We start from the raw sequence: 226,992 nt of genomic DNA, 5'->3' as shown, positions 1-226,992 counted from the left end.
CTGGACCCCTCTCCCGTCGTATGCCATTCGGTCGCTAGTGTTCCGTAAACAGAACGTTCTGCGAACGGAACACCATGCTCGACACCCTACCTGCCCAACGCTCCAGCACCAGCACGCCGGTCATCGCCGGGATCGTTTGTGCCCTGGTGGGATTCACCAGCTCCTTCGCAGTGGTCCTGACCGGCCTGCGTGCCGTGGGCGCGACCCCTGCCCAGGCCGGCTCCGGTCTGCTGGCCATCAGTCTGCTGCAGGGGGTCAGCGCGATCGTGCTGGCCCGGCGCTACCGCATCCCGATCACTCTGGCGTGGTCGACCCCGGGCGCCGCGCTGCTCGCGGGCGCCGGGGCGGTCAGCGGTGGCTGGGCGGCGGCAACCGGAGCGTTCGTGCTCACCGGCCTCCTCGTGATCGCCAGCGGTCTGTGGTCCGGGCTCGCCGACCTGATCTCCCGGATCCCCGGAACGATCGCACAGGCGATGCTGGCCGGCGTCCTCCTGCCGCTGTGCCTGGAGCCGGTGCACGCCGTCGCCATACATCCCTGGGACGTCCTGCCGGTCATCCTCGTCTGGCTGGTCCTGCTGCGGGTCAGCGCGCGATGGGCGGTGCCCGGTGCGTTCGTCGCGGCGGCCGTCGTCATCGCGATCGAACTCGCCCGCACCGGAACGACTTTCACCAGCAGCAGTCTCCTGCCCGTTGTCTCGCCCGTCGTGCCACAGCTGAGTCTGCAGGCCGCGCTCGGCATCGCGCTGCCGCTCTTCATCGTCACCATGGCGTCGCAGAACATCACCGGTGTCGCCGTGATGCGCAGTTTCGGCTACTCCGTGCCGTGGCGCCCGGTCATGCTCGTCACGGGCGCCGGCACCGTCATCGGAGCCCCGGCGGGTGGCCACGCCATCAACCTCGCGGCGATCAGCGCCGCGCTCGCCGCAGGCCCGGACGCCGGGCCGGACACCTCGCGGCGGTGGATCGCGGCAGTGAGCAGCGGAGCCGCCTACCTGGTGCTCGGACTGTCGTCGGCGGCGCTCGCCACGTTCGTGACCCTCGCGCCGTCCGGCGTGGTCGAGACCGTCGCGGGGCTCGCTCTCCTCGGCGCACTCGGCGGTGCCCTGAAAGGCGCCCTGGCCAGGACCGGCGCGGACGGTGCACGCCAGTCCGCCGAGACGACCGCTGCGGTCCTCACCCTCGTCGTCGCGGCCTCCGGGACGACCGTCGGCGGCATCGAGTCCGCCTTCTGGGCGCTGCTCATCGGCCTGGTCGCCCGCTGGTGGCTCCTGCGCGGCGTGTCCGCGGTCCGGGACGACACGCACTGAACCGACGCGCCCACTCGTAGTCTGGTGACCATGCTCGCCGCCTACGCCGCCCGAATCGACCGCACCGACCCCCTCGCAGCCCTCGAGGTCGGTGACCGACCCGACCCGGAGGTTCCGGACGGCTGGACCCGCGTCCAGCTGCGCGCCGCCGCGCTCAACCGGCACGACCTGTGGTCCCTGCGTGGCGTCGGGCTGCCCGAGGACCGCGTGCCGATGATCCTCGGGTGCGACGCCGCGGGAGTCACCGACGACGGGCAGGAGGTCATCCTGCACACCGTCATCCCGAGCCCGGGCTGGTCCGGCGACGAGACCCTCGATCCGCGTCGCACGCTGCTGTCGGAGCTGCACGACGGGACCTTCGCCGACCAGGTCGTGGTCCCGACGGTCAACCTGGTGCCCAAGCCGGAAGGAATGTCCTGGGAGGTCGCCGGATGCCTGTCGACGGCTTGGCTCACGGCATACCGGATGCTGTTCAGCAATGCCGACGTCTCCCCCGGTGACACCGTCCTGGTGCAGGGTGCCGGAGGCGGCGTCTCGACGGCGCTGATCCAGCTGGGTGCCGCGGCAGGGCTGCGGATGTGGGTGACCTCGCGCGACGAGTCCCGGGGTGCCCGGGCCGTCGAGCTCGGCGCGGAGCGGGCGTTCGCCAGCGGTGCCCGACTGCCGGAGCGGGTCGCGGCGGTGATGGAGTCGGTCGGCGCTGCGACGTGGAGCCACTCGGTCAACTCACTGAACCCCGGTGGCACGATCGTCATCTGCGGAGCCACCTCGGGCGACGCACCCGAGAAGGCGGAGCTGACCAAGATCTTCTTCAAGCAGCTGCGCGTCATCGGCTCGACCATGGGCTCGATCGCCGAGATGCGACGCCTCGTCAACTTCGTCGACCGTGAAGGCATTTCGCCGGTGATCGATCAGGCCATCCCCCTCGCGCAGGCGCGGGACGCGTTCACCCGCCTCGCCGAGGGCGAGAGTTTCGGCAAGATCGTGTTGACGATGGGCTGATCAGATCAGCCCGGAGTCGTGGTGGCGCTCGGCCTGCTCGCGGATCTCCGGCGTGACCGCGTCGTCGGGGACTCGCACCGTCATCTCCCACTTGTGGTGCACCGGGCAGCGCTGCAGACGCTTCGCGCCGAGCCGGATCGCCTTGAACGACGCCAGCGGCACCCACTTCGATTCGTAGTAGGCACCATGGGAACACTGCACGATCTTCCATTCGGCCATCGATCGATGCTAGCTGCTCCCCCGTTGCCCCGCGGCGTCGGCGAGCAGCTCCACGATCCGCACCCCTAGCTCGAGCCCGAGCGGGTGCTCGGTGCCGGCTGCGGCCGCTGCACCCAATTCGTCGGCTGCGGTTGCGAGCGCCTGCTGCGCGGTCGTGACGGCCGCCGGTGCCGCACTGACACCGGCTTCACCCCACACCCGCATACCCCAGGTGTATGCCGCCGGCGGTGCCCACAACGCCAGCGTGGCGGTGCTCACGGCGCCGGACTCGTGGGTGATCGTCAGGTGCACCGCGTCCCCGACGCCAGGCACCGCCACGACGGAGTCGACCGAGCCGAGTGCTGCGATCAGCGTCGCGAGCAGGTGCGGCCCGATGTCCCAGAGCGCTCCCTCCCGTTGCCGCCAGGGTGAGTCCTTGTAGGGGCTCTCCGGCCGCTGGTTGGCCACGACCCACTCGGTCCACGAACCGCGCCAGCTACCCGATGCCGCGAGTTCGCCGAGCCAGGAACGAGTCTCGGGCGTGTAGCGCGCGGTGAAGAAGACCACCGAGCGGGACCCGGTGCTGCGGGCGGCATCCCGCAGTTCCCGCGCGACGTCGAGGTCGAGCGCCACCGGTTTATCGAGCAGCAGGTGCTTGCCGGCACGCGCCGCCTCGATCGCCAGCGGGGCCTGCACGTCCGGCGGCACGGCATACGACACCGCATCGACGGCGTCCAGCAACGCGGCATGACTGGGGAACGCAGGCACGCCCAGGGACTTCGCCGCGGCCGCCGTCTTCGCCCCGTCACGCCCCCACACCCCGACCAGCTCATGGCTGGAGGCCCGTATGCCGGGGCCGTGCGTCTCGCGTGCCCAGTAACCTGTGCCGACCAGTCCGAATCGCATGCGCCCACCATCGCACGGCGGAGCCACCCGCGCGCCCGCCCACTCTCCACCGACAGGCTCACAAACACACCGAGAGGCCCAGCAAATCGCGGTATTTCACGGCGATCTTCTGAGCCTCTCGGCGTTGTCTGAGCCTCTCGGCGTTAGTCGCGGGACTTCTCGCGCATCTCGTAGGTGGCGATCAGGTCCCCGAGCTGCAGGTCGTTGAACGAGCCGAGGTTGATACCGCACTCGAAGCCCTCGCGGACCTCGGTGACGTCATCCTTGAAGCGCCGCAGACCGGCGACCTCGACGTTCTCGGACACGACCTTGCCGTCGCGGGTGATCCGCGCCTTCGAGCCGCGCTTGATCTCGCCGGACTTGACGATCGAACCGGCGATGTTGCCGAACTTGCTGGACCGGAAGATCTCGCGGATCTCCGCGGTGCCGAGCTCGACCTCCTCGAACTCCGGCTTGAGCATGCCCTTCAGCGCCTGCTCGATCTCCTCGATGGCCTGGTAGATCACCGAGTAGTAGCGGATCTCGACGCCCTCCTTGTCGGCATACTCGGCGTTCTGACCCTCGGCCCGCACGTTGAAGCCGATGATCACCGCGTCCGAGGCGACCGCAAGGTTGATGTTGTTCATCGTGATGGCACCGACGCCGCGGTCGATGATCCGCAGGTCGACGTCGTCGCCGACGTTGATCTGCAGCAGCGCGTCCTCGAGGGCCTCGACCGAACCGGACACGTCACCCTTGAGGATGAGGTTGAGGGTCTCGATCTTGCCGGCCTCGAGCTGCTGGTTGAGGTCCTCCAGGCTGATCCGCTTGCGGACCTTGGCCAGCGCGGCCTGCCGGTCGGCGGCCTCCCGCTTCTCGGCGATCTGACGGGCGGTCCGGTCGTCCGGCGCCACCACGAAGGTGTCACCCGCACGCGGCACCGACGCCAGACCCATGACCTGCACGGGACGCGACGGCAACGCCTCTTCGACGTTGTTGCCGTGCTCGTCGAGCATCGCGCGGACACGACCGTGGGCCGTGCCGGCGACGATGCCGTCACCGATACGCAGCGTGCCCTGCTGCACCAGCACCGTGGCCACCGCACCGCGACCGCGGTCCAGGTTGGCCTCGATCGCGACACCCTGGGCGTCACGGTCGGGGTTGGCGCGCAGATCCAGTGCGGCGTCGGCGGTGAGCAGCACCGCCTCCAACAGACCGTCGATGTTCTGGCCCTGCTTGGCCGAGACCTCGACGAACATCGTGTCGCCGCCGTACTCCTCGGCGATCAGGTTGTACTCGGTCAGCTGCTGACGCACCTTGTCCGGGTTGGCGCCCTCGACGTCGATCTTGTTGACCGCGACGACAATCGGCAGGTCGGCGGCCTGCGCGTGGTTGAGCGCCTCCACCGTCTGCGGCATCACGCCGTCATCGGCCGCGACGACCAGGATCGCGATGTCGGTGACCTTCGCACCACGAGCACGCATGGCGGTGAACGCCTCGTGACCCGGGGTGTCGATGAAGGTGATCGCGCGGTCGGATCCCTCGTGCTCGACGTGGACCTGGTAGGCACCGATGTGCTGGGTGATGCCACCGGCCTCGCCGGACTGCACGTCGGCGTGCCGGATCGCGTCCAGCAGGCGGGTCTTACCGTGATCGACGTGACCCATGACGGTCACGACCGGCGGCCGCGGCTGCAGGTCCTCCTCGTCCTCCTCCGCCTCGAGGTCGATGTTGAAGGAGTTGAACAGCTCCTTCTCCTCGTCCTCCGGGGAGACGATCTGGATGTCGTAGCCCAGCTCGGAACCGAGCAACTGGAAGGTGTCCTCGTCCAGCGACTGGGTGGCCGTGGCCATCTCGCCGAGGTGGAAGAGCACCGTCACCAGCGATGCCGGGTTGGCATCGATGCGGTCGGCGAAGTCGGTCAGCGACGCACCGCGCCGCATCCGCACGACGGTCGAACCGTCACCGCGCGGGACCTGCACGCCACCGATGGTGGGTGCTTGCATCTGCTCGAACTCTTGACGCTTCGCGCGCTTGGACTTGCGGCCGCGGACCTTTCCGCCGCCTCGTCCGAACGCACCCTGCGTGCCACCGCGACCACCCGGGCCACGGCCGCCGCCACCGGGGCGACCGCCGAACCCGCCGCGCGGACCGCCGCCACCAGCACCGCCGCCGGGGCCGCCACGACCACGTGCCGGGCGCTCACCGGGACGCACCGCGGCGCGATCCGGCATCATGCCCGGGTTGGGGCGTGGTGCGCCGGGACGCGGGGCAGCCGGGCGCGGGCCGCCGGGGCGCGGAGCACCCGGACGGGGGCCGCCGGCACCGGCGGCGTTGCCGCCCCGACCGGAGGCCGGACGCGGCATACCCTGGCTGGGCGCGAAGGGGTTGTTGCCCGGGCGCGCCGGTCCACCGGACCGCATGCCCTGGCTGGACGAGAACGGGTTGTTGCCCGGCCGGGGTGCGCCCGGACGCGGTGCACCGCCACGCTGCCCGCCGGAGCGTGCCGCACCACCCTGACCCGGACGCGGACCCGGCGCCGCAGGACGCGGGCCACTCCTGCGAGCGGCCGGCGCCGGTGCCGGTGCCGGTGCGGGTGTTGCCGGCTTGGCCGCGGGAGCCGGGGCCGGAGCGGGCGCCGGAGCAGCCTGCTTCGCAGCCGGTGCTTCCGGGGCGCTCGTCGGCTGGGGGGCCGCCTTCGGGCCGGGCTTGGGCGCGGTCCGGCCGACCGGCGCCTTCGGTCCCGGCGCTGGTGCCGGGGTCGTCGTCGTGGAACTGGACTTCTGGGCGGTGGGCGGCGTCGGTGCCGCCTTCTTCGCCGTTGCCCTGGAATCCGTCGACCCACCGCCGGCCTTCGCGCCGGCGGGAGGGTTCTCCTTGATCTTGCGCACTACCGGAGCCTCGATGGTCGAGCTCGCCGTCTTGACGAACTCGCCCTGCTCCTTCAGGTAGGCAAGCAGATCCTTGCTTGGCATTCCGAGCTCTTTCGCGAGCTCGTGAACCCGAACCTTAGCCACACTTCTCCTTGTCGGAATTTGCGGCGGTCCGGGTCCGCGCCGGCCAGGTGGCCGGGCAGCACGAAACCGCCAGTTATGGGTGCTTCATCGCTGAGTACTCATCGGGTGCTCATCAGCGTCAAAACCCGCCTTCGGTCGTTTGCTTCCGGCAGGAACGTCGCCGCTCCTGCCACAGTTCACTCGTCATACCGGTGTATGCCGCGTGTCATCGCTGCTCGATCCAGTCCCGCAACCGCGTGAGATCCACCTTGTGGGTGATCCGCAACGCGCGCGGAAAGGCTCGCCGCTGGTCTGCCAGGTCAAGGCAGTCCGGTCGGGGATGCAGCCAGGCCCCTCGGCCCGGCAGCCGACCGCGCTCATCGGGGACGAGCCCCGCAACATCGTCGTGCGCCGCGTCATTCCCCGCGAGTGCGACCACCCGCAGCAATGCTGATCGTTCGTCGCGAGCCCGGCAGCCCACACAGGTCCGCAACCCGGCGTGCCGGGTCGTGGAGACGGATGGATTGCGGCGGCCTCGCGTGCGACCGCTCATCACCAGCCTACCGCAGTCAGTCGGCCGTCTCGGAATCGCCGGGTGCGACGGTGTCCGGGCGGATGTCGATGCGCCACCCGGTCAGCTTCGCCGCGAGCCGGGCGTTCTGCCCCTCCTTGCCGATCGCCAGGCTCAACTGGAAGTCGGGCACGATGACGCGCGCGGACCGCGCGCGGTCGTCGACGATCTCCACCGATTCGACCCGGGAGGGCGACAACGCCGCGGCGATGAACTGCGCCGGGTCGTCGGAGAAGTCCACGATGTCGATCTTCTCGCCGCGCAACTCGGTCATGACCGCACGCACGCGCGAGCCCATCGGGCCGATGCAGGCGCCCTTGGCGTTGACACCCTGGTGCTTGGCGTGCACCGCGATCTTGCTGCGATGACCCGCCTCACGGGCCAGCGCGGAGATCTCCACGGTGCCGTCGGCGATCTCGGGGACCTCCAGGGCGAACAGCTTGCGGACCAGGTTGGGGTGCTTGCGCGACAGCATGATCTGCGGGCCCTTGGGGCCGCGCTTCACGCTCACGACATACGAACGCAGCCGCTCGCCGTGCACGTAACGCTCCCCCGGCACCTGTTCGGCCGACGGCAGCAGTCCCTCCACGGTGCCGAAGTCGACGTGCACGTTGTGCGGGTCGCTGGATTGTTGGATGACCCCGGCGACGACGTCTCCCTCGCGGCCCCGGAAGTCGCCCAGGATCGCCTCGTCCTCGACGTCGCGCATGCGCTGCACGATGACCTGCCGTGCGGTCGCCGCCGCGACCCGGCCGAAATCGGTGGGCGTGTCGTCGAACTCGGGACCCGGCTCGCCACGGTTGCCCTCCTCGTCGACGGGCGCCTCCTCGCGCGCCCACACCACCACGTGCCCCGTCTTGCGGTCGAGTTCGACACGCGCGGTGCGGTAGGTGCCGTCCTCCCGGTGGTATGCCGTCAGCAGCGCCTGCTCGATGGCGGGCACGATCACGTCCATCGGGATGTCCCGCTCGCGCTCCAGCGCCCGCAACGCGGCCATGTCGATGTCCATCAGTGGTCGTCTCCTTCTGAATCGCTGCTGCGGTTGAACTCGACCTGCACGGCGCCGCGCAGGCCCTCGTCATACAGATAGGACTGCTCGGTCGTGGCGCCCTTCGCGCCGGTGACGGTGATCGTGAAGCCCGTCTCGTCGGCGCGGGTGATGCGACCGGTGACCGGTGCCTGCTCGGGCGCGGTCACCTCGACCAGCCGCCCGACATTGCGCCGGAAGTGGCGGGGCAGGGTCAGCGGGCGGTCGGTGCCGGGTGAACTCACCTCCAGCACGTAGGGCTGCTCCCCCATGGCATCCGTCTCGTCGAGCCGGTCACTGATCACGCGGGTGATGTCCGCGACCTGGTCGAGATCGAGTGGGGGTATGACGTCCGTCGGCTCGCCGCCGTCCGGCAGCACGCGGTCGACGAGCACCCGCACCAGGCGACGCTTGCCCGCCGGCATCACGGTGAGGTCCTCCAGAACGAGATCCAGCGGGGCGAGCACCTCGGCGAGGTCCGCGGCGATGCGCTCGGTGCGGGCGGACTGGTTCGCGGTCATTCTTCGCCTGCTCCTGCTGTTCTCGAGTGGGAGGTCTCACCATACCCGGAGGTAGCTGGCCCCAGGAATTTCGCGGCCCCGCCGTGCGAGGATGGCGACCATGTCCCGCCCCGAGCAGCACGCGCGCCCGCCGCGGCGCGCCGTGCTGGCGGTCGCGCTCACGGGTTCGGTCCTCGGGCTGACCGGTTGCGGCATACGACTCGAGAAGGACGCGCCGAAGATCCCAGGCATCAAGACCCAGGCTCCGCCCGCCGATCAGGCGGTGCTGCGCAAGGTGCTGACCGACGTCTCCGCGGCGATCATGTGCGCGCACTACGACGATGCGAGCTGGGCGCCGCGCCTGGGGACGATGCACAAGAAGCAGCGCACCCGCCTGACGAAGGTGATGGCGACGCAAGGTATGACGCCGGCCCCACGACGCCGGACCGGCACGGGCAGCGGCATCGTCTCGGACACCGAACCGATGCCACTCGCGACGTTCGAGCAGCAGACCGCCACGGACATCGGCTCACTCGCAGGCCTGACGGCCCGCAACCTGCCGATGGCCGCCGCGATCGGCGTGACCCACGGTGCGGCGGCGCAACTGCTGGGCAGGCCCGCGAAGCCGGCCGGCGGGACGGTGCCGAGTCCGGCCGCAGTACCCACCGCGATCCTGCCGGCCCTGCAGGCGGCGATCTACGCCTTCGAGGTCATCGTCGCCAAGACCCCGCTCGACTCCCGGAAGAGGGCCCAGGCAACGCTGACCGCCTTGCGCCCGACGCGGGCCGCGTGGGAGGCCGCCCTGGGCGCCGACGCACCCGCCCAGCCGGACGGCTACACCCTGCCGGTGCAGCCGACGAGCGACGCCAGGCGCACGAAGCTCGCGCACCTGGTGCTCGGTGACCTGGTCGACGCCTGCGCCGGGCAGGTCGCGGCGACGCGCGGCGACCGGGGCTCGTTCATCGGACTGACCGACCTGTGGGTGACCGCCACCGCGCAGCTGTGGCGGTGGGATACGACCCCGAGACCGTTCCCGGGCCTGCAGTGACTGATCTGCACGACTTCGCAACGGCCGTCCCGACCGATTTCCGGGAGTGGGTGCAGGGGCGCCCGGCCGAGCCGGAACTCAGCGGCGACGACTGGCTCGCCCGGTTGCCGCACTGGACCGCCGAGTGTGCCGACGCGTGGGATCTGCGGGCCGACGGCCCGGTCTGGCACGGGGTCTGCGCGGTCGTCATACCGTGCCACCGCGCCGGCGAGCCGGTGGTGCTGAAGATCTCCTGGCCGCACGAGGAGGCGCGCCTGGAGCACCTCGCGCTGCAGCACTGGGCGGGTCGCGGCGCGGTCCGGTTGCTCGCGGCCGACCCGTCGCACTGGGCCATGCTGCTCGAGCCGTTGCAGCACGACCGCAACCTGAACGACGTGAACCTGCTGGAGGCGTGCGAGGTGATCGGCGGCCTCATGCGCCGCCTCGACCGTCCCGCCACACCGCAGTTCACCCGACTCAGCGACGAGATCGACCGGTGGATCCCCTTATGCCGCAACGGATCACCGCTCGTGCCACGGCGACTCACCGAGCAGGCAGCGAGCACCCTGGAGGGGTTGCGCGACGGCTGCGACGGGCGGCTGGTCCACCAGGACCTGCACTTCGAGAACGTGCTGGCCGGCGAGCGCGAGCCGTGGCTGGCGATCGATCCGAAGCCGCTCTCGGGTGAGTGGGCCTTCGCGGTCGCGCCGCTGCTGTGGAACCGCTGGACCGAGGCGACGCGCGCAGACAACCTGCGCGCGCACCTGCGACTGCGGCTCGGCGTTGTCGCCGAGGCGGCCGGTATCGACGAGGACCGAGCCCTCGCCTGGAGCCTCGTGCGGCTGGTGACCAACGCCCTGTGGGAGGCGCAGGAGCCGCACCCGGGTCAGACCGAGCTGTCCCAGTGGATCACCGTCGCCAAAGCTATGACCGAGTGATCACTTCGTGTACTTGGCGAGGATCTTGTCCCAGCTGTTCTTGGTCTGCAGCAGGTTGCCGTAGTCGGCGCTGCCGGCCTTGACTTCCTTGCCGTTGATGAGGACCGTCGGCGTCGAGGTGACGCCGTCCTTGCCCGCGTTGTCGGCCGTCGCCTTGACGTACTTGCCGTACGTGCGCTTGTCGACGCAGGTGTTGAACTTCGTCAGCTTGGCGCCGGTGATCCCGGCCTGCTTGCCGAACTTCTTGATGTTGGCGATGGTGTAGCCGACGCCCTCCTGGGGCTGCCCGGCGAAGTTCGCCTTGTGGTACTCGGCACCCTTGCCCTCGTCCGCGGCGCAGTAGAGCCCGTTCGCCGCGATCGTCGAGGACGGTGCGTTGTTGTTGTTCTGCTCCAGGAACGTCACCAGGTGCCAGACCAGCTTGATCTTGCCGGACTTGGCGTCGGCGAGGATCTTCGTGCCGTTGGCGTCCTCCAGCTCCTTACAGATCGGGCACTGGAAGTCCTCGTAGATGTCCACCGTCGGCGCGTTCGACTTCAGCTTCACCGACGGGTAGGCGCGCAGGCCCTTCGCGTCGCTGGTGCCGCCGGTGGGCACCGGCCCGGAGTAGGAACCCGACTTGTTCGCCTGGGTCACGAAGACCGCGACCACCACGATCACGACGATGACGGCCGCGATGATGCCACCGATCAGTCCCCTCGAGGGTCCGTCCTTCGGTTTGGTGGCCGCGAGTCTTTGCGATGCGTCAGGGCGTGGCATGAAGTCACCTTAACTGGATAGTTGCGTTTGCAATGACCGTGGGTGTCAGCCCCAGAGCGCGCGGTCGGCGCTGAGCCTGGTGCGTGGCCAGACGACCAGCCAGGCGGCACAGAGCAGCAGCCCCACGTCACGCAGGATGTCCCACTTGTATGCCGCCGTGGTCGGCAGCTTTCCGCTGTTGCCGAAGCAGCCGCACTGGATGACGATCCCGCGCGCCCACACCGAGCTGATGCCGATGATGAAGGCGATCATCAGCAGTCCGCCGAGGACCGCCGTCATCCGGGTCATCAGGCCGGCGATGAGCAGCAGCCCGAAGATGATCTCGACGAACGGCATCACCGCCCCCCAGATGTTCGCCAGGTCGTACGGCAGGATGCGGAACGCCCGGGTGTCCATCTGGGTCACCTCGAGCTGCCGCGCCTTGAGGATCCCGGCCACCAGGTAGGTCACGCCGAGGATGAGGCGGGCTGCCAGGCCGATCCACTCCATCGCCGGGTGCTGCTGCCAGGGGACGCGTGTCGCCACGCCGGGGGACGCCGAGTCGATCTGCTCTGCCACGCCCGACAGGGTAAACGACTAGTCTGTCGGCGCCGCGCCCGTTGTGGGGTGAATCCGTCCGGGAACCCCGGAGGGCTTGTTCCGGCATACGCGCGCTCCGACCACCCGAAAGGTCCGCACACACTCATGGCATCACCGACCGGCCGCGAGAAGCTCGCCGCCCTGCAGGCTCAGCAGGCCCGGGCCGCCCGCCAGAAGAAGCTGCTCGCCATCACCTCGGGCGCCGTCGTCATCGTGCTCGCCGCCGTCGCGATCTTCTTCATCGTCGGCCAGAAGAAGGCCGACTCGGACAACAAGAAGGCCGTCTCCGCCGCGAGCGACGCGGCATACATCGACGCCCTGCTGACCATCCCGACGACGACGTATGACGCGGTGGGCCACGGCTCCGCGAGCACCGCGCCGAAGGCGATCAACGGGGCCGCCCTCACCAAGGCCGGCAAACCCGAGGTGCTCTACATGGGTGCGGAGTTCTGCCCGTACTGCGGCATGGAGCGCTGGGCGCTCACCGCCGCGTTGTCCCGCTTCGGCACCTTCACCGGCCTGAAGTCCGCCGTGTCGACCGCGAACGACAACCCGGCCAACATCCCCACCCTGACCTACCTGCACGCGAAATACACCAGCAAGTACCTCACCTTCACCACCTACGAGATGGCCGACCGCGCCGGCAACAAACTGCAGACCCCGGACAAGGCGTCCACGGCGCTGTTCAGCAAGTACGACAGCGGCGGCTCGATTCCGTTCATCGACTACGGCAACAAGGCCGTCTCCGTGGGCGCGACCTTCCAGGGCGCGAGCTACATGCAGAACGTGTCGGGGGCCGACGTCGCGGCCAAGCTGAAGGACCCCACCTCCACCGAGGCGAAGGGGATCCTCGGCGCCGCCAATGTCATCACCGCGCACCTGTGCGACCTGACGAAGGGGAAGCCGGCCGCCGTGTGCGCCTCGAAGGGTGTCATCCAGGCGGCCTCGGGGGTCTGACGTATGCCCCTGCAACTACGGCATCCGCGCTGGCTGGCTCCCACCACGCTCGTGTTGAGCGTCCTGGGGCTGGCCGATGCGGCCTACCTGACCTTCGAGCACTACAGCGGGTCGACCTCGCTCGCCTGCTCCGACAGCGGTGCGATCGACTGCGCCAAGGTGACGACCAGCCAGTGGTCGTCGATCGCCGGGGTGCCGGTGGCGCTGCTGGGTCTGCTCTTCTTCGTCGGTATGACGGCCCTGTGCCTGCCTCCGGTATGGCGCCGGACGACGTCCACGCTGGACGCGATCCGCATCGGCGCGGCCGGCGTCGGACTCCTGATGGTCTTCTACCTGCTGTGGGCGGAATTCCTGAAGATCCACGCGATCTGCTTGTGGTGCACCGGTGTTCACGTCATCACGTTCGTACTGTTCTTCACGCTGCTGTTCGGGCAGATCCTGCGTGTGCCGGCCGATGACCTGTCAGTCGCCGACCCAGCCGCGGACGACGCGCAGCACGTCGAGTAGCTCCTGGGCGACCGCGTCGGGCTGCGCCTCGGTGGCGACGACCTGCGCCTCCGGGAGCACCGAGTGCGGGATCCAGATCGCGCGCATACCCACCTGCTGCGGACCGTGCACGTCCTCGAAGAGCCGGTCCCCGACATACACACAGTCGGCCGGCTCGGCACCGACCGCCGTGGCGGCCGCCAGGAACGCCTCCGCGTGCGGCTTGGTCCAGGCGATCTCACTGGAGTAGACGTCGCCGTCGATCAGGTCGAGCACACCGTCGCGGTCGAAGAGACCGCGGTGGTAGTCGCGGTCCCAGATCGTGTTGGACAGGACGCCGACACGGATCCCGCTGTCGCGCAAGCCTTTCCACAGTCGCTCGACCTGCGGGTCGGTGTGCGTGTGCGGCGCCCAGTAGTCGCGGTATGCCGCCAGGCCGGCCCGGTGCCGCTCACTTGCGACATCGACCCCGACCGCGGCCAGGATGTCCTCCAGCCGGGCGCTCGTGTGCTGCTCACGGGACGTTGCCCAGGCGGTCCCGGTCGCGTCGAGCAGGCGCGCCGCCAGCGCCGGCTCGCCGTACGCGGCGGCATACGACATCGCCTCGGCATCGAAGTCGATGTCGTGCCAGGGCGTCAGCGTGCCGCCCCAGTCGAAGATGACGGCTTCGACGCGGCTCACAGGGTTGCCGGCTCCTCGGTGATCTCGCGGGTGACCTCGGCGACGACCTCCGCGAGCGCGACGTCCCGCCGTTCCCCGGAGCGGCGGTCCTTCAGCTCGACCTTGCCGTCCGCGAGACCCTTGCCGACGACGAGGATCGTGGGGACGCCGATGAGTTCGGAGTCCTTGAACTTCACACCGGGTGACACCTTGCGGCGGTCGTCGAAGAGCACCTCGACCCCGGCGGCCTCGAGTTCGCGGACGATCTCCTCGGCCTTGACGAACACCGCTTCGTCCTTGCCGGTCGCGACGACGTGAACGTCGGCGGGCGCCACGTTGCGGGGCCAGATCAGGCCCAGGTCGTCCAGGTTGTCCTCGGCGATCGCACCGACCGCGCGGGTGACGCCGACCCCGTAGGAGCCCATGGTGACGGTGACCCGCTTGCCGTTCTCGTCGAGCACCTTCAGGCCGAGCGCCTCGGCGTACTTCGTGCCCAACTGGAAGATGTGGCCCATCTCGATGCCGCGCGCCAGCTTCAGCGTGCCGTGGCCGGTCGGCGACGCGTCGCCCTCACGGATCTCGGCGGCCTGGATCGTGCCGTCGGCGGTGAAGTCACGGCCGTGGACCAGGTCGATGACGTGGTGGCCGTGCTTGTCGGCACCCGTGACCCACGCGGAGCCGACCGCGACGGACGGGTCGAGCAGGTAGCGGATGCCGCTGGCCTTCTCCTCCCCCAGCACTCCGGGGCCGATGTAACCCTTGCTCAGCGTCGGGTTCGCCGCGAAGTCCTTCTCCTCGAACGCATCCACCTCGGCGGGTGCGACCTTGACCTCCAGCCGCTTGGCGTCGACCTCGCGGTCGCCGGGCAGTCCGATGGCGAGCGGTTCGCGCGTGCCGTCGGGGTGCACCAGCATCACAATGACGTTCTTGAGGGTGTCGGCAGCGGTCCACTCGCGGCCGTCGTCGCGCGGGTGGTCCTTGTTGAGCGCAGCCACCAAGGTGTCGATGGTCGGTGTGTCGGGCGTCGGCTCGACGTGCGCGGGACCGGCCGTCACCTCGACCTCGGGCGCCTGCGGGACCTCGACGGCCTCCACGTTGGCGGCATACCCGCTGTCGTCGCGCACGAAGGTGTCCTCGCCGTGCGGGCTGACCGCAAGGAACTCCTCGGAGGCCGAGCCGCCCATCGCGCCGGAGTCGGCCTTGACGATGACGTATTCGAAGCCGAGCCGGTTGAACATCCGGATGTAGGCCTCACGGTGCGCGTCATACGCCTTCTGCAGCCCGGCGGCGTCGATGTCGAAGGAGTAGGAGTCCTTCATGATGAACTCGCGGCCGCGCAGGATCCCGGCGCGCGGGCGAGCCTCGTCGCGGTACTTGTTCTGGATCTGGAAGAGCGCGAGCGGCAGGTCTTTGTATGACGAGTACATGTCCTTGACCGTCAGACAGAACATCTCCTCGTGTGTCGGGCCGAGGAGCATGTCGGCGTCCTTGCGGTCCTTGAGCCGGAAGAGCAGGTCGCCGTACTCGTCCCAGCGGCCTGTCGCGTCGTAGGGCTCGCGGGGCAGCAGAGCGGGGAACTTCACCTCCTGGCTGCCGATCCGCTGCATCTCCTCACGGACGATGTTCTCGACCTTGGCCAGCACCTGCATACCGAGCGGCAGCCAGGTGTAGATGCCCGGAGCGACGCGGCGGATGTAGCCGGCGCGGACCAGCAGTTTGTGGCCCGGCAGCTCCGCATCGGCCGGGTCCTCGCGCAGGGTCCGCAGGAACAGGGTCGACATACGCAGTGCCACGGGGGCTCCTTCAGATGCTTCGGATGAGTTTCTTGGCAGACACCGCAGGATATCCGGCGTCACCTGCCGCTGCCGAACGCATCGGCTGCCGACGCGGTCGCGATAACTGACAGGAAGCTGGGAGTTCGACAACGGGACAATGAACAGACCGCGACGCTCGCTGAACATCGTTCGAACACAGACATTTTCAACACATTCACTTTCTATGGTGGCCGAGTGCCATCACGGAGGAAGGGGCTGCTGGCTGCGGCCGGGGTTGCGCTGCTGGGGTTGACGGGATGCGGATCGGGCCACTTGGACCCCACCGACCGGGCCCGGCCGGTCGCGTCCCCGGAGGTGCAGGCGTCCCGCAGCCACTGCGGCAGCGGCTGGGACCGCGCCACCGCCGGCACGGTGCGGCTTCGGGTCCGCAACACCGACGTCAACGCCGAGGAGGTGTACGTCGCGGACGAGGCCGGGAAGCTGTACGGCGAGCTCGACCCGCTCGGCCCCGGCACGACCGCCGTGCTGACCGCATCGCTGTCGGCCGGCCACTATCACCTGGTCTGCTCGGTGAACGACGGTGACCCGGTGCGCGGGCCGGCGGTGACGGTGACCGGCAGGGCAACCGGCGCACCCGGCGTTCTTCCGGTGACGTCCGTCGACCTGACGCCTCGCGTCATCGCCTATCAGCGGCAGGTGCGCAAACGCCTGGGCGTGCTGCAGGGAGAGGCCCGCACTCTGACGGCGGCGCTGCGGCGCGGCGACCGGACGGCGGCGCGGGCAGCGTGGCGTACCGCGAACCGCACGTGGAACACCATGGGCGGCGCGTATGCGGCGTTCGGTGACCTCGGCGACGCGATCGCCGGCACCGCATTCCCCTTCCCGCACGGCGTGCACGATCCGCGCTGGACCGGGCTGCTCCGCATCGAGTACGGCCTGTGGCACGGGGAGGCGCCGACGTCGCTGCGCCCCCTCGGCAGCCGACTCGAACGGGACCTGAGCTCGCTCGGCACCGAGCTGGACACCACCCAGTTCGACCCCCTCGACATCGTCAATCGCACCCACGAGATCACCGAGGACACCCTTCAGCAGACGCTGACCGGGCACGACGACTACGGCGCCCACGTCGAACTCGCCGACGCCCTCGCACAACTGGACGGCACGACAGAACTGCTGAACCTGCTGCGACCGCTCGTCGCACCGCGCTACCCCGGCCTGTCGACGGTCACCTCGTGGATCGCCAAGTCGCGCAGCGACATACAAAGCCAGCACGGTTGGACCGTGACACCGCAAGGAGGTGCCGCGTCTGCCGGACACCGGCTCGTCGACGCCGACGTCGCGCAACTCGCCGAGCTGCTCACCCCCATCCCGACCATGCTCGAACCGAGGGTTGCCGTCACCTCGCGGACCCCACACTCGGCTCGCCCCTCAGCGACTTCGGGAGGCACGCACCATGGCTGACCTCAACCGCCGCACCATGCTGCGTGCCGGCGCGCTCACCGGCGGTGTGGGAGCCCTCGCTGTCACCAGCGCGACCGCCGCCGTGGCGACCACCTCGGCTGCGAGCCGATCGGCGCGGTCCACTCGTGGCGACGGCAACCCGTCACGCCCGTTGCGCCCCTTCCACGGCGCGCACCAGAGCGGCATCCTCGGCGACCCGGTCGCGGCAGCGACCATCGTCGCTTTCGACCTGACCCTCGCCGGCAAGCAGGCTCTGACGCGGCTCCTGCAGACCCTCACGACGACGCTGCGGTCGCTTGCCGCGGGCGGCCTGGCACCGTCGCCCGGGATCGCCGACACCGCTGGGACCGGGCTCCTCGGCCCGAGCGCACCCGCCCGTTCACTCGAATCGGTCGTGGCCCTGGGTCCGGCAGTCTTCACCGACGCCTTCGGTCTGGCGGCTGCCAGGCCGCGGCGACTGCGGGCGATGGACACCTTCCCGAACGACCAGCTCGACCCGGCATGGTGCGGCGGTGACGTCCTGATCACCCTCCAGGGTCATGACCGGGACATCGTGACGAACGCACTGCGGGAAGTATGCCGAGCCACCCGCGGGTCGATGCAAATCCGTTGGAAACAGGATGGTTTCACCTCTCCCCCACGCCCGACGGGTCACCCGCGCAACCTCCTGGGCTTCAAGGACGGCATCGCGGGTCCGGACCCGGCGAACGACAGTCAGCTGGAGTCGCTGGTGTGGGCCGGCGACGGCGAGCCGTCCTGGGCAGCCGGCGGCAGCTACTACGTCATACGCCGCATCCGGATGCTCGTCGAATTCTGGGACCGCGTGTCGACCTCCGAGCAGGAGCGGATGTTCGGTCGCCGCAAGGGCTCGGGGGCCCCGCTCACCGGTGGCGCCGAGCACACCGCACCCGACTACACCAATGACCCGAACGGCAGCGCCATACCGCTGGACAGCCACATCCGGCTCGCAAACCCACGCACGACGAAAACCGCTTCGTCACAGTTCCTTCGGCGTTCCTACTCGTATGACGCGGGCGTCGACTCCGTCGGCAACCTGGACATGGGCCTGATGTTCGGCGGGTTCAACGCGGACCTCGACCGGCAGTTCGTCACCGTGCAGAAGCGGCTCGCCGACGAGCCGCTCGTGGACTACATCACGCCGGTCGGGGGCGGCTACTTCTTCGCGCTCCCCGGCGTGCGCGATCCCAAGGATTTCTACGGGAGCGCCCTGCTCGCGTAGCACACCCTGCATCACCCCACCCTGGAAGGAAACGACAGTGCAGAAGAAGTCCGCACTCCTCGCCGCAGCGTCGGCCGGCGCCGTGCTGCTCGCGGCAGGCACGACCGTCGCCATGCAGACGACGGCGAACGCCGCGAGCCCTTCACACCCGAGACCGGGGGCTCACACCCGCACCACGACACCGATCAAGCACGTCGTCGTGCTCTTCGACGAGAATGTGTCCTTCGACCACTACTTCGGCACGTACCCGAACGCCACCAACACCGATGGCACGAAGTTCAGGGCGGCCCGCCACACACCGCGGGCGAACACCGAGCAGAACGTCGGACTGATCCGCTCGAACCCCAATCTCTACAAGCCGTTCCGGCTCTCGTCGGATCAGGCGGTGACCTGCGATCAGAACCACTCGTACCTGCCGGAGCAGAAGGCCGTGAACAACGGCAAGAACGACCAGGTGGTCCAGAACACCAGCGTCGACACCTGCACCGGCGAGTTCGGCGCACCGGGACTCGCAATGGGCTACTACGACGGCAACACGGTCACTGCCATGTGGAACTACGCGCAGCACTACGCGATGAGCGACAACATGTACGACTCCACCTACGGCCCGTCCACGCCCGGCGCCCTGAATCTCGTGGCCGGTCAGACGTATGGCGTCCGTGCGGTCAACTCGACGACCGGCGCTCCGACAACGGACAGCTATGTCGTGTCGGGTGCGAACGCGCAGGGGGTCGGCACGGTCACCAACGACCCCGACCCGGCATACGACGACTGCTCCGACACGAACCACACATCGACCAACAACCTCGGCGTGATGTCCGGCAAGAACATCGGTGACGAGCTGAACTCCGCTGGTATCAGCTGGGGTTGGTTCCAAGGTGGGTTCGCGCCGAGCACGGCGTACCACGGTGCGGGTACCTTCGCCCAGTGCAAGACCACGCACGCGAACCTCGCCGGCAGCAGCTCGGTCGACTACAGCCCGCACCACAACCCGTTCGCCTACTACAAGTCGACGTCGAACCCGCACCACCTGGCACCCACGTCACTCGCCGAGGTCGGCCACAACGGCCGGGCGAACCACCAGTACGACCTGAGCTGGTTCAACAAGAGCCTGACGAGCGGCGCCCTCCCGGCGGTGTCCTTCGTGAAAGCGGCGGAGTACCAGGACGGGCACGCGGGCTACTCGGACCCCACCGACGAGCAGGACTTCCTGGTCAAGGAGATCAACGCGATCGAGAAGTCCCCAGAGTGGAAGAGCACCGCGATCGTTGTCACGTATGACGATTCAGACGGCTGGTACGACCACCAGAGCTCTGCGGTGCTGACCGGGGCGAAGGACACCTCCCTCAACGAGCCGATGTGCACCACGGTCAGGGAACCGGTCACTCGCAGCGGCGCACAGGACGACCGGTGTGGACCCGGTCCCCGCCTGCCGTTCCTGGTGATCTCGCCCTACTCGAAGGTGAACGCGGTTGGTCACCAGCAACTGGAGCAGGCGTCGGTCATCAAGTTCGTCGAGCAGAACTGGAAGCTGCCCCAACTCGGTCACGGATCGTTCGACGCACGCGCGAAGTCGTTCGCGTCGCTCCTGTCGTTCCATCGGCCGGAGGCGTCGACCGTGCTGCTGCGCCAGGACGGTTCGGTGGCCAGCGTCACCCCGCCGGTCAGGCAGCACGGCCGCTGAGCCGAGCAACCGTTACCCGCCGGCCGGACTCGCGCGGCGCACGATCGCCGCCGTGTCGAGACCGGCGGGCAGCGTGCCGAACACGCCGGCGTGCCGGCCGAGCACCCGCGAGGCCAGGAACGCGTCGGCGACGGCGCCGGGTGAGTGCCGGACCAGCAAGCTCGCCTGGAGCAGCACCGCCATCCGTGCGGCGAGCCAGCGGGCGACATACTCGGCGTCGGACGGATCGAACAGGTTGGCAATGGCTTTCAGCACCTCGGTGACACCGTCGTGCAACTCCGGGAGACCTGCTGACTCGACCTCGTCACGCCACGCCTCGACGCCCTCGGGCTGCTTCTGCAGCACCCGCAGCACGTCCAGTGCGTTGACGTTGCCGCTGCCCTCCCACACGGAGTTGAGCGGCGACTCGCGGAACAGCAGGGGCAGGCCCGAGTCCTCGACATAGCCGTTGCCGCCGAGCACCTCCAGTGCCTCGGCGATGTGGAACGGCGTGCGCTTGCACACCCAGAACTTCGCCAGCGGGAGCCCGATCCGCCGCAGGGCACGCTGTGCCGGATCGTCCGGTGACTCGACCGCACGGGCCAGGCGCAGCCCCAGAGCGGTGGCCGCTTCCGACTCGATTGCAAGGTCTGCCAGCACGTTTCGCATCGCCGGTTTGTCGACCAGCAGCCCGCCGAACGCGCTGCGGTGCTGCGCGTGCCAGATCGCCTCGGCGAGGCTGCGCCGCATCAGCGCCGAGGAGCCCAGGACGCAGTCCAACCGGGTTGCCGCGACCATCTCGATGATCGTCCGGACGCCGGCTCCCTCGTCACCGAGCCGCTCGGCGTGGGCGTCCACGAACTCCAGTTCGCTGGACGCGTTGGAGCGATTGCCCAGCTTGTCCTTCAGCCGCACGATGCGCAGGCCGTTGCGGGTGCCGTCCGGCAGCACACGCGGCACGACGAAACAACTCAGCCCCCCGGGTGCCTGCGCGAGCACCAGGAAGATGTCGTTCATCGGCGCCGAGGTGAACCACTTGTGCCCGGAGAGCCGGTAACTGCCGTCCGGACCCGGCACGGCAACCGTCACGTTGGTACGCACGTCGGAGCCGCCCTGCTTCTCGGTCATCCCCATGCCGGCCAGCAACCCGTGCTTCCCCGGAAGCGGCCGGAGCCCGAAATCATAGGTCGTGGAGGCTAATCCGGGCGTCAGCTGCTCCGCCAGGGTCGCCTCCGCGCGCAGGGCGGGCACGGCGGCATACGTCATGGTCATCGGGCAGCCGTGGCCCGGCTCGACCGCGCTCCACGCGATGTATGCCGCGGCGCGGCGCACGTGCGGCATGGATTCCGACGAGGTCCACGGCGCACCGGTGAGGCCGAAGCCGACGCCGCGCTGGAGCATCCAGTGCCAGCTGGGGTGGAACTCGACCTCGTCGATCCGGGTGCCGAAGCGGTCGACCGGGTGGAACACCGGCTCGTGCCGGTTGGCGAGCATGCCGTGTTCGCGTGCCTCCGCCGAGCCGGCGCACTCCCCCAGCTCTCGCAGCGAGTCGATGACGGTCTCGGCGGCATCCCCCGCCTGGGCCCGTACGGCGGTGAGCAGCGCCGCGTCACCTTCGACCGTGTTGTGCCCCACCAACGGGGGTGGTTGATTGTCCGGGACACGTGCGAAGGGATCGGCCAGTTCCGTCATGCCCTCGATAATTGCACCGCACCCGGCAAGCCGCAGCGGCTACCGTCGACCCATGCCCGCACGCCTCGACTTCGACGACTACATCAGCGCCTTACGGACCGCGGCCGCCCGGCTGAGCGACGAGACCGCCGGCCCGCCGGACGACCGGCCGGTCCCGACCTGCCCCGACTGGACCACCCGCGACCTGCTCGCCCACACCGGCATGGTGCATCGCTGGGCCGCCGGCATCGTGCGCGGTGAACTCAACTCCGGCAACAGCGAGGAGGCGACCACCCGCTTCGAGGCCGCCGGACGGGCGGCCGACGATGCCGGTGCCTGGTTGCTGACCGGCGCCACGGATCTCGCGGACGAGCTCACCGCGGCGCCGGACGACCTGCAGCGCTTCTTCTTCCTGAACGACGCCCCGCCGCCCAAACTCGCGTGGGCCCGCCGGCAGTGCCACGAGACCACCATCCACGCGGTCGACGGACTGAGCGCGAGGCTCGGCAGGATGCCGACCGCCGCCGAGGCGGACCTGGACGCGCAGGTGGCAGTCGACGGGATCGACGAACTGCTGCGGGGTTTCGCGACCCGCAGGTCGGAGAAACTGATCCTCGAATCGCCACTGACCGTCGTCATCGAGACCGCGGACACCGGGTGTTCGTGGACGCTGGTGCTGTCCGACGGACCGGCAACCTGCGACGAAGGTGTCACGTCACAGCACCCCGACGCACGGCTCTCCGGAACGGCAGCCCAGGTCTACCTCGGGTTGTGGAACCGCGGCGACGAGCTGGCACAGGACGGCGTCGACGCGCTCGCGCTCTGGCGCGACAAGATGCACGTCGAGTGGGGCTGATCCCGTGGACGCAGATCAGGAACCCGCCTGGCCGAAGCTGCCGCTGCCCTGGGCGACCGACGACCTGGTTCGCGGCCCGCGCCGCTGGTGGGACGGCCCGCTCGACGTCGAAGGGTTGTCGGTCGCCGCTGTCGCCGCTGCGGCTTCTGCCGCGAATTCGCTTGCTGCTGCACGCGGTTCGTCCTGGCGATCGTTCGTCGCCAGCGGGTTGGTCGGGGCGTCGTTCGGGTCGATCGGGCGGCTGCGCATCAATGACGAACCGGTTGACGAGTGGGGTGCCGTCTCCGGTTTCTACCCGACCCGGGACGGCTGGATCCGCCTGCACGGCAACTACCCGCATCACGCACAGGTCATCAAGGACACCCTGCAGGCAGCGGACCGATCAGCAATTGCCGCGGCCACGACGCAGTGGGACGCCAGCACACTGGAGGCGACGCTGCGCTCGGCGGGTGGCATCGCAGGTGCCCTGCGCACCCCCGAGGTATGGCGCGCCCATCCGCACCACCGTGCCGCGATCGCCGACCGGCCACTCGTCGCAGTCGACCCACCGACCGGGACGGGTCGGCCACTGGGAACCTCGACATCATTGCCATTGCACGGTTTTCGCGTGCTCGACCTGACGCGCGTGATCGCCGGACCGACCGCCGCACGGTTCCTCGGCGCGCTCGGTGCGGACGTGCTGCGCATCGACAACCCGGCACGCCCGGAGCTGCTCGACCAGCACCTGGACACCGGTTTCGCCAAGCGGACGGCGCAGCTCGACCTCACCGACGGGCAGCAGCTGCGGATCGCGCAGCAGCTCGCCGCGACGGCGGACGTCATACTCACCGGTTATCGGCCCGGTGCGCTGGCGCGGTTCGGGCTCGACCGGCCGACCCTGCTCGCCGAACACCCGCACCTGGTGCTGGTCGAGTTGTCCGCCTGGGGTGACTCGGGTCCGTGGGGCGCCGAGCGCGGCTTCGACAGCATCGTCCAGTCGGTCAGCGGCATCGCGACGACCTACGCCGCCGCGGACGGCGCTCCCGGTGCGCTGCCGGTGCAGGCGCTCGACCACGCCACCGGTTATCTGATGGCAGCGGCGGCGATGCGGCTGCTGGCCCGCCGACCGCAGGAGGGCGGCGCGAGCGCCCGGCTCGCGCTGGCACGGACGGCTGACTGGCTGCTGCAGCACCCGGCACCGGCGCTGGAGGCTACACCGGGATTCGACGGTCCGGAGTGTCCGCTGTGGCTGGCCTCGGCCACGTCACCGTACGGGAACCTCGAGTACGTCCGTCCGCCGATCTTCGCCGACGGCGTGCCCCTCGACTTCCCGTCGGCGCCACGGCGGTACGGGCAGGATCCGCCGGGTTGGTGGATCTCCGACTGATCCCGGCTAGAGGATCACCGTTGCGAACTTCCCCACCTGGCGGAAACCCGCGGCGCGGTAGGTGCGCAGTGCGGGCTCGTTGTAGGAGTTGACGTAGAGCGTCACCGTCGGCGCGACCGTCTCGATGATCTGCTGGACCACCGACCGCATCGCCGGGGTCGCCAGGCCCTGACCGCGGCGGTCCGGCGCGACCCAGACGCCCTGCAGCTGCGCAACACCGGCCGCGAGGGACCCGATATCGGCCTTGAAGATCACCCGGTGGTCCTCGGTGACCACGAAGGTGTGCCCGGCGCTGATCAGCGACGTGACCATCCGCCGGTAGTCCCGGTCGGAGCCGACGAACGGTGGGTAGCCGATCTCCTCGGTGAACATCGACGCCGACGCGGGGAGCACCTGATCGACCTCGTCGAGTCGCGCTCTGCGGACCCGGTGATCGATCGCGCCGGACCCCGCCGCCGGCACGCTCGACACGGCCATCATGGGCTGGTCACGACGCACCGACCGCGCGTCACCCCAGTGACGTTCCAGCCGGGCCCACAGGCCCAGCACTTGGTCGGCGTCGCCGAAGATCGACGAGCAGCGGCGCCGCTTGCGCCTAAGCCGGGTTGCGAAGGAGTCCAGTGCGGCATCGTCCGCACCGATCGGGACGACGTTGGCGGACGTCCAACACATCGACCGCAACCGGTGACCGTCGTCCACGCCGAGCAGCGCACCGGCGAACGCCGGCCCGCCCTCCAGCAGGCGCGCGGCAACGAAGACGTTGGCCAGCGGATCGACCGCGCACAGGTCCAACGCCGCGGAGAAGTCGCCCGGACCGAGGGACCGTGCGCCGCTGAGCGTCCTAAGCACGGCTACAGCCTTGCACCCGTCGCGCGTCACCACACCGATTTCCACCGATCGATTCGTCCCCGGTCCGCCGATAGAGTGCGCGCTGATGACCCATCCAGACTCATCGGCCGCACCCGGAACACCCGTGCACGCCGATTACCGCAAATTCGACGGCACCCCGCACTGGCAGGCCGACGGGCTCCTGCTCGGCGTGGACGAGCACGGCGTCTGGGTCGGCTTCCCCACCGGCACACACTTCGAGCGCCCGGGGGCCGCCTTCGACATGGAGTGCGACTCCGTCTCCCTGTTCCCCGACGCGGGCTTCACCCCCGCCTTCAACGACGTCTCGGACCCGGAGCGGGTGCAGGTGTATGTCGACACCACCACACCCCCGTCCTGGTCACGCACCGAGCACGGGTGGCGGGTGACGATGATCGACCTCGACCTGGACGTCGTCCGGCGGCGCAACGGCTTCATCTACGTGGACGACGAGGACGAGTTCCTCGATCATCAGAAGGAGTTCGGCTACCCGCCGGACCTCGTGGAAGGAGCCGAGTCCACCACCCGCGCCGTCTTCACAGCGCTGCGGGACGCGCGGGCGCCGTTCGACGACTCCGGCTGGCGCTGGCTGGCCGCACTACGCGACCTCGCCTGACGGTATGACGAGCCCCGCAGGAACTCCGCGGTGGCCGAATTATCACCCCGCGCAACCCAATTCAGCACCAGCCATTTCAGCGGCGTTGATTTCAGCGGTGGCCGAGTAAGGGTGAGGAGCCCGCATCGAGGTCCCGCACACACCAGCGGTGGCCGAGTAGGGCGAGCCGTTAGGCGAGACCGTGATCGAGGTCCCGCACCGACCGGTGGTCAGGCGACCTTGTCGGCACGCCAGCCGGGCATGGCGCCTTCGGTCAGGTCCCACTGCACCCCGTCACTGGTGATGGTGGCGTAGTACCCGTGCCGGTGCACGATCTGGTGATGTCGGCGACACAGCATCGCAGAATTGTCCAACGCGGTGCTGCCGCCTGCCCACCAGGGCAGCACATGGTGCACTTCACAGAAACCCGGAGGTCGGTCACAGGTGGGGAACGTGCATCCTTTGTCCCGGTAGACCACGGCGGCCCGCATCCCCTTGGTCACCAACCGTTTCTCACGCCCCACGTCCAGGGGGCGACTCTTACCGCCAAGCACCACCGGGATCAGATCCGCATCACACGCCAACCTCCGGGCAGTCCCCGCGTCGAGGATCTCCCCGCCGATGGTGACCGCACCATCCAGGTCACCCAACAACCGGTGCAGGTCCATCGTCACCAGGACCGTGGCACCGGCCCCGATGCCCATCCCGTCCCCGGAGGCGACTTTCGCGCCCGCAGCGACCAGGTCCATGAGCGCGTCCACCCGCCGTTTCCCCGGAGTCCGCTCATCCCGCACCGTCCCATCTGAGCACTGCTGCTGTTCGTCGAGCCCGAACGCCGCACCGGCCGGGTCGCGACGGGCCGCGTCCTGACCGGCGTCGCCACCACGGTCGCCGGCGACGTGGTCGTGGTCCGTGCCCGGGGCCTCACCCGCACCGTCGTCGGCGTCACTGTCGCCGGCGTCGCCCTCGTCGTCGCTGGTGCCGGTGCTGGCGCTGGCGCTGCTGGTTGCGGCCTCAGTGGTGGTGGCGGGTTGGGGTGCGGATAACGCGGTGACCGCCTGCTTCAGGATGGCCGCGTTGGCGGGGCACAAGTCGGCGATCAACCGGATCATCCCGGTCGGCAGCGTCCGCCACGTCAACGACTCCACCTTCTCCAGGTGCGCATCCTCCCCGGAGAGTTTGTCCGCGGCATAGTTGGCGATGATCCGCCGCGTCAGTTCCGTGACACCCCGGGCACCCAACGCGGGGTCCAGTTGCAGGAACCACGCCTGGATGTCCTCCCGGGCCGCGGTCGGCAGCACTTCGGCGACTTTCGCGGTCTGCCGCAACGCCGTCCGCGCGGTGCCCAGCGTGCACGACCCGTCCCGCACCGCCGCGGCGATGACGTGGTTGCGCCGGTCCCGGCACGCCTGCGCCACCACACTGATGGTGGACGCCGCAGCCGGTTCAATACTGGTCCCGGCAGCGGTGGCGCACCCGGTCACCCACTGGGTCGCGTTCGCCGCATCCGAGGTCAACAACACGCCCCGGTCCAAAGCATTCGCGGTCGCCAACGTCGCGACCTGCCCCGCGCGGGCCTGCAGCCGCAACAACACCCCGACGAGGTCGGCCTCCTGGTCGTCCCCGAGTTGCTCCAACACACCCGGCAACTCATCCAACGCTTGGACGGTCGCGGTCACCTGGTCCAGGAGGCGGGGCCCCAGACCGGGCTCCGGCCGCCGCTTCGGGTCGTACCCGTCCGGGATAGTCGTATCCGGTTGTACCGGACCTGGCTGGTCGGGCACGTGCAGGGGAGAGTCGATGGCCATGACGGTCGGATCCCCCTGTCCCCTGGGTGCTTTCGTTGCCATGATTCTATCGGGTGACGTTCAGGAAGTACAGAGGTTGTGCGAACATTTCTTCGATACGTTTGCCCGGAAACGTATCGGTTCGCGGGGTCGGGTGCGCACGCGCGGGACCTCGATACGGCTCGCCCTTGCGGGCTCGTCTACTCGGCCAGCGCGGGGGACGCGACCTCGATACGCCGTTCCTCCGCTGCGCTCCCCCACGGCTACTCGGCCAGCGCATTGGGTCAGCTACTCGGCCGGCGTAATATCGCGGGCTCGCCTACTCGGTCGGCGCGGGGGACGCGACCTCGATACGCCGTTCCTCCGCTGCGCTCCCCCACGGCTACTCGGCCAGCGTGGGGGCAACTCGGCCAGCGCGGGCGTCGACGTGCACCCACTGGGCGTCGCGGTTGTGCCGATACCGCTCAGCTGTCCTGGTCGAGGGCCTCCACGGATGCCACGATCTGGGCCTTCTCCGCGGCACTCGCCGTCACGTCGAGGACGGCCGCCCAGCCGTCGACCTGCTCGGCGCGATAGCGGTGCCCGTGGCCGCCACCGGCGGAGTTGGCGGAGATCAGGTCGACCGTGGTGAGCCAGAAGGTGATCAGCGGGTACCACGTCAGATCCTTGTCCACGTCGTGACCGGCACGCTCGCGGGACCAGGCGGGTTGCCGATAGATCAGCGACGGATCCCACCACACGATGGGATCGGACGGGTGCTGCAGGAAGAGCACCCGCGGAGAGTCCCACTCCCCGAGCGGACGGCCGTAGGCATCGCTGTCCAGCTGGGACGGGCTGCCGGCGAACCGGATGTGCCGTCCGTTGTCCACGACCGGCGCCACCTGCGGGCTGCCCCGCTGACGGCTGCTCGACACCGCCCGCCAGAGCGGAGTGGAGTTCGGGGTGCCGCTCCAGAGGGCGCCGTCGACGGCGGGCAGCAGCTGCGCGGCGTCGGCGAACGGCGCCTCGGTGCTCAGCGCACCCAGTGACTCCCCGGACAGCAACACCTTCGGGCGCTGTGCCGCCGGGCGCGCCGCCACCAGCTGCTCGACCTTGCCCACCAGCTCGCGCCCCACCTCCGCGGGCAGGGATCGGTTGGTGAGGAACTGCACCACGCTCGGCAGGAACGAGTACTGGACGGCGATCGTCGCGACGTCGCCGTCGGTGAGCACCTCCAGGGCGCGCACGTTGTACTCGTCCACCCACCCGCTGCCGGTGGTGCCGACCACGTTGAGGTAGCGCCGGTCCAGTGCGCCGGTGCGCCGGATCTCCCGGACGATGGTCGACACCAACTCCGCAGGCTCGACGTCACCGGTCGCGGGTGCGGCATACAGCCGAATGGGATGCACCGCGTCGCGGCCGGTGATCGCGGTGAGCTGTGCGGCGGTCGGGGTGTGCGCGGTGTAGATCTGACCCTCGCGTCCGAGCCTCGACCAGGGCTGGGTCGCGCCCGGCCCACCGGACACCAGGGATGAGGTGGGCGCGTGCAGTCCCGGTGGCGGATCGTCGTTGATCTTCGCGGCCGAGGCGGACAACGCCTCCAGACCTTGTACCGCGATGACGCTGCGGGTCAGCCAGGTCACGGAGCCGGCGACGAGGCACACGGCGAGCAGACCGGCGACAGGTTTGGGCAGTGCGAAACCGAGCACGAACCGGGACGCACGGAACACGCCGCGCACCGTCCAGACCAGTGCCATCAGCACCGCGGTCAGGCCCACCGCCGCGACCAGCGAGAGGGCATCGGCTCCCAGTGACGGCGTAGGCAGCCCCACCAGCCGGGCGCTGTGCCGTCGGCCCTGATAACCCGCGAACCAGAGCACGACCGTGACGAGCACGGCGAGGACACCGAACGCGGCGTGCACTCGGGTGCGGTGGCGGTCGTCGATGATCTCGACACGGACACCCAGCCAGCCGAAGACGACCGAGACGATCGAGCCCAGCAGGGCGCCGGCGGCATACCCGGTGACCGTCGAGAGCATCGACGCAATCGCCTGCACCGCCCACGGGCGGGGCAACAGGCTGGGTGCGAAACTCACCAACAGGGCGAGCCAGCCGACCACCAGCCCGGTCGCCGAACGGCGCCGGAAGAACCGCACCAGCACATTCGGTTCAGTGTCGGGTTCGCTACCGCTAGCGTCATCGCTCGGCGGCGGCACGTCGACAGCGGTCACTGCGAAAGCCTAACTATCAGTGACCTTCCCGCCGTCGGTGGCTCACTCGACGAAGCCGCTCCGGTACGCCGCGATGGCTGCCTGCGTGCGATCACGCACGTCGAGCTTCGCGAGCAGCGCCGCGACGTGGGACTTCACGGTCTCGGTGCCGAGGTAGAGCTCGCCCGCGATCTCGGCGTTGCTGAGCCCTGCGGCGAGCAGCCGCAGCACGTCCTGTTCCCGCTCGGTGAGCGCGGGCAGCGCACGACCACTGCCGCGTCGCTGCCCGATCAGGTCACGGATCCGCTCGGGGAAGAGCACGGCGTCCAGGCGGGCGAGTGCGCGCACTGCGGCGACCAGTTGTCCGGCGCCGGCGCGCTTGAGCAGGAAGCCGTCCGCGCCGGCGACGAGAGCGTCATACACGTAGGAGTCGTGCTCGAACGTCGTCACCACGAGGATCTTCGGTGGCCGGTCCGCCCGCACCAGCCGGCGGGTCGCCTCGATGCCGTCCAGCTTGGGCATCCGGACGTCCATGACGACGACGTCCGGCTCCGCGCGACGGCAGATGTCGAGCGTGGCGACACCGTCCTGCGCGGCGCCCACCACCTCGAGATCCGGCTCCGCGCCCAGGATCGCGGCGAACCCGTCCCGGACCATCTCGTCGTCGTCGGCGACCAGGACCCGGATCACCTGATCGGCAGTCGGGCACACAGCACCCACTCCTTCCCGTCTTGCGTCGGTCCCGCCTCCACCGATCCTCCGGTGACCGCGGCTCGTTCGGTCAGACCGATGATCCCGTGGCCCGTGCGCGTGGACCGATCACGTTGTCGGTCAATCATGTTCGTCACTTTCAGCGTCACCTGTGCAGCGATGTCGACCCGCACCTGTGCCCCACCTTTCCCGTGTTTGGCGGCGTTGGTCAGCCCTTCCTGCGCAATGCGGTAGAGCTGGGCCGAGATGTGCTCGTCGAGCCGGGCCCATCGACCGGACACCTCCAGCCCGGAGGGCGCATCGGTCGGTGCGCACTCGACCAGGGCACGCAGGTCCTCGAGGGTCCGCCCGCGACCTCCACCGCGGAGATCTCCGAGCACCGCGTCGAGTTCGGCGAGCGCCGCATTCGCGACCGTGCTGATCTTCTCGAAGGCGCGCTGCGCGGAATCCGCGTCCTGGCTTCCGACGATCCTGCCTGCCTCGGCCTGCACACTGATGGCAGTCAGCGAATGGCCGATCGTGTCGTGCAACTCGCGAGCCAGTTCGTTGCTGCGCGCCAGCTCCTGCTCACGTTCGGCGGCCAGCGCGAGCCGGTCCGCGCTCGTCGGGCCCAGCACCCGCGGGGCCGCCCGTACCAGGATCGAGCCGAACACGGCTTGTATGGCGAAGGATCCGAGCACCAGGCACACCCCCAGCGGCACCCGCCACCACAGCTGGACACCGCGATCAAACCCGTCCACCACGAGCGAGACCCCGAGCGGGACACCGCCGAGCAGCACGACGGCAGCCACGGCGCCGACCACCAGCACCAGGCCCGCCCACGCCGCGCCGTGCCATCGGCTGTCCCAGGAGTGACGGTCGCGGACGGCCGGCAGGTCGACGCCGAGCAGCGGCCTCGCCATCGCCACCTCGGCGTCGCGCACCGGCGGGCTCAGCACGAGAATCGCCCCGACCGCTATCGCCACCACGACGAGCAGGAGGACGAGCACCCGGTCGCCACCGGAGGTGGCGCGCACGGTGATGGCGAACGCGTAACAGAGCCAACCGATGAACGCCGCTCCCGCGGCGCCGAGCAGCAGATAGACCGCCCCGAGTGTGCCTCGCCTCACCCCGTCCATGCTGCCATGCGGATCCCCGGGACCTACTCCCCCGAAGGAGGGGCGGGCGGCCTCCTGCGGGGGACGCGGACGGCTCGCCCGGGTGAAGACCCGCCCGGTGGTGGCGGGCGATCGTCGAGGTATGACGACGATCGAGGCACCCGCGCACACCACGACGAGCCGCGAACGAGGGCGCTCCAGGACCGATCGATGGCGGCGCGGCCTCGCGCTCGGCGCTGCGGTGATGACTCTCCCCTACAGCGTGCTCAAGGTCGCCTGGCTCGGTGGATCCCGTGTGGGGCTGTCGGATCCGGCCTTCGGCACGAGCTCGACGATGCATGCACTGAACGGCGCCACGCTCGGCCTCGATCTGGTGGCACTCACGCTCGCCGGGATCTTCTACACCCGGGCGCGGGCACCGAAATGGCTTGTGCTGCCGACCATGTGGGTCGGCTACGGCCTGCTCGGCCAGATCCTGCTGATCATCGGACCGTCGGTGATCATCTCGGTTCTCACCAGCCCGGCGACCGGCCACGACACGACGGCACCGATCGCCGGCTGGGTGTACGCCGCGGTCTACACCGGCTTCTGCGGGCTCGGGCTGTGCCTGCTGCCGGCGTTCGCGATCTACGCGTGGCAGCGTTGGGGTCGCGAGAATGGTTGGGGCGACAGGCTTTCCGGCATACGAGTGCCGGTTCCCGGGCTTCCGGTGATGACCACGACCGTGGTCGTGCTCGCCTGCATGGTGCGCGCGGTGTCCGCGGATTCAGCTGCGGGTGCTGCGGACTGGGGAGTCGATGCCTTCATCGGGATCGTCGCCGTCGCGGCGATCGGTGTCGCCGGCGCGGGCCGGCCGAGCGGGTTGCGCCGCGCACTGCCGTTGCTCGTGGTGTGGACGGCGTCGGGTGCGTGGACCGCGTGGGGTTGCTACCACCTGGTCCTGGAAACCGTTCCGAACGATCTGGTCATCGGCACCGTCCCGGGGGTCGACATCGCACTGTCCGCGGCGAAGGCTCTCGGTGGACTATTCCTGCTGGGCGCCGTGCCGGCGCTCGCTCGGGTCAGCCGACGGTGACGCTCGGGCTGCCGGCGGAGTCCTCGTCGATCGGCTCACCCATCTCCTCGGCGATCCGCATGGCCTCCTCGATGAGGGTCTCCACGATCTGCGACTCCGGCACGGTCTTGATCACCTCGCCCTTGACGAAGATCTGACCCTTGCCGTTGCCGGACGCGACACCGAGGTCAGCCTCGCGCGCCTCGCCCGGCCCATTGACGACGCACCCCATGACGGCCACGCGCAGCGGCACCGTCAGGCCCTCCAGGCCGGCGGTCACCTGCTCGGCGAGCGTGTAGACGTCGACCTGGGCCCGGCCGCACGACGGGCAGGAGACGATCTCCAGCTTGCGGGGGCGCAGGTTGAGCGACTGCAGGATCTGGTTGCCGACCTTGACCTCCTCGACCGGCGGTGCCGACAGCGACACGCGGATCGTGTCGCCTATCCCCTGGGACAGCAGCGCGCCGAAGGCCGTGGCCGACTTGATGGTGCCCTGGAAGGCGGGGCCGGCCTCGGTCACGCCCAGGTGCAGCGGCCAGTCGCCGCGCTCGGCGAGCAACTGGTAGGCGCGCACCATCACGACCGGGTCGTTGTGCTTGACCGAGATCTTGAAGTCGTGGAAGTCGTGCTCCTCGAAGAGGCTCGCCTCCCAGACCGCCGACTCCACCAGCGCCTCCGGTGTCGCCTTGCCGTACTTGGCCAGCAGCCGCCTGTCGAGCGAGCCGGCGTTGACGCCGATGCGCAGCGAGACGCCCGCGTCCTTGGCGGCCCGCGCGATCTGCTTGACCTGGTCGTCGAACTTGCGGATGTTGCCCGGGTTCACCCGCACGGCCGCACACCCCGCGTCGATCGCGGCGAAGACGTACTTGGGCTGGAAGTGGATGTCGGCGATGACCGGGATCTGTGACTTCTTGGCGATCGCCGGGAGGGCGTCCGCGTCGTCCTGGCTGGGGCACGCCACCCGCACGATGTCGCAGCCGGCCGCGGTGAGCTCGGCGATCTGCTGCAGGGTCGCGTTGATGTCGGTGGTCGGGGTGGTGCACATCGACTGCACCGAGACCGGCGCGTCACCCCCGACCTCCACCTTGCCGACCTTGATCTTGCGGGATTTGCGGCGGGGAGCGAGCACCGGCGCCGGGGCGCTCGGCATACCGAGGGAAACAGTCACCCCTTCAGTATTACTCGCGCGTCACGCCGCCAGGTAACCGGCCGCGGCCAGTCGGCAAGACTCCTTTCAACAAACTGTTGACGGACGCTGTGGCGTGTGTCACGCTTTCACGTACTGAAATCAAAATTCCGCACTGCGGATAGTAGATGGAGGATTCCACCTCATGACCAGCAAGCTGAAATCCGCGCCCCACGCCTGGCACCCCGTGCCGGGCAGCTGCTGAGGGTGAGCGCCGTGAAACTCCTACGACGCGAGGGTGAGTCGAAGTATCAGGGTCGGCCAGAGGACACGATGTACGGTCCCGGTCGCCTGATCACCTACGGCACCCAACACATCCTGACGATGTATGGCGGAGTGATCGCCCCACCCATCATTGTCGGCGGAGCCGCGCACATGAAGTCCTCGGACATCGCGCTGCTCGTGACCGCCGGCCTGTTCATCAGCGGCCTCGCGACCCTGCTGCAGACCCTCGGCATCGGCCCGGTCGGCAGCCGGCTGCCCATCGTGCAGGGCGTGTCGTTCGCCAGCGTCTCGACCATGGTGTCCATCGCCAGCAAGGACGGCGTCCGTCCGGTGCTCGGCGCCATCATCGTCGCCGGCATCTTCGGCGTGATCGCCTCGACGTACTTCGCCCGCATCGTGCGATTCTTCCCCGCCGTCGTGACCGGGTCGATCATCACCGTGATCGGCGCATCGCTGATGCCCACCGCGTTCACCTGGTGCATGGGTGGCGACTCCGGCGCCAAGGACTTCGGGTCACCGGCGAACATCGGCTTCGCCGGACTCACCCTGCTGATCATCGTGCTGATCAGCCGCCTCTTCCAGGGCGCGATCTCCCGGCTGTCGATCCTCATCGGCATGGTCATCGGCACCATCGTGGCCGCCGCCACCGGGCACGCTGACTTCTCCGGGGTGAAGGACGCCAAGGTCGTCGCGCTCCCGCAGATCCTGCACTTCGGTTCCCCGCAGTTCCAGGTCGGCGCCATCATCTCGATGGTGATCGTCGTCCTGGTGATCATGACCGAGACGACGGCCGACATCCTGGCCATCGGTGAGATCGTCGGGACCGAGGTCGACGACAAGCGGGTCGCCGCCGGCCTGCGGGCCGACATGGCCGCCACCACGGTGGCGCCGTTCTTCGGCAGCTTCCCGGCGAGCGCGTTCGCGCAGAACGTCGGCCTGGTCGCCCTCACCGGGATCAAGAGCCGCTTCGCGGTCGCCACCGGCGGTGGCGTGCTGGTCGTGCTCGGTCTGCTACCCGTCGTGGGTGCGATCGTCGCGGGTATCCCCTCACCGGTCCTGGGTGGTGCGGGCATCATCCTGTTCGGTTCGGTCACCGCCAGCGGCATACGCACCCTGGCGCGGGTCGACTACGAGAACGGCCTCAACCTGGTCATCATCTCGGTGGCGTTCGGCTTCGGCGTCATCCCGATCGCGATGCCGACGTTCTGGAACAAGTTCCCGGACTGGTTCGGCGTGATCATGGGATCCGGCATCAGCGCCGCCGCGATCAGCGCCGTGGTCCTCAACATCTTCTTCAACGAGTGGACGTGGGGCAACAAGCCGGGAGCGTCGGTCTTCTCCGAGCGCGAGAACCGCCTCGAGCAGTTCGGCGAGCGCCTCGAGGACGACATCCCCCACTCCGAACCTCGCCGCCGGCGGCAGCATGCACAGGACGACTTCACCGCCACGAACCCGGAGCAGCCCGCCCCGAGGGATCAGGGAGTCACCGACGATCCACCCCCGTGGAGCGTGACCGCCCACTGACCAGCGGTCGACACTCCGTTTCGAACACCGTCGTGCCGGTCCACCGCAGTGGGCCGGCACGACGCCTGTTCCGGGCGCCGATCACCCGGCGGTGCGCCAGACCGACACGTGGCTCTCGCTGTCCCCGGTGAACTCCGCGCCGCTCCAGTCCGCGACCCGTCGCTCGAGCGTCATACCCGCCAGCCGGGCCATCAGATCGCACTCGGCCGGCCAGACGTACCGGAAGTTGCTGGTGCCGTAACGGAACGTGCCGTCCGGCGCGCGCGTGTAGTGGTGCGAGGTGCCCTGCTGGGTCGCCAGGTCGTACGTGTCGAAGCCGGCGTGCTCCTCGCCGACGTGGAACGGCACGGCGACACCGCCCGGCGGCAGGCGCCGGACGCCCGGGATCCACAGCTCGATGACGAACCGTCCGCCCGGGGCGAGGTGGCGGGCGGCGTTGCGGAAGACCTCCACCTGTTCGTCCTGGGTGCGCACGTTGCCCAGCCCGTTCCACACCAGGTAGACCAGCGAGAACCGTCCGTCGACGACGGTCGTGGCCATGTCGCCGACAGTCACGGGTATGTCGTCGCGCTTCGCGCGCAGACGAGCCGCCATCGGGGCCGACAGCTCGATCCCGCTGACCTGGATCCCCTTGTCCGCCAACGGGATCGCCACCCGGCCGGTGCCGATCGCGAACTCCAGCGCGGGTCCGCCACCGGCGAGCCCGGCCAGCAGGTCGACCGCCGGGTCCAGCACCTTCGGCGTGAACATGAAGGACGACTCCTCGTCGTACCGTTCGGCGGTCGCCTCGTCCCAGAGATCGCTGCTGCTCGTCATGGCGACCACCGTGCCGCAGCGGCCCCGCCCGCAGCCACCGGTTTTCGGGCGAAACCGTGGCGCGGGTCAGCCCAGCTTCACCGGGTTGACGATGTCGGCATACGCCAGCAACGCGAACATCACCAGCAGCACGATGGAGACCCCGTAGGCCAGCGGCAGCGCCTTGGCGACGTCGACGTAGACGGGGCCCTTGATGCCGCGGGCGCGGGCGATCTGCCGCTTGACGGCCTCCCAGAGCGCGCCGGCGATATGGCCGCCGTCGAGCGGCAGCAGCGGCACCAGGTTGAACACGAACAACGCGAGGTTGAGGGACGCGATGATCATCAGCAGGAAGACGATCTTGTCCTGCGTCGATGCGTACTTCGAGTCGGCGACGTCACCGGCGGCGCGGCCCACACCGACCACCGACTGTGGACTGTTCTGATCGCGCGTGCCGCCGCTGAACGCGGCGTTCCAGACACCGACCATCTTCTGCGGGATCTTCAGGAACACCGCGGAGGTCTGCTTCAGGGCACCGCCGAACGTGCCGAACGCCTCGGGGACGGACTGGCGTTCGTCGCGGAAGGTGCCGCTGATCGAGGCGCCGATCACGCCGACGTCGGCATACTCGACCTCGCCCTTCCAGTTGACGACCTCGTTGCCGTTACTGTCCAGTTTGGCCATCCGCTGCAGCTGCGGGGTCACCTGCAGGTGCACGAGGCGGCCGTCGCGCCGGACGACCAGCGGGATCCGGTCGCCGGCGTGGGCACGCACCACGTCGGTGAACTGCGTGGTCGTGGTGATGGTGCGGCCGTCGATCGAGACGATCCGGTCACCCTTGCGCAGCCCCGCGCCCGCGGCCGCGGTGCGCCCGTCGGCGGCGCAGTCCTTCGGCGCCGCGGAGGCCGCTGTCGGCGAGCAGGTCTGCACGGCGAAGATGTCGGCGGTCTTCTGCACCGGCAGGCCGATGCCGCTGGCGATGATCAGCAGCAACACCAGCGCGATCACCAGGTTCATGAACGGCCCGCCGAACATGATGACGACCTTCTTCCAGGTCGGCAGCTTGTAGAAGACCCGGTCGGCGTCCTGCGGTCCGATGTGCTCGTAGGCGTCCTCGCGCATCTGGTCGGCCAGCTGGGTGAACCGGCCGGTCGACGACGCCCGGATGTAGCCCTCCTCCTCACCCGGTCGCGGCGGGAACATGCCGATCATCCGGATGTAGCCACCGAGCGGGATCGCCTTCAGCCCGTATTCGGTCTCCCCGCGCCGACGCGACCAGATGGTCGGGCCGAACCCGACCATGTACTGCGTGACCTTGACCCCGAAGAGCTTCGCGGGCGTGAGGTGCCCCAGCTCGTGCAGCGCGATGGACACGCCGATACCGAGCACCATGATGAGCACACCGACCAGGAACAACACGTCTACCAGCGTCTCATGCGGACTTAAGAACGAGCGAGAAGCTCCTGGGCGCGAGCGCGGGCCCAGGTCTCCGCCGCGAGCACGTCGTCGACGGTCAGCTCACCGGGGGACGCCACGTGGTCGTCCACCACGCGCTGCACGGTGCCGACGATGTCCGGGAAGTTGAGCAGCCCGCCGTGGAAGGCGGCCACGCACTCCTCGTTGGCCGCGTTGTAGACGGCGGGATAGGTGGCGCCGGCCATCCCCACCTGCCGGGCCAGCTGCACCGCCGGGAAGGCCGCGTCGTCCAGTGGCTCGAACCGCCAGTCCGACGCCTTCGTCCAGTCGATCGGTGTCTCCGCGTCCGGCACCCGGTCGGGCCAGCCGAGCCCGAGCGAGATCGGCACGAGCATGGTCGGCAGCCCGATCTGGGCGACCACCGCTCCGTCGACGAACTCCACCATCGAGTGGATGAACTGCTGCGGGTGGACCACGACGTCGATCCGCTCGAAGGGGACGTCGAAGAGCAGGTGCGCCTCGATCACCTCCAGACCCTTGTTGACCAGCGTCGCCGAGTTGGTGGTGATGACCTTGCCCATTGCGAAGTTCGGGTGCGCCAGCGCCTGCTCGGGGGTGACCTTCTTCAGCTCGTCGAACGGCACCCCGCGGAACGGTCCGCCGCTGGCGGTGATCACCAGCCGTCGCACCTCGCGGTCGGTCCCCGCACGCAGGCTCTGCGCGATCGCCGAGTGTTCGCTGTCGACCGGGACGATCTGGCCGGGTGCTGCGGCACGTTTGACGACCGGCCCGCCGACGATCAGGGACTCCTTGTTGGCCAGTGCCAGCGTGGAGCCCGCTGCCAGCGCCGCGAGCGTCGGGCGCAGCCCGATCGAGCCGGTGATGCCGTTGAGCACGACATCGGCCCCGCACCGGGCGACCTGTTCGGAAGCGTCGTCACCGACGAGCACTTCGGGGGTGTATGACGAAACGCCTGCGGCGCGTGCCTCGTCCTGCAGCAACGCCGTGAACTCCGCCGGGTCACCGCTCGCCAGGCCGATCAGCGGCACCCTCGACTGCACGGCCTGCTGGGCGATCAGCCTCGGCTGACCGCCTCCGGCGCTGAGCGCGGCGACACCGAACCGATCCGGGTTGCGGGTGATGATGTCGATCGCCTGCGTGCCGATCGACCCGGTGGATCCCAGGATGGCGACGGAACGGCGGGCTGCGGTGGAGGCGGTCACGCTCTCATTAAATGCCATTCGGGGCGTTCGGGGTCGTCGCCCTCGTCATCCACGAACGTGCCCAGGATCGAGTCGGCGATACTGTCGACCCGGATCGGCCGCAGTTCGACCGTCGCCACCTGCTGCTGCGGGGTCGCCGGCCGGTGCACGGACCAGCTGCCGTGCGTCCCGGCCAGGTGACCGAGCACCGGTGCGGCACCCGCGCCACCGGCCCGCCATACGGTCGCATCGAACTGTGCCAGGCCGTCACCCCACAGCTGCGCGCCGGAAGCGCCGGCCGTGAACGACGCCTCGGTCAGCGTGATCGTCTCACCGCTGCCGTCGGCAGCGCCCGGGACGGAGCAGAACGCCCGCAGCGAGCGGCGCAGGTCAGCTCGCGGGGCAAGCCGGAACAGGTGCGCACCCGCGTCGCTGACGTCCTCCAGCACGATCGTGTCGGCGCCCAGATGGTGATAGCGCATCAGCCCGGCGTCGACCGTCGCCTTGCTGACGACCAGGATCGACGAGGCACCGGCTCGCAGCCGCAGCATGGTGACGTAGGACTCCGGCAGCTCCAGACCCACGCCGCCGTCCACCGCGATCGCGCCGTGCGAGCACAGGGAGCGGTAGGCCACCTGCGCCGCCAGCTGACGGTGTGCCGGCTCCAGGGAGCTCAGGTATGGCGTGTCGACCGCCGGATGCTCGGCCCCGAGCAGCAGCAACTCCTCGTCGGTGAACTGCACCAGCGGGGCGATCTCCCTCATGCCGGCACCCGCGTGCCGCCGGTGAGGGGCGCCGACCCCACCGGCGCGGCCCGTGCGGGCGCGGGCAGCGGCAGCGGGTGCGTTCCGAGGCCGGGTGGCGGCACCACCGGGCCCGCCCAACGACCCGGCGATGTCACCGGACGACTGCTCGAACCGGGCGGGGGCGGCAACGGTCCGGTCCATCTGCCCGGCGGCAACGGCACCGGGCGCGTCCCCAGGCCTGGCGGGAGCACCACCGGGCCGGTCCACCGCCCGGACGGCTGCGCGAGCCGCAGCCGAACCTGGATCAGGTCCGCCTGAGCGGTACGCACCTGGCGACGGAATCGCGCCCGTGACAAGGAGATTCGCTCGTCGGCTGCCGCAGATGTGGCGGCGTTCGCGTCGGTCGTCCGGGCGCGTCGTTGTGCCTCGGCCAGCTCCTCGGCGAACGCGATCGCCAGCGCGCCGAGACGCTCGACGACGACCCGGGTGTCGGCGACGACCCGGCGATGCTCGGTCGTGCGCGCCCCGAACGCGGCTGCGGCGGTCCCGGACCACCGCATCCCGCGACCGGCGGCAGCCACCGCGAGGCTGGATTCGACGGCTGCGAGCTCGGCCGCCAACCGGCCGCACCGCTGCCCCGCGCGCCGCAGCAGATCGGGGTCGCCCTCTGGCGGCTTCACCGCGGATCGCCCATCGCCAGCCGGGCGAGCCATTCGGCGCGCCGGTAGGCGCCGGCCGCCACGCTCAGCCGGTCACCGATCCCGCTGGTCCGCTGCGCAAGCAGGTCCACGACCTGCGACAGGATGTCGTCGGCATCGGCCAGGGAACCGTCCCCGCCGAGACCGTCGATCAGGTCCTCGACGACGGCGCGCGCCAGCCTGGTGGCACCGCCGTCGTCCACCGCGCGCAGCGCAGCGGCCACCGGGTCCAGCGATCCCGGTGCGACGTCCAGCTCCTGCATCGCCTGCTCCTTCCTCGTCAGCACGAGGCTAGGAGCAGGAGCTCATCCGCCGCAGAAGTTGTCCACAGGGTCGGTCCCGCGGGTCAGAGGGCGAGGCCGACGTACTTGGTCTCCAGGTACTCCTCGATGCCCTCGAAGCCGCCTTCGCGACCGAAGCCGCTGGCCTTCACCCCACCGAACGGCGCCGCGGGGTTGGACACCACGCCCTGGTTGACGCCGACCATGCCGTACTCCAGGCCCTCGCTCACCCGCAGCACGCGGGCGTAGTCGCGGGTGAAGAAGTAGCCGACCAGGCCGTATTCGGTCTCGTTCGCCCGCCGGATGACCTCGTCCTCGTCGGTGAAGGTCTGGATGGCGGCGACCGGCCCGAAGATCTCCTCCCGAGCCATGTCGGCGTCGCCCGGCAGGTCGGTGATCACGGTCGGGTTGAAGAAGAAGCCCGCACCCTCACCCTTCGCGCCGCCGGTGACCACGCGCGCGCCGCGGTCGGTCGCGTCCGTGACCAAGGCGGTCACCTTGTCGACGGCCTTGGCGTTGATCAGCGGGCCGACGTTGACGCCGTCCGCCATACCGTCGCCGACGGTCAGTGCGGCCATCCGGGCGGCGAACTTCTCGCTGAACTCGGCCGCCACGTCCGCGTGCACGAAGAAGCGGTTGGCCGCCGTGCAGGCCTCGCCGATGTTGCGCATCTTCGCCAGCATCGCGCCCTCGACCGCGGCGTCCAGGTCGGCGTCGTCGAAGACGATGAACGGCGCGTTGCCGCCCAGCTCCATCGACACCCGCAGCACCTGCTGCGCCGACTGCTCGATCAGCTTGCGGCCCACCGGGGTCGACCCGGTGAACGTCAGCTTGCGCGAGCGCGGGTCCCGGATCAGCGGCTCCATCACGCCGCCGCTGTCGCTCGTGGTGACCACGTTGAGCACGCCCGCCGGCAGCCCCGCCTCCTGCATCACCTGGGCGAGGTAGAGCATCGTCAACGGGGTCTCGGCCGCCGGTTTGACGACCATCGTGCAACCGGCCGCGACCGCCGGGCCGATCTTGCGGGTGCCCATCGCCAGCGGGAAGTTCCACGGCGTGATCATCAGCGTCGGGCCGACCGGCTGCTTCAGCGTCATCAGCCGGGTCGCGCCGTTCGGGGCGACCGAGTAGCGACCCGAAATACGCACCGCCTCCTCGGCGAACCAGCGGAAGAACTCCGACCCGTACACCACCTCACCACGCGACTCGGCCAGCGGCTTGCCCATCTCCAGGGTCATCAGCTCGGCGAAGACGTCGGTGTCGCGAACGATGAGTTCGTAAGCGCGGCGCAGGATTTCGCTGCGCTCGCGTGGCGCGGTCCTCGCCCACTCCGCCTGGGCGTCGGCCGCCGCGGTCAGTGCGGCGCCACCGTCCGCGACCGACGCGTCGGCCACCCGGGCCAGCTCGCCGCCGGTCGCCGGATTGTCGACCTCGAGGGTCTTGCCACCCTCCGCATCGCGCCACTCGCCACCGATGAACAGTTGCTTCTTGACCCGGTCAACCGCCGATGTGTTCTGCGTCATGTGCACAGGTTCTCACCCCGCCGACCCGCCGTGGTGCCGAGGTCGTATGACGGAACATTTCACTCGGCCAGCCAGGCGGCGTAGGCGTCGAACGTGTAGGGGCGGCCGAGGAAGTCGGCGACCAGGTCGGCGGCGTCCTTGCTGCCGCCCGGCACGAGCACCGTGTCGCGGTAGCGCCCGGCGACCTCGGCGTCGAAGAGATCGTCCGCAGAGAAGGCGCTGAACATGTCCTTGGCGATGACCAGCGACCACATGTAGGTGTAGTAGCCGGAGCTGTAGCCGTCCAGGTGCCCGAACGCGCAGTGGAAGTGGGTGTCCGGCACGTACGGGAAGACCGAGTACCTCGCCTGCAGGTCGCGCACGACGGCGGTGAGGTCGTCATACCTGCGCAGGTGGATGTTCAACGACAAGGCGGCGTAGAACATCTGGGTCCGGGCCTGGAATCCCTTGCCGAAGTCGTCCGCCCGGCGCATCTTGGCCACCAGGCCGGCCGGGATCGTCTCCCCGTGCTCGTCGGTCGCGAAGGTCGCGAGCACGTCGGCGTCCCAGGCCCACTCCTCCAGCATCTGACTGGGCGCCTCGACGAAGTCCCATTCGGTGGCGACGCCGGCGAAGGTGATCCACTCCTGGTCGCCGCCGAGCACATGGTGGATCAGGTGCCCGAACTCGTGGAAGAGCGTGACGACCTCGTCGTGCTCCATCAGCCCTCGGCCGAAGTTGCACATCAGCACGCCCTCGGGCAGCTGCCGGCCGCGCACTCCGCCGCGCAGGTCGAACTGCGCGGCGTGCTTGTACTTCCCGTCCCGAGGGTGCAGGTCGAGGTAGATCCGCCCGATCCGGTCCCCGTCGCGGACCACGTCGTATGCCGCGACGTCCTCGTGCCAGGTCACCACGTCGACCGGTTCGAACCCGATCCCGAAGAGCCGCCCGGTGACGTCCAGCAGCCCCTGGCGGACCTTCTCGAAGGTGAAGTAGGTGCGCACCAGCTGCGCGTCGACGGCGTACTGCTCCTTGCGGACCAGCTCCGAGTAGTAGGTCAGATCGGCCGACGAGATGTCGGTCGCCTCGGGCACGTCCTGCTGGAAGCGCTGCAGCAGCACGGCCTTGTCGCGCTGGGCGCTGTCGGCCGCGGCGTCGGTGATCTTGTCGATGAATTCGCCGATGGCAGAGGCGTTTCCGATCATCTTCACCTCGGCGTCGTAGTCCGCCCAGGTGTCGTAACCGAGCAGCCCCGCGTGCTCCGCGCGCAGCTCGAGGATCCGTTGCAGCACGGCGTCGTTGGCCGGCCAGGCGACGTTGAGGCGTTCCAGCGTCATCGACATACGGGTCGAGGCGTCGCTGCAGAAGGTGATCAACGGGATGGAGTCGGGGTAGTCGGTGGTCACCGTCACCAGACCGTCGTCACCGGCCGGGTGCGCGTCCAGCCAGTCCTGCGGCATACCGGCGAGCGCCTCGGGCGGGACCGTGATGGACCGCACGCCCTCCCGGATGTTCTTGCTGTGCTCCTGGCTGGCCTTCAGCTCCAACTCGGCGAGCTCGGTGAGTCGGGCGCGGGTGGCGTCGTCCTGGTCGACACCGCTGCGCCGGAAGTCACGCAGCGTGCGCTCCAGGAACCGCCGCGCCGTGCCGTCCAGGCCGCTCTCGTCGACGGCGTCCAGGACGGCGAACACCTCGCGGTCCATGCCGAGTTCGGTGGAGAACGCGTCCAGCCGCTGCATGGCCTTCTCGGCCGCGTCGCGCACGTCGCCGGACGGGTCGGCCTCGGAGTAGACGCCGGCGATCCCGGCGGCGTCACCGAGCGCGACGTGTATGTCGTTCCACGCGTGCAGCACGTCCAGCGCTGCGGCCGGCGGTGCCTGCTTGAAGTCGGCCACCAGGGTCCGTGCGCGGTCCAGCCCGCCGTCGCAAGTGCGACTGACCCAGTCGAGGGCTTCGTCGGCGGTCGGCAGGGTCTGCGGCTCCAGATCGGTCATGGAGAAGAACCTAACCGCAGGCCACTGACCACCCGCGGCGGCCTCGCGGAGCTGTCCAGGATTAGCGACAAGCGTCGCGCTCGGCGCGGATCGATTCGGCGGCCGTCTCGCCGTTGTACGACCGGATCTCCCGACCGCTGAACCGCTGTCGCAGTTCTGCGGCACTCGGTACGGACGCTGCACGCCGCAACTCGTTGAGCACCAGTTCTGACAACGTGATGCCCTCTCGGGCAGCGCGGACCTTGAGCTGGACGTGCAGCTCGTCGGGCACGTTGCGAATTCGGAGCACGGTCATGCTTCCACGATGACATCGTTGACAGTCACATGTCGACGCGATGCGGTGTCCGCCGCGGACGAACCCTCAGCGCCGCCGCGGGCGTCGGTGGCATCTCGGGCAGCTGGCGACGAACGGATCATGAACGACTCGCATACCGGCAGCACGGTTCACCCTGCCTGCCATAGGCATTCATCGATCCTTGACTTCGACAGATTCGGGAAGGATGCGTCCCGACGACCGGTTCGTTGCATTTGTTCACAACGGTTATTTGAGGGTCAAGTAAAATAGCATCACGTGTAGATACGAGCTAATGGGTATGTCGTTCAAGCTGATTCGGTGTCAGCGCGATCCGATGGACATCCTGCGGATGAGGCCTGCACCCGGCGATGTCGGCTGATCTCAGGGTGCCGAAGCGAGTGCGAAGGTAACGACGGCGGCCACGAACAGGGCCCCCGCCCAGGGGAAGAGAGACACCATCCGGCGGAAGCGCAGGTCGCATCGCTGATAATGCACGGCGTCCTCGAGCCTGGTAAGGGCGGCATCAATGTCGGCGAGTTCTTGGTTGACGCGGGCCATGTTCTCCGGCTCCCCCTGATCCACCCGGCGGTTGTCCTGCCTGTGCCGCAGATCTCGGGCCGTCTTCTGGGCGGTCGCCCGCAGTGAACATAACTCGGTGATGGTTCGCTCACCCGCCAAGAGATGCACCCCGTGCCCTCGCACCCAGCGGACCACGTCGTCGTTGATTCGTGCCGGAGCGTCGGGGTCCAGAGCGCCGGCGTTGATCTCCCGGTCCGAGAGGTCTGTAGCCGTCATTCGCGGGACTGCGAGAACCCTGGCCGCCGCGGTGAGCAGGGTCAGGGCAAGTCCGATCGCCACGGCGGCGGCAACCGCCGCGACGATCCCGGCGGTCCTTGCTGGGTTGGGCAGTCTGGTGAGCTGCAAGCCGCCTACCAGCACCACTGCGGTCGCACCAGCGGACCCGACGAGCCACTTGACGGTCGCCCGCAGGTCGGCGAGCGCCGCCGCCTCGGAGCTCATCACCGGGACCTGGCCTTCGTCTGGTCGATGTACGCCATATGCCGTACATTAGTGGATGAAGGAGCCGGACGAGGACGGTGAGGCACCATGGCAAAGCTCGGTCATCGTGTGGGAAGCACGCAGATCTACACCATGCGCGAACTCAACCACGACACCCCGCAGGTGATCCGTGAGATCAACGAGAGTGGCAAACCCGCGGCAATCACCCGTCGCGGCCGGTTCGTGGCGCTGATCACTCCCCTGGCGAACAGTGGGGTGGAGTCGGCAGCACTGGCGGCGGCCGTCGAGGCGGCACCCGACCGTGCCCAGATCCTCGGCGAGGAGAACGTCGACTCTGTGCAGACGCCCGACCAGGTGGCGGCCGACCTCGACATCACGCTGCCTGTCCAGGACTGAGCCACACACGGCGGTCACCGCAGCTGGCCAAGATGGTTGGCGACAACGATGTTGTCCCAGACCTTCACGACCAGCAGCACAGTGCTTCGGCGAGTGAGCCTCCCCAGGCCCGGTGTCGTGTCCACCGAGCTAACGATCCGGTGGTCGATCATCTCGTTACTGGTGGCCAGTCGGTAGAGCAAGACGTAGTTGAACGACTGCCACGTGTCCGCGTCGGGATCGTCGACCTCGACGCCCCAGCCCTCGAAGTCCGCGAGATTCGCCCGGCGGACACCACGTCGCCACCAGATCCCGGGGGTGTCGCGCAGCCGACCCTCGATCGACGACCCACTCTCGGGCTCCCGTAGCTCCGCCCGAGCGATATACACCAGCTCGGCCCGCACGACCGGGTCTTCGATGCCCCGAAGATCTTGGCACGCCCCACCCGAGATCCTCACCTCCACGGTGACCACTATGCCGTACGGCCGGCGCGATGGCTGGTCGTTCTGCAGCACAAGGCTGCAAGACCGGTGCACGCGCGGACAACGCCGCCAGTCGTCGGCATGGGCCGGTTTACAGATGCGATCGGCGCTTCCTGCACCATTTCTCCCGGCAGCAGGGCGGCATCAAGGACCACGACCGGGGACAGCCCGACGGCAGGTGACCTTGCTCAGACACGAGCCATGGGTTGACCCGTCGGCGCCACACCGACGTCGAGAAGTCACTCCTTCTCGAGGGGCCTCCGCTGGCACCGCGGGCAGCTGAACGACGAGCGGTTCATGAACGACTCGCGCACCATCAGCGTCCCGCACCGTCGGCACGGATCCCCTTGTCGGCCATAGGCGTTCAGCGATCGCTCGAAGTAGCCGCTCTTCCCACGTACTTCGACATTGCGGTCCACCTTGTCGAGGCTATGTTCACGCCTTCCTCGCGGTGGCGATCACCGTGTTCATCCGAGGCTCGATCGACTCAGCCATCATCGTGATCTCCTGCTCGCGGACGCCGTTCATCCGCGCGGCGTCGCGCCACCCGGTGACCGCTCCGGCTACGCGCGCGATCCGCTCGCGTGCCTGGGCGGGCGAGAGGCTGCACTCCTCTGCCAGGGCGAGCAGTGCCTCGGCCTCGTCGGGCGGGGCGTCGGCTCCCATGATCGTGGTCGAGCGGGCCCGCTGCGGGTCGGGGTTCGGGTTGACGTCGAACACGGGGCTCAGCGTCCACGAACCGCGATCGGCGAGGAGGCCGTGGTTGCGCAGATGGTCGTCGGTGTTACCGAGCGCGACGCCCGCGACGACGCGGTCGAAGAGCTCGTGGTGGTCGGTCCGAGGCGAGAGCGACAGGTCCCGCATCGCCTCGGCGATCTCGGCGTAGTCGCGGTGCTCTCCGTCGGCGGCGCTCAGCGCCGTCATCGCGCTGATGTAGCCGATCCGGTGCCCCTCGCCCGTCCGGTCGAACCGGCGCAGGATCAGCACGCTGCGCTCGCCCACCCGGGCGAGCCGTCGCTGCGGCACCCGGATGCCCGCGGCCTCCAGCAGATCGAGCACCGTCGCCTCCCAGGCCATGACGTCCCACCGGTCGCTGGAATGCGGGAACTTCGCGATCGCCAGCGAGCCGTCCTCGAGGCGCACGGACGCCTTGGGCCGCGCGCCGCCCAGGCCGGTCGTGCCGGTGTCGAGCAGTTGCTTGACGGCCCGGCTCGGATCCTCGTCCGAGGCGAGCTCGTCCGAGGCGCGCAGCAGCTCCGGCAGCGAGACGAGCCGGGGGACAGTCGCGGGCTTCCCAAGGAACTCCTCGCTGCCTGGCAATCGGTAGCGCAGCGCTCCCTGCCGCGTGTCGTCGCTGACGCCCAGGAGGAGGTCGAGGTCGTCCAGCCGGCGCGGCACGCGGCCCTCGTCGCGGGCACGCGTGCGCTCCGCCTTCTCGACGAGGTTGCGGCCCCAGCGATCGGGAGCGCTGTCGGCGAAGGCGCGCACCAGCCCGGACTGGTGCTGCGCGCCCGAGACCAGCGGCAGGGCGGGGTCGATGCTCGTGCCGTCGCTCGACAGGTAGCCCGGGTCGTAGAGAAACGTGGTGGAGATCTGGCCGCGCTGCCTGGTGAAGTGCGCCTGGCCCACCACGCGCGCGCCATCCGCCTCGTCGACGAGGACTTCGACGGTGGTCATCGCGCGCGCTTCTTCGCAAGGCTCCCCGCGCGCAGGCGGCCGATGTCGCTTTTGAGCGGGTCGACGGCCTCGACCACCTGGTCGAGTACGCCGAGGGCGCGCAGCACCTGCGCGACGTTGCCGAAGCCCACACTCGGGTCGCCCGCCTCGATCTTGCGCAGGGTGTCCCGGGTGATCCCGGCGCGCTCGGACACCTGCTGCGCCGTCAGGCCCAGCACCATGCGCCAGCCCCGAACGTGCTCGCCGAACTCGGCAAGCTGTCGGTCGATCTTGTACCCGACCATGGCACATTCTCCTCTCCTGATACGACTACTACCATAGCCGGATAGACGTGATATGGCGAGCGTAGTCGTCGCAATTGAGGAAATGCACATCGAAACCGCGAACTCGTGCGGCTCTCGCAGGCCGTGCTCAGGCGTCGACGATCAGCGAGGAGCCGTCGGCAGAGAGCCGTTGTGCTGCGCTCCGGAGGAGACCGCCGTGATCCAGCGCTTCGTCGCGAACATCCTGCGCATCGGCAGGCTCCTGGTCGAGAAGCCCTGAAGGTCAGTCCGCCCCGGAGGCTTCAGTCGAAGATGCGGCCGAGGAGCGCCGCCTGACCTCCCGCCACCACGTGGGCCTGTGCGAGCGGGACCCAGTACAGCTCGAAGCGGATGCGCTCCCCGGCACCGTCGCCGTCCTCGAACGCCTCCCAACGCTCGGGGAGCTCCTCACCGTCGACGGCGAGGAGGAAGTAGTACCGCTGATGGATGGCATCCGCGTACGGCCGCATATCGTACTCGCCGGCCCCCAGGCGACGGACGATGCGCAGGCCCTCGAGGCCGGTCTCCTCTCGAGCCTCGCGCAGCACCGCGTCCTCCGGCGTCTCGCCGGGCCGGACCGTCCCCGCCGGGACCTGCAGCCCGGCCTGGTCCCAGGGCTGGTCGGCGTGGCGCAGCACGACGATCCTCTCGTCTCGCACGATGTAGGCGACGACCTTCTGCGGGCGGTCTACCGGATGCTCGGACGAGACTGTCATATCTCCATTCTCCCGGAGTCGAGCACCAGGCGAAACGGCGGCCGCGGTCGGCGACGCGAGGGGCGGAGAGCCAGGCCGCGGTCAGGTCGTCGAAGAGATGGCGGCCTCGCTGATCCAGCGCCGCTGTCGGCGGGGTCTCCACCGCACGCCGATAAGCCCAGCGGATACAGCTACGAGTTCTCTCACCCGCAGGGGCTATGTATCGAGCGCGAGAGGCGGGGCGGGCAACATCATCGCCGCGGCCGGCGCTGACAGCGCGGGCAGAAGTAGCTCGACCGGTTCATGAACGACTCACGCACCATCAGGGTCCCGCACCGTCGGCACGGTTCCCCTTGTCGGCCATAGGCGTTCAGCGATCGCTCGAAGTAGCCGCTGGCTCCGTTCACGTTGACGTAGAGGCTGTCGAAGCTGGTGCCACCGTGCCCGAGCGCCTCGGTCATGACCTCGCTCGCGTGCCCGAGGACGTCACGGACGGCCGCCGCGGTCAGCTTCTCGGTCGCCCGCTCCCCGTGCAGTCTGGCCCGCCACAGGGCCTCGTCGGCGTAGATGTTGCCGATGCCCGACACGAGCGACTGGTCGAGCAGGGCACGTTTGAGCTGGGTATGCCGCCGGCGGATCGCCCGGCTGACGGCTTGCTGGTCGAACGCGGGCTCCAACGGGTCGGGTGCGATGTGCGTGATGATCTCCGGCACCGCGGATCCGCCGCCGAACGCGTCGGGCACCAGCGACACCAGTTGCAGGCCCCCGAACGTGCGCTGGTCGACGAACCGCAACTGCCTCCCGTCGGACAGGTCGAAGATCGCGTGCGCGTGCTTCTCCAGCGGAGCTTCGGGCGCCTCGACGAGCAGTTGACCGCTCATCCCCAGATGTATGACGAGGGCTTCTCCCCCGTCCGGCTCGTCCAGCTCCAGCCACAGGTACTTCCCGCGCCGGCGGGCACCGGACACGACACGACCGCGCAACCGGTCGGACAGGTCGACCGGCCCTGGCAGGTGGCGTCGGGCCACGCGCAACCCGGACAGCTGCACCTGCGTGAACGCCCGCCCGACCACGTGGTCGGCCACGCCCCGGCGGACGACCTCGACCTCGGGCAGCTCAGGCACTGTCGGCGGTGCTCGTCGCCGCGCTCCCCTGCGCGTCGGCGCGTTCCTTGAGCGTCTTCCAGGCGGTCTCGGCGGCCTGCTGCTCGGCGGCCTTCTTGTTCCGGCCCACACCCTGGCCGAGCTCTTCGTCGGAGACCAGCACGACCGCGGTGAAGGTCTTGTCGTGGTCCGGACCCTCCTCGTCCACCCGGTAGGACGGCACGCTGAGACCGAGCGTCGAGCAGATCTCCTGCAGCGAGGTCTTCCAGTCCAGGCCGGCGCCGAGCGTGGCGGACCGCTCGATCAGGGTGTCCATCAGGCTGTGGATCAGGGCCGTGGCACCGGGGATGCCGCTGGACAGGTAGACCGTGCCGATCACGGCCTCCATGGTGTCGGCCAGGATCGAGTCCTTGTCACGGCCGCCGGTGGTCGCCTCGCCGCGACCGAGCATCAGGTAGGAACCCAGCTCCAGCTGGCGCGCGACCTTGGCCAGTGCACGCGAGTTGACGACCGCGGCGCGGAACTTCGCCAGCTGTCCCTCGGGCAGGTCGGGGTGCTCGTGGTAGAGGTGATCGGTCACCACGACGCCGAGCACTGCGTCGCCGAGGAACTCCTGGCGCTCGTTGTGCGGGATGCCGCCGTTCTCGTAGGCGTAGGACCGATGCGTGAGGGCACGCGAAAGCAGCGACTCGTCGACGGCCGCGCCGGATCGCGTCGTGAGGATCCGGGCGAGATCGGCGACGGGCCGCTGCGCCAGTTCGGGACGCTGCCGCTTGCTCGGGCTCACGTCGTCGAAGGGCCGGTCAGGCCTGGTGCTCGGTGCGCTCCGCGGCGCTGTAGTGACGGTCCTTGTAGACGCCGCAGGCCGGGCACGCAACGTGCGACTGCTTGGGCGCACCGCACTGCGGGCAGGTCGACAGCGCCACCGGCGTCGCCTTCCACTGCGCACGGCGGGACCGGGTGTTGGAGCGCGACATCTTCCGCTTCGGGACGGCCACGTCAGTTCCTCTCGTCGGTGTCGGTGGCATCGCCGCCGGCGAGATCCGCCAGCGCCGACCACCGTGGGTCGATCACTTCGTGGTGGTGCGTCGGGTCGTCCGCGAGCCGCGCCCCGCACTCGGGGCACAGGCCCGGGCAGTCGTCCCGGCACACCGGCTGGAAGGGCAGTGCAGGCACCACCGCATCCCGCAGCACGGGCTCGAGGTCGGCGAGGTCGCCGTCCAGCTCGCGCACGTCTTCTTCGTCGCCGTCCTCCACCTCGTGGTGGTGGGCGGCCCGATCGGCGTAGGCGAACAGCTCCTGAAACGGCACGTCGATCGGCAGATCGACGGGCTCCAGGCACCGCACGCAAGCACCGGTCGCCGTGGCTTCGACCGTGCCGGTCACCAGCACACCCTCCATCACCGACTCCAGCCGCAACCGCAGGGTCATCTGCTGACCCTCCGGAACGCTGATCACGTCGGTGCCGAAGTGCTCCGGCGCCGCCACCTGCACCTCACCCTCGAGCATCCGTCCAGGTCGCCGCGGGAGTTCCTTGGTGTCAAGGGCCAGCGGGCGTCGCGAATCGGTGTGCATCTTCCAGGGGTGTTTGCAGGAGACATGGCACGGTCTCGCCGGAGACGACAAGACCGAAGGTCAAGGTTACCGGTTCGGTGCCGGTCTCCCAAACCGAGTCAGGCGTCGAAGCCGCTGAGCCGGTCCAGCAGGGGTCCGAGCACCGGCTCGGGCACCATCTCGCCGACATCGGCGCCGTGCCCGGCGATGAGCCGGATCAGTGAGCTGGAGTAGTGCGACAGCGCCGGGTTGCCCGGCAGCAGCAGCGTCTCGACACCGGTCATCTCCCGGTTCATCAGCGCCATCGGCAGCTCGTACTCGTAGTCGGTGAGCCCGCGGATGCCCTTGACGATCACGCCGGCGTCCAGCTCCCGGCATACGTCGACGATCAGCCGGTTGCCGAACGCCGCCGCACGCACATTGGGCAGGTCCGCGGTCGACGCGGTGATCAGCTCGATCCGCTCGTCCGGGGTGAACGTGCCCTGCTTGGCAGGGTTGTGCAACACCGCGACCACGACGTCGTCATACAGGGCACTGGCCCGCGCGATCACGTCGAGGTGACCCTTGGTGATCGGGTCGTAGGAGCCGGGGCAGACGCACCGCCTGGGATTGCCGGTCATGGAAGGCAACAGTAGTCAGGGCGGGTCACGCGAGGTCTCCCTCGGGTGCGAACTCCGCGAACCAGCAGGTCGTCTCGCCGTACCGCCGCGGCCCGATCAGCTCCACCCCCGCCGGCCAGACGGGCTCGGCGGAGCGGCTGGAGCGTTCGACGACCAGCACGGCGTCGACCGCGAGCGACCCGTGCTCGACCAGCGCCGCCAGCACACCGGCGAGCGCGTCGTCGCCGATCGCGTATGGCGGGTCGGCGAACAGCAGGTCCGCCTGCGGCACGAGCGGTGTCGCGACCACCGTCTCGACAGTGGCCGCGCGCACCTGCACCCCGGCGAGGCCCAGGTGGGTGATGTTCTTGCCGATGGTGGCCGCGGCCCTGCGGTCGGACTCCACCAGCAGCGCCGACGCGGCACCGCGGGACACCGCTTCGAGACCGAGCGCACCGGACCCGGCATACAGGTCCACCACGTGGCTGCCCGCGATCGCGTCCAGATGCTCCAGCCGGCCGAAGAGTGCCTCGCGCACCCGGTCGGACGTCGGGCGGGTGCCCGGCCCCGGCGGGGTCAGCAGGCGGCGACCGCCCGCGGCGCCGGCGATGATGCGCGTCATCCGCGCTCCAGGAAGGCGGCCTGCTCTTCGCTGATCCGCTCGTCGACCAGTTGCGCCAGCCGCGGATGGGTGGTCAGCCCCGGGTCGTCCGCGACGATCTGCGTCGCGTCGTGCCGCGCGAAATCGATCAGCTCGACGTCGGACGGGTGGCTGAGCCGCAGCAGCCGCAACCCGGAGCGGGTGCCGCTCTGCGCGGCGCCGAGCACGTCGCCCTCACGACGCAGCGACAGGTCGAGGTCGGCGAGCCGGAAACCGTCGGTGGTCGCTGCCACGGCCTCCAGCCGCTCGACCGTGTCCGGGTTCTCGGTCTCGGTCACCAGCAGGCACAGTCCTGCAGCGGCCCCGCGGCCGACCCGGCCGCGCAACTGGTGCAGCTGCGAGATGCCGAACCGGTCGGCGTCCATCACGACCATCACCGTCGCGTTGGGCACGTCGACACCGACCTCGATGACGGTCGTGGAGACCAGCACGTCGATGTCGCCGGCGGTGAACACCTGCATCACGGCGTCCTTCTCCTCGGTCGCCATCCGGCCGTGCAGCATCTCGATCCGCAACCCCTGCAGCGCCGGCTCCCCGCGCAACCGCTCCAGCTGCTGGTGGACCCCGATCAGCTCACGCTCGGCCTCCGGCTCCTCGCCCTCGTCGTAGGTCTCCCCCGCCGGCGGCTCCTCGTCGGACGCGACCTCCGGCGAGCCGTCCGCCGGGTCGCCGATGCGCGGGCACACGACGTAGGCCTGGTGCCCGGCGGCCACCTCCTCGGCGACGCGCTCCCAGGTGCGCGTCATCCACGACTCGCGGTTGCCCGGCACGACATGGCTGGCGATGGGTTGCCGGCCACGCGGCAACTCGCTGAGCACCGAGGTGTCCATGTCGCCGAAGACCGTCATCGCGACGGTGCGCGGGATCGGCGTCGCGGTCATCACGAGCACGTGCGGCGGCCGAAGTGCCTTGGCCCGCAACGCGTCCCGCTGCTCGACACCGAAGCGGTGCTGCTCGTCGACCACCACGAGACCGAGGTCGGCGAACATCACGTGCTCCTGGATGAGGGCGTGCGTGCCGATGACGATCCCGACCGGGCCGGTGGTGATGTCCAGCAGGACCTTCTCGCGCTGGGACCTGGTCATCGACCCGGTGAGCAGCGCGACCCGGGTCGCGTTGTCCGCGCCGCCGAGCATGCCCGCCTGCCCCAGCTCGCCGAGCATCGCGCTGATCGAGCGTTCGTGCTGCTGGGCCAGCACCTCCGTCGGGGCGAGCAGCGCCGCCTGCGCGCCGGCGTCGATCGCGGCCAGCATCGCCCGCAGCGCCACGATCGTCTTACCGGAGCCGACCTCGCCCTGCAGCAACCGGTGCATCGGGTGGCCCTGTGCCATGTCGCCCGCGATCTGCTCGCCGACCCGCCGCTGCCCCTCGGTCAGCTCGAACGGCAGTTTCGCGTCGAACGCCTCCAGCAGCCCGCCGGACACCGCCGCCCGAGGTGTCGCCTCCAGCAGCCTGGCCTCGGCGCGCCGCTGCGCGAGCACGGTCTGTATGACGAGCGCCTCGTCATACCGCAGCCGTCGCTTGGCGCGCCCCCAGTCCCTGTCCTGCATCGGGAAGTGCACGTGGTCGTATGCCGTGTGCAGGTCGAGCAGTTTGCGCTCGCCGCGGATCTCCTCCGGCACCGGGTCGTCCAGCTCGACCAGCTCGAGCACCAACCGGATCGCCTGGGACAGCTGCATGTCGGTGACGCCCTTGACAGCCAGGTAGAGCGGGATCAGCCCGCCGCGGTAGACGGGGTCCTCCACGCCGCCGGAGAAGAGCGTGTAGTCCGGATGCGCGAGTTGCAGCTCCTTGCCGTAGGTCTGCAGCTTGCCGCGGAACACCCCGTGCGCGCCGCGCACCAGCCGGTCCTCGTGCCCCCATGCGCTGAAGAACACCAGCGACGCGCGCCGCCCGTCGGCGTCCTCCAGGACGGCGGTGAGCATCTTCTTGCCCTTGCGGTTGCGCATCGGGCGGGTGCGGGCGTCGACGATGGTCGCCACGAGGACCGCGTCCTGACCGATCTGGAAGTCCTCCAGCCGGCCGCTCTTGCTGGCGTCGAGGTAGCGCCGCGGCAGGAAGTCGAGCAGGTCGCCGACCGTGCGCAGGCCGCGCTGCTTCTCGAGGTTGGTGGCGATCTTGCCGATGACGTCCTTCAGGCGGCTCTCCCGGGTGATCGCCACTCACTCCACCCCGATGGTGAGCAGGGCGTCGTCCCCGTCCCCGGTGACCTGCGCGATGTCGAGGTGGGGGCGCTCGGCACGGACCATGGCCACCAGCCCCGCCAGGCGCTCGTCGGACAACGCGTCGCCGGCGACCAGCGTCAGCAGCTCGGCCGCCGAGTCGTCGTCGAGCAGGTCGGACACCTCGTGCATGAGAGCATCCTGGCCGGGATCACCGACAACCCGGACACTGTGCACGTCGTCCACCGCCTCCTCGGCAACACGGCAGATCCGTTCGAAGTCGTCACCGGGATCGATCACCACTGCCGCCGCCGCGACGTCGACCGCACTGTCGCCGACGACCCGCACCTCGCACTCGCCCGTCAGGGTCTGCGCCGCGGCACGGGCCTGCGGGCTGGTGCACAGCACCAGCGTCCGTCTACCGAGCAGCCGGCGCAGCGCCTGCGGCTCACGCCAGTCCTGCACCGGTGTGGCACCACCGGTGGCCCGGACCTGTTGCGCCATACCCGCACCGGAGACGAGCGCCAGCACGCAGACCTGCGGTCTTGCGGCGGCCTGGTCGGCGCCGGCCCGGGCGCCGGCATCCTGGTCGGCGAACCGGGTGATCCGGAAGCGGTGCGGGCGGCCCGCCTCCACACCGGCGTTCAGCGCGGCGGAGACGTCGTCGACGTGCACGTGCACGGAGTACTCGCCGTCGCCGCCGGCGACCACTATCGAGTCGCCGAGCGCGCCGAGGGCGGCCTTGAGGGTGGCCACGGTCTCCGGCGTCGCCCCGTCGAGCAGGTACATCACCTCGTATGACGGCCCTCCGGGCACGCTGTCCGCGCTGCACGCGTCGACCTGCCCGGTCCGGCTCAGCCGCAGCCATTCGGGGATCGATGCTTCGGTGGTCGCGAGCCCGCCCTCGCCGTGCACGACACGCTGCAGCGCCTCCAGCACCACCAGGTACCCCGCGCCGCCGGCGTCGACGACACCGGCGCGGCGCAGCACGTCGTTCTCGGTGCGGGTGCGCAGCAGGGCCTCGCGGGCACCGTCCACCGCGGAGCCGACCACCTGCTCCAGGTCGGCGCCGGCATCGCTGGCGCGGTGCGCCGCCTCGGCCGCCGCAGCGGCGACGGTCAGGATGGTCCCGGGCACCGGGGCGGCGACCCCGTCCTGGGCGAGTTCGGCGGCCCGGGTGAGGACCGCGGCGAGCCGCTCCGGTCCCAGTGGTTGCGGCCCGGCGGCGGAGACGACCTCCGCCACACCGCGGGCCAGCTGGCTGAGGATGACCCCCGAGTTGCCACGCGCCGCCACCAGCATCCCCCGCGCCATCGCCGCCGTCGCGGTGCGGATGTCCTCGGGTGCCTCGTCGTCGAGGGCATCGACCGCGTCACGCATCGTCATCAGCAGGTTGCTGCCGGTGTCGCCGTCCGGCACCGGGAAGACGTTCAGCGCGTTGAGCGCCTCGGCATACGCATCCAGATCCGCCCGTGCGCTGATCACCCACCGGCGCAGCGCTGCCAGGTCGAGTTCGGCGAGTGGCATGGGACGCTGGACACCTTCCGGTCGACGGCGCGGGCAGCCCGAGCCTAAAGCACCCCTCCGGGATCGCGGCCGTTTTGGTGACCGGAGGGGCCCTCGGCTACGATTGGGCGGTTCCCGCAGACGACGCGTCCTTGTGGCGTGCCTGCGGGCCGGAACGTTCCATCACTTATCCAAGGAGATTCACCGTGGCTGCCACCTGCGACGTCTGCGGCAAGGGACCAGGCTTCGGTCACAACATCTCGCACTCGCACCGCCGCACCAAGCGTCGTTGGAACCCCAACATCCAGCGCGTCCGTGCGCTGGTGGGCGAGGCCGGGGTGACCCCGAAGCGGCTCAACGTGTGCACCTCCTGCCTGAAGGCAGGCAAGGTCAAGCGCTAGTCCTCTCGCCATACCAAACCGGGCCGTCCCTTGCGGGGCGGCCCGTTTCGGTGTGCCGAGACCGGCCCGGCCAGCCACCCCACCGCCCCAACAACCCGCCCAGCCAACCACCGACAGGCTCACCAACCACCGACAGGCCCAGTAATCCACACGAATTTGTGTGCGTATTACTGGGCCTCTCGGTCGTTACTGGGCCTCTCGGTCGTCAGGCGCCGGCGTCGTCACCGTTGACGCCCGAAACGGCCGCTGACGGCGAGAACCCCGAGTGACGGCGCAATATCGGGGTCAACCGCCGTTCTGACCGTCAATGGCCGTGCTGACCGCCACCGGCGCTCGCGCCCGGCCGTTCCGGTATGCCAAGCGCGCCCCCACTCCTGTACGCTGGCGCGCCCCCACTCCATTCCGGTATGCCGAGACCGGGCCAACGCCCCCAACCACCGACAGGCTCACACACGACCGAGAGGCCCAGTAATCCACACGAATTTGGATGCGGATTACTGGGCCTGTCGGTCGTTACTGGGCCTCTCGGTCGTCAGGCGTCGGCGTCGGGGCCGTCGCTGGTGCTGGGGCGCTCGAACTCGGCGGCGGCCTTGTCGCGCTCCAGCTCCACCTCGTCCACCACGATCGGCCGCAGGTAGGCCCACAGCCCCATCAGGACGGCGAAGATGAGCATCCCGAGGCCGGACCAGAGGTTCAGGTTGATGTCGTCGGCCTTCGCCTTGTCGGTATCGGTGAAGTTGACGACACCCATGATGAGCAGCACCAGGCCGTAGATCCCCATCAACGCGGCGATGATGTTGCGCACGTCGAAGATCCCGGCCGTGTGGCTCCGCGGAGCGGTTGTCGTGTCAGCAGTCATGATTCACAGGCTCCTTTCGTATGCCGGGTCAGTGGAAGACCACGTTGAGGATGATAACGAGCAGCAGCGAGACCCCTGCCAGCTTCGCCGGCGACAACCACCAGTGCGCGACCGCCGCCTCGGCGTGGTCCTCCTTCGGCGTCAGCGACTTGACCAGGCCACGCAGTTCGGAGTCCGGTTTGGGCACCGTGAAACCGGTCACGACGACACTGACGATGATGTCCACCACGAAGGCCGCACCGGCGCACACGAAGCTCGCGCCCTGACCAGAGAGGCCGACCCAGCCCTGCGACAGGTTGCCGAGGGCGTCCTGGGAGGCGATGCCGACGATCACCGCGCCGACGGTGCCGGCGACCAGACCCGTCCAACCGGCGGTCGGCGTCATCTTCTTCCAGAACATGCCGAGGATGAACGTCGCGAACAGTGGTGCGTTGAAGAAGCCGAACAGGGTCTGCAGGTAACCCATCACGTTGTTGTACTGGCTGGCGAACGCCGAGGTGCCGATCGCGATGATCGTCGCGATCACGGTCGCGATCCGGCCGAACTCCAGGTAGTACTTGTCGTCCTTGTCCTTGACGACGTAGGTCTGCCAGATGTCGTACGAGACAACGGTGTTGAACGCCGAGATGTTGGCCGCCATACCGGCCATGAACGCGGCGAGCATGCCGGCGATCGCGACGCCGAGCAGGCCGTTGGGCAACAGGTCCCGCATCAGGAAGAGCAGGGCGTTGTTGTAGTCGTGCTCGCCGGAGCCGGAGAAGGCACCGAGCCCCGCCGCCGCCATACCGGGAATGATGATGATGAACGGGATGAACATCTTCGGGAAGGTGCCGATGATCGGCGCCCGCCGCGCGGAGTTCATGTCCTTGCTCACCATCGCCCGCTGGACCTCGACGAAGTTGGTGGTCCAGTATCCGAAGGAGAGCACGAAGCCCAGTCCGAAGACGATGCCGATGACCGACAGCGTCGCGCTGCCGAAGCCGGTGAGCCCCTGACCCGGCCAGGACTTCATCGGGTCGTGCGCGTAACTCATCGAGTGCAACTTGTCGGTCAGGCCGCTCCAGCCGCCGATCTTGTGCATCGCGATGAGGGTCAGCGGCAGCAACGCTGCGACGATCACGAAGAACTGCAGCACCTCGTTGTAGATCGCCGCGGACAGACCGCCGAGGGTGATGTAGGACAGCACGATGATCGCCGCGACGATCGTGGACAGCCAGATGCTCCAGCCGAACAGCGTGTTGACGATGGTCGCCAGCAGGTAGAGGTTGATGCCGGCGATCAGCACCTGGGCGACCGCGAAGCTGATCGCGTTGACCAGGTGCGCCGCCGCGCCGAAGCGGCGGTTCATGAACTCCGGCACGCTGCGCACACCGGAGCCGTAGTAGAAGGGCATCATCACCACGGCGAGGAAGAGCATCGCCGGGATGGCGCCGATCCAGTAGTAGTGGAAGGTCGCCATGCCGATCTGGGCGCCGCTGGCCGACATACCCATGATCTCGGTCGCACCGAGGTTGGCCGAGATGAACGCCAGACCGGTGATCCACGCCGGAAGCGACCGGCCGGACAGGAAGAAGTCGACACTGCTGGACACCTGCCGGCGGGCGACCAGACCGATACCGATGACGAAGACGAAGTAGAGCGCGATGAGGATGTAGTCGACGGGTCCGGCATCGAGTCGGAGCGTGGACGAATCCATGTGCATAGAGCACCTGCGACTTTCTCTCGGCGCGGACCGAGAATCTGATGGTAAGCAGCAATGCGGTCGCCTGAGCGTAACGCACGCCTAACAGATTCAAACGTTCGGTCTTGAGCGTTTCAGTCGGACTTTGCCGAACCGAAATGGTCCCAACCGCTCCGAGAGGGCACTTCACCCCCAACCGTCACGCCCGTCCCGTGTGCGGCCGCGCCGATCACCCGCCAGTCGGCCGGCACGGATCCGGGCGGGAACGTGGCCAACAGACTGTGCTCCTCGCCGCCGGCGAGGACGCAGTCGCGGGCATCGGCCCCCACCGCGACTGCGAGCGCCGCGATGTCCGCCGCGAGCAACGCGGGATCGAACTCCAGGCGCACCCCGCTGGCGCGTGCGATGCGCCCGCCGTCGCGCAGCAGACCGTCGGAGATGTCGAGCATGGCTGTCGCTCCGGCCCGTGCCGCAAGCGGCCCCTGCTCGTATGACGTCGACGGGCGGCGTTGTGCCAGAACGAGATCCGGCGCCTTTTCCGGTGTGCCGCGCTCCAGCAGCAGCAGTCCGGCGGCGGCCCGTCCCAGGGTGCCGTGCACCGCGACCAGGTCTCCCGGCCGGGCACCGGAGCGGAGCACCGGTCGCACGTCGTCCAGCTCACCGAGGGCGGTGATGCTCACCATCCGTACGCCGTCCGGCGCGGACGACAGGTCACCGCCCACCACGACCGTGCCGGCCTCGCGCGCGGCCGCCTCGACGCCGCCGGTGAAGTCGGCGACCCAGGCGAGCGGCGTCCGCGGGCTGGCCACCAGCGTGACCAGCAGCGCCGTGCAACGCCCGCCCATGGCGGCGATGTCCGCGACGTTCTGGACGACCAGCTTGTGCCCGACATCGGCACCCGTCGACCACTCGTCGAGCCAGTCACGTCCCAGCACCATGGTGTCGGTCGTCGCCAGCGACTGCCCGGTCCGCACCCGCAGCAGGGCGGTGTCGTCACCGGGGCCGATCACCACGTCGTCGCTGGTGGCGAAGCGCGGCAGCACGGTGTCGAGCAGCTCCTGCTCCTCGACGTCGGCGAGGGTCCGTGGGTCCGGTGTGTCCGTCATACGGCGTGGTTCCACCCTTCCTCGGCGCGCAGCAGGCACTGCACGGTAGCGTCTCCCCGAGCGCGGCGCCCCCGCCGCCGGCCCGCGGAGTGCGGGACCCGCATCGACGACTCGGGAGATTGATCCTCATGGTTCAGGCCTACATCCTCATCCAGGCGGACCTCGGCAAGGCCACCGAGGTCGCTGTCGCGGTGCGCGCGATCCCCGGCGTGCTGTCCTCGGAGGACGTGACCGGTCCCTACGACGTGATCGCCCGCGCCGAGGCGGAGACCCTGGACGAGCTGGGATCCCTGGTGATCGCCAAGATCCAGGAGGCCCCCGGCATCATGCGCACCCTGACCTGCACCGTGGTCCACCCTTGAGGCGACCGGTCACCTGCACGGCCTGCGCCCTCACCCTCCTCGCAGCCCTGACGGCATGCGGCGACGACACCGTCAAGGCCTCACCCGCCGATCACGCGGCAGATCCCCTCTGCACCAAGGTGTCTCGGCACTGGCCGAAGACCGTCGCGAACCAGGGCGCGCGCGAGGTGAGCACCGACTCCCCCACCGTGCACGCGTGGGGCGACCCGGCCATCATCGCGCGCTGCGGCGTGACGTCACCCGGTCCGACGACCGCCTCGTGCGTGACCGTCGACGGCATCGACTGGGTCGGCACGAAGCTGTCGGACGGGGCCAGCTACGTGACGTTCGGCCGGTCGCCGGCGATCGAGGTGCTGGTGCCCACCAAGTACAACGCGTTGCCCCCGCTGGGTGCGTTCACCGCGGCGGCCAAGCAGGTCCCGCAGGGCACGCACCGCTGCATCGGCAGCTGACCTGGCCTAGCGCAGGCCGGTGCGGCGCTCCAGCGCCAGCTCGATGAGCTCGGTGATCAGGGACGGGTAGTCGACGCCGGACTCGGCCCAGACCCGGGGGAACATCGACGACGGGGTGAAGCCCGGCATCGTGTTGATCTCGTTGAGCATCAGCCGCCCGCCCGGCTCGTAGAACCAGTCGACGCGGGCCAGCCCTTCGCAGCCGGCGGCGTCGAACGCCTTGACCGACAGCTCCCGGATCTCGTCGGCGACCTCGGCCGGCAGGTCCGCGGGGCAGGTGAGTTGCGCGTCGTTGTCGAGGTACTTCGCCTCGAAGTCGTAGAAGGTATGGCGATCGCCGGTCACCGTGATCTCGCCGATCTGGCTGGCACGCGCCGGATCCGAGCCATGGCCCTCCAGCACTCCGCACTCCACCTCGCGACCGGGGATGGCCGCCTCGACGAGCACCTTGGGGTCCGACTCGCGTGCGGTCTCGACGGCCGCCTCCAGCTGGTCGGCCGCGTCGACCTTCACCACCCCGACGCTCGAACCGGCACGCGCAGGCTTGACGAAGACGGGCAGGCCGAGGCCGGCGACACTGTCCAAACAGGCGGCCTTGTCGCGCCGCCACTCCTTGTCCGTGATCACGGCGTGCGGCCCGACCGGCAGGCCGGCGGCGGAGAACACGATCTTCATCAGTGCCTTGTCCATCATCACCGCGGACGCGGCGACACCGGACCCGACATACCGGGTGTCGGCGAGCTCCAGCAGACCCTGCAAGGTGCCGTCCTCACCGAACGGACCGTGCAGCAGCGGGAGTACGACGTCGACGGTGGTCAACCGACGCGGCGGCTCGTCCGGCGGGAAGATCATCACCTCACGGGCACCGGGGTCGGTGGAGATCAGCGCGGTCGTCTCCCCGTGCACGCTCGGTGTGTGGTCCGCGGTCAGCTGCAGGGGCTCGGGGTCGTCGGCCACCAGCACCCAGCGGCCGTCCGGGGCGATGCCGATCGGGACGATGTCGTAGCGGTCGCGGTCGATGGCCCGCAGCACACTGGCCGCCGTCGAACAGGAGACCGCGTGCTCACTGGACCGACCACCGAAAACGATTGCGACGACGGGCTTGCGGTGGGTGTCGGCGCCCGCGGCGGGAGTTGGCGTGCTCATCGCAGCGAGCCTAACGTGCGCAGCGTGGACGCCCACGTTTCACCACGTGTCGGCGTGCCACAGTGGTCATATGCACGACGATGTCACCTACTCCCCCGCCACCCGTCTGGTCGCGCTCGGCCGGCCCACACGCACGCCCGGCGCACCCGCCGCCCCGGGGATCGAGCTCAGCTCGACCTACGTCCTCGGCGACGGGCCGACCTACGGTCGTTTCGGCAACCGCACCTGGTCGACGTTCGAGGGCGTGCTGGGTGACCTGGAGGGCGGTCGGGCGCTGGCTTTCGCCAGCGGTATGGCGGCGATCAGCGCCTGCCTGCTGATGACCCCGCCGCGGGGCACCGTGGTCGTGCCCCAGCACGTCTACAACGGCACGACGTCCCTGATCGACGAGTTGGAGGCGGACGGGAGACTGTCCGCCCGGCGGGTCGATCCGACCGACACCGCGGCGACGATCGCGGCACTGGACGGTGCGGACACCGTGTGGCTGGAGTCCCCGACGAACCCGATGCTGGAGGTGTCCGACCTGCCGGCGTTGCTGCGGGCGGCTCGCGAGCGCGGCGTCCTGTCGATCGTGGACAACACCTTCAACACCCCGCTGCTCAGCCGCCCGCTCGAGCTCGGCGCCGACGTGGTCGTGCATTCGGTCACCAAGTATCTCGCAGGTCATTCGGACGTGGTGCTCGGCGCGGCCGTCACCGCGGACGACGCGATCCACGAGCGGCTGCACCACCACCGGACATTGCGTGGCGCGATCCCCGGGCCGCACGAGACCTGGCTCGCGTTGCGCGGGATGCGCACCCTGCACCTGCGTGTCGCGCGGGCCTGCGCCAACGCCGCCGAGCTCGCGGCCCGGCTTGCTACGCACGACGCGGTCGCGCAGGTCCGTTACCCCGGGTTCGGCGCGATCGTCTGCCTGGAGCCGACCGGTGGGCTCGCCGCGGCCGAGCGCATCGAGGAACGCGTGCGGCTGTGGCTGCCCGCCACGAGTCTCGGCGGCGTCGAGTCGTCCCTGGAGCGCCGCCGGCGGCACGCAGGTGAGCCGGAGAGCGTGCCGGAGGGACTGGTGCGGATGTCGGTCGGTGTCGAGGACGTCGAGGACCTCTGGCAGGACCTGGACGCGGCGTTGCAGCCCTAGTTGGTCTCCAGCTTGCGGGCGCGGGACATCAGGGCACCGACGACGTCCTTCGGCTCGCGGCCCTCGTGCACGACGGCCGCGACGTTCTCGACGATCGGCACGTCGACGTCGACGCTCTCGGCGAGCTGCAGGATGGACTCGCAGGACTTCACGCCCTCGGCGGTCTGCTTGGTGCTCTCGATGACCTCGTCGAGCGACATCCCCGAGCCGAGCCGGTAGCCGAAGGTGCGGTTGCGGGACAGCGGCGACGCGCAGGTCGCGACCAGGTCGCCGACCCCGGCGAGGCCGAGGAAGGTCTGCGGGTCGGCGCCCAAAGCCGTTCCCAACCGGGCGGTCTCAGCCAGACCCCGGGTCAGCAGGCTGGCCATCGTGTTGTCGCCCATGCCCATGCCGGACGCCATACCGACGGCGAGCGCGATGACGTTCTTGGTGGCACCGGCGATCTCGGTGCCGACGACATCGGTGCCCAGGTAGGGCCGGAAGTATGCCGTGGCGCTTGCCTCGGCGACCTTGGCGCGCACCCGCGGGCTGGACGCAGCGACAACGGCGGCGGCCGGTTGCCGCGCCGCGATCTCCGCCGCCAGGTTGGGGCCCGACACCACGACGATGCGGTCGGGATCGACCTCGCCGGCCTCGGCGATCACCTGGCTCATCCGTTCCCCGGTGCCGAGCTCGACACCCTTCATCAACGAGACCACCGGGGCGTCCTTCGGCAACAGGTCCCGCCAGTCGGCCAGGTTGGTGCGCAGGGTCTGCGACGGGACCGCGAGCACGACGATCTCGGCTCCGTCGAGCGCGTCGGCGAAGGACGTCGTCGCGGAAATCGTCTCCGGTAGCTCACGATCGGGGAGATAGCCGGAGTTGACGTGTTGCGTGTTGATCTCGTCGACGACCTCGCCGCGACGTGCCCAGAGGCGCACCGTGCAGCCTGCGTCGGCCATGATCGCTGCGTACGCGGTGCCCCAGTTGCCACCGCCGAGCATCGCCACCCGGGTCATTTCACGTCCTTGGTCGTCGATCCGCCTTCGGAGCTGCCGCTTCCTCGGGCGGGCTGCTGCTTACGGGGGTCGAAGGGCGTCTCCGGCGCACTCTCGCCCCGGATGCCTTCCAACAGTGTGGTGATCTCGTCCATCAGGCGCACCGTGGCTGTTCGCAGCTTCTGGCTGTCCACCGGACCGTCTCGCAGGTCGTCGAGATTGATCGCAGGTCCGGCCGCGACATGGATCAGCTTGCGCGGCAAGAGCTTCGGCACTTTGTCCTTGTAGGGCCACATCATCTCCCGAGTGCCCCAGATCGCGAGCGGCACGAGCGGCACCCCGCTCTCCAGCGCGAGCCGGGCCGCACCGGACTTGCCCACCATCGGCCAGAAGTCGGGTTCGCGGGTGATCGTGCCCTCCGGGTAGACGCAGACACAGGCACCACGCTCGAGGGCCTCGGTCGCAGCCGAAAGTGCCGACGTGGCCTGCGAGGTGCCGCGGTAGACCGGGATCTGTCCGGTGCCGTGCAGGATCTGCCGGACCACCGGTGGTTTGAACAGCGAGGACTTCGCCAGGTAGTGCGGCGCCCGGCCCGCGGCCACCAGGAAGTGCGCCAGCGGGAAGTGGTCCATGTTGGAGATGTGGTTGGACGCCGCGACGAAACCGCCGTCGCGGGGGATGTTCTCCATGCCGGTCCAGTCGCGGAATGTGATGCGCTGCAACACGGGGTACAGCGTCGTGATCACCTTGGAGTACATCGGCTCGATGTTCTCGCTCATCGGGGGGCGCGACACGAGTACTGGCTCCTAACGTGACGTCTGCACGGACGGGTCGATCCTTGGTATCTAATCCCACCGCGGCCCCGCGGCGGAAGTGAACGCCGCGACGAGTGTGTCGCGAGCGTCTGAGAACATCATCTCGTGGAGTCCGCAGTCACCTCGACCTGGCATGTGATCGTTCCGGTCAAGCACAGCGCGAACGGCAAGTCCAGGCTGCGCACGCCGACCGGCGTGCGCCGGGAGGACCTTGCCCTGGCGATCGCCCTGGACACGCTCGGTGCCGTCCTGCAGGTGGTTCCGGCGCACCAGCTGCTGGTGGTCACGTCTGACCCCGAGATCCGGTCGCAGATGCGCGATTTCGGAGCCGTCCTGATCGCCGATCCGGGCCGCGGGCTCAATTCCGCTGTCACCGCCGGCATCGATGCCGCGAGCGAGCGGGCTCCGCACAGCCCGGCTGCGGTGCTGCTCGGGGACCTCCCTGCGCTCACCCCGGCCGAGTTGGCCGACGGGCTCGCCGCGTGTGCCGCTGTCGAGGCCGCGGTGGTCCCCGATCACGAGGGCACCGGGACGGTGCTGATCAGCCATCACGACGGCTCCCGGCTGACGCCGCGGTTCGGCACCGGTTCCGCAGCACGCCATGCGCGTACGGCGACGGTGCTCGACCTGGACCTGCCGCGGCTGCGCACCGACGTCGACAACGACGAGTCACTGCGTCGCGCCGTCGAACTCGGCGTCGGCCGGCGGACCGAGCAGTTGCTCGCGGCCGGTCGCTGACCGCCTTCGCGCAGGGACACCGCTGCGGCCCTAGAGTGTGGGCATGCAGGCAACGGTTCACAGTTTCGACGAGGAGACCGGCTCCGGTGTGGTGTTGACCGACAACGGCCGGCTGCTCACCGTGGATGCTGCGACGTTCAACTCCTCCCACCTGCGCCATCTCCGGTTGGGCCAACGGGTCAGCATCGAGGTCGGCAGCGCCGGCGTCAGCCGGTTGTGGATCGAGGGCATCGGACCCGGCCAGCGGATTCGCTGAGCCCGCACGGGTCCCCACACACGAACGACGGCCCACCCCGTCCAGCACGGAGTGAGCCGTCGTCGTCGTGGCTGACCGTCAGCGACGCGCGCTGCGCTTCGCGGTGCTCTTCTTCGCGGTGGCCTTCTTGGCGGGCGCCTTCTTGGCTGTGGTCTTCTTCGCCGTCGCCGTGGTCTTCTTGGCCGCGGCCTTGGTGGCGGTCGCCTTCTTGGCCGTGGTCTTCTTCGCGGCGGCCTTCGCCGTGGTCTTCTTGGCCGCGGCCTTGGTGGCGGTCGCCTTCTTCGCGGTCGCCTTCTTGGCCGTGGTCTTCTTCGCCGCGGTCTTCTTGGTGGTGTCCGCTGCCGCGCTGGACGCACGGCCACCGGCGTTGCCGGTCTTCGGCAGCGCGCGCGGGTTGGCGACGACGGTCTTGAAGGCCGTGCCGGGCTTGAACTTCGGGACCGACGTCTTCTTGATGCGGACCGTGGTGCCGGTGCGCGGGTTGCGTCCTGTGCGGGCGGCACGCGAGATCTTCTCGAACGTGCCGAAGCCGGTGATGCCGACCTTGTTGCCCTTGGCGACCTCGCGGATGATCGCATCCACGACAGCCTCCAGAGCCTCACTCGCAGCCTTCTTGCTGCCGAGTCGGGTCTCCAGGCTCTCGATGAGCTCTGCCTTGTTCATGGGTCCTATCCCCTTCGGGTGGTGCCGGCGTTCGACCGGGCGTCCGATTGCGTTACCTCAAGCTGACGCTCGATTGAGACAGACGGTATGCCCACGGAGGCGAGTCGGCAACCTGCAACGCCGCGCTATTCGCCCACGGCACAACAGCTTTGGGCCCCTCTGCGGCCCCTCCTGGCCCGGTCGGACGGTGTCGCGGGGACCCGTCGGCGACCGCCTCCACAGCTCGGATGAGTTGTCAAATCATTTGTGTCATAACGCAATTCGCGCGGGCAACCCCGTTCGGGTCACCCGCGCGAAACGCTGACGAAATGTTGATTCAGGCCGGCACCGCAGCCGGTTTCCAGCTCGGTCGCTCGGACTCGAAATTCGTGATCTCATCCGCGTGTCGCAGCGTCAGGCTGATGTCGTCGAGCCCCTCGAGCAGGCGCCAGCGGATGTAGTCGTCGACCTGAAAAGCGAAGACGTGCTCGCCCGCGGTGACGGTCCGCTGCTCCAGGTCGACGGTGACCTGGGTACCCGGCTCGTTCTCCAGCAACTTCCACAGCAGCTCGATGTCCTCCTGCCGCAGCTGCGCGGCGAGCAGTCCTGCCTTACCGGCGTTTCCACGGAAGATGTCGGCGAACCTGGACGAAAGCACAACACGGAAGCCGTAATCCATCAGCGCCCACACCGCGTGCTCCCGCGAGGACCCGGTGCCGAAGTCGGGGCCGGCCACCAGTACCGAGCCGGACGCGTAGGCGGGGTTGTTCAGCACGAAGGTCTCGTCGCCACGCCACGCGGCGAACAGGCCGTCCTCGAAGCCGGTGCGGGTGACCCGCTTGAGGTAGACGGCCGGGATGATCTGGTCGGTGTCGACATTGCTGCGACGCAACGGGACACCGACTCCGGTGTGCTGGGTGAACTTCTCCATCGCTTCTCCTTGATCCTCAGGCCGAAGGCGTCAGGTCGGCCGGGCTGGACAACGTGCCGCGCACCGCGGTGGCTGCGGCCACGAGCGGGCTCACCAGGTGGGTACGACCGCCTTTGCCCTGTCGCCCTTCGAAATTGCGGTTCGACGTCGATGCGCTGCGCTCGCCCGCCGACAACTGGTCCGGGTTCATGCCCAGGCACATCGAGCACCCCGCGAGGCGCCATTCGGCACCGGCGTCCGAGAAGACCTTGTCGAGACCCTCGGCCTCGGCCTGCAGGCGCACCTTGGCCGATCCGGGGACGACGAGCATGCGCACACCGGGAGCGACCTTGCGCCCCTTGATGATTGCCGCCGCGGCGCGCAGGTCCTCGATGCGGCCGTTGGTGCACGACCCGAGGAAGACGGTGTCGACGGAGATCTCGCGCAGCGGCGTGCCCGGGGTCAGACCCATGTATTCGATCGCCCGCTGTGCCGCGGCCTTCTCGTTCTCACCCGAGAACGCCTCCGGGTCAGGCACGTTCGACGACAACGGCAGACCCTGACCGGGGTTCGTCCCCCAGGTCACGAAGGGGGTCAACGCGCTCGCGTCGATGTCGACCTCGGCGTCGAAGACGGCGTCGTCATCGGTGCCCAACTGCGACCAGGCGGCGACCGCGGCGTCCCAGTCGGCACCGGTCGGCGCATGGTCGCGACCCTCGAGGTAGTCGTAGGTCGTCTGGTCGGGAGCGACCATCCCGGCGCGGGCTCCGGCCTCGATCGACATGTTGCACATCGTCATTCGGGCTTCCATCGACATGTTGCGCACTGCCGACCCGCGGTATTCGAGCACGTAGCCCTGCCCACCGCCGGTGCCGATCTTGGCGATCACCGCCAGGATGATGTCCTTGGACGTGACCCCGTCGGGCAACTCGCCCTCGATGTTGATCGCCATGGTCTTGAACGGATTGAGCGGCAGCGTCTGGGTGGCCAGCACGTGCTCGACCTCGCTGGTGCCGATGCCGAACGACAGTGCCCCGAACGCACCGTGCGTCGACGTGTGGCTGTCGCCGCACACGATCGTCATACCCGGCTGGGTCAGACCCAGCTGTGGGCCGATGATGTGCACGATGCCCTGCTCCGCGTCGCCCATCGGGAAGAGCTTGACGCCGAACTCCTTGCAGTTCGTGCGCAGCGTGTCGACCTGGGTCTTGCTCACCGGGTCCGTGATCGGGCCGGGCGTCGTCGGCACGTTGTGGTCCTCGGTCGCGACGGTCAGGTCCGGACGACGGACCGGCCGGCCGGCGAGCCGCAGGCCGTCGAACGCCTGCGGACTGGTGACCTCGTGGATGAGGTGCAGATCGATGTAGAGCAGGTCCGGCTCACCGTCCGCGCGCCGGACGACGTGCTGTTCCCAAACCTTCTGTGCCAACGTCCGTCCCACGCCGGACCCTCCTTCATCGAGCTTGCCCCCGGGGGCGTCCTTGCCCCCGGGTTCGGGTGTCACTGACAGAGCTTGAACCGCAATTTCCGGCCCAGGACTTGCGTCTCGCGGGATGAGACGGCAGTATCAGTGCATGGACAACTCTAGCGGAGTCGGCGTTCTGGACAAGGCCGCCGTCGTTCTTTCCGCTCTCGAAGCAGGCCCGTCAACCCTCGCCCAGCTGGTCGCACACACCGGCCTGGCCCGACCGACAGCGCACCGGCTGGCCGTCGCACTCGAGCACCACCGGCTCGTCGCACGCGACATGCAGGGACGCTTCATCCTCGGACCACGCCTCGCCGAGCTGGCCTCGGCGGCCGGCGAGGACCGCCTCCTCGCAGCCGCCGGCCCCGTGCTCGGGGCGCTGCGCGACCACTGCGGCGAGAGCGCCCAGCTCTACCGCCGCCAGGGCGACCAGCGCATCTGCGTCGCGGCGGCCGACCGCCCGATGGGGCTGCGCGACTCGATCCCGGTCGGGGCGACGCTCACCATGCAGGCAGGATCCGCCGCGCAGGTCCTGCTCGCCTGGGAGGAGCCCGACCGCCTGCACCGTGGCCTGCACGGCGCGAAGTTCACCGCCACCATGCTGTCGGCCGTCCGCCGTCGGGGCTGGGCGCAGAGCGTCAGCGAGCGCGAGCAGGGTGTGGCGTCGGTCTCCGCGCCGGTCCGCGGGCCGTCGGGTCGCGTGATCGCGGCCGTGTCGATCTCCGGCCCGATCGAGCGCGTCTCCCGTCAACCCGGTCGCCTGCACGCCGGGACCGTGGTCGCCGGTGCCAACAAGCTCACCGAGGTGCTCGCCCGCGCCCACGCTGCCTCACAGCGTCGCGGCGAGTCGGCCTGACGCCACCCTTCAGCGGGCGAGCGGCTGCGCGGACGACGCCAGCCGCTCGCGTGCCGTCCGGCCGCGCCGCGTCAGCGGGATCGCGCCCGTCACCCCGGCCAGCCCCCAGTCGGTGAGGTTCCCGTAGGCCGACTCGTGGCCGCCCGCCGGAACGGCATACGTCTCGTGCCAGATCCCGATGCCGTCACGGCCGGCCAGCCGGTGCGCGCGCTGGTAGTAGGCCAACCACGCCGGACGGTGCTCCCGATCCGCGGCATTGGCGTAGCCGTAGAGGTCCTCGGTGCTGCGCCAGTACTGCACGGACACCGGACCACGCGGGCCCACGCAGTTGTACCCGCCGAGGAAGCCGAGCCACTCCTCGGTGCCCGCTTCGGCCCGGGCCTTGTTGCGGTGCAACTCGATCTGCATCCGGCGCATCGCGCTGCTGATCCGGACCCACTGGTCGACCCGCCACGGCCGGCCCACCGTCATACCGATCAGGAAGACGACGAGGTCGCCTTCGTGCGCGTGGGTGCTCATGTCGATCTTCATAGCGTCGTCCTCCCGTGGTTGGATAGTGACACTCCCCAATATTGGCGAGTTCCGCTATCCAGTGTCAAGATCGGTGCATGCGCATCTCCGAGTTGTCGACCAGGACGCAGGTGCCGGTCGCGACCCTGAAGTACTACCTCCGCGAGGGCCTGCTGCCCGCCGGCACCGCGACGAGCCGCACACAGGCGTCGTATGACGCCGGCCACGTGGACCGGGTGCGCCTGATCCGGGCCCTGCTCGAATCCGGCGGGCTCAGCATCGCCCGCGTCCGGCAGGTCCTGGCAGCGCTCGACGGTCCCGAGGTCGGCAGACACCACCTGCTCGGCGTGGCGCAGCAGGCCATCACTCCCCCGCTGCCGGAACATCCCGACCCCGAATGGACGCGGATCGCAACGCAGTTCGTCGAGCAGCGCGGCTGGTGCATCCCACCGGACGAGCCCCTGCTGGTGCTGCTAGGCGAGCAACTGCGGCTGGCCGTCGCCGCCGGGGTGGAATCCGCGGACGAAACGCTGCTGAGCCGCTACGCGGACGTTGCCGATCGATTGGCCGAGATCGACGTCGACTCGGTGCCGGCGGCTCCGGAGCGAGCGCTCCGACAGGTTGCCGTCGGCACCCTCCTCACCGACCCGATGATCCTCACCCTGCGCCGGCTCGCCCAGCAGGCGCTCAGCTCCGAGCGATCGACCCGGTGATCAACGACGCCACGTACTGCGCGGCATCCCCCTCGGCGAGCCCGTGGGACGTGACCAGGCCACGCTCGATGGTGGCCGCGTAGGCCGCCGCCGGAGGGTTCGGCGCCGGACGCGCCGCGGCGAACGTGAACGTGACCACCGGCTCCTCGTCGATCGACCCGACGAGCAGGATCCGGTCGTACCGCCCGCCCCCGCCACACCAGTCACCACCGGCCACGACGTCGTCGATCGGCACGGACCCGCCGACCGGGCGATGGCACTCCTGGGACCAGACGTCGGCGAACTGCTCTGCCGTCAGCCGGTATGCCGTGGCGTATGACGGGCCCGGCCGCGCCGGGTCGTAGAACGCCATACCGCCACCCCAGACCTGCGAGGCGCCGCCGAAGAACACCCGACCCGGCAGGGACGTGGCACGCCGGCCGGTCGGCGCCGTCGTGTCGCGGCAGCCGGCATACGTCCGTAGCGCGCCGTCCGGTCGGCCGCCGCGGACGTAGTTGTCGAAACGCTCGGGCGACAGGTTGGAGCCGTAGGCGGCATACCAGACGAACGAGGCCATCACCCGATCATGGCCGACGGGCGCGGGCGTTCGACCGACCGCGCGGGCGGTGTCGGGCGATCCGACCGGCGTCCGAGCACGCAGGCGACGGCACCGATCAGCAACCCACCGAGCACGCCGACATCGGGCCGCTCGCCGAGCAACGCCCAGCTGAGCACCGCCGCCACGGAGGGTATGACGGCGAACAGCATCGCGACCTGCCCGGCCCCGCCGCGACGCAACGCGGCCAGGTAGAGGCTCATCCCGATCAGCGAGCTGGACACGATCATCGCGCCGACCGACCAGAACGCCTGCTCCGGCCGGTACACGTGCATCGGCGTGGCCAGCGCGAAGACGACGGCCGCCGGGATGGAGACCAGCACGCCGATACCGGTGGCCATGATCGGGTCGACCCCGCGCACGAAGCGCTGCTGGTAGACGCCGCCGAGCGAGAGGCCGAGCAGCGCCACCACCACCGCGGCCGCGCCGATGCCGAGCGACGCCGACCCCAGCCGCCCGGCGAAGGCCACGAAGACCGCTGCCACCGCGAGCACCAACGCGGCGGCACGGCGTCGGTTCAGCCGCTCACCGAGCAGGAACCAGGCCAACGCAGCGGTGACGACCGGGTTCATCGAGATGATCAGCGCGGTCAGCACGGGAGACAGGCCGAGCCGGAACGCCTCGTAGCAGCCGATGAACTGCACTGCCTGCATGAGCAGTCCGGCGACGGCCACGTGCACGAGCAACCGTCCACGGGGCAGGCGGACACCCCGCCGGGCGGCCACCAGCAGCAGGACCGGCGCCGAGACGGTGAAGCGCAGCACCAGCACCGGTCCGGGTGACATGGCCTGCACGGCGAGCGCACCGATCGGATAGCCGAGCGCGTAGAAGAACACGACCGGGATCGACAGCCGCAGCGGAAGTTTCATGGGAGCAATGGTGGACGCGATGACGTCCCCGTGTCCAACAATGATTAGTAATCGCTATCGATCGCGAATGCTCATCGGATAGGCTCGGATCATGACGGCCACCCTCGACATCACCCCACTGCGCTCCCTGGTCGCGATCGCCGGCGCCGGTGGATTCCATCGGGCCGCGACGACGCTGCACCTGACCCAGTCCGCGGTCAGCCAGCACGTGCGCAGACTGGAGCAGGCGACCGGCACACAGCTGGTCGAACGGGTCGGCCGGCAGACCAGATTCACGCCTGCCGGCGAGCAACTGCTGCGCGATGCGCGTCGCATCCTGGCGGCACACGACGACGCGGTGCGGCTCTTCGAGACCAAGGAGTCGCGCACCCTGACCGTCGGCGCCTCGGAGCACGCGGCGGAGATGCTGCTGCCGGAGATCTCGACCGCGTTGCGGGCGTCGCTGCCGGACACGGCCTTCCGCTTCCGGCTGGACCGGACCGCGGAGGTCGAGCAGGCCCTCGCCGACGGCGTCGCCGACCTCATCGTCGTCACCGAACTCGGCGCCGCACCGCCGTCGCACCGCAGTGTGCTGCGGCTGCACTGGTTCGCCGGCCCGGAGTTCGTGCGGCCCGCGTCGGGGCCGCTGCCGGTGATCGCGTTCGACGAGCCGTGCATGCTGCGCCGGCCGACGTTCGACACCCTGCGCTCGGCCGGCATCGAGCACGACGTCGTCGCCGAGGTGACCAACCTGTCCGGCGGTTACTCGGCGGCGCGGGCGGGCATCGGGGTGCTGCTGCTGCCGCAACTGGACCGCACCCCTGAGGGCCTGGTCGAGCGCGAGGATCTGCCGGAGCCGCCGGCGGTGCGTATGTCGGTGCGTGCCGCCGCGGGGACGCCCTCGGCTGCGGTGCGTGCCGTCAACGGCGCAGTGCGCACCGCGATGCAGCGATGAGCCGTTGACGTCATACGACACAGCGAAGCGCCCGAGTCCGTGACGGACTCGGGCGCTTCGACCCAACGTGACCCCAGCGGGATTCGAACCCGCGTTACCGCCGTGAGAGGGCGACGTACTAGGCCGCTATACGATGGGGCCGCGGCTGGTAGAACCTTACCGGTTAGGTGCGATTCCACCGAATCGGCGATCTCTCGCCGATGGCTGGGGTACCAGGACTCGAACCTAGACTAACTGAACCAGAATCAGTCGTGCTGCCAATTACACCATACCCCAAGGGGGTATCACTTCGTCGTCGGCGGAAGCCGGTCCGACGAGGTGAACCGAGGTGAGACCTTACCCGGTCGGGGCCGCACAGCCCAAATCGAGAACGTCCAGGCCGCCCTCCCCCAGCTGCAGCTGGTCGAGCGAGGCGATCGTCGGCACCGGCTCCGGAGCAGCGAGCTCCCCGTCCCTGCGCAGCCAGATCGGTTGCAGCCCGGCACCGAGCGCGCCCTGGACGTCCGCGGCCCACTCGTCACCGATGTATGCCGCAGCGGCGGGCTCGACCCCCAGACCGGCGCAGGCGTGATGGAAAACACGTGGGTCCGGCTTGCCGAAACCGAGCGTGTCCCGCGTGGTGATCGCGCCGAGCCGGCCGGTGAGACCGGTCAGCTCGAACTTCTCCGTCGTCAGCTCGTCCGAGGAGTTGGTCAGCACGGCCACCTGCAGCCCGGCGTCCGCGCACCGCTCGGCGAACGGTATGACGTCGTCGTACTTGCGCTGCGCCGCGGCGAAGACCGGCCGGAAGGCCGCCTCGTAGCGGTCCAGTGCGTCGTCCGGGACCTGGACGCCGTAGACGGTGGCGACGTCCTGCAGTCGCTCGGCGCGCATCACGCGGTAGTCGTTGTCCCCGCGCATGTAGCGGTGGAACGCACCGCCCGGGTCGAGCCGGTAGCGCTCGGCCATCGCCCGGTGCTCGGCGGCCGTGAACTGCGGCCACAGGGCGCCCATCGCGGCCAGGCCCGCTGCCCGCATCGCGCTGGTGTTGTCGACCACCGTGTTGTCCACGTCCAGCAGGACGGCTCGCACCTCCAGCCGAACGGCGGTCGCCCCCTGCGGGATTCGCGACTCAGAGCGTCGCACGCAGTGCCTTCAGCCGCCGCAGCGTCGACTCCTTGCCGAGGATCTCCATCGATTCGAAGAGCGGCGGCGAGATGCGTTGCCCGGAGACGGCGGTGCGGATCGGCCCGAACGCGAGGCGTGGCTTGATGCCGAGCCCGTCGACGATCGCGGCACGCAGCACCTCTTCCAGCCGCTGCGTCGTCCACTCGCGGCCGCTGCCGTCCGGGTTGCCGATGGCACCGCTGATCGGCTGGAGCGCGGCTATGGCTGCGTCCAGCACCTGCGGGGCGCTGTCCTTCAACTGCGTGCGCGCGTCGTCGGCGATCTCCAGCTGGTCGTCCGCGACGTAGAACGGCGCCACCAACGGCGTGGCATCGGACAACAGGTTGATGCGGGTCTGGATGAGCGGCACGATCTCGTTCAGCCTGCCCAGTTGCGGCAGCGACGCCGGCTGCGGCAGCGCACCGTCGCGCTGCAGGAAGGGCAGCAGCCGCTGCGCGAGGTCCTGCTCGGTGAGCTCGCGGATGTAGTGGCCGTTCAGCCAGTTGAGCTTGTCGAGGTTGAACACCGCACCGGCCGGGTTGATCTTGTGCCAGTCGAAGTGCTTGCTGAACTCTTCGAAGCTGAACGTCTCCCGCTCCGACCCATCTTCCTCGATGATCGGCGGATGCCCTTGCAATGCAAGGAAGTTGACCAGCGCCTCCGGGAGATAACCCTGCTCCTGGAACCACGTGAGCTTGGCCCACGGGCTCTTGCGCTTGGAGATCTTGGCCTTCTTCTCGTCACGCAGCAACGGGATGTGCGCGAACTGCGGCGCCTCCCAGCCCAGCCACTGGTAGAGCAGGATGTGCTTGGGGGTTGAGGAGATCCACTCCTGCCCCCGCACCACATGGGTGATCTCCATCAGGTGGTCGTCGACCACGACCGCCAGGTGGTAGGTCGGGAAGCCGTCCGCCTTGAGGATCACCTGGTCGTCGGGCTTGGGGGCCTTGGTCGGCCCCATGATGAGGTCGTCGAACGCCAGCGGCACGTCGTCCGGGATGAGCATGCGCACGACCGGCGTCTCGGTGAAGCCGGGCAGCTGCGACCGCTCCTCCTTGGTCTTGCCCAGGCACATCCGGTCGTAGCCGGTGGGCTGCTTGGTCTTCTGCTGGACCTCGCGCATCTCCTTCAACCGCTCGCTGGAGCACCAGCAGTGGTAGGCGTGCCCGTCGGCGATGAGCTGCTCGACATACGGCTGGTAGGTGTCCAGTCGCTCGGACTGCTTGTACGGCGCGAACGGGCCGTCCTTGTCCGGCCCCTCGTCCCAGTCGAGGTTCAGCCAGTGCAGCGTGTCGTAGAGCTGCTGCTCGCTGTCCGCCTGGAAGCGGGTGCGGTCGGTGTCCTCGATGCGCAGGATGAAGCTGCCACCCTGCTGGCGCGCGAAGGCCAGGTCGAAGATCGAGACGTATGCCGTGCCGACGTGCGGGTCGCCGGTGGGCGACGGCGCGACGCGGAGGCGGGGCTTGCGGACGGTTTCAGACTCGCTCATGATGCCCCAGATGCTACTTGCCCCCTACAACATCGCACCGGCCAGTGACTCCTGCATCCAGGTCAGGAAGTCGTAGTACAGGCCGATGACCACCCGCGGATCCTGCGATCCGTCCACCGCCGCCTGCGCGAGCTCCTGCTGCAGCCGCTCGCTGTCCTCGTCGCTGCGCAGCTCCAGGCGCTCCCCCAGCGCGAGGCGGACGTCCGCCAGCCCGATCAGCAGCGCCTGCGCCTGCCCGACGTCCAGCTCCAGCCTGTCGCGGTGGGCCGGCTGGTCCAGCGCCTCGATCGCCGTCGACAGGTTGGCGGTCTTGCGCTGCCGCAGACCGTGCTCGGTGAGCGCGCGGAACTCGGCCGCCACCTCGGGGTCACCGCGGTGGCCGTCGGGCAGCAGCCGGGCCAGCGCCGGGTCGCGACCCGCGACCTCCTCCGGGTCGGGGGCCGACCCGAGACCGGCGAGCAGGTCCTCCACCGGGTCACCGCTGCTGCCGCCGCTGGGCTCGAGCAGCTGCCGGGTCTGGTCCAGCAGCTCGCGCACGATGGCGCGTTCGTTGTCGTCCAGCCGGGCGACGATGCGGGAACCCTTGCGTTTGAAGGCGGTCGCCATGGTTCAGGTGTCCTTCTCGAACGTTGCCCACAGGCCGTAACCCTGCATCGCCTCGGTGTCGGTCTCCATCCGCTCACGCGGCCCGGACGACACGACCGCCTTGCCCTCCCGGTGCACGGTCATCATCAGCTTCTCGGCCTTGGCCTTCGGGTAGCCGAAATAGCTCTGGAAGACCCACGAGACGTAGGACATCAGGTTGACCGGATCGTTCCAGACGATGGTCACCCAGGGCTTGTCGGTCTCCGCGACCGCGTCGGCGTCGAGGTCGACGTCGGGCGAGGCATGCTCCGGAGGCGCAACAGACACGGTCTCAACGATAGGCAAGAGCAGCGGTGGACCGCGAGGCTGCCCTACAGTGACGCACGTGACGACATCCGCCGGCGTGTCCACCGCGCTGCTGACCGACCACTACGAGCTGACCATGCTCAGCGCCGCACTCCGCGACGGCACCGCGGGACGACGCAGCGTGTTCGAGGCGTTCGGCCGCCGCCTACCCGACGGACGGCGCTACGGCGTGGTCGCCGGCACCGGCCGCCTGCTGGACGCGCTCGCCGACTTCCGCTTCGGTGACGCCGAGCTGTCGTTCCTGCGCGAGCACAAGGTGGTGGACGAGCCGACCCTGGAGTGGCTGTCGTCCTACCGCTTCACCGGCGACGTCTGGGGGTATGCCGAGGGCGAGGTCTACTTCCCCGGCTCCCCGATGCTGATCATCGAGTCGACCTTCGCCGAGGCGGTGGTCCTGGAGACGCTGGTGCTGTCGATCCTCAACCACGACACGGCGATCGCGTCGGCGGCCAGCCGGATGACGGCGGCCGCCGAGGACCGGCCGTGCATCGAGATGGGCTCCCGGCGTACCCATGAGGAGGCCGCGATCGCGGCCGCGCGGGCGGCATACATCGCCGGCTTCACCACGACGTCCAACCTCGAGGCGGGCCGCAGGTACGGCGTGCCGACCACCGGCACCGCGGCGCACGCGTTCACCCTGCTGCACGACGACGAGCGCGCCGCGTTCCAGTCGCAGGTGGACACGTTCGGCACCGACACGACGCTGCTGGTGGACACCTACGACGTGACCAACGCGGTCAACCTGGCCATCGAGATCGCCGGTCCGCAGCTCGGCGCGGTCCGGCTCGACTCCGGCGACCTGCTGCAGCAGGCGCGCGAGGTGCGCGAGCAACTCGACTCGCTCGGTGCGACCAGCACCAGGATCGTGGTCACCTCCGACCTGGACGAGTTCGCGATCGCCGCGCTGCAGGCCGGGCCGGTCGACGGTTACGGCGTCGGCACCCAGCTGGTCACGGGTTCGGGCGCTCCCACCGCCGGTCTGGTCTACAAGCTCGTCGCCCGGGAGGACTCCTCCGGCGAACTGCTGGGCGTGGCGAAGAAGAGCAAGGACAAGACGAGCATCGGTGGGCGCAAGTACGCGTTCCGACGACGCGATCCACGCGGCGTCGCAGAGGCAGAGGTGATCGGCATCGGTGCCGCAGCGGCCAACGACCCTTCGACGGGGCTCAGGACGAGTGCTGACGACCGGACCCTGCTGGTGCCCCTCGTGGAGCACGGTGAGCGGGTGTTCACCGGCACCCTCGACGACGCCCGCAAGCGGCACACGACCTCTCGGGGAGAGCTACCGCCCACGGCCCGGCAGATGTCCCGCGGCGAGCCGGTGATTCCGACGCTCTACCAGCGCGAGGAGAAGGAGAGGATGTCATGACCAGCATCGAGTTGTTGGACGGTGACGCGGCCGAGCCGTATGCCGACCGGATGTTCGATCTGTACGACGAAGTCGTCGGCAGGTTCCCCGAGAAGGTCGACTGGCGGGCAAAACTCTTCGACCGGGACCGGGCGCGCCCGGGGTTCCGTCTCGCGATCGCGCTCGACGGCGAGCGCGTCGCCGGTTTCGCGTGGGGTTACCGCGGCGACCGCGGGCAGCAGTGGCCGGACCTGGTCGCCCGCACGCTGCCGGAGCTTCCGGGCGAGTGGCTGCGCGACCACTTCGAGCTGGTCGAACTCGTCGTCGGTCCCGGTGATCGGCGCCAGGGCATCGGTGGCGGCCTGCACGACGCGGTCCTGCAGGGTCTGACCGGGCGTGCCCTGCTGGGCAGCACCCTCGCCGCCGACGACCCGGCGCTGCGGCTCTACACCAAGCGCGGCTGGAGCACGCTCGGCCACCTCGCAGGCAACCGCCAGGTGATGGGTGCCTACCTGCCGCTCCCCTGACCCGTGACGCGCATCGAGACCGTCGACGGCGCCACCGCCGCGTCGTACACGGACGGCGTGTTCGCCGTGTACGACACGGTGTTCGGCGACCGGCCGGACCAGCTCGTATGGCGCGAGCAGCTCTTCGACCGGCACCGCCGACGGTCCGGTTTCCGCCTCGCACTCGCACTCGACGCGGACCGGGTCCTCGGGTTCTCCTGGGGCTATCGGGGTGCACGCGGTCAGTACTGGCCGGATCTGGTGGCGCGCACGTTGCCGGACGTCGGCGCCGAGTGGGTCGGCGACCACTTCGAGTTCGTCGAGCTCGCCGTCGAGCCGGAGGCTCGTCGGCACGGGTTCGGCCGGCGGCTGCACGACGCCCTGCTCGACGGCCTGACCGGTCGCGCGCTGCTCGGGACCAGCGCGGACGACGCGGACCCGGCCGTCCGGCTCTACCAGTCCCGGGGCTGGCGCACGCTCGGGCTGCTGGACGGCGAGCGCAGGGTCATGGGGGTCCGGCTGCCCACCACGTCGTCGTAGGCTGCCCGCATGGGTCGCGCACTGGTCATCGTCGACGTTCAGAACGACTTCTGCGAGGGTGGTTCGCTCGCCGTCGCGGGCGGCATCGCGGTCGCCGAGCGGATCACCGCGTATGCCGTGGACCACGCCGGCGACTACGACCAGGTCGTGGCGACGGCCGACTGGCACGTCGACCCGGGCGATCATTGGTCGAAAACCCCTGATTGCGTGCACAGCTGGCCGGTGCACTGTGAGGTGGGGACACCCGGTGCCGACTTCCGCGCCGAGGTGCAGCCGGTCATCGCGCAGGCTGCTGCGATCTTCCGTAAGGGCCAGTACGAAGCGGCATACAGCGGTTTCGAGGGCGCGACCGAGGTGGGCACCGGGCTCGCCGAGTGGCTGCACGACCACGAGATCGACGAGGTCGACGTGGTCGGCATCGCGACCGACTACTGCGTGCGCGCCACCGCGCTGGACTCCGCCGGGGCGGGGTTCGGCACCCGGGTGCTGCTCGGCCTCACCGCGGGTGTCGCGCCCGAGTCGACGGCCCGGGCCGTGCAGGACTTCGCGGCGGCCGGCGTCACCGTCGTCCGCGACTGAGACGCGCCCGGGGCGGGAACAACCTCGCGCGGTCGGGAGTTGAGTGACGGTGCCTATCACCGCCCGAGAGGACTTCGTGCGCGAATCCACCACCCACCCCGCCCTGCGGGACGAGCAGGAATTCATCGACCGCGCCCACGCCAGGCGCGACACCCTGTTGGCCGCCGTCGAGCGCGAGCTCGCCGCAGCGCCCCGCGACGACGTGGAGGCCGCCCGCGTCACCGGCCTGCGGCGCCGGCGAGCCGACCTACGACACGCGGAGCAGGGTCTGGTCTTCGGCAGGCTGGACGCCGCCGACGGCAGCAGTCGCCACATCGGGCGCATCGGGCTCCCCGAGCGCGACGACGACTCCGAACCGCTGGTGCTGGACTGGCGGGCGGCCGCGGCGCGGCCGTTCTACACGGCGACGCCATTGGATCCACAGGGTCAGCAGCGCCGGCGACACATCCGCACGCGCGGGCGTGAGGTCGTCGGCGTCGACGACGAGCCGCTCGACCCCGAGGCGGCCGCCGGTGAGCTGGTCGGCGAGGGTGCGCTGTTGCAGGCCCTCTCCGCCCGGCGCACCGGGCGGATGGGTACCGCGGTCGCCACCCTGCAGCGCGAGCAGGACGAGATCGTGCGGTCGGACAGCTCCGGGCCGCTGATCGTGCAGGGCGGGCCCGGCACCGGTAAGACCGTCGTCGCGCTGCACCGGGTCGCCTACCTGCTCTTCAACCGCCCGGAGCTGGCCGGCCAGGGTGTGCTGGTGCTCGGCCCGTCCCCCCGGTTCCTCGACTACATCGCGCAGGTGCTCCCGGCGCTCGGCGAGACCTCGGTCGTGCCCGCCACCTGTGACACGCTGCTGCCGGGTGCCGCGGTCGAGCGCGAGGAGTCGCGGGAGCTCGCCGAGATCAAGGGCCGTGCGCTCTGGCAGCCGACGTTGACGGCGTACATCCGCTCCCTGCTGCCGGCACCGGGCGACCTCGAGTTCCTGGTCGACGGCGAGCGCTACCCGCTGCCGGCGCAGCGGGTGCGCGATGCGCTCGACGGTGCAACGTCCGGTCGTGACGTGCACGCGGCCCGCCGCTGGTTCATCGACAAGGTGCACGACCTGCTGACGGACGCGGTGGTCGAACGACACGAGGAGCTGCTGGCCGGGATGGAGACCGGCTTCGAGGAGATCCTCGCCCGGGTGGACGCCGGCCAGGCCAGGTCCGACGACCGCGGCGTGCACAGCGGAGCGACCGGTGTCGACGTCGACGGAGAGCTCACCGACGACGACGTCGAACGAATCCGTGCGCGGATCTGCAGCGATGCTGGCATCGCTGCACGCATCGACGACTTCTGGCCGGTGTATGACGCCCGCGCCGCGCTGCGGCGGCTCCTCCAGGACGACGCGCTGCTGCGCGAATTCGCGGGCGAGCTGACCGGGGACGAGCGAGCGCTCGTCACCGGCGCACCGGCACCGCTCGCACCCAGCGACATCCCGCTGCTGGACGCCGTCGCCACACTCCTCGGCGCGGTCGACCCACCGCAGGAGCAGGGTGAGTTCCTCGCCGATCGTGCTGCGGCACGCAGGGATTGGGCCTACGGGCACGTGGCCGTCGACGAGGCGCAGGAGCTGTCGGCCATGCAGTGGCACATGGTGCTGCGGCGGGTGCCCAGCCGGTCGATCACGGCCGTCGGGGACATCGACCAGACGGAGGCACCGCATCGTCATACCTCGTGGGAGGAGGCCGTCCAGCCGGTGTTCGGCGACCGGTGGCGCCGCGGCGACCTGACCATCTGCTACCGGACACCGCGGGAGGTCATGGCGCTCACCGAGCCGGTCCTGAAACGGGCCGGCAGCAGCAGCGTCCCACCGCGGGCGGTGCGTGACTCCGGTGTCGAGCCGTGGGTCGTGACGGCGACCGATGCCGAACTCCCAGGAACGGTAGGGCAACTCGCCGCCGAGCTGGCGGCGCGTTGGGAGGGCGGGACCGTCGGCGTGATCGCACCGACGGCCCGCCTGACGACGCTGCGGGCACGACTGCCCGGAACGGTGGTGTTGTCGGCCGGCGAGGCGAAGGGGCTCGAGTGGGATGCCGCCCTGGTCGTCGACCCGGACGGCATCGCCACCGAACCCCGCGGCTGGAACGGCCTCTACGTGGCGCTGACCCGCTGCACCCAGGAGCTCGGCCGGGTGCGCGCGGTCAGTTGACCGTGATCGGAGTGCCGCCCGAGACCAGCCGCCAGTCGATGGTGTGGAACGTCGACGGGTCGATGGTCTTGTTGGCGGTCACCCAGTCGATGATCATCTGGCGGATCTCCCTCTGCTGGTTGTAGACCACCGGAGCCGTCGTGACGTTCGGGAAGCCACCGCCGCCGGACTGCCGGTAGTTGTTGATGGCGATCACGAAGCTGTCGTCATCGCCCACGGCGGTGTCGCCGTAGGCGAGGTTCCGGATGCGGCTGCCGGACGGCACGCTCAGGTCGATGTCGTAGGTGAGCCGTGCGTCGAGCCCGCCCATGACGTCGTAGTTGTAGTCCGGGGTGCCGTTCGGTGCGGCCTCCGTCACGGCGTTGGTCACGTCGTCCATCTCGAACGGCCCGGCGCCGCTCACCTGCTGGAAGTAGATCGCCGAGTACTCCAGGTACTGCTTGACCTGGGCGCCGGTGAACTTGATGCCGAGCAGCGTGTTGTCGTAGATGTACAACCCCGCGACGTCTCGCACGGTCACGTCGCCGGCCGGTATGACGGCGGTCCGGCTGAACGGCGCCGCGATGGACAGCACCGGGGTGTTCTCGTCCGCGGACCCGACGAGGGCGGCCTTGACCGCCTCGGCCTGCACCTGGTTGATCAGGTCGACCGCGGCCGCGTCCTCGACGACGGCGCGGGCACCGCTCATCTCCTCCGTGCAGGTGCCGATGACGCCGTTGACGTAGCTGCGGACCTTCTCGTGCGCCGGCCGCAGCAGCGCCGCGATCTGCGGGTCCTCGGGCGCGGTGTTGGAGTTCAGCAGGGTGGCGGCGGACCCCACCACCTGCCACCGGCCGCGTTCCTTGCGCAGGTCGAGGTCCATGACCGTGACCCGTTCGCCGAAGCACAACGGCTCGGAGAGCACGACCTGCTTGCCGGTCTGCTCGTTGGTCACGAACCGCTGCGGGATCTCGACGTGCGCGTGCCCGACGAGGATCGCGTCGATGTCCGGGACCTGCTGCGCCAGCAGGGTGCTCGCGTTCTCCGGCCAGGGCAGGGCGTCCCCGTAGGAGGAGGACGTGTCGGCCCCCGAGTGGCAGGACACCACGATGACGTCGGCGCCGCGGCGCTTCACCTGCGGGATCACGATCTTGGCCTGCTCGACGATGCCGTTGAACTTGATCTTGTCGGCCACGTTCGCCTTGTCCCAGATGGCCACGCCGGGTGTCACCAGCCCGACGATGCCGACCGTGACCGGTTTGTGGCCGCGGACGTGCACCCGCTTCATCGTGTATGACGGGAAGGCCGGCTTGCCGGTGTTCCAGTCCAGCGCGTTCGCGCCGAGCAGCGGGTGGTGCAACTGGCTCTGGAAGGTCCGCAACAGGTCCATGCCGTAGTTGAACTCGTGGTTGCCGAGCGCTGCGGCGTCATACCCGATCTTGTTCATCGCCAACGCCATCGGGTGCTTCACGGTCTTGCTGATCGGTTCGATCCGCGCGTAGTAGAACGCCAGCGGCGTGCCCTGGATCGTGTCACCGGCGTCGAGCGTGATGCAGCTGTCGGCGCCGCGCTCCTCACGGACGGCCTGGATGAGCGTGGCGCACTTGGCGGCACCGACGTCGTTGTGCGCCGTGTCGTCGTACTCGGCGTCCTTGAAGTAGTCCCAGTTGTAGACGTGACCGTGCAGGTCGGTGGTGCCCAGGATGGTGAGCCGCAGGTCGTGACCGGGTTTCGGACGGCACCGCGGCTTCGCCTCGGCGGCGGGCGCACCGGCCACGCCGACGACGCCGGCTCCTCCGATCATGGTCATGGTGAGCAGCTGTCGTCGGCTGGCGACGTTTCGGACGACGGGGTGCATGGGGGCTCCTTCGGAGTCGGACGGGGACCTGCGGCGGGGTGTCCGCAGGTGAACTGACCGACGTTACCCGCACCCGGACGTCGGGTGGGCCGAACGCGTCACCCGAAAAGCTCAGCGGCCGCCGACCCAGCTCCAGGCGTACTTCCCGTCGTCGACGGCACTGCCGGCCTCACCCAGCTCCATCGGCCGGAAGGTGTCGACCATGACTGCGAGCTCGTCGAACTCGTGGACCCCGATGGACTTCTCGTAGGCGCCCGGCTGCGGGCCGTGCGCGTGCCCGCCCGGGTGCAGCGAGATCGAACCCTTGCCGATGCCGGAGCCCTTGCGCGCCTCGTAGTCGCCGTCGACGTAGAACATGATCTCGTCGCTGTCGACGTTGGAGTGGTAGTAGGGCACCGGGATCGACGCCTCGTGGTAGTCGACCTTGCGCGGCACGAAGTTGCACACCACGAAGTTCGTGCCCTCGAAGACCTGGTGCACCGGCGGCGGCTGGTGCACCTTCCCGGTGATCGGCATGAAGTCGGAGACGTTGAACGCGTAGGGGTAGAGGCAGCCGTCCCAGCCGACGACGTCGAGCGGGTGGTAGGGGTAGGTGTAGACGGTGCCGACGATCGCGCTGCCCGTGCGGTGCTTGACGTAAACCTCTGTCGGAGTGTCGGGTTCGGCGCCGACGTCCTCCGCCAGCAGCGGTCCGGCCGGGCCGCGCAGGTCACGCTCGCAGTACGGCGCATGCTCCAGCAACTGCCCGAAGCGCGACAGGTAGCGCTTGGGCGGTGCGATGTGCGAGTTGCCCTCGATCGCATAGGCCCGCAGTGGTTCGGTGAAGCCGTCGTCACCGGCGGCCACGGGCAGCCAGCGGTGGGTCGCCGCACGCGGCACGATCAGGTAGTCGCCCTCGGCGACGTCGAACGCGCCGAAGACCGTCTCGACGCGTGCCGCGCCGCGCTCGACATACACGCACTCGTCACCGATCCCGTTGCGGTACCACGGACTCGGGGCATCGGCCACGACATACGAGATGCGCACGTCCCCGTTGCCGAGTATCAGACGACGCCCGGTGACGGCGTCGACGCCGGTGTCCGCCTCGGTGAACAGGTCGTGCAGTTTCAGGTGGCGCGGCAGCAGGGGATGGTTGGGGCGGGTCTCCTGGGTCCACCGGAACACCCACGGCTGCGCATCGGAGATCGCCGACGGCAGGCCGCGGTGATAGAGCAGGGACGAATCGCTGGAGAAGCCCTCCTCCCCCATCAGTTCTTCGTAGAAGACGCTGCCGTCCGGCCGGCGCAACGCAGTGTGCCGTTGCCGGGGCAGCTCGCCCATTGCTCGATAGAACGCCATCGTTCGCCTCGCTGTTGACCGGGGAGCTTCTTACCCTTCGAGGCTAGCGAGCGTGTGGCGGAGCCGGGGCGCCGTACGGCGGCTTCGGGGCACGGGAGCGCACGACGTACGTTTTGGCGGCCTTGTCGTGGAGCGATTGCGCGTGCCGGTCGCCGAGGGGCACCAGTCCGTCGACCAGCCCGAAGACCAGGCCGAGCGATCCGAGGAACGGCACGAGCGAGGTGATGGTGTTGACGCCCTTGACCACGGCCCGGATCGCCACCGCGTTGAGGCCGGGTTTGGCGGTCGACTCGCTGCTGCGCACCCGGATGCCGCAGATCAGGTGGCCGACGGTCTGGCCGCGCCAGGCGATCATCGCGATCTCGTAGACCAGGTAGAGCACGGCCGCGATCAGCGGGAACTGCCACGGAACCTGGTAGAGCGCCTCCGGGATCGGCGGCTGCGACCGGCCGGCCTCCGCCGCGTCGAGCAGGTCGTCGTACCAGTTGATGAACGTCGTGGCCCACGGGTGCAGCCAGGTCCAGGACACGGCGACCGCGACGGCCGACAGCAGGATGTTGTCGATGACGTATGCGAACAGGCGGCGCCACCACGACGCGGTCGGCTCACCGTCCGGGGTGACCTTGACCGGGCGCGGTTGGTAGGGCTGCCGGGGGCCGTATGGCGTCTGGCCGTAGCCCTGGTTCCCGGGTTGTCCGTACGGGTCGTGCTCGCCGCGCTGGTAGGGCCGCATCTGCGGCTGCTCCGGATACCGGCTGCGCGCCGAGGCCTGCTCGGCGGCACGCAACCGCTCCTGCTCCTCCTCGTACTGCCGTTTGGCGTCGCCGATGCGCGAATTCTCCAGTCCGGGCTTCACCTTGGGCATCGTGCGGTCGCTCCACAGGATGCCGTCCCAGTAGCGAAGCTGGTCCGGGTCCTGGGGGTCGTCATACCAACCCGACGCACGTTCGCTCATGGCCCCAGATCCTCTCATTGGACGAGCGAACACAGGAGCACGCCCTCTCCCCCGTGACGGGGAAGAGGGCGTGCGGTGAGGCAGTGATCAGTGGCCGCTGGCCAGCTTGCCCTCGTCCTCCTCGATGATCTCCTCGGTCTCGTTGAGGATCTCGTTGACCCGCTCCGACGGCAGCTGGCAGTACCACGCCAGCGCGAAGATGACGGCCGTGAGGATGATGTTGGCCAGGATGCCGCCGTTGAAGCCGTAGACATCCGCCTGACCGGCTTCCTTGTCGGCGGCGCCGGAGTAGCTACCGAGGTAGCTCACCAGCAGGATGCCGGCGAACCACACCAGCACCCACCAACCGTGCTTGAAGTCCAGCTGCGGCGCCCGGCCCTTGTCCATGGCCTGGAAGATGCCCAGGAACACGTAGCCGATGGCGACGGCCACCATCATCTTCCAGACCTGGTCCCAACCGGCCCAGTACATGATCAGGTTGGTCGCCAGCAGGGCGATCGGACCGACCACCCACGCAGCCGTGGTGCGGTAAGGACGCTCCATGTCCGGCAACTGCTTGCGGAAGGTCAGCAACGCGATCGAGCCACTACCGAAGGACAGCACCGTCAGCGAGGTCACGACCTCCACCAGGGCCTGCCAGCTCGGGAACGGCAGGAAGAAGATGCAGCCGGCGATCCAGGCCACGATCAGGCTCGGCCACGGCACACCGTTGTTGTTGACCTTGGCCAGAACGGCCGGTGCGTTGCGGTTGCGGCCCATGGCGTAGGACATACGCGCGGTGACGCTGGTGTAGATCAGACCGGTGTCTCCGGGGCTGATGAACGCGTCCGCGTAGAGCAGACCGGCCAGCCAGCTCATGCCGAGCACGGTGGCCATCGAGGCCAGCGGACTGAAGTTACCGGCGTCGCTACCGGTCTTGATCGCGTCACCGACGTTGGCCCAGCCGTTCTCCGCCAGGTGGGTCGGGTCGAGCGCGCCGATGAAGGCGACCTGCAGCAGGATGTAGAGCACACCACAGATCAGGATCGAACCGATCAGGGTCAGCGGGACGTTCTTCTTCGGGTTGTCGGTCTCACCGGCCAACTCGATGCCCTGGCGCCAGCCGAGGAACGAGAACGCAACACCGGCGGCCGGGATGGCCTCCATGGCGCCCTTGATGCCGTTCGGGGCGAAACCGCCGCCGCCCTTGGCGTCGATGGTGAAGTTGCCGCTGTGGAACGAGGCGATCATGATCGCGGCGATCACCAGGACGATCATGATCAGCTTCCACCACACCAACACGTTGTTGATGCGGGCGAACCACTTCACACCGAAGAAGTTGATCAGCACGAAGACGCCGAGCATCAGGATCGCGATGACCAGACCGGCCGGCTTCAGGGTGCCGTTGTCGTTCTCCAACCAGTGCAGGTAGGAGGTTGCGTAGGTGAGCACCGCGGACACCTCGACCGCGGCGACCGCGGCACAGGCGAGCCAGGTGACCCAACCGAACGAGTAGCTGGCGAACGAGCCCCACGCGTAGTGGGGGTAGCGCGCCACACCACCGCTTCGCGGCATCATCACGCCGAGCTCGGCGTAGCTGAGTCCGATGAACAAGAACATGATCGTGCCGACGATCCACGTCAGGATTGCGGCAGGTCCCGCCAGGCTCGAGGCGTGCAGCGAACTGAACAACCACCCCGACCCGATGATCGAGCCAATGGCGGTGAAGAGGAGACCTACGGTCCCGAACTCCTTTTTGAGGTGCGGGTCGTCTCCGGCGACGTTATCTACCTTCTCGGTATCGACGCTCATAGTTGTGCATCATCCCTTTCGGCTGCCATGCACTTATTCTGTTTCGGTTGTCGTGCACCCCCCGGGCACCACTTGTGAACCGTGACACACTCAGCGAGCGCTAGAACGTTAGTCCCACAAACCACATGCGCGTCAAGCACCACACTCAGCGTTTCCAAGTTGCAACCTGAATGATGCCTGGATCCAGGGCGCTGCGGGTGGGATTCACCCAAGGTCCGTGATAACCGGTGCCGGGATCCGCTGGCCTAGGCTGGCGATCATGCTCAAGCTGTTGCTGCTGTTGCACCTGCTGACGGCGATCTTCGCCGTCGGCCCGCTCGCCCACGCGGTCACCACGGCCTCTCGTGGGCTGCGTCATGCGGATCCTGTTGCGCTGCAGGCGTCTTCGCGGACCGCGAAGGTGTATGCCGCCGCCTCGGTGCTGGTCGTGATCTTCGGCATGGGGCTGATGTCGCAGAAGCGTCGTGGTGAGGAGCTGGGCAGCATCGGCGACACCTGGATCTGGCTTTCCCTGGTGCTGTGGGCAATTGGCGTCGCCATCACCTTCCTGGTCGTCACCCCGAGCCTCGACAAGGCCGCCGAAGAAATCTCTCGCGGGTCCGGCGGGTCGAGTAGCCCATCCCGCGGGTCGAGTGGCCCGGAGGAGCGCAGCGGAGGAGGGCGTATCGAGACCGGCGCCACCCCCGTCTCGTCATACACCGCCCGCGTCGCGGCCTCCGGTGGTGTCGTCGCGCTGATCTTCGCGGTCATCGTGGCGCTGATGGTCTATCGCCCGGGTAGCTGATGACCCCGGGCGAGGTCGCGGACTTCCTGGCAACGCTGCCCGGGTGCACGCAGACAGGCACCCGCGCCATACCTGCCTGGTATGTCGCGGGCCGCGTCGTCGCGCGCCTGGTGGCCGCCGACGAGCTGATGATCCGCTGCGACTTCGCCGAGCGTGAGCGATTGGTGCGGGACGACCCGGAAACGTTCGGCATCCCACCCGAGTACGAGGCACATATGAAGGTGCAGGCGATGCTTGCCGGTGACGCCGACCGGATCAGGTCGGCGCTGCGTGGTGCGTGGGAGTTGCAGCGGAAGCGGTGAGAGTCATGGGCGCGGCCCGGCCCGGTCCGCCACTCGTTCCATCCTCCGCCGCCGTGCGGGCGCGCTCGATCGTCGATCGCAGCAGGGGTGCGACCCCGTAGGGCTGGGCGTAGCCGAGGTAGTCCTCGACCTGTCTGGCCACCGACCCCCACGGCGCCTGGTCGATCGCCCGGATGATCGGGACCCAGTCGCCCAGCGTGCCGCGCTCGATCGCCGCGACCAGCGCTTCGTACGGCCACTGCTCGACGGGTTGGCCGGCGGACCCCAGGACGTTCCGGAACGGCTCGCTCACTGCCAGCCCTCCACGATCCCCGCCGCAAGGTTGATGCCGTGTCAGTTGTGGATGGCAATCCTCGGAAGCCAGTCCTGTTCGCGCAGCGTCTCCCATGCACGACGCACGTGCTCGGGCGTGAAAAGCCGACTCTTGCGCGGGGTCCAGGAGCTCACGAGTTCGGTTGCGATTTCCGGTGATTCAGCGGCACGGTCATCGTGTTCCGCGACCCAGTGCACGCTTGCCAGCAGCTCGAGGCCGTAGGCACTCTCGTAGCCGGACACGACACGAAGCACTCTGTTCAGTCGCTCGCTCAAAATGTCACTCGACATGACTATCTGACGAGTCTCGTCTCCACCGTCGTCGAGGAGTTCGAGTGGCTCGGCCTCCCCCACCTTGGCGCTGCCGTCGCCGAATCCACTGATGTAATGTCCCTCCAACTCGGTCAGGACGTGACGCAGGTTGTCCGCGTACGGCCCATACCGGCCCTTGACGTAGTTGAGCCGGAGTGGCTGCCCTGCTTCCTGGAGGAAATACATCAACTTCTGCACTTCGATGACAGATGGCGCTTCGAGAGTTACTTCGCGATAGCGACTCATAATGCCGAGCAGCGCGGCGCGACCGGGTGTCATTTTCGGCTTCTGCCGGTTCTCAACCATCGCTGCGGCCCGAGGGGCCCCCTTCGGGGGGTAGAGCACAACCTCGATCGGGAGGCCACCAAGGGCCTGGACGATCAGCGGTCGTACCTCGCTCCACTGCAGGCCGCCGTTTCCGCAGCCAAGGGGCGGCAGCGCGATTGACTCGACACCAGCCTCCGAAACGACATGCACCAAAGCCCTCAGCCCGTCACGGATGTCCTCCAGCCTGGAGGGACTTCGCCAGTGCCGCTTGGTCGGGAAATTGATGATCAGGGAGGGTCCGCTCATCGCCTCTGTGTGCCAGACGAACATGCGACCAGGAACGACCTCGCCGGCCTTCGCGGCTCGTGCGTACGCCTTGTACATCTCTGGGTAGGCACGCTTGAACTGCAGCGCGATCCCTTTGCCCATCACGCCAACGGTGTTGACCGTGTTGACCAGAGCATCAACATCGGCCGTCAGCAGATTGCCCTCGGCTTCCCTGATCACTCGTGTCTCCATGTCCTAGAAATACATCTCGGGTCTGACACTCACCCGCATCGGCGCCGCTCCCAGCCTATCGAGCGTGCTCTGCGCTCGCGCGGCGACTTCAGGCGACTTCGCAACGACAGCCAGGATCGCGGTCCACGGTGCCGTGGCATGGACGAGGCACTCCGCCATCCGTCGTTCGCGTCGATCGGGATCCTCTTCGGTATTCGCCCACATGCGCGCTTTCATCAGTTGCCAATCAACGAGCGCACCCAGTCCGTCCTCGTCGGAGCTGAACTCCGCGTAGTCGAGGGCGGCGTTCCGATCGGTGCACGCGAAACGCAAGCGCAGTTCCGCGATCCTCTGCACCGAGGAAACGAGGTAGATCAGATCCTCGCAACCGCCCTGGTAGGTCGGCACGTTGCCACAGTGAATTGAGAACATCATCGGGCTCCGGGGCGCGAAGTAGAAGGGTACGTAGTCGGCAACCACCCCTTCGCGCACGATCGTCTCCAGGTGATCCACGTGGGTGAAGTGGTAGATCCGCGCCGGGTCAGGAAGCGGCATCCGGCTCCCCTGACACCTGCGCCTTCCGTTCCTCCGCGAACGTCGGCGCCATGGCCTCCATCTGGTCGATGACCAGCTTGATCGCGCCCGGCTGCTTGTCGGGCGGGTAACCGTTCTTGACCAGCAGCCGCTTGATCGACGACCGCAGCTTGGCCTTGACGTCGTCACGCACGGTCCAGTCGGTGCGCGTGTCACGGCGCATCACCGCGACCAGGTCACGAGCGATCTGCGCGAGCACGTCACCGCCCATCACGTCGACGGCCGACTCGTTGGTGGAGACGACGTCGTAGAACGCCAGCTCCTTGTCGTCCAGCGGCGGCTGGAAGTGCTTGCCACGGTTGCCTTCCGCGCTGACCTCCTTGGCCATCTCGACCAGCGCTGCGATCACTTCCGCCGACGTCAGCTGCTGGTTGGTGTACTTCGTCATCAACGCCGTCAGCCGCTCGGAGAACTGCTGCTGCCGGATCAGGTTTTGGCCGGTCGACCGCGCCGCTTCCTTCAGGATGCTCGCTCGCAGCGCCTCGATCGCCAGGTGCGGTGTGCTGGACTTCGTTGCCTGGGTGAGAAACTCGGGCGTGAGATCCGCGAGGCTCTGCCGCGGCAGCCCGGACGCCTCGAAGATGTCGAGGATCTCGTCGCTGTCGGTCGCGTCCACGATGATCTTGCCGAGCAGCAGTGCGATGTCCTCGGGCACGGGCTCGCCGTTCGCCTGGCGAAGCTCGGCGTCGTACTTCGCCATCCAGACGCGGACTTCCTCGTAGAACGCGACCTCGTAGCGCACCGCATCCGGCTGGTCACCGCCCGCGCAGAGTGCCCACGCCCGAGCCAGTTGCCCACTGGCCTTCCGGTATGCCGCTGCCAGTGGCAGTGAACCGTCGTCGCTCGCATTCCCCGCCGTCGCGGGGCTGCGCAGGTGGTCTACGACCTGCCGGGCCGCGACGATCCACCCGCGTTTCGGGTCGGCCGCGATGATCTGCTTCCAGTCGACACCGGCGACCATCTCGCGGATCTGGTCCACCAGGTCATGGAGCAGCTCGCCGGCCGCAGCGACGTCCTTGCCGACCGCGTCACGCTGGTCCCGGCCGCCGGCAACCGTGAACTCCTCCAGCGCCCGACTGAGGTCTTCCGCGATCGGGGCGTACGCGACGAGCAGTCCGTCCGGCTTCTGCTTGTAGGTGCGGTTGACCCGCGCGAGCGTCTGCATCAGCAGCGCGCCCTTGATCGGGCGGTCGACATACAGCGTGTGCAGCGGCGGCGAGTCGTAGCCGGTGAGCATCATGTCCTTGACGATCACCAGCTCCAGCTCGTCGTCGGCCTCCTTGAAGCGCTTCTTGATCGCAGCGTTCAGCGAGGGTTTGCGCACGTGCTCGGCGATGATCGGGTTCTGCTCGCTCGGGTCTCCGGAGTAGACGACCTTGAGCTTGCCCTTGTCGACGGCGTCGTTGTGCCAGTCGGGGCGCCGGTCGACGAGCTCGGCGTAGAGCTTGGCGGCGATCTCGCGGGTGGCGCAGACGATCATCGCCTTACCGGGCACGCCCATGAACGGCTCCATCGCCTTGCGGCGCTGCTCCCAGTGCGCGACCAGGTCGTCGGCGAGCTGGGTGAGCCGGGCTGGTGCGCCGTACACGGCATTGAGCACGGCGACGCCCTGCTCGACCTTGGCCCGCTCGGCCTCGTCCAGCCCGGTGGTCGCCTCGTCGGCGGCCTCGTCGACCAGGTTGTCGTCGTACCCTTCGGCGCGCACCACCTTGATCAGCCGCGGCTCGAAATAGACCGGCACGGTCGCGCCGTCGTCGACCGCCCGGTTGAGGTCGTAGATGTCAATGTGGTCGCCGAACACCTTGCGGGTGTTGCGATCCGCGCTGGTGATGGGTGTGCCGGTGAACGCGATCAGCGTCGCGTGCGGCAGTGCGTCCTTGAGGTGCCGGGCGTAACCGTCGAGGTCGTCGTAATGGCTGCGATGCGCCTCGTCGACGATCACGACGACGTTGCGCCGGTCGCACAGCATCGGGTGCGCGGCCCCGGAGTCGCGCTCGGCCTGGGTACGGCCGAACTTTTGCAGCGTGGTGAAGATGATCCCGCCGGAGGAGCGCTGGGACAGCTCGGTGCGCAGCTGTTCGCGCTTGGTGACCTGCAGCGGGTGCTCGGTGAGCAGCAGGCTCTTCGTGAAGGATTCGTAGAGCTGGCCGTCGAGTTCGTTGCGGTCGGTGATGACGACGATCGTCGGGTTGTGCATGGCCGGCTCGCGGGCGATGCGGGCGGCGAAGAGCTCCATCTCCATCGACTTGCCGGAGCCCTGGGTGTGCCAGACGACGCCGGCCTTGCCGTCGCTGCGCATCGCGTCGATGGTGGAGCCGACCGCCTTGGTGACGGCGAAGTACTGGTGCGGCTTGGCGATCCGCATCGCCAGCCCGGTCTTCTCGTCGTTGTCGTATGCCGTGAAGTCGCGCTGCAGCTGCAGGAATCGCTCCTGATTGCACAGCCCTTCGAGGTTGGTCTCCAGCTCGAAGACCGGCTCAACGTCCGGCCCGGGTTCGCCCATCTCCAGCGGGTGACCGTCGTCGTCGACGTTCCAGCTGGCGAAGTGGTTGTATGGCGTGAACGGCGTGCCGTAGCGCGCCGTGATCCCGTCGCTGGCGATCACGAAGTCCGCCTGGGCGAAGGCCAAAGGGAATTCGCGCACGTAGGTCTGCAGCTGCGCATGGGCGCCGGCGGCCGTCGCCTGCTTGGATCCGGCACGCTTCAACTCGATGATGCTCACCGGCAGCCCGTTGAGGTAGAGCACGATGTCGAAGCGCCGCTCGTGCTCGTGACTGCGAATGGTGAGCTGGTTGGCTGCTACCCAGTCGTTCTCGGAGGGTTCGTGGCTGATCAGCCGGATCGTCGGTGTCTGCTCGATGCCGTTGTGGTCGAGGTATGTCGCCCCGCGGTAGCCGTGCACCAGGACGTCGTGCATCCGGTGGTTCTCGGTCAGCGCGTCCGTCGACGTCGGGCTGAGGATGTCCGAGATCGCTTGCTGGAGAACGTTGTCCGGCACACTCGGGTTGAGTGCGTGAACCCGCTCCAGCAACCGGCCGTGCAGCACCAGGTCCGACCAGGACTGCCGCTCCCCCGACCCCGGTGCCAGCTGCGGACCAGGAATGACCTGCCAGCCCAGCTCACCGAGGGTTTCCAAGGCCAGCTGCTCCCAGTCGGCCTCCTTGAACGCCTTCATCTCTAGACAACCTCCCCGACTTGTTTCTCCGCGTCCTTCACCCGCAGCTTGCCCGACATCAGCAGCGGCAGCAGCCCGTCGCGCGTTGCGGCGAGTGTTTCGTTTTCCTCAACGATGGACGCCCGCAACTCTCCAAGCCTGCCGATACTCTCCGCCGTCTCCGTTGGAAGTGTTCGGACATCAGCGACTTCGGTCGCCATGAGCTCTGCTGGCTTGACCCGCTGATGGCTGCCAGACGTCCCGGCAACCTTGCCTCGTAATGCGACGGAGAATCGCGGATCGTCCAAAGCCGCGGCAAGCACCGAGGTGGTTCCATCCGTGGGGTGGAGGACCACAAACTCCGTCGATGCAAAGCAACGCATGTCCGGAACCGCCGTGACATCCCAGATCCGCGGAATGCGAGGGTTGAGCTTGGAAACGAGGACGCAAGGATCGACCAATTCGAACTTCGCACTCTTGATCTCCGAAGGGTCGGCAACACGCTCAGGCACCCCCACATCGCAGGCCGGTAGACTGAAGTGAAGCACTGGATCATTGCCGAACGCAGTCGGATTCACGGTGGACCGCTTGGCATCCGCGAGGTCAGCGAGTGGCACGCGAGGTTCGACAGCGGAGACCATGAGCGCGGCAAGCTCCCGCGACTGGTCCGCAACGCGGCGATTGGCCGCGATCTTGTTGTCGAGCGCCCCCAGCACCTCCGCGATCGCGATCCTCTCGGCAACGGGCGGGACGTTGAGGATGATCGAATCCAAAGCCCGACGGCTGAGCTTGGGCTGAGCGCTACCAGTCAAGTAACCGCCGATGTCAGCAAGGTTCAAGGCATAGCCGAGAAACTCCGTTTCCTCCGGCGTCGGGCACCTCAACACATGCGCATGATTGTTCACCCAGATCTGACCACGCGTTGTGAACGCTATTGGCGTCGACCTGCTGCGCAGATTTTCCCCGTCTTCAGCAACGAGGAGATATCTCCCATCGTGGGTCTGCCCCTCGACCCAATCGATGACCCCCGACGCCCCGTAGTAAGGGGTCGTCCCGACGACCCGGTCGGACGATTTGATCGGCACACGGAATCGGTCGAAGTTCTCCGCGAGCTCACTGACAGCGACTGGTCGCCAAGTGCTCATGCCAACCGCCCCAACTGCTCACGCACGACCGCATCAAGCCGGGCCGACTCATCCATCGCCGCGAGCAGCTCCTTGGACAGCCGCTCGACCTTCTGCTCGATGGGTTCGCCGTCGTCCTCGACCTCCGGAGCACCGACGAATCGCCCTGGAGTCAGGGCGTATCCCGCATCCTTGATCTCCGCGATGGTTGCGCTCTTGCAGAAGCCGGGGATGTCGGCATACTCGGCAGGAGCGTGCGTACCGCGCCAGGCATGGTAGGTGTCGGCGATCTTGGCGATGTCCTCGTCCGACAGCGCACGGTTGGCGCGGTCCACCATGTGCCCGAGCTCGCGGGCGTCGATGAAGAGCACCTGACCGGTGCGGTCGACCGCGCCCTGCTTGCCCGCAGACTTGTCCTTGGCGAAGAACCACACGCACACCGGGATGCCGGTGCTGCGGAAGAGCTGCGTCGGCAGGGCCACGAGACACGAAACCAGGTCCGCTTCCACCAGATTCGCCCGGATCTGCCCCTCCCCACCGGAGTTGCTGGACATCGACCCGTTGGCCATCACCACACCCGCGGACCCCTTCGGACCGAGCTTGCTGATGATGTGCTGCATCCACGCGTAGTTGGCGTTGCCCTTGGGCGGCACGCCATACACCCAGCGCTTGTCGTCCTCCGCGCGCGACCAATCCTTGATGTTGAACGGCGGATTCGCCATCACGAAGTCCATCTCCAGCCCCGGATGGATGTCCCGCGCGAAGGTGTCCTGCCACGCGGCACCCAGACCACTGGTGTCGATGCCGTGGATCGCGAGGTTCATCTTCGCCATTCGCCAGGTGCGCTCGTTCAGCTCCTGGCCGTAGACCGCCAGGTCCGAGCCGTCCTTGCCGTGCGCCTCCAGGAACTTCTCCGCCTGCACGAACATGCCGCCCGACCCGCAGCACGGGTCGTAGACGCGGCCGTGGTCCGGCTCCAGCACCTCCACCAGCACCCGCACCACCGAGGCGGGCGTGTAGAACTCGCCACCCCGCTTGCCCTCGGCCTGGGCGAACTTCTCCAGGAAGTATTCGTAGACCTCCCCCAGCAGGTCGCGGGCCTTCGTCGCACCCTGCCCGGTGAACCGCGCCGAGTTGAACAGGTCGATCAGCTCACCGAGCCGGCGCTGGTCGACGTTCTGCTTGCCGAAGATGCGCGGCAGCGTGCCCTTCAGCGACGGGTTGGCACCCATCAGCAGATCCATCGCCCCGTCGATGAGGTCGCCGATGGTCTGCGCCACCCGATCGCCCTGCGCCGGGCGGCCTTTCGCGTGATCGGCCAGGAACTGCCAGCGGGCCTCCTCGCCCACCCAGAAGACACCGGCACCGGTGTATTCCTCGACGTCGTCGATCACCGCGCCGATCTGCTCCTCCGACCAGCCGTCCGCCTCCAGGTCGGCGCGGATCTGCCCGCGCCGCTCGTCGAACGCGTCGGACACGTACTTCAGGAAGATCAGCCCGAGGATCACGTCCTTGTACTGCGACGCGTCCATCGACCCACGCAGCTTGTCCGCGGCCTTCCAGAGCGTGTCCTTCAGCTCCTTGGAGGTCGACGCCTTCCTAGCGCTGGACGCGGCAGACGGCTTCCCAGCGCTGGTTGAGTAGGCCGAGCCGCTAGGCGAGGCCGTATCGAAACCAAGCTCCGGCTGCTGTTCATTCACTTGACTGCTTCCTTAGCTATTGACTGTGTTGAATTGTCTTGCATGTCTTGGCTCTTCGCAGGGCGATCGTCGGCGATCCGGACCGACCCGGTGACCACGCCGTCCACGAGGGCGGCCTGCAACTCCTGCACTGCTGCCAGCTCGGCCCGCAACCGCGTCTCCGCATCGGCCAGGGCACCCCACCGCCGGTGCAACGCATCGCGGTCGTCCGACGGCACCAGCCGGATCGGCCAGCTCTCGAACCGGCGCGCCGCCACCGGTTGCGCCAGCAGGTCCGCGGCAAGCACCTCGGGCAGCAGCGTCGCATCGGGTGGCCCGCCGACCAGCCGCAGGATCCGCGCGGGACTCTGCACCACCGAGCCACCCTCCCGGTCGACCTTCGCACCGACCTGCTGACCGGTGGCGAAGACGACGTCGCCCGGCTCGGTCAGTTGGGCCCGCGGGTATGCCGCCGCCAGCTCCAGCAACCCGATCCGCCGTGCGCCCCACGGTGACCGGCCCGCGACCTCCTCCGGGCCGATCACCGCCGCACCGGTCGGACGCAGCACGACGTCGCGCTCGCGGATCCGGTGTCCGGAGACAACGCGCACCCACCCGGCGCGGATCGCCCGCCCGAGCGTGACGGTCGGGACGCTGGTCATCGCGCCGCCCCCGCTGCTGTATGTCGACCAGCCCACGCCGGCGTCACCGGCCTGCATGCGCAGTCGCTCGACGCACTCGGCGAGCGAAGCCGGGTCGGCATACGTGCTCGGAGTGGCGTCGGCGACCAGGCTCCCCGAGCCGGTCAGCAGCCGGGTGGTCGGGATCATCGTCGAGCGGTGGAAGGCGTGCAGCCGGGTCGCGAAGCGCACCGACGTGAGTGAGGTGACAGCGTCGGTCGTCAACTCGTCGAGCACCTCCTCGGTCAGCGTCACGTCGCTCAGGTCGGCCACGACCGTGCCACGGTCGCTCGGCGGCACCTCGCGCGGAGTGGGGCCGAAAACCCACACCGCCAAATGGGTTTGGCCCTGGTGCGGCGCGAGTCCGGTCGGCAGCCTGACCGCCATACGAAGTCGGCCGTCACGGATCACGGCGTCGCGCAACCCGACAAGTCCGGCCGGCAACCGGTCGGTGAGCACGCTGCTCGGTGCGAGCAGCACGCCCCAGTGCTGCGTCGACATCATCAGGGTGATGTCGTTCAGCGCGTCGAGCATCTGCCCGGTGCTCGCGGTCGGCTCCCCCGCACTGGGCAGCGCACCGACGACCAACCCGGGTCCGCCGAGGTCGGGGTCTCCGTCGACCACGGGTAGCGACTCGGCCACCACGTCGCGTGTCAGCAGCCGGCAGCGCGCCAATCGGGTTGCTGCGCAGTCGGTGTCGATGACGCCGTAGTCGGCGACATCGCCCTCGAGCGTGTCCGCCACTCTGGACAGAATCCGTCCGTCGCCGAGCGTCGGGTCGATGAACCGCAAGACCGGCAGCCCCACAGCACGGCCGATCGCCGCCGCCATCGTGGCAACCAGCCGGGTCGCGTCCTCCCTGAGCAGCACGCGGCGGTGGTCGCCGCCCGCGCGACGTGCCGCGTCACGCGCGACCACCCCGATCGCCGCCCGCGGGGAGTACGCCGACTCGGCGAGCTGATCGACATACTCGGCCAGTGCCGTCGATACCGGCAGCGCCGACTCCACCTCCCGGCGCAGGCACCTGTCGTCCGGATCGATGGTTGCCGCGAGATCCGCCAGATCCTCCTCGTCGAGATCGCGAATCAGCTCGTTGCTGCGGTCGGCCAGCGTGAGCAGAGCCACGACCAACCCCGGCGAGACCTCGTCCGCCAGCGCGCCGTGTGGTCGCGCCGCCGCGACGACATCCTCGGCGGCCTCCGGGTTGTTGCCCAGACCGGAGGTGCGCAGGAAGTCCGCGACAGCCTGCGCGTCGAACTCGGGATGGCCGTCCCGGGTTCCGACGGGTTGCGGGAAGGCGACGCCGGCGCGGTTGGTGCGCTTGCGCCACATGGACACCACGGGGCGTTCGACCCGCGCGGCGCGGGCGACATCTGCCAGCGACATACGCAGCAATGAACCGTTCGATGTGTCCACGTCGCCTCCTTCCTGAGTGCTGTCATCACAGTAGCGACTAACGAGATGTTCCGACTGCGTTGCTTTGATAATCCCCTTTATCACTATCTCAAATTGTCACTGTCGATGGCCGAAGGCACAGTGATCGGCATACCCCACACGGGGGCAATTGACCGACAGGAGCACGACATGAACACGAAGACGAAGCACATCATCGGATACTCCGGCACCGCCGTGGTCGCCCTGATCATCGGCGCCGCCGCGGGAAGTGGAGGTTCTTCCGGCACGGCGACGCCGGCCGTCACGAGCACGGTCCGCACCACGGCAACCGTCACCGCGCCGGCCCCAGATGCCCAGCCGGCGAGTGCCGTGACCACCACGGTCCATGCGCCGGCGGTCACCAAGACTGTGCACGCACCGGCGGTGACCAAGACGGTCACGACCACGCCGAAGCCGAAGGCGACCATCCCGGGCGACGGGACCTACCAGGTCGGCACGGACATCCAGCCGGGCACGTACGTCTCGGGCACCCCCGACAGCGGTAACTGCTACTGGGCGCGACTGAAGGGGACGTCCGGTTCGTTCAGCGACATCATCGCCAACAACAACTCGGCCGGCCAGTCCGTCGTCACCATCGCACCGACCGACAAGGTCTTCGAAACCTCCGGCTGCAACGACTGGTCCCGGCGGTGAGCCGTGCGCGTCCGACGTCGCCAGCGGACATGGCTCCGTTGCCGTAAGACGCCCCAACTGCCGCGGTGCGCCGTGTCGGGAAAGATTTGCTACCCCGACACGGCATCCGCCCAGAAGTTCCTCGATCGCGCGCTCACCTCCCAGGAACTCGCCGACGAGTGGCTCGGTGGCCGGGAGTGGAGTGTCCGCCAGGAAAAGCGCATGTACCGGTGCCCGGACTGCGGCCAGTGGCACCTGACGTCGAGGGCATGAGACGCGCCCGCGTGACACTGGCTCCGCACTTGTCCACATGCAGACGTGACTGTGCGCACCTGTGCACAGGATTCGTGTGGGCCCGTCGGCCGAGCCCTCCACAACAGGCAGAGTCTATTTCGCATCACTACGCAATTGGAGGAGCAGACCATGGCCGACTTCATCGAGACTTGTATTACGCTCGCGTTACCGGTGGTTGGCGTGTGGTGGATCGTCATACGTCGTCGGCGGGCGCACCGGCGGGATGCGATGCTCGCCGCCGAGTGGAGCCATGCGCTCGCTCTCAGCCAGAGCAGCAACGCCTCGCTGGTGCAGGTTGCTCGCGTCTATCAACGCGCTCGAACCGGCACCAAGGTCCACATCCGCTGGGCGAACGGTGTCCTGCAGGACGCATGGCTGGAGGACTACGCCGCTGCAAACGGAGCCTGGATCCTCGCGACGGGAGACGTCGGGTACGGCGAGCACAACAAGAACCCGCGGGTCTTTCGAGTCTGGTACGGCAACCTGCACATGACGTTGCCTGCCGGCGCACCCGCGGCATACACACGGCACCTGAAGCGTGTGGCCCGACAGGCCGCACGGCATCGGGTCGCGGCCTGATGAACGAAGGGCAGCCGACGGTACGGCTTGTTCGAAGTTATCCACATCCCCCTTGTTTTGCGAGGGATGTGGATAACATTGGTGAGCGAAAAGTGTTGCATATCAGCAAGTTTCGACTATAATCGAACACATGGACGACACGCAGAAAGATACGATCGACGACGGCGGCCCGGTCGTCGACGCATCCACGCTGCGCACCCTCCTGCACGATGTCGGCGGCGACCTTGCCACCGACGATCCGCTCGCGGAGATCCGCGCCCTCGAAGAACTCAAGAACGCCCTGTGCGCCCGCCAAGCACGACTGACCGTCCAGGCCCACCACCGCCAACGCGACAAGGACACCGCCCGCGGCATCGACCGGGCCACCACCGCACGCTTCGTCGGCTCCCAGATCGCCCTGGCCCAACGCCGCTCACCCCACCTCGGGTCCCGCCTGCTCGGGCTGGCCCACGCCCTCACCGAGGAAATGCCCCACACCTACGCCGCGCTCGCGGCCGGGGTCATCAACGAACGCGACGCCACCGCCCTGGTCGCCCAGACCGCGTACCTGACCCGCGAGGACCGCACCGCCGTGGACGCCGCCCTCGCCGACGACCTCGGGCACACAAGTCACCGCCGCCTGGTCGCCGAAGCGACGAAGCACGCCTACGCCGCCGACCCGCAAGCCTTCGTCCACCGCCGCGCCAAGGCCGAAGCCGACCGGCGGGTCACCCTGCGACCAGCACCGGACTGCATGGCCTGGCTCACCGCGCTCCTGCCGGTCAAAGACGGCGTCGCCTGCTACGCCGCCCTCAAAACCGCGGCCGCCGCACACAGTGACCAACCCCGCGGCCAGGTCATGGCCGACACCCTCGTGCAGCGCGTCACCGGACACGCACCCGCCGACGGCAGCGCCGACATCCACGTCGACCTGCTCATGCCCATCGACACCCTCACCGGCGACACCCCCGCCCACGTACCCGACTACGGGCCCATCCCCGCCGACCTCGCCCGCGAATGGGTCAACACCACCAACGACACCGCTGCGGAGGTGCGCACCCAGATCCGGCGGATCTTCACCTACCCCGACACCGGCGACCTGATCGGCATGGACTCCCACGCCCGCACCTACCCCGGCCTCCTGGCCCACCTGATCCGGCTACGCGACCACACCTGCCGCACACCCTGGTGCGACGCCCCCATCAAACACATCGACCACATCCAAGCCCACGCAACAGGCGGCGAAACCTGCGAACGCAACGGACAAGGCCTGTGCGCCCGCTGCAACCAAGTCAAAGAACACCCCGACATCAACATCACCGGCCACGCCGGCGAAACCACCACCACCACCGGCAGCCTCACCGCCACCAGCAGACCACCCGCACCACCCGGCATGCCACCACCGACTCGATCCCATCTCGATCGAGCGCTCATCGACATCAGCTGGCGAATCCACCGCATTCAATGGCGTGCTGCCTGACCACACACGGCACCACCTCGAGGTGGGGGTTACGGCGCGTCCCGCAGTTCGATGAGTTGCGCCCTGAACTCGCTGACCAAGAGGCGTGCATCGCCCATCATCGTGTGCCGATAGCCCGTCGGCATACCGAGCAGCGTCTGCAACCTGGCCGCCCGCTGGCTCGGTGCGCCAGTCCCGCCGACGGCCTCGGCGAGCATCGCAGCCGTCAGCGGACCATAAGGATTCAGCAGGTCGTTCGCCCGGCCGACCAGCCAGCAGATCGCCGATGCGTTGCTCGTCGGCTTCGACCGCGGCGAAAACCAACCCGGCGCGTCACTCGCGGCCATCGCCAACAGGCGTCGCTGGGCGGTGCGCACCTCGTCGGCTGCCACCGGGTGAGCATCCGCGCCGCGGTCGATGAGCGGCAGCACTGCGGCCACCGCCTCATGTATGGCGTCGGCCACGACGCTCCAGTCGAACTCGTCGGCCGGCAACGGCTCGTCGGTGAGCGCCAACAGCGCTTCCTCCGATCCCACGGTGAAGGGCAATTCGTGATCCGCTATGTCCAACCGAGGACCCCACATCCGCTGGATGCGGCCCACCAGATCGGTGATGTCGAGCCCTACCGGGTCGAAGCCGTCATCGAGTTCCGGTTGGTGGTAGCGCCCCGCGTAGTAGTCGCCGCTCAGCTCATTGATCGCATCCAGCGCGTGACGGATCACCTTTGGCGACATACCGTTTCGCCCCAGAGCGAACCTCACCCAAGCCTCTGCCACCTCCGGAACATCGCTGTCCAGTTCCGGTGCGACCACCTTCCTCGTCCACCATTCGAAGAATTCGTCGACACCACGCGGGCTCCACTCCAGCGGATCTCCCGTGCCGTAGTTGACCGCGAAGTCCACCAGCAGTTCGGCGATCGATCGCGCCGTCTCCGGCGAGACACGCTCCCGGCGCAACCCCATACCTGGCTCCGAGGCCAGGAAGCCATCCAGGAGGGACCCCCGCGCGCGATCATCGATCTCCGGCGTCTCCGGTGGCGCCGCCGGCGGCAGCATCCGCATGACCCACTCCGTCATGGCTCTCGACATCGGCCACGAATCGGTCTCCGGTTGCGGCAGCAACATCGCCGACAACTCGATCCCGGCCTCGACCACCCCACGTGCCGCCGCGCGGTCGACACCGAGCCAGACCACCTCGCCGGCAGGAGCAGCCTGCAACGATCGATGGCGCAAGCCGTCAAGCGTCTCCTCGACGGAGAACGCGTCGGTCACTGCTCGACCCAACCGCCGGTCGACGAACACCAGCATGGAGAAGGCCGGAAGCCCCGGCGACCGCACCTGGAAGACATAATCACCGGCATCCCCGAGTACGTCCTGCATCCGGCCCGCGTCGACCACCTCGGCGTCAGCCAGGCGCGCCACCCAGGGCGGTACCGGATCGCCGCGGCGAGCGGCCTCGTCGGCAGCCCGTGCCGCGTAGGTCCCGGGAGCAAGCTGCGCCAAGACACGGAGCAGTGCCGTGGTCTCAACACCGGCGTCCTCGATGATCATGTCCAGGAACGTGTCCAGATCGGCCGGTGGCCGTTCAGCTCCCGGGCCTTCGTACGTGCGGGCATCCATCACCGCCAACAGGCTGCTCACATCAGCGAGGAACGCCATCGGGTCACTCAACAGCTCGAAATAGTGCTGGCGCAGTGGGGACACGGCCGACTCGACGACACGCAGGCGCGGCGAACCCTTGGCGGTTGCGTTCTTCGGCATCGCACCATGGTGTCATTCACATTCCTGAGAAACACATCGGCCACGACCGGGGCGCTGGTCGTGGCCGATGAGATCAGGGGGCTCAGAGGTTGCCGCGTTTGTCCTGTTCGCGCTCGATCGCCTCGAAGAGTGCCTTGAAGTTGCCCTTGCCGAAGCCGAGCGAACCGTGCCGCTCGATCAACTCGAAGAACACCGTCGGCCGGTCACCCAGCGGCTTGGTGAAGATCTGCAGCAGGTAACCGTCCTCATCCCGGTCCACCAGGATCCCGCGCTTCTGCAGCTCCTCCACCGGCACCCGCACCTGGCCGATACGCGCCCGCAACTCCGGGTCCTCGTAGTAGCTGTCCGGCGTGTTGAGGAACTCGACGCCGTTGCGCCGCAACGCGTCCACCGTCTGGATGATGTCACCGGTCGCGACCGCCAGGTGCTGGGCGCCGGCGCCACGGTAGAACTCCAGGTATTCGTCGATCTGCGACTTCTTCTTCGCGACCGCAGGCTCGTTCAGCGGGAACTTCACCCGGTGGTTGCCGTTGGCCACCACCTTGCTCATCAGCGCCGAGTAGTCGGTGGCGATGTCGTCACCGATGAACTCCGCCATGTTCACAAAGCCCATGACGCGGTTGTAGAACGCAACCCACTCGTCCATCCTGCCCAACTCGACGTTGCCGACGATGTGGTCCAGCGCCTGGAAGAGCCGCTTCGGCTGGCCGTCACGCGGCTCGAAGGTGGAGGTCTGCTCGACATACCCCGGCAGGTAGGGGCCGTCGTACTTCGACCGGTCGACCAGGGTGTGGATCGTCTCGCCGTAGGTCGCGATGGCGGCGATGCGCACCGTGCCGTGCTCGTCGGTGACGTCTTCCGGCTCACGCGCCACGGTGGCGCCCGCCTTGCGCGCCTGCGCGATGCATTTGTCGACGTCCGGCACCTCCAACGCGATGTCCACGACACCGTCGCCGTGCTTGCGGTGATGCTCCACCAGCGGGCTGTCCGGGTCCACGGCACCGTTGATGACGAAGCGGATCGAGCCCGACTTCAGCACGAACGACTTGTGATCGCGATTACCCGTCTCCGGGCCGCTGTACGCGATCAGCTGCATGCCCCACACGGTCTGGTAGTAGAGGGCGGACTGCGTCGCGTTCCCCGACACGAACACGATCGCGTCCCACCCGGTGACCGGGAAGGGGTCCTTGTCGGCGTCGTAGTCGACCAGGCCGACCAACTGCTTCAACTGCTCCAGGTCCTGACCTGCAGCGAGTTCGTCCGGCGTGAGGTTCACAGTCGTTGTCATGCGTCCACTGTGCGGCGCATCACACGATCGCGCAATCGGCATGCGTGACGGTGATCATCATGCGCAATATGCACGGATACCCCTTGGAAATTGTGGTCAGATTGTCCAGTCAGTCGCGGCGGCGCCCGGCCGCACTCACCAGGAACCGCACACCCCGGTCGTACACCGGGTCCGGCAACAGCCGCCGGGCGTATGTCGCGGGCTTCGCACCCGCACCGATCGCGTAGCGCGAGCGCGGATGCTTCGCGCGGACGGCCCGACCGATTGCGTTCGCCACCACCTCGGGGCTCGACCCGCGGAACGGCCCACTGGCTTCGGAGGTGAGGGCCTTCGCGACGCGGCGGGCCGAGTCGGCATACGCACCGCTCCCGGAGCGCTCCAGCAACGCGTCGGCGGCGATCCCTCCCCACTCGGTCTCGATCGCTCCCGGCTCGATGATGACCACCTTGATGCCGAACGGTGCGAGCTCCAGCCGCAACGAGTCACTCAACCCCTCGACCGCGAACTTCGTGGCGTGATACCAGCCGCCGAGCGGCATGTAGAGCTTCCCGCCCATCGACGACACGTTGACGATGTAGCCGTCACCCTGCTCCCGCATGTGCGGGGTCACGAGTTGCGTCAGCCGGGCCAGCCCGAAGATGTTGACGTCGAACTGCCGGCGGGCCTCCTCCGGCGGCACGTCCTCGATCGCGCCGTACGACCCGTAGCCGGCGTTGTTGACCAGGACATCGATGCGGCCGGTGTCCGCGATGATCCGATCCACGCCTGCGGCAGCCGAGGCGTCGTCAGTGACATCCATCGCGATGGGCCGAATTCCCTGCGCTTCCAGCTCTTTCATCCGCTCGACCCGGCGAGCGGCGGCATACACCACAAACCCGAGGTCGGCGAGCTTGCGAGCGGTGGCCATGCCGATCCCGGAGGAAGCGCCCGTGACGAGCGCGGTACGGCGAGTGGTTGCGTCTGACATGGTGATCCTCGTCTGCGATGGGTGGCCCGGCAGTGATCCGGAACTATCGTTCACCTTTTGATTGTGAACTATAGTTCATCTTGTGGCAAGTCCTTCACCCCGTCAGCAGCGCAGCGATGCCGTGCGCAACCGGGCCCGCATCATGCATGCGGCCCGCGAGCAGATCATCGAGCACGGGCCGACCGTCAGCATGTCCGCGATCGCCGACGCCGCCGGTGTGGCGGTGGGCACGCTCTACCGCAACTTCCCGGCGAAGGTCGACCTGGTCAACGCCGTCGTCGAGGAGCACCTCGAGCAGCTCGTCGTCGACGTCGAGCAGACGGCGGCCAGGGTCGCCGACGGTGCCCCGCCCGGCGACGAGTTGCGCGCGCTGGCGCACCGGATCCTCGATGACGCGGCGCGCAACCACGCCGTCAAGGTTGCCGCCGCCGCGTTCGTGGACCCGGACTACTCGGCCGCGGAGCAGCGGGCGGGACGCAGCCTCACCCCGATCCTGCAGTCCTGCATCGACGCCGGGGTGCTGGCGCCGGAGGTCGAAGCGGCCGACTTCCAGCTGCTCATGGTGACCGCCCCGGTCGATCAACCCGAGCAGGTGCGCAACCGCTGGCTGGAGATCTTCCTGGCCGGACTCGCGCCGCACTGACCGACGACCGGACGCCCGCTTCGCTACGTTCGGAGGTATGCCGAAGATCGACCACCTCGATGCACGCCTCATCGCTCTGCTCACCGAGAAGCCACAGATCGGGGTGCTCGGCGCTTCGCGAGAGTTGGCGGTCGCGCGCGGCACGGTCCAGGCACGGCTGGACCGCCTCATCGAGCGCGGCGTCATCTCCTCGCTCGCGCCCACCGTCTCCCCCGCGGCACTCGGCTACCCGGTGATGGCCTTCTGCACACTGCAGATCCAGCAGCGCAAGGGCCGCCAGGCGGTCGTCGACCACCTCGAGGGCATCCCCGAAGTGCTGGAAGTGCACACCATCACCGGCAGCGGTGACCTGCTCGCGCGGATCGTCGGACGCAACAACGCCGACCTCCAGCGGGTCATCGACCAGATCGTCGGGACCGGGCTCGTCGTCCACGCCTCGACCACGATCGCCCTCGCCGAGCTGGTCGCTCACCGCACGCTGCCGCTGGTGCAGGAAGCCGGGAGTCGCTGAGCTACCGCTTACGACCCACGAACCAGTTGCGGATCATGGTGATCCGCTCGGTGACCTCCTCCGACGAAGCACGGTCCAGCGCCGGCCCCCCGCACTTGACCCGCAGCTCGTGGTGCACGTGCGCGTGCGGCTTGCCGGACTTCGTGGAGTATGCCGCCACCAGCGAGTTCAGTTCCTTGCGCTGTGCGGCCAGCGCGCGGTGTGCCGCAACCGGCTGGTCGTCCTTGGGCCGTCTGCGCCCGGTGCGCAGCTGCTTGTCCTGTCGCTGACGCAACAGACTGGTGACCTGCTCCGGCTCCAAGAGCCCTGGCAACCCGAGGTATTCCTCCTCCTCGTCGCTGCCGACGACGGCGCCCAGGCCGAACTGCTGGGCGTCGAAGAGCACGTGGTCGAACTCCGCCTCGGACTCCAGCGCCTCGAACTTGCCCTCCAGCTCACCGGAGGCCTTCTCCTCGCGGTTGGCCTCCTCGAGCAGCCCCTCCTCCTCGGACCAGATCGAATCCTCAGCAGTGTCAGGGCGATCGAGCGCATGATTGCGCTCCTTCTCCATGCTGGCTGCCAGCTCCAGGATGATCGGCACGGTGGGCAGGAAGACCGTCGCGGTCTCGCCGCGCCTCCGGGCGCGCACGAACCGGCCCACGGCCTGCGCGAAGTAGAGCGGGGTCGAGGTCGACGTCGCGAAAACACCGACGGCCAGCCGTGGCACGTCGACACCCTCGGACACCATGCGGACCGCGACCATCCACCGGTCCTCGGAGTCGGCGAACTCCTCGATCCGCGAGGATGCTCCCGAGTCGTCGGACAACACCACCGTCGGGCGAACTCCCGTGGTTTCGTGCAGGATCCGCGCGTAGGCACGCGCCGCAGTCTGATTGGATGCGATCACCAGACCGCCTGCATCCGGCACGTGACGTCGTACTTCGGTCAGCCGCTTGTCGGCCGCACGCAACACCGCCGGGATCCAGGCACCCGTCGGATCCAGCGCTGTCCGCCAGGCCGCAGCCGTCGCGTCCTTGGTCAGCGGCTCCCCGAGCCGCGCGGAGATCTCGTCACCGGCGGACGTGCGCCAGCGCATCGCTCCGCCATACGCCATGAAGAGCACGGGTCGCACCACCCCGTCGCGCAACGCATCGGCGTAGCCGTAGGTGAAGTCGCTGGCCGAGCGGCGGATCCCGTCCGGCCCCTCCTCGTAACGCACGAACGGGATCGGGGCGGTGTCGGAACGAAACGGCGTGCCGGTCAAGCAGATTCGTCGTGTGGCGGGCTCGAACGCCTCGCGGATCGCATCGCCCCAGGACTTGGTGTCGCCGCCGTGGTGCACCTCGTCGAGGATGATCAGGGTCTTCTTGCGCTCGGTGCGGATCCGGTGCAACGCGGGCCTGCTCGCCACCCCGGCATAGGTGACGGCGACGCCGTCGAAATCGGCAGCGTGCTGCTGCTGGGCGTTGGTGAACCGCGGATCGATGTGGATCCCCACCCGTGCCGCGGCATCCGCCCATTGCGTCTTCAGGTGCTCGGTCGGCGCGACGATGGTGATCTGCTCGACGATCCCCCGCTGCATCAGCTCCGTCGCGAGGCGCAACGCGTAGGTGGTCTTACCGGCGCCGGGTGTCGCCACCGCCAGGAAGTCCCGCGGCTGGTCGGCGAAGTACCGGTCCATGGCCGCGGCCTGCCACGCCCGCAGCTTGCCCGCGGTCCCCCACGCCGCCTTCCCGGGAAACGCCGGTGACAGGTGCGAAGCGGCGGAGGTGCTCATAGGCCGACAAGGCTAACCTCCACGTCGGACACTCCCCGGACCGGGGGCACACCTTCCCGCACCCCACCACCGAGAGGCTCACCAACGACCGACAGGCCCAGTCATTCGGCGCCGAAACACGCGAATTACTGAGCCTGTCAGTGGTTTTCTGGGCCTGTCGGTGATGGAGTGCCGACCGGTGAGCTACTTGTCGTCGCCGCCGTCCTGCGGCGCGCGCAATCCGTCGTAGATCTCCTTGCAGGTGGGGCAGACCGGGAACTTCTGCGGGTCACGCCCGGGCACCCACACCTTGCCGCAGAGTGCGGTGACCGGCTCGCCGGACAGCGCGCTCTCCATGATCTTCTCCTTGCGCACGTAGTGCGCGAAGCGCTCGTGATCTCCCGGCTCCTGCAGTTGCTCCTGGGCGTCGGTGCGCTCCAGGGTCGCCGTCGTGGTGCGCGGAGTGCTCGGCGCGCTCTCCGGGGAGGACAACCGGTCCGGTTCGTCAAGAGTGCTCATGTCGCCCCATTGTAGTTTCGTCAGTTGAGGTCGGGATCGGCCGGGAAGCTGGCGACGAACGCCATGGGGTTGCGCTGCCGCCGCAGGACCCGCGCCCACAGCTCGCCCGGATCGCCGCTGAACGCGTCCGTCGTCAGCGCGTCCACGACGAACCACATCCCCGCCTCGATCTCGCCTTCGAGCTGTCCGGCGGCCCAACCGGCATACCCCGCGTAGATCCGCAACGCCGTGACTACCGGCGCCACGATGGGCGGCGGGGCGTCCAGGTCGACGAGGCACATCTCCCCGAAAAGGCTTCGTATGCCGAGTGACTCGTCCTCGTCCCCTGTCGACGACGCGAGCGCGAGTGCCGTATCGAGCGAGACCGGCCCGCCCTGGAAAACACAGTCGGGCGTCGTGACGTGCTCCTGCCAGCCGGGCAGCACCGAGTCGACCTCGGCGTTGAGCGGCCGGTTCAGGATCAGCCCGTGCGCGCCCTCCTCGTCGTGGTGCAGCAGCAGGACGACACTACGGTCGAAGACGTCGCCTTCCGGGACCTCGGCGTCGATCCGAGGCACTGCGACGAGGAGTCGTCCGGTCAGGTCGGTCACCACGCCATTATGGGTGACCGACCCGACCTCGTGCCCGAAGGATCGTTCAGCGGGCGGAGTGACCCCTGCTGAAGCGGTCCCGACCGCCGCGGTAGCCACCCTCACGCCGGCCACGGTCGCCGTAGCGTCCTCGGCCGCCCTGCCGTCCACCGCGATCGCCGTACGACCGGCCGCCGCGGTTCGCTCGCGGCGGGCTGATCAGCCGCTGCAGGTCCTGCTCGGAGATGGGTGCACCGTCCGGACGGCTGCCGCCGGCGGCGCGGATGACGTCGTCGCCCGGACGAGCATTCTGCAGCGTGGTGTCCACGCCCGCCTCGTCCAGCAGACGCTGCATCGTGCGTCGCTGGTGCGGCAGCGCCAGCGTGACGACCGTGCCCTTCTCACCGGCCCGGGCGGTGCGTCCCGCCCGGTGCAGGTAGTCCTTGTGGTCGGCCGGCGGGTCGACCTGCAGCACCACACCGACGTCGTCGACGTGTATGCCGCGCGCCGCCACGTCCGTGGCGACCAGGACCGGGACGACGCCGTTCTTGAACGCCGCCAGCACCTTGTTGCGCTGCCCCTGGCTCAGGCCGCCGTGCAGCGACGCGGCGAGCACGCCCTGGTCGCGCAGCTCACCGGCGACACGGTCGGCGCCCAGCTTGGTGCGCACGAACACGACGGTCCGGCCCGACCGGTTGGCGACCTCCGCGGTCACGGTCTTCTTGTGGCGTGGCTCGATGAGCAGCGCGTGGTGGTCCATCGTGCTGATCGACGCAGTGCCGTCGTCGGTCGCATGCTCCACCGGATCGGTGAGGTAGCGCTCGACGACGGTGTCGATCCCCCGGTCCAGGGTCGCGGAGAACAGCAACCGCTGCCCGTCGGTCGGGACCTGGTCGAGGATCTGCTCGATCGCCTCCAGGAAGCCCATCTCGGCCATGTGGTCGGCCTCGTCGAGCACCGCGATCTCCACGCGGGACAGGTCGGCGGCACCGCGCTCCATCAGGTCGATCAGCCGGCCGGGGGTCGCGATGAGCACGTCGACCCCGCGCTCCAGCGCGGACAGTTGCGGCTCGTACGGCATACCTCCGGCGACCAGCTTGTGGCGCAGGCCGATGACGTGCACCAGCGGCTGCAATGCGTCGCTGACCTGCATCGCCAGCTCCCGCGTCGGCACCAGCACGACCGCGCGCGGCTGACCCGAACGGGCCTTTCCGCCCTTGGCCAGACGCGTCAGCAGCGGCAGCCCGAACGACAGCGTCTTGCCGGAGCCGGTGCGCCCGCGCCCGAGCACGTCACGGCCCTCCAGCGCGTCGGGGATCGTCGCCTCCTGGATCGGGAACGGCGCCGTGATGCCGTCGCGCGCCAGGCGCTCGACCAGGACCTCGGGCAGACCCAGTGCGGCGAAACCGTTGCCCTCCAACGAGATCGGCTCGACGGGACCCTGCTCGCGGGTCGCTGTCACGGCAGTCGCGGGCTCACGGTCGTCCCGGCGGGGGCGGTCGAAGTCACGGCGGGCCGGGCGCTCCCGGCGGTCGTCACGGTATGACGGGCGCCGGTCGTCCCGGTAGCTGCTGCGCCGGGCGGGACGGTCCCCGCCACGGTCGAACCGCTCGCCCCGCCGGTCGTCCCGGAAGCTGCTGCGGCGGTCGTCGCCGTCCCGCCGGTCGTCCCGCCGGTCGTCGCGCCGGAAGCCATCGCGCCGGTCGTCGCGCCGGTCGCCACGGCCGAAGTCGCGGCGGCCACGTCCGTTGTCGTCGGTGTCGCGCCGCGGGCCGCGGTCGCCGTAGCGGCGCTCACCCCGGCGGTCGTCATACCGGCGGTCACCACGACCGTCGTTGTCGTACCGGCGTTCGCCGCCACGCCGCTCGCCGAAGCTCCGCTCGTTGCGGCGGTCGTCGTCGCCGTACCGGCGGTCACCCCGGCGAGCGTCCTGACCCCGGTCCGGGCGGTCGTCATACCGACGATCGCCCCTCCGGTCGTCGTAGCGGCGTTCGCCGCCGCGCCCGCCGTCACGCCGGTCACTGCGCGGGTTCGCGGCGCGGTCGCGCCGTGGGCCGCGGCCCGTCTCGTCGCGCTGGGTGCGCGCACCGGATCGCTTGGCCTCGAGTTTCTGGGCGCGCGTCCAGCGCGCCTTCTTGCCGTCCTTGGGCATGCGTCATTCCTTCGTGTCATCTCTGGTGCTGCTGAGGCACCTCGCGGGGAAAGGCAGGCGGCATCGCCCGTGTCGAAACGGGTGTCGCGCTGCTCGGGGGTCCCTCGCGCCGGAAAGATCTCGGCGCTCACAAAAGGAAAATCAGCAATGAACGCAAGATCGCGTAATAACCCACCAAAGGTATCGGATCGCACCACCGGGGACCAAAACGAGACGGCGCCCGCGGCGGGTGACCTTCGTCGCACCAGCGTCTTGAGCGATCGCTCAAAGTGGGTATATAGTCGTATTTGAGCGATCGCTCAAACAGCAAAGGGAGGCGCGTGATGTACCGGGACCGCTGGATCGCCGAGTCGGCAGCCTTTCTCCTCTGGGGGCTGACCTCCACCGTCGGGCTGCTGGCCTTCTTGACCGTGTTCACGATCGGCATCTTCGTGCTGCCGGTCGCCGTCGTCTTCGTGTGGTGCGCGTTCGCGCTCACGTTCCGCAAGCCGGCGCGTGAGTTCACGATGGTCGGCGTGTTGCTCGGGCCGGCCGTCTGGTCGCTCTACATCGGCATCACCTGGGCGGCACGCGATTTCTCCCCTGACGGTCGGACATCACACCTGGTTCCACTGCGCTTCCTGCCCTACGCCGGGGTCACCGCCGCCTGTCTGGCCACTGCGGTCGCGCTCTTCGTCGTGGTCGGCGTCCGCATACACCGGCGGCCGGACATCGGCGGGAAGTACTTGTGAGTCCGCAGTTGTGCTCACCACTTAGGGTGGGACGCACCATGGCGGACACCAGGACCAAGCTGCTCGACGCAACGATCGACGTGTTGCGCACCGACGGCATCACCGGCGTCTCGGCGCGGGTCGTGGCCGGCCGTGCCGAGGTCAACCAGGCGCTGGTCTTCTACCACTTCGGCACGCTCGCGGGCCTCCTCGACGCGGCGGCGCGGCATGCCGTGGACGCCAGTGCCGACCACTACCGCGCGGCCTTCTCCGAGGTCGAGTCGCTGGCCGCGCTGCTGGGCGTCGGGCGGGAGTTGCACGAGGCGGAGCAGGCATCCGGGAACGTCGCCCTCATGGCGCAACTGATGGCGGGCGGCCAGCACGATCCGGCGCTCGTGGCCGCTGCGCGTTACGGCATGGACCGCTGGATCGGCGAGATCGAGACGGTCGTCGAGCGCGTGCTGCGGACCAGTGTGCTCGCCGGTTTCGCCGACGCACGCGGCCTGGCCCGCACGGTCTGCGCGAGCTTCATCGGCCTCGAGCTGTATGACGGGATCGACCCGGCCGGCGGGGCGACGGCCCTCGAGACGCTGTCGCAGCTCGCCGTGCTCGCCGACGCGATCGACTCACTCGGCCCGGTCGCCCGGCGGGCCGTCGCGGCCCGGCTGAAGGCCGCCGGTCGCCGACCCTAGGCCTTCTGGTCCGCCTCGTCGGCGCGCACCGCCTCGGCGACCGCGTGGGCGACCACCTTGGAGACGTCGGGCTGGAACACACTCGGCACGATGTATGCCGGGTTCAGCTCCTCCGGCTTCACCACGTCTGCCAGCGCGTATGCCGCGGCCAGCATCACGTCGAAGGTCACCCGCGTCGCGGCGGCGTCGAGCAGACCGCGGAAGACGCCCGGGAAGACCAGCACGTTGTTGATCTGGTTGGCGAAATCGCTACGCCCGGTGGCGACCACGGTGGCGTGCTGCGCTGCCGCCGTCGGGTCCACCTCCGGGTCCGGGTTGGCCAGCGCGAAGACGATCGCGTCGTCCGCCATACCGGCGATGTCGTCACCCGTCAGCAGGTTGGGCGCGGAGACCCCGATGAAGACGTCGGCCCCACGCACCGCGTCCTTGAGCGTGCCCGTCAGGCGCTCGGGGTTGGTCGCCGCCGCCAGCTTGGCCAGGTCGCTGTCGGGCGCCGCCTTGATGTCCGGGCGGTTCGGCTCGACGATGCCGTTGATGTCGGCCAGCACGATGTTCGTCGCGCCGGCAGCCATCAGCAGCAACGCGATCGCGGTGCCGGCCGCGCCGGCTCCGGACTGCACGATGCGCACCTCGGCCGGTTCCTTGCCGACGACCCGCAGCGCGTTGCGCAGCGCTGCGAGCACCACGATGGCGGTGCCGTGCTGGTCGTCGTGGAAGACCGGGATGTCGAGTTCGTCCCGCAACCGCCGCTCGATCTCGAAGCAGCGCGGCGCCGAGATGTCCTCCAGGTTGATGCCGGCGAACTCCGGGGCCACGGCCTTGACCGTGCGGATGATCTCCTCGGTGTCCTTGGTGTCCAGGCACAGCGGGAAGGCGTCGATGTCGGCGAACCGCTTGAACAGAGCCGCCTTGCCCTCCATCACCGGCAGCGCGGCCAGCGGGCCGATGTCGCCGAGGCCGAGCACGGCAGTGCCGTCGGTGACGACGGCGACGGTGTTGCGCTTGATCGTCAAACGCCTTGCGTCATCAGGGTTCTCGGCGATGTCGAGGCAGACCCGTGCGACGCCCGGCGTGTAGACCATCGACAGGTCGTCACGGTTGCGGATCGGCACCTTCGACTCGATCTTCAGCTTGCCGCCCAGGTGCGCGAGGAAGGTGCGATCGCTGACCTTGCGGATCTCGACACCGTCGACCGCGCGCATGGCGGTGACCAGCTCCGCGGCGTGGTCGGCGTCGCGGGCCGCCGCGGTGACGTCGATCGTCATCCGGTTGTTGTCGGAGTGGTTGATGTCAAGGGCCGTGACGAGGCCGCCGTTGCGCTCGACCGCGCCACTCAGCTCACTGACGGCGGTGGTCCGCCCCGGCAGGTCGACTCGGACGGTGATCGAATTGGACACGGAAGGCAGCGCAGTCATGGTGCACATTCAAGCCCTTGTATGCCGCGCGGCGCCACTGGGGTTGCCCAGTGGGACGCCGCCGTTACCGAATGCCGTTGGTGACGGCCGTGACTTGGTCTTTGGCGTCGCCGAAGAGCATGCCGGTGTTGTCGCGGTAGAACAGGGGGTTGGGGACGCCGGCGTACCCGGAGGCCATGGAGCGTTTCAGGACGATCACGTCGGCTGCTTCCCACACGCGTAGGACGGGCATGCCCGCGATCGGGGACCCCGGGTCCTCCGCGGCGGCCGGGTTGACCGTGTCGTTCGCACCGATCACCAACACCACATCCGTGCCGGAGAAATCATCATTGATCTCATCCATCTCCAACACGATGTCGTAGGGCACCTTCGCCTCCGCCAACAACACGTTCATGTGCCCCGGCAGGCGCCCGGCGACCGGGTGGATCGCGAACCGCACGTCCTTACCCTTGTCCCGCAACGCCCTGGTCAGGTCCGCCACCCCGTACTGGGCCTGCGCGACCGCCATCCCATACCCCGGCGCAATCACCACACTGCTGGCCGCCGACAGCAACTCGGCGACCTCGTCCACCGTGGTCTCCCGGTGCGACCCCAAATCCTGATCGGCCGCCGGGCCGGCCTCGATACCGAACCCGCCCGCGATCACCGACAGGAACGACCGGTTCATCGCCTGACACATGATGTAGGACAAGAACGCACCCGAAGACCCCACCAGGGCACCGGTCACGATCAACAAATCGTTCTCCAGCAAGAACCCGGACGCGGCCGCCGCCCACCCCGAATAACTGTTCAACATCGACACCACCACCGGCATGTCCCCGCCACCGATCGAGGCCACCAAATGCAACCCGAGTGCCAGGGCCAGGATCGTGACCACGGCCAGCAGCCACAGTTGCGGGTCGACACAGAACCACACCGTCAACGCCACGAACACCACCAGCGCGCCCAGGTTCAAGTAGTTCTTACCCGGCAACATCAACGGCGTGGACTTCATCCGCGCCGACAACTTCAAGAACGCGATGATCGACCCGGTGAAGGTCACCGCACCCACGAACACCCCGATGAACACCTCGGCATGATGGATCCCCAACGTGCTCAACCCGTCCAGGTGGACCGCCTCGACACCGCGGGGGTCGCGTTCGACCTGCAGGTACCCGTTCCAGCCGACCAGCACCGCCGCCAACCCCACGAACGAGTGCAGCATCGCGATCAACTCCGGCATCCCGGTCATCTCCACCACCCGGGCCCGCCACAACCCGATCGCGGCACCGATGACCATCGCCACCACCAACAACGCCACCCCACTGCCCTGGATGTGCCGGTCGGCCGCCAACGCGATGGTCGCCGCCAACGCCAACACCATCCCCGCAATACCGAAGGAGTTACCCACCTTCGACGTCTCATGGTGCGACAGGCCGTCCAGGGCCAGGATGAACAACAACGCGCCCACGATGTACGCCGCGGACGCCGCAGAAGCAACAGTGATCATGATCGTGTTCCCCCGCCTATGACCGTGCGAACATCGACAGCATGCGGCGGGTCACCGCGAAACCACCGAACACATTGATGGACGCGACCAGGATCGCCACGAACGCCACCACCGTGACCCCGCCGTTGTGCTGCCCGATCTGCAACAACGCACCCACCACGATGATCCCCGAGATCGCGTTCGTCACCGACATCAACGGGGTGTGCAACGCGTGATGCACATTCCGGATCACGTAATACCCGATCACGATCGCCAACAAGAACACCGTCAAATGCGTCGTCAACGCCGCCGGCGAGATCGCCAACAACACGAACAACACCACCGCCGCACCCAACACCAACCCCAACCGGCGACCCGGTGTCACCGGGACCTTCTCCGCCTTCACCACCGGTGCCGCCGCTGCGGCCGCGGGGGTGGGTGCGGCCGATACCTGCACCGGTGGTGGCGGCCACCGCACCTGCCCGTCCCGGGTCACCAGGATGGACCGCTGCACCACATCGTCCTCATCCAAAACCAGCTGCCCGTCCTTACCCGGCGTCAGCAGCTTGAGCAGATTGACCAGGTTCGTGCCGTACAACTGCGACGCCTGCGCCGGCAACCGGCCCGCCAAATCCGTGTACCCGATGATCACCACCCCACCATCGGTGGTCACCACCTCACCGGCCACCGAGCCCTCCACGTTCCCACCGGACCCGGCCGCCATATCCACGATCACACTGCCCGCACGCATCGACGCCACCATCTCCGCGGTGATCAACCGCGGCGCCGGGCGCCCCGGGATCAACGCCGTGGTGATGATGATGTCCACCTCCGCGCACTGGGCGGCATACAACGCCGCCTCCCGGGCCTTGTAGTCCTCGCCCATCTCCTTGGCGTACCCCGTCGCCGACACCTGCGCGTCCTCGTCCTGGATCGACAAGTACTCCCCACCCAGCGACGCGACCTGATCGGCCACCTCCGGGCGCGGGTCCGTGGCCCGCACCACCGCACCCAACGACCCCGCCGTGCCGATCGCCGCCAACCCCGCGACCCCCGCACCACACACCAACACCCTCGCCGGTGGCACCTTCCCCGCCGCCGTCACCTGCCCGGTGAAAAACCGCCCGAACGCATGCGCCGCCTCCACCACCGCCCGATACCCGGCAATGTTCGCCATCGACGACAACACGTCCAACGACTGCGCCCGGCTGATCCGCGGCGCCGCATCCAACGCCAACACGGTGAACGGCCGCCCCACCAGATCCTCCACCAACTCCGGGCTGGTCCGCGGCGCCAGGATCCCCACCACCGTCGCGCCCGGCCTCACCCGGTCCAACTGGTCCGTGGACAACGCATTCACACCCAGCACGACCTCGGCATCCAACGGATCCCCCAGTCCGGCACCCGCCCCGGCATACGCCTCATCGGCGAAACCAGCACGCGCACCCGCGCCCGGCTCCACCACCACCTCATACCCCAACTGCAACAACGCGCCCACAGTGCTCGGCGTCGCCGCAACCCGGGTCTCCCCCGGCACAGCTTCCTTGACAATCCCAATCCGCATGGGTGTCCTCTCGGTCGGGAGGCTCCTTTGCGGTCATCGTAGAGGCGCCGCCCGCATCGTGGGCGTCTCTCCCACGGACTGGGCGGTCCCCCTCAGCCGTCGCCCGGCGTCCGGCGCAACAGGGACCGGCCGAGCGGGACCAGTGCGACCGCGCACGCCGCGAAGCCGACCGCGCTGACCGGCAGCACGGCTGCGATGAACCCGACCGGCAGCAGTGCGGTCAGGGCGAAGCAGATGGCCTGCGGCTTACCGAACAACCCGGCGCCATGGGCGGCGACGGCGAGCGCGATGAAACCGAGGATGATCGCCGGACCGCTCACGTTGAGTGAGATGCGTGGCACCATGTTGGCCTGGTCATACATGTACGCGCCGTCCGCGAGCCGGTCGGACGAGGACAACTGGTAACCGGCGAATTCGATGGCGATGAAGAAGATCGGCCCACACAGGCCGAGCAGCGCGGCGATGCCGCCCAGTGCTGCCAGGCGCGGGGATCGGCGCGCGGCCATCGCCGCGAGTCCCAGGACGGCCAGCATGAGCGCGAACACGCCCATGGGGACGAGGTTGAGGAAGACCTCGGTGCGGGTCGCGTGGGTGGCCATCGCGGCGAGGAAGTCATGACCCCTGAAGTGGTAGATGCCGGTGCCGAGCATGCAGAGCAACGCGAGGAGCGGCGGCGCGACCACCATGCAGACGCCGGTGGGGACACGGCCGGGGAAGCCGGGAGGTGTCAGCGGGTCGGTCGCCGGCTGGCCGGAGGCCGTCGGAAGCGCTGGCTGCCGAGTCGAATGCGTCATGGCAGATCTACCTTCCCTAATTCACTTTATTATCACTCTAATCAAACAAGGTAGACTAAAACGATGTCTTCGGCAAGGACCTATTCGTCACCGCTGCGCGCCCGGCAGGCCGCCGACACCCGGCAGGCGGTGCTGGCCGCCGCACGCCGGCTGTTCGCCGACACGGGGTATGCCGCGACGACCGTCAAGCAGATCGCCGATGCCGCGGGTGTCTCGGCGCCGACGGTCTACAACGGGTTCACCTCCAAGGCGGGCATCGCGCAGGCCCTCATCGACTACACCAACCAGGAGTCCGGTGCGCAGGAGATGGCCCGCGACGTGGCGGCGGCGCGCACGCCGCAGGACATGCTGCGGGCGTCGGTACACCTCGTGTGCGTGCTGCACGAGCGCATCGGCGACTTCATCCGGGTGTTGCTCGAAGCCGCCAGTGTCGATGCCGCGCTGCTGCCCGCCGTGGCAGCCGGACGTGCGAGCCATGCCGGTCCCCAGCAGTTGCTCGCGCGCCGCCTGGACGAGGCCGGCGCGCTGCGACCGGAGGTGAGCCGGGACACCGCCGCCGGGCTGCTGACCGTCAGCACCTCCCCCGACACCATCGAGCGCTACGTCGCCGACCTCGGCTGGGACTACGACCGCATCGAGGAACAGCTCACGGACGCCATGGTGCTGGCCCTGTGCCGGCCGGACATGGCCCGGCAGCCCTGTCTGCCGCCGCTGCGTGGTCGCCCGGACGCATGACAGCGCCGCAGCAGGGAGTCCGTGCTGCGGCGCTGTCGTCGGATGATGGATCACGCGTGGAGGTGGCGGGAATCGAACCCGCGTCCGCTGGCGGCGAGGCAAGGCTTCTCCGGGCGCAGTGCGCTATGGCCTTTCTCGGCCCCAGGGCTCGCACGCACACGTTCCCTGACAGGCCCAGCCGAGTAGGAGTCCCGCGTCGCCCCTCGGCGTGACGACGCAGCGAGTTCCCTAGCTGACGCCAGACACTGAGTCGAGAACTAGCTCAGGCTGACGGACTTCGAGGCTCGCTCAGGCGGCGAGGGCGAAGTCGGTGCGCTTTGAGTTGGCACCTATTGGTTTTGCACGGAGCGTTAGCGAGATAACCGTGCATCCTCGGCCCGCTTCCCCTGCGACGGCGATCAGCGTCGAAACCGATCACCCCCGTGGGTGTTGCAACCGATCCATCATCACTGTTCAGTTGTGCGCTGAAGCATACGGTCAAACGTTCGGCGACGCGAACCGATTCCCGTAGCCTTCGCACCATGAGCTATCCCGAACAGCCGACCGGCAGCCCCGCCTCCCCCACCGCCGCGCAGGATCGCTCGCTGCGCATCATGGCGCTGGCGTTCCTCACCATGACGGTCGTCTTCGGCGTGCTCCTGGACGTCGCCGAGGGCACACCCTCCACGAACGCGCTGTACTTCGTCCTCGCGGTGCTGGTGGTCGTCGCAGGATTTGTGCTCGCGCTGAACCTCGGATATCGCTCCGCGCCCGCCGCCGCCCGGCGACCGGGCACCCCGGACGAGTTCACCGCCGCCTTCTTCCGGCGCCTGGCGATGACCGAGACTCCGGTCTTCATCAACCTGGCGATCGGCTTCATCGCAGGATCGGCGTTGCCCTACTTCGTGGCCTGGCCGTTCGCGGTCGCTTCGATGGCGTTCCACCTGATCCCGTCGGCGGGCATGCACCGCCGCTGGGAAGCGGCGCAGCAGCGCTGAGCCTTTCTACACGCCGAAGTCTGGGCGCAGCGGGTAGGAGCCCGTGCCGTTCGGCTCGACCTTCTCGCCGAGCACCTGGTGCAACTGGATGTGGTTGCGCTCGAAGCCGATCGACGACCCGGCGAGGTACAGGCCCCAGATGCGGGACACCTGCTGGCCCGCGTCCCGCACACACTCGTCCCAGTGTGCGGAGAGGTTCTTGCACCAGGCTCGGGTGGTCCGGGCGTAGTGCTCGCGCAGGTCCTCGCTGTGCCGGATCTCGAAACCCTGGTCCTGCATCCGGGAGATGATCGTGCCGACGCCGGTGATCTCGCCGTCCGGGAAGACGTACCGGTTGATGAAGCCGCCACGGGTGAGCGCCGGAGCCTTGTTGTCGGGCCGGGTGATGCTGTGGTTGAGCATCCGGCCGCCGACCTTGAGCTTGTCGTAGTTGAACTTGAAGTAGCTCGGGTAGTTCTTGACACCGATGTGCTCGGTGAGGCCGATCGAACTGACCGCGTCGAAGTCGGTCTCGGTGATGTCGCGGTAGTCACCGTGGCGCACCTCGGCGCGGTCGTCCAGCCCGTGCTTCTTGAGGTTGTGCTGCGCCCACGAGGCCTGCTCGGCGGACAGCGTGACGCCGAGCGCAGTGACGCCGTAGTTCTCGACAGCGTGCTTGACCATGCCGCCCCAGCCGCAGCCGATGTCCAGCAGCCGCATGCCCGGCTTGAGGTCGAGCTTCTTGCAGACCAGGTCGAACTTGTGCTCCTGCGCCTGCTCCAGCGTGGAGTCGGCCGTCGGGTAGCAGGCGCACGTGTAGGCCATCGACGGTCCGAGCACCAACTCGTAGAAGTCGTTGCTCACGTCGTAGTGGTGATGGATCGCCTCGGCGTCGCGGCGACGAGAATGCCGCAGGCCGCGCAGCCCCTCGACGGTGCGCCGCCACTGCGGCACCACCTCCTGCGCAGGCAGTTCAGGGACCCGGAAACTCTTCAGCCCCAGCGACTTCGCGATGTCCACGAGCTCGCCCGTCGGAGGCCGTTTCGGCCCGAAGCCGTCCAGGAAGAGGCCGAGGAAGTCGTAGGGGTCGCCGGGATCGATGCCCTCGACGTCCAGGTCGCCCATGATGTAGGCGCGCGCCAGCCCCAGCTCACCGGGCGCGGTCACCAGGTACCGCAGCGCGCGCTCGTTCGAGATGTCGATGGTGACGACAGCGTCCGGGTTGCCACCCGTCGAGCCGTCATACGCCTTGACCGCGAAAGGCACATCGGTGCCGAAGATCCGGTCGGAAATCTCGCCGATGCTCAAAGTCATCGCCGCTTCACCGCCTTCGTGTAGAGATCGGGCAACCGCCCGTCCGGGTCGTACTTCTGCTTCACCTTCGCCAGCGTCTCGCCACCGTAGAGGGACCAGAAGGTCTCCTCGTCGTAGTAGGCGTCGCTGTAGAGCGATTTGTGCCCGTCCAACTCGTGCACCACTCGCTCGATGTCCTTGTTGACGTCCCCGTCCTGGCGTCCCGGGATGATCTCCACGGTCGACCAGAATCCGACGTTGACGTAGTTCTCCCCGCGTTTCAGTGGGTAGAGCGGCCACGGTTGATCGCCGTGGTCGTGATCGCGAACAGCCAACGGGCACAACCAGATCGGCTCGATCGGCACGTTGTCGAGGAACCAGTCGAGGAACTCCTCGGTGCGGTCGACGGAGATCTCCACGTCCTGCACGACGCGCTCACGCGGCAGCTTGCCGCGCTTGGCGTCCAGCGCGGCGAAGTAGCCGTGCTTGTTCTCCCAGCGGATGACCTTGCCGTAGACATCGCTGCGCAGGTAGCGCCGCGGCACCAGCCGGCGGATCGCCGGCCGCTGCAGCCCGAACGCCCTGTTGCACCAGAACCAGTCGGTGTCCCAGCGCCAGATGTAGTCCAGCGTCGTCAGGTAGTCCTCGGTGCGCTGCCGGATGGAGCGGTAGTAGATCTCCTGCCCGGTGTAGTCGGAGGTGTACGGCGCGGTGCTCGACCAGCTGCCGAGCACGAGGTAGCTCTCGTCGCGGGAGAAGACGACACCGTCGACGAAGTCGACGTCCTCGCCGGCATGGGAACGCTCCTGGAGCACCTGGCGCAGCGTGTCGATCAGCTCACGCAGCGTCCCGAAGCGAACGTGCCGGAGGTGGACGTATGGCGCGACGCGTTCCAACTTGATCTTCAGCCGTACCGAATAGCCCAGTGAACCATAGGAATTGGGGAAGGTACGGAACAGCTCTGCGTGCTCGTTGTCGTCGCGCGCGGTGACGATCTCGCCGGCGCCGGTCAGCACGTCCATCTCGATGAGCGACTCGTGCGGGAGACCGTTGCGGAACGACGACGACTCGATCCCGAGACCGGTCACCGCGCCGCCGAGCGTGATGGTGCGCAACTGCGGCACGACATACGGCATCAGCCCGTAGCGCAACGTCGCGTCGACCAGGTCCTCGTAGGTCGTCATACCCTGCACATCGGCGGTTCCGGCGCGCGGATCGACCTCGATCACACCGTGGAGCCGGGAGACGTCGAGCCCGGGAACAGGGTTGGCCTCCCGCGGCCGGAAGAGGTTGGACGTGCGCTTCGCCAGCCGAACCGGTGCACCGGGCGGCATGGCCGCCAATTGGCGCTGTAGATCGTCGACCGCTGCCCGATGCCGGTCCCAGCCCACGATCTCACCGTGTGCCCGCGCCACTGTCACCTCCGGTATAGCCCTACAGGTCGCGCCCAGAAACCTACTCCTTCGAACATTGCGGCATGCGCCCAGCCCGAGAACGGAGGTCGTGCGACGGACGTCACGGGAAAAACAGGTTTGCATCGGCCGACGGACGGGTCTACCTTTGAATAGAACGAAACAGTTTCGTTCTATCGGGATCGGGCAGACTGGTCCCGAGAGTGAGCATCGGAAAGGAATGTCATGAACGCCTCAGCGTCCACCGAGGCCGTCAGCAAGCCACGTGTCGAAGGTGACCGCGAGGCAGAGATCCTGAACGGCGTGATCGACACGCTCATCGAGGTCGGCTACGACCGGATGACGTTCGACGCAGTGGCGGCGAAGGTGCGCGCCAGCAAGGCGACCCTCTACCGGAAGTGGCCGACCAAGGCCGACCTGGTGGTGAGTGCTCTGGAGCACCTGAAGGCGCAGGGCGCGCCCGGGGGGCACGAGTTCCCGGACACCGGCAGCCTGGCCGGCGACCTGACCATCCACTACTGCGACGACCCCGACTACAACGACCGCTCGATGCTCGTCTTCGGCTCGGTCGTGTCCGCCATCCACCGCGACCCGGAGCTCACCGCGATCTTCGCCGAGCGCTTCGTCAAGCCACGGATGGAGGAGCTGCGGAAAGTCGTGCTGCGCGCCCAGCAGCGGGGGGAGGTCGGCCCCGACGCGGACGTCGACCAACTCGCGGCGATCGTGCCGTCCGCCATCACCTACCGGGTGCTGACGACCGGCGCGTGCCCGGACGAACCGTTCATCACCAGGGTCATCGACCAGGTCATGCTGCCCGCCTGTCGGGCCAGCGTCTCCGGCAGCGGACAGAGGTAGTCCGCAAGACCCGCTTTGCTTCTGTTTGTCGAAATCGAGCGAGTCCGCTCGACATATCTGTGACAGCCACCACGACCGCCGCTCGGCGGCCGGTTGATCGCACACTCCCACTCACCGGGGTCCGCAACCGCGGGCCGCCGGACGAATACTCCTGTGCCTTTTGACCATCGGCACCGATCAAGGAAGGAACCCTCGATGACCTCAATCGTCGACGTGGTGTCCGAGGAGAAGTCCGCCCCGAAGCGGACCAATCTGACCGTGGCGCTCATCGTGATCGCCATGGCGCAGTTGATGATCGTGCTCGACGGCACGATCGTGAACATCGCGACACCACACATCCTCACCGCATTGAATTTCAGCCAGTCCAGCGTCCAGTGGGTCGTCACGGCATACGCGCTCTCCTTCGGCAGCCTGTTGCTGCTCGGCGGGCGTCTCGGTGACCTCCTCGGCCGCCGCCGCATGTTCGTGCTGGGCGTCACGATCTTCGCGCTGGCATCGCTGCTCGGCGGCATCGCGCCGACCGGCGGGCTGCTGCTCACCGCCCGGGCCCTGCAGGGTGCCGGCGCCGCGCTCGCCTCACCGGCGGCCCTCGCGCTGATCAACACCACCTTCCCCGCCGGGAAGGAGCGCAACCGCGCCATGGCGGTGTACGCCGCCATGTCCGGTGCCGGTGCGGCCGTCGGCCTGATCCTCGGCGGCCTGCTCACCGAAGCGGACTGGCGCTGGACGTTCTTCATCAACGTGCCGCTCGGCCTGGCGGTCGCAGCGCTGGCGCCCCGCGTCCTGATCGAGTCCGAGGGCGGTGACGGCACCCTGGATGTCTGGGGTGCGGTGACCGGCACGGTCGGCCTGTTCGGCATCGTCTACGGGCTGTCCCACGCGGGCCAGCAGGGCGCATCCTGGGGTGACACCGAGACCCTCCTCCCGCTGCTCGGCGGGCTGGTCGTCGTCGCGCTCTTCGTGGTCGTCGAGAGCCGGGTGAAGCACCCGTTGCTCCCGCTGCGCATCCTCGGCGACCGGACCCGTGCGGTGTCGCTCACCGCGATGCTCGTGGTCGGCGCCGCCATGTTCGCGATGTTCTTCTTCCTGGGTCTGTTCGTCCAGCAGGTGCTGGGCTACTCGCCGGTGAAGACCGGATTCGCGTTCCTGCCGTTCAGCGTCGGGATCGTCGCGGCGGCCGGTATCGCCTCCAACCTGGCGGGCCGGGTCGACCCCCGGTGGCTCGCCGGCTTCGGCGGCCTTCTCATGACGGCCAGCCTGTGGGGCTTCACCCAGCTGTCGCTCGACAGCGGCTACGCCTCGCACCTGATGCCGTGGGTGGTCGTCATGGGCTTCGGGATGGGCTTCGTCTTCATCCCGCTGACCCTGACCGCGACCGCGGGCGTCCACAAGGACGACTCGGGCGCAGCCGCCTCAGCGCTCAACACCGCACAGCAGATCGGAGGAGCTGTCGGGATCGCCGCGCTGACCACGGTGTTCACGCACTACGCCACCCAGAAGGGCACCGAGCTCGCCGCCGCCGGCCAGGCCGCGATGGCCAAGGCGACGGCATCGGGCAACCCGCCGAGCAAGGGCCAGATCGCCGAGGCGACGCACCACGCGGCGCTGCAGGCACAGACCTTCGGGTCGACCCAGGCGTTCTGGTTCGCGGCAGGGATGATCCTCGTCGCCACCCTCCTGGTGATCGGCCTGCTCGGCATCAAGCACACCGAGCTCGCCAACGAGGAAGCGGCGGTCGCCGTCGGCTGATCGCCGACAGGACAACAACGGCCGGTGTGGCCCATGGCCCAAACGATGGACAGCAGGGTGCGTTCGATCGCGACGATGGCTTTGAGTTTGCCGCGGCGGGCAGCGATGCGGTGATACCGGGCGCCCAGGCGCGTGTTTCTGGTGCGGGAAACCGACATGGCCGCGATGCCCAGGGCGCCTTTGAGGTGGGAGTCCCCGGGACGGGCCGTGGTCGATCCCGTGCGTCCGGCGGACTCGTTTTGCCCGGGCGCGACCCCGGCCCACGCGGCCAGGTGCCCGGCGGTGGGAAACACGCTCATGTCCGCGCCGGTCTCGGCGATGATCACGTCCGCGACGGTGGTACTGATTCCCGGGATCGCGCAGATCAAGTCCCGGAAGGAGCGAAAGGGTTCGATCTGTGCCTCGATCCGCTGGGTCAACGCGGCGATCGCTGCGTCGTCCTGGGCGATGCGTTCCAGGGACATCCGCACCAAGAACGCGTGATGCTCAGTGAACCGGCCGGTCAGGGCTCGTTGCAGGTCCGGGCGCTTGTTGCGCATGCTGCCGCGGGCCAACTCCGACAGGGCGATCGGGTCGCGTTGCCCGGCGACCATCGCGGTCAGCATGTCGTGACAGGACACCCCGCTCAGGTTGGAGGCCACCGAGGACAGTTTGATCCCGGCGTCCTCCAACTGCTTTTCCAGCCGGGCGATCTTGCGGGTCCGTTCGTGGGTGATCACCTCCCGGGAACGGGTCAGATCCGCAACGCCCGGATCGGTGCCGGCGGCACGAAGCTGGATCGCACCAGCCGGTGTGCGCACAAGTCCGACAGCCAGGTCGCGTCATTGACGTCGCTCTTGCGGCCGGGGATGTTCTTCACGTGCCGGGCATTGGCCAAGATCAGTTCGAACCCGGCGTCCTCGAGCAGGTAGTAGAACGGTTTCCAGTAGTCACTGGTCGATTCCATCAACACCCCGGTCACCTGCTGATCGATCAAGTACTGGCGTAACCCGAGGATGTCATCAGTCATCGAACCCCAGTCCGTGACCTCATACCCGGTCTTGCGGCGGCGAGTGCCTTGTACCCGGACACAGACTTTCGCGCCCTTTTTTGCGATATCGATCCCGGCACACCGGGCGTGTACTACTTCCATCACGGCCTCCTTCAGACCGCCGCCGGCCCGGCCCCAGGACCGGGGTCGGGTGCGTGTTGCGGGGAGGGCAGGAAAGAAATGAAGTCTGTAACGCGTGCTCGTAGCAACAATCCACGGTTCCCGTGGAGCCCTCCGCCACCATGCTCGGTGCCAGGCTCACCATGGCGCTAGAGAGGAACGGCGTCTAACCGCAACACACTCCACCAGTGTCCCGCCAACAGCCCACGAACAGCCAGCCACCACCACCAGAAATCTTCCCCACCCACGGTGGGCCAAGCGAAGCGGCCCGGCAAGCTCGGTGCGTTTCTTGTCCGCTCGGTGGCCGCCGGTGGCACCCCGTAGGGTCGGGTCATGGTCCGGTCGCTGCGTGTCGTCCCGCAACCGCTCGGCGTGGCGCACGTTCCGGGCGGCTCCGACAAGGAGGTGGCCGGTGGAGTGACCGCGCCGTTCGGCGGCGTCGTCACGTTCCACGTGACGCCGGGTGACCAGCTGCCCGAGGGCAGCGTCGTGGCCACCATCGAGGCGATGAAGCTGGAGGCCGCCGTCACCACGCCGTGCGCCGGCCAGGTGGCCCGGCTCGTCATACCCGACGGTGCACTGGTCGAGGGGGGCGACCTGCTGCTGGTGATCGAATGACGCACCCGGGCATGGGGTGGAACGCATTGACGCTTGCTCGGGTCATAATGGGCGTCACCGTGAGCTGAACGAGTGAGCTGAACGACAAGGGGAGTGCATTTCATGGGCATGGCACGCGCGGCATCCGTCGCGGCCTCCGTGGTTGTCGCGGCCGGCCTGCTCGCCGGGTGCGGGGGTTCCGGCAGCAGCGGCACGAAATTGCCCCCCGCCTGGAGCGCGGACGCACCGACCCAGGACGGCCTGGTCAAGGGCACGATGCCCTCGGACCGCAAGGTCGTCGACGGTCAGCAGTGGTCACTCACCCTCACCGACAAGACGAACGCCAACGTGCCGACGTCGCAGTGGCCCAGCGCCGACACCCTGCTCACCGAGGAGCAGTTGAAGGCCGCCGTGCCGGAGGCAACCGCCGTCACCCTCGCGGACTGCGTCAAGGGGGTCAGCGGCCCCAACCACACCTCCAAGAACGCCTCGTGCACCTGGTCGCTCTCCCTGAAAGGCGGCAGCGGCTACTCCAACTCGCTCATCGTGACGGTCGTCGCCATCGGCGCCGACCAGACCGGCTCCGGGGTGACCTCCGCCTGGACCTCGGTGCGCGACAAGAACTTCGAGGGCAAGAGCGGCACCGAGCGCTACTTCACCCAGGGCTCCTTCGGCGCCAAGGGCAGCTACTACCTGGACAACAACCAGTCGTCGGTGCTGATCTCCGACGGCAACATCGCGGCCTGGATCGACCTGACCTTCAAGGGTTTCAACGACCTGCCGGACACCCGCAACACGCTCATGAACGGCATCTTCCCGGTGCTCGCGAAAGACCTCGCCAGCCATCTCCCGCGGAAGTACGCCTGACGTGACGCGGCCGAACCGCAGACTGACGGCGCTGGGCGCGGCGATCGCCGTGAGCGTTGCCGTGACCGTCCCGGCCTACACGGCGTATGCCGCGGGCGGCTCCGGCGTCGCCGCCAAACCGGACAGGACCATGTCCAAGGCCCCGAAATCGACGAAGACGGCCACGCCGACCACACGCGTCACGCCGTACAGTCCGCCCGCGGCGCCCGACGCCGTGACGCCCGGCGCCCCCGCGCAGACGATCACACCCTCCACACACTTCTCGGTGCGCGTCGACCGCACCGGCAAGCGGCCGATGGACGCCACCTGGCCGTCGGCGGACGAGGTGTTCACGCGCACCGAGCTGCAACAGGTGCTCCCGAAACTCACCGCGGTCAAGGCGTCGCAGTGCCGCACCGGCAGTCTGCCCGACGGCGGCTCCACTCATCTGTCCACCGAATGCACGCTCAACCTGATGATCTCCGGTGAGCCGAACGACGACCGCAGCAAACTCATGGTCAACATCCGCGGCTTCGGTCTGCCGCAGCAGATCGGCAGCCAGTGGTCCAAGGACCTGGCCGAGGCGCGGGACCGCTCAGCGGAGCGCCCGGGGCTCTACACCTTCTACGCCAACAAGTCGCTCGGCGTGTCCGCGGCGTTCACCGATGGCACGACCACCAAGGTGCTGCTGCAGAAGGGCGACGTCGCCGGTGAGGTGTGGTTCAGCGGCATCGGCTTCACGACCCTCACCTCCGACTATCTGAAGTCCCGCAAGCTCTACCGTCAGAAGATCGTCCCGGCTCTGGTCCAGTTGCTCGGGGCCAAGCTCACCGATACCGAAAAGGCATCCGCATGAAACGCCTCGCCCTCGTGACCGCCAGTGTCCTTGCCGCCTGCACGCTCGCCGCGTGCGGCAGCGGCAGCGGAGGCACCGCCGCGACCACCGCGACGTCGACGGGGCCCCAGCCGCACCAGCCCTACAAGACCCAGAAGCCGGGCCAGTGGGACTCCCCCGGTGTCGTGGTGGCCAACGACAAGGGCCGCAAGGTCGTGCTCGACAAGAGTCTGCCGGTCTACGACCCGCCCGTGAAGGACGGCGGCGTCGCCCAGTCCGACTGGCCCGTCGCCGGCAGACTGCTGTCCATCAAGGAGCTGCTCGGGGTCTTCCCGGACGCCATCCAGATCGCGTTCAACCCGCAGGGCCCGACCAAGCTGGTCATCACACCGCAGCTGTCCGGCGAATCCGATCCGAAGAAGTACCCCAGCACGATCACCATCACGATCAACGACGTCGGCACCGAGAACACCATCCTGGCAGCCTTCGACAGCAAGCGGGCCAGCGACCGCACCGTCTACACCCAGGCCGGCGGTAAGCCCAGCGACGACTGGATCTACTACAAGGACGGCTCCTACAACACCCAGCGACTTCGCCTGGCGTTCGACGACGACAACGTCTACTACGTCGTCATCGGCAACGGGCGCACCGCCATGCAGCTGAGCATCACGTGGGACGGGTTCCTCTCGCTGGACGGTGACGGGTTCGACTCCGACAAGGTGATGGAGCAGCAGGTGATGCCGCTCATCTTCCAGCTGCTCGCCGCCCGGATGTGAGCTACTCGTCGTCGTCCAGCTCGTAGCGCGGCACCCGCAGGCTGGCGACGAAGCTGGCCACCCCGACCACGACCACCAGGACGCCGATCCACGGCGCCCCCGAGGTCGCGACCGTGATGCCGACGATCACCGCGAGCGCGTTCCACAACAGGGACGGGGTCCGCGCGACGCTGCGGTGTCGCCAGAACCCGAGGGCCAGCAGACCGCTGCACACCGCGAGCGCCAGGACCGTCGCCCCCTCGGTCACCGAACGCCCGGTGTCGTCGGTGCCGCCGGTCGTTCCGGCCACCACCAGGGCCGCCGCGAGCACCACGAGCACCAGGGTCTGGAGGGCGAGCAGGACACCTGGCAAGCGCCAGGTCGAGTCGGTCACGGTCACGGCATGAACGGTATGACGTTGCCCCTCCGAGGGCACACCGGGGCCCGATCAGACGTTGTCAATGTGATCGATAACTCATCTTCGTACTTGAAATTCTTGGTCAAAGTGCTTGTGGATTGTTGTTCGTATCTGTGAAAGTTGGGAACAACGTATGGCGCACAGGCGTTGCCGACTGGTGAGACCAGCTCGCAAGGCCGACGTGATTCCCCATCGCGAGCGCTCCCGGAGGGTGACCCCCGACGGAGCAATCACCACCATCCGAACGGACCGTTGACGCACGCGCCCTGGCGCGTGCAGCTGAGCAAGGAGCGAAACCACATGGATTGGCGCGATCGCGCTGCGTGCCTGGACGAGGACCCGGAGTTGTTCTTCCCCATCGGCAACACCGGACCCGCCTTGCAGCAGATCGAGGACGCCAAACAGGTGTGCCGTCGCTGCGAGGTCATCGACACCTGCCTGAAGTGGGCGCTGGAGTCCGGTCAGGACGCCGGTGTCTGGGGTGGCCTGTCCGAGGACGAGCGGCGTGCCCTGAAGCGCCGGAACGCCCGCGCCCGCCGGGCCGGCTAGGTCTCCTCCCGCAGCCGCGCCACGAAACGCACCTCCGTGCCGTGCGGCTCCAGCCGCGACCAGGTGATCTCGCCCCGCAGGTCCTGCACGAACGACTGCACGATCTGAATTCCGAGACCGGACCGGGACGGGTCGAAGTCCGCCGGTAGACCGGCCCCGTCGTCGGTCACGGTGACCGACAGCACCCCGTCGCCCTGCTCGGTGGTGCGGCGCTCCGCATCGAGCACCACCTCTCCCCCGTGTTCGGCGAAGCCGTGCTCGATGGCGTTCTGGACCAGCTCCGCGATGATCATCGCGACGGCCGTCGCGTCCTCCGCGTGCAGCGAGCCGAAGCTGCCGGTCAGCCGGGCGCTGACGCTCTCCTGGGACCGGTTGCTGATCTCCACGGCCGATCGGACCGCGCTGGTCGCGATCTCGTCGAACGGCAGTGCGTCGTCCCAGCCCCCGCTGAGCGTCTCGTGGACGGCGGCGATGGTGCCGACCCGGCGCACCGCCCCGGCGAGCGCGGCGCGGGCCCGCGGGTCGTCCAGACGCCGCGCCTGCAACCGCAGCACCGCAGCCACGGTCTGCAGGTTGTTCTTGACCCGGTGGTGGATCTCCCGGATCGTCGCGTCCTTGCTGAGCAGCTCACGCTCCCGGCGCCGCAACTCACTGACGTCGCGGACCAGCACGATCGCGCCGATCCGCCGGCCGCCCTCCGACAGCGGGATCGCCCGCGCACTCACGTGCGCACTGCGTGACTCGATCTCGGTACTCCAGGCGACCCGCCCGGTGAGCACCATCATCAGCTCCTCGTCGACCGGGCCCCGCTCGGGCAGCACCGCACCGAGTGCGGCGGCGAGTCGCACACCGACCAGCTGATCATCGTGTCCGAGGCGGTGCATGGCGGACACGGCGTTGGGGCTGGCGTAGGTGACGGTGCCGGCGGCGTCCAGGCGCAGCACACCGTCCCCGACCCGTGGCAGCCCGCGGCGGCTCGCCGGAGGGGCCGCCGAAGCGCTGGGGAACTCCCCCGCGGCGATCATCCTGGCCAGCGCGTCCGCGGTCGCCAGATAGGTGACCTCGAGCCGGCTCGGGGTGCGCATCGACGCCAGGTTGGTGTGCCGGGTCAGGACCGCGATGGCCTTGCCGTCCCGCACCACCGGGATGGCCTCCTCGCGCACCGGCAGGTCGTCGCGCCAGGTGGTCGCGTGGGACCGGACGATCTGCGGTCCGTCATACGCCTGCACGACCGTGCGCTGCCGGGTGTGGTCGATGCGGGCGCCGACCACGTCGTTGACGAAGACCCCGACGCCGGTCGTCGGCCGCACGTGTGCGGCGGCGACCCAGCTGCGGTCGCGGGTCGGCACCCACAGCACCAGGTCCGCGAAGGACAGGTCGGCGAGCAGCTGCCAGTCGCTCACCAGCAGGTGCAGCCAGTCCCACGCGGCCTGGTCCAGCCTCGTGTGCTCGCTCAGCACGTCGTTCATCGACGGCATGCTGAGAACCTATATCCGGCTACCGTGCCGAGCCCGACCGGACCACCGAACGCAGCGTCCGCAGCGCGACGGACAGCGGGGCGAGGCCGGCCTCGTCCAGTTCCGCGACACCGACGAGTGCCTGCTGAGCACGGTTGATCGACTCGGTGTTCTCCGCAGCCCACCGGTCCAGCCGCTGCTCCGCGGTCTCCTCCGACGGGGTGTCGGCGATGACCGCCGCGGTGAACGAGTCGAGCACGGCATACAGGTCGTCACGGACCGCACCGCGGGCCAGCGCGTCCCAGCGGTCGTCGCGCGGCAACCGCGAGACGGCCGACAGGATCCGGTCGATGCCGAGCCGCTCGGAGAGCATGAAGTAGACGGCTGCGACGTCGGCCACCGGTGTGTCGGTGCTGATCGCCTGCTCGGTGATGTCCAGCAGCGAGTAGGAGTCCAGCAGGGCGGCCGCCCAGCCGGTCAGCTGCGGCGGAACACCGCCCTCGCTCATCTCCTCACGCCGGGACCGCCAGCGCTCGCGTTCGGAGCCCTGCAGCAGCTCCGGCAGCTTCGGGGTGAGTTCCCGCATCACCGGTTCGAAGCGCTCGATCTCGCTCGTGACGTCCAACCGTGCCGGCCTGCTGTGCACCAGCCAGCGGGTCGCCCGGTCCAGCAGCCGGCGGAACTCCAGGTAGAGCGTGGTCTGCGCGTCGGTCGGGACCTTGTTGTCCAGGGCCTCCACCTGCTTGACGAACTCCGCGAGCCCGAACACCTCCCGCGCGACCACGAAGGCGCGGGCGATCTGCTCCGGCCCGGCCCCGGTCTCCTCGGCGACCCGGAAGGCGAACGTGATGCCGCCCCGGTTGACCATCGAGTTGACGACCTGGTTGATCACGATCTGCCGCCGCAGCGGGTGGTCGGTCAACTCGGCGGAGTACTGCTGCCGGACGGGCGCCGGGAAGTATGCCGCCAGACGGTCGCCGAACCACGGGTCCTCGGTGAGGTCGGAGTGCGCGAGGTCGGCCTTCATCGCCAGCTTCGAGTAGGCGACCAGGACCGAGAACTCCGGGGAGGTGAGCCCGTCACCGGCAGCGGACCGCTGGGCGATCTGGGTGTCGCTGGGCAGGAACTCCAGCTCGCGGTCGAGCTCGCCCCGCTGCTCCAGCCAGTGGATCAGCCGCTGGTGCACCGGGAGCATCGCGTGTGTCTGGGCCCGGGCGTTGCCGAGCAGGACGTTCTGCTCGTAGTTGTCCCGCAGCACCTGGTCGGCGATCTCGTCGGTCATCGAGTGCAGCAACGTGTTGCGCTGCTCCAGGTCGAAGCGGCCCTGGCGCATCAGGTCGGTGACCAGGATCTTGATGTTGACCTCGTGGTCGGAGGTGTCCACCCCGGCGGAGTTGTCGATGGCGTCGGTGTTGATGCGGACGCCGCCCTCGGCGGCCTCGATGCGGCCCAGTTGGCTGGCGCCCAGGTTGCCGCCCTCACCGACCACCTTGACCCGCAGCTCGTTGCCGTTGACACGGATCTGGTCATTGGCGCGGTCGCCGATGTCGGCGGCCGTCTCGGCGGACGCCTTGATGTAGGTGCCGATGCCGCCGTTCCAGAACAGGTCGACCGGCGCCAGCAGGATCGCTCGCATCAGCTCGTTCGGTGTCAGCTTGCTGACGTCGTCGGCCAGCCCCAGTGCGGCCCTGATCTGCGGGGTGATGGTGATCGACTTCGCCGTGCGCGGGTAGACACCGCCGCCCTCGGAGATCAGCGATGTGTCGTAGTCGCCCCAGGAGGACCGCGGCAGGTCGAAGAGCCGGCGCCGTTCGGCATACGAGGTAGCGGCCACCGGAGTGGGGTCGACGAAGATGTGCCGGTGGTCGAACGCGGCGACCAGCCGGATGTGCTCCGACAGCAGCATGCCGTTGCCGAAGACGTCCCCGCTCATGTCGCCGACGCCGACGACGGTGAACTCCTGCGTCTGGGTGTCGACACCGAGCTCGCGGAAGTGCCGCTTGACCGACTCCCACGCACCGCGCGCGGTGATGCCCATCGCCTTGTGGTCGTAGCCGGCCGAGCCGCCGGACGCGAACGCGTCGTCGAGCCAGTACCCGTAGGACTGGGCCACGCCGTTGGCGATGTCGCTGAAGGTCGCCGTGCCCTTGTCGGCGGCGACCACCAGGTAGGTGTCGTCCGGGTCGTGGCGCACGACGCTCTTCGGCGGGACGACGTCACCGGAGACGAGGTTGTCGGTGACGTCGAGCAGACCGGAGATGAACAGCTTGTATGACGCGATGCCCTCGGCCATCCAGGCCTCGCGGTCGCTCGGGTCCGGCAGCCGCTTGGCGACGAAACCGCCCTTGGAGCCGGTGGGCACGATGACGGCGTTCTTGACCATCTGCGCCTTGACCAGGCCGAGGATCTCGGTGCGGAAGTCCTCCGGCCGGTCGCTCCACCGCAGGCCGCCTCGGGCGACCATGCCGAACCGCAGGTGCACGCCCTCGACCCGCGGGCCGTAGACCCAGATCTCGAACTTCGGCTTCGGGCTCGGCAGCCCGGGCACCGACGCACAGTCGATCTTGAAACTCATCACCTGGCTGGGGCGGCCGTCCTCGTCACGCTGGAACGCGTTGGTGCGCAACGTCGCCCGGATGACACCCATCATCGTGCGGATGATGCGGTCGTGGTCCAGGCTGCTCACCTCGTCCAGGCGCGCCTCGATGCCGGCCACCAGCTCCGCCTCGGCCGACTCCCGGCCGTCCGCCGCCTGCGCCGGGTCGAAGCGGGCGTCGAAGAGGTCGACGAGGGCGCGCGCGAGGTCGACGTTGGCCCGCAGCGCCTGCTCGATGTAGTTCTGGCTGAAGGTGAACCCGATCTGGCGCAGGTACTTGCTGATCCCACGCAGCATCATCACCTCCCGCGAGGTCAGCCCCGCCTGCAGCACGAGCGCGCCGAGGCCGTCGCTCTCGGCGTCGCCCTCCCACGCGTCGCTGAACGCCTGCTGGAAGCGCTCACGCACCTCGGTCGTCGACGCGTCGTCGGTGCCCCAGACGTCCTCGCCGTCGGCGCGCAGGCCGAAGTCGTAGATGTGCACGACGACGCCGTCGGCGCGCTTCATCGAGTAGGGCCGCTCGTCGGTGACCTTGACACCGAGATTGGTGAACACCGGCAGGACGTCGGTGAGGACCACCGGGTCGCGGCGGAACAGTTTGAACCGGCGGTCCCGGGCGTCGGCGCCGGGGTCCCGGTAGAGCGTCAGCAACGTGTGGTCGTCGGACTCCAGCGCCTCGATGCGCCGCAGGTCGGCGACGCCCTGCCGGGGGCTGAAGTCCTCCTTGTACGCCTCCGGGAAGGCGCGGGCGTAGAGGCTCATCACGCGTGCGGAGGCGTTCTCGCCGTCCTCCTCCAGCGACACCTCGCCCAGGCGTTCGTCCCAGCTCAGGCTGCTCTCCAGCAGCTTGGCCTGCAGATCCTGCTCGTCCACCTCCGGGACCTCGGACCCCTGCGGCAGGCGCACCACGAAATGGATCAGCGCCAGGGTCGACTCGGCGATGCGGGTGGTGTAGTCGACCGCTTCGGCGTGGTAGGCGTCGCGCAGCAGGCGCTCGATGCGCAGCCGGACGCTGGTGTTGTAGCGGTCGCGCGGCAGGTAGACCAGCACCGACACGAACCGGCCGAACTCGTCGACGCGTGGGAACAGCTGCGACTGCCGGCGCTCCTGCAGTCGCAGGACCGTGGTCGAGATCTCGTAGAGGTCCTTGCTGGAGGTCTGGAAGAGCTCGTCGCGCGGGTAGTTCTCCAGCACCTCCAGCAGGTCCTTGCCCGAGTGGCTGTCCGGCGAGAAACCGGTGCGCGCAAGGACTTTCGCGACGCGTTCGCGGACGACAGGCACCCGGCGCACCGACTCGGTGTAGGCGCTGGAGGTGAACAGGCCGAGGAAGCGCTTCTCCCCGGTCACGTTCCCCTGGGCGTCGAAGGTGCGGACGCCGATGTAGTCCAGGAAGGACGGGCGGTGCACCGTCGCGCGCGAGTTCGCCTTGGTGATCGTCAGCAGCCGCGGCTGGCGGGCGGTCGCCCGGCCACGGGAGCTGAGCTTGCTGAACGACTGCGAGGACGGCTTGTCGTAGCGCAGGATGCCCAGACCGGACCCGGTCTTGACCCGCAGCACGTCCTCGCCGTCGACGGTGTCGAGGTTGTACTCGCGATAGCCCAGGAAGGTGAAGTGGTTGTCGGCCAGCCAGCGCAGGAAGCCCTGTGCCTGCTCGACGGCCTTCGACGGGACCGAGTCGGGTCGTTCCGTGTCGAGATCGGCGATGATCTGCTCGCACTCGTCGTGCATCTTCGACCAGTCGTCGACCGCGTTGCGCACATCTCCGAGGACGCGCTCCACGTCGGCGACCAGCGCGTCGTCGGCGGCGTCGTCGACGCCCAGGTCGATCTCGAAGTGCATCCACGACTCACTGGCCGGCGCCAACCCGTCCGCACCCGGCTCGGGCAGCGTGTCGCTGTCGTAGACCTGCACCAGCTTTCCGGCCGCGTCGCGCTGCACGAACAGCTGCGGGTGGATCACGGCGTGCACGGCGCGGTCGTGCCGGTTGAGCTCGGCGATCACCGAGTCGACGAGGAACGGCATGTCGTCGGTGACGATCTGCAGGATGGCGTAGGGGCAGGACCATCCATCGGACTCGACGGTCGGGTGGAAGATGCGCACCTTCGTGGTGCCGGGCGCCCGGTCGGTGGCCAGCTCCTTGTGCGACAGCAGTGTGCCGCGCAGCCGGTCCGGGCCGTAGCCGACGATGTCGTCGTCGGCCACATGTCGGTAGTAGCGCTCCAGCAGCCACGTGGGGACGTCCCCCTCGTGCTCCTTGGAGCATTCACGCAAGATTTCTGAACGGGTAACGGTGTCCACGGACATAGTTGTTCTTCGGCCCTCGTCGCGACTCTCGGAACGACGTCGTTGTCGCCCCACGGCTGAGGGTAGTCCCGAGGGTGGCCTGGGACACACCCGGGAGCGAAGGCTGTCGGGTATGTCGTGCACAGCCCACGGGCGCGGCTTGCGCGAATGGGTGCCCGCGGCGTTAGTCTGCCGGGGATGCAGACGAGCGACCTGACCCGAGGAGTCGCACTGCTGGTGCCCCGTCTGCTCAGCATCCAGGCGGATCCGGCCGAGTTCGAGACGGCCGACGCGGTCTCCGATGCGATCGAGCGTTCCGCGGAGGCATTGCTGCGCTGGCACGACGAGTTGGCCGACATACGCAGCCACAGCGTCCCGTCGTCCTCCGGTCCTGACCCGGTCCTGCTGGACCACGCCGCGAATCGCCCCGCGCACGCGAGCCCGCGGCTGGCGGAGCGGGTCCACGCAGGCGGCATACCGGCGGACCCGGCCAGTCTGGAGTACGCCGCCGGCGAGTTGCACAGCATCTGCGAGACGATCAGGCGGACGGCCGCTGGGTGTCCGCGCGAGCCGATCGCGGTTCGTGGCAACGAGATTGCCGACGCGCTGGATCGGCTGTCCGGAGCGTTGCGGGCGCTCGCCGACACCCTGCGCGGCGAGGCGCGACGGCTCGCCGACGACGTCGTCGGCGGGGCCGACCAGGTGCTCGCGCGCGTGGTGCGCGCCGAGCACGCGGCGCGCCTCACCGCCGCTACGACGCTGGTCGCCGGAGCTTCCCACTAGTCTCCTGCCCATGAAGATCCAGGAGAAGTGGACGTACGACGCTCCGGCGGACCGGGTGCTGCAGATGGTGCTCGACCCGAAGTTCCAGGAGGCCAAGTGCGCGGCGGCGGCTGCCCTGACCTACTCGGCGTCGGTGGAGGAGCAGCCATCGGGACACGTCGTGAAGACCGAGCGGGAGATGTCGACCGACGGCTTCCCCGACAACGTTGCGCGCCTGGTCGGAAAAACCTTGCAGATCATCGAGACCCAGCGGTGGGGCGAGCCGGCCGAGGACGGCTCGTGTACCGCCGACCTCGACGTGTCGATCAGCGGCCTGCCGATCCGTTACACCGGCACCATCGAGTTGACTGCGAACGGTGACACCACCGGGATGAACGTGCAGGGCGACCTGCGCGCCAACATCCCGCTCTTCGGCGGCAAGATCGAATCCGCCGCAGCCCCAGGCATTTCCAGCGGTGTGCGGATCGAGGCCGAGACCGGTCAGAAGTACCTCGCCGGCTGACCCACCACCTGCTCAGCCGGCGAGGGCACGCGCGAGCGACGCCACGATCTTCGGGCGTAGCTCCGAGGCCGCGACCACCTCGTCGACCGAACCGACCTGCACCGCACGGTGGATGTCGTGCACGGAGTCGAACTCCGCGGCGACCTCGGCGATCTTGGCGGACCGCAGGTTCGCCTGGAGCTCGGCGAGTTCGACCGCCAGCGCTGCGCGTTCGGCACCGTGCGCACCGTCGATGCGCTGCTGCAACTCCGCCAGCGCCGGGTCCGCGGCGGCACGCTTGGCGACCTCGGAGGAGAACACCACCGCGGCCGCCGGCGCACCACCCAGCACCGACGCGAACGAGCCGTCGACGGCGAGCACGGTCATCTGCGGGTTGAGCCGCTTGGAGAAGACCACGAAGGCGCCGCCGTGGTAGCGGGAGATGACGCAGAAGACGATCGGGCCCTCGAAGTTGACGATGGCCCGGCCGATCTCGGCGCCGTACTCCAGCTGCAGGTTGCGCATCGACTCCGGTGAGCCGTCGAAGCCGGACAGGTTGGCCAGCACCACGACCGGGCGGTTGCCGGACGCCGCGTTGATCGCCCGCGCGACCTTCTTCGACGAGCGCGGGAAGAGCGTGCCCGCGGTGTAGGTATCCGGGCCATCGGTGGGTGGGAACCCTTGGCGGGCAACGGGTTTGGACTCGATGCCGATCAGCGTCACCGGGAACCCACCGATGCGTGTGTCGACGGTGACCGCGGTCTCCGCATCCGCCATACCCGCCCAGCGCTCGAGCATCGAGTGATCCTGGTCGGCCACCGCACGCATCACGCTGCGTATGTCGAACGCGCGCTTGCGGTCCGGGTTGAGTTCGCGGGAGAAGATGTCGCCGACGGTGTCGAAGTCACCCTCGTGCGGACTCGTCGAGATGTCCCGGTCGACCGGGTCCGAGGTGTGCGAGCGGCGCGGCCCCGACTCCCCCGGCACGACATACGTGTGCTCGTAGTGGTGCATCAACAGACTCAGCGCGGCCGCGAGGTCGGGCACCCAGTACTGGGCCTGGCCGTTCGGGCCCATCACCCGGTCGTAACCGCCGATGCCGAAGTTGTCCTCGGCCGACACACTGCCCGCGAAGTCGAGCGTCTGCTTGCCGGTCAGCACCATCGCACTGTCCGGTGTCATGACCAGGATGCCCTTGGTGTGCATGAGCATCGTGGCCTCGGCGTTCCAGTAGGGCTGGCCACCGACGTTGATGCCCGCGACGACGATGTTGATCTCACCGCCCGCCTGGGTGAACTCCACGATGCGTTTGAGGCCGACGGCGACCCAGTCGAGGTTCTCGCTGCCGCTGCGCATGGAGACGCGCGCACCGGCGGAGACCGCGAACCACTCGACCGGCACCTGCATTCGCCGGGCGAGGTCGAGCGCTGCCACCACCCGGCTGCACTCCGGCTCGGCGAGCGCGCCCAGCGACTTGATCGGGTCGCCGGCGAGCACCACGCGGGTGACCCCTTCGGGGTAGAGCTCGGTCGGTGTGCTGACGACGCCGACGACGATGCCCGCGGTGTTCTGCCCCCGCGGCCGGTCGACCGGCACCAGGTTGTTGCCGTCGTCGAAGTCGTATTCGACGAACGACCCGCTCCCGGCGAGCGACGGCTCCAGTTCGTAGGGGTAGACCAGCCCGCGGCGACGGGCGCGCAGCACCTTGGCGGCGTAGTCGTCCAGCGGTGCCAGCGGCTCGGTGGGCGGCTCGATGACATCGGCGGACACACCCGCACCGGGTGTGGCGTGGAAGCGGATCGCGATCGGGACCGGGTTGCCGTCCGCGTCCTCGACCCGGCCCTGTGCGAGCACCTCTTCGATGCCGGCACCCTCGGTCAGCGGGGTGATCTTGGACTGCAACGCCGCCAGGTGCGCGATGTCGGCCTCGACCGGCGGCCAGACCGTCACCCACACGTGGTTGACGTCCAGCGGCGACCGGCCGCGCCCGTGGGAGGCACGCACCCGCCGGATCGCCTCGAGACAGTTCTCGACGGCACGCTCGGCGTGCGGCAGGGCGACGACCTTGCCCGCATCGTCGCGGACGACGGCGAGCTGCCGGACCTGTGCCAGGGCGACCAGCCGCCGGTCCGAGGGGTTGCTGCGGGCGACACAGTCGAGCAGCAGCACGTCCTCGGGTGCTTCCAGCCGGGTGACGTCGAACTCGCGCAGGCGCCAGAGGTTCAGCCGGCGGCCGACCATCGGGTGCATCCCGCGCACGACGTCGTCCTCGCGCCAGCTGCCGTCGTCGGCCGGGCGGAACGTGAAGTAGTCGACGGCCCGTGGTGCGGGCGGGCACACGGCGAACGACACCCGGCGCGGGGTCGGCGCGAACGGGTGCTGCGGCAACAGGTCGAGCAACGCGTCGCGGACGGCCTCCGGCTGCTCCGGCAGGTCCGGCCAGCGCAGATAGATCTCCACGACGTTGTCGTGGTCGGTCGTCAGCAGTTCGCTGATCTCCGCCGACAACGAGCCGTCGCGCAGCTGGCCGATGTCGCCGACGGTCGTCACGACCCGGGTCTGGCCGTGGGTGTCGGACTGGTACTCGGCGCGCGCCGCGGGTCGCCCGGCGCCCTGCGCGGTCCGCAGGTCGCGCAGCTGGTACTCCAGGTAGTGCCGACGGATCAGCACCTCGAGCATCGGCTCGTAGGCGCTCTCGATGGTGCTCGGCTGCGCGTAGAGCCGGTCACGCAGGAACCCCACCAACTGCTCCGGTATGGCGGTCAGCGCCCCGATCCGGGCGTCACGGTCCGGGGCATCGGGGTCGGTCAGGGCCTGGATCTCATCGGCCACCCCGCCGAGCACACTGGACCGCTCCTCGTCGACGATCGGCTGGTCGAACCAGCCGAACCGCACCGACCGGGCGACGTCGCCGACCACGGAGAACCGGCGCTGCGTCGCACGCACCACTCGTTCCAGCAGCGCACGTGCCTCCGAGGTGTCGGTCGGTGCCGGCACCGACAGCCAGCTCCGCAGCAGCTGGACCGCGACGTCGACGTCGCCGACCTCCTGCTGGGCCAGGAAGATCCGGAACAACGCCTCCTCCAGCTGCGGCGTGCGGTCCAGGGCTTCGATGCCGTAGTGCCGCAGCACGCGCAACAACCTGCACCGGAACGACTCGGGCAGGTCACCGCGCTCGAGATCCAACGTGCGCAGATAGGTCCGGAAGTGCTCGCGGGAGCTGTGCACCCGCAGCTCGGCGTGGTTCTCCTCGAGAGCCGGGCGGTTGCGGCTGAGTTCGGCGAAGTCGGCGAACATGTCCAGCAGCGCGAGCTCGTCGGCGCTCGGCGGGGCCGAGGTGTCCCGCTCGTCCAGGTAGGCGTGCAGCGTGGCGAGCCGGTCAGGGGCGCTGACGTCATACCCCATCAGCGCGGAGCGCAGCGTGCTCATCGCGGCGGCGTCGCGCTCGGCCCGGGTGCGCACGCGTCCGTCGGTCGGCAGCCCGAGGTCGCTCTCGGCGACCTCGACGGCGGCTTCTTCCTCTTCCCCGGTGGGCTCCAACCGGACCAGTGCGGCACCGGTCTCGACCTGGGTGCCGGCGTGGACGAGCAACTCCTTGATGCGGCCGCTGAACGGAGCCGGCAGCACCGTCTCCATCTTCATCGACTCCAGCACCAGCACGGGCTCGCCGGCCGCAACCTCGTCGCCGACGGCCACCGGAGTCGCGACGACCAGCGCCGGCGCGGGTGCGCGCATCACGCCGCCCTCGTCGCGGCTGATGCGATGGGTGACGCCGTTGACCTCGATCAGCTGGCTCGGGCCGTGCGACGCGCTCACCACGCGGAACGCCTCGCCGTCGACCACGAGCCGGCTGTGCACGTCGTCCAACCGGTGCAGCGACGCGCCCACCGTGCGGGTCGTGGCACCGCTCGTCACGGTCACCCGGTAACCGGCCGGGCTGACCCGGCGAACGGTCACGGCGAACGTCTCGCCGCGCAGTTTCAGCTCCGTGGTGCTGTCGGGGTCGTGGTGCACCTGCGGGCGGCCGCCGTATGCCGTGTCGAGGAACCCGGCGATCTCGGCGCGCTCGCTCTCGGCATACCCCTCGATGGCGGCGGCGACGAGTGCGACGCCGGCGTTCGGGTGGTCGGCCAGCCGGCCCGCGGAACGCATCCGGTCGATCCAGCCGGTGTCCGCCCACTCGGGCTCGCCGCGGGTGATCTCGGGCTGGGCGAGCAGCTCGAGCACGAAGCTCTTGTTGCTGACGCCGCCGTCGATGATGACCGTGGTCTCGTCCATCGCCCGGCGCAGTCGCGCGAGCGCCTCGTCCCGGTCGGCGCCGTGGGCGATGATCTTGGCGATCATCGAGTCGAAGTCGGCCGGGATGGTGTCGCCCTCGGACACGCCGGTGTCGACGCGTATGCCGGGCCCGGCGGGCAGCTCCAACCGGCTGATCCGGCCGGGGGCGGGTGCGAAGTCGCGGTCCGGGTCCTCGGCGTTCAACCGGGCCTCGACGGCGTGGCCGCGCTCGGCCGGACGCTCCCCCGCGAGCGGCTGCCCGGCGGCGACCTGCAACTGCAGCGCGACCAGGTCCAGCCCCGTGACGGTTTCGGTGATCGGGTGCTCGACCTGCAGACGGGTGTTGACCTCCAGGAAGGCGAAGGTGCGTTCGCCCGGGTGGTAGAGGAACTCGACCGTGCCGGCGCCGCGGTAGTCGACGGCGAGCGCCAGGCGTTCGGCGCTCGCCTTCAGCTCACCGGTCTGCTGCTCGTCCAGCAGTGGCGAGGCGGACTCCTCGATGATCTTCTGGTTGCGGCGTTGCACCGAGCAGTCACGCACCCCGACCGCCCAGGCGGTGCCCTGGCCGTCGGCGATGACCTGGACCTCGACGTGGCGCGCACCGGTGACGAGCTTCTCCAGGAAGACCACCCCGGACCCGAAGGCCCGCTCGGCCTCGTCGCGGGTGCGCTGGTAGGCGTCCTCGAGGTCGCCGGGGCCGGAGACCTTGCGTATGCCGCGCCCGCCGCCACCCGCCGTGGCCTTGAGCATCAGCGGGTAGCCGATGCGTTCGGCGGCGTCGAGGGCGTCCTGCAGGGTGTCGACCCCGCCGCGGCTCCACGGGGCGACCGGCACGCCGACCTCTTCGGCGATCAGCTTGGAGCCGATCTTGTCGCCCAGGCGGCGCATCGCCTCCGCCGACGGACCGATGAAGACGACCCCCAGCGACTCGCACAACTCGGCGAACGCCGGATCCTCCGCGACGAATCCCCAGCCGACCCAGCATGCGTCGGCGCGGGTCTCGGTGAGCGCGCGCTCCAGCGCCGCCAGGTCGAGGTAGGGACGGTCTGCGGCGGCACCCAGCAGGTGTGCCTCGTCGGCCTCACGGACGAAGGCGGCGTCGGCATCCACGTCGGTGTGGAGCGCGATGGTCCGCAGTTGTTGCGCGTCTCCTGCGAGGGCACGCCGGGCGTTGACGTCTCGCACCGCGTGGACGAGGCGCATCGCGGCCTCTCCACGGTTGACGATGGCGATGCGGTTCATGGTTCGGGGGACGGATTGCACAGTGCGACTTTGCCATCTTTGGCGGGTTACTCCACAGTCCCCCACCCAATTGATTGAAATTGGTGCGCGACCACGGCCGCTCGTCGACCTCAGTCGATCGTGTGCAGCACCAGCGCCAGCTCGGTGGCGTCGTACCAGGACAGCTCGAGGTCGGCGTCCACGTCACGCTCACCCGGTGGGTCCAGCAGATGGAAGCTGGCGATGTGCTGTTGCGGAAGCGCACCGGAAATCCGCACTGCGCAAGCGGATTCGGCATCCGGCAGATCCGTCAGGTCCTCGTCGTCCAGGTCGACCGCCGCCACCACCCGCAGTCCGCGGGCAGCGGCCTCGGTGGCCGCGTCCTGGGTGGCGAGGTATTCGAGTCCCTCGGTGTCCTCCGTGGGAGCCGACGCCCGCAACCGGTCGGTGACGGCGAACACCGTCCGGGTCCCGGCGGGGAGTTCGCGCGTCTGCTCCAGCGCGCGCAACTCGGCCGTGTCGACCGGTAGGTAGGTCCTGATCCGGCGAGTCATGCCCGTGTCTCCGTTTCGTCGAGTAGTTCGGCGAGCGCGTCGTGCAGGCACTGCCCGAACAGCTCCAGGTCCGGCATCGCGTCGCGGTCGGCGTTGAGACCGTAGTCAACGCGCCCGTTGTACGACGTGAGGCCGATCGACAGCGTCTGGCCCTTGGGCAACGGGATCACCGGGTAGGTCTCGGCCATCGGCGCGTCCCCGGCATACAGCACGCGTTGCGGCCCGGGCACGTTGGTGACCACCAGGTTGAACACCCGCCGCGACATGGCGTTGCCCAGTCTCGCGCCCAGCGAGTGCAGGGTCGGCGGCGCGAAGCCGGCCAGGCCGGCGATCGACGTCGCGTCGATCGCGCCGCCCCCGTCCAGCTGGGCGGCGGTCGCGTAGGAGATCTGGTGCAGCCGCATCATCGGGCGCGCCTCGCCAACCGGCAGGTCGACGAACATCGGTGACACCTCTTCGCCGAGTTGCGCCGCGACGCCCTCGGGCTCGACGCTGAGTGGGACCAGCGCCCGGACGTTCTCGGTGGCGGCGACCACCTCGCCGCGGGCCAGCAGCCACCCGCGCAGCGCGCCGGTGATGGTCGCGAGCACCACGTCGTGCACGGTGACCGTCTCGGGGCACTGTGCTCGGATCCGCCGGTAGTCGTCCAGCGCGCTGGAGACCATCATGAACCGGCGGTGCACGCTCACCGCGCGGTTCAGCGGGCTGTCCGGTGCTGGGTGGGTGGCCACCCGCGCGAGCACTCCCGCCGCCGATGCGGCACCGGACGCGCCGCGCCGGGCCAGCCGGTGCACCTCGCCGACCGTGCCCTGCACGCCGTTGCGCACCAGGTGGGCGGCCGTCAGCGGATTGCGCGCGACGTCCCCTGCGGCGCCGAGCAGGAGTTCCAGGCCACTGGGTGGGCGCCGCGCGCGCCAGGTCTGCGGGATCGGGTGCTCTCGTGTCGCGTCCGGGTCGACGATGATCTGGCCGATGTCGATCGCGTGGATGCCGTCGACCAGCGCGATGTGCGTCTTGGTGACGATCGCGACGCGTCCACCCTCCAGGCCCTCGACGAGGTACAGCTCCCACAGCGGCCGCTGCAGGTCGAGCGGACGAGCCTGGATCCGGCCGACGAACTCCTCCAACTGGGTCGGCGTGCCGGGTTTGGGCAGCGCCGAGCGTCGCACGTGGTAGCTGACGTCGAAGTGTTCGTCGTCGACCCACACCGGCGGGAGCAGCCGGCCCGGCAGTTGACGCACCCGCTGCCGGTAGCGCGGCACGAAGGCGATCCGGTTGCTCACCAGGCTGACGAGGTGCTCGTACTCGAAGCCGCCCTCGGGCGGGTCGAACAGCATCACCGATCCCACGTGCATCGGCGTCGAACGGTCCTGCAGGTAGAAGAAGGACGCGTCCAGTGCGCTCAGTCGGTCGGCCACGACGTCATGTTCCCACGCACTCACTTCCGGCCGGCGAACCAGCTGCGGCGACTGGTCGCCGTGACCCCGGTCAGCTCGGTGGCGAGCGCGACGATCGCCTTGCGCGCCGCCGAACCGGTCGCATGCTCGGCCAGCACCTTGCCCGCGAGGAGCGCGCCGTCGCAGGCCGCTCGGTCGTCCGGGATCATGCGCACCACGCGCACCGCGGCGAACCGTTGCAGTGCCTCGGCGACCCGGTGTTCCGGGTCACTTCCGACCGCCGACGCCCGCACCCGGTTGGCCACCACGAGCGGCGGCTCAGGGACCACCGCACGCAGGTCGTCCAGGCCGCGCACCAGCCGCTGCAGCCCGACGGGGTCCGCCGACCCGACCGCCAGCACCGTGGTCGCAACGTCCAGCGCGGCCAGTGTCGCGGCGTTACGGCGCGGTGCGGCCGTGTCATAGCTGAGCTCCTCGTCGTCCTCCAGCGGAGCCGCCACGTCGACCACCACGAGCCGGGCCAGCTGCCGGCACTGCTCGAGGACCGCGGTCAGCGCGTCGTCGCGGATCTCCGGCCACCGGTCGGCGCGCGGCAGCCCAGTCAGGACGCGGAGCCCGGGAGAAACCTCCGGTGCGGCCGCCGCGAGCGAACGAAGGTCCAGGTGGCCGGCGTCGGCCAGTCGGGTCGCCGCCGCGACCCCGGGTGCCTCGTCGAGCAGCGCCAGATGCTGGGCGACGCAGGCCGCGTGGGTGTCGGCGTCGACCAGGACGGTCGGCACACCGAGCCGTGCCGACTCGGCCGCGAGGTTGACCGCCAGCGTGGTGCGTCCGGGGGCACCGCCCGGGCCCCAGACGACCACGACCGGTGCGGGGGCGGGCGCGGCTGCCGGGTCCGGGCCGGGGTCGAGGAACGGGTTGCGCGGAACGTATGGCGAGCCGTCGCCGGTCAGCACCGCGAGCTCGTCGTCCAGGGAGGCGGCGGCTGCATCGGACGGCGGCTCGTCGCCGTCGGCGGCGGGCACGGCACCGGGCGCGCTCCCGGCCACTGCGAGCGCGGCTGCGCCGAACTCCGCGGGAGTGGCGTCGATCGCGAGCTGTGCCGTCACGCCCCACTGGCTGAGGACCTGCTGCTCCTCCGCCGCGCCCGGCCGATGGACACCGATGAGGCCGGTGCCGGAACGGCGCATTGCGGCGACGGCGCTGCGGTCCAGACCCGGGAAGTCCGGTGACATCACGGCGATGTCCGCGCGACCCGCGGCGCACACGGCCAGCAGATCGGCGACGTCGGCACAGCGGCGGGTCAGCCGCACACCGGCTGCCTGACCGAGAGCCGCGGCGACGGGCGCCTCGTGTGCCGCACCGATCGCCGTCACCACCGTGATGGCCATCAGTCGCCCTTCAGCGGCGACCCGGCGGCGGGCACCAGGTCGACCTTCGCACCCTGGTGGATGGCGCCCAGCACCTCGGGGATGTTCGCGTCCGGCACCAGCACGTGCACGGCACCACTGTCGGATGCCACGGTGAAGCCGCTGCCGCCGCTCGGGACACGAGCGACCACTGCGCGCTCCAGGACGCGGGTCGGCTCGTCATACGACACCTGACCGGCATCGCCGCTCTTCTTGCGGGAGACCCAGATGTCCACGACCGATCCCTTCACGAGGGTGGCGGACTGGGCCGAATCGACAGGGATCGCAACGGCCTTCACGTGGACCGACCGGCCGTCACCGACCGCTGAACGGGGAACGAGTTCGCCCTGCCGGACCTCGCGAAGCACCTCGCCCTTCGGCAGCGGATCGTCGGCGCTGAAGTAGGTTGCGCCGGCCTGGTCGATGCGCACCTTGACGGCATGCACGTCCGAGGCCTTGATCCCCTGTCCGGGGACCAGCGCGTGGGATGCCTGCAGCACCTCGATCGAATTGTCGTAGTGCCGCATCGCGGCCGCTCCACCGATCGTTGCCAGGAGCACGAGCAGGACCCCGGCAACCAGACGGCTGTCACGCCAGGAGGGGCGCTGGAGCCGACGGGCCGCCGGTTTCGGCAGCTCGTTCTCCGCCGGGCGTCGACTCTCCATGCTGCGCTCCCCTCCGCCCGCACGTCTGCGGCCCCTTGGTCCCGTGCTCACGCACTGTAGAGACTTCGTGCGTGCTCGTGGGGTGTTTGTCCACAGGCGATCTGCGGCGATGTGGGACGGATGCGACACAATGAGGCATTGCCAGCTGCGATCCACCAGGAGGGCGCCACCCGTGCCAGCACGATTCGTGTCCATCACCGACGTGGCCGAGACACTCAGCATCTCCTCCCGTCAGGCGTACGGCCTGGTGACGAGTGGTGAGCTGCCGGCCATCAAGGTCGGCAAGTCCTGGCGGATCGAGCTGACCGAGCTGGAGGCCTACATCCAGCGGCAGTATGCCGATGCGAAGGCCCGCGTCGCCGCGGGTGACTTCGGCGACGACGAGGCCTGAGGGCGCTACTGGCCGTCGGCGCGGAACGGGTTCACGACCCGGACGCCTCGCAGCGAACTCCCGTGGGAGAGGTCCTCGGTCCACAACTCGCTGCATCCGGCGAGCACCGCAGCCTCGAGAACCATGGCATCGAATATCGACAGCGCGTGCTCATCGGCGGTCCGCGCCGCACGCCGTACGAGGGACGCGTCCGCCGGGACGACGTCGAGTTCCAGCGCGTCCAGCACCTGCCGCGCCTGTGCCCGGCTTCGCCCGAGCTTCCGGGTGAGCACGGCGTGCAGTTCGAGCAACACCTGGGTGCTCACCACCGCCTCGGATGCCGACTCGAGGAAGACCTGCCTCGCCCGTGCTTGACGTGTCGGCTCGGCGTCGTCGAACTGGTAGGCGAGCAGGTTCGTGTCGAAAAAGACCGTCACCGGGGTGCATCCGTACCGAGACGATCAGCGTAGAGGTCCGCACGGCTCCAGGATTCGCCGTGGCTGCTACCGGCGACCTCCCGCGACAACGCGACAAACCGTTCCGCGGCCCGTACCTTGCGCTCGTGTTCCTCGCCGGACGAGGCATATTCGCGCAGCCGCTCCGCGAGGTACTGGTTGACCGACTCACCCCGTTCGAGGGCGCGGATGCGCGCGCGCTTCAGCGTCTCCGAGTCGACGGTGATCGTCAGGTTCGCCATACTTCAGCGTAGCACTGAAGTCGTGCTACACGGGTCTAAGCCCGGCGCACGATGCCGATAGCCGCGAACGGGACCACCCGGTGCCCGGTGAGCGCGGCGTCCCGGCGCATCGTGTCGGCGGGGTGCTCGGCCAGATCCAGGTGATCGGCGCCGACCCTGTCGATCGTGCCGGTGGCCAGCCCGCCCGCCACATCGTGCACGGCGACCGGGGCCCGATCACGCGCGATCGCCCGGAGGGCGACGCCGATCCCGAAGCGTCTGCCCATGCCGCGATCGTCGTCGCTGCGCGTCGCCAGCCCGACCATCGCGGTGACCCCGGACAGTGGCACCAGCGCCGCGTGACGGCCGTGCTCCTGCACCAGCAGCCAGTCGTTGCCGACGTCCTCCAGCACCCCACGCACCGGCCCGGCTGCCGTCACGACCGTCACCACACGGCCGAGTGATCGCACGGCACGGTCCAGGACCGTGACCTCGGCGCGCTCGCGCCGGGTGCGGTCGGCGACCTCCGCCTGCAACTCACGTCGTTGCTCGGCAAGGAGCTGCGCCTCCAGGTCCGCGAACAAGTCCTGCCACCGCACGGCGCAACCGTAGCCGCAACGACCAGCCGTGGACAATGCCGGATTTATGTGTTTAAGTGCATTTAATGTCAGTTGATGTCGTTTGATGCATTTTTCTACGCGGCGGCTGACTCGTCATCACAGGAGGGAGCCGAAGATGCGGAACGGGAGACCCACCGATCGGAGTCACCGCGCACGAGCAATGGCCGCGGGTGCGTTCGGAACGGTGGTGACGGTGATCGGTGCAGGTGCCGCCTGGCACGGCCTCGTCGCGCGGCTGCACCGCTTGGAGCAGCGCAGCACGCTGCACACCCTCGACGCGGTGCCGGTCCTGCTGTGGGCCGCCCTCGTGCTCGCCCTGCTGTGGGCGGCCCTACTGATCGCGATGGCGACGTGCTCGATGCGGTGCACCGACGGTGGCAGCAGAGCGGGCTCGCCGGGCGACGACCAATGGTCTGCACCCGGTGGGCTGGTGGGTCGACTGGCCGGCATCCTGCTCGCGATCACTGCGGTTTCGTCGCTGTCGGCGACGGCACCCGCGTTCGCGGCGACGTCCTCGACCACGGCGACCGTGGCCGGCACAGCCACCAGCCGGACCGTTGCGCTCGCCCGGGTCGATGCCGTCGGCAATGCGAAACACGCTGCAGAAACATCGGATTCGTGCATGCAGGATGTCCCCCTCCCCGGATGGGTGCCGCGCAGACCGGCGCGGACCGATCAACTCGCTCGCGAGTGCGCACCGCTAGTCACGGGCAAACCTGTAGCAGACGACTCAGGCGAGGTGGTGGTCCATCGCGGCGACACGCTCTGGTCGATCGCGGCCGCGCACCTCGGTCCGCACGCCGATGCGCAGGCGATCGCGGCCGAATGGCCGCGGTGGTATGCCGCCAACCGGCACGTCATCGGCGACGACCCGGACCTGCTGTGCATCGGCACCCGCCTGCGGTCCCCCGACCACGCGCTGGAAGGGAGCGGCCCCCGATGAGCATCTCCCCGGCCCAGCCGTTGCAGCTGCGCCCCGCGTCCGGTTGGCTGCCGCCCGCGCTCGACGAGAGCGCCGTCGATGTCCTCTACGACGACCTCGTGGCGGCCTCGCGTCATCGGCGGCGACGCGGCTACTCCCAGCCGATGCTTCGAGTGCTGGTCAACTCCGACCAGGTCGACCCGCAGTTCGGCCCCCAGGCCACCGCTGCGCATGTTCTTCCGGAGCCGCGCGCCTGGGTGCAGCGACTGGCCGGCGCGCTGCTCGAATGCATGACCGGGGTCCGGTCCACCTCCCAGATCAGCCGCTGGGTCAGTCCGCTGGTCTACGAGCGGATCAACGCGCGAGCGGTCATCGCCAAACGCCGCGGGGCGCGGCCGATGCACCGGTCCCTCGTGCGCAAGGTCCACGTGTGCGCGCCGGACGACGGCGTGGTCGAGGCAAGCGTCGTCATCCAACACGACGGCCGCGTCCGCGCGATGGCACTCCGGCTGGTCGGCGTCGACGGCCGGTGGATGATCACCGCCATGGAGCTGGGCTGAGCGCCATACCCACTCCACCGACAGGCCCACATACAACCGACAGGCTCACGAAACGCCGGGTCAGGGACCCGGAAGATGCCTGAATTTCTGAGCCTTTCGGGATTGTGTGGGCCTGTCGGTGCATTGGGCGACCCGGGGAAGGGTCAGCTCTTGGACTTGGCCTTCTCGCGGCCGGCCTTCTTCTTCGCCTTCTTCTTGGCGCGACGCTGGGCGCGCGGCAGGTCGGAATCGTCGTCACCGACCACCCGGCCGGCGTCGTCGACCTCGTGGGCGGTCGCCTGGCCGTCCTCGCCGGGCGCCAGGAAGGTCATCTTCTCCTTGGGCTGCGGCAGGGAGGCGGCGATCTCCTCCGGGTTGACCTCGACGTGGAAGAGGTGCTGGACCGACTCCTCCTTGATCGCCTCGTTCATCGCGCTGAAGAGCGCGAAGCCCTCGTGCTGGTATTCGACCAGCGGGTCCTTCTGGGCGTACTGCCGCAGGTGGATGCCCTCCTTGAGGTAGTCCATCTCGTAGAGGTGCTCGCGCCACTTGCGGTCCAGGACGGTGAGCACGACACGTCGCTCCACCTCGCGGGCGACCCGGTCACCGAGCTCCGTCTCGCGGGCGTCGTAGGCGTGCTGGGCGTCCGAGCGCAGCTCCTCGGCCAGCAGGTCGGCCTGCAGACCGGCCCGGCCGCCGACCTCCTCCTCGATCTCGTCCAGACCGATCGACACCGGGTAGAGACCGCGCAGCGCCTCCCACAGCGTCTCCAGGTCCCAGTCGTCGGAGAAGCCCTCGGCCGTGGCGCCCTCGACATACGCATCGACGGTGTCGTTGATGAAGTGCCGCACCTGCTCCTCCAGGTCGGCACCCTCCAGGACCTTGCGCCGCTCGCTGTAGATGACCTCGCGCTGCCGGTTGAGCACGTCGTCGTACTTCAGGACGTTCTTGCGGATCTCGAAGTTCTGGCTCTCCACCTGGCTCTGCGCGCTCTGGATGGAGCGACTGACCATCTTGGACTCGATCGGGACCTCGTCCTCGATCTTGGCCGTCTGCATGAACCGGTCGACCATCGCAGCGTTGAACAGCCGCATCAGGTCGTCCTGCAGCGACAGGTAGAAGCGGCTCTCGCCCGGGTCGCCCTGGCGACCGGCACGACCGCGCAGCTGGTTGTCGATGCGGCGCGACTCGTGCCGCTCGGTGCCCAGCACGTAGAGACCGCCGAGCTCGACGACCTCGTCGTGCTGCTTGGCGACGGCCTTCTCGGCCTTCTCCAGCGCCTCGTCCCAGGCGGCCTCGTAGTCCTCCGGGGTCTCCTCCGGCGACAGGCCCTTGCGCTTCAGCGCCGCCATGGCGATGAACTCCGGGTTGCCGCCGAGCATGATGTCGGTGCCGCGGCCGGCCATGTTGGTCGACACGGTGACGGCGCCCTTGCGACCGGCCTGCGCGACGATCGCGGCCTCGCTCTCGTTGTGCTTGGCGTTGAGCACCTCGTGCGGGATCCCCTTGCGGCGCAACTGTTCGGAGAGGTATTCGCTCTTCTCCACGCTGGTCGTGCCGACCAGCACCGGCTGGCCCTCCTTGTGCCGGCCGACGATGTCGTCGACGACGGCCTTGAACTTGGCCTTCTCGGTCCGGTAGATCAGGTCCGGCTGGTCCGCGCGGATCATCGGCATGTTGGTCGGGATCGTCACCACGCCGAGCTTGTAGATCTGGTAGAGCTCGGCGGCCTCGGTCTGGGCGGTGCCCGTCATACCCGAGAGCTTCTCGTACATGCGGAAGTAGTTCTGCAGGGTGACCGTGGCGAGCGTCTGGTTCTCGTTCTGGATCTCGACGCCTTCCTTGGCCTCGATCGCCTGGTGCATGCCCTCGTTGTACCGGCGGCCGGGCAGCATGCGGCCGGTGTGCTCGTCGACGATGAGGATCTCGCCGTTCATCACGACGTAGTCCTTGTCGTTCTTGAACAGCTCCTTGGCCTTGATGGCGTTGTTGAGGTAACCGATCAGCGGGGTGTTCTCCGCCTGGTAGAGGTTGTCGATGCCGAGCAGGTCCTCGACGATCTCGATGCCCGATTCGAGCAGGCCGACGGTCTTCTTCTTCTCGTCGACCTCGTAGTCGCCGTCGCCGGGCAGGGAGTTCTCCTTCTTCGGCGAGCGCTTCAGGTGCTGCACGATCTTGGCGAACTCGACATACCAACGGGTCGCCTCATCGGCCGGCCCGCTGATGATCAGCGGGGTGCGCGCCTCGTCGATCAGGATCGAGTCGACCTCGTCGACGATCGCGTAGTGGTGGCCGCGCTGCACCAGCTCCTCGTCGGACCACGCCATGTTGTCGCGCAGGTAGTCGAAGCCGAACTCGTTGTTGGTGCCGTAGGTGATGTCCTTGTTGTATTCGACCCGGCGCTCGTCCGGGGTCATCGAGGACAGGATGCAGCCGGTCTCCAGCCCGAGCGCGCGGTGCACGCGGCCCATCTGCTCGGCCTGCGTCTCGGCCAGGTAGTCGTTGGTCGTGATGACGTGGACGCCCTTGCCCTCCAGGGCGTTGAGGTATGACGGCAGCGTCGCGACGAGCGTCTTGCCCTCACCGGTGCGCATCTCGGCGACGTTGCCGAAGTGCAGCGCCGCCCCACCGGCCAGCTGCACGTCGAAGTGCCGCTTGCCGATCGTGCGCTTGCTCGCCTCCCGGACCGCAGCGAACGCCTCGGGCAGCAGGTCGTCGAGGGATTCGCCGTCGGCGAGCCGCTTCTTGAACTTGCCGGTCTCCTCCCGCAGCTCCGCGTCGGTCAGCCCGGCGAAGTCCTCCTCCAGCAGATTGACCTGTGCTGCGTAGGCCTGCAGCTTCTTGAGGGTGCGGCCCTCGCCGGCACGCAGGACCTTCTCGACAACCTTGGGCACAGACTCTCCCCGTAGATGGACGGCCCGGATCGGCCGCCTCGACTTGTAGACAGACTCACCCATGCTAATGGTCGGGAGGGTGTGCTGGGTTCCCGGCGCCTAGGACGGTGGTGTCGACCAGGCACGCCACAGCCGCGCGTAGCTCGCGCCGGCGGCCACCAGTTCGTCGTGGGTGCCGGACTCGACGACGCGGCCACCGTCCATGACGAGGACCTGGTCGGCCCGCGCCGACTGGGTCAACCGGTGCGCGACGACCAGCGCGGTGCGGCCCCGGGTGACGGCCTCGGCCGCGGCCTCCAGCACCCGCGCACCCTGCGAGCCGGCCTCGGCCGTCGCCTGTCGAGGACGACGACGCGCGGGTCGCGGAGCTGCACCCTGGCCAGGGCCAGTTGCTGTGCCTGGGCGGCGGTCAGCGGGTGCGCGCCGTCGCCGACGCGGGTGTCCAGCCCGGCGGGCAGCGCCCCGACCCATCCCGCAGCACCGACCTGCTCGAGCGCGTCGTGCAGCCGCTCGTCGTCGGCGGCGCCGTCGGCCAGCAGCAGGTTCTCCCGCACGGTCGCGGCGAAGACGTGCACCTCCTAGCTGACGATCACGACCTCCTCGCGCAACCGCTGCTCGGGCAGCGGGCCGTCGCCGATCGACACGCAGCCGCCGGTCGGACGCAGCACGCCGGCCGCCAGTGCGCCGAGGGTGGTCTTCCCGGCCCCGGTCCGGCCGACGACCGCCACCCGCCGGCCCGCGGGGATCGTCAGGTCGACGTCGACCACGGCCGGTGCGGCCGTGGCGTCGTACCGGAAGGTGACGCCCGCCAATCGCAGGTCACCGGCGGCCGGCGCCGCGCCGGCCGGGTCGGCGGCAGGACGTGGCAGCAGCGCCACCCCTGCCAGCCGGGCGAGCGCGGCCACGCCGGCCTGCAGGTCGTCGAAGAGTCCGAGCAGTGCACCGATCGGGTTGAACAGCCGGTGGAAGAGCAGTGCGGCGGCCGTGACGGCACCGACCGTGGTGAGGTCGGAACGCACCAGCGCGAACCCGGCGCCGAGGATGCACGCCAGGCCGATGTACTCGGCGCGGTTGTTGCGCCCGAAGAAGCGGGTGAGCATCCCGAAGACGTCCAGGCTGATCCGGCGCGCCCGGTCCGATGCGGTGTCGATCAGGGACAGGTGCGCCGCCGACCAGCCGAAGGCGCGGATCGTCCGCGACTCCTGCACGCCGTCCAGCACGGCCTGGGCGCGCTCACCCTGCGCGATCCGCTGCTCCGCGTAGAACGCACTCGAATGCCGCAGGTACCACCGCAGGGAGGCGTAGTAGAACGGCGCCGTCACCAGGCCGGCGAGGGCCAGCCGCCAGTCGATCGCGACCAGGCCGACGACGGTCAGCACGACGGCGACGGCCGATTGCGCCAGCACCGGCACCACGTCGACCAGCGCCTCCGACACCGACTGCACGTCGTCGCCCACCCGGGAGAGCAGATCGCCCGCGCCCGCCTCCTCGACCCGGGACGCGTCCAGCGCGAGCGCCTGCTCGAACACTTCTTCCCGGGTCGCGGCCAGCGCAGGCTCGGAGAAGCTCGCCAGTGCCGACATCGCCACCCAGGTCAGCAGTCCGCCGATCACGGCGGAGATCCCGGTGCCGACCGCGGCCACGACCGCTGCGTGCTCTCCGGTGCCGGCCCGGACGGCGTCGACCAGCCTCCCGATCAGCCACGGCGGCACCAGACCGGCAAGTCCTGCCCCGACGAAGGCGAGAACGGTCACCGCCAGCGGCAGGCGCCGGTCCCGGACCAACGACCAGGCGAAGCTGCCGGTGTCCCTGGCCGTCGCGGTCGGCAGCAACTGCGATCTCACCGGATCACCGCCTGCTGGTAGTCGTCTCGCGCCAGCAGGTCCGCGTGCGTGCCCGCGACCACGGTGTCGGTAGCGAAGAAGAAGACCCGGTCCGCGGTGGCCAGCAGGGCCGGCGAACTGGTGATGACGACCGTTGCCCGGCGCGAACTGTCACCGTGACGAAATTGTCTGATGCCGTTGGCGATCCGCTGCTCGGTGACCGCGTCGACCGCGGTCGTCGGGTCCTGCAGGATCAACAGCGGACGGTCGGCGGCGAGCGCCCGCGCCAGCGCGATGCGCTGGCGCTGACCGCCCGACAGGGCACCGCCACCGGAGTCGGTCGGATGGTCGAGACCTTCCTCGAACAGGTCCACCAGCTCGTCCGCTGCGGACGCAGCGAGCGCTGCATCGGTCGTGCCGTCCGGCGCGCCGATGTTGCTGCGAATGGACCCCGCGAAGACCGCCGCGTGGTGGGGAGCGACCAGCAATCGCCGGCGCACCTCCGGCAGGCGGACGTCCCCGAGCGGGGTTCCGTCCAGCGCGACGGTCCACGTCTCGTCGTCGCCGCCCAGCGAACTCAGCAGCCCGTCCGCGACGACCGGCTCGGGGATGACGAAGGCGGCGAAGGAGCCGGGCTCGACGCACACCTCGTCGCCGGTGGCCGGCCCGATCCGCAGTGCCGGTGCGTCCTGCGACGAACCGCCGAGGCCCATCGGACCGTCGGCCGTCAACGGCGGAGCCTGCAGGAACCGCGCGATCCGCCCGGCGGAGGCGTGCGCGGACGCCGCCGTCGCGCTGATCGCGCCGAGCGACCCGAGCGGCTCCGCCAGGAACTGCGCGATGCCGACCACGGCGATCAGGTCGCCGAGGGTGATGTCGCCGTGCGCCGCCAGCGCCCCGGAGAGCCCGGCGACGACCGCGAGGTAGACACCGGACAGTGCGGTGCTGGCACCGCGCAGTTCACCGAGCGAGCGGGCCGTGCGGATGCCGGAGTCCTGGGCGGCACGCGAAGCAGACCGGTAGGTCGCGAGAGCGACGGCCTCCCCGCCGATGCCCTTCAGGGGACGCAGGCCCCGGACGAAGTCGGTCGCCATACCGGAGGCGCGTGCGATCGTCTCCTGCTGGGCTCCCGAGTGTGCCGAGATCCGCGGTGACAGGGCCCGGATGGCGAGCAGCACGACCACCGAGCCGACCACCGTCACCACGCCGAGCAGGACGTCGATCCGCAGCAGCAGGACGCACGCGAGCACCACCGCTCCCAGCGCGGCGACTCCGGTGGCGATGACGCGGGCGCCGGCCCCGACCCGCTCGGTGTCGGAGGTCGCGAGCGACAGCACCTCCCCCGCCGACAGATCGGTGCGGACTCCCCGGTCGGACAACACACGGTGCGTGATCTCCAGACGCAACTGGTGCATCTCGTCCTGGCCGACCGCGAATCCGAGACGCGAGCCGAAGCGGTAGCACAACGACAGACAGAGGAACAGCGCGCCGAATCCCGCCAGCCACCAGACCAGTGCGTCGAACTCACCCGTGACGACCGCGTGGTCCACGACCAGCCCGATGAACACCGGGACGGAGGTCTCGCAGGCCTGCCAGACGGTCAGCAGCGCCGTGCTGGCGGCCAGCCGACCGCGGTGCCGGTGCAGGCTCCGGCGGAGCAGTCCGAGCGACGTCAATGACATGTTAGGTGAGCCTAACTTACGGTAACTGGATCGCGAGCGGCGGCCGCGACATGGTTTGCTGCCACGCATGGCGGTCTTCCCCGACGACGTCCCCGTGCTCACCGATGGTGTGGTGACCGTGCGTGCGCACCGCGAGTCCGACCTGCCCCGGATCGTGGAGTTCGCGAACGACCCGCGGTCGAGGGCGGGCGTGCCGCTCCCGTCGCCGTACGGCATGGAGCAGGCGCACGAGTTCTTCGGCAAGGTGCGCGACACGTGGGAGTCCGGGACGCACGAGGGCGCGTGGGCGATCGAGGTGGACGGGCGCTGGGCCGGCTCCATCAGTCTGCACCCGCGCGCGCCCCGCACCTCGGAGATCGGCTACAGCGCCCATCCCGACATGCGCGGCAAAGGGGTGGTCACCGCGGCCGGCCGGCTACTGGTCGCCCATGCCTTCGACACCCTCGGTCTGCGGACGTTGGTATGGCGGGCAGCCCGCGGCAACTGGGCCTCCCGCCGGGTGGCGTGGGCGCTCGGCTTCACGCTCGACGGCATGTGGCCCGCGACCCATCACGGCCCCGACGGCGGGGCGACCGGCACCTGGTTTGGCCACCTGCACGCCGGCGAACCCCGTGAACCGCAACTGCCGTGGCGGGAGCCGGCTACCCTGCGCAGCGGCCGGATCCGGTTGCGACCCTGGACCGCTGCCGATGCGCCGGACGAACCGCTCGACGAGGGGCTCACCCGCTTCATGCTCGGATCCGCCCCGGCGGCAGACGATTTCGATGAGTGGCTGATCGGGCGCCGCGAGCGGATGGCGGGTGGCGAGGCGATCGTCTGGTGCATCGCCGACGCGGCCACCGATCGCGCCCTGGGCGGCATTCAGCTCTTCCGGATGAACCTGTCAATGGTGCGCGGCAGCGCGATGGTCGCGTACTGGTTGCAGCCGTCCGCCCGCGGCCAGGGACATCTCGCGGACGCGCTGGACCTGGTGGTCGCCCATGCCTTCGCCCCGGCCGGTGACGGCGGCCTCGGCCTGCGACGTCTCGGCGCGAACGTCGACATCGAGAACCTCCCGTCCCAACGGGTGCTGCGCAGCGGCGGCTTCCGGGCCATCGGCACGATCACGGGTCTGCCCGCCTACGACGACGGATCCGTGAGCGACGAGACCGAGTTCGAGCTGCTGGCCACCGACGACCGGGAGGCACAGCGACGCGTCGCCATACCCCTGCCGCAGCTGCGCACCCAGCGGCTCGTCCTGCGAGCCTGGGGCGAACACGACGCGCCGGACACCGAGCCCCGGCCCGATGCACAGGCCGCCGCGTTCATGGGCATCGAGCCACGGCCGCCCGCCGCGTCCTACCGCAGCTGGCTCGCCCGCGAGCGCCGCGACGACCTCAAGGGCAACTCCGTGCGGTGGTGCATCGCCGACCGGGAGACCGACCGGCCGCTCGGCTCGATCAGCATCCGCGGTCTTGGCGGCCCCTTGCGCAGCGGTACCGTCGGCTACTGGCTGTATGACGAGTCACGCGGTCGCGGTGTTGCCGGCGAGGCACTGAAAGCCGTTGTCGAACACGCATTCTCACCCGTTGGACTGGACCTGCTGCGGCTCGACGCAGCGACCGTGGACGGCAACCACCCTTCGATGCTGACGCTGGCAGCAGCCGGTTTCCGGCAGTACGGACAGGACCACGGCTCGTTCACGGCCTACGACGGCAGCACGACCGACACGGCGTACTTCGAGCTCCTGGCCACCGAGCACCGCGGCGAGGAGACTCCGTGACGGTGCCGAAAGTGCTGGAGACACAGTCGCTTCGGCTGCGTCCGTGGCGGGACGACGACGCGCGCTTTGTGCAGGAACCGGACGAGGCGAGCCGCCTGATGGCGACGAGGATGCAACCGACGCCGGGCACCTATGACCAGTGGCTGCGTGACCGACGGGAGTGCATGGAGTCCGGGGCGGCCCTCTATTGGTGCATCGCCGACGCCGGGTCCGACGAGCCACTCGGTTACGTCAGATTGGCACGCCTGGACCAGGAATTCACCCGCGGCAGCGGCGAGCTCGGCTACTGGCTCTACCCGCACGCCCGCGGGCGCGGCGTGATGGCGGAGACGGTCGAGGCGGTGCGGCAGCACGCCTTCGCGCCCCGCGCCGCGGGCGGTCTGGGTCTGCACCGGCTGCAGGCCGGCACCAACGCCGCCAACCTCGCGTCAGCACGCGTGCTGCGTCGCGCCGGATTCCGCATGTGGGGCATCGAGCGATCCGTGCTCGCGCACCCCGGCGGGCCATCGTCGGACGCACTCAACTGGGAATTGCTCGCGACGGATGACGTTGACAGTCAACGAATCTCACCCCTCCATGTGCCCACGATCGAGCTGGACGGGATCCGGCTCCGGGCCTGGCGCGACGACGACGCCGACCTGCTCCCCGACGAACCGGACGAGTTGGCCCGGCAGTATCTGCCCGCCCCCTCCCAACTCACCAAGGCGTCCTACGCCGGCTGGCTGGAGCGGCAGCGGTACTTGGTGGACGAAGCGACCGCGGTGCCCTGGTGCATCGCCGACACGGAGACGGACGCCCCGCTCGGGAGCATCACGGTCTTCAACATCGGCGAGGGGACGGCGACCTCCGCCGAGGTCGGGTACTGGCTGCTGCCCGCCGGCAGAGGGCGTGGCCTGTTGTCCGCGGCGGTCGAAGCGGTTGTCTCCCATTCGTTCTCGGCGCAGCAGCGGGGCGGGCTCGGGCTGACGAGGCTGTACGCCGAGACCGACCTGGACAACGTCGCGTCGCAGTCCGCGCTGCGCGGCGCGGGGTTCCGCAAGTGGGGCGAGGACCGGCAGGCCTACACCGCCGCGGACGGGCGCATCACCGACGGCGCCTACTTCGAACTGCTGGCGAGCGACGACCGCGAGGCACAACGTGCGGTCGACCCACCGGTGCTCGACTTCCCGGCGATTCGCCTGCGGCCGTTGCGTCGTGCCGACGCCGAGTCGATCGCCGCGACGTTCGCCGATCCGCAGGTCCGGCACTGGTTGTCGACACCGAGCGACGACCTGGCCGGGCGGGCAGCGTCGTACGTCGCCCGCAAGCGGCACGTCGACCTTGCCTCGCACGGCAGCTGGTGGGTGATCTGTCCCGCGGGAAGCGACGACTTCCACGGCGTCATCGGGTTGCAGAACTTCACCGAGGGCAACGCCGAGGTCGGCTACTGGCTGGCCACCGAGGCGCGGGGGCGCGGCCTGACGCGTGCCGCCCTGGACACCGTGCGCAACTACGCCTTCATGTCACCGGCCACCGGGGGTCTCGGCCTGCGGCGCCTGCACCTCGGTGTGGCCGACGGCAACCACCCGTCCCAGCGGGCGGCGCTCGGTGCGGGATTCGTGCAGTACGGCACGGCGCACGCGGCGGAGGTGCTCGGCGACGGGTCCGTGGTGGACCTGCTGCTCTACGAGTGCCTCGCCCCGCAGGCCGGTTGAGTCGGCTCAGTGGGTGTCGTGCGCCGGGTCGTCGATCAGGCCACCGCGCACGGCATACATCGCGGCCTCGGTGCGGCTGCCCAGGTGCAGCTTGTCGAGTATGTTGCGCACGTGGTTCTTGACGGTGTTCTCGGCGATGAAGAGCTCCTCGGCGACCTTACGGTTCGACCAGCCCCGGGCGACCAGTCCGAGCACTTCCCGCTCCCGGTCGGTCAGCTCGGTCACCTGCCCGGACTCCCGCGCGGGCGCGCCACGGACCACCGCGGACAGCTCACCCATCAGGGTGGCTGCCAGCGCGGGCGACACCTGCGGCTGGCCCAGCGCGGTCGCCCGGATGGACACGGCGAGCTGGTCGGGTGCGATGTCCTTGAGCAGGTAACCCGTCGCGCCGGCCTTGATCGCCTCGACCAGGTCCGAGTCGTCCTCCGACGCACTCAGGATCAGCACCCGGGCGGTGGGCAGCCGCTGCGTGATCTCCCGGCAGACCGCGATGCCGCTGCCGTCCGGGAAGTAGATGTCCAGCACGACCACGTCGGGCTGCAGCTCGGTCGCCACCTGCATCGCCTGTTGCGCGGTTGATGTCTGGCCGACGACCACGATGTCGTCCTCGAGCTCGAGGATCATCCGCAGCCCGTGCCGGTAGATCTCGTAGTCATCGGCGAGCAGGACCCGGATCGGCTCGGCACGCGCAGGCAGCGGGGCCGGTGATTCACCGGCCCCGCTGCGCTGCTCGGAGATCTCAGTCACGGGTGGCCATCATGCGGTGCTTGCTGCGGGTGCCTCGTCCACCACGTCGAGTTGGATGACGCCGTAGGACCAGCCACGCCGACGATAGACCACGCTCGGTTTGCCGGTCTCGGCGTCCTGGTAGAGGTAGAAGTCGTGTCCGACCAACTCCATCTCGTTGAGGGCCTGGTCGACCCCCATCGGTGCACTGGCGTGGACCTTCTCCCGCAGCTGGATGGGGCAGTCCTCGTCACCGCCGACCTTGGCGATGTGTGCCGGCAGCGGAGTCTCCGCGACCGGTTGTTCCTCCGGTGGCACGGTGATGGCCGAGGTGGCGTCGTGCACCGACTTCGGCTGCTTCCTGCCGCGGTGGACCCGGCGCTTGTCGTTGACGCGGCGCAACCGCTCTCCGAGCCGGGTCATTGCTACGTCGAGTGCGCCGTAGACGTCGTCCGCGCTCGCCTCCGCGCGGATCACCGACCTCTTGGCGTGACAGGTGATCTCTATGCGTTCCGCTTCCTTGGCCTGCCGCGGGTTGGCCTCGTGCGTGACAACGACATCGCAGCGACTGACCCGTGGGTCCAGCTGAGGAACCTTGCTCAGCTTGTCCTCGATGTGCCGACGAAAGCGCTCGGGAACCGTGACATGACGTCCGGTAACGGTGATCTCCATGGTGCACTCCTGGTCTCGACTGCATGGCGTGAGGCGGGACGGCATCCCTCATGGGCCGCTCGACCACCTCCTCCAGGAGGGCGGGCGGAGCAGTCCGTGGCACGGGGTTGAACGCACCATGTGCTCCATGCACAGACGTTAAACCACCGACCCCGCACGCGTAAACGGGTGGGTCGGAGTATGGCGCTGCGTCGCCGCGACGGTCGCTGCCGCGACACACCGGGCTCCCGCCGCTACCAACGCCGTTCGAGCTTCGGCCAGCGACGAACCGGTGGTGACGATGTCGTCCAGCACGACACAGACCCGCCCTTCGACCAGCCGCCGGCCGGCCGCCGTAGGACGCATCGTGCCGAGCACGTTGACCGAGCGCTCGGCAGCTCCGAGCCCGGCCTGGTCCCTGCCGTGCCCGGTCACCCGCAGCAGTTTGTGCACGACGACCGCGCGGGTTCCACGCGCAGCATGCCGCGCCAACTCGACCGCGGGCTCGCGCCCCCGCTCCCGGATCGAGGCAGCACGGCTCGGCATCGGGCACAGCAGCACCTGCTCCCCGGCGACGAGCGCCTCCCGGCAGCCGTCGTGGTGCGCGACCAGACCGGCGAGCGCGCAGCGGAGCAGGCCACCGAGCCACGGCCCGACATTGCGCCGCCCGGAGTCCTTGAACGCCCGCAGCAACTCGGCCACCGTTCCGTCATACGGCACCTGTGACCAGGTCGTCGGGAAGCCCGGCGGGCACGGCTGCGGGATCGCGGCGAACGGGGCAGCGGCGCCGGCCCGGTGGACCGTGGCTCGGCACTGCGCACACAGGGCGTGGCCGGTGGCCCCGCAGCCGGCGCAGCAGCGCGGCAGCGCGAGGTCACAGGCAGCCTGCAGCGCGGGGACGGGGACACCGAGCACCAGCGAAGTATCGGCGCCGCGCCGGCAGCGCCGCACCCCACCACACCCGCGCTCGTGGACGGCTCGCCGTCCGCGATGGGGATGTGGACGAGTCAGGTGCCGGACGCGACGATCGCGGTGATGCCGTCGATCTTCTGCCAGGTCGCGCCGACCTTGGTCAGGACGGTGTCGTCGCCGGTCTCGACATACATGCTGTTGGCACCCGCGCCGGTGGCGATCAGGTGCTCTCCCCCGGGTGCGTCACCGAGGCTGGTGCTCAGCCCGCCGATCGGCACGGTGATCGGCTGCACCCGGTAGTCCCCCGCGCGGCTGAGGACCGCGAGCGTCACGTAGTCGAGCCAGCCCACGTCGAGCACGTCGGTGACCCTCGGTGCGACACGCAACGGGCTGGTGAGGGACTGCGCGTGACCCTTCTTGTCACGGACGATCCCGGCGACGTAGACCCTGGACGAGCCCGCGTCCGTCTGCGCGGCGACCGCGATGCGCTCGCCGTCGGGCGAGACGCGGATGGCGCGAATCGTCATATCGCGCAACCACGACGCGCTCACCGGCTGCGGCTGCGCGTCCGACACGGGCAGGTCGGCGTCGAGCACCCAGATCGTGCCGCTGGTCGACGCTCCGCTGCTGTCCTTGGCGACGGACTGCCCGGCGACCCACAGCTCGTTCATCGGGCTGCCGGTCGTGGTCCGCGCCGAGCTGAAACTTGGGGTGACCAGGCCGGTGCCGAACCCGCTGACCTTGGTCAGCCGCCCACCGACCCACCGACCCAGTGTGCTGTTGGCGCCGTCGACGGCCGCTACCTGGGTGCCCTCGCCGGACACCGCGAGCCGGTACCAGTTGCGGTCGAGCACCGGCAGGCTGGGCTGGGTCTTGGACCGGCTCTTGCTGCGCAGGTCCGTGCCGGCGTCGTCGGGGTCGGTCCACTGCAGGTGGCTGACGCTGGTGCGGGCGACCAGTTGCACGGGGTTGCCGCTGACCGCGGTGTAGTCCAGATCGGACGGTGAGGTGGGCTGGCCCGGCAGGTTGGCGGTCTGCAGCCGTGCGCCGTCCACCAGGACGACGACGCGGCGCACCTCGCTGACCTGCTCCAGGGTGGCGAGCATGCTCGCCCAGAGGCCGGTGCGTTGTGCCGTTGTCGCGGACAGGACCTGGTCGCTGAGGTTGACCGAGGCGACGCCGTTGTTGTCGACCGAGACCGACGAACCCTTCACCAGTTCGCTGCCCTTGGGCAGCGCCGGCAGCGTCATACCATCCATCCAGGACGGCCCGCCGCGCACGACCGCCGCCGCCAGCGAGCTGACCAGACCCGTTTGCGTGTACCACTGCGTGTCGGGCACGAGGGTGTGGCCGTTGGCCGCCGGGTAGTAGATCTCCTGCGGCTGATAGACGCGCTTGAACTGTTGCTCGTTCATCCACAGGCCGAAACCCTTGGGCAGCTTCGCGATGCGCCACTGCCCACCGACCTTGGTGAGGCTGAACTCGGCCGAGGTGATCTTCCCCTCCGGCTGCTCGGTGAGATGTGCCGACGCGTCCAGGACCGCCGCCGTACCCTCCGTCACGGTCAGCGTGTTGTTGGCCGACACCATCAGGTCGCGGGTCCCGGTGGTCACGACCACGGTGCTCGGTTGCCAGGAGCTGCTCGCAGCATCGGTCAGGTATTCGCGGGCCCTCTCGTAGTTCTGGTTGGTGCCCGCCGTGGCGTCGAGGAACCCGAAGACGATGTCCTTCGGGCTCGCGCCGGGTGCCGGGGCGGGGTATTCGATGTTGCCGGTGGGCGCCGCGTGGTTGTCGATGGCCTGACCCGCCCGGACACCGCTCGTGGTCGGCAGCCCGCTGCAGCCCGCCACCGCCAGCACGGTGATGGTCAGCAGGCTCCCGGCGAGCGCCCGGCACCGCCTCATCGGCCGCCTCCCGGCCCCTTGGTCGGTGTGGGCGGCGGCGTCGGGGCGGGCGAGGCACCGGCGGCGCGGGTGCCGATGGTCAGGCTGTTGCCCTTCGGCATCGCGAGGCCGACGCTGGAGTCGTCCGGCGCGAGCGTGACGGGTGATCGGACGATCGGCTGCCCGGCCCGGACCGGCAGGGTGAGCCGGAAACAGGCGCCGTTGCCCGGCTCACCCCAGGCCTGCAGCCAGCCGTCGTGCAGCCGGGCGTCCTCCAGCGAGATCGACAGGCCGAGGCCGGTGCCACCGGTGGTGCGGGCACGCGCCGGGTCGGCCCGCCAGAACCGGTTGAAGACCTGGTCGGCGTCGCCGGGCCGCAGACCGACGCCGTAGTCGCGCACGGCCACGGCGACCGCCGTGTTGTTGGCGGCGACGGTGATGTCGACCGGCTTGTGCTCGGCGTGCTCGATGGCATTGGTGACCAGGTTGCGCACGATGCGCTCGATCCGGCGGGCGTCCATCGGCGCCACGGCCTCCCGGCGGGAGTGCATCCGCAGCTTGACACCCTGGGTCTCCGCCAACGACTCGCACCCGTCGACGACCCGGGCGACGACGTCTCGCAGGTCGACCGGCTCGTGGGCCGTGGCGGTGGCGCCGGCGTCGAACCTGCTGATCTCGAGCAGGTCGGTCAGCAGTGTCTCGAACCGGTCCAGCTCCCGGCTGAGCAGCTCGGCCGAGCGGGCGACCGGCGCGGCGAAGTCGTCCCGGCTGGCGTGGATCATGTCCGACGCCATACGGATCGTCGTCAGCGGGGTCCGCAGCTCGTGCGACACGTCCGAGGTGAACCGCTGCTGGAGCTGGGACAGGTCCTCCAGCTGCCTGATCTGCCGCTGCAGGCTGTCGGCCATGGCGTTGAAGGACGTGGCCAGCCGCGCCAGGTCGTCCTCGCCGGTCACCTGCATCCGCTCGTTGAGCGCACCGGCGGTGAGCCGCTCGGAGACGTGCGCGGCGTCCCGGACCGGGCTGACCACCATGCGCGTGACCAGATAGGCGATGCCGGCCAGCAGCAGCGTCAGCGCCAGGCCACCGAGCAGGAACGTCGTGCGGACGATGCCGAGCATCTGCGATTCCGCGCTCATCGGCGAGATGAGGTAGAAGTCGTAGTTGCCTGCGTTCGGTATGACGATCCGGGCCCCGACGATGACGGCCGGCACCTGCTTGCCGTCGACGCGCACGGTCGCGATCTGCAGTTGCGCGTGCCTCGGGTCCTTCTCGACCGCCGACTGCAGGCCGGCCGGGATCTGCTGGGCGTCACCCGCCTCGGTGAAGAAGGTCCCCAGGGACGGGAAGGTGTTGCCCGGCGAGCGTTTGATGACGACCCGGTCGTTCTGCTCCCCCGCCTCCTGGGGGTGCGTGCCGGTCACCGGTGCGGCAACCTGCTGGCCGATGGCCCGCAACGACGCGATGTCGGTGCGGGGGGCGTTGTTGAACTGGCTCTGTGCGTAGTCGCGCTGGCTCAGCGCCTGCTGCTCGGCGATGTTGGTCGCGCGGGAGGTGAGGCCGCTGCCGATGCGCTGGTACATGTACGTGCCCAGCCCGAGCGCGACGAACGTGCCCAGGAAGACCGTGATGACGACGACCCGGAAGTGCAAGGAGCGACGCCACAACCGGGCGACCGCAGCAGCGCATCGAACGCCGAGACGTTCGATGCGGCGCCAGAGTTCGTGGACCAATCCGTGCTCCGTCAGGCCTTTCCGGCCTTGTAGCCGACCCCGCGCACGGTGAGCACGATCTCGGGGTTCTCCGGGTCCTTCTCGACCTTGGACCGCAGCCGCTGCACGTGGACGTTGACCAGCCGGGTGTCACCGGCGTGCCGGTAGCCCCACACCTGCTCCAGCAGGGTCTCGCGGGAGAACACCTGCCACGGCTTGCGCGCGAGCGCGACCAGCAGGTCGAACTCGAGCGGGGTCAGCAGGATCGTGCGGTCCGAGCGCTTCACGACGTGCCCGGGCACGTCGATCGTGAGGTCGCCGAGTTGCAACGTCTCGGCCTCCGACTCGTCGCCGCGCCGGAGCCTGGCGCGCACCCGCGCGACGAGTTCCTGCGGCTTGAACGGTTTGGTGACGTAGTCGTCGGCACCTGACTCCAGGCCCAGCACCACGTCCACCGTGTCGGTGCGTGCCGTGAGCATCACGATCGGGACCGTCGACTCGGCCCGGATCTGGCGGCACACCTCGACACCGTCGATCCCGGGCAGCATGACGTCCAGCAGCACGATGTCCGGCTTGCTGTCCTGGAAGGCACGCAGCGCGAGATCACCCGCGGAGCAGACGGTCACCTCCAGGCCCTCCCCCTGGAGGATGATGCTGAGCATCTCGGCGAGCGATGGGTCGTCGTCGACGACGAGGACGCGTCCAGTGGTCACGTGTGTCGATCCTTTCGCGAACGAGCCGCACCCCCCGTAGCGTTGCGGCGTTGGGACAAGGGTATGTCGTGGCGGGGTTCCGGCGCCGCACCACCGCGTGCGCAGTAGTGTCGGGGGGTGAGCATCAAAGTCGATCCCGACGGTCTGTCCGCGGCGCTGGCCGACTACGGCAGCGCCCACGTGCTGTCCACCGACGGCAGCCAGGTCCGGACGGTCTGCGCGGACGTCGACCTGGTCGACGGCGTCTTCCACGTGCCGTGGAGCAAGAGCACCGCCAGGAACATCGGCGGTCATCCGACCGTCACCCTGCTGTTCCCGCCGCCGCAGCACCACGGCTACTCACTGATCGTCGACGGCACCGCCGACGACACCGGTGAGGAGCTGCTGGTGACCCCGACCAACGCCGTCCTGCACCGGCCCGCGTCCCACGCCGACGGTCCGATCGCACCGGGTGGCGCGTGCGAGCACGACTGCCGGCACATCTAGCCGCTCGCGGTCGCCAGGCCGGCCTGGAACGCGAACACGACCAGGCCCGCCCGGTCGCGGGCGCCGACCTTGGTCATCGCCCGGCTGACGTGCGTCTTCGCGGTCATCGGGCTGATCACCATGTGTTCGGCGATCTCGTCGTTGGTCAGACCCTGGGCCACCAGTGCGACCACTTCCCGCTCGCGGTTGGTCAGCTCGGCCGCCGCGTCGGCGTCCAGGTGGGTCTCCGGGCGCGCCACGAACTCGCTGATCAGCCGGCGGGTGATGGCCGGTGACAGCAGGGCGTCGCCGGCCATCGCGACACGGAGCGCCTGCAGCAGGTCGGCGGGTTCGGTGTCCTTCATCACGAACCCGCACGCCCCGGCCCGCAGTGCGTTGAACACGTATTCGTCGATGCCGTAGTTGGTGAGCATCACCACGTGGATGTCCGCGCTGCGCGGGTCCGCCACGATGCGACGCGTCGCCTCGATGCCGTCCAGCTGCGGCATCTGCACGTCCATCAGCACGATGTCCGGCCGGTGCTCGGTCGCGAGCTGCACGGCCGCCAGGCCGTCGGCTCCTTCGGCGACGACCTCGATGTCGTCCTCGGCGTCGAGCAGTGCCCGGATGCCGCTGCGGATCAGCGCCTGGTCGTCGACCAGCACGACCCGGATCACGACGCGGAGCCCGCGGGCAGCTGGGCCAGCACGCTGAAACCGCTGTCCGGCCCGGGCTCGGCCCGCAGGGTGCCGCCGACACCGGTGACGCGTTCACGCATGCCGACCAGGCCGTAGCCGGGCACCGCCGACGGGCGGGCCGGACCCGTGCCGTCGTCGTCGACACGGACGGTCACCGTGTGCTCGTCATACACGACCTCCACGGTGACCGAGGCGTCGCCCGCGTGCCGGACGGCGTTGGTCAGCGCCTCCTGCGCGACCCGGTAGGCGACCCGGTCCACCTCGGTGGGCAGGCGGCGTACGGCGCCGCGCACCCGGTAGGTGGTGGCCAGGCCGGCCGCGCGTGTTCGTTGCACGAGGGCCGGCAGCCGGTCGAGTCCGGCGCGCCCGCCGGCGTCCGAATCCTCCCGGCGCAACACGTCGAGCGTGGCCCGCAACTCCCGGGCCGCGTCCCCGCTCGCCTCCTGGATGGCGAGCAGCGCCTCCGATGGCTCGCCGCCCTCCTTACGCGTCAGGTGTGCCGCCACTCCGGCCTGCACCTTGATGACCGAGATGCTGTGGGTCAGCGAGTCGTGCAGTTCGCGCGCGATGCGCAACCGTTCCTCCGCGGCCCGGCGACGCGCCTCCTCCTCCCTCGACCGCTCGGCGGCCTCGGCGCGCTGCTCGGCCTCGTGCAGCCGCGCCTTCCACTGCAGCCCCGCGATGACGCCGACGGCCCCGAAGAGCATCCAGCCGACCCCGGCGGCACTGACCGTCCGTGCTTTGACCATGCTCACGAGCTTAGGAGGATCGGCGGCCCGGCACGTCCCTCCGCGGGAGTAGTCCGCGACTACTCCTCGCGCGGTAGCCCGGCTCGCCGTCCGGCACCCCGACCCGACGCCGAAGTGACTCCCCTGGGGCGATGCGCCAGTGGGTACGCCCGGGCAGCCTTGTGTGACAACGAATTCCACCCACGATCCACCTCGAAGGAGAGACCATGGTCTTCAATCCGACCACGTTGCCCGACTCGTTGCGTCCCGGTGACGAGGGGTATGACGAGGCATCGCGTGTGCTCTTCGCGACAGGTCGCCCCGCCGTGGTGATGCGTCCGGAGACGAGGGGCGAGGTGGCGGATGCGGTGCTGCACGCGCGACGGGCGGGAATGCCGCTCGCGGTCCGTGGCGGTGGCCACGGCCTGCTCGGCCACGGGACGGCCGACGGCGGCCTGGTGCTGGACCTCGCACGGCTCGATCACGTCGTGGTGCTCGACAAGGGACGCCGCATCGTGCGCGTCGGTGGCGGCGCGACCTGGGGCCGGGTCGACCGCGTGTTGCGTCCGCTCGGCTGGGCCATCTCGTCCGGTGACACCGCCGGGGTCGGTGTCGGGGGTCTCACGCTCGGCGGCGGCTTCGGTTGGATGGTGCGCAGACACGGGTTGGCGATCGACAATCTGGTCGCAGCCCGGGTGGTCCTCGCGGACGGTTCGATGGTCACCGCTTCTGCGGCACGGCACCCCGAGTTGTTCTGGGCGCTGCGCGGTGGCGGCGGAAACTTCGGCGTGGTGGTCGACTTCGACTTCCGCGCGGCCGTCGTCCCCAGCGCGCACTTCGGCGAGATCGTCTACGGTGCAACAGATCCCGCGACGGTGCTGCGCGGCTGGCGTCATGCCATGCGGCGGGCGCCCGTCGAGCTCACCAGTGCGGTCGTCCTGCCACCCACCGGCATGCAGGACGCGCCGTCCGCGACGGTCATGCTGTGCGTGACGGGTTGCGGTGAGACGCAGGCGGATTCGGTGATCGACCCGCTGCTGGGCCTCGGTGAGGTCACGCGTGCCACCATCGAGGAGCGGTCGTACGGCGACATCCTCGAGCCGGGCGGCCCGCTGCCGGCCGGGCTGCGGTTGTTCGCACGCAACATGCTGGTGCGCCGGCTGGATGCGTCGGTGCTCGCCGCCGTGGACCAGTTCCGGCGCCGGTCGGCGATGTCCAGCGTGATCATCCGGTCACTCGGTGGCCGGTTCGGACGGATTCCCAGTGCCGCCACGGCTTTCCCACACCGGGACGCCGAGGCGATGGTGCTGGCCATGGCGATGGTTCCGGAGTCTGCTGCCGGTGCCGAGGCGGAGTTCGACGCGGCGTGGGCCGGGCTCGCGGCCCACCGCCACGGGGTCTACCTCAATTTTCAGGGACGCGCGAGAGCGGACGACCTGGCCGCGGCATACCCGCCGGCGACCTACGCGAGGCTGGTCGAGGTGAAACGGAGGTACGACCCGGACAACGTCTTCCGGCACAATCACAACATCGCGCCGGAAGACGTCCGGAGGGCTCAGTAGCGGTAGTGGTCCGGCTTGTAGGGGCCGGCCACGTCGACGCCGATGTATTCGGCCTGCTGCTTGGTGAGCTCGGTCAGCTGGGCGCCGAGCGCCGGCAGGTGCAGCCGGGCGACCTTCTCGTCCAGGTGCTTGGGCAGCACGTAGACCTGCTTGTCGTAGTCGCCCTGCTTGGTGAACAGCTCGATCTGCGCGATCGTCTGGTTGGCGAACGAGTTGGACATCACGAAGCTCGGGTGGCCGGTGGCGTTGCCGAGGTTCATCAGCCGGCCCTCGGACAGCACGATGATCGAGTTGCCGCCCGGGAAGGTCCACTCGTGGACCTGGGGCTTGATCTCGGTCTTGACGATGCCGGGGATCTTGGCCAGGCCGGCCATGTCGAGCTCGTTGTCGAAGTGACCGATGTTGGCGACGATCGCCTTGTTCTTCATCTGCTGCATCTGCTCGGCGGAGATGATGCCGAAGTTGCCGGTGGTGGTGATGAAGATGTCACCCTGGCCGATGACGTCGTCCAGGCGGGCGACCTGGAAGCCCTCCATCGCGGCCTGCAACGCACAGATCGGGTCGATCTCGGTGACGATCACCCGGGCACCCTGGCCGGCGAGGGCCGCGGCGCAGCCCTTGCCGACGTCGCCGTACCCGCAGATGACCGCGACCTTGCCGCCGATCAGCACGTCGGTGGCGCGGTTGAGGCCGTCGATCACCGAGTGGCGGCAGCCGTACTTGTTGTCGAACTTGCTCTTGGTGACCGAGTCGTTGACGTTGATCGCCGGGAAGAGCAGGTCACCGGTCTTGGCCAGCTCGTAGAGCCGGTGCACGCCGGTGGTGGTCTCCTCGGTGACACCCTTGACCTGGGCCGCGATCTCGGTCCACTTCTGCGGGTCCTGCGTGAGGGTGCGGCGTACGAGCGCCTTGAAGACCTGGAACTCCTCGGCGTCCTCGTCGGTGGTGGCCGGAACGGCCCCGGCGGCCTCCCACTCCTTGCCCTTGTGGACCAGCATGGTGGCGTCGCCGCCGTCGTCGAGGATCATGTTCGGGCCGTCGCCCCCCGGCCAGCTGAGGGCCAGGTCGGTGCAGTCCCAGTACTCTTCGAGAGTCTCGCCCTTCCAGGCGAAAACCGGTGACCCCTGCGGGTTCTCGGGGGTGCCGTGCGGGCCGACGACGACCGCTGCGGCCGCCTCGTCCTGGGTGGAGTAGATGTTGCACGAGGCCCAGCGGACCTCGGCGCCGAGCGCGGTCAGCGTCTCGATGAGCACGGCGGTCTGCACGGTCATGTGCAGGGAGCCGGTGATCTTGGCGCCCTTGAGCGGCTGGCTCGCGGCATACTCCTCGCGCAACGCCATCAGGCCGGGCATCTCGTGCTCGGCGAGGCGCAGCTGGTGCCGGCCTGCTTCGTGCAGGCTCAGATCTTTGACCTTGAAGTCGAAGGACATGGGTGTCCCTTTCCCTGATCGTTGCTGTCGGTTCCTCGCCGGCGCGCCCTTCTGGGCTGCTGTCGCACAAGGGTCATCACCCACGCCGGTGCGCCCGGAAGTCTACCGTTCCGGCACCTGGGCACCCACATCGTGCAGGTGGTGTGCCAGGTCGTGCAGGCAGTACTGCCCCAGGGTGAGGACGGTGAAGTGCGAGCCGTTGCTGCGCAGCCCGCGCCGCTGCCACGCGTCACCACGCACCTCGTCGTAGTCGTCGGCGAGCGCGCCGGCGCCCGCTTGTATGGCGTCCGCGACCGCGAGCGGATCCTCCAGTGCGTAGTTGCCGGCTTCCGCGGCGGCGTCCTGGTCCCAGTTCTCGAAGACGGCGTCGTCGGTCGTCAGCATCAGCGTCAGGCGGTCGTCGAAGACCCTGCAGACGTCGCGGACGTGGGCGCCGTACTCCAGGCGGGACCACTTGTCGGGCGTATCCCGCACATTGGCGTCCGGTGACGCGAGCAGCCGCGTCCAGGGGTCGGCGGCCGCGCGGATCAGCGCGCCGAGCTGGTCGCCGGTGACCTGCGAGGCGTCGAAACCACATTCGGGGCAGCGTCTTTCGATCACCCAGGTCCAGTCCTTGGTGTCCGGGGCTATTGCATCAGCCATGGGCGCTCCTTGGTTGTGGTGTTGCGGTGATGGCGGCCAGCGCGAGCTCGAGTCCGTGGTCGAACGCGGCCGCGGCGCCGCGGGTGGGCAGGTCGGCGAGTCGCCTGTTCTGTTCGTCTCCGACCGACCCGAGCACGTGGTGGACGAGCAGATCGGTTGCTGCGCCAGGATCCGCGGCGAGCTCCCCGACCAGTCGGCGCAGCTGCCCGAAGACCGGGCTGGAGTCCGGGTCGAGCGCATAGCCGAGCGCGACCACGTCCGAGCCGTCCGGGACCGGCAGCACCGCGGCGCGGATCGCCTTCGCGAGCCGGCGGATGTCCGTGACCGGGCTGCCGCTGCCCCTGATCGTGATCTCGGAGAGCACCCGGCCCGCGACCTGGACGAGCAGCGTCTGCTTGTTGTCGACGTGCCAGTAGAGCGCACCGGGCTGCACCTGGAGTTCGCGGGCGAGGCGGCGCATCGTCAGGTCGGCGAGGCCGTGCGTGCGCAGCAACTCGACGGCAGCATCGATCACCTCGTCGTGCGTCAACGCCATCCGTGGCACCTCCGGCTCGCAGGTGTGTCGCCCGTCACGGCATACTTGAACGGTGTTCAATACCGTGACGTCGCTCGACGACCGTGTCAGTGAGATTCTTGCAGGCGACCCGGCAACGCCCGAGGACGCGCTCGCCGTGCTGCTGACGCCGGACCAGGACGTGCTCGCCCTCACCGCGTCCGTCGCACGGTTGCGGCGCCGCTATTTCGGCGACACGGTGAAGGTGAACTACCTGGTCAACCTCAAGTCCGGCCTCTGCCCCGAGGACTGCCACTACTGCTCGCAGGCGCTCGGCTCGCAGGCGGACATCCTGAAGTACAAGTGGCTGCGGACCGACGAGGCGATCGACCAGGCCACGGCGGGCGTGCGCGGGGGCGCGTCACGGGTCTGTCTGGTCAGCAGCGGGCGTGGCCCGACGAACCGCGATGTCGACCGGGTGAGCGCGATGGTCAGCGCCCTGAAGGACAGTCACCCGCAGGTCGAGGTCTGTGCGTGTCTCGGCCTGCTGCAGGACGGCCAGGCGGAGAAGCTGCGGGCGGCCGGCGTCGATGCGTACAACCACAACATCAACACCGCTGAGTCGCATCACGATTCGATCGTGACGACACACACCTACGCCGACCGCGTCGACACCATCGGGAAGGCGACGGAGGCCGGCCTCTCCCCCTGCTCCGGACTCATCGCCGGGCTCGGTGAGACCGACGAGCAACTGGTGGAGGCACTCTTCGCGTTGCGTGAACTGGACTCCGCCTCGATCCCGGTCAACTTCCTGATGCCCTTCGACGGGACCCCGCTGGAGGGCACCTGGGAGCTCACGCCGCTGCGCTGCCTGCGCATCCTGGCCATGGCGCGAATGGTGTGTCCCGACAAGGAGATCCGCATCGCTGGCGGCCGGGAGCTGCACCTGCGGTCACTGCAGGGGCAGGCCCTGCACCTGGCGAACTCGATCTTCCTCGGCGACTACCTGACGTCCGAGGGCCAGGCCGCCACGGACGACCTGGCGCTCATCGAGGACAACGGCTTCGCGGTGCTCGGCGCGGAGGCGACGCCGGAGCGGGACGCGGGTCGTGATCCGTCCATCCGCCGTCGCGGTGCGGGCACCGGACTGCGACCCAATGCCTGAGCGTGCGCTGCTCGACCGCGATCAGGGACTGGTGTGGCATCCGTATGCACCGCTGGACGGGCCTGCACCGTATGTCGTTTCGGCCGCGTCCGGGGCACGGTTGACCCTGCAGTGTGCGGACGGAACGGTGACCGAGGTTGTCGACGCCATGGCGTCGTGGTGGTGCGCGGTGCACGGCTATCGGCACCCGGTGCTGGACGGGGCCGCACACGCACAGGTCGACAGTTTCAGCCACGTGATGTTCGGCGGACTGACGCACGAGCCGGCGGTCGGCCTCGCGGAACGGTTGGTCCGCCTGGCACCGGGCCCGATGGCGCACGTCTTCTTCGCCGACTCCGGGTCGGTCTCGGTGGAGGTCGCACTGAAGCTGGCGCTGCAGTACCAGGCCGCGGTGGGCCGACCCGACCGGCAGAGCTTCCTAACAGTGCGCGGCGGTTATCACGGCGACACCTTCGCGGCGATGAGCGTGTGCGACCCGGTGGACGGGATGCACTCGGCCTTTCCGGGCGTCCTCGCGACCCAGGTCTTCGCGCCGCGGCCACCCATCGCGGTTCTCGACGCCGACGGACGATGGGAGTCCGACGAATCCGCGATGGCGAGGTGGGAGTCGTCCTTCCGGGCTCTGGCGGCGGCGCACGCCGGTGAGCTCGCGGCGATCATCGTGGAGCCGATCCTGCAAGGGGCGGGCGGGATGCGGCCCTACCACCCGCGCTGCCTGCAGGTCATGCGTGAGGTGGCCGACGAGCACGGCATGTTGTTGATCGCCGACGAGATCGCCACCGGATTCGGCCGCACCGGAACGCTCTTCGCGTGTGAATGGGCAAATGTGTCGCCGGACGTCATCTGTGTGGGCAAGGCCCTCACCGGCGGCTACCTGTCGCTCGCGGCAGTGCTGACGACCGCGCAGGTCGGCGCCGCGATCACCGGGTCCCCTTTCCGTGCACTGCTGCACGGACCGACCTTCATGGCCAATCCGTTGGCCTGCGCCATCGCGAACGCCTCCCTCGACCTGCTCGAGCGCACCTGGAGTCGCGATGTCGCACGTGTGGGCGACGCGTTACGGCATGGTCTGGCTCCGGCGACCGACCTCACCTCCGTGGTGGACGTGCGCACCGTCGGCGCCGTCGGCGTCATACAACTCGGGCGACCTGTCGACGTGCCGGCGGTGACCGCTGCCGCGGTGCGGAACGGCGTGTGGGTCAGGCCGTTCCGCGATCTGGTCTATGCGATGCCGCCATACATCTGCAGCGACGAGGAGGTCGCAACGATCTGTCGTGGCATGGTGGCGGCGGTCGAGGAGGTGCACGGATGAGGTGGTCCGCATGGCTCGCGGAGCGGGACGCGCTGCGCGCGGAACGTGGTGTGCAACGCGCTGATCCGGTCGTTCGGGACGACACGATCGTCGACCTGGCTTCGAACGACTACCTGGGGTTGTCGCGCGACCCGCGGGTGATTGCCGGTGCTGTGGAGGCGGCCGAGCGATATGGGGCGGGCGCGGGCGCATCACGGCTGGTCACGGGCACACTTCCGGTGCATCACGAACTCGAAGCGAGTTTGTGTGGGTTGACCGGTTGGCCTGCAGCCCTTGTCTTTTCGACCGGGTATGCCGCGAACCTCGGCGTCGTGAGCGCTCTCACCGGACGGGGTGCGCACATCCTGTTGGACGCGCACGCGCATGCCTCGCTGCACGATGCGGCCAGAATGTCACGATCCCCGTACGAGACGTTCCCGCACAACGATCCTGGCGCGCTGGACGCGCGGTTGCGGGCACTGGACGGTGTGCGTGTCCTGGTCGCGGTCGAGTCGATCTACTCGGTCCTCGGGGATGCCGCGCCGGTCGACGAGCTGTATGCCGTCTGTCGCGCCCACGGCGCCCTGCTGGTGGTCGACGAGGCACACGGGATCGGTGTCGCCGGTGCCGGCCGCGGGCTCGTGCATTCTCTCGGTCTCGCGGGAGCGTCGGACCTCGTCCTCACCGCGACCCTGTCGAAATCCCTTGGCTCACAAGGTGGCGCCGTGCTGACCGACGGGACGGTGCGCGACCACCTGGTGAACTCGGCACGCTCGTTCATCTTCGACACCGGGCTCGCGCCGGCCGCGGCGGGCGCTGCGCTGGTGGCTGCCCGGTTGGTCAGCGCCGACCCCCTCCTGGCGCGTGCGGTCCACGAACGTGCCGCGGTCATCAGCGAACGTTGCGGCATCCGACCGGCCGCAGGAGTGGTGCAGTCGTTGCCGACGCCCGATCCGGCGACCGCGGTGGCCGCTCGGGAAGCGTTGCGTGCCAACGGGGTTCTGGTCGGGTGCTTCCGTCCGCCGAGCGTGCCGGACGGTGTGTCCCGGCTGCGCATCACGGCGCGTGCGGATCTGCCGCTGTCCGCCGTGGACGACGCCGCGACGAAGATCGCCACCGCCGGTCGCCGGTGCACACAGGTTGCGCAATGAGCGTCATCGTGGTGAGCGGGACCGACACCGACGTCGGGAAAACCATTGCTACTGCGGCGATTGCTGCTTCCGCCGGCGAGCGAGGATCCTCGGTCGTCGTGTACAAGCCGACGCAGACCGGTGTCGCCTGTGACGAACCGGGTGACGTGGCGGTGGTGGAACGGCTGACCGGTGTGCGCGGCGAGGACGGTGCGCGACTGGGGGCGGCGATGGCGCCGCGACCCGCGGCCGCGTTGGAAGCGGCAGCACTCCCGTCGCTCGAGGAACACGTCGGCCGCGTCCGGCAGCTCGAGACGTCATACGACCTCGTGCTCGTGGAAGGTGCCGGCGGGTTGCTGGTCGAACTCACGGACGCGGGCGAGACCATCGCCGACCTGGCGCACGAGTTGGCCGCTCCAGTGGTCGTGGTGGCGCGGTCGGCGCTCGGGACGCTGAATCACACGGCGCTCACGCTGGAGGCGTTGGAACATCGCGGGGTGCACCCGCTGGGTGTGCTGATCGGGTCCTGGCCGCTGACACCCTCGGTGGTCGAGATCAGCAATCGTGAGGCGTTGGATGCCGGCGCGGTGCCGCTGCTCGGCGCCATACCGGCTGGTGCCGGTGCACTGTCACGCGACGAGTTCGTCGCAGCCGCGGAGAGCTGGCTGCCTGGACTACCCCGCTAGTCGCGCCAGAGCCAGCGCAGGTCGTCCGGTTGTCGAGCACGACCGCTGCGCGCACGTCGTCCTCGGGGTCGAGGTACCACCAGCCGTCCTGGAAGCTGTCGGTGATCGTGAAATCTGTTGTGACGCCTTGCGGTACGTCATCGCGGCGCATAGAGGCGGGGCCGTGCTCGTACACGACATCGGTCTGATCGATGGGCAGTGGCGTGTACGGCACCCTGATGGTCATGCTGCTCAGGCTACGGTGCCGGCCGAGACAGCCAAGAGCTGTCGGCCCACCTGGTTAGGCTCCGGACATGGCGACCGCAGAGGAACTGCTACGAGAGTTGTGCGCGCGGATCAACGCGCACTCGTGGGACGCATTGGCCGAACTGCTGCACGCGGACTTCGTCTGCCGTTACGTGCACACGGGCGAGAGGCTCGACGCTGAAGGCTGGGTGCGTCTCAACGCCGAATACCCGGGGTTCGAACGGTTGGAGGTCCTCGATGTCGTGGCCGCCGGTAACCGTGCGGTGTGCCGCGCCCGCATCGTCGGCGGATCGCACGGCAGCACCGAGGAGTTCCAGGTCGCCAGCTTCATCACCGAGCGCGACGGTCTGATCGCCGAACTCACCGAGGTGTGGGCGGACGTCGGCGCCGAGCCTCCGGAGGGCACACGATGACATCACCACTGACGATTTCTCTCGTCACGGAGCCGTCGCGCGAGTTGTACTCCGCGATCGTGCGATTGACGACCGAGCTGTCGTCGTCGGCGCCGCCTCTGTCGTACGACGAACTCACCAGCCTGATCACGCACGATGCGACCGACCTGTTCGTGGCCGAGAGCGGGCAGGAGGTGATCGGGATGCTGACGCTGGCCACGTTCCCCCTCCCCACCGGCATTCGTGCCTGGATCGAAGACGTCGTGGTGTCGAAGGACGCCCGGGGTACCGGTGCGGGAAGCATGCTGGTTCGCAGGGCTGTCGATCAGGCGGCCGAGCACGGCGCTCGGACTGTCGATCTCACCTCACGACCAAGCCGCACTGCGGCGAACCGTCTCTACCAGCGGCTCGGCTTCGAGCGTCGCGAGACCAACGTCTACCGGATGAGTCCGCGAACTCACTGAGGTCGCGCGACTAGTTCTCGTCGGGCCGCAGATGTGGGATGGCCCAGTGTGTCCAGGTGATGTCGATCAGGGTGCGCTCGACGTGTGATCTGCTGGGCGGCGGCTGCCCGGGTGGGCTCGGTGGGTGACTGGTCGCTGCGAGCCCACCCGTGGAGACGGTGGTCTCGGTGGCATCTCCGGTCACCTGCAGGTCGGGGTGTTCTTTGGTGAGGTTGCACCGTGCACACAGGCCCTGGCCGTTGCGTTCGTTGGTCGGCCCTCCGTGAGCGTGGGGAGTGATGTGATCAGTGTGCCGGATCGGTGCGTTGCAGAACGGTGTGCGACAGGTCTGGTCGCGCAGCCTGATGAAGTCGGCCAGCAGCCCGGTGTAGGTGCGTGCCCGCGACTCCATGCCAACCAGATCACCGGTGTCGGGGAAGGTGAACAACCGCCGCAGTTGCACCGCCCGCTCGGGGTCGGCGACCCAGTCGCGGGCCAGGTCGGCCGGGATCGGTCCGTAGCCGGGCACGTAGGCAGGTATGTCGCCGGTCAGGGTGTCCAGTGGCATCACCAGGTTGACCTGCACGTCCACACCCTCGTCGCGACTGTGGCCGGTGACGCGTTCGACCAGGGTGTCGGCCATCACCTGCCCGCGCGGGTGCTCGGGTGTGGCATGCGTGTTGGCGAACGCGGACAGTGCCGCATAGCACGCGACGCCGTCCTTGACCGGCAGCAGCGCGGTCAGCCGGGTCATGCTGTCCGGGGCCGGCCGCAGGCTGACACGGCGTTCGGACTCGGCCCGTGCCCGGCGGGCGGTGACGGCCACCGGATCCAGCCGGTAGGCGTGCTCGCGGGCCGTGGCTGCAAGGCGGGTGTGGCTGACGGTGCCGAGTTGGTCGGCCACGGCCTCGTCCACCGCAGCCCGGTCGTCCCGGGTCAGGCACGCGGTCTCGCGACACAGCGCGGTAGCGTCCCATTCGGTGATGACCCCGGCGGCCAACGCGTCACCGGTGTGCGGCATCTCCCGGGTCACCGCGTGCGCCAGACCGAGCAGCCGGGAGCCCAGGTGCGGAGCACACCGGCGGGCCAGGGCGACCTGGGAGCCGACCAGTCGGGCGGTCTCCGCCCGATCGACGCCGCGGGCCACGTCCAGTGCTTGTTGTTGCTCGTGCGCGGCAACCGTCAACCGCGCCTGCAGCGCACTCAGAGAGTTCTTCAACTCTTCGCAGGCCCTGATCTGGTCCAGCAACTCTTCGTCACCCGCGGGACCGGAGAGTCGCTGGTGGAACGCACGCAGCGCAGCGGCGTCCAGGACGTCGTCGACACCTGACCCACTCCCCTGCAGTGCTTCGCTCATGTGTTCGATTATCTCATGAAACATGCTGTAATTCAACGGTTTTCGACCACCAATGTTGTCCACATCGCCAACTCGGAACGCAGCCTGTCGACAGGCCCGCAGGCACGGGATCTACGGTGACTCCATGAGTCTCTGGAGCGCGACCGACGACCGCGTCCTCACCCTCCCGTCGGGGCGACTGGTGCGCGGCCGCGGATTACAGGCGCACCCGGAGATGACGCCGGATCCGGACTTCGGCGTTTACCTGCTGCACGCGCCCGTCGAGGGCGCGACCTGGCAACACCGGTGGGTCGACTGGCCTGACTTCGGCGTACCCACCGACCCGGAGGATGCCGACCTGGCTCTCGCCGAAGCGTGGCGCCGTGCGGCCGACGAACGCGTCGAAGTGGCCTGCATGGGCGGCCTGGGCCGCACCGGCACAGCGTTGGCCTGCCTGACGATTCTCGACGGCCTGCCGGCTGCCGACGCGATCGCCTACGTGCGCGCCCACTACGAACACGGCGCGATCGAAACCCCCGGACAGGCCGCCTACGTCGCAGATTTCGCGGCGCGTCACCAACAACCGCATCCCGCGTAGCCGTGCCGACCCAACGTCTGGTCCGCCCAGGAGCGTATGTCGTATGTGCTCACCACGGCCGAGTCCTATTGTCCCACCAGGTGTCGGCCGGTCCCGCGCAAGGGAAGTGGACGCTACCCGGCGGTGGCATCGAGTTCGGCGAGGCACCGGCAGATGCCGCCGTGCGCGAGTGCGTGGAGGAAACCGGGTTGACTCCAGTCATCGGACAGATCCTCGGGATCCACTCCAACACCTACGATTCCGACGACGGCATCGAGCGTCACGGCATACGGATCCTGTATGCCGGCAGCTTCGCCGAGGGCGCTCCGGCAGCCGTCAGCCCGGAGGACGGGGAGATCGACGAAGTCGGCTGGTTCCCCTGCGACGCGCTGCCCCGCCCCCTCACCGACTGGGCGGTCATGGGCGTCCGGCTCGCGGGTGAGGCTCAGCTCTCCGACGGCTGAACGCGCTCTCCGCGTCGCGGCAGAACATGCAAGATCGCCACCACGATGGCACCGACGATCGCTCCCAGCACCGCCGAGAAGAACGTGTTCACAACCCAACCCAGCGTCGCGCCGAGGAAACCGGTGGCGTCGTGGACCGCGTGCTCCACGTGGTGCACCAGGCTGTATGGCGCATGCCAGCCGATCTCGTCGAAGCCGCTCAGCAGGATGTGGCCGCCGACCCAGAGCATCGCAACGATGCCCACCGTCGACAACACCGCCATCACCTTCGGCATTCCGGTGACGAGGCCGCGGCCGATCCGTTCGCGCGCGCCGGTCGCCCCGTCGGCGAGGGCGAGGCCGATGTCGTCCATCTTCACGATCAGCGCCACCACGCCGTACACGAGCGCGGTGATGAGGAACGCCACGACGATGAGGATGAACGCCCGCTCCAGGAACGGTTCGTGATCGACCTCGTTGAGCGCGATCACCATGATCTCCGCGGACAGGATCAGGTCGGTCCGGATCGCCCCGGCGACGACCTTGCCCTCGTCCTTGGGGCCGTCGTCGGCCTCCGCGTGATGGCCCGACAACGCCTCCCAGATCTTCTCGGCGCCCTCGTACGACAGGTAGGTGCCGCCCAGCATCAGGATCGGCGTCAGCGCCCACTCGGCGAACTGACTGAGGATCAAGGCGACCGGCAGGATGATCAGGAGCTTGTTGCGCAGCGATCCGATCGCGATCTTCTTGATGATCGGCAGTTCGCGCTGCGCCGACAGGCCCTCGACATACCGCGGGGTGACCGCGGTGTCGTCGACGACGACACCGACCGCCTTGGCGCTCGCCTTACCGGTCGCCGCACCCACGTCGTCGAGCGACGCCGCAGCGAGTTTCGCGAGCGCCGCGACATCGTCGAGCAGCGCAACCAGTCCGCCAGCCATGCGCGAAGTCTATGCAGGAAACGTTCAGCGACCGCACACCGGCGAGGGTCAGTCGAACTCGAGACCCAGCAGGGCGTTCTCGACGACCTCCGCGAGCGCCGGGTGGATCCAGTACTGCCCGCGGGCCACCTCGGGCGCCGTCTGCCCGAAGCTCATCGCCTGGATGATCGGCTGGATGAGCGTGCTCGCCATCGGCCCCATCACGTGCGCGCCGAGGATCAGCTTCGTACGGCGATCCGCGACGACCTTGAAGATGCTCGTGGTGTCCTCCATCGCCCAGCCGTATGCCGTGCCACCGAACTCCTGCACCTTGACCGTCACGTCGGCCCCCGACTCGCGGGCTGCCGCCTCCGTCATACCGACCGAGGCGATCTGTGGATGGGTGAACACCGCCGAGGGCACGAATCGGTGGTCGAACGCCTGCAGGTCGTCCGGGTGCACCAGGTTGTGCGCGACGACCCGCGCCTCGTGGTTGGCGACGTGCTTGAGCTGGTATGGCGAGCTGGCGTCGCCGAGCGACCACACACCCGGCACGTTCGTCCGGCCGAACTCGTCGACCGTCACGCGGCCGTCGGATTCGGTGGCTATTCCGGCTTTTCCGAGCCCGAGACGCTCGGTGTTCGGACGCCGTCCGGTCGCGACGAGGAGCAGCTCGGCACTGACCAACTCACCCGATGCGAGCTCCAGCGCGACCTCGCCGGCGGAACTCTTCGCGCCGACGACCTCGGCGCTCAGGTGCACGTCCCACTGACGATCCGCCAGTGCCGTGAACTCCGCACTGATCCGCTCGTCCTCCTTGCGCAGCATGCGCGCTCCGCGCGTGACCACCCGGACGTCCACCCCGAGCGCGCTGAAGACGTGCGCGAACTCGGAGGCGATGAAGCCGCCACCGAGGATGACGATCGAGGACGGCAGCTCGTCGATCCGCATGATTGTGTCACTGGTGTGGAAGGGAACGCCGGACTGCGAGATCGCCTCCGGGACAACGGAATGTGCGCCGGTCGCGATGACGATCCGGTCGGCGGTGACCTCGTCGACATGGTCACCGACCTGCACACGCAGTTCCCGGGGACCGACGAATTCGGCATGCCCGAGGTAGGCCGTGGTGTTCGGCCCGTTGACCCGGTAGTCCCGCCCGCCGGCCTCGATCGGATCGATCCGCCCGAAGATGCGATCGCGGATGTCACGCCACCGCACGCCGTCCAGGGTGGAGTCGACGCCATACGTCGCCGATCCGCGGATCGTGTCGGCCACCTCTGCGGCATACACGAACATCTTGGTCGGGATGCAGCCGACGTTGAGGCATGTCCCGCCGAAGAGGCCCTCCTCGATGACGGCCACCCGTTTGTCGTCGAAATCGGGTGTCACGAGTGAGTTACCGGAGCCAGTGCCGATGATGGCCAGGTCGAAATGCGTCACGACTCAAGGGTATGTCGACGCGGCCCGGACACACGCCTCCCCCACTCGGCTCCGCCGGCGCGAGTCCAACGCTGCGGCCGACCCACTCCTGATCGGTCCCATATTGCGAGAAGTATGTTCACAATCCGGACGACCAGGAGCAGGCTGGCTCCATGACGGAGGGGACGCACTGGAGGCGCAATCTCTTTGTCTGTGTGGGTGGTTCGTTCACCACGATCGTCGCGATGACGATGCTGATCCCCTACCTGCCGATCTTCGTCGAGCAACTGGGCGTGCACGACCAGGCATCGGTGCTCCGCTGGTCGGGCATCGCCTACAGCGCGACGTTCTTCACGGCAGCCCTGACGGCGCCGGTATGGGGCGCGCTCGGCGACCGCTTCGGCCGCAAGTCAATGCTCATCCGCGCCAGCCTCGGAATGGCGATCGTGATGTCGTGCATCGGCCTCGCGCAGAACGTCTTGCAGCTGGTGGCGCTGCGCCTGCTCACCGGGCTGCTCGGCGGCTACGCCTCCGGGTCGACCATCCTGGTGGCCGCACAGACACCGAAGCACCGCAGCGCGTGGGCGCTCGGCATCCTCTCCGGCGGGGTCATGGCCGGCAACATCGTCGGACCGCTGTTCGGTGGCTTCGCCCCGGAACTGGTCGGCGTCCGCACCACGTTCTTCGTCGCCGGCGGGTTGATCTTCCTGACTTTCATCGCCACCACTACCCTGCTGCACGAGGACCGGAAGCCACCGCGCAGCAAGGACGCACGTCCGGGCCGGACCTGGGCACAACTGCCCCAGCCAGCGATCGTCGCGATGCTGCTGGCCACCTCCAGCCTGCTGCTGTTCGCCACCATGTCCGTGGAGCCGACCATCACCGTCTTCGTCGAGGAGTTGATGCACGGATCGGGCCACGCGTCGTTCGGCGCCGGCGTGATCATGGCGCTGGGCGCCGCGGGCAGCATCGTCTCGGCACCCAGGCTCGGGCGGCTCGGAGACCGCATCGGCCACCTCACGGTGATCACCGGGTCGCTCTTCGTCGCCGGCCTGCTCCTGCTCGCCCAGGCCGCCGCACCGAACGTCGTCGTGCTGGCGATCTTGCGGCTGCTCATGGGCGCCGCGCTGGGTGGTCTGATGCCCGCCATCACCGCCGCGATCCGTCACCGGGTGCCCGATCGCGTCGTGGGCCGTGTCCTCGGCCTGTCGGTGTCGGCGCAGTACGTCGGGCAGGTCACCGGACCGTTGATGGGCGGCTATGTCGGGGCGCATCTCGGGCTGCGGCCGGTGTTCGTCATCACCGCGCTGGTGCTGCTCGCGGTGGCCGTCGCGGACACCGCGCTGATCGGTGCGAGGCCGACAGCGGCCGGCTCCTAGAGCTGTCCGGAGGTCCGGTCGCGCAGGTCCGCAACGTGCGGTGAGACCGCCGGGTCGACGCCGAGCCCCAACGCCAGGTAGGTCGCCGCGAAGTCCGTGAGGGACATCAACTCGGCCAGGCGTTCCACCGAATGTCCTTCAGCCGCAGTGGATTCGATCACATGGGCACCGGCCGCTCGCGCCGTGCCGAGCACCGCCTCGGTCAGGGACTGCGCGGCGTCGCTCTCGGGGGTCGGCGGCCGGACGGGCGCGTCGCGCAACATCATCAGGCCCAGCTTGGGTTGGGCCGGCGCGTCCAGGAAGGGGTCGGCGAAGATGTCCGCCTGGCGTGCCGTCGAGGCTCCGGCGCCGCCACCCGCGGTGAACGGGCCGTCGAAGCAGGCGACCACCTGGGACGCCGCGTCCGGCAACTCGCCCCAGGTCGCGGGGATGCGTGCGGTCTGGGCGAGCATCGCCGCCGCCCGCCGTGCCGCCACTCCGGCCAGGGCGCCGTCACCGAGCACCACCGGCACGGTCTCCGCGGCCTGCAGCGCGATCAGTTTCGCCGGGTTGACGAACGACTCCGACGACGGCCGGCAGGCTTCGGCCTGCTCGTCCAGCCGACGTGCGACGTCCGGAAGGACCGACGCGGGCACGTCGATGAGGCCGAGACTGTCGCCGGCCATCAGCACCGGCGTCAGCAGGGACCACAACGAGGTGCGCGACGAGGCACGCCCGTGCCCGACCCCGATGTGGACGCCGCGTGCCCGATGACTCACCTCCGCCAGGGGCGAGTCCTCGGCGCCGACGGTGAGCAGGGCCGCACCCCGCCGGGCGGCCTCCCGCGCGACGGCCACCGGCCCCTCGGCGCGACCGGACAGCGAGACGGCGATCACCAGATCGAGCGACCCCACCCAACCCGGGATCGGCAGGTTGCGCCGCACGGTCACCGGCACCGGGGAGGAGGGTTCGGCGAGCATCTCCAGGACATCGGCCACGACGGCGCTACCGCCGAGCGCCGCCACCACGACCGATCGCGGCCGGTCCCCGTAACTCACCCGGTCGATGCCACCCTCGGTGGACAGCGTCACCGCCTCGCGCACCTGCGCGCCGGCGGTCGCCAGAGCTCGTAACGTGTCCCGTGAGTCGCGTCGCGCCAACTCGTCCGGATCGTCCAGGCAGGCCTCGTCCAGGTAGGGCATCGTGGCGCTCGAATCAGACTGTGAACACGCGGGACTCGTCGACGAGGAGCACTGGTATGCCGTCCTCGATCGGATAGCCGCGTCGCTGCCCCGGACCGCCGCAGTCCACAGCGCACTGCAGCTCCGGCCGGCCGTCGGGCCGGGTGCCGTCGACGAGTTCGTGCAATCCGACGGGGCAGCGCAGGATCTCGCGCAACCAGGTGTCGATCTCCACAGTCATGCTCGGGTCTCCTCGCGAATCTGCTGCAGGGCGCTGTCCCGCACCCGTTCCATGGTTGCACGATCCACCGCTTCGACGTTGAGTCGCAGCAGTGGCTCGGTGTTGCTGCCGCGTACGTTCAGCCACCACATCGGCTCGTCCTCGTGGGTGAGCGTCAACCCGTCCAACCGGTCCTCGACAACCCCTTCGTCCACGGCCCAGGCCCGGACACGCTCGGTCGCCGCCGCGGCGTCACCGACCCGGGAGTTGATCTCCCCCGAGGCGACATACCTGCTGTATGACGAGGCCAGCTCCGACAGGGGGAGCTCCTGCTCACCGAGCGCGGCCAGCACGTGCATGGCGGCCAGCATCCCGGTATCGGCGAACCAGAAATCCTTGAAGTAGTAGTGCGCCGAGTGCTCGCCGCCGAAAACTGCCTGATGCGAGGCCATCTCGGCCTTGATGAACGAGTGGCCGACCCGCGTGCGCACCGGCTCGCCGCCGCACTCGGTGATGATCTCCGGCACCGCCCTGGACGAGATGAGGTTGTGCACGATGCGCGCACCGCGACCGGCCTTGGCTATCTCGCGGGACGCGACCAGGGCGGTGACCGCCGACGGGCTGACCGGCTCGCCCCGCTCGTCGACCACGAAACACCGGTCGGCGTCGCCGTCGAACGCCACCCCGGCATCGGCGTGATGTTCGACCACCGCGCGCTGCAGGTCACGCAGGTTCTCCGGCTCCAACGGATTGGCCTCGTGGTTGGGAAAGGTGCCGTCGAGCTCGAAGAACAACGGCACCACGTCGATCGGCAACTCCGGCAGTCCCGCCGCGGTGCCGAGCACCGCCGGGACGGTGTGACCGCCCATCCCGTTACCGGCGTCCACGACGACCTTCAACCGGCGGTTGCCCGACAGGTCGACCAGACCCCGCAGGAATGCGGCGTAGTCGCCCAGCAGGTCACGACGATCGATCGACCCCTGCCGGTCTGCCGTCGACCGGCTCGACGGGTCGTCCAGCCAGCCCTGGGCGAGCTCAGTGATCTCGGTGAGCCCGGTCTCCCGGCTCACCGGCCGGGCGCCCTGCCGGCACAGTTTGATGCCGTTGTACTGCGCCGGGTTGTGACTGGCCGTGAACATCGCGCCCGGCAGGTCGAGGGCGCCGCTGGCGTAGTAGAGCCCGTCGGTCGAGCACAGCCCGACCAGTACGACGTCGAGTCCCTGCGACGTGACCCCGCGTGCGAACGCGTCGGCCAACGACGGCGAACTCGGCCGCATGTCGTGCCCGATGACGACCGCCGACGCCCCCTCGGGCACGGCCACCACCGCGGCGAAGGCAGCGCCGATCGCGGCGGCGACCTCGTCGTTCAGCTGATCGGGCACGAGCCCGCGAACGTCATACGCCTTGCAGAAGTCGGCGAGCCTCGGTGCTGTCACAAGTGGCGAGCTTATTCCCTGCCCGGCAGTACAGTCAGGACCGGTCGCTCCCCCGCGCGCGGTGCCTGCGGGGCCGGCCGGGGTGGCTCCGCTGCCGCCCGCACCGCGTCCGCCAGTGCGAGCAGGTCGTCGGGGGTCGGCTCGGGCTCCGTGAGGTCGATGGCCAGTCGCACGACGTTCCAGCCGCGCGGCGCGGTCAGCCGCGTGGTGTGATCGGCGCACAGGTCGTAGGTGTGCGGCTCGGCGAACGTCGCGAGCGGCCCGAGCACCGCCGTCTGATCGGCGTGCACGTAGGTCAGAGTGGCGACCGCGACCGACTTGCAGGCAGTGCGAGAACACAGGCGCTTCACTCTGGGACCGGTCACGTTGCTCGACTCTAGAACACGCTGCCGCCAGTGGGCGTTCGGCGCGCCGGTCGTCCCGCTGGCTTAGGGTTGGGGGCATGAGCGAGCGCAGCGAGCGACCGCGGGCTCAGCCTCTTGACGGTGCCCGAGGAACGAGGAAACCGTCATGAGTGGAGATCGGCGGGGGCGTGGTTTTCGTGGGCCGCTCGCGTGGCCGCCGGTGCCGGCGATGCGCAGCCGCTCGGCGCAGTTCGACGAGCTCGTGCTCGACGGTGTCGAGAACCTCGAACGCCGGCTGAAGCGCAAGCTCGACGGCATCGAGTTCGCCGTGGAGGACGTTCCGTCGACCGATCCGCCACCCTGGGAGCACGACCTCGCGCTCGGGCGCGCCTACGCCGCCGGCCGCGGCAGCTCCGCACGCGTCGTGCTCTATCGCAGACCCATCGAGTCGCGTGCTGCCGAGGACAGCGAACTCGCCGAGCTGGTCTGGGAGGTCCTGGCCGAGCAGGTCGCGCACGTGATCGGCATACATCCGGACGACCTGGAGGACTGATGTCGCAGGCCACCGATCCACCGCAGTTCGTACCGGGCCTGCCCGGACTGGCCCGGCAACCGGTGCTGGTCACCGGCGGCACCGGGACGATCGGCTCGCAGGTCGTCCGCGAGCTACTCCGATCCGGTGTGTCCGCAACGGTTCTCACCCGATCCACGGGCAGGGCCGCGCCGGGGTCGCACGAGGTCGAGGGCGATCTCGGCACGGGTGCCGGTCTCGCCGAAGCGATCGACGGGGTGCAGGCGGTGATCCACTGCGCCAGCGACGCGAAGCACACGCAGGAGGTCGACATCGCGGGCACCCGCCGGCTCTGCACCGCGCTCGGCGAGCACAATCCGCAGGCCCGGCTGGTCCACGTGTCGATCGTCGGCTGCTGGGACAACCCGCTTCCCTACTACCGCGCGAAGGCGGCGGCGGAGACCGCGGTGACCGACTCGGGACGACCACACGTGATCGCGCGGGCCACCCAGGTGCACGAGCTGGTGCACCGCCTGGTCGGCAGCAACCTCGCCGGGTTCGGGATCGGCATGCGCGGCCTGCGGTTCGCGCCCGTCGACTCCGCCTGGCTGGCAACGCAGTTGGTCGATCTGGCACTCGACGAGAAGCTGCGGACGGGCGTCACGGAGTATGCCGGGCCGGAGACGATGTCAGCTCGCGAACTCGCCGTGCTCACCGCCCATGTGGAGGGCCGGCGCACGCCACATGTCGTGCGCCTGCCGGCCGTGGGCGGCACGATGCGTCGCTTCGCCGAAGGCTCGAACCTGCCCGCTGAGAACGCGATCCGCGGCGGCGCCACCTACGCGCAGTGGCTGGCGGACCAGCAGCGGGCGGCGAAGTAGTCGCTCACCCGCGGGCGGGGACCAGCCGGGAGGTCGCCTGGTGCAGCGTCACCGGCTGCACCGGCACGGTGGCGAGGAAGGCGCCGGAGGAGTCGTGTCCGGTCACAGTGACCGCGGCGTGCACGGAGACCTTGCCGATCGGGCGCACCCACACCGCCCGCGCGTCCCCGACCGGCACCGCGACGGGGTGATCTGCCGGAACCGCAACCGTTTTGGTGGTACTGTCCCCGGACGCCGCGACGGTGACGACCTGCGCCGTGCCCTTGCGGGTCGCCGCCAGCATGAGCTGTGCCGAACCCGCGGGGACACCGGCCGGAAGGGCAACTCCCGCCGGCTCCGTGAGGTCGGGAGCCGCCGTCGCCCAGCTCAGGTCGGTCGTGCCGGACGTCCCGGTGCGGCTCATCACCGCCGCGACGACCGGCACGTCGGCGGTCACCCGGACCGCGTAGCTGCCCGCGGCAAGCCCATGCAGGCCGACGACTGTGGAGGCACCGCCCGAAACCGTGGTGACCTGGTCGGCGACGACCGCGCCGGAGGTGCTGATGGCCCGGACCCGGACGATGGCCTGGTCGCTTCCGGGCACGGCCAGGCGGACGCTGGGTGCCGCGTCGGTGGCCTTCACCCCGGGGATCACCACATCCTGCGCAGGGGACACGGCGTCGGAGGAGGTGCTCTCCCCCACCGGGGTCTCCCCGGTCATCCAGACGTCGGTGAGCGATGCGGCGACCCCGGCACCGGAGGCAGTGACGTGCACGACGGCGGCCGCGAGGTCCGGGCCGAAGTCGCCCAGGGTCAGCACTTTGCGCTCGCCCGGCGCCAGCACCGTGCCGTCGACGCTCGCCGTCTTGTCCACCCCACCGGAACCGATCACCGCAGCGTCCACGGTCGTCGGTGTCGCCGCCGGGTTGACCAGGGTCAGCCGCGCGACACGACCCTTCTCCGTGCCGCCGCCGAAGAACCAGCCCGAACGTGCCGGCGTCGCACAGTTGCTCACGGTGAGTCCCCGCGACGCGGTCCGCGTGTCGACCTGGAGCTGACCGGCGACCAGCCCGGTGGCCAGGCCGCCGGTGGCGATGACCCGGCCGGCCACCGACGACGGCAGCTTCGCGTCGGTGGCGGCGCCGTGCTGCAGCGTGAGGTCGCCGGAGGCCGAGCCCGCCACCCGCACCGTCCCGCCGGCCGGCACCGTGGGCGCCCAGCTCTGCGGAACCGAGGCGGTCGCGACCGTGCCGTCGAGATCGGCACCGGTGCACGTCAACGACAGCTCGGTCACCCGGTCGGAGGTCGTGTCGACGGACGCGGTCCGAACGTCCGAGTGCCGGGTGGTGTCGGCAGTGCCGGTGGCCTCGGTGGCGCCCCACACCAACCCGGCGCCGGCGACGACCGCGACGCCGGCGCGCACGATCCCCCACCGTTTCACAGCGTCCTCCGCGACCGTCGGTTCCCGAAGGGTATGGCGAGGAAGAGCAGCAGCGCTGCGAGCGCTCCCTGGCCGAGCACGACGTGGGGGTGCTGCAGACCGGGATCGATCACCAGCCGGCCGCCCGCCGCAGGCATCGGGTAGGTCAACGAACCGTCGCGGACGACCGCGCTGACCCGGTGCCCGTCGACCGTGACCCGCCCGTGGTCGCGCCACCCGACACCTTCGGAGATCACCAACTGGCGGCCCTGCACGCCTGCAGGGAGGCGGGTGACGGTGCGTGCATGTGCGGTGGTCGACGGGACCTGGGCGATCGGGGCGCCGTCGTGCTCCAGCCAGACCCGGCTGCTCGCGACGACGGTGGCGCCGTCCTGGGTTGTGGCGGGGGCGACCCGCCATACGCCCGCACGTGCCGCGGCGGAGATCTGGGTGAGGCCGGCGACCTGGCGCAGCGTCGCCGTGATGGCGGAACGATCACCCGGACCGTCGATGACGACGAACCCGACCCCGAGCGACCGCAACGCCGCGGCTGCCTCGTCGGCCCGGTCCGCCTGCAGCAGGGTCTCGGTCACCCGTGCGGTCGGGGCACCGCCGCCGGGCACCGGTTGCGTGAGCCCGGTGGCCGGAAGACCGGTCTCCCGGCCGACCAGCGTGTAGGTGATGGTGCCGGAGTCCGCGATCGTCAGCCGCAGGTAGCGCACGGCGGTGGGACCGGTGAGTTGCTCGGTGACGACGCTCGACGCAGCGGCCGGTGCCGGGTGCACGGTCCCGGTGGGTGTCGCCTGCCACGCGGCCAGGGCCGTGATCGCGGCGAACACCAGGGTGGCCGCGGTCGTGACGCCGACGGCAAGGCGACGCTCGAGGACCGGTGCGCGACCCGGCCGCTCGGCGAGCACGCCGCGCAACCCGACCAACGCGGCGCCGATCAGCGCGGCCGCGAAGACATCGAGGCCGAGCCCGCTCCACGGTGTGCGCGGGCCGTCGGACCACTGCACCAGGTGCACGTGGCCGGCGCCGAGCGCCGCGGCCAGACCCAGCAGCCCGAGCAGCGCGAGCCCGGTCGACGCCTTCCCGAACCCGTTCCTCACCAGCCCGGCGATGCCGAGCGCCAGCACCGGGACGCCGGCGAGCACGGCGTAGGAGCCGGGGCCGCCCGGATGCAACAACACCAACTGCCAGGGCGGTGTGGCGTGGACCGTGTCGAGGCCGCCCGGGCCGGCCAGCAGGGGCCGCCAGTCGGTGAACAGCGCACGGGTCCACCAGCCGAGGAGCGCCCAGGGCAGCACGGCGACGGCGAGGCCCCGCAACCGCGCCCAGCCGGGCCCGATCAGCGCGATGACGACGCCGACGAGGGAGGTCACGACCAGCAGCGGCGGGGCGAACGCACCCACCACGGCTGCGGCGAGCACCGTCCCGCAGGTGACCGGGGTGCTCGCCCGGCGGCGTCCGACCTCGAACGCGCCGGCGAGCGCGAACGGGAAGACGATGTGCGCGACGACCGGACCCAGCCGGCCGGCCGCGACGGCAGTGGTCAGGGTCGGCAGGCTCGCCCAGGCGAGGGCGGCGGCGGCTCGCGGCCACCGCGCGTGGGTCGCGATCCGTCCGGCGCGGTAGGCCACCAGCCCGGACAGCGGCATGGCCAGCACCAGCAGCCAGGTCACGACGGCCGCTCCCGAGGCCGACCCGTTGACACCCGGAAGCTGTTGCGTCAGCCAGGCCAACGGCGCCAGCAGCACCAGGTATGGCGTGGCCGATCCGGGCTGCCCCAGCCCGGGTCCCGTCCAGGCGTCGCGCCACATCCGCCATACCCCGGTGGCGTCGGTGGTGAAGGGTTGCAGCGCTCCGCCGGTCAGGCCGTTGCCGGTGCCGCGCAGCGCGCCCCCGGTGATCAGATCGCGCCAGCACGCCCCGGCCGCGGCGAGGAGCGCCAGGACGACCCACAGGCCCGGATTGCGCAGCACACCGCCCCGACCGGGCCCGACCGGCATGGACTCGGCATCGTCCGCGACCGGTCCGGTCTCGACCGGTTCGGTGGCCGGGATGTCCCGACGGGTCGGCTCCGGTGTGATCGCGTCACCGACGGTGGCCACGGCGTGTTCGACAGCGCCGCGCCACGGCACGAAGATGCCACGCAGGTTGCGGCGTCGGGTCGACGCACGCCCGACGAACCGCCACCGTGCGCCGAGGATTCGGATGAGACCGAACGGTGCTGTGGCCTGGGCGAACTCGGCGAGGGACCGGCGCGGCCGCTTCAACAACAACAGGACGACGCCGAGGACGGTGCAACTGAGCAGGATCCACAGTGCCATGAAGGGCAGGGCGAGCAGCGAGCAGCGCGCGAGAGCGACCTGCCGGTGCCGGCGCAGGGTGCGTGGCGCCGGACGATCGACGTCACTGTCCTTGCCGACCAGGTCCTGGTGCGCCCGTGCCGCCGGGACGACGATCACCTGCCGGCCGATCAGGTGGGCACGCCACGAGACATCCAGCCCGTCGCCGTCGCCGTCGAAGGCGGGATCGAAGCCGCCGAGGCTGAGATAGACGTCACGCCGGATCAGCATCCCGGCACTGCTGACGGCCAGCACGTCACGCCGGTCGTCGTGCTGGCCCTGGTCGGGCTCGCCCTGCATCCGGTCGCCGACGTGGCGACCGGCGCGGGTCAGGTCGATGCCGACGTTGACCAATCGGGTCGGGTCGTCGCGGTCCAGGACCTTGCAACCGGCGATGCCGATGCGGTCGCTGGCCGACACGATGGTGACCAGCCCGTCGAGCGCGTCCGGCGCCGGTGCGGTGTCCTCGTGCAGCAGCCAGAGCCACTCGTCCCGGTCGCGAGGTCGAACCGGGCGTTTGCGCGCCCTGCGACGGGGCCGCAACGCCACCACGGCGTTCTCACCGGGGGGCGGCAGTGCCGTGACCGCGGTGTCGACGATCTCGGCGAACGGCGTCCCGGGCGGGACGGTGACCACCGAGACCGCCCAGTCCGCGGAGCCGATCGCGGGGTGGTCGGCGAGCAACGCCGGCAGATCACGGTCCGGTGTGGCATCGATGACGACGAGCCGCTCGGGGTGCCGGGTGGCGGCCACCAGCGATTCGAGCGTGTCCGTGAGACGTGGGTGGTCACCGTGCTGGACGACGAGAAGCGCGGTGACCGTGAAATCGGTGGCCTCTTCATCGGTCGCCAAGAACCCGGCACTGGTCAGCTCGGCTGCGTGCCGGGTGGGCCGGGCGTCTGTCGTGGTCAGACCGCCCGCTTCTTCAACTTGCGACGCTCACGCTCGGACAGACCGCCCCAGATGCCGAAGCGTTCGTCGTGAGCGAGGGCGTACTCGAGGCACTCGGCCTTGACTTCGCATCCGATGCAGACCTTCTTGGCCTCTCGGGTGGAACCACCCTTTTCCGGGAAGAACGCCTCCGGGTCGGTCTGCGCGCACAGTGCGCGCTCCTGCCACGAAAGCGCTGTCTCGTCTTCTTCCTGCTCGAGCCCCTCGTGCAAGAGGGTCAAAAGTGTGAACTCCTGCACGGCTCCTCCTCCTCATCCGCCGGACCTGATGGGCTTAATTACACGCGTGTCATTCCGATACGTCAAGCCCGGAACCTGCTAGCTACCGTTCGCAGACTTTCGCGTCCGACAAGGCTTTTCGTCCCGGCGGAAGCCGATTCGGGCCGGAAGACCCGACGTGCGACGATGGTGCGATGCGCATCACCGCACTCGCCGGGGGTGTCGGCGGCGCCCGATTCCTCCGCGGTCTCCTTCATCACCTGTCGGCTCGAAGTGACGGCCCGCACTCGCTGACCGTGATCGGGAACACCGGCGACGACATCACCCTCTTCGGCCTGCGCGTGTGCCCGGACCTCGACACGTTGCTCTACACCCTGGGCGGTGGCGTGCACGAAGGCCAGGGCTGGGGCCGGGCGGACGAGACGTTCGTCGTCCAGTCGGAGCTCGCGGCATACGGCGCCCAGCCGCAGTGGTTCGGCCTCGGCGACCGCGACTTCGGCACCCATATCGCGCGCAGCCAGTGGCTCGGTCAGGGTATGACGCTCAGCGCCGTCATCGCGCGCCTCGCGGAGCGCTGGGGCCTGCCCGGGCGCGGTGTCACGCTGCTGCCGATGACCGACGCGCCCGTCGAGACGCACGTGGTGATCGACGAGGGAGACTCCGAGCGCGCCATCCACTTCCAGCAGTGGTGGGTCCAGCATCAGGCGGCACTGCCCGCGAAGCGTTTCGTGGTCGCGGGGCTGAACCAGGCTGCTGCGGCGCCCGGGGTGCTCGACGCGATCCGCACCGCGGACCTCGTCCTGCTGCCGCCCAGCAATCCGGTCGTCTCGATCGGCATCATCCTCTCGGTGCCGGGGGTGCGGGATGCGATGCGCGGCACCACGGCACCGGTGGTCGGCGTGAGCCCACTCGTCGGGGGCGCCCCCGTGCGTGGGCACGCCGACGCATGCCTGTCGGCCATCGGCGTGCCGGTCACGCCCGACGGCGTCGCCGGCCTCTACGCCGACTTCCTCGACGGTTGGCTGGTCGACAAGGCCGACGAGGCGGCGATGGCAGACAGCGACCTCAGCGTGCGCGCGATCCCGCTGCTGATGACGGACATCGAGGCGGCCGCCGAGATGGCCTCCGAGGCGGTCGAACTCGGCCTGTCCCTGCGTCGATGATCTCGATCCGACCGCTCGCAGTCGCGACCGAGGTCACGCCGGAGACCGACCTGCCCGCCCTCCTTGCCGGACTGCTCCGGCCGTCGGCCGATCCACGCGACGGCGTCGTCCCGACGCTCCTGCCCGGTGACATCCTCGTGGTCACCAGCAAGGTGGTCTCCAAATGGCTCGGGCTGTATGCCGAGCCAGGGGTCGACCGCGCGGATCTCGTGCTGCAGCAGTCCCGTTCGGTGGTCGCCGAGCGAGCGACGGAGGGCGGCGTGACCCGTGTCGTGCATGCGACGGCGGGACCGGTCATGGCCGGCGCGGGCATCGACGCCTCCAACTCCGGCGACGACCGGCTCCTGCTGCTGCCCGACGACGCCGATGCCGTGGCCGCACGTCTGCGGCACGAGGTGGCGAAGCTGCTCGGCCGTCCGGTCGACTTCGCGGTCGTACTGTCCGACACGTCCGGCCGCGCGTGGCGTGCCGGGCTCACCGACTTCGCGCTCGGCGCCGCGGGTCTTCGCCCGATCGACGACCTGCGGGGCCTGCCCGACACCGCCGGCCGCGATCTCGCGGTCACGATCCGCAACATCGCCGACGAGGTCGCCGCGGCCGCCGATCTGGTCAAGGGCAAGGTCGATCGGGTGCCTGTCGCCGTGGTGTCCGGCCTCGCCGGTTTCGTGACCGCCGACGACGGGCCGGGGGCGGGCGTGCTGGTGCGCACCGGTCCGACGGACTGGTTCGGCCTGGGGCGCGCGGAGGCGGTCCGTGCTGCGCTCGGCGTGCCACCGGGAAGCGCCGTTTCGGCCCGGGTCGGCATCGAGTCGACCACGCCGGAACCGTTGCGCGAGCGCGCTGCTCGCGCGTTGCGCGTTGCGCTCGCCGCCGGCGATCAGGTCGAGGCGGAGCTGAACGGGCCGACCGAATCGTCACTCGCCGTCCGCCTGCGCAGTGCGGACCCCGTTGCGCTCGGTCGCGTATGGGCCCGCCTGGAGGCCGCCCTGGCCGGTGAGCGCGCCGAGTGGGTCGCCGCGCGGCACGACCACGACGTCACGGTGACCATCTCGCAGTGATCCTCATCGGCGCGCCGGTGCGGTGACCAGCCGGTCGATGCCGTCCAGGATCAGCCCGAGGCCGAAGTCGATGTCCTGCTCGCTCGGGAAGCTCTCGTCGTCGTCCTCGAACGTGCCGGCCGACAGCGCGGCCGACACGGCAGGGAATTCGCCGGGGTCGACGACCGACGCGAGCGCGTGGGCCCAGCCGGTGCCGTCGCCGTACTGACGGGCCTGGGTGACCATGCTCCGGACGAAACCGTCCACGACGAGGAGCGCGGACGCCGCCGATTGCGGGTCGAGCCCGGTGCTGCCGATCGCCTGCATGCCGCTGTCCATCCACGCGATCGTGTTCGGTCCGGTGGGCGGGCCTTCCAGGATGATGTCCAGGACCCAGGGGTGTGCCCGCAGGCGTGCGAACTCGGCACGTGCCCACTCATTGACCTGTCGCCGCCAGCCGCTGCGCCGGGACCGCTGCGGAGGAAGGCCGAGCGCCGTGTCTCCGGCGACCGCGACCAGGTCCTGACGGGAGTCGACGTGCCGATAGAGCGCCATCGTGGTCAACTGCAGGCGCTTCGCCACTGCCGCCATGGTCACCGCGTCGAGCCCACTCTCATCGGCGAGTTCCGTTGCGACTGTTACGATCTCACGAATGGTCACCGATGGCTTCGGGCCACGGCGGGGTTTGTCGTCCACCCCCCAGAGCGCGCGCATACCGCAACTCAAACCCGACTCGTCCACGTCGCCTCCGATGCTCCCGGCAATTAACTCTTTACATCGTACACAGTAATGACCTATATTCTGTATCTGACATAAACAGTTTGCTACGTACACATTTGGAGTGGCGATGACCATGACCGAACTCGCACCACCACGGGCCGGGCGCAGGGAGTGGGTGGCGTTCACCGTGCTGGCGCTGCCGCTGCTGCTGGTCTCGATGGACGTGTCCGTCCTCTACTTCGCGGCGCCGGAGATCAGCCGTGATCTGCACGCGTCCAGCACCCAGCAGCTGTGGATCTTCGACGTCTACGGCTTCGTGCTGGCCGGCATGCTCATCACGATGGGCGCGGTCGCGGACCGCATCGGGCCGCGGCGGCTGTTGTTGGTCGGTGCAGCGTGCTTCTCGGCGACCTCGCTGCTCGCGGCATACGCCGGAAGTGCCGCGCACCTGATCGTCGCCCGCGGCATCCTCGGGGTCGCCGGTGCCACCCTGATGCCGTCCACCCTGTCGATGCTGCGGTCGCTCTTCCCCGACGAGCGTCAGCGCGGCCAGGCGATCGGCGCGTGGACCGGCATCATGACCGGCGGCATCGCACTCGGCCCGGTACTGAGCGGCGTTCTGCTGCAACACTTCTGGTGGGGGTCAGTCTTCCTGATCAACCTCCCGGCCATGGCTCTCCTGCTCGTCCTCGGACCGATCCTGCTCCCCCGCGGCGAGCGACGCGAGCAGCCATTGGACCTGCCGAGCTCGGCACTCTCGCTCACCGGTGTGCTGTGCACCATTTACGGCATCAAGCAGTGGGCGGCAGACGGTTTCGAGCTGCGTTGGGCCGTCGCGATCGCGATCGGCGGCGCCGTCCTGGTCGCGTTCGCGCACCGGCAGTTCCGCGACGCCCACCCGATGGTGCCGCCGACGCTGCTGCGCAACCGGAGCTACTGCGCGGCCCTGCTGGGCAACACCGTCTGCTCGTTCGCGCTGGTCGGCAACGCCGTCCTGTTCACGGCCTACCTGCAGCTGGTGCTCGGTTACGACCCGCTCGCTGCCGCGCTCTGGAGCATCGCGCCGACGGTGTGCGTCGGCGCCGTGGCGCCGTTCGCCGCACCGCTGGGTGTGCGCCTGGGCAAGCCGCTCGCAGCGGCGCTCGGCCTCGGTGCGGGTGCGTGCGGTTTCGGCATCCTGGCGACGGTCGGCACGTCGTCGCTGTGGAGGGCTCTCATCGGCGCCGGAGTGCTCGCGGCCGGACTCGTCGTGACGATGACGCTGGCCAGTGAGCTCGTCCTGTCGAGCGTCGACGAAGGGCAGGCCGGTCGCGGAGCGTCGGTCTCCGAGGCCGCGAGCGAGCTCGGCGGCGCCCTCGGCATCGCGCTGCTGGGCAGCATCGCGGCGGCCGGATACCGGGCGCAGGCGGCCGACACCCTTCCGGCAGCCGTGGCCCACGGCCCGGCGGGCGGGTCACTGGCTCAGGCCGTGGGAGTCGCAGCCGGTCTGCCGGATTCGCTGGCACAGCAGGTGTTGTCGGCTGCGCGCTCGTCCTACGTCCACGGTGTGCACCTCGCGGTGCTGGCCGGCCTGGTCCTGCTGGCCGGAGCGTCACTGGCCCTCTGCCGCAGCCTGCGACGTCAGCCCGGCAGATGAGTCGGTATGGCGAGCCGCGGGCCCCGACGGGGCGCACCCAGCCGGCCGGCCATGACGAGGTACTGGACCCGGTATCGATGACCGCCGTAGGGCCGCAGCAGCTCCGCAAGTCCCTCGTCGCCGACCGGAGCCCCGAGCAGCGCGTGCCCGATGTCCTTCGCGACGTGAAAGTCACCGAAGCTGACCGCATCCGCGTCGCCCGCGGCACGCTGCATGGTCTCCGCGGCCGTCCAGACGCCGACTCCCGGCACGGACCGCAAGCGTTTCCAGGCAGTTTCGCGTGGCAGGGTGGCGCATTCCTCGAGGCGGGGCGCCACCTGCAACGCCCGCTGGGCCGTGTCGGCCCGCCGTGCGTCGACACCGGCGTGCAACCACTCCCAGGACGGGATGCGTCGCCAGCCCGCTGCGTCCGGCGGCACCATCAGCCGCAGCGGTGCGACCGGTCCGGGCGCTGGTGCGCCGAATCGACGCACCAGCCGGCGATAGCCGCCGAAGGCCTGCTTGCCGGTCACGCGCTGCTCGATGATCGCCGGGATCAGTGCATCGAGGACCAGACCGGATCGAGCGATCCTCCAGTGCTTCTCGGCTGCGGCGATCGGGTGCAGCACGTCGTGACGGACCCGGAACGACGCGGTGTCGTCGGCCGCCCCGAGCAGCTCGGGCAGCCGGTCCAGCGTCCATCGCGCTCCCGGCCCCCACGCCTGCGCGACGACCCGGTCGCCCTGCGCCGCCGGCTCCCGGTGCAGCCGAAGTGTCACCGTGCCGTCCGGGGTGCGGGCGGCCCGCCATACGACTCCGGACTCGGCGCGGAAGGTGGGGTCACCGGACCCGCGCCGGAAGGTGGCGAGGATGGCGGCGAGCGGCACCGGACGGCCCGGTGCGAAATCTGCCGTGAGCGGCGCCGTCACCGACGTCGGAAGGCCAGCAGCGCGAGCCCGAAGTTGCCGGTCTCCGCCGAGGCCACGGCGTTGGCCTGGCGCCCTTCTTCGAGTGCGAGGTCACCGACGAGCGAGAGGCCCTGCTCGTCGGCGCGGGCGATCAGCGAGCGCAGGTCGGCGACCGCGACGCCGCCGGCGTCGCGGGGTCCGAGGCGCAGCGAGACGATGATCAGGCCGCCGCGCCGCAAGGCGGCGGTGCCGCGCGCCAGGTCCTCGTCGACCGTCGTCGGGTCGCTGGAGTGCGGGTGCAACCGGACCACCAGATCGACCGATCCGGGGTCGATCGCCGAACCCACGACCTCGGGACGCATCACGTCGACCGCGAGCGGTGCGAAGCCCACTTTGGTGGCCCACCGGGTGAAGACCGACCGCGGACCCGCCGTGTCGACCACCACGGACCTGCGTCTGCCGTCGTCGACGATGCGCAGCAGTGCCGCGAGCGCGCCGAAGGCTGCCCACGCGCTCGTGTCGTCCAAGGTCCGGGCGAGGCCGAGCCGCCTGGCGGCCTTGCGCGCCAGACGGGCCTCGTCACCGTCCAGCAGGAGCCCCGTCGTGCGCACACCGCTGAAATCGGCGGCCTTGAGCGAAACCTTCTGCTCCGCCGGGCGGGGCAGTTTGGCGGCGGTGTCGCGGGCGGCCTGGCGGGCACGTCCGACCACACGCTGCACTGCGGGAGATCCGGAGATGCGGGCGGCCGACGAGTGAACCTTCACCCCTCGACTCTAACCGGCGGTGGTGACGATCGCGGGGAGATGCCGGATCGGACGGCACGTGCCGGAGCCGTCGCCGGGAATGCGCTGCCCCGCCGTACGCCTTGTACCTGCATGGACCGCACCCAACCGACCTGGCGGGTCGACCGCTCGTGCGAGACCGGCCTCGCCGCAGGCGAAGCGCTGCAACCGACCCGTTCCTCCCTGTGGTTGCTGGTGCGCGACGGCTCGGTCAGCCTCGGCCGGGACGAAGCGCTGCTCCTCGGCCGTGGCGACGCCGTCTATCTGCATCACGCGCTGCTGCACCGGGTCCGCGCCGTCTCCGACTCCCAGCTGCTCGTCGCGGAGTTGCAGGCACGAGGCAACAACGCCCCTGACCTGATCGTCGTCCGGGGGTTCGCCGCCAAGCAGAGCGGCGTCGTCGCGTTGCTGGCCGCGTGTCCCGTGCACGGCGAGCTGAAGATCGAGCGGCCGACGGTCATGCGCGCCTACGGCGAGCTGGTGGGATCGGCGATGCTGGCCGAGGGCGAGCGGGCCGCGGACGAGCACCTGCCGTCGACCTCGATCGACCCGCTCGTGCGGGCGGCGGCGGTTGCGATGGCCGCGGACCCGGTGCACAAGTGGACGCTGTGCGAGCTCGCCGCACGGTCGCACGTCGGCACGACCACCCTGGTCGACCGGTTCCGCCGGGCCACCGGTCTCGCGCCGATGCAGCTGTTGCGCCGCCTGCGGGTTCGACGCGCCATGGACGAACTCTCCGGGTCCGACGCCGCGATCGGGACGATCGCCTGGCGCTCCGGTTACGGCTCCGCCGAGGCGTTCGTCCGGGCGTTCCGTGCCGAGACGGGCACCACTCCCGGTCGGTGGCGTCAGTCGGCACGTGGCACCAGCCGGATGGCGCCGAACCCGGCCGCGGCGATCGCGGCCGCCACCGCACCGACGGCCATCGCGGTCCAGACATCCCGGTGATCGACGATCGCTCCGCCGACGACGGCGCCGATCGTGATCGCGACCTGGAAGGCGGTCACCTGCAGCGCGACCGCTGACTCGACCCGCCGTGGCTCGATCCGCGACACCCACAGTTGGGTGGTGACCGGCACCATGTTGAAGCCGACACCCCACGCCAGGACGGCACCGGCCACCACCACGGCGTTGGGGTGTGCGGTCATCACGATGAGCCCCGCAGCAAGGATCACCGGGGCGAGCACCACTCCGAGCTGCAGGCGGGACGACAACCAGCCCCCGGCGAGGTTCCCGATCAGGCCGCCGATCCCCCACAGCAGGAGCAGCACCGCGACAGCGGAGGGCGTCACCGAGTGCAACGCGACCCGGATGTACGGGTACGCCGCGAAGTTGCCGAACGCCACCAGGGTGACCATCGCGGCTCCGGCGAGCAGTCGCGGGTTCCCCAGCACCTGGCGCATCATCTCCGGCCCGGCCCCGGGATGCGCCGGAACGGAGGGGATCACGCGGGCCAGCGCCAGGCCCGAGGCGGTCGTCGCGACGATGAGACCACCGAAGACCGCGCGCCACCCGATCCGGTCGCCGAGTGTCGAGGCCAGCGGCACACCGACGATGGTCGCGACGCTCGTGCCCAGCGACATCGCGGTGGAGACGAGGGCCGGGCGGCCCGTGACGGCCAGCCCCACGCCGAAGGTGAACGTCCAGTAGCCGGCGACCGCCACCCCGAGCAGCATCCGGCCCACCAGCAGCACCCCCAGCGTGGGTGCGACCGCGACCAGTGCGTTCGAGATCAGCGCCAGGACCATCAGCCCGAGCAGCACCCGGCGGCGGTCCACCCGTGGCAGCACCGAGGCAATCGTCGGTGCCGTGACCGCACCGGCCAACGCCGTCGCAGCGACTGCCAGCCCCGCGCGCCCCTCGCTGACGTGCAGGTCGTGGGCGAGCAACGGCAGCACGCCGGCGGGGACGAACTCCGACCCCACCAGCACCGCCGTACCGCCCGCGAGGGCCAGCGCGGTGATCGCCGGTCGCGGGGTCGGTGCGGTGTCGGTCGCGAGCGGCGGGGTCGTGCGCGTCTGTTCGGAGCAGGTCACCCGTCCAGCATCCGTCATTGCCGGTCCCTCGCCTGGATCGAGCGACCCGGGTCATTGATCGGACGACCGAGGGCGTCGACCTAGGCTGGTCCGGTGAACTCCGATGACCTCCGCACGGCACTTCTGGCCGGCGACCTGACCCGCCCGCGACTCACCTGGTACGACGGCGGGACCGGCGAGCGAGTCGACCTCTCGGGCAAGACGCTTGCCAAATGGGTTGCCAAAGCAGCGAACTGGCTCGACCAGGAGATGGCGTTGTCCCCGGGCGACCGGTTGAGCCTGACGATCCCGGCGGACCATTGGCGGGCGATCTACTGGTCGCTCGCCGGGTGGACCCGAGGGCTCGTGGTCACCACCGAGTCCGACGCCGACGCCGCGGTGACGCTGGAGGGCGGCTCCGGATCGGCCGACCTGGTCGAGCCCGCGGCAGCGCTCGCGCCGAGCCCGCTGCAGGCGTTCTCGGACGCGATGCCGCCGCCCGTCGGGCCGGCCGAGTATGCCGCCCCCGAGCTGCCGGGTGACCTCCCCGCGGGCAGCCGGGTTCTGCTCGGGGTGACCGCCGCCCAGCGTGCGCCGGAATGGGCCGCTGCGCTGATGGGGCACGGCTGTTCGGTGGTCGTGATGCGCAACTTCGAGGGCGAGATCGGTCCCGAAAAGAGGGCATCCGAAGCGGTCGAGGTCGTCTTGTAACCTCCGTCACATGGACAAAGTCGTTTCTTCGGCAGCTGAGGCCGTGGCCGACATCCCGTCTGGCGCATCTCTTGCGGTGGGTGGGTTCGGCTTGTGTGGTATCCCCAGTGTGCTGATCCAGGCACTGCACGACACCGGCGTCACCGATCTGGAGGTGATCTCGAACAACTGCGGCGTCGATGACTGGGGGTTGGGGATCTTGTTGGCCGACAAACGGATCCGCCGCATCATCGCCTCCTACGTCGGGGAGAACAAGGAATTCGCCCGCCAGTACCTGCACGGCGAACTCGAAGTCGAACTGACCCCGCAGGGCACCCTCGCCGAGAAGCTACGCGCCGGCGGCGCCGGCATACCCGCCTTCTACACCGCCACCGGAGTCGGCACCCAGATCGCCGACGGCGGCATGCCCTGGCAGTACGCCGCGGACGGCACGGTGCTGATCGCCTCGCCGGCCAAGGAGACCCGCGACTTCACCCTCACCGGCACCAGCAAACCCTACGTGCTGGAGGAATCGATCGTGGCCGACTACGGGCTGGTCCGCGCCGCCACAGGCGACCGACACGGCAACCTGGTCTTCCACAAGTCCGCCCGCAACTTCAACCCCTTGTGCGCCATGTCCGGAAAGATCAGCATCGCCGAGGTCGAAGAACTGGTCGAACCCGGCCAGATCGACCCCGACGACGTCCACTTGCCCGGCATCTACGTACACCGCGTCCTACCCCTGACACCCCAGCAAGCAGCCGACAAACGCATCGAGAAGACCACCACCAGGCAGGCAAACTGATGGCACGCACCCGCAACGAGATGGCCGCCCGCGCCGCCCAGGAACTACACGACGGCGACTACGTCAACCTCGGCATCGGCCTACCCACCCTGGTACCCACCTACGTACCCGACGACGTCGAACTCGTCCTGCAGTCCGAGAACGGGCTGCTCGGGTTCGGCGCCTACCCCACCCCCGATCAGGTCGACGCCGACCTGATCAACGCCGGCAAGGAAACCGTCACCCTGCGCCCCGGCGCCTCGATCTTCCACTCCGCGATGAGTTTCGGGATGATCCGCGGCGGCAAGATCGACGCCGCGATCCTGGGCGCCATGCAAGTCTCCACCACCGGCGACATCGCCAACTGGACCATCCCCGGCAAAATGATCAAAGGCATGGGCGGCGCCATGGACCTGGTCCACGGCGCCAAGAAAGTCATCGTCCTGATGGAACACACCGCCAAAGACGGCTCCCCCAAAATCCTCACCCACTGCACCCTGCCCCTGACCGGGCAAAAAGTCGTCCAACGCATCATCACCGACCTCGCCGTCATCGACATCACCCCAGACGGCCTACACCTGGTCGAAACCGCACCCGACGTCACCGAAGACGAAGTCCGCAACAAGACCGGCGCACCACTGCACTGACAACCTCCCCGCAAAGGGGCCGTGGTCACTCCGTGACCACGGCCCCTTCGCGTCCCGGGAGGTCGTCGTCGAGTCGGATCCGGCTGGCCAGGAAGCCGAGCCCCCACGCGATGTGCATGGTCGCGAGGACCGGCGGCACCCGCAGCCGGACACCCGGAGCCTTCCCGGCGGAGATCGCCGTACCCCCGACGGCCACGGCGGCGACATACGCCGCCGGAACCAGCCACAGCGGGCGCCATACGAACCCACCGACCGCACCCGCGGCGATCGCTACGACGGCCGCCGGCGGAGCGAGGTAGCGCGCGTTGATCGATCCCTTGTGCCTTCGGGCGACGACACGTCGCCATTGGCCGTACTGCTTGTACTGCCGCGCGAGCGTGCGGAACGAGCCACGTGGCCGGTAGGTCACCTTCAGGTCGGGGGTGAACCACACCAGCCCGCCGGCCGAGCGGATCCGGAAGTTCATCTCCCAGTCCTGTGCCCTGGTGAAGCGCCCGTCGTAGCCGCCGACGCGGTCCAGCCACCGGCGCCGGAAGACGCCGAGGTAGACGGTCTCGGCCGGTCCGGCCTGACCACCGAGCTTGAATTTCGCGCCGCCCACGCCCAGTTTCGATTTCATCGCCACGGCAACTGCGCATTCGAAGTCGGTCGTGCCCTCCGCATCCATGATCCCCCCGACGTTGGCGGCACCGGTCGCGTCGAGCGCGCGCAGGGCGGTCGCCAGGTAGCCGTGGGATAGGATGCCGTGGCCGTCGACCCGGGCGATGACGTCGTATGACGAGGCGGCGATCGCCGCGTTCAGGGCGTCCGGGGTCCGGCCGGTCGGATTCGTGACAAGTTTCACACGCTCGTCGGCGTCGCGCAGCCGCCGCGCCACCTCGTCGGTGCCGTCCGTGGAGGGGCCGAGCGCCAGCACGACCTCGAGCGGGCAGGGCGCCTCCTGCCGCAGGATGGCGGCGACCGACTCGGCCAGGTGCCGTTCCTCGTTGAGGATCGGCATGATCACCGAAACGCCGTCGGTCGGTTGCGATTCGGGGGTTGGCACGCGTGGCAGATTACACGGCGTCCCCATGTTGTCGCGTTACGCTCGTGCGATGCCCGAGGACGACGAGCCGATCACGATCGACACCCGCAGAGGTGCCGGTGGCCCGAGGCGGCCTCGACGCCGGCCGGCGGAGGAGCCGCAGGAGATCCCGGTGCGCCCGGAGCGCGGCGCAGCCGGGCCGGCGCAGCAGCGCCCCGACTCCACACGGGTCATGCCCGCCGGGCGACGCGACTACCCGCAGGACCGGGGTGCCGCGCCTCGTGGCCCCGGTGGCCCCCGCCAGAGCGGTCCCGGTGGTCCCCGCCAGACGGGCCCGGGAGGGCCGAACCGGCCGCAGTCCGCACGCCCCGCCGCCGCACCACCGCGCCGCCGCAAGCGCCCCTGGTTGCGTGTCCTGACGGTCGTCGTCCTGGTGATCGCCCTGTGGGCCGGTCTCCTGGTCTGGGCCGGCCTGTCGGCATGGGGCAAGGTGACCAAGGTCGACGCGTTCCCCAGCGGTGACCGGCCGTCCGCGGGCAAGGGCACCAACGTGCTGCTCGTCGGGTCGGACTCGCGCGCCGGTCTCACCGCCGCGCAGGGCCGGGCGCTCGGCACCGGTGGCAGCAGCGTCGGCGGCGGCACCGGGCGCACCGACTCGATCATGGTGCTGCACATGCCCGACAGCGGGTCGCCGACGCTGGTCAGTTTCCAGCGCGACTCCTGGGTGAGCATCCCGGGGCACGGCAGCGGCAAGATCAACGCCGCCTTCGCGTACGGCGGCCCGAAACTGCTGCTGCAGACGGTCGAGCAGGCGTCCGGGCTGCGCATCGACAACTACATGGAGATCGGCTTCGGCGGCTTCGCCGGCGTGGTGGACTCCGTCGGCGGGGTGCGGATGTGCATCCCGCAGGACGTCGACGACAAGGACGCCCACATCAACCTGAAGAAGGGCTGCCAGGTCCTCAACGGCAAGAACGCCCTGGGTTATGTGCGCTCCCGGCACGCATTCGCGACCGGTGACCTGGCGCGCGCGCAGCACCAGCGGGAGTTCCTCGCGGCGCTGATGAAGAAGATCGCCACCCCGACGAACCTCCTGATGCCCTGGCGGGTCAAGAGCATCGGCGGCGCGGCCGCGAAGGGTCTGGCCGTCGACAAGGGGATGTCCCCGATCCGGGCGTTGAAGATCATGTGGGCGCTCAAGGGCGTCAGCAACGGCGGGGTCTCGGTGCAGGTGCCGGTCGCCAACGCCAACTACTACGTCGCCGGCCAGTCCGCGGTGCTGTGGGACAAGACGCGTGCCACCCAGCTGTTCAACGACCTGCGCAACGACAAGCCGGTGACCGCCCAGCCCAGCGAGTCCTGACGCTCAGGGCCAGGTTTCGATCTCGGCGTCGTGCCCGGGTGCGCGGCCGAACTTCCGGTCGTCGGTGAGCAGCGGCGTCTGGAGCGCTTCCGCGAGCGCGACGTAGAACCCGTCGTATGCCGCGAAGTTGCTCCGTAGCTCGAGCACCCGCGACTGCAACGGCACCATCGGGTGCCGCGCGATGGGCAGGTCGACGAAGTCCGTGATCATCGCGGCCGCTCGTGACGTGGTGATCGCCGTTCCTGCCTTCGTCGACAGGAGGAGCCCGCGGACCGCGGAGGTCACCTCGGCGTCGATCAGGGCCGGGGCATGCACGAGGCGTTCGTGACCGAACCGCTCGCGCAAGCCGCTGTCGTCCGGTCCAGCCAGCAGGAGCCGTACGACGATGGACGCGTCGACAACCGTCATCGCCGTCCGTCGGCGATGAACGACCGCACATCCTCAGCGGTGCCCTCGACGGGTTGACGCGTCGCGATCCGGGAGAGGACGTCCCCCATCGGCGGCCGAGAGGTGTCGTCGTGAATGAGTTCGCGCAGGTACTGCGACAACGAGATGCCGCGTGCCGCCGACCGGGCACGCAACTCCTGCACGTCTTCGGACGGCACATTCCGGGCGGCGGCCTCTACTTGAGCAGCTGACGCGCCATCACGACGCGCTGGATCTGGTTGGTGCCCTCGTAGATCTGGGTGATCTTGGCGTCGCGCATCATCCGCTCGACAGGGTGGTCCTTGACGTATCCGGCACCGCCCAGCAGCTGCACGGCGTCGGTGGTGACCTCCATCGCGACGTCGGAAGCGAAGCACTTGGCGGCGGCACCGAAGAACGACAGGTCGGCGTCCTGGCGCTCCGACTTCGCCGCGGCGGCATACACCATCTGGCGGGCGGCCTCGAGCTTCATCGCCATGTCGGCGAGCATGAACTGCAGACCCTGGAACTCCGCGATCGCCTTGCCGAACTGCTTGCGCTCCTTCACATAGCCCAGCGCGTAGTCCAGCGCGCCCTGGGCGATGCCGACGGCCTGCGCACCGATGGTGACGCGGGTGTGGTCCAGCGTGCGCAAGGCGATCTTGAGGCCCTCACCGGGGTCGCCGATCATCCGGTCGCCGGGAATGCGGCAGTTGTCGAAATGCAGTTCGCGGGTCGGCGAGCCCTTGATGCCCAGCTTGCGCTCCTTCTCGCCGAAGCCGAAGCCCTCGTCGGACTTCTCGACGACGAACGCGCTGATGTTGCGGCCGCGCGGCCCGTCGGGATCGGTGACCGCCAGCACCGTGTAGAACTCGGACTCGCCGGCGTTGGTGATCCAGGACTTCTGCCCGTTCAGGATGAAGTCGTCGCCGTCGGCCGTGGCCTTGCACCGCATCGACGCGGTGTCGGACCCGGCCTCGCGTTCGGACAGCCCGTAGGAGAACATCGCCTCGCCGCGCGCCAACGGGGGCAGGTACTTGCTCTTGATCTCGTCGTTCGCGGCCAGGATCACCGGCATCGAGCCGAGCTTGTTCACCGCCGGGATCAGCGACGAGGACGCGCAGACCCGCGCGACCTCCTCGATGACGATGCAGGTCGCCAACGCGTCGGCGCCGACACCGTCATACTCCTCGGCGATGTGCGGCGCGTGGAAGTCGGACGCGACCAGTGCCTCCAACGCGGCACGCGGGAACTCGCTCTTCTCGTCCACCTCCGCCGCGTGCGGCGCGATCTTGTCCTCCGCCACGGCGCGCACGGCCTCGCGCAGCATCTCGTGGTCCTCGGAGGTCTTGAACAAGTCGAATTCAGTGTCAGAGCTCACGATTGAAGATCCTACTCATCAGTACGGTCTGGCTCACCGGTCGATCCCTCGCATGATCTCACGGTCGGCGGGCGGACATCACGCGAGTCGGTGCATGGATCGTCAACCCAATACCCAGCGGCGGCGCGTCCACAGCTGCCAGCGCTCGAGCACCTCGCCGCCGAGTGCCAGATGCAGGCGCTCGCCGAGGTCGGTCGCGTTGAACAGGATCGGCCGGGCCTCGTCGTACCGTGCCGCCAGATCGAACGCCAACTGGGTCAGGGACAGGGCCGCATGGCTCCGCCGGGCCGTCCGGCGTACACCCATCCCCCAGGCAGAGAACGCCTCGGGCCCGATCGTCGCCAGACCACAGCCGACGAGTTCGCCCCCCGGATCGAAGATGCCCCAGGCGATGGCGTCGGCTCTGCTGAGGACAGCTTCGTTGAATAGCGCCCGGCCGAGACTGTCCGGGCCGGCGAACGCGTCGGTTACGCAGTCCCGTGCGGCCGGAATGTCCTCGATCGTGAGCAGGCGTGCATGCGGATCGTGTGCCGAACGCCGCGGGTACTGGCGCATGAAGGGCACATCCCGCACATGCGCCCAACCAGCTGCCGCCAAGACGTCGCCGGCGGACGTGGCACCGGGAGGCAGGAACACCATGGCTGGAACACCGTGCCGTTCGACCGCCTCGAGGACGCGCTCGGCCTGCACGGATGCGTGCTGCCCACCCAGCATCGCCAGGTTGTAGTCCGCATTGTCGACACCGGAGAACATCAACCAGGAATCGTCGTCCTGCCAGAAGTCGAGAGTGGCCAGCGGGCGAGTTGCTCCGCCGAGCGCATGCCGCAGACGGCGCAACTCAGCCTCACCGATCGCTGGTGAACCTCCCCAGGACCGGGCGTCGACCGGCTGCGACTCGATGCCCACTTGCCCACTCCCGGCTGGCCCCATCACGCTCGCGCGCTCCTAGCCGGATCGTAACCAGAGCAGTTCGTTCCCGCAGCGCTTTGCCCGATGTCGTCGCCGGGGGTCGTCAGCCGAGGGCCGGCATGATCTCGCGCTCGAACCGCTCGATGGTCGACCGGTCGTAGGCGGCGTCCGGGAAGTAGGTGATCGCGTAGGAGAGGCCGGACGTGCGCATCGCCTGCAACGCCTCCACCACCTGCTCGGCGGTGCCGACGGTCGGTTGCGTCCGCAACGACCGATCGACGTGCCGGGTCGCATCGGAGATGGACATGCCGCCCTGCACCATGCGTGCCGTGACCGCGGCCAGCTTCTCGTCGAGCTCGGCCCGGTTGTCGGCGATCACCACGTTCGTGTTGCCGGTCAGCGTGATCTCATCGAAGTCGCGCCCGACGTCCTGGCAGTGTGCCTTCAGGATCTCGGTCTTCGCTGCGAACTCCTCGGGGTTGCCGAAGTAGTTGGTGTAGTCGGCGTACTGTGCGGCGATCTTCAGGGTGACCTTCGGGCCGCCGCCGGCGACCCAGATCGGGATGCGGTTGGCCGCGCTGCTGGTCTGCAGCGGCTGCGGGAAGCACAGCGCGCCATCCACCTGGTAGTACTTGCCGTCCAGTGTCGCCGAACCGGTCGTCCACATCTGCCGGAAGATCTCGACGCCTTCTCGCAGCCGACCCAATCTCTCACCGGCAGAAGGGAATCCATAGCCGTAGGCGCGCCACTCGTGCTCGTACCAGCCGCCGCCGATGCCCATCTCGATGCGCCCGCCGCTGATGTGGTCGATCGTCGCGGCGACTTTGGCCAGGTAGGTCGGCTGACGGTAACTCATGCAGGTGCACATCTGACCCAGCCGCACACGCTCGGTGATGCCGGCGAAACCGGCCATCAGCGACCACGCCTCGTGGGTGGCTTCCTGCGACGCCCTCGGGGTGGTGTGGAAGTGGTCGTAGACCCACACCGACTCCCAGGCGGGTGTCGCATCGGCATACCGGACCAGGTCGCTCATCACCTCCCAGTGCTGCGCGGGATCGATGTCGACCAGGTCATAGCGCCATCCCTGCGGGATGAACAGCCCGAATTTCATGTGGTGTCAACCTTTCGGCAAGAGGTTCTTCCAACCAGCGGGTAGCGTATGCCGCATGTCCTCGCGCTCCAAGATTGCCGTTGTCGGCACGGGTTATGTCGGTCTGTCCATGGCCATTCTCTTCGGATCGGTCGCCGACGTCGTCGCATTCGACATCGACGCCGACCGCATCGCGTCGCTGCAACAGGGCCGCAGCCCGATCAGCGACGCGGAGATCGAGGACGCCCTCGCGACCGCGGGCCTGTCGCTGCGCTTCACCCTCGACAAGCGGGAGGCGTATGACGAGGCGGACTTCGTCGTCATCGCGACGCCGACCAACTACGACCCGGAGACCAACTACTTCGACACCTCGACGGTCGAGAGCGTCATCGCCGACGTCGCAGCGCTGAACCCCTCGGCCACGATGGTGATCAAGTCGACGATCCCGGTCGGTTTCACCGAGGACGTCAGCAAGCGCCTCGGCACCAGCAACGTGATCTTCTCCCCGGAGTTCCTGCGCGAGGGCAAGGCGCTCTGGGACAACCTGCACCCGTCCCGGATCGTCGTCGGCGAGCTCAGCGACCGCGCACGGCGTTTCGCCGACCTGCTGGTCGCAGCGGCCGAGGACAGCGACATACCGGTGTTGCTGACCGAGCCGACCGAGGCGGAGGCGATCAAGCTGTTCGCCAACACCTATCTCGCGATGCGCGTCGCCTACTTCAACGAACTGGACACGTTCGCGTCACTGCACGGGCTCAACAGCCGGCAGATCATCGAAGGTGTCGGCCTCGACCCTCGCATCGGGAAGCACTACAACAACCCGTCGTTCGGGTACGGCGGCTACTGCCTGCCCAAGGACACCAAGCAGCTGCTGGCCAACTACGAGGACGTCCCCCAGACGCTGATCGGCGCGATCGTGTCGGCGAACACCACCCGCAAGGACTTCGTGGCGGCCGACATCGTGGCGCGCGCGCCCAAGGTGGTCGGCATCCACCGGCTGATCATGAAGTCCGGATCGGACAATTTCCGCGCGAGCAGCGTGCAGGGCATCATGAAGCGCATCAAGGCCAAGGGCATCGAGGTCCTCGTCTACGAACCGGAGCTGGACGCCGAGGATTTCTTCGGCTCACGGGTCACCCACGACCTGGCAGAGCTGAAGCAGAAGTCGGACCTCATCGTCGCCAACCGACGCACCGAGGATCTCGCGGACGTCGCCGAAAAGGTCTACACCCGTGACCTTTTCGGGTCCGACAGCTAGGTACGGCGGCGGGCAGCCCCGCCCAACTCGCTACTGTCGTCAGTTATTCGTCCTCTCGCGCGACCTCTGCACGCAGCGCGGCACCCTTGGCGTGTGCCTGATCCCTCAGCTCGACCTGGAAGTCGCGCATCGCGGCGCGCAACCGGGCGCCCTCCTCGTCTGGCGCCGACGCCAGGATCCGTGCCGCGAGCAGGCCCGCGTTGCGTGCACCGCCGATCGACACCGTCGCCACCGGCACGCCGGCCGGCATCTGCACGATCGACAGCAGCGAGTCCATCCCGTCGAGATACTTCAGCGGCACCGGGACGCCGATGACCGGCAGGGTGGTCACCGACGCCAGCATGCCCGGCAGGTGGGCGGCTCCCCCGGCACCGGCGACGATGACCCGCAGGCCGCGCTCGGCCGCCTGCTCGCCGTACGCGATCATCTCGGTGGGCATCCGGTGTGCCGAGACCACGTCGGCCTCGTAGTCGACGCCGAACTCGTCCAGCGCCTCCGCGGCCGCCCGCATGACCGGCCAGTCCGAGTTGCTGCCCATCACGATGCCGACCACCGGTGCGCTCATGCTGTGACCGTTCCTTCCAGATAGTCGGCCGCGTGCCTCGCCCGCGCGCGCAGGTCGTCGAGGTCCTCGCCGTACACGTTGACGTGCCCGATCTTGCGGCCCGGGCGCACGCCCTTGCCGTAGAGGTGCACCTTCAGACCCGGGTCACGGGCGAGCAGGTGCTTGTAGGTCGGATAGAGCTCGTCGTAGTCGCCGCCGAGCACGTTGCCCATCACGGTCCAGGTCGCGCGGGGCGACACCGCACCGAGCGGCAGGTCGAGCACGGCACGCAGGTGCTGCTCGAACTGGGAGGTGACCGAGCCGTCCATCGTCCAGTGGCCGCTGTTGTGCGGCCGCATCGCCAGCTCGTTGACCACGTATGACGGGGCGGTGCCCGGTGCACCGGCGATCTCGAAGATCTCGACCGCGAACACCCCGGTGATGTCGAGTTCACCGGCCAGCGTGAGGGCCGCCTGCGAGGCCTGTGCGGCCAGTGCCGGGTCGAGCCCCGGCGCGGGCGCGAGCACCTCGGTGCAGATCCCGTCGGTCTGCACGGTCTGCACGATCGGCCACACCGCCGCCTGCCCGGACGGGCTGCGTGCGGTCAGCACCGCCAGTTCGCGCGTGAACGGCACTCGCTCCTCGGCCAGCAGCACCTCGCCGTGCGCGAACCAGTCCGCGGCGTCCGGGCCGGACCCGACGAGCCGCACGCCCTTGCCGTCATACCCACCGCGGGGTGTCTTGAGCACCACCGGCCAACCGTGCACGTCACCGAAGGCGGTCAGCTCGGCCTCGCCGCGCACCGCCGCCCACGCCGGGCACGGCACACCCAGCTCGGTCAGCCGCTCCCGCATGGCGAGCTTGTCCTGCGCGAAGACCAGGGCCTCGGGCTTGGGATGCACCGGGACACCCGTGTCGACCAGGGCCTGCAACACCTCGGGGGGCACGTGCTCGTGGTCGAACGTCACCACGTCGCACTCCTTGGCGAAGGCGAGCACGTCGTCGACGTCCAGATGGGAGCCGACGGGTGCCGACGGAACCACCAGGGCCGCTGCTGCGTCGGCTGATTCGGAGAGGATGCTGAGAGTGAGTGAGAGATTGACGGCCGGCGGCTGGCACATGCGGGCGAGCTGCCCGCCACCGATGATGCCGACCACCGGAAAGCCGCCGGGGGCGCGCCTGGGGGAAGTCACGCAGTCACCTTACAGAGGGCTCACGGGCTATCCGGACCCTCGGCCCGTAGGCTGAAAGGCGTGACAGGGGAAAAGATCGTCGACCTGGCGCGCTCGCTCTGGCGTGAGCTCGCCAAGTTCGGCGTGGTCGGGGTCGTCAACATCTTCATCGACATGGGCCTGTACAACCTGCTCATCGCCGGACCCATGGCGAGCAAGATCACCGCAGCCAAGATCGTCAGCGGCGCCGTGGCCACGTTGTTCGCCTGGGTGGGCAACCGCTTCTGGACGTTCCGGCACCGTCGCAACCGGCCGGTGCATCACGAGGTGTTGCTCTTCCTGGTGGTCAACGGCATCGCGCTCGGCATCTCGGCACTGTGGGTCGCGTTCGCGCACTACACGCTGAACCTCGAGGGCCGCTTCTGGCTCAACGTCAACGCCATCATCAGCATCGGGTGGGGCACGATCTTCCGGTTCTGGGCCTACAAGCGCTTCGTCTTCCGCAACGAACCGGTCACGGAGCAGCCGGTCACCGAGGCACTCGCCGAACCGTTCGAGCACGACCGGCATCGCAGCGAGCAGTCCGCCTGACCTGCCGGTGTATGACGCCTCAGCCTTTCGGCGGGTGCAACGCCGACGGGGCGGCCTCGCCCTCCGAGAGGAACAGCGCGAACACCGCGGGTTGCGCACTGCGCAACTCCAACCGCCCGCCGTTGGCGCCGGCGAGGTCACGTGCCAGCGCGAGGCCCAGCCCCGTGCCGCCGGTGCTGACGCGACGTTTGAAGATGTGCGGCGCGATCGCCGGGTCGACGCCGACACCCTGATCGCTGACCTCCACGACCACCGACGGGCCGTTGCGGCGGGCCTTCACCTCGACCGTCCCGGTGCCGTGCTGCAGGGTGTTCTCCAGCAGGGTGGCCAGGATCTGCGACAGCCCGCTGCGGCTGGCCACCACCTGCAACCCGCGCTCCCCACTGACCTTCACACTGCGCCGGGCCCCCGCGAACGCCGGTAGCCACTCGCGTTGCAGCTCGGCGATGACCGAGTCGAGCGAGATCGTCGGAAGCGGCCCGGACGGCGTCTCGCGGGCCCGCTGCAACAGCTTGTCCACCACGGTCGTGAGCCGCTCGACCTGCGCGATCCCGACCGTGGCCTCCTCGTGGATCTGCCCGATGTCGTCGCTGATGGAGATCTCGTCCAGCCGCATCAGCAGGGCGGTCAAGGGGGTCCGCAGCTGGTGGCTGGCGTCCGACGCGAAGTCACGCTCGGCCGCGAGGGTTGCCGTCAGCTCGGCGGCGCGCCCCTCGAAAACCTGCGAGATACGGTCGATCTCGTCGATGCCGCTGCGCAGCGGTTCGAAGATCACCGGGCCGTCCTCGACCCGCTCGGCGCGCCGCGTCAACTCCTCGACCGGGCCGGCCGTGTCCTCGGCCTCCTGCGCGGTGGTCCACCAGACCAGGGCCGCCCCGATCAGCGCCGCGACCACCAGCACCGCACGCTGCCACCAACCGGGCACGAGCACCAGCGCCGGGATGAGGACGAGCAACACCGCGGGAGCGGCTATCCGGGGGCCCGCCCGCAGGAGTCTGGCGCGCAAGAGCTATCAATCTCCGCCGGTGGGCTCGAACCGGAAGCCGACCCCTCGGACGGTGGTGATGAATCGGGGGCTGGTCGCGTCGTCGCCCAGCTTGCGCCGCAGGACCGACACGTGCATGTCGAGGGTCTTGGTCGAGCCGAGCCAGGCGGTCTCCCAGATCTCGTGCATCAACTGCTCACGGGAGACGACCTTGCCCTGCTCGCGCACCAGGACGCGCAGCAGCTCGAACTCCTTTGCGGTCAGCTGCAACTCGTTGTCACCGACGAACGCCCGCCGTGCCTCGGCGTCGAGACGCACCAGCGGTGCGACCTCGGCCTCGTCGGGCGGGGTGCGGCGCAGCAGCGCCCGCGCGCGGGCGAGGAGTTCGGCGAGCCGGAAGGGCTTGGTCACGTAGTCGTCGGCGCCGGCGTCGAGGCCGACGACCGTGTCGACCTCGTCCGCACGGGCGGTGAGGATCAGCACCGGGACGCTGCTGCCGGAGTTGCGCAGCCGGCGACATACCTCGAGCCCGTCGATCGACGGCAGGCCCAGGTCGAGGATGACCAGGTCGGGACCGCTCTGTGCTCCGTCGAGCGCGGCGAGCCCGTCCTCCCGGACGTCGACGGTGTAACCCTCCCGCCGCAGCGCGCGCGCCAGCGGCTCGGAGATTGCAGGGTCGTCCTCGGCCAGCAAGACTCGGGTCATGGTGGCGATAGTAGTTCCATTAGTTGCCGCGGCGCCGGGATAGGACCCATGACGTGATTTCTCCGATGCCCGCCAGGTGGATCGCCTCCCGAGCGACCGCCCGGACGTCGGTCCGGCCCGCAAGAGCTGAGGCGACATCGGTGTCGGCGAGCACGGTGCCCGGGGAGGCGGCACCGGTGAGCCGGGCCGCCCGATTGACGGTATTGCCGTAGACGTCGCCCAGTCGGGCCAGCACGCGGCCGGTCGCCAGCCCCACCCGCATCCGCGGGATCAGGTCGTCGGCGGCCGCCTGGTCGAGCAGGTCGAAGGCGATCGCGGTGGCACCCTCCACCGTGGTGTGGGAGAAGAGCACCTCGTCGCCGATCGTCTTCACGATCGCGCCACCGTGCGCCGCGACGATGTCGGACGCGAGCGACTCGAAACGCTGGACCAGCACAGCCAGTTCCCGCTCGTTGAGCTGGCGGGTCAGCTGGGTGAAGTTGACCAGGTCGGCGAAGCCGATCGTCCGGATGACGCCGATGTGCGACTCGGGCTCGGAGTCGGCGATCAGCCGGGAGATGGCGACCGCGAGGCTTCTACGCCATACATAGTCGATCAGCGGGCTCAGATCGTCCGCCACGTCGACCGCGCGCTCGGCGGCCAGTCGGGCGACGCGGCTGTCGACACCGAGCGTGTCACTGCCGATGACCATGTCGGTGATGACCTGCAGTGACCACATGGCCAGCCGGTCGGTCGAGCGACCGACGGCCCGGGCGAGGCCGAGCACAGTGGCCTCGTCGAGTGCCCCGTCCCTGATGGTGCGCGCGACCGACCGCGTCGCTTTGACGTCCGCCTCGGTGAACACCGTGTCCTCGTCGCGGGCGTTGACGAACCCGAGGGCGCGCCACAGCCGGCGGGTCTCGTCGGTGGTCACGCCTGCGCTGCGGGCGACGTCGGCGCGGCGCAACGTGCGGGGGCTGCCGAGCAATCGCTGCTCGAGGGCGTCGACGAACGCGGCGCGTTCGCGCGGGCTGGGCTCGGGCGGCACCGTGGACTCCCCCGGTCTGATGTGTATGACGTCCCCGACCGCGTGCGGCACCGGACCCGACGGAGTGTCCACCAGCAGTCGGCCCATCGGGTCGACGTCGAGCGCCTCGCCGGAGACCGCGTCGTCCTCGGACAGTTCGACGCGGACCTGTTGCCCGATCGTCACGCACGCGGACCGGTAGACGTCGTCCAGTTCGGGGCCGCCCCACTCCTGCTGGACGGCGGCGAGCTCCTGCAGCACACCGACCGCGAGGTCCTCGCAGCGCACGTCGTGACCGATCAGGTGCAGAGAGGTGGCGTTGTCGACCGGCAGCTCGTCGCGTTCCTGGTGCACGTTGATGCCGATGCCGGCCACGACCGTCGGTTCGGCACCGCCGCTGGCGTTGCACAGGATCCCGGCCAGCTTTCCCCAGGGCTGCCGCGCGTCGGCCCGGGCGAGTACGTCGTTCGGCCACTTCAGGCCGATCGACGCGCCGGTCAGGTTACGGACGGCACGACGCACCGCGACACCGACGAGCAGCGGGACCCAGCCCCACCGGGTTGCGTCCTGCGGCAGGGGCAGCGTCGCCGACAGCGCGATCGACCGTCCCGGGGGAACGACCCAGCTGCGGTCCACCCGGCCCCGTCCCTCGGTCTGGTTGTCGGTCAGGAGCGCACGCCAGGGTCGCGGGTCGCGCATGAGTTCGTCGTTGGTGGACGCGATCTGCGGAGTGACATCGACGTCCTGCCACGGGGTATCCGCGAGCCGGTCGTTGATCTCGGACCGATCGAGGAAGTGGCTCACGTCACCAAGGCTAGCCGCCCCGGGTTGCGACTTCTGCTGCGGCGTTCCGCCGCAACAGGATTGCGGCGGGGACGAACGTGGCCACCGCTGCGGTGGCGACCGCACCGAGCAGCAGCAGGCACAGCACCACCGGTTCGATCGTCGGGGTGGACGAGCCGGTCATCCCGGTGCTGAAACCGCACAGGACGACGTATGCCGCGCCGCCGCCGACCGCCGCGGCGAGGGCGAGCACGAACGCGAGTTCCCAGCGCAGCAGGCCGCGCACCTGCCGGATCGTTGCTCCGACGAGGCGCAGCAGCGACAGCTCCCGCGAGCGGGCCATCGTCGCGAGCGCCAGGGTGTTGATCGTGGCGATCGAGCTGAAGACGACGATGAGCACCACGAAGACGAAGTCGACGGCCGCGTTGCCCCAGCCCCGGTCGTCGACGGACCGCAGGTAGGCCGCGCCGGTCTCCACCCGGAGGCCGGGGGTGTCCCGCACGATCGTGGGATCGACCGCCCCGCGCACCAGCACCGCGGTCGCCAGCGGGTCGTCCTGGTGCCGGCGCAACGTGGTGAAGGGCAGCAGGGTGTCGCCGAACGCGAGCCCGCGGCGGTAGGTTGCGACCAGCCGGTATGTCGCTTTCGTCCCGTCCCCGAGCGTCACCCGGACGATGTCGCCGAGGTGCCTGCCGTCAGCCGCCCGGTCGCTCATCGCGATGGTCCCGGGGCGCAGTGCCGCCAGCGACCCGCTCGTGACGTCGGGGTCCATCACCTGGTCGACGCCGTGCCGGCCGATGCCCTCGGCGCTCCGCTTGTCCCGGCCCACCCAGATCGTCGAACGGGTGACCGGCACCGCGGCGGACACACCCGCGGTGCGACGCAGCCGGTCGACGACGCGGTCTGCGACCCCTGGACCGGAGGATGCGACGACCCGGTCGGCGTGCAGACCGGCACCGAGTTGGGATCGCGCCGCGGAGGTGAGAGTGGCCGGCACGAAGAGGATCGTGCTCGTCATACCGATGAGCAGCGCGAGGGGTGTCATGACCGCGGCGAGCCGCCGGCTGCGCAGCCGCGAGTTCTGGACGGCGAGGTAGCCACCCACCGGTGAAAGGTGCGCCGGGACGCCGAGCACGGCGACGGCAGCCCTCGCCAGGATCGGTCCGAGCAGCCCGGCGGCGAACAACCAGAGCAGGACGGCCAGATAGGTCACCGGGGTCGCTGCCGGCTCGGTGTGCAGGTGGGTCAGCACCGCACTGACCGCGCCCGCACCGGCGGCGCACAGCAGCCCGGCCGTCACACGGACCGTTCCGACCCGGCCCCGCTCCACCGCAGACTCGGCGAGTGCTTCGACCGGTCTGATCCGGCTGATCCGTCGCGCCGAGATCCGTGCCGCGACCACGGCGGCCAGGACGGTCACCAACACCGCACCCATGACAGGCAGCGGGCCTCGCGTGAGGGTGACCGTGCCCGGGACCGCCCCGGCCGAGACGAATTCCGCCCGGATGGCAGCAGCCAACGGCAGACCCAGCAGGGCCCCGGGCGTCGCGGCCGCCAGGCCCAGCACCAGTGCCTCACGACCGATCAACCGCCGCACCTGGCGCGGCGTGGCCCCCACCGCACGGAGCAGCGCCAGCTCGCGGTGCCGTTGTTGGACCGACAGCGAGAAGATCCCCACGAGGACCAGACCGGCGACCAGCACCGCGGTCCCGCCCATCGCACCGCCCATGCTGGTGAGTCGGGCCCGGGCTGCGGTCGCCTCCGGGAACTCGGCGGTCCCCCGATCGTCACCGGTCGCGACCTGTGCCGCGGTGCCCTGGAGCGCGCTGCGAACCCGATCCGGACGGACCCCGAAGACACCGTAGGCGGACACCGAGCCACCATGCGCTGCAAGGGTTTTCGCCTCGACGTCGCTGAAGAAGATGGCCGATTCGTCGGTGACCGGGTTGCGCGGCTGCGCGATACCGACGACGACATACTCCCCGGGTGCACCGGTGGACTGGATGCCGGTGGTCGACCCGACGTCGAGTCCGGTCGCGTGTGCAAGACCGGCGTCGACGACGACCTGCCGGGGCTTCGTCGGCGGTCTTCCCGCCACCAGGTGGTATGGCGTGAGCTGTGCCGCTGCCCAGTTGTGCCCGACGGTCCTGCCGCCCTCGCCGGGGATGAATCTCCCTGTCCCGATGAAGATTTCGGCGGGGAACGTTCTGTCCGGCACAACGATGGCGTCGCTGATCCGGTTGAGCCGGACGCCGACGGAGGGCGCCAGCCACGCCCGGTCGGCCAACGCCTTCGACTTCGTCTTGGTCTTCGTCTTCCCGTGCTTGTGTTTCACCTTCGTCCAGTGCACCTGCTGGTCGGCAGTGACGACGACAGGCGCCCCGGCATACCGCTGCGGGGCGACCGTGCCGTGGATCCCGGTCTCCAGCAGGGCACCGCACGAGCACACCATCGCCGCAGCGCTGAACAACGCCAGGAAGGCTCCGACGACGGCAGCCTTGCGCCGGCGCAGGGAGCTCAGCGCGAGCAGCAGCATCAGGCCCACGACCCGAGCCGGGTCATCCGGTCGGCGATGCGGTCCGCCGGCTGCGCGGCAACGATGTCCACGATCCGGCCGTCGGCGAGGAAGACGACCCGGTCCGCCCATGACGCGGCGACGGGGTCGTGCGTGACCATGACCGTGGTCTGCCGGTAGTCGTCGACGGCCGCGCGCAGCAACGCAAGGATCTCGCGCGCGCTTGCGGTGTCGAGCGCACCGGTGGGTTCATCGGCGAACACGACGTCGGGATGGGTGATCAGGGACCGGGCGATGGCGGCCCGCTGTTGCTGACCTCCGGACAGCTGGGACGGCAGGTGATCCGCGCGCCCGCCGAGCCCGACCCGGGCGAGGAGCTCCGTCACGTCGGCGCGTCGCATGCGCCGGTGGGCGAGCCGTAGTGGGAGCGTCACGTTCTGGCGGACGGTCAGCGACGGGACGAGGTTGAAGTCCTGGAACACGAAGCCGACGTGTCGGCGCCGGACGAGGGTGAGCTCCGTCTCGGACAGTGCGGCGAGATCGGGCGCCGCCGCACCCAGGTGCACCGATCCCGTTGTCGGCCGGTCGAGTCCGGCGGCGCAGTGCAGGAACGTGCTCTTGCCGGATCCGGAAGGTCCCATGACCGCGGTGAAGCTGCCGCCCGGGATCGTGACGGACACGTCATCGAGAGCGCTGACGGCGCCCACGCCGGTGCCGTACACCTTGCTGACCGCGTCCAACCGGATCGCGTCGGCGACCGATGCCACGTCCAACCCCCGATTCCGTTTCACGCATCCGACGCTAGGCACCGAATCGCGATGGCGCAGTAGTGCTAGCCCCACCTCCGAGGGGAGTCACACCCACTCTTCCGCTCCGCCGATGTGCATCTGCGTTGCTTCCTCGTTAACCTGTTCCCTGAACGGGAGTAGTCCCTCGACCGGATGTCGACATACTGGCGGCGCGCCGCCCGGTGTCCGGGGTCACCGAGCCGGTGACCGGACGAGACGTTCGGACCATGACAGCAACCCGCTGCCGGTTCGACGTGCTCGTCCTCTTTTTTTGCCGGCACGGCGGATCGGCCCGAAGCCAAGGATTTTCGTGTTCGACCTCGGAGTTATCGCGACGGTGTTCGCACTCGCCTTCGTGGCGGAGCTCCCGGACAAGAGCGCCGTCGCCGGCCTGGTGCTCGGCACCCGGTTCCCGTGGCCGTGGGTGTTCAGCGGCATCGCGGCGGCCTTCCTCACCCATGTCGCGATCGCCGTTTTCGCCGGCCAACTGTTGCACCTGCTGCCGGGTCGGGTCCTCGAGGCACTGGTCGCGGCGCTGTTCGTCCTGGGCGCCTGGCTGATCTGGCGGGAGGGCGCGCACCCCGAAGAGGTCGAGGCGGAAGGTGAGGCGGAGAGCGCGGATGCGGTGTCGGGCCGGTTCGACGGCGCGGGCTTCTTCAAGGTCGCATCGCTCGGGTATGGCGTGATCTTCATCGCCGAATGGGGTGACCTGACGCAGATCCTGACCGCGAATCTCGCTGCGAAATATCACGACCCGCTGTCGGTCGGCATCGGAGCGACCCTCGGTCTGTGGGCGGTCGCGCTGCTGGCCATCCTCGGCGGCAGGACCCTGTTGCGGGTGTTGCCGATGGCCTGGATCACCCGGGTCGCTGCCGCGGTGATGGTGGTGTTGGGCGTCCTGAGCGCGGTCTCGGCGATTCGCGGTTGAGCCGGGACATCACCCAGGATGGCGGTATGACGATCGAGCGGACGGTCACCGGCGGCACACTGACCGACGCGGTCGATCGGATCGGTGAAGTGTTCGCGGTCTTCGACTCGCGCACGCAGGACTCCGGCCACATCTCCTACGGCATCCGCGACGGCTCCGGACGCCGTTGGTTCGTCAAGACACCCGGGGTCGACGCACTCAGCCCGGGTGGTGCCTCCAGAGCGGAACGCTCGCAGGCGCTGGTGCTGTCGGCGGAGGTGTCGACCGCAACCCGGCACGCAGCGCTGGTCCCGGTCGAGCGCATCGTCGAGACCGACGAAGGAGCGCTCACCGTGTCGGCGTGGTTCGACGGTGAACTGGTCCGCGCCCCTGCCGGGCTGCGGGACGACCCCGCGCAGGCTTTCAACCGGTTCAGGTCGTTACCGACCGGTGCGATTGTGGCTGCTCTCGACTCCGTCGTCGACCTGCACGTAGATCTCGCCGCGGCGGGCTGGATCGCCGGTGATTTCTACGACGGGTGCCTGATGTACGACTTCACAGCTGGTGTGATCAAGGTCATGGATTTCGAGTGCTACCACCGTGGTCCGTACGTCAACTCGACGGGCATCCTTCCGGGGTCGACGCGGTTCATGGCCCCGGAGGAGTCCACGCGAGGTGCCGTCATCGATGAGCGGACGACCGTGTTCAACCTGGGTCGGATGATCCAGGTGCTGCTGCTCGACCGGAACCCGGATCACCCCACTCGCGAAATTGCTTGTGCGGCAACTCGTTCGAACCCCACAGACAGACCGGGGTCAGTGGCCGGCTTGCTGGGTGCCTGGCGGTCGATCAGCCCGGATCGGTGAACGAGACCGGTTTGCCGGCTGCGCGGGCGTACGCGATCTCCCTGCTGGTGGTCTCGCCGATGTACCCGCCGGGGTTGACCACCACCACCCGGTCGGCGAGGTCGATCTTTCGCAGATGGAGCGCGCCCAGCGCGGTCTTCTGCTCGTCGGTGAGCCGCCGCGCGCCGTCCTCCGGACGGGTGAAGATGCCCGGTGCCACGACGATGGCACCTGCGAGGGTGAGGTCGAGGTTCGCGGCAAGCATCTCTTCGGCGAACCGGAGGGAGCCGCAGATGCACACGATCTCAGGTCGGTCGGTCAAGGCTCCTCCTTCGGATCGAACGGCGTAACCACCAGTGCGCACGCTGACACTATCGGCAGGCGCCGCGCCCACCGAACCATCGACAGTCATGTCCGCGGTGGCCGAGTACGGGCGAGGAACGAGCCCGCATCGAGGTCCCGCACACACCCGCGGCGGCCGAATCACCACCCCACGCAACCCCTTTCAGCACCAGCCATTCAAGCGCCCGGCCATTCCCGCGGTGGCCGAGTAAGGGCGAGGAACGAGCCCGCATCGAGGTCCCGCACACGCCGCGGTGGCCGAGTAGGTCGAGCCGTTAGGCGAGACCGTGATCGAGGTCCCGCACACACCCGCGGCGGCCGAGTCATCGCCCCGCGCAACCCATTTCAGCACCGCCCATTTTCAGCGGCGTTGATTTCCGCGGTGGCCGAGTAGGTCGAGCCGTTAGGCGAGACCGTGATCGAGGTCCCGCGCACCTGGTGGTCAGGCGACCTTGTCGGCGGCCCAGCCGGGCATGGCGCCTTCGGTCAGGTCCCAGTGCACCCCGTCGCTGGTGATGGTGGCGGTGTAGCCGTGGCGGTGGACGATCTGGTGATGTCGCCGGCAGAGCATGGCAGAGTTGTCCAACGCGGTGTCGCCGCCGGCCCACCAGGGCAGGATGTGGTGGATCTCGCAGAATCCTGGTGGTCGGTCGCAGGTGGGGAAGGTGCATCCCATGTCTCGGTGGACGACGGCGGCCCGTATCCCTGTGGTGGCCAATCGTTCTCGTCGCCCCACGTCCAGGGGTTGACTCTTGGTGCCGAGCACCATCGGGATCAGGTCGGCATCACACGCCAACCGGCGGGCGGTCCCGGCGTCGAGGATCTCCCCGCCGATGGTGATCGCACCGTCCAAGTCTGTGAGGAGCCGGTGTAGGTCCATCGTGACCAGGACGGTGGCGCCGGCACCGATGCCCATCCCGTCCCCGCACACGGTCTTGGCGCCGGCGGCGACCAGGTCCATCAGCGCGTCCACCCGGCGTTTCCCCGGGGTTCGTTCATCCCGCACCCGCTCGGGCACGGCACCTGTGCTGGTGGCGCCATTGCTGGTGCCGCCCGTGCTGGTGGCGGTGGTGGCCGCGCCATCGACGTCACCGTCGCAGTCGTCGTGCTGGACATCGGGGTGCAGGCCGAACGCGGCACCGGCGTGACCGGTCGAGTCACCAGCGTCACCGGTGGTGTCCTGGAGGTCACCGGTGGTGGTGTCCGCGTCGTGGGTGGGCCCGGGCTCACGGTCGCCCGCGGCACCGGTGGCGCCGGTGGCGCCGGTGGGGTTGCTCTCCTGGCTGGTGGTGGTCTCGCCCGTGGTCTCGGTGGTGCTGGTGTCCTTGGTGTGGGCGGGGTGAGGTGCGGACAACGCGTTGATGGCCTGTTTCAGGATCGCCGCGTTGGCGGGGCACAGGTCCGCGATCAACCGGATCATCCCGGTCGGCAGGGTCCGCCACGTCAACGACTCCACCTTCTCCAGGTGCGCGTCCTCGGCCGACAGTTTGTCCGCGGCATAGTTGGCGATGATCCGCCGGGTCAGTTCCGTCACGCCCCGGGACCCCAGCGCCGGGTCCAGTTGCAGGAACCAGGATTGGATGTCTTCGCGGGCCGCGGCCGGCAACACCTCGGCGACTTTCGCGGTCTGCCGCAACGCGGTCCGGGCGGTGGCCAGCGTGCAGGACCCGTCGCGGACCGCGGCGGCGATCACGTGGTTGCGCCGGTCCCGGCACGCCTCGGCCACCACCGACACCGTAGACGCGGCCGAGGGTTCGATACTGGTGCCGGCGGCCTGCGCCCGGGCGCGCACCCACCCGGTGGTGGTGGCCGCGTCCGAGGCATCCACCACACCCCGTTCGCACGCGTTCGCCGTCGCCAGCGTGGCCACCTGCCCGGCCCGCTCCTGCACACCCAGCAACACACTGACCAGGTCGGTGAGTTGGCCTTGACCGAGCTGGTCGAACACGCGAGGTAACTGGTCCAGCGCGTCGGCCACGGCCCTCACCTGCTCGGCCAGCCGTGGCCCCAGGCCCGGCTCCGGCCGCCGGGCGGGATCGGGCCCGTCCCAGCAAGTCGTATCCGCTTCCACCGGTGCCGGTTGACCGGGGATGCGCAGGGGTGAATCGATGGCCATGGTGGTCGAGTCCCCCTGTCCCCTGGGTTGTTTCGTTGTCATGATTCTATCGGGTGACGTTCAGGAAGTACAGAGGTTATGCGAACATTTCTTCGATACGTTTGCCCCGAAACGTATCGGCTCGTGGGGTCGGTTGCGTACGCGCGGGACCTCGATACGCCGTTCCTCCGCTGCGCTCCCCCACGGCTACTCGGCCACCGCGGCGTGACGGGGTCACCTACTCAGCCAGCGCGGGGTGGCGCGGACCTGTAACGAAGATAGGTGAGTTGCGTTGTGTGGTGCCGGCGTCAGGCTGCGGGCTGGAGGGTGACGTTGTAGCCGAGGTCGTGGAGCATTTTCAGGGCTCGTGCCTTGGTGCGGTCGGGGCGTAGCCGGGTGTAGTAGTCCGGGCCGGGTTCTTGGTAGGGCTGGCCCGACTGGGCCATCGCCCAGATGATGCTCAGTAGTGTGCGTTCGATCGCGACGACGGCCTTGAGCTTTCCCCGTCGGGCGGCGATGCGGTGATACCGGGCAGCCAGGCGGGTGGTGTTGCTGCGAGAGACCGATAACGCGGCGATGCCAAGCGCGGCTTTGAGGTGAGAGTCACCGGGACGAGTCGTCGTCGATTTCTTGCGGCCGGCGGACTCGTTCTGGCCCGGCGCGACCCCGGCCCACGCCGCCAAGTGCGCCGCGGTCGGGAAGACACGCATATCGCCGCCGGTCTCGGCGATGACCACCTCCGCGACAGTGGTACTGATTCCCGGGATCGTGCACATCAGGTCCCGGAGCCCGCGAAAGGGCTCGATGTACTGCTCGATCCGTTCGGTCAACTGCGTGATCGCGGCATCGTCTTGAGCGATGCGGTCTAAAGACATCCTCACCAAGAACGCGTGGTGCTCGGTGAACCGCCCTGTCAGTGCCCGCTGCAGATCGGGGCGTTTGTTACGCATGCTGGCCCGGGCCAGGTCTGCCAGGGCGATCGGA

General features: G+C 69.3%; 215 protein-coding genes, 2 tRNA genes, 1 other RNA gene and 2 pseudogenes (1 of these 220 cut by a window edge). 80 read left to right on the top strand and 140 right to left on the bottom strand.

Annotation, left to right across the window (positions count from 1 at the left end):
• Positions 1–74: 74 nt before the first annotated feature.
• Positions 75–1,307: a benzoate/H(+) symporter BenE family transporter gene (locus FHU39_RS04420; RefSeq protein ID WP_183319241.1), complete on the top strand. Its 1,233-nt coding sequence runs from the start codon at positions 75–77 to the stop codon at positions 1,305–1,307.
• 30 nt (positions 1,308–1,337) lie between these two features.
• Positions 1,338–2,309, top strand: a complete 972-nt coding sequence (locus FHU39_RS04415; protein WP_183319240.1) for a zinc-binding dehydrogenase — start codon at positions 1,338–1,340, stop codon at positions 2,307–2,309.
• Here the strand turns inward: FHU39_RS04415 and FHU39_RS04410 are convergent, their stop codons facing one another.
• The 6 genes from FHU39_RS04410 to rimP form a co-directional block, all read right to left on the bottom strand.
• Entirely contained in the window at positions 2,310–2,528 is a 219-nt protein-coding gene (locus FHU39_RS04410) for a hypothetical protein (RefSeq protein WP_183319239.1), read from the bottom strand.
• Positions 2,529–2,537: 9 nt separating this feature from the next.
• Positions 2,538–3,413 (bottom strand): Gfo/Idh/MocA family protein, encoded by an 876-nt coding sequence (locus tag FHU39_RS04405; protein WP_183319238.1) that lies wholly within the window; start codon positions 3,411–3,413, stop codon positions 2,538–2,540.
• Between the two features lie 143 nt (positions 3,414–3,556).
• On the bottom strand, positions 3,557–6,409 hold the full coding sequence (infB, locus tag FHU39_RS04400) for a translation initiation factor IF-2 (protein ID WP_183319237.1): 2,853 nt from the start codon (positions 6,407–6,409) through the stop codon (positions 3,557–3,559).
• 205 nt (positions 6,410–6,614) lie between these two features.
• Positions 6,615–6,941 carry a YlxR family protein gene (locus FHU39_RS04395; protein ID WP_183319236.1) on the bottom strand — a complete coding sequence of 109 codons (327 nt, stop codon included), beginning with the start codon at positions 6,939–6,941 and terminating at the stop codon, positions 6,615–6,617.
• 16 nt (positions 6,942–6,957) lie between these two features.
• Positions 6,958–7,968 carry a transcription termination factor NusA gene (gene nusA / locus FHU39_RS04390; RefSeq protein WP_183319235.1) on the bottom strand — a complete coding sequence of 337 codons (1,011 nt, stop codon included), beginning with the start codon at positions 7,966–7,968 and terminating at the stop codon, positions 6,958–6,960.
• A complete protein-coding gene (gene rimP, locus FHU39_RS04385) occupies positions 7,968–8,507 on the bottom strand; it encodes a ribosome maturation factor RimP (protein WP_183319234.1) in 540 nt (179 codons plus the stop codon). Before rimP ends, nusA begins: the two co-directional genes overlap by 1 nt.
• A 100-nt stretch (positions 8,508–8,607) precedes the next feature.
• Between rimP and FHU39_RS04380 the strand changes: the two genes are divergently transcribed.
• Both FHU39_RS04380 and FHU39_RS04375 read left to right on the top strand, forming a co-directional pair.
• A complete protein-coding gene (locus FHU39_RS04380; RefSeq protein WP_183319233.1) occupies positions 8,608–9,534 on the top strand; it encodes a DUF4439 domain-containing protein in 927 nt (308 codons plus the stop codon).
• On the top strand, positions 9,531–10,451 hold the full coding sequence (locus FHU39_RS04375; RefSeq protein WP_183319232.1) for an aminoglycoside phosphotransferase family protein: 921 nt from the start codon (positions 9,531–9,533) through the stop codon (positions 10,449–10,451). The genes FHU39_RS04380 and FHU39_RS04375 overlap by 4 nt, the downstream gene beginning before the upstream one ends.
• Here FHU39_RS04375 and FHU39_RS04370 read toward each other — a convergent pair whose 3' ends face one another.
• Entirely contained in the window at positions 10,452–11,210 is a 759-nt protein-coding gene (locus FHU39_RS04370) for a DsbA family protein (RefSeq protein ID WP_183319231.1), read from the bottom strand.
• 45 nt (positions 11,211–11,255) lie between these two features.
• The gene (locus FHU39_RS04365; RefSeq protein WP_221185124.1) at positions 11,256–11,768 is read right to left on the bottom strand and encodes a MauE/DoxX family redox-associated membrane protein; all 513 of its coding nucleotides are present in this window, start codon (positions 11,766–11,768) and stop codon (positions 11,256–11,258) included.
• 126 nt (positions 11,769–11,894) lie between these two features.
• On the opposite strand from FHU39_RS04365, the gene FHU39_RS04360 reads away from it, so the two are divergent.
• Together FHU39_RS04360 and FHU39_RS04355 are read left to right on the top strand one after the other, a co-directional pair.
• Positions 11,895–12,746 (top strand): DUF929 family protein, encoded by an 852-nt coding sequence (locus FHU39_RS04360; RefSeq protein WP_183319230.1) that lies wholly within the window; start codon positions 11,895–11,897, stop codon positions 12,744–12,746.
• A 3-nt stretch (positions 12,747–12,749) separates the two neighbouring features.
• Positions 12,750–13,253 carry a vitamin K epoxide reductase family protein gene (locus FHU39_RS04355; RefSeq protein WP_183319229.1) on the top strand — a complete coding sequence of 168 codons (504 nt, stop codon included), beginning with the start codon at positions 12,750–12,752 and terminating at the stop codon, positions 13,251–13,253.
• On the opposite strand, the gene FHU39_RS04350 is transcribed toward FHU39_RS04355, so the two are convergent.
• Together FHU39_RS04350 and FHU39_RS04345 are read right to left on the bottom strand one after the other, a co-directional pair.
• Positions 13,209–13,913, bottom strand: a complete 705-nt coding sequence (locus FHU39_RS04350; protein ID WP_343065738.1) for an HAD family hydrolase — start codon at positions 13,911–13,913, stop codon at positions 13,209–13,211. The two genes, FHU39_RS04355 and FHU39_RS04350, sit on opposite strands and share 45 nt — an antisense overlap.
• Entirely contained in the window at positions 13,910–15,685 is a 1,776-nt protein-coding gene (locus FHU39_RS04345) for a proline--tRNA ligase (RefSeq protein ID WP_183319228.1), read from the bottom strand. Before FHU39_RS04345 ends, FHU39_RS04350 begins: the two co-directional genes overlap by 4 nt.
• 216 nt (positions 15,686–15,901) lie before the next feature.
• Here FHU39_RS04345 and FHU39_RS04340 point away from each other — a divergent pair, with 216 nt between their 5' ends.
• Genes FHU39_RS04340 through FHU39_RS04330 form a run of 3 tightly spaced genes read left to right on the top strand, consistent with a single transcriptional unit; the run spans position 15,902 to position 20,052 of the window.
• Positions 15,902–17,128, top strand: coding sequence for an imelysin family protein (locus FHU39_RS04340; RefSeq protein ID WP_183319227.1), 1,227 nt, complete (start codon positions 15,902–15,904; stop codon positions 17,126–17,128).
• Complete coding sequence (locus FHU39_RS04335) at positions 17,121–18,368, top strand: Dyp-type peroxidase (protein ID WP_183319226.1); 1,248 nt, start codon at positions 17,121–17,123, stop codon at positions 18,366–18,368. Before FHU39_RS04340 ends, FHU39_RS04335 begins: the two co-directional genes overlap by 8 nt.
• 37 nt (positions 18,369–18,405) lie before the next feature.
• Positions 18,406–20,052 (top strand): phospholipase C, encoded by a 1,647-nt coding sequence (locus FHU39_RS04330; RefSeq protein WP_343065737.1) that lies wholly within the window; start codon positions 18,406–18,408, stop codon positions 20,050–20,052.
• 12 nt (positions 20,053–20,064) lie between these two features.
• On the opposite strand, the gene FHU39_RS04325 is transcribed toward FHU39_RS04330, so the two are convergent.
• Positions 20,065–21,723, bottom strand: a complete 1,659-nt coding sequence (locus tag FHU39_RS04325) for an acyl-CoA dehydrogenase family protein (RefSeq protein WP_183319225.1) — start codon at positions 21,721–21,723, stop codon at positions 20,065–20,067.
• Positions 21,724–21,775: 52 nt separating this feature from the next.
• Between FHU39_RS04325 and FHU39_RS04320 the strand changes: the two genes are divergently transcribed.
• A complete protein-coding gene (locus FHU39_RS04320) occupies positions 21,776–22,558 on the top strand; it encodes a maleylpyruvate isomerase family mycothiol-dependent enzyme (RefSeq protein ID WP_183319224.1) in 783 nt (260 codons plus the stop codon).
• Positions 22,559–22,562: 4 nt separating this feature from the next.
• A complete protein-coding gene (locus FHU39_RS04315) occupies positions 22,563–23,924 on the top strand; it encodes a CoA transferase (RefSeq protein ID WP_343065736.1) in 1,362 nt (453 codons plus the stop codon).
• Between the two features lie 6 nt (positions 23,925–23,930).
• On the opposite strand, the gene FHU39_RS04310 is transcribed toward FHU39_RS04315, so the two are convergent.
• Positions 23,931–24,773 carry a GNAT family N-acetyltransferase gene (locus FHU39_RS04310; protein ID WP_183319223.1) on the bottom strand — a complete coding sequence of 281 codons (843 nt, stop codon included), beginning with the start codon at positions 24,771–24,773 and terminating at the stop codon, positions 23,931–23,933.
• A gap of 85 nt (positions 24,774–24,858) precedes the next feature.
• Between FHU39_RS04310 and FHU39_RS04305 the strand changes: the two genes are divergently transcribed.
• Positions 24,859–25,407, top strand: a complete 549-nt coding sequence (locus FHU39_RS04305; RefSeq protein ID WP_183319222.1) for a DUF402 domain-containing protein — start codon at positions 24,859–24,861, stop codon at positions 25,405–25,407.
• Positions 25,408–25,616: 209 nt separating this feature from the next.
• Here the strand turns inward: FHU39_RS04305 and FHU39_RS04300 are convergent, their stop codons facing one another.
• From FHU39_RS04300 to FHU39_RS04285, 4 genes are all read right to left on the bottom strand, one after another.
• A complete protein-coding gene (locus tag FHU39_RS04300) occupies positions 25,617–27,236 on the bottom strand; it encodes an HNH endonuclease signature motif containing protein (protein ID WP_183319221.1) in 1,620 nt (539 codons plus the stop codon).
• Between the two features lie 401 nt (positions 27,237–27,637).
• On the bottom strand, positions 27,638–29,383 hold the full coding sequence (locus FHU39_RS04295) for an alpha/beta-hydrolase family protein (protein WP_183319220.1): 1,746 nt from the start codon (positions 29,381–29,383) through the stop codon (positions 27,638–27,640).
• A gap of 42 nt (positions 29,384–29,425) precedes the next feature.
• On the bottom strand, positions 29,426–30,073 hold the full coding sequence (locus tag FHU39_RS04290) for a response regulator transcription factor (RefSeq protein ID WP_343065735.1): 648 nt from the start codon (positions 30,071–30,073) through the stop codon (positions 29,426–29,428).
• Entirely contained in the window at positions 30,049–31,182 is a 1,134-nt protein-coding gene (locus FHU39_RS04285; protein WP_183319219.1) for a histidine kinase, read from the bottom strand. The genes FHU39_RS04290 and FHU39_RS04285 overlap by 25 nt, the downstream gene beginning before the upstream one ends.
• A 130-nt stretch (positions 31,183–31,312) precedes the next feature.
• Between FHU39_RS04285 and FHU39_RS04280 the strand changes: the two genes are divergently transcribed.
• Positions 31,313–32,245 (top strand): hypothetical protein, encoded by a 933-nt coding sequence (locus FHU39_RS04280; protein ID WP_183319218.1) that lies wholly within the window; start codon positions 31,313–31,315, stop codon positions 32,243–32,245.
• Here the strand turns inward: FHU39_RS04280 and ispG are convergent.
• Positions 32,232–33,374, bottom strand: a complete 1,143-nt coding sequence (gene ispG, locus FHU39_RS04275; RefSeq protein WP_183320881.1) for a flavodoxin-dependent (E)-4-hydroxy-3-methylbut-2-enyl-diphosphate synthase — start codon at positions 33,372–33,374, stop codon at positions 32,232–32,234. The two genes, FHU39_RS04280 and ispG, sit on opposite strands and share 14 nt — an antisense overlap.
• A gap of 252 nt (positions 33,375–33,626) precedes the next feature.
• Here ispG and FHU39_RS04270 point away from each other — a divergent pair, with 252 nt between their 5' ends.
• Complete coding sequence (locus tag FHU39_RS04270) at positions 33,627–35,159, top strand: nucleobase:cation symporter-2 family protein (protein WP_343065734.1); 1,533 nt, start codon at positions 33,627–33,629, stop codon at positions 35,157–35,159.
• An 81-nt stretch (positions 35,160–35,240) separates the two neighbouring features.
• Here the strand turns inward: FHU39_RS04270 and FHU39_RS04265 are convergent, their stop codons facing one another.
• From FHU39_RS04265 to FHU39_RS04220, 10 genes are all read right to left on the bottom strand, one after another.
• Positions 35,241–35,975: a class I SAM-dependent DNA methyltransferase gene (locus tag FHU39_RS04265; RefSeq protein WP_183319217.1), complete on the bottom strand. Its 735-nt coding sequence runs from the start codon at positions 35,973–35,975 to the stop codon at positions 35,241–35,243.
• A gap of 66 nt (positions 35,976–36,041) precedes the next feature.
• Positions 36,042–37,373 carry a M50 family metallopeptidase gene (locus tag FHU39_RS04260; RefSeq protein ID WP_343065733.1) on the bottom strand — a complete coding sequence of 444 codons (1,332 nt, stop codon included), beginning with the start codon at positions 37,371–37,373 and terminating at the stop codon, positions 36,042–36,044.
• A gap of 23 nt (positions 37,374–37,396) precedes the next feature.
• Positions 37,397–38,593: a 1-deoxy-D-xylulose-5-phosphate reductoisomerase gene (dxr, locus tag FHU39_RS04255; protein WP_425484757.1), complete on the bottom strand. Its 1,197-nt coding sequence runs from the start codon at positions 38,591–38,593 to the stop codon at positions 37,397–37,399.
• The gene (locus FHU39_RS04250) at positions 38,590–39,336 is read right to left on the bottom strand and encodes a hypothetical protein (protein ID WP_183319215.1); all 747 of its coding nucleotides are present in this window, start codon (positions 39,334–39,336) and stop codon (positions 38,590–38,592) included. Before FHU39_RS04250 ends, dxr begins: the two co-directional genes overlap by 4 nt.
• Complete coding sequence (locus FHU39_RS04245; protein WP_183319214.1) at positions 39,333–39,998, bottom strand: WXG100 family type VII secretion target; 666 nt, start codon at positions 39,996–39,998, stop codon at positions 39,333–39,335. The genes FHU39_RS04250 and FHU39_RS04245 overlap by 4 nt, the downstream gene beginning before the upstream one ends.
• Positions 39,995–40,279 (bottom strand): hypothetical protein, encoded by a 285-nt coding sequence (locus FHU39_RS04240; RefSeq protein WP_183319213.1) that lies wholly within the window; start codon positions 40,277–40,279, stop codon positions 39,995–39,997. Before FHU39_RS04240 ends, FHU39_RS04245 begins: the two co-directional genes overlap by 4 nt.
• A gap of 83 nt (positions 40,280–40,362) precedes the next feature.
• On the bottom strand, positions 40,363–41,820 hold the full coding sequence (locus FHU39_RS04235) for an NAD-dependent succinate-semialdehyde dehydrogenase (RefSeq protein WP_183319212.1): 1,458 nt from the start codon (positions 41,818–41,820) through the stop codon (positions 40,363–40,365).
• Positions 41,821–41,879: 59 nt separating this feature from the next.
• On the bottom strand, positions 41,880–43,793 hold the full coding sequence (locus FHU39_RS04230) for a M3 family metallopeptidase (RefSeq protein WP_183319211.1): 1,914 nt from the start codon (positions 43,791–43,793) through the stop codon (positions 41,880–41,882).
• A gap of 61 nt (positions 43,794–43,854) precedes the next feature.
• A complete protein-coding gene (locus tag FHU39_RS04225) occupies positions 43,855–44,088 on the bottom strand; it encodes a FitA-like ribbon-helix-helix domain-containing protein (RefSeq protein ID WP_183319210.1) in 234 nt (77 codons plus the stop codon).
• Between the two features lie 381 nt (positions 44,089–44,469).
• Positions 44,470–45,108: a hypothetical protein gene (locus FHU39_RS04220; protein WP_183319209.1), complete on the bottom strand. Its 639-nt coding sequence runs from the start codon at positions 45,106–45,108 to the stop codon at positions 44,470–44,472.
• A gap of 108 nt (positions 45,109–45,216) precedes the next feature.
• On the opposite strand from FHU39_RS04220, the gene FHU39_RS04215 reads away from it, so the two are divergent.
• Positions 45,217–45,504, top strand: coding sequence for a type II toxin-antitoxin system Phd/YefM family antitoxin (locus FHU39_RS04215; protein ID WP_183319208.1), 288 nt, complete (start codon positions 45,217–45,219; stop codon positions 45,502–45,504).
• Positions 45,505–45,518: 14 nt separating this feature from the next.
• Here FHU39_RS04215 and FHU39_RS04210 read toward each other — a convergent pair whose 3' ends face one another.
• From FHU39_RS04210 to FHU39_RS04150, 13 genes and pseudogenes are all read right to left on the bottom strand, one after another.
• A complete protein-coding gene (locus tag FHU39_RS04210) occupies positions 45,519–45,947 on the bottom strand; it encodes a hypothetical protein (RefSeq protein ID WP_183319207.1) in 429 nt (142 codons plus the stop codon).
• A gap of 257 nt (positions 45,948–46,204) precedes the next feature.
• Positions 46,205–46,372, bottom strand: a pseudogene (locus FHU39_RS04205) (zinc finger domain-containing protein); the annotation flags it as partial.
• 28 nt (positions 46,373–46,400) lie between these two features.
• Positions 46,401–47,642, bottom strand: coding sequence for a type II toxin-antitoxin system HipA family toxin (locus FHU39_RS04200; RefSeq protein WP_183319206.1), 1,242 nt, complete (start codon positions 47,640–47,642; stop codon positions 46,401–46,403).
• Positions 47,639–47,926 (bottom strand): helix-turn-helix domain-containing protein, encoded by a 288-nt coding sequence (locus FHU39_RS04195; RefSeq protein ID WP_183319205.1) that lies wholly within the window; start codon positions 47,924–47,926, stop codon positions 47,639–47,641. Before FHU39_RS04195 ends, FHU39_RS04200 begins: the two co-directional genes overlap by 4 nt.
• 281 nt (positions 47,927–48,207) lie before the next feature.
• Positions 48,208–48,660, bottom strand: a complete 453-nt coding sequence (locus tag FHU39_RS04190; RefSeq protein ID WP_183319204.1) for an NUDIX hydrolase — start codon at positions 48,658–48,660, stop codon at positions 48,208–48,210.
• 230 nt (positions 48,661–48,890) lie between these two features.
• Complete coding sequence (mutM, locus tag FHU39_RS04185) at positions 48,891–49,763, bottom strand: bifunctional DNA-formamidopyrimidine glycosylase/DNA-(apurinic or apyrimidinic site) lyase (RefSeq protein ID WP_183319203.1); 873 nt, start codon at positions 49,761–49,763, stop codon at positions 48,891–48,893.
• Complete coding sequence (rnc, locus tag FHU39_RS04180; protein ID WP_183319202.1) at positions 49,756–50,529, bottom strand: ribonuclease III; 774 nt, start codon at positions 50,527–50,529, stop codon at positions 49,756–49,758. The genes mutM and rnc overlap by 8 nt, the downstream gene beginning before the upstream one ends.
• 16 nt (positions 50,530–50,545) lie before the next feature.
• Positions 50,546–50,740 carry a 50S ribosomal protein L32 gene (gene rpmF / locus FHU39_RS04175; RefSeq protein ID WP_183319201.1) on the bottom strand — a complete coding sequence of 65 codons (195 nt, stop codon included), beginning with the start codon at positions 50,738–50,740 and terminating at the stop codon, positions 50,546–50,548.
• A gap of 1 nt (position 50,741) precedes the next feature.
• A complete protein-coding gene (locus FHU39_RS04170) occupies positions 50,742–51,317 on the bottom strand; it encodes a YceD family protein (RefSeq protein WP_246336158.1) in 576 nt (191 codons plus the stop codon).
• A 98-nt stretch (positions 51,318–51,415) separates the two neighbouring features.
• The gene (gene coaD, locus FHU39_RS04165; protein ID WP_183319200.1) at positions 51,416–51,916 is read right to left on the bottom strand and encodes a pantetheine-phosphate adenylyltransferase; all 501 of its coding nucleotides are present in this window, start codon (positions 51,914–51,916) and stop codon (positions 51,416–51,418) included.
• Between the two features lie 25 nt (positions 51,917–51,941).
• Positions 51,942–52,517, bottom strand: coding sequence for a 16S rRNA (guanine(966)-N(2))-methyltransferase RsmD (rsmD, locus tag FHU39_RS04160; RefSeq protein WP_183319199.1), 576 nt, complete (start codon positions 52,515–52,517; stop codon positions 51,942–51,944).
• The gene (locus FHU39_RS04155; RefSeq protein WP_183319198.1) at positions 52,514–54,718 is read right to left on the bottom strand and encodes a DEAD/DEAH box helicase; all 2,205 of its coding nucleotides are present in this window, start codon (positions 54,716–54,718) and stop codon (positions 52,514–52,516) included. The genes rsmD and FHU39_RS04155 overlap by 4 nt, the downstream gene beginning before the upstream one ends.
• Positions 54,719–56,245, bottom strand: coding sequence for a DAK2 domain-containing protein (locus tag FHU39_RS04150; protein ID WP_183319197.1), 1,527 nt, complete (start codon positions 56,243–56,245; stop codon positions 54,719–54,721).
• A 185-nt stretch (positions 56,246–56,430) separates the two neighbouring features.
• Between FHU39_RS04150 and rpmB the strand changes: the two genes are divergently transcribed.
• On the top strand, positions 56,431–56,625 hold the full coding sequence (gene rpmB / locus FHU39_RS04145) for a 50S ribosomal protein L28 (RefSeq protein WP_183319196.1): 195 nt from the start codon (positions 56,431–56,433) through the stop codon (positions 56,623–56,625).
• Positions 56,626–57,157: 532 nt separating this feature from the next.
• Here the strand turns inward: rpmB and FHU39_RS04140 are convergent.
• The 3 genes from FHU39_RS04140 to thiL all read right to left on the bottom strand — a co-directional run bounded on the left by FHU39_RS04140 (position 57,158) and on the right by thiL (position 60,271).
• Complete coding sequence (locus FHU39_RS04140) at positions 57,158–57,484, bottom strand: hypothetical protein (RefSeq protein WP_183319195.1); 327 nt, start codon at positions 57,482–57,484, stop codon at positions 57,158–57,160.
• A 28-nt stretch (positions 57,485–57,512) separates the two neighbouring features.
• Complete coding sequence (locus tag FHU39_RS04135; protein ID WP_183319194.1) at positions 57,513–59,180, bottom strand: sodium:solute symporter family protein; 1,668 nt, start codon at positions 59,178–59,180, stop codon at positions 57,513–57,515.
• 119 nt (positions 59,181–59,299) lie between these two features.
• Entirely contained in the window at positions 59,300–60,271 is a 972-nt protein-coding gene (gene thiL / locus FHU39_RS04130; RefSeq protein ID WP_183319193.1) for a thiamine-phosphate kinase, read from the bottom strand.
• 128 nt (positions 60,272–60,399) lie between these two features.
• Between thiL and FHU39_RS04125 the strand changes: the two genes are divergently transcribed.
• Positions 60,400–60,633: an Lrp/AsnC family transcriptional regulator gene (locus FHU39_RS04125; RefSeq protein ID WP_183319192.1), complete on the top strand. Its 234-nt coding sequence runs from the start codon at positions 60,400–60,402 to the stop codon at positions 60,631–60,633.
• Positions 60,630–61,085, top strand: coding sequence for a DUF3515 family protein (locus FHU39_RS04120; protein ID WP_246336157.1), 456 nt, complete (start codon positions 60,630–60,632; stop codon positions 61,083–61,085). Before FHU39_RS04125 ends, FHU39_RS04120 begins: the two co-directional genes overlap by 4 nt.
• Positions 61,086–61,091: 6 nt before the next feature.
• Here the strand turns inward: FHU39_RS04120 and FHU39_RS04115 are convergent, their stop codons facing one another.
• On the bottom strand, positions 61,092–62,231 hold the full coding sequence (locus FHU39_RS04115) for a D-alanine--D-alanine ligase family protein (RefSeq protein WP_183319191.1): 1,140 nt from the start codon (positions 62,229–62,231) through the stop codon (positions 61,092–61,094).
• Between the two features lie 70 nt (positions 62,232–62,301).
• Between FHU39_RS04115 and FHU39_RS04110 the strand changes: the two genes are divergently transcribed.
• The gene (locus tag FHU39_RS04110; RefSeq protein WP_183319190.1) at positions 62,302–63,366 is read left to right on the top strand and encodes a trans-sulfuration enzyme family protein; all 1,065 of its coding nucleotides are present in this window, start codon (positions 62,302–62,304) and stop codon (positions 63,364–63,366) included.
• On the opposite strand, the gene FHU39_RS04105 is transcribed toward FHU39_RS04110, so the two are convergent.
• Complete coding sequence (locus FHU39_RS04105; protein ID WP_183319189.1) at positions 63,363–64,364, bottom strand: NAD(P)H-dependent glycerol-3-phosphate dehydrogenase; 1,002 nt, start codon at positions 64,362–64,364, stop codon at positions 63,363–63,365. The two genes, FHU39_RS04110 and FHU39_RS04105, sit on opposite strands and share 4 nt — an antisense overlap.
• Positions 64,361–65,137, bottom strand: coding sequence for a lysophospholipid acyltransferase family protein (locus FHU39_RS04100; protein ID WP_343065732.1), 777 nt, complete (start codon positions 65,135–65,137; stop codon positions 64,361–64,363). The genes FHU39_RS04105 and FHU39_RS04100 overlap by 4 nt, the downstream gene beginning before the upstream one ends.
• Positions 65,138–65,263: 126 nt before the next feature.
• Here FHU39_RS04100 and cofC point away from each other — a divergent pair, with 126 nt between their 5' ends.
• Positions 65,264–65,896 (top strand): 2-phospho-L-lactate guanylyltransferase, encoded by a 633-nt coding sequence (gene cofC / locus FHU39_RS04095; RefSeq protein WP_183319188.1) that lies wholly within the window; start codon positions 65,264–65,266, stop codon positions 65,894–65,896.
• Positions 65,897–65,939: 43 nt separating this feature from the next.
• Positions 65,940–66,152 carry a hypothetical protein gene (locus FHU39_RS04090; protein WP_183319187.1) on the top strand — a complete coding sequence of 71 codons (213 nt, stop codon included), beginning with the start codon at positions 65,940–65,942 and terminating at the stop codon, positions 66,150–66,152.
• Positions 66,153–66,230: 78 nt separating this feature from the next.
• Here the strand turns inward: FHU39_RS04090 and FHU39_RS04085 are convergent, their stop codons facing one another.
• From FHU39_RS04085 to leuC, 3 genes are all read right to left on the bottom strand, one after another.
• Positions 66,231–66,815: an HU family DNA-binding protein gene (locus FHU39_RS04085; protein WP_183319186.1), complete on the bottom strand. Its 585-nt coding sequence runs from the start codon at positions 66,813–66,815 to the stop codon at positions 66,231–66,233.
• A gap of 316 nt (positions 66,816–67,131) precedes the next feature.
• Positions 67,132–67,725, bottom strand: a complete 594-nt coding sequence (gene leuD, locus FHU39_RS04080; RefSeq protein WP_183319185.1) for a 3-isopropylmalate dehydratase small subunit — start codon at positions 67,723–67,725, stop codon at positions 67,132–67,134.
• Between the two features lie 16 nt (positions 67,726–67,741).
• The gene (gene leuC / locus FHU39_RS04075; RefSeq protein ID WP_183319184.1) at positions 67,742–69,145 is read right to left on the bottom strand and encodes a 3-isopropylmalate dehydratase large subunit; all 1,404 of its coding nucleotides are present in this window, start codon (positions 69,143–69,145) and stop codon (positions 67,742–67,744) included.
• Between the two features lie 133 nt (positions 69,146–69,278).
• Here leuC and FHU39_RS04070 point away from each other — a divergent pair, with 133 nt between their 5' ends.
• On the top strand, positions 69,279–70,025 hold the full coding sequence (locus FHU39_RS04070) for an IclR family transcriptional regulator (RefSeq protein ID WP_183319183.1): 747 nt from the start codon (positions 69,279–69,281) through the stop codon (positions 70,023–70,025).
• A gap of 9 nt (positions 70,026–70,034) precedes the next feature.
• Here FHU39_RS04070 and FHU39_RS04065 read toward each other — a convergent pair whose 3' ends face one another.
• Positions 70,035–70,556, bottom strand: coding sequence for a DUF4188 domain-containing protein (locus FHU39_RS04065; protein ID WP_183319182.1), 522 nt, complete (start codon positions 70,554–70,556; stop codon positions 70,035–70,037).
• A 77-nt stretch (positions 70,557–70,633) separates the two neighbouring features.
• On the opposite strand from FHU39_RS04065, the gene FHU39_RS04060 reads away from it, so the two are divergent.
• Complete coding sequence (locus FHU39_RS04060) at positions 70,634–71,248, top strand: MerR family transcriptional regulator (protein WP_183319181.1); 615 nt, start codon at positions 70,634–70,636, stop codon at positions 71,246–71,248.
• Here the strand turns inward: FHU39_RS04060 and FHU39_RS04055 are convergent.
• Positions 71,223–71,804 (bottom strand): histone deacetylase, encoded by a 582-nt coding sequence (locus FHU39_RS04055; protein WP_183319180.1) that lies wholly within the window; start codon positions 71,802–71,804, stop codon positions 71,223–71,225. The two genes, FHU39_RS04060 and FHU39_RS04055, sit on opposite strands and share 26 nt — an antisense overlap.
• Entirely contained in the window at positions 71,804–72,712 is a 909-nt protein-coding gene (locus FHU39_RS04050) for a DMT family transporter (protein WP_183319179.1), read from the bottom strand. Before FHU39_RS04050 ends, FHU39_RS04055 begins: the two co-directional genes overlap by 1 nt.
• Before the next feature lie 91 nt (positions 72,713–72,803).
• On the opposite strand from FHU39_RS04050, the gene FHU39_RS04045 reads away from it, so the two are divergent.
• Positions 72,804–73,646 carry a LysR family transcriptional regulator gene (locus tag FHU39_RS04045; RefSeq protein ID WP_183319178.1) on the top strand — a complete coding sequence of 281 codons (843 nt, stop codon included), beginning with the start codon at positions 72,804–72,806 and terminating at the stop codon, positions 73,644–73,646.
• A 68-nt stretch (positions 73,647–73,714) separates the two neighbouring features.
• On the opposite strand, the gene FHU39_RS04040 is transcribed toward FHU39_RS04045, so the two are convergent.
• From FHU39_RS04040 to clpS, 6 genes are all read right to left on the bottom strand, one after another.
• A tRNA-Glu gene (locus tag FHU39_RS04040) sits at positions 73,715–73,787 on the bottom strand.
• Between the two features lie 60 nt (positions 73,788–73,847).
• A tRNA-Gln gene (locus tag FHU39_RS04035) sits at positions 73,848–73,922 on the bottom strand.
• Positions 73,923–73,982: 60 nt separating this feature from the next.
• Complete coding sequence (locus FHU39_RS04030; protein WP_183319177.1) at positions 73,983–74,771, bottom strand: HAD-IA family hydrolase; 789 nt, start codon at positions 74,769–74,771, stop codon at positions 73,983–73,985.
• On the bottom strand, positions 74,758–76,281 hold the full coding sequence (gene gltX, locus FHU39_RS04025; protein WP_183319176.1) for a glutamate--tRNA ligase: 1,524 nt from the start codon (positions 76,279–76,281) through the stop codon (positions 74,758–74,760). Before gltX ends, FHU39_RS04030 begins: the two co-directional genes overlap by 14 nt.
• A 24-nt stretch (positions 76,282–76,305) precedes the next feature.
• Positions 76,306–76,887, bottom strand: a complete 582-nt coding sequence (locus tag FHU39_RS04020) for a DUF2017 domain-containing protein (protein WP_183319175.1) — start codon at positions 76,885–76,887, stop codon at positions 76,306–76,308.
• 3 nt (positions 76,888–76,890) lie between these two features.
• Positions 76,891–77,193: an ATP-dependent Clp protease adapter ClpS gene (gene clpS / locus FHU39_RS04015; protein ID WP_183319174.1), complete on the bottom strand. Its 303-nt coding sequence runs from the start codon at positions 77,191–77,193 to the stop codon at positions 76,891–76,893.
• Positions 77,194–77,308: 115 nt separating this feature from the next.
• Here clpS and FHU39_RS04010 point away from each other — a divergent pair, with 115 nt between their 5' ends.
• From FHU39_RS04010 to FHU39_RS03990, 5 genes are read left to right on the top strand one after another with little or no spacing between them, the layout of a single operon-like run.
• Positions 77,309–78,601 (top strand): nicotinate phosphoribosyltransferase, encoded by a 1,293-nt coding sequence (locus FHU39_RS04010; RefSeq protein ID WP_246336340.1) that lies wholly within the window; start codon positions 77,309–77,311, stop codon positions 78,599–78,601.
• Positions 78,598–79,107 carry a GNAT family N-acetyltransferase gene (locus FHU39_RS04005; protein ID WP_183319172.1) on the top strand — a complete coding sequence of 170 codons (510 nt, stop codon included), beginning with the start codon at positions 78,598–78,600 and terminating at the stop codon, positions 79,105–79,107. The genes FHU39_RS04010 and FHU39_RS04005 overlap by 4 nt, the downstream gene beginning before the upstream one ends.
• A gap of 3 nt (positions 79,108–79,110) precedes the next feature.
• Positions 79,111–79,626 carry a GNAT family N-acetyltransferase gene (locus FHU39_RS04000; protein WP_183319171.1) on the top strand — a complete coding sequence of 172 codons (516 nt, stop codon included), beginning with the start codon at positions 79,111–79,113 and terminating at the stop codon, positions 79,624–79,626.
• 9 nt (positions 79,627–79,635) lie between these two features.
• A complete protein-coding gene (locus FHU39_RS03995) occupies positions 79,636–80,205 on the top strand; it encodes an isochorismatase family protein (RefSeq protein ID WP_183319170.1) in 570 nt (189 codons plus the stop codon).
• A 43-nt stretch (positions 80,206–80,248) separates the two neighbouring features.
• Positions 80,249–82,384, top strand: coding sequence for a HelD family protein (locus FHU39_RS03990; protein ID WP_343065730.1), 2,136 nt, complete (start codon positions 80,249–80,251; stop codon positions 82,382–82,384).
• Here FHU39_RS03990 and FHU39_RS03985 read toward each other — a convergent pair.
• From FHU39_RS03985 to FHU39_RS03970, 4 genes are all read right to left on the bottom strand, one after another.
• On the bottom strand, positions 82,377–84,221 hold the full coding sequence (locus FHU39_RS03985) for a bifunctional metallophosphatase/5'-nucleotidase (RefSeq protein WP_183319169.1): 1,845 nt from the start codon (positions 84,219–84,221) through the stop codon (positions 82,377–82,379). The two genes, FHU39_RS03990 and FHU39_RS03985, sit on opposite strands and share 8 nt — an antisense overlap.
• 111 nt (positions 84,222–84,332) lie before the next feature.
• On the bottom strand, positions 84,333–85,559 hold the full coding sequence (locus FHU39_RS03980; RefSeq protein ID WP_183319168.1) for a homogentisate 1,2-dioxygenase: 1,227 nt from the start codon (positions 85,557–85,559) through the stop codon (positions 84,333–84,335).
• 43 nt (positions 85,560–85,602) lie between these two features.
• The gene (locus tag FHU39_RS03975; protein ID WP_183319167.1) at positions 85,603–86,514 is read right to left on the bottom strand and encodes an RDD family protein; all 912 of its coding nucleotides are present in this window, start codon (positions 86,512–86,514) and stop codon (positions 85,603–85,605) included.
• An 87-nt stretch (positions 86,515–86,601) separates the two neighbouring features.
• Entirely contained in the window at positions 86,602–88,305 is a 1,704-nt protein-coding gene (locus tag FHU39_RS03970) for an APC family permease (protein ID WP_183319166.1), read from the bottom strand.
• A 259-nt stretch (positions 88,306–88,564) separates the two neighbouring features.
• Between FHU39_RS03970 and FHU39_RS03965 the strand changes: the two genes are divergently transcribed.
• Together FHU39_RS03965 and FHU39_RS03960 are read left to right on the top strand one after the other, a co-directional pair.
• On the top strand, positions 88,565–89,089 hold the full coding sequence (locus FHU39_RS03965; protein WP_183319165.1) for a hypothetical protein: 525 nt from the start codon (positions 88,565–88,567) through the stop codon (positions 89,087–89,089).
• Entirely contained in the window at positions 89,089–89,391 is a 303-nt protein-coding gene (locus FHU39_RS03960; protein ID WP_183319164.1) for a hypothetical protein, read from the top strand. Before FHU39_RS03965 ends, FHU39_RS03960 begins: the two co-directional genes overlap by 1 nt.
• Here the strand turns inward: FHU39_RS03960 and FHU39_RS03955 are convergent.
• The 7 genes from FHU39_RS03955 to FHU39_RS03925 form a co-directional block, all read right to left on the bottom strand.
• A complete protein-coding gene (locus FHU39_RS03955; RefSeq protein ID WP_183319163.1) occupies positions 89,345–89,683 on the bottom strand; it encodes an XRE family transcriptional regulator in 339 nt (112 codons plus the stop codon). The genes FHU39_RS03960 and FHU39_RS03955 overlap by 47 nt on opposite strands.
• Before the next feature lie 41 nt (positions 89,684–89,724).
• On the bottom strand, positions 89,725–90,789 hold the full coding sequence (gene darG / locus FHU39_RS03950; RefSeq protein ID WP_183319162.1) for a type II toxin-antitoxin system antitoxin DNA ADP-ribosyl glycohydrolase DarG: 1,065 nt from the start codon (positions 90,787–90,789) through the stop codon (positions 89,725–89,727).
• A 15-nt stretch (positions 90,790–90,804) separates the two neighbouring features.
• Positions 90,805–91,335: a type II toxin-antitoxin system toxin DNA ADP-ribosyl transferase DarT gene (darT, locus tag FHU39_RS03945; RefSeq protein WP_183319161.1), complete on the bottom strand. Its 531-nt coding sequence runs from the start codon at positions 91,333–91,335 to the stop codon at positions 90,805–90,807.
• A complete protein-coding gene (locus FHU39_RS03940; protein ID WP_183319160.1) occupies positions 91,322–94,549 on the bottom strand; it encodes a type I restriction endonuclease subunit R in 3,228 nt (1,075 codons plus the stop codon). The genes darT and FHU39_RS03940 overlap by 14 nt, the downstream gene beginning before the upstream one ends.
• Positions 94,550–94,551: 2 nt before the next feature.
• Positions 94,552–95,673, bottom strand: a complete 1,122-nt coding sequence (locus tag FHU39_RS03935) for a restriction endonuclease subunit S (RefSeq protein WP_183319159.1) — start codon at positions 95,671–95,673, stop codon at positions 94,552–94,554.
• Entirely contained in the window at positions 95,670–97,229 is a 1,560-nt protein-coding gene (locus FHU39_RS03930) for a class I SAM-dependent DNA methyltransferase (protein WP_246336338.1), read from the bottom strand. Before FHU39_RS03930 ends, FHU39_RS03935 begins: the two co-directional genes overlap by 4 nt.
• A 119-nt stretch (positions 97,230–97,348) precedes the next feature.
• On the bottom strand, positions 97,349–99,427 hold the full coding sequence (locus FHU39_RS03925) for a hypothetical protein (protein ID WP_183319158.1): 2,079 nt from the start codon (positions 99,425–99,427) through the stop codon (positions 97,349–97,351).
• A 168-nt stretch (positions 99,428–99,595) separates the two neighbouring features.
• Here FHU39_RS03925 and FHU39_RS03920 point away from each other — a divergent pair, with 168 nt between their 5' ends.
• From FHU39_RS03920 to FHU39_RS03905, 4 genes are all read left to right on the top strand, one after another.
• A complete protein-coding gene (locus FHU39_RS03920; RefSeq protein ID WP_183319157.1) occupies positions 99,596–100,099 on the top strand; it encodes an Rv1352/Rv1906c domain-containing protein in 504 nt (167 codons plus the stop codon).
• Between the two features lie 72 nt (positions 100,100–100,171).
• Positions 100,172–100,351: a hypothetical protein gene (locus FHU39_RS03915; protein ID WP_183319156.1), complete on the top strand. Its 180-nt coding sequence runs from the start codon at positions 100,172–100,174 to the stop codon at positions 100,349–100,351.
• A gap of 150 nt (positions 100,352–100,501) precedes the next feature.
• A complete protein-coding gene (locus FHU39_RS03910) occupies positions 100,502–100,951 on the top strand; it encodes a hypothetical protein (RefSeq protein ID WP_183319154.1) in 450 nt (149 codons plus the stop codon).
• A gap of 130 nt (positions 100,952–101,081) precedes the next feature.
• Positions 101,082–102,410 (top strand): HNH endonuclease, encoded by a 1,329-nt coding sequence (locus FHU39_RS03905; RefSeq protein WP_183319152.1) that lies wholly within the window; start codon positions 101,082–101,084, stop codon positions 102,408–102,410.
• Positions 102,411–102,439: 29 nt separating this feature from the next.
• Here FHU39_RS03905 and FHU39_RS03900 read toward each other — a convergent pair whose 3' ends face one another.
• From FHU39_RS03900 to FHU39_RS03890, 3 genes are all read right to left on the bottom strand, one after another.
• Positions 102,440–104,149 (bottom strand): hypothetical protein, encoded by a 1,710-nt coding sequence (locus tag FHU39_RS03900; protein ID WP_183319150.1) that lies wholly within the window; start codon positions 104,147–104,149, stop codon positions 102,440–102,442.
• Between the two features lie 82 nt (positions 104,150–104,231).
• Positions 104,232–105,437 carry a 4-hydroxyphenylpyruvate dioxygenase gene (hppD, locus tag FHU39_RS03895; RefSeq protein ID WP_183319148.1) on the bottom strand — a complete coding sequence of 402 codons (1,206 nt, stop codon included), beginning with the start codon at positions 105,435–105,437 and terminating at the stop codon, positions 104,232–104,234.
• Between the two features lie 109 nt (positions 105,438–105,546).
• Positions 105,547–106,404: an oxidoreductase gene (locus FHU39_RS03890; RefSeq protein WP_183319146.1), complete on the bottom strand. Its 858-nt coding sequence runs from the start codon at positions 106,402–106,404 to the stop codon at positions 105,547–105,549.
• 82 nt (positions 106,405–106,486) lie between these two features.
• Here FHU39_RS03890 and FHU39_RS03885 point away from each other — a divergent pair, with 82 nt between their 5' ends.
• Together FHU39_RS03885 and FHU39_RS03880 are read left to right on the top strand one after the other, a co-directional pair.
• A complete protein-coding gene (locus FHU39_RS03885; RefSeq protein ID WP_221185121.1) occupies positions 106,487–107,047 on the top strand; it encodes a TetR family transcriptional regulator in 561 nt (186 codons plus the stop codon).
• A gap of 37 nt (positions 107,048–107,084) precedes the next feature.
• A complete protein-coding gene (locus tag FHU39_RS03880) occupies positions 107,085–107,558 on the top strand; it encodes an Lrp/AsnC family transcriptional regulator (protein ID WP_183319144.1) in 474 nt (157 codons plus the stop codon).
• Position 107,559: 1 nt separating this feature from the next.
• Here the strand turns inward: FHU39_RS03880 and FHU39_RS03875 are convergent, their stop codons facing one another.
• The 4 genes from FHU39_RS03875 to FHU39_RS03860 form a co-directional block, all read right to left on the bottom strand.
• Complete coding sequence (locus FHU39_RS03875) at positions 107,560–109,314, bottom strand: DEAD/DEAH box helicase (RefSeq protein WP_183319142.1); 1,755 nt, start codon at positions 109,312–109,314, stop codon at positions 107,560–107,562.
• A 183-nt stretch (positions 109,315–109,497) separates the two neighbouring features.
• Positions 109,498–109,812, bottom strand: coding sequence for a DUF3039 domain-containing protein (locus tag FHU39_RS03870; RefSeq protein WP_183319140.1), 315 nt, complete (start codon positions 109,810–109,812; stop codon positions 109,498–109,500).
• Positions 109,813–109,832: 20 nt separating this feature from the next.
• Positions 109,833–110,402: a YqgE/AlgH family protein gene (locus FHU39_RS03865; RefSeq protein WP_183319138.1), complete on the bottom strand. Its 570-nt coding sequence runs from the start codon at positions 110,400–110,402 to the stop codon at positions 109,833–109,835.
• Positions 110,403–110,448: 46 nt separating this feature from the next.
• The gene (locus tag FHU39_RS03860; protein WP_183319136.1) at positions 110,449–112,533 is read right to left on the bottom strand and encodes a DEAD/DEAH box helicase; all 2,085 of its coding nucleotides are present in this window, start codon (positions 112,531–112,533) and stop codon (positions 110,449–110,451) included.
• Between the two features lie 320 nt (positions 112,534–112,853).
• On the opposite strand from FHU39_RS03860, the gene FHU39_RS03855 reads away from it, so the two are divergent.
• On the top strand, positions 112,854–113,264 hold the full coding sequence (locus tag FHU39_RS03855; protein ID WP_183319134.1) for a hypothetical protein: 411 nt from the start codon (positions 112,854–112,856) through the stop codon (positions 113,262–113,264).
• Positions 113,265–113,302: 38 nt separating this feature from the next.
• The gene (locus FHU39_RS03850) at positions 113,303–113,935 is read left to right on the top strand and encodes a TetR/AcrR family transcriptional regulator (RefSeq protein WP_183319132.1); all 633 of its coding nucleotides are present in this window, start codon (positions 113,303–113,305) and stop codon (positions 113,933–113,935) included.
• Here the strand turns inward: FHU39_RS03850 and FHU39_RS03845 are convergent.
• From FHU39_RS03845 to FHU39_RS03830, 4 genes are all read right to left on the bottom strand, one after another.
• Positions 113,932–115,350 (bottom strand): NAD-dependent malic enzyme, encoded by a 1,419-nt coding sequence (locus FHU39_RS03845; protein WP_183319130.1) that lies wholly within the window; start codon positions 115,348–115,350, stop codon positions 113,932–113,934. The two genes, FHU39_RS03850 and FHU39_RS03845, sit on opposite strands and share 4 nt — an antisense overlap.
• A 64-nt stretch (positions 115,351–115,414) precedes the next feature.
• The gene (pntB, locus tag FHU39_RS03840; protein ID WP_183319128.1) at positions 115,415–116,839 is read right to left on the bottom strand and encodes a Re/Si-specific NAD(P)(+) transhydrogenase subunit beta; all 1,425 of its coding nucleotides are present in this window, start codon (positions 116,837–116,839) and stop codon (positions 115,415–115,417) included.
• A 16-nt stretch (positions 116,840–116,855) separates the two neighbouring features.
• Positions 116,856–118,382, bottom strand: coding sequence for a Re/Si-specific NAD(P)(+) transhydrogenase subunit alpha (locus tag FHU39_RS03835; protein ID WP_183319126.1), 1,527 nt, complete (start codon positions 118,380–118,382; stop codon positions 116,856–116,858).
• A 92-nt stretch (positions 118,383–118,474) separates the two neighbouring features.
• Positions 118,475–119,176 (bottom strand): hypothetical protein, encoded by a 702-nt coding sequence (locus FHU39_RS03830; protein ID WP_183319124.1) that lies wholly within the window; start codon positions 119,174–119,176, stop codon positions 118,475–118,477.
• A gap of 63 nt (positions 119,177–119,239) precedes the next feature.
• Between FHU39_RS03830 and FHU39_RS03825 the strand changes: the two genes are divergently transcribed.
• Positions 119,240–119,911, top strand: coding sequence for a TetR/AcrR family transcriptional regulator (locus tag FHU39_RS03825; RefSeq protein WP_183319121.1), 672 nt, complete (start codon positions 119,240–119,242; stop codon positions 119,909–119,911).
• 54 nt (positions 119,912–119,965) lie between these two features.
• On the opposite strand, the gene ssrA is transcribed toward FHU39_RS03825, so the two are convergent.
• Positions 119,966–120,333: a transfer-messenger RNA gene (gene ssrA / locus FHU39_RS03820) on the bottom strand.
• Positions 120,334–120,432: 99 nt separating this feature from the next.
• Here ssrA and FHU39_RS03815 point away from each other — a divergent pair.
• A complete protein-coding gene (locus FHU39_RS03815) occupies positions 120,433–120,888 on the top strand; it encodes a hypothetical protein (protein ID WP_183319119.1) in 456 nt (151 codons plus the stop codon).
• 6 nt (positions 120,889–120,894) lie between these two features.
• Here FHU39_RS03815 and FHU39_RS03810 read toward each other — a convergent pair whose 3' ends face one another.
• A complete protein-coding gene (locus FHU39_RS03810) occupies positions 120,895–122,181 on the bottom strand; it encodes an SAM-dependent methyltransferase (protein ID WP_183319118.1) in 1,287 nt (428 codons plus the stop codon).
• Positions 122,178–123,575 (bottom strand): FAD-binding oxidoreductase, encoded by a 1,398-nt coding sequence (locus FHU39_RS03805; protein WP_343065729.1) that lies wholly within the window; start codon positions 123,573–123,575, stop codon positions 122,178–122,180. The genes FHU39_RS03810 and FHU39_RS03805 overlap by 4 nt, the downstream gene beginning before the upstream one ends.
• Before the next feature lie 222 nt (positions 123,576–123,797).
• Between FHU39_RS03805 and FHU39_RS03800 the strand changes: the two genes are divergently transcribed.
• Both FHU39_RS03800 and FHU39_RS03795 read left to right on the top strand, forming a co-directional pair.
• The gene (locus FHU39_RS03800) at positions 123,798–124,427 is read left to right on the top strand and encodes a TetR/AcrR family transcriptional regulator (protein WP_183319116.1); all 630 of its coding nucleotides are present in this window, start codon (positions 123,798–123,800) and stop codon (positions 124,425–124,427) included.
• A 195-nt stretch (positions 124,428–124,622) separates the two neighbouring features.
• A complete protein-coding gene (locus FHU39_RS03795) occupies positions 124,623–126,176 on the top strand; it encodes an MFS transporter (protein ID WP_183319114.1) in 1,554 nt (517 codons plus the stop codon).
• A gap of 20 nt (positions 126,177–126,196) precedes the next feature.
• Here the strand turns inward: FHU39_RS03795 and FHU39_RS24020 are convergent.
• A pseudogene (locus tag FHU39_RS24020) lies at positions 126,197–127,308 on the bottom strand (IS110 family RNA-guided transposase); the annotation flags it as partial.
• 351 nt (positions 127,309–127,659) lie between these two features.
• Here FHU39_RS24020 and FHU39_RS03785 point away from each other — a divergent pair.
• The 4 genes from FHU39_RS03785 to FHU39_RS03770 all read left to right on the top strand — a co-directional run bounded on the left by FHU39_RS03785 (position 127,660) and on the right by FHU39_RS03770 (position 130,380).
• A complete protein-coding gene (locus FHU39_RS03785; RefSeq protein ID WP_183319110.1) occupies positions 127,660–127,944 on the top strand; it encodes a biotin/lipoyl-containing protein in 285 nt (94 codons plus the stop codon).
• 102 nt (positions 127,945–128,046) lie between these two features.
• Entirely contained in the window at positions 128,047–128,790 is a 744-nt protein-coding gene (locus tag FHU39_RS03780; RefSeq protein WP_183319108.1) for a hypothetical protein, read from the top strand.
• A gap of 1 nt (position 128,791) precedes the next feature.
• The gene (locus tag FHU39_RS03775) at positions 128,792–129,625 is read left to right on the top strand and encodes a hypothetical protein (protein WP_183319106.1); all 834 of its coding nucleotides are present in this window, start codon (positions 128,792–128,794) and stop codon (positions 129,623–129,625) included.
• Positions 129,622–130,380, top strand: a complete 759-nt coding sequence (locus FHU39_RS03770; protein WP_183319104.1) for a hypothetical protein — start codon at positions 129,622–129,624, stop codon at positions 130,378–130,380. The genes FHU39_RS03775 and FHU39_RS03770 overlap by 4 nt, the downstream gene beginning before the upstream one ends.
• A 1-nt stretch (position 130,381) precedes the next feature.
• On the opposite strand, the gene FHU39_RS03765 is transcribed toward FHU39_RS03770, so the two are convergent.
• A complete protein-coding gene (locus FHU39_RS03765; RefSeq protein WP_183319102.1) occupies positions 130,382–130,759 on the bottom strand; it encodes a hypothetical protein in 378 nt (125 codons plus the stop codon).
• A 318-nt stretch (positions 130,760–131,077) separates the two neighbouring features.
• Between FHU39_RS03765 and FHU39_RS03760 the strand changes: the two genes are divergently transcribed.
• Positions 131,078–131,326, top strand: a complete 249-nt coding sequence (locus FHU39_RS03760; RefSeq protein WP_123270792.1) for a WhiB family transcriptional regulator — start codon at positions 131,078–131,080, stop codon at positions 131,324–131,326.
• Here the strand turns inward: FHU39_RS03760 and FHU39_RS03755 are convergent.
• Both FHU39_RS03755 and FHU39_RS03750 read right to left on the bottom strand, forming a co-directional pair.
• Entirely contained in the window at positions 131,323–132,795 is a 1,473-nt protein-coding gene (locus FHU39_RS03755; protein WP_246336156.1) for a sensor histidine kinase, read from the bottom strand. The genes FHU39_RS03760 and FHU39_RS03755 overlap by 4 nt on opposite strands.
• A 28-nt stretch (positions 132,796–132,823) precedes the next feature.
• Positions 132,824–137,650, bottom strand: a complete 4,827-nt coding sequence (locus tag FHU39_RS03750; protein ID WP_246336155.1) for an NAD-glutamate dehydrogenase — start codon at positions 137,648–137,650, stop codon at positions 132,824–132,826.
• 210 nt (positions 137,651–137,860) lie between these two features.
• Between FHU39_RS03750 and FHU39_RS03745 the strand changes: the two genes are divergently transcribed.
• Together FHU39_RS03745 and FHU39_RS03740 are read left to right on the top strand one after the other, a co-directional pair.
• A complete protein-coding gene (locus FHU39_RS03745; RefSeq protein ID WP_183319096.1) occupies positions 137,861–138,445 on the top strand; it encodes a hypothetical protein in 585 nt (194 codons plus the stop codon).
• Positions 138,446–138,455: 10 nt separating this feature from the next.
• Positions 138,456–138,947: a DUF2505 domain-containing protein gene (locus FHU39_RS03740; RefSeq protein ID WP_183319094.1), complete on the top strand. Its 492-nt coding sequence runs from the start codon at positions 138,456–138,458 to the stop codon at positions 138,945–138,947.
• 12 nt (positions 138,948–138,959) lie between these two features.
• On the opposite strand, the gene FHU39_RS03735 is transcribed toward FHU39_RS03740, so the two are convergent.
• From FHU39_RS03735 to FHU39_RS03715, 5 genes are all read right to left on the bottom strand, one after another.
• The gene (locus FHU39_RS03735) at positions 138,960–144,446 is read right to left on the bottom strand and encodes an ATP-binding protein (protein WP_183320871.1); all 5,487 of its coding nucleotides are present in this window, start codon (positions 144,444–144,446) and stop codon (positions 138,960–138,962) included.
• 110 nt (positions 144,447–144,556) lie between these two features.
• Entirely contained in the window at positions 144,557–144,979 is a 423-nt protein-coding gene (locus FHU39_RS03730) for a DUF6912 family protein (protein ID WP_183319093.1), read from the bottom strand.
• A complete protein-coding gene (locus FHU39_RS03725; protein ID WP_183319090.1) occupies positions 144,976–146,397 on the bottom strand; it encodes a wax ester/triacylglycerol synthase family O-acyltransferase in 1,422 nt (473 codons plus the stop codon). The genes FHU39_RS03730 and FHU39_RS03725 overlap by 4 nt, the downstream gene beginning before the upstream one ends.
• Positions 146,398–146,417: 20 nt before the next feature.
• Positions 146,418–147,764 (bottom strand): CpaE/TadZ family protein, encoded by a 1,347-nt coding sequence (locus FHU39_RS03720; protein ID WP_183319088.1) that lies wholly within the window; start codon positions 147,762–147,764, stop codon positions 146,418–146,420.
• Positions 147,764–148,447 carry a CpaB family protein gene (locus tag FHU39_RS03715; protein WP_183319086.1) on the bottom strand — a complete coding sequence of 228 codons (684 nt, stop codon included), beginning with the start codon at positions 148,445–148,447 and terminating at the stop codon, positions 147,764–147,766. Before FHU39_RS03715 ends, FHU39_RS03720 begins: the two co-directional genes overlap by 1 nt.
• A 172-nt stretch (positions 148,448–148,619) precedes the next feature.
• On the opposite strand from FHU39_RS03715, the gene FHU39_RS03710 reads away from it, so the two are divergent.
• Entirely contained in the window at positions 148,620–148,838 is a 219-nt protein-coding gene (locus FHU39_RS03710; RefSeq protein ID WP_183319084.1) for a helix-turn-helix domain-containing protein, read from the top strand.
• A 5-nt stretch (positions 148,839–148,843) separates the two neighbouring features.
• Here the strand turns inward: FHU39_RS03710 and FHU39_RS03705 are convergent, their stop codons facing one another.
• Genes FHU39_RS03705 through FHU39_RS03695 form a run of 3 tightly spaced genes read right to left on the bottom strand, consistent with a single transcriptional unit; the run spans position 148,844 to position 150,092 of the window.
• The gene (locus FHU39_RS03705) at positions 148,844–149,254 is read right to left on the bottom strand and encodes a PIN domain-containing protein (RefSeq protein ID WP_183319082.1); all 411 of its coding nucleotides are present in this window, start codon (positions 149,252–149,254) and stop codon (positions 148,844–148,846) included.
• Complete coding sequence (locus FHU39_RS03700; RefSeq protein WP_183319080.1) at positions 149,251–149,514, bottom strand: hypothetical protein; 264 nt, start codon at positions 149,512–149,514, stop codon at positions 149,251–149,253. Before FHU39_RS03700 ends, FHU39_RS03705 begins: the two co-directional genes overlap by 4 nt.
• 35 nt (positions 149,515–149,549) lie before the next feature.
• Positions 149,550–150,092 (bottom strand): hypothetical protein, encoded by a 543-nt coding sequence (locus tag FHU39_RS03695; RefSeq protein ID WP_183319078.1) that lies wholly within the window; start codon positions 150,090–150,092, stop codon positions 149,550–149,552.
• 136 nt (positions 150,093–150,228) lie between these two features.
• Here FHU39_RS03695 and FHU39_RS03690 point away from each other — a divergent pair, with 136 nt between their 5' ends.
• Together FHU39_RS03690 and FHU39_RS03685 are read left to right on the top strand one after the other, a co-directional pair.
• On the top strand, positions 150,229–151,056 hold the full coding sequence (locus FHU39_RS03690) for a LysM peptidoglycan-binding domain-containing protein (protein WP_183319076.1): 828 nt from the start codon (positions 150,229–150,231) through the stop codon (positions 151,054–151,056).
• Positions 151,053–151,595: an Rv3235 family protein gene (locus tag FHU39_RS03685; protein ID WP_183319074.1), complete on the top strand. Its 543-nt coding sequence runs from the start codon at positions 151,053–151,055 to the stop codon at positions 151,593–151,595. Before FHU39_RS03690 ends, FHU39_RS03685 begins: the two co-directional genes overlap by 4 nt.
• Before the next feature lie 143 nt (positions 151,596–151,738).
• Here FHU39_RS03685 and secA read toward each other — a convergent pair whose 3' ends face one another.
• From secA to FHU39_RS03670, 4 genes are all read right to left on the bottom strand, one after another.
• Positions 151,739–154,468, bottom strand: a complete 2,730-nt coding sequence (gene secA, locus FHU39_RS03680; protein WP_183319072.1) for a preprotein translocase subunit SecA — start codon at positions 154,466–154,468, stop codon at positions 151,739–151,741.
• 236 nt (positions 154,469–154,704) lie between these two features.
• Positions 154,705–155,043: a hypothetical protein gene (locus FHU39_RS23760; protein WP_221185117.1), complete on the bottom strand. Its 339-nt coding sequence runs from the start codon at positions 155,041–155,043 to the stop codon at positions 154,705–154,707.
• A 3-nt stretch (positions 155,044–155,046) separates the two neighbouring features.
• Positions 155,047–156,312, bottom strand: a complete 1,266-nt coding sequence (locus FHU39_RS03675) for an ABC transporter transmembrane domain-containing protein (protein WP_221185116.1) — start codon at positions 156,310–156,312, stop codon at positions 155,047–155,049.
• Entirely contained in the window at positions 156,309–157,973 is a 1,665-nt protein-coding gene (locus tag FHU39_RS03670; protein ID WP_183319070.1) for an ABC transporter transmembrane domain-containing protein, read from the bottom strand. The genes FHU39_RS03675 and FHU39_RS03670 overlap by 4 nt, the downstream gene beginning before the upstream one ends.
• Before the next feature lie 67 nt (positions 157,974–158,040).
• Here FHU39_RS03670 and FHU39_RS03665 point away from each other — a divergent pair, with 67 nt between their 5' ends.
• Together FHU39_RS03665 and FHU39_RS03660 are read left to right on the top strand one after the other, a co-directional pair.
• Positions 158,041–159,735, top strand: coding sequence for a GNAT family N-acetyltransferase (locus FHU39_RS03665; RefSeq protein ID WP_183319067.1), 1,695 nt, complete (start codon positions 158,041–158,043; stop codon positions 159,733–159,735).
• Entirely contained in the window at positions 159,732–161,429 is a 1,698-nt protein-coding gene (locus tag FHU39_RS03660) for a GNAT family N-acetyltransferase (protein ID WP_183319066.1), read from the top strand. Before FHU39_RS03665 ends, FHU39_RS03660 begins: the two co-directional genes overlap by 4 nt.
• A 6-nt stretch (positions 161,430–161,435) precedes the next feature.
• On the opposite strand, the gene FHU39_RS03655 is transcribed toward FHU39_RS03660, so the two are convergent.
• The 6 genes from FHU39_RS03655 to mtrA form a co-directional block, all read right to left on the bottom strand.
• On the bottom strand, positions 161,436–162,176 hold the full coding sequence (locus FHU39_RS03655) for a response regulator (protein WP_221185115.1): 741 nt from the start codon (positions 162,174–162,176) through the stop codon (positions 161,436–161,438).
• 9 nt (positions 162,177–162,185) lie between these two features.
• A complete protein-coding gene (gene hpf / locus FHU39_RS03650) occupies positions 162,186–162,827 on the bottom strand; it encodes a ribosome hibernation-promoting factor, HPF/YfiA family (protein WP_183319064.1) in 642 nt (213 codons plus the stop codon).
• A 138-nt stretch (positions 162,828–162,965) separates the two neighbouring features.
• Positions 162,966–163,721 (bottom strand): phosphoribosyltransferase family protein, encoded by a 756-nt coding sequence (locus FHU39_RS24900; RefSeq protein ID WP_183319062.1) that lies wholly within the window; start codon positions 163,719–163,721, stop codon positions 162,966–162,968.
• Positions 163,722–163,813: 92 nt separating this feature from the next.
• Entirely contained in the window at positions 163,814–165,622 is a 1,809-nt protein-coding gene (locus FHU39_RS03640) for an LpqB family beta-propeller domain-containing protein (protein ID WP_183319060.1), read from the bottom strand.
• Complete coding sequence (gene mtrB / locus FHU39_RS03635; protein ID WP_183319058.1) at positions 165,619–167,334, bottom strand: MtrAB system histidine kinase MtrB; 1,716 nt, start codon at positions 167,332–167,334, stop codon at positions 165,619–165,621. The genes FHU39_RS03640 and mtrB overlap by 4 nt, the downstream gene beginning before the upstream one ends.
• 11 nt (positions 167,335–167,345) lie before the next feature.
• Positions 167,346–168,026: an MtrAB system response regulator MtrA gene (gene mtrA / locus FHU39_RS24010; protein WP_343065728.1), complete on the bottom strand. Its 681-nt coding sequence runs from the start codon at positions 168,024–168,026 to the stop codon at positions 167,346–167,348.
• Positions 168,027–168,143: 117 nt separating this feature from the next.
• Between mtrA and FHU39_RS24005 the strand changes: the two genes are divergently transcribed.
• Positions 168,144–168,512, top strand: a complete 369-nt coding sequence (locus FHU39_RS24005) for a hypothetical protein (protein WP_246336154.1) — start codon at positions 168,144–168,146, stop codon at positions 168,510–168,512.
• Here the strand turns inward: FHU39_RS24005 and FHU39_RS03620 are convergent.
• Both FHU39_RS03620 and FHU39_RS03615 read right to left on the bottom strand, forming a co-directional pair.
• On the bottom strand, positions 168,509–169,168 hold the full coding sequence (locus FHU39_RS03620; RefSeq protein WP_183319052.1) for a response regulator: 660 nt from the start codon (positions 169,166–169,168) through the stop codon (positions 168,509–168,511). The genes FHU39_RS24005 and FHU39_RS03620 overlap by 4 nt on opposite strands.
• Positions 169,165–169,938 (bottom strand): sensor histidine kinase, encoded by a 774-nt coding sequence (locus FHU39_RS03615; protein ID WP_183319050.1) that lies wholly within the window; start codon positions 169,936–169,938, stop codon positions 169,165–169,167. Before FHU39_RS03615 ends, FHU39_RS03620 begins: the two co-directional genes overlap by 4 nt.
• Before the next feature lie 206 nt (positions 169,939–170,144).
• Between FHU39_RS03615 and FHU39_RS03610 the strand changes: the two genes are divergently transcribed.
• A complete protein-coding gene (locus FHU39_RS03610) occupies positions 170,145–171,479 on the top strand; it encodes an FAD-binding oxidoreductase (protein ID WP_183319048.1) in 1,335 nt (444 codons plus the stop codon).
• Here FHU39_RS03610 and ahcY read toward each other — a convergent pair.
• The 3 genes from ahcY to FHU39_RS03595 all read right to left on the bottom strand — a co-directional run bounded on the left by ahcY (position 171,473) and on the right by FHU39_RS03595 (position 174,086).
• Positions 171,473–172,909, bottom strand: coding sequence for an adenosylhomocysteinase (gene ahcY, locus FHU39_RS03605; protein WP_183319046.1), 1,437 nt, complete (start codon positions 172,907–172,909; stop codon positions 171,473–171,475). The two genes, FHU39_RS03610 and ahcY, sit on opposite strands and share 7 nt — an antisense overlap.
• A 102-nt stretch (positions 172,910–173,011) precedes the next feature.
• Positions 173,012–173,551 (bottom strand): DinB family protein, encoded by a 540-nt coding sequence (locus FHU39_RS03600; protein WP_183319044.1) that lies wholly within the window; start codon positions 173,549–173,551, stop codon positions 173,012–173,014.
• Entirely contained in the window at positions 173,544–174,086 is a 543-nt protein-coding gene (locus tag FHU39_RS03595; protein WP_183319042.1) for a TetR/AcrR family transcriptional regulator, read from the bottom strand. Before FHU39_RS03595 ends, FHU39_RS03600 begins: the two co-directional genes overlap by 8 nt.
• 52 nt (positions 174,087–174,138) lie before the next feature.
• Here FHU39_RS03595 and bioB point away from each other — a divergent pair, with 52 nt between their 5' ends.
• The 6 genes from bioB (at position 174,139) to FHU39_RS03565 (ending at position 179,418) form a co-directional block, all read left to right on the top strand.
• Complete coding sequence (gene bioB, locus FHU39_RS03590; protein ID WP_425484756.1) at positions 174,139–175,209, top strand: biotin synthase BioB; 1,071 nt, start codon at positions 174,139–174,141, stop codon at positions 175,207–175,209.
• A complete protein-coding gene (locus tag FHU39_RS03585; protein ID WP_183319040.1) occupies positions 175,202–176,521 on the top strand; it encodes an adenosylmethionine--8-amino-7-oxononanoate transaminase in 1,320 nt (439 codons plus the stop codon). Before bioB ends, FHU39_RS03585 begins: the two co-directional genes overlap by 8 nt.
• Positions 176,518–177,651, top strand: coding sequence for an 8-amino-7-oxononanoate synthase (locus tag FHU39_RS03580; RefSeq protein WP_183319038.1), 1,134 nt, complete (start codon positions 176,518–176,520; stop codon positions 177,649–177,651). Before FHU39_RS03585 ends, FHU39_RS03580 begins: the two co-directional genes overlap by 4 nt.
• Positions 177,648–178,316 (top strand): dethiobiotin synthase, encoded by a 669-nt coding sequence (bioD, locus tag FHU39_RS03575; protein ID WP_183319036.1) that lies wholly within the window; start codon positions 177,648–177,650, stop codon positions 178,314–178,316. Before FHU39_RS03580 ends, bioD begins: the two co-directional genes overlap by 4 nt.
• Positions 178,317–178,609: 293 nt before the next feature.
• Positions 178,610–178,975 carry a nuclear transport factor 2 family protein gene (locus FHU39_RS03570; RefSeq protein ID WP_183319034.1) on the top strand — a complete coding sequence of 122 codons (366 nt, stop codon included), beginning with the start codon at positions 178,610–178,612 and terminating at the stop codon, positions 178,973–178,975.
• The gene (locus tag FHU39_RS03565; protein ID WP_221185114.1) at positions 178,972–179,418 is read left to right on the top strand and encodes a GNAT family N-acetyltransferase; all 447 of its coding nucleotides are present in this window, start codon (positions 178,972–178,974) and stop codon (positions 179,416–179,418) included. The genes FHU39_RS03570 and FHU39_RS03565 overlap by 4 nt, the downstream gene beginning before the upstream one ends.
• Before the next feature lie 10 nt (positions 179,419–179,428).
• Here FHU39_RS03565 and FHU39_RS03560 read toward each other — a convergent pair whose 3' ends face one another.
• Complete coding sequence (locus FHU39_RS03560) at positions 179,429–180,754, bottom strand: HNH endonuclease (RefSeq protein WP_183319032.1); 1,326 nt, start codon at positions 180,752–180,754, stop codon at positions 179,429–179,431.
• A 124-nt stretch (positions 180,755–180,878) separates the two neighbouring features.
• Here FHU39_RS03560 and FHU39_RS03555 point away from each other — a divergent pair, with 124 nt between their 5' ends.
• Both FHU39_RS03555 and FHU39_RS03550 read left to right on the top strand, forming a co-directional pair.
• Positions 180,879–181,331 carry a protein-tyrosine phosphatase family protein gene (locus FHU39_RS03555; protein WP_183319030.1) on the top strand — a complete coding sequence of 151 codons (453 nt, stop codon included), beginning with the start codon at positions 180,879–180,881 and terminating at the stop codon, positions 181,329–181,331.
• Between the two features lie 2 nt (positions 181,332–181,333).
• Positions 181,334–181,774, top strand: coding sequence for an NUDIX hydrolase (locus FHU39_RS03550; protein WP_343065727.1), 441 nt, complete (start codon positions 181,334–181,336; stop codon positions 181,772–181,774).
• Here the strand turns inward: FHU39_RS03550 and FHU39_RS03545 are convergent.
• On the bottom strand, positions 181,756–182,694 hold the full coding sequence (locus FHU39_RS03545; protein ID WP_183319027.1) for a DUF808 domain-containing protein: 939 nt from the start codon (positions 182,692–182,694) through the stop codon (positions 181,756–181,758). The genes FHU39_RS03550 and FHU39_RS03545 overlap by 19 nt on opposite strands.
• A 48-nt stretch (positions 182,695–182,742) precedes the next feature.
• Complete coding sequence (locus tag FHU39_RS03540; protein WP_183319025.1) at positions 182,743–184,113, bottom strand: mycothione reductase; 1,371 nt, start codon at positions 184,111–184,113, stop codon at positions 182,743–182,745.
• Between the two features lie 152 nt (positions 184,114–184,265).
• Here FHU39_RS03540 and FHU39_RS03535 point away from each other — a divergent pair, with 152 nt between their 5' ends.
• On the top strand, positions 184,266–185,471 hold the full coding sequence (locus FHU39_RS03535) for an MFS transporter (protein ID WP_183319023.1): 1,206 nt from the start codon (positions 184,266–184,268) through the stop codon (positions 185,469–185,471).
• Here FHU39_RS03535 and FHU39_RS03530 read toward each other — a convergent pair.
• From FHU39_RS03530 to FHU39_RS03515, 4 genes are read right to left on the bottom strand one after another with little or no spacing between them, the layout of a single operon-like run.
• Complete coding sequence (locus tag FHU39_RS03530) at positions 185,468–186,652, bottom strand: SIS domain-containing protein (protein ID WP_183319021.1); 1,185 nt, start codon at positions 186,650–186,652, stop codon at positions 185,468–185,470. The two genes, FHU39_RS03535 and FHU39_RS03530, sit on opposite strands and share 4 nt — an antisense overlap.
• Positions 186,653–186,665: 13 nt before the next feature.
• Positions 186,666–186,872, bottom strand: a complete 207-nt coding sequence (locus FHU39_RS03525; RefSeq protein WP_183319019.1) for a Trm112 family protein — start codon at positions 186,870–186,872, stop codon at positions 186,666–186,668.
• Complete coding sequence (locus FHU39_RS03520) at positions 186,869–188,287, bottom strand: phosphomannomutase/phosphoglucomutase (RefSeq protein WP_183319017.1); 1,419 nt, start codon at positions 188,285–188,287, stop codon at positions 186,869–186,871. Before FHU39_RS03520 ends, FHU39_RS03525 begins: the two co-directional genes overlap by 4 nt.
• A gap of 11 nt (positions 188,288–188,298) precedes the next feature.
• Positions 188,299–188,652, bottom strand: a complete 354-nt coding sequence (locus FHU39_RS03515; RefSeq protein ID WP_343065726.1) for a DUF3499 domain-containing protein — start codon at positions 188,650–188,652, stop codon at positions 188,299–188,301.
• 145 nt (positions 188,653–188,797) lie between these two features.
• On the opposite strand from FHU39_RS03515, the gene FHU39_RS03510 reads away from it, so the two are divergent.
• Both FHU39_RS03510 and FHU39_RS03505 read left to right on the top strand, forming a co-directional pair.
• On the top strand, positions 188,798–189,184 hold the full coding sequence (locus tag FHU39_RS03510; RefSeq protein WP_183319015.1) for a metallopeptidase family protein: 387 nt from the start codon (positions 188,798–188,800) through the stop codon (positions 189,182–189,184).
• Entirely contained in the window at positions 189,184–190,023 is an 840-nt protein-coding gene (locus FHU39_RS03505) for an SDR family oxidoreductase (protein ID WP_183319013.1), read from the top strand. Before FHU39_RS03510 ends, FHU39_RS03505 begins: the two co-directional genes overlap by 1 nt.
• A gap of 4 nt (positions 190,024–190,027) precedes the next feature.
• On the opposite strand, the gene FHU39_RS03500 is transcribed toward FHU39_RS03505, so the two are convergent.
• The 3 genes from FHU39_RS03500 to FHU39_RS03490 are packed head-to-tail and all read right to left on the bottom strand — an operon-like array spanning position 190,028 to position 194,960.
• Entirely contained in the window at positions 190,028–191,443 is a 1,416-nt protein-coding gene (locus tag FHU39_RS03500; protein ID WP_183319011.1) for a DUF5719 family protein, read from the bottom strand.
• Complete coding sequence (locus FHU39_RS03495) at positions 191,440–194,622, bottom strand: glycosyltransferase (protein WP_183319009.1); 3,183 nt, start codon at positions 194,620–194,622, stop codon at positions 191,440–191,442. Before FHU39_RS03495 ends, FHU39_RS03500 begins: the two co-directional genes overlap by 4 nt.
• A 56-nt stretch (positions 194,623–194,678) precedes the next feature.
• Positions 194,679–194,960 (bottom strand): WhiB family transcriptional regulator, encoded by a 282-nt coding sequence (locus FHU39_RS03490; protein WP_425484755.1) that lies wholly within the window; start codon positions 194,958–194,960, stop codon positions 194,679–194,681.
• A gap of 173 nt (positions 194,961–195,133) precedes the next feature.
• Between FHU39_RS03490 and cofD the strand changes: the two genes are divergently transcribed.
• Entirely contained in the window at positions 195,134–196,102 is a 969-nt protein-coding gene (gene cofD, locus FHU39_RS03485; protein WP_183319007.1) for a 2-phospho-L-lactate transferase, read from the top strand.
• A complete protein-coding gene (locus FHU39_RS03480; protein WP_183319004.1) occupies positions 196,099–197,160 on the top strand; it encodes a coenzyme F420-0:L-glutamate ligase in 1,062 nt (353 codons plus the stop codon). The genes cofD and FHU39_RS03480 overlap by 4 nt, the downstream gene beginning before the upstream one ends.
• 3 nt (positions 197,161–197,163) lie before the next feature.
• Here FHU39_RS03480 and FHU39_RS03475 read toward each other — a convergent pair whose 3' ends face one another.
• On the bottom strand, positions 197,164–197,853 hold the full coding sequence (locus FHU39_RS03475) for a TetR/AcrR family transcriptional regulator (RefSeq protein ID WP_183319002.1): 690 nt from the start codon (positions 197,851–197,853) through the stop codon (positions 197,164–197,166).
• 133 nt (positions 197,854–197,986) lie between these two features.
• On the opposite strand from FHU39_RS03475, the gene FHU39_RS03470 reads away from it, so the two are divergent.
• Positions 197,987–199,495 carry an MFS transporter gene (locus tag FHU39_RS03470; protein ID WP_221185113.1) on the top strand — a complete coding sequence of 503 codons (1,509 nt, stop codon included), beginning with the start codon at positions 197,987–197,989 and terminating at the stop codon, positions 199,493–199,495.
• Here the strand turns inward: FHU39_RS03470 and FHU39_RS03465 are convergent.
• Together FHU39_RS03465 and FHU39_RS03460 are read right to left on the bottom strand one after the other, a co-directional pair.
• A complete protein-coding gene (locus FHU39_RS03465) occupies positions 199,480–200,403 on the bottom strand; it encodes a DNA glycosylase family protein (protein ID WP_221185112.1) in 924 nt (307 codons plus the stop codon). The genes FHU39_RS03470 and FHU39_RS03465 overlap by 16 nt on opposite strands.
• The gene (locus FHU39_RS03460; RefSeq protein WP_183319000.1) at positions 200,400–201,146 is read right to left on the bottom strand and encodes a hypothetical protein; all 747 of its coding nucleotides are present in this window, start codon (positions 201,144–201,146) and stop codon (positions 200,400–200,402) included. The genes FHU39_RS03465 and FHU39_RS03460 overlap by 4 nt, the downstream gene beginning before the upstream one ends.
• Positions 201,147–201,257: 111 nt before the next feature.
• Here FHU39_RS03460 and FHU39_RS03455 point away from each other — a divergent pair, with 111 nt between their 5' ends.
• A complete protein-coding gene (locus FHU39_RS03455; RefSeq protein ID WP_183318998.1) occupies positions 201,258–202,112 on the top strand; it encodes a helix-turn-helix domain-containing protein in 855 nt (284 codons plus the stop codon).
• Here the strand turns inward: FHU39_RS03455 and FHU39_RS03450 are convergent.
• On the bottom strand, positions 202,013–203,218 hold the full coding sequence (locus tag FHU39_RS03450; RefSeq protein ID WP_183318995.1) for an MFS transporter: 1,206 nt from the start codon (positions 203,216–203,218) through the stop codon (positions 202,013–202,015). The two genes, FHU39_RS03455 and FHU39_RS03450, sit on opposite strands and share 100 nt — an antisense overlap.
• Positions 203,219–203,293: 75 nt before the next feature.
• On the opposite strand from FHU39_RS03450, the gene FHU39_RS03445 reads away from it, so the two are divergent.
• Genes FHU39_RS03445 through FHU39_RS03435 form a run of 3 tightly spaced genes read left to right on the top strand, consistent with a single transcriptional unit; the run spans position 203,294 to position 205,300 of the window.
• The gene (locus tag FHU39_RS03445) at positions 203,294–203,890 is read left to right on the top strand and encodes a TIGR03089 family protein (RefSeq protein WP_183318993.1); all 597 of its coding nucleotides are present in this window, start codon (positions 203,294–203,296) and stop codon (positions 203,888–203,890) included.
• A gap of 10 nt (positions 203,891–203,900) precedes the next feature.
• On the top strand, positions 203,901–204,674 hold the full coding sequence (locus FHU39_RS03440; RefSeq protein WP_183318992.1) for a CoA transferase subunit A: 774 nt from the start codon (positions 203,901–203,903) through the stop codon (positions 204,672–204,674).
• Complete coding sequence (locus FHU39_RS03435) at positions 204,674–205,300, top strand: CoA transferase subunit B (protein WP_183318990.1); 627 nt, start codon at positions 204,674–204,676, stop codon at positions 205,298–205,300. The genes FHU39_RS03440 and FHU39_RS03435 overlap by 1 nt, the downstream gene beginning before the upstream one ends.
• 25 nt (positions 205,301–205,325) lie before the next feature.
• Here the strand turns inward: FHU39_RS03435 and FHU39_RS03430 are convergent, their stop codons facing one another.
• Positions 205,326–206,372, bottom strand: a complete 1,047-nt coding sequence (locus FHU39_RS03430) for a glycosyltransferase family 2 protein (protein ID WP_425484754.1) — start codon at positions 206,370–206,372, stop codon at positions 205,326–205,328.
• A 22-nt stretch (positions 206,373–206,394) separates the two neighbouring features.
• On the opposite strand from FHU39_RS03430, the gene FHU39_RS03425 reads away from it, so the two are divergent.
• Positions 206,395–207,687 carry an LCP family protein gene (locus FHU39_RS03425; RefSeq protein WP_246336153.1) on the top strand — a complete coding sequence of 431 codons (1,293 nt, stop codon included), beginning with the start codon at positions 206,395–206,397 and terminating at the stop codon, positions 207,685–207,687.
• A 3-nt stretch (positions 207,688–207,690) separates the two neighbouring features.
• Here FHU39_RS03425 and FHU39_RS03420 read toward each other — a convergent pair whose 3' ends face one another.
• The 5 genes from FHU39_RS03420 to FHU39_RS03400 all read right to left on the bottom strand — a co-directional run bounded on the left by FHU39_RS03420 (position 207,691) and on the right by FHU39_RS03400 (position 211,493).
• The gene (locus tag FHU39_RS03420; RefSeq protein ID WP_183318988.1) at positions 207,691–208,095 is read right to left on the bottom strand and encodes a type II toxin-antitoxin system VapC family toxin; all 405 of its coding nucleotides are present in this window, start codon (positions 208,093–208,095) and stop codon (positions 207,691–207,693) included.
• A complete protein-coding gene (locus FHU39_RS03415) occupies positions 208,092–208,292 on the bottom strand; it encodes a hypothetical protein (RefSeq protein WP_183318987.1) in 201 nt (66 codons plus the stop codon). The genes FHU39_RS03420 and FHU39_RS03415 overlap by 4 nt, the downstream gene beginning before the upstream one ends.
• A 17-nt stretch (positions 208,293–208,309) precedes the next feature.
• Entirely contained in the window at positions 208,310–209,473 is a 1,164-nt protein-coding gene (locus FHU39_RS03410) for an acyl-CoA dehydrogenase family protein (protein WP_343065725.1), read from the bottom strand.
• Between the two features lie 102 nt (positions 209,474–209,575).
• Entirely contained in the window at positions 209,576–210,379 is an 804-nt protein-coding gene (locus FHU39_RS03405; RefSeq protein WP_183318985.1) for a hypothetical protein, read from the bottom strand.
• 106 nt (positions 210,380–210,485) lie between these two features.
• Entirely contained in the window at positions 210,486–211,493 is a 1,008-nt protein-coding gene (locus FHU39_RS03400) for an LLM class F420-dependent oxidoreductase (RefSeq protein WP_183318983.1), read from the bottom strand.
• A 55-nt stretch (positions 211,494–211,548) separates the two neighbouring features.
• Between FHU39_RS03400 and FHU39_RS03395 the strand changes: the two genes are divergently transcribed.
• On the top strand, positions 211,549–212,730 hold the full coding sequence (locus FHU39_RS03395; RefSeq protein WP_183318981.1) for a nucleotide sugar dehydrogenase: 1,182 nt from the start codon (positions 211,549–211,551) through the stop codon (positions 212,728–212,730).
• 43 nt (positions 212,731–212,773) lie between these two features.
• Here FHU39_RS03395 and purE read toward each other — a convergent pair whose 3' ends face one another.
• Together purE and FHU39_RS03385 are read right to left on the bottom strand one after the other, a co-directional pair.
• Positions 212,774–213,295 (bottom strand): 5-(carboxyamino)imidazole ribonucleotide mutase, encoded by a 522-nt coding sequence (purE, locus tag FHU39_RS03390; protein ID WP_183318979.1) that lies wholly within the window; start codon positions 213,293–213,295, stop codon positions 212,774–212,776.
• A complete protein-coding gene (locus tag FHU39_RS03385; RefSeq protein WP_183318977.1) occupies positions 213,292–214,467 on the bottom strand; it encodes a 5-(carboxyamino)imidazole ribonucleotide synthase in 1,176 nt (391 codons plus the stop codon). Before FHU39_RS03385 ends, purE begins: the two co-directional genes overlap by 4 nt.
• 60 nt (positions 214,468–214,527) lie before the next feature.
• On the opposite strand from FHU39_RS03385, the gene FHU39_RS03380 reads away from it, so the two are divergent.
• A complete protein-coding gene (locus FHU39_RS03380; protein WP_343065724.1) occupies positions 214,528–215,037 on the top strand; it encodes a GtrA family protein in 510 nt (169 codons plus the stop codon).
• Positions 215,038–215,056: 19 nt separating this feature from the next.
• Here the strand turns inward: FHU39_RS03380 and FHU39_RS03375 are convergent, their stop codons facing one another.
• Genes FHU39_RS03375 through FHU39_RS03355 form a run of 5 tightly spaced genes read right to left on the bottom strand, consistent with a single transcriptional unit; the run spans position 215,057 to position 221,822 of the window.
• Positions 215,057–216,043 (bottom strand): sensor histidine kinase, encoded by a 987-nt coding sequence (locus tag FHU39_RS03375; RefSeq protein WP_183318975.1) that lies wholly within the window; start codon positions 216,041–216,043, stop codon positions 215,057–215,059.
• Positions 216,044–216,049: 6 nt separating this feature from the next.
• Positions 216,050–216,727, bottom strand: coding sequence for a response regulator transcription factor (locus FHU39_RS03370; RefSeq protein WP_183318973.1), 678 nt, complete (start codon positions 216,725–216,727; stop codon positions 216,050–216,052).
• Between the two features lie 19 nt (positions 216,728–216,746).
• On the bottom strand, positions 216,747–218,537 hold the full coding sequence (locus tag FHU39_RS24895; RefSeq protein WP_343065723.1) for a biotin--[acetyl-CoA-carboxylase] ligase: 1,791 nt from the start codon (positions 218,535–218,537) through the stop codon (positions 216,747–216,749).
• A 10-nt stretch (positions 218,538–218,547) separates the two neighbouring features.
• Entirely contained in the window at positions 218,548–221,052 is a 2,505-nt protein-coding gene (locus FHU39_RS03360; protein ID WP_246336324.1) for an ABC transporter permease, read from the bottom strand.
• Positions 221,052–221,822 carry an ABC transporter ATP-binding protein gene (locus FHU39_RS03355; protein ID WP_343065722.1) on the bottom strand — a complete coding sequence of 257 codons (771 nt, stop codon included), beginning with the start codon at positions 221,820–221,822 and terminating at the stop codon, positions 221,052–221,054. Before FHU39_RS03355 ends, FHU39_RS03360 begins: the two co-directional genes overlap by 1 nt.
• A 307-nt stretch (positions 221,823–222,129) precedes the next feature.
• On the opposite strand from FHU39_RS03355, the gene FHU39_RS03350 reads away from it, so the two are divergent.
• Both FHU39_RS03350 and FHU39_RS03345 read left to right on the top strand, forming a co-directional pair.
• A complete protein-coding gene (locus FHU39_RS03350; RefSeq protein ID WP_343065721.1) occupies positions 222,130–222,747 on the top strand; it encodes a TMEM165/GDT1 family protein in 618 nt (205 codons plus the stop codon).
• 26 nt (positions 222,748–222,773) lie between these two features.
• Positions 222,774–223,592, top strand: a complete 819-nt coding sequence (locus tag FHU39_RS03345) for a serine/threonine protein kinase (RefSeq protein WP_183318970.1) — start codon at positions 222,774–222,776, stop codon at positions 223,590–223,592.
• On the opposite strand, the gene FHU39_RS03340 is transcribed toward FHU39_RS03345, so the two are convergent.
• From FHU39_RS03340 to FHU39_RS03330, 3 genes are all read right to left on the bottom strand, one after another.
• Complete coding sequence (locus FHU39_RS03340) at positions 223,576–223,893, bottom strand: hypothetical protein (protein WP_183318968.1); 318 nt, start codon at positions 223,891–223,893, stop codon at positions 223,576–223,578. The genes FHU39_RS03345 and FHU39_RS03340 overlap by 17 nt on opposite strands.
• 462 nt (positions 223,894–224,355) lie before the next feature.
• Positions 224,356–226,071, bottom strand: a complete 1,716-nt coding sequence (locus tag FHU39_RS03335; protein WP_183318966.1) for an HNH endonuclease signature motif containing protein — start codon at positions 226,069–226,071, stop codon at positions 224,356–224,358.
• A gap of 245 nt (positions 226,072–226,316) precedes the next feature.
• Positions 226,317–226,992, bottom strand: the 3' portion of a protein-coding gene (locus tag FHU39_RS03330; RefSeq protein WP_183318964.1) for an IS110 family RNA-guided transposase. The gene runs 278 nt beyond the window's last position; 676 of the gene's 954 nt are visible here — the last part of the coding sequence; the start codon falls outside the window, past its right edge; it ends in the stop codon at positions 226,317–226,319.

It is taken from the genome of Flexivirga oryzae, from assembly GCF_014190805.1.
GTDB classification, from domain to species: domain Bacteria; phylum Actinomycetota; class Actinomycetes; order Actinomycetales; family Dermatophilaceae; genus Flexivirga; species Flexivirga oryzae.
This window is presented reverse-complemented; position numbering and strand designations above follow the sequence as displayed.

Coding starts and splice junctions, on each gene's coding strand:
- FHU39_RS03535 (WP_183319023.1), top strand. CDS start 184,266: ATGACGGAGGGGACGCACTGGAGGCGCAATCTCTTTGTCTGTGTGGGT.
- FHU39_RS03505 (WP_183319013.1), top strand. CDS start 189,184: ATGTCGCAGGCCACCGATCCACCGCAGTTCGTACCGGGCCTGCCCGGA.
- FHU39_RS03690 (WP_183319076.1), top strand. CDS start 150,229: ATGCGGAACGGGAGACCCACCGATCGGAGTCACCGCGCACGAGCAATG.
- FHU39_RS03400 (WP_183318983.1), bottom strand. CDS start 211,493: ATGAAATTCGGGCTGTTCATCCCGCAGGGATGGCGCTATGACCTGGTC.
- nusA (WP_183319235.1), bottom strand. CDS start 7,968: ATGGACATCGACATGGCCGCGTTGCGGGCGCTGGAGCGCGAGCGGGAC.
- FHU39_RS03685 (WP_183319074.1), top strand. CDS start 151,053: ATGAGCATCTCCCCGGCCCAGCCGTTGCAGCTGCGCCCCGCGTCCGGT.
- FHU39_RS04265 (WP_183319217.1), bottom strand. CDS start 35,975: ATGACGAGCAGCAGCGATCTCTGGGACGAGGCGACCGCCGAACGGTAC.
- FHU39_RS03960 (WP_183319164.1), top strand. CDS start 89,089: ATGACCCCGGGCGAGGTCGCGGACTTCCTGGCAACGCTGCCCGGGTGC.
- darT (WP_183319161.1), bottom strand. CDS start 91,335: ATGCCGCTTCCTGACCCGGCGCGGATCTACCACTTCACCCACGTGGAT.
- FHU39_RS03730 (WP_183319093.1), bottom strand. CDS start 144,979: ATGACTCGCCGGATCAGGACCTACCTACCGGTCGACACGGCCGAGTTG.
- FHU39_RS03510 (WP_183319015.1), top strand. CDS start 188,798: ATGAGTGGAGATCGGCGGGGGCGTGGTTTTCGTGGGCCGCTCGCGTGG.
- FHU39_RS03830 (WP_183319124.1), bottom strand. CDS start 119,176: ATGACGCATTCGACTCGGCAGCCAGCGCTTCCGACGGCCTCCGGCCAG.
- FHU39_RS03735 (WP_183320871.1), bottom strand. CDS start 144,446: ATGAACCGCATCGCCATCGTCAACCGTGGAGAGGCCGCGATGCGCCTC.
- FHU39_RS04060 (WP_183319181.1), top strand. CDS start 70,634: ATGCGCATCTCCGAGTTGTCGACCAGGACGCAGGTGCCGGTCGCGACC.
- FHU39_RS03910 (WP_183319154.1), top strand. CDS start 100,502: ATGGCCGACTTCATCGAGACTTGTATTACGCTCGCGTTACCGGTGGTT.
- pntB (WP_183319128.1), bottom strand. CDS start 116,839: ATGATCACTGTTGCTTCTGCGGCGTCCGCGGCGTACATCGTGGGCGCG.
- gltX (WP_183319176.1), bottom strand. CDS start 76,281: ATGAGCGAGTCTGAAACCGTCCGCAAGCCCCGCCTCCGCGTCGCGCCG.
- FHU39_RS03430 (WP_425484754.1), bottom strand. CDS start 206,372: ATGGGGACGCCGTGTAATCTGCCACGCGTGCCAACCCCCGAATCGCAA.
- FHU39_RS03470 (WP_221185113.1), top strand. CDS start 197,987: ATGACCATGACCGAACTCGCACCACCACGGGCCGGGCGCAGGGAGTGG.
- FHU39_RS03640 (WP_183319060.1), bottom strand. CDS start 165,622: ATGAGGCGGTGCCGGGCGCTCGCCGGGAGCCTGCTGACCATCACCGTG.
- FHU39_RS04170 (WP_246336158.1), bottom strand. CDS start 51,317: ATGCACACCGATTCGCGACGCCCGCTGGCCCTTGACACCAAGGAACTC.
- FHU39_RS04050 (WP_183319179.1), bottom strand. CDS start 72,712: ATGAAACTTCCGCTGCGGCTGTCGATCCCGGTCGTGTTCTTCTACGCG.
- FHU39_RS04085 (WP_183319186.1), bottom strand. CDS start 66,815: ATGAACAAGGCAGAGCTCATCGAGAGCCTGGAGACCCGACTCGGCAGC.
- FHU39_RS03850 (WP_183319132.1), top strand. CDS start 113,303: ATGGCGGACACCAGGACCAAGCTGCTCGACGCAACGATCGACGTGTTG.
- FHU39_RS04010 (WP_246336340.1), top strand. CDS start 77,309: ATGCTCAGCGCCGCACTCCGCGACGGCACCGCGGGACGACGCAGCGTG.
- FHU39_RS03845 (WP_183319130.1), bottom strand. CDS start 115,350: ATGACTGCGCTGCCTTCCGTGTCCAATTCGATCACCGTCCGAGTCGAC.
- FHU39_RS03560 (WP_183319032.1), bottom strand. CDS start 180,754: ATGAGCGAAGCACTGCAGGGGAGTGGGTCAGGTGTCGACGACGTCCTG.
- hppD (WP_183319148.1), bottom strand. CDS start 105,437: ATGACAACGACTGTGAACCTCACGCCGGACGAACTCGCTGCAGGTCAG.
- ispG (WP_183320881.1), bottom strand. CDS start 33,374: ATGCCGAGCGCCCCGGCGCCGGTGCTCGCTCCCCGCCGCAAATCCCGC.
- FHU39_RS03740 (WP_183319094.1), top strand. CDS start 138,456: ATGAAGATCCAGGAGAAGTGGACGTACGACGCTCCGGCGGACCGGGTG.
- FHU39_RS03665 (WP_183319067.1), top strand. CDS start 158,041: ATGGCGGTCTTCCCCGACGACGTCCCCGTGCTCACCGATGGTGTGGTG.
- FHU39_RS03585 (WP_183319040.1), top strand. CDS start 175,202: ATGCCTGAGCGTGCGCTGCTCGACCGCGATCAGGGACTGGTGTGGCAT.
- FHU39_RS03545 (WP_183319027.1), bottom strand. CDS start 182,694: ATGGCTGGCGGACTGGTTGCGCTGCTCGACGATGTCGCGGCGCTCGCG.
- FHU39_RS04300 (WP_183319221.1), bottom strand. CDS start 27,236: ATGGCAACGAAAGCACCCAGGGGACAGGGGGATCCGACCGTCATGGCC.
- cofD (WP_183319007.1), top strand. CDS start 195,134: ATGCGCATCACCGCACTCGCCGGGGGTGTCGGCGGCGCCCGATTCCTC.
- FHU39_RS03555 (WP_183319030.1), top strand. CDS start 180,879: ATGAGTCTCTGGAGCGCGACCGACGACCGCGTCCTCACCCTCCCGTCG.
- FHU39_RS03760 (WP_123270792.1), top strand. CDS start 131,078: ATGGATTGGCGCGATCGCGCTGCGTGCCTGGACGAGGACCCGGAGTTG.
- FHU39_RS04240 (WP_183319213.1), bottom strand. CDS start 40,279: ATGCAGGAGCTGGACGTCGCACCGGGATCGCTGGACCCGGTGGCCGCT.
- FHU39_RS04045 (WP_183319178.1), top strand. CDS start 72,804: ATGACGGCCACCCTCGACATCACCCCACTGCGCTCCCTGGTCGCGATC.
- FHU39_RS03815 (WP_183319119.1), top strand. CDS start 120,433: ATGAGCTATCCCGAACAGCCGACCGGCAGCCCCGCCTCCCCCACCGCC.
- FHU39_RS04200 (WP_183319206.1), bottom strand. CDS start 47,642: ATGACCACCGTCGAAGTCCTCGTCGACGAGGCGGATGGCGCGCGCGTG.
- FHU39_RS03785 (WP_183319110.1), top strand. CDS start 127,660: ATGGTCCGGTCGCTGCGTGTCGTCCCGCAACCGCTCGGCGTGGCGCAC.
- FHU39_RS04070 (WP_183319183.1), top strand. CDS start 69,279: ATGGACAACTCTAGCGGAGTCGGCGTTCTGGACAAGGCCGCCGTCGTT.
- FHU39_RS03835 (WP_183319126.1), bottom strand. CDS start 118,382: ATGCGGATTGGGATTGTCAAGGAAGCTGTGCCGGGGGAGACCCGGGTT.
- FHU39_RS03425 (WP_246336153.1), top strand. CDS start 206,395: ATGCCCGAGGACGACGAGCCGATCACGATCGACACCCGCAGAGGTGCC.
- FHU39_RS04335 (WP_183319226.1), top strand. CDS start 17,121: ATGGCTGACCTCAACCGCCGCACCATGCTGCGTGCCGGCGCGCTCACC.
- thiL (WP_183319193.1), bottom strand. CDS start 60,271: ATGACGGACACACCGGACCCACGGACCCTCGCCGACGTCGAGGAGCAG.
- bioD (WP_183319036.1), top strand. CDS start 177,648: ATGAGCGTCATCGTGGTGAGCGGGACCGACACCGACGTCGGGAAAACC.
- FHU39_RS04250 (WP_183319215.1), bottom strand. CDS start 39,336: ATGAGGGAGATCGCCCCGCTGGTGCAGTTCACCGACGAGGAGTTGCTG.
- hpf (WP_183319064.1), bottom strand. CDS start 162,827: ATGGAGATCACCGTTACCGGACGTCATGTCACGGTTCCCGAGCGCTTT.
- FHU39_RS04220 (WP_183319209.1), bottom strand. CDS start 45,108: ATGAGCTCCGAGGCGGCGGCGCTCGCCGACCTGCGGGCGACCGTCAAG.
- FHU39_RS03335 (WP_183318966.1), bottom strand. CDS start 226,071: ATGACAACGAAACAACCCAGGGGACAGGGGGACTCGACCACCATGGCC.
- FHU39_RS04150 (WP_183319197.1), bottom strand. CDS start 56,245: ATGCCACTCGCCGAACTCGACCTGGCAGCGCTGCGCCGGTGGGTGATC.
- FHU39_RS04195 (WP_183319205.1), bottom strand. CDS start 47,926: ATGGTCGGGTACAAGATCGACCGACAGCTTGCCGAGTTCGGCGAGCAC.
- FHU39_RS03420 (WP_183318988.1), bottom strand. CDS start 208,095: ATGACGGTTGTCGACGCGTCCATCGTCGTACGGCTCCTGCTGGCTGGA.
- rsmD (WP_183319199.1), bottom strand. CDS start 52,517: ATGACGCGCATCATCGCCGGCGCCGCGGGCGGTCGCCGCCTGCTGACC.
- FHU39_RS03395 (WP_183318981.1), top strand. CDS start 211,549: ATGTCCTCGCGCTCCAAGATTGCCGTTGTCGGCACGGGTTATGTCGGT.
- FHU39_RS04065 (WP_183319182.1), bottom strand. CDS start 70,556: ATGAAGATCGACATGAGCACCCACGCGCACGAAGGCGACCTCGTCGTC.
- FHU39_RS04355 (WP_183319229.1), top strand. CDS start 12,750: ATGCCCCTGCAACTACGGCATCCGCGCTGGCTGGCTCCCACCACGCTC.
- FHU39_RS04140 (WP_183319195.1), bottom strand. CDS start 57,484: ATGACTGCTGACACGACAACCGCTCCGCGGAGCCACACGGCCGGGATC.
- FHU39_RS04190 (WP_183319204.1), bottom strand. CDS start 48,660: ATGACAGTCTCGTCCGAGCATCCGGTAGACCGCCCGCAGAAGGTCGTC.
- FHU39_RS04055 (WP_183319180.1), bottom strand. CDS start 71,804: ATGGCCTCGTTCGTCTGGTATGCCGCCTACGGCTCCAACCTGTCGCCC.
- FHU39_RS03565 (WP_221185114.1), top strand. CDS start 178,972: ATGACATCACCACTGACGATTTCTCTCGTCACGGAGCCGTCGCGCGAG.
- FHU39_RS03720 (WP_183319088.1), bottom strand. CDS start 147,764: ATGGCCATCACGGTGGTGACGGCGATCGGTGCGGCACACGAGGCGCCC.
- FHU39_RS04125 (WP_183319192.1), top strand. CDS start 60,400: ATGGTTCAGGCCTACATCCTCATCCAGGCGGACCTCGGCAAGGCCACC.
- leuD (WP_183319185.1), bottom strand. CDS start 67,725: ATGGAGAAGTTCACCCAGCACACCGGAGTCGGTGTCCCGTTGCGTCGC.
- FHU39_RS03890 (WP_183319146.1), bottom strand. CDS start 106,404: ATGTCAGACGCAACCACTCGCCGTACCGCGCTCGTCACGGGCGCTTCC.
- FHU39_RS04360 (WP_183319230.1), top strand. CDS start 11,895: ATGGCATCACCGACCGGCCGCGAGAAGCTCGCCGCCCTGCAGGCTCAG.
- FHU39_RS03940 (WP_183319160.1), bottom strand. CDS start 94,549: ATGAAGGCGTTCAAGGAGGCCGACTGGGAGCAGCTGGCCTTGGAAACC.
- FHU39_RS04110 (WP_183319190.1), top strand. CDS start 62,302: ATGCACGACGATGTCACCTACTCCCCCGCCACCCGTCTGGTCGCGCTC.
- FHU39_RS03810 (WP_183319118.1), bottom strand. CDS start 122,181: ATGACTTTGAGCATCGGCGAGATTTCCGACCGGATCTTCGGCACCGAT.
- FHU39_RS03570 (WP_183319034.1), top strand. CDS start 178,610: ATGGCGACCGCAGAGGAACTGCTACGAGAGTTGTGCGCGCGGATCAAC.
- FHU39_RS04305 (WP_183319222.1), top strand. CDS start 24,859: ATGACCCATCCAGACTCATCGGCCGCACCCGGAACACCCGTGCACGCC.
- FHU39_RS03435 (WP_183318990.1), top strand. CDS start 204,674: ATGGCACGCACCCGCAACGAGATGGCCGCCCGCGCCGCCCAGGAACTA.
- FHU39_RS03525 (WP_183319019.1), bottom strand. CDS start 186,872: ATGACTGTGGAGATCGACACCTGGTTGCGCGAGATCCTGCGCTGCCCC.
- FHU39_RS03450 (WP_183318995.1), bottom strand. CDS start 203,218: ATGACGGATGCTGGACGGGTGACCTGCTCCGAACAGACGCGCACGACC.
- FHU39_RS04115 (WP_183319191.1), bottom strand. CDS start 62,231: ATGAGCACGCCAACTCCCGCCGCGGGCGCCGACACCCACCGCAAGCCC.
- FHU39_RS03455 (WP_183318998.1), top strand. CDS start 201,258: ATGGACCGCACCCAACCGACCTGGCGGGTCGACCGCTCGTGCGAGACC.
- FHU39_RS03370 (WP_183318973.1), bottom strand. CDS start 216,727: ATGACCCGAGTCTTGCTGGCCGAGGACGACCCTGCAATCTCCGAGCCG.
- FHU39_RS03360 (WP_246336324.1), bottom strand. CDS start 221,052: ATGCTGCTGCTCGCGCTGAGCTCCCTGCGCCGGCGCAAGGCTGCCGTC.
- FHU39_RS03770 (WP_183319104.1), top strand. CDS start 129,622: ATGAAACGCCTCGCCCTCGTGACCGCCAGTGTCCTTGCCGCCTGCACG.
- FHU39_RS03755 (WP_246336156.1), bottom strand. CDS start 132,795: ATGAACGACGTGCTGAGCGAGCACACGAGGCTGGACCAGGCCGCGTGG.
- FHU39_RS03440 (WP_183318992.1), top strand. CDS start 203,901: ATGGACAAAGTCGTTTCTTCGGCAGCTGAGGCCGTGGCCGACATCCCG.
- FHU39_RS04225 (WP_183319210.1), bottom strand. CDS start 44,088: ATGACCGTGCTCCGAATTCGCAACGTGCCCGACGAGCTGCACGTCCAG.
- FHU39_RS03615 (WP_183319050.1), bottom strand. CDS start 169,938: ATGGTCAAAGCACGGACGGTCAGTGCCGCCGGGGTCGGCTGGATGCTC.
- FHU39_RS04105 (WP_183319189.1), bottom strand. CDS start 64,364: ATGACCCGGGTGGCGATGCTCGGCGGTGGCAACTGGGGCACCGCGTAC.
- FHU39_RS04090 (WP_183319187.1), top strand. CDS start 65,940: ATGCAGGCAACGGTTCACAGTTTCGACGAGGAGACCGGCTCCGGTGTG.
- FHU39_RS03580 (WP_183319038.1), top strand. CDS start 176,518: ATGAGGTGGTCCGCATGGCTCGCGGAGCGGGACGCGCTGCGCGCGGAA.
- FHU39_RS04230 (WP_183319211.1), bottom strand. CDS start 43,793: ATGACCGATCTGGAGCCGCAGACCCTGCCGACCGCCGACGAAGCCCTC.
- FHU39_RS03980 (WP_183319168.1), bottom strand. CDS start 85,559: ATGGCGTTCTATCGAGCAATGGGCGAGCTGCCCCGGCAACGGCACACT.
- FHU39_RS03600 (WP_183319044.1), bottom strand. CDS start 173,551: ATGGCTGATGCAATAGCCCCGGACACCAAGGACTGGACCTGGGTGATC.
- FHU39_RS03920 (WP_183319157.1), top strand. CDS start 99,596: ATGAACACGAAGACGAAGCACATCATCGGATACTCCGGCACCGCCGTG.
- FHU39_RS04325 (WP_183319225.1), bottom strand. CDS start 21,723: ATGACGGAACTGGCCGATCCCTTCGCACGTGTCCCGGACAATCAACCA.
- FHU39_RS03345 (WP_183318970.1), top strand. CDS start 222,774: ATGACGATCGAGCGGACGGTCACCGGCGGCACACTGACCGACGCGGTC.
- FHU39_RS03825 (WP_183319121.1), top strand. CDS start 119,240: ATGTCTTCGGCAAGGACCTATTCGTCACCGCTGCGCGCCCGGCAGGCC.
- FHU39_RS03935 (WP_183319159.1), bottom strand. CDS start 95,673: ATGAGCACTTGGCGACCAGTCGCTGTCAGTGAGCTCGCGGAGAACTTC.
- FHU39_RS03900 (WP_183319150.1), bottom strand. CDS start 104,149: ATGCCGAAGAACGCAACCGCCAAGGGTTCGCCGCGCCTGCGTGTCGTC.
- FHU39_RS04410 (WP_183319239.1), bottom strand. CDS start 2,528: ATGGCCGAATGGAAGATCGTGCAGTGTTCCCATGGTGCCTACTACGAA.
- coaD (WP_183319200.1), bottom strand. CDS start 51,916: ATGACCGGCAATCCCAGGCGGTGCGTCTGCCCCGGCTCCTACGACCCG.
- FHU39_RS03595 (WP_183319042.1), bottom strand. CDS start 174,086: ATGGCGTTGACGCACGACGAGGTGATCGATGCTGCCGTCGAGTTGCTG.
- FHU39_RS03480 (WP_183319004.1), top strand. CDS start 196,099: ATGATCTCGATCCGACCGCTCGCAGTCGCGACCGAGGTCACGCCGGAG.
- FHU39_RS04405 (WP_183319238.1), bottom strand. CDS start 3,413: ATGCGATTCGGACTGGTCGGCACAGGTTACTGGGCACGCGAGACGCAC.
- FHU39_RS03610 (WP_183319048.1), top strand. CDS start 170,145: ATGGTCTTCAATCCGACCACGTTGCCCGACTCGTTGCGTCCCGGTGAC.
- ahcY (WP_183319046.1), bottom strand. CDS start 172,909: ATGTCCTTCGACTTCAAGGTCAAAGATCTGAGCCTGCACGAAGCAGGC.
- FHU39_RS03860 (WP_183319136.1), bottom strand. CDS start 112,533: ATGCCCAAGGACGGCAAGAAGGCGCGCTGGACGCGCGCCCAGAAACTC.
- FHU39_RS03745 (WP_183319096.1), top strand. CDS start 137,861: ATGCAGACGAGCGACCTGACCCGAGGAGTCGCACTGCTGGTGCCCCGT.
- rimP (WP_183319234.1), bottom strand. CDS start 8,507: ATGACCGCGAACCAGTCCGCCCGCACCGAGCGCATCGCCGCGGACCTC.
- purE (WP_183318979.1), bottom strand. CDS start 213,295: ATGAGCGCACCGGTGGTCGGCATCGTGATGGGCAGCAACTCGGACTGG.
- FHU39_RS04135 (WP_183319194.1), bottom strand. CDS start 59,180: ATGGATTCGTCCACGCTCCGACTCGATGCCGGACCCGTCGACTACATC.
- FHU39_RS04020 (WP_183319175.1), bottom strand. CDS start 76,887: ATGGCGACCGCCTTCAAACGCAAGGGTTCCCGCATCGTCGCCCGGCTG.
- FHU39_RS03670 (WP_183319070.1), bottom strand. CDS start 157,973: ATGTCATTGACGTCGCTCGGACTGCTCCGCCGGAGCCTGCACCGGCAC.
- FHU39_RS03870 (WP_183319140.1), bottom strand. CDS start 109,812: ATGAGCACTCTTGACGAACCGGACCGGTTGTCCTCCCCGGAGAGCGCG.
- FHU39_RS03995 (WP_183319170.1), top strand. CDS start 79,636: ATGGGTCGCGCACTGGTCATCGTCGACGTTCAGAACGACTTCTGCGAG.
- FHU39_RS03975 (WP_183319167.1), bottom strand. CDS start 86,514: ATGAGCGAACGTGCGTCGGGTTGGTATGACGACCCCCAGGACCCGGAC.
- FHU39_RS03905 (WP_183319152.1), top strand. CDS start 101,082: ATGGACGACACGCAGAAAGATACGATCGACGACGGCGGCCCGGTCGTC.
- FHU39_RS03985 (WP_183319169.1), bottom strand. CDS start 84,221: ATGCACCCCGTCGTCCGAAACGTCGCCAGCCGACGACAGCTGCTCACC.
- FHU39_RS03715 (WP_183319086.1), bottom strand. CDS start 148,447: ATGGAGAGTCGACGCCCGGCGGAGAACGAGCTGCCGAAACCGGCGGCC.
- FHU39_RS03880 (WP_183319144.1), top strand. CDS start 107,085: ATGCCGAAGATCGACCACCTCGATGCACGCCTCATCGCTCTGCTCACC.
- FHU39_RS03795 (WP_183319114.1), top strand. CDS start 124,623: ATGACCTCAATCGTCGACGTGGTGTCCGAGGAGAAGTCCGCCCCGAAG.
- FHU39_RS03700 (WP_183319080.1), bottom strand. CDS start 149,514: ATGGCGAACCTGACGATCACCGTCGACTCGGAGACGCTGAAGCGCGCG.
- FHU39_RS04395 (WP_183319236.1), bottom strand. CDS start 6,941: ATGAGCGGTCGCACGCGAGGCCGCCGCAATCCATCCGTCTCCACGACC.
- FHU39_RS04280 (WP_183319218.1), top strand. CDS start 31,313: ATGACGACGATCGAGGCACCCGCGCACACCACGACGAGCCGCGAACGA.
- FHU39_RS03875 (WP_183319142.1), bottom strand. CDS start 109,314: ATGAGCACCTCCGCCGCTTCGCACCTGTCACCGGCGTTTCCCGGGAAG.
- FHU39_RS04420 (WP_183319241.1), top strand. CDS start 75: ATGCTCGACACCCTACCTGCCCAACGCTCCAGCACCAGCACGCCGGTC.
- FHU39_RS04005 (WP_183319172.1), top strand. CDS start 78,598: ATGACCAGCATCGAGTTGTTGGACGGTGACGCGGCCGAGCCGTATGCC.
- FHU39_RS04370 (WP_183319231.1), bottom strand. CDS start 11,210: ATGCCACGCCCTGACGCATCGCAAAGACTCGCGGCCACCAAACCGAAG.
- FHU39_RS03475 (WP_183319002.1), bottom strand. CDS start 197,853: ATGCGCGCGCTCTGGGGGGTGGACGACAAACCCCGCCGTGGCCCGAAG.
- FHU39_RS04415 (WP_183319240.1), top strand. CDS start 1,338: ATGCTCGCCGCCTACGCCGCCCGAATCGACCGCACCGACCCCCTCGCA.
- FHU39_RS03530 (WP_183319021.1), bottom strand. CDS start 186,652: ATGCCCTACCTGGACGAGGCCTGCCTGGACGATCCGGACGAGTTGGCG.
- FHU39_RS03780 (WP_183319108.1), top strand. CDS start 128,047: ATGGGCATGGCACGCGCGGCATCCGTCGCGGCCTCCGTGGTTGTCGCG.
- FHU39_RS03800 (WP_183319116.1), top strand. CDS start 123,798: ATGAACGCCTCAGCGTCCACCGAGGCCGTCAGCAAGCCACGTGTCGAA.
- FHU39_RS03970 (WP_183319166.1), bottom strand. CDS start 88,305: ATGAGCGTCGATACCGAGAAGGTAGATAACGTCGCCGGAGACGACCCG.
- FHU39_RS04380 (WP_183319233.1), top strand. CDS start 8,608: ATGTCCCGCCCCGAGCAGCACGCGCGCCCGCCGCGGCGCGCCGTGCTG.
- FHU39_RS03965 (WP_183319165.1), top strand. CDS start 88,565: ATGCTCAAGCTGTTGCTGCTGTTGCACCTGCTGACGGCGATCTTCGCC.
- FHU39_RS04320 (WP_183319224.1), top strand. CDS start 21,776: ATGCCCGCACGCCTCGACTTCGACGACTACATCAGCGCCTTACGGACC.
- FHU39_RS04235 (WP_183319212.1), bottom strand. CDS start 41,820: ATGACGCAGAACACATCGGCGGTTGACCGGGTCAAGAAGCAACTGTTC.